Here is a 212,033-nt window from a genome sequence, read left to right as displayed (position 1 = left end):
CCGGCCGAACCCGCCGATCCGGCCGAACCCGCCGGACGCGTCGAGCACGTGGACCCCGTAGAGCACGTGGATCCCGTGGAGCCGCCCGCGCCCGTCCGCGCCGAGACCGGCGCCCCCTCCTCGGACCTGTTCCGCCAGTACCTGCGCGAGATCGGCCGCATCCCGCTGCTGACCGCCGCCGAGGAGGTCGAACTCGCCCGCCGTGTCGAGGCGGGGCTGTTCGCCGAGGAGAAGCTGCGCCGCACCCCCGATCTGGACAGCAGGCTCGCGCTGGACCTCGACCGGCTCGTCGTCATGGGCCGCGTGGCCAAACGGCGGCTGATCGAGGCGAACCTGCGGCTCGTCGTGTCCGTCGCCAAGCGGTACGTGGGCCGGGGCCTGACCATGCTCGACCTGGTCCAGGAGGGCAACCTCGGGCTGATCCGGGCGGTGGAGAAGTTCGACTACGCCCGGGGGTACAAGTTCTCCACGTACGCCACGTGGTGGATCCGCCAGGCCATGTCCCGGGCGCTGGCCGACCAGGCCCGCACGATCCGCGTGCCCGTGCACGTGGTCGAGCTCATCAACCGGGTCGTCCGCGTCCAGCGGCGCATGCTCCAGGAACGCGGCTACGAGCCGACCCCGCAGGAGGTGGCCGTCCACCTCGACCTGCCGCCCGAGCGGGTCGGCGAGGTGCTGCGGCTGGCGCAGGAACCGGTCTCGCTGCACGCGCCCGTGGGCGAGGAGGACGACGTGGCGCTCGGCGACCTCATCGAGGACGGTGACGCCGCGAGTCCGGTCGAGTCGGCGGCGTTCCTGCTGCTGCGGGAGCACCTGGAGGCGGTGCTGTCGACGCTGGGGGAGCGGGAGCGGAAGGTCGTGCAGCTCCGCTACGGGCTGGTGGACGGCCGTCCGCGCACGCTGGAGGAGATAGGCCGCCTCTTCGGCGTGACACGGGAACGCATCCGCCAGATCGAGTCCAAGACCCTCGGCAAACTCCGCGACCACGCCTTCGCCGACCAACTCCGCGGCTACCTGGACTGACGGCGCCCGCGCCCCGTCGGCCCCGAACTGGCCGCCTGCGTAGGGGTTATACGCCATTTCACCGACGCCGCACCCGTCGCGCTCTGGCACCGTCTCCCGAGAGATGACCTTGGTACGGACGTGCCGGGGACAGATGTGCGAGGAGTGAGAATGCGCGTGGACGGACGGCGGCGGGTCCCGGCGGTCGTGGCGATGCTGGCGACGGCGGCCCTGCTGGCCGGTTGCGGAGGCGGCGAAGGGGCCGAGGACGGCGGGAGCGGTGCCGGGGACGACAGCCGGGGGAAGGGAACACCGGCGGGGAAGGCGGGCGGCGGCCCGCTGGACGCGGCCGGCCTGGAGAGCGCGGCGGTCGCGGAAGCGGACCTGCCCGACTACACCTTCACCGTCTTCAAGCAGGGCACCGTCCTCGGCAGCAAGGGCGAACCGGCCGATCCGGCGGCCTGTCAGCCCATGGAGGACATCCGGCTGCGCGCCCCCGAACCGGCACCGGCCGCGGCGGCGGCCCGCTCCGTCAAGCCGAAGACGGACATCGACGCCACCGAGATCACGCTGTACGCCTACGACAGGACGGCCGGCGCCGAGGAACTCCTCACCCGTGTCCGCGACGCGGCGAAGAGCTGCACCACGTACGAGGACGACCTGGGCCTGAACCCGACCGTCACCGCTCTGTCCGACCCCGATCCCGGGGCGGGGGACGAGGCGGTCGCCTTCAAGCGGGAGCTGTCCGGCACCGCCCACTGGTACCGGGTGGTGCGCAGCGGCCCGCACGTCGCCGTCTTCGGCTGGAAGAGCCTGGTCGCGCAGAAGAACACGGGCGAGGCCCCGGACGAGGTGATCGACGCTCAGCTGAAGAAACTGACGGAGACGGCGGGCACGGGCTGAGCCGCGCGGCTCAGTCCACCTCCGCCACCGCCTGCGCGAACTGCGCCCGGTACAGCCGGGCGTAGGCCCCGCCGACCGCCAGCAGCTCCTCGTGCGCGCCCTGTTCGACGATCGAGCCGTTCTCCATCACCAGGATCGTGTCCGCGTCCCGGATCGTCGACAGCCGGTGCGCGATCACGAACGACGTGCGGCCGTGCGCCAGGCGCGCCATCGCCTTCTGGATCAGCACCTCCGTGCGCGTGTCCACGGAACTCGTCGCCTCGTCCAGCACCAGGATCACCGGATCGGACAGGAACGCCCGCGCGATCGTGATCAGCTGCTTCTCACCGGCGCTGACCCCCGACCCCTCGTCGTCGATCACCGTGTCGTACCCGTCGGGCAGCGTCCGGACGAACCGGTCCGCGTGCGCCGCCCGCGCCGCCTCCTCGATCTCCTCCCGGGTGACCTCACGCGCCGCACCGTAGGCGATGTTCTCCGCGATCGTGCCGCCGAACAGCCAGGTGTCCTGCAGCACCATGCCGATCCCGGCGCGCAGGTCGTCCCGGGACATCCTCGCTATGTCGACCCCGTCGAGGGTGATGCGCCCGCCGGACACCTCGTAGAACCGCATCAGCAGGTTCACGAGCGTCGTCTTGCCGGCGCCCGTCGGCCCCACGATCGCCACCGTGTGGCCCGGTTCGACCGTCAGCGACAGGTCCTCGATCAGCGGCGTGTCGGGGTCGTACCGGAACGACACGTGCTCCAGCGCCACCCGCCCGCGCGGCTCGGCCGGCTTCTCGGCCGGCGACATGTCGGCCCGCTGCTCGTCGGCGTCCAGCAGTTCGAAGACCCGCTCGGCCGAGGCGACACCCGACTGCACCAGGTTCGCCATCGAGGCGAGCTGCGTCAGCGGCATGGAGAACTGCCGCGAGTACTGGATGAACGCCTGCACGTCGCCGATGGACAGCGAGCCCGACGCGACCCGCAGACCGCCGACGACCGCCACCAGCACGTAGTTGATGTTCGACACGAAGAACATCAGCGGCTGCATGACGCCGCTGTTGAACTGCGCCCGGAACCCGGCCTCGTACAGCGCCTCGTTCTCCTCGGCGAACAGCTTCGCCGACTCCTCCTGCCGCCCGAACACCTTCACCAGGGTGTGCCCGGTGTACATCTCCTCGATGTGGGCGTTGAGTCTGCCCGTGGTCCGCCACTGCGCCACGAAGTGCGGCTGCGACCGCTTGCCCACGCGGGTGGCGACGACGAACGACAGCGGCACCGTCACCAGCGCGACCAGGGCCAGGATCCAGGAGACGTAGAACATCATCGCGAGCACACCGATGACGGTGAGCAGCGAGTTGATCAGCTGGCCCATCGACTGCTGGAGCGTCTGCCCGATGTTGTCGATGTCGTTGGTGGCGCGGCTCAGCACCTCACCGCGCTGCCGCTTGTCGAAGTACGACAGAGGCAGCCGCGACAGCTTCGTCTGCACGTCCTCGCGCATCCGGAACACGGTGCGGTTCACGGCCCGGTTCACCAGCCGCGTCGCCACCGCCATCAGCAGGCCGGCGGCCACGAACACCGCCAGCGCGAACAGCAGGACGTTCCCCACCGCGGTGAAGTCGATGCCCTCGCCGGGCGTGAAGTCGGTGCTGCGGAGCATGTCGGCGACATCGCCCTCGCCGCGCTCCCGCATCGCCTCCAGCGCCTGTTCCTTGGTGGCTCCCTCCGGCATCTCCCGTCCGACGATCCCGGCGAAGACCAGGTCGGTGGCGTGGCCGAGGATCTTCGGCCCGATCACGCTGAAGCCCACGCTCAGCACGACACAGGCCAGCAGCGCGAGGATCGTCAGGCGTTCCGGCCGGAAGTGGCCGATCAGCCGTTTGCCCGACCCCTTGAAGTCGATCGACCGCTGGTCGGGGCCGCCCCCGGCCATCATCCGTCCTCCGGGCCCCGCCATCAGGCAGCCTCCGCTTCCGTCAGCTGGGAGAGCACGATCTCCCGGTAGGTCTCGTTGTCCGCCATCAGCTCGTGGTGCCGGCCGGTGCCGACGACCCGGCCCTCGTCCAGGACCACGATCCGGTCGGCGTCCCGGATGGTCGCCACCCGCTGGGCGACGATCACCACGGTCGCCCCGGCCGTCTCCCGTGCGAGAGCGGCCCGCAGGGCCGCGTCGGTGGCGTAGTCGAGCGCGGAGAAGGAGTCGTCGAAGAGGTAGATCTCCGGTCGCTGCACCAGTGTCCGGGCGATGGCCAGACGCTGGCGCTGACCGCCGGAGACGTTCGTCCCGCCCTGCGCGACGGGCGCGTCGAGGCCGCCCTCCAGCCGCTCCACGAAGTCCCTGCCCTGCGCCACCTCCAGCGCGTGCCACAGCTCCTCGTCGGTGGCGTCCGGATTGCCGTAGCGCAGATTGGTCGCCACCGTGCCCGCGAACAGGTACGGCTTCTGCGGCACCAGGCCGACCGTCCTCGCGAGCAGCCGCGGCTCGATGTCCGCCACCGGCACCCCGTCGACCAGCACGTCGCCCTCGGTCGCGTCGAACAGCCGCGGGACCAGCCCGAGCAGCGTGGACTTGCCGCTGCCGGTGGAGCCGATCACGGCGGTGACCTCACCGGGCCGCGCCACCAGGTCGACCGCCTTCAGCACCGGCTCCTCGGCGCCCGGGTAGCGGAAGCCCGCGCCCCGCATCTCCAGATGCCCGTGCCGGCGCAGCCCGGTGACGGGCGCGGCGGGCGGCACCACGCTCGAGGAGGTGTCCAGCACCTCGTGGATGCGCTCGGCGCACACCTCGGCGCGCGGCACCTGCATGAACATGAAGGTGGCCATCATCACGGACATGACGATCTGCATCAGATAGGCGAGGAACGCCGTCAGATCACCGATCTGCATCCCGCCGCTGTCGATCCGGTGCGCGCCGAACCACACCACCGCGATCGACGACAGGTTCACCACCGTCATGACCACCGGGAACATCAGCGCGAGCAGGTTGCCCGCGCGCAGCGACACATCGGTCAGCTCGGTGTTCGACTTCCGGAACCGCTCCTGCTCGTACGCGTCCCGCACGAAGGCGCGGATCACCCGGTTGCCGGTGATCTGCTCGCGCAGCACCCGGTTCACCGTGTCGAGCCGTACCTGCATGGTCCGGAACAGCGGACGCAGCCGGCGCACGATCAGCGTCACGCAGATCCCCAGCACCGGCACCACCCCGACCAGCACCCCGGACAGCGGGACGTCGAGACCGAGCGCCATCACGATGCCGCCCACACACATGATCGGCGCCGACACCATCAGGGTGAACGTCATCAGGGCCAGCATCTGCACCTGCTGGACGTCGTTCGTCGTCCGGGTGATCAGCGAGGGTGCGCCGAAGTGCCCCACCTCGCGCGCGGAGAACGACTGCACGCGGTCGAACACGGCGGCGCGCACGTCGCGTCCCAGGGCCGCCGCCGTCCGGGCGCCGTAGAACACGGCACCGACGTTGCACACGACCTGGGCCAGCGAGATGCCGATCATCAGGGCGCCGTGGCCCAGGATGTAACCGGCGTCACCCTCGACGACGCCGTTGTCGATGATGTCGGCGTTGAGCGTGGGCAGGTAGAGCGTGGCGCAGGTCTGCAGGAACTGCAGCAGCACCAGGAGGGAGATGGGTCTCTTGTAGGGCCGGAGGAAGGTCCGCAGGAGTCGTATGAGCACGCTGAATCTCTCGGAGGGTCGACGCGGGCGGGTGGTTGCCCGTGGCCCCCATCGTCGAACACTCCACCCGCGTTACCTCAACCGAATTAATCCGCCCGGCCCCCTGGGGCCTGTCCGGCGGGTCATCCTCGCAGCCGGACGCAGCGGACCCCGCCCACCTCGGCGGCGACGCACCGCGCGTTTCCTCCGGTTGATCCGCCGGACAGGCCCTACGCGCGGAACGCCCCCGGATGGGTCTGCTCGCGCACCGAGACGAACTGCTGGCGCACCGCCTGCCCCACCGCGAGTTCCTCGCCGGGATCCAGCACCTGCGCCACCGCGCCCTGCCAGACGGGCGGGGTCCGCGGATCGAGGGTCCCCTGGGACACGCCGAGCGCCCACGCCGCCTGCCGGGCCGCGCCGATCGCCGCGTAGTCCGCCGGCTGCGGCACGACCACCTGCGCCCCGAACAGCGAGGGCGCCGCCGCCTGCACGGCGGGCAGTTCCGCGGCCTGGCCCAGCAGGAAGACCCGCCGCACGTCCACGCCCCGGCCGCGCAGCACGTCCAGCGCGTCCGCGAGCCCGCACAGCATCCCCTCGAACGCGGCCCGCGCCAGGTGCTCCGCCTTCATCGACTCGCGCCGCAACCCCGCCAGCGTTCCGGCGGTGTGCGGCAGGTTCGGGGTGCGCTCACCCTCCAGATAGGGGAGCAGCACAAGACCGTGCGCACCCGGCGTCGACTTCATCGCCAGCTCGGACAGGCTCTCCAGATCGGGCAGCCCGAGCAGCTCCGCGGTTCCGCGCAGCGCCCGTACGGCGTTGAGGGTGGTGACGACGGGCAGATGCATGCCGGTCGCGTCGGCCAGGGAGGTGATCATCCCGTGCCGGTCGACGAGCGCCTCGTGGTGCACGGCCATCACGGACCCGGACGCGCCCAGCGACACCACCGCGTCGCCGAGACCGATCCCGAGCCCGAACGCCGCCGCCATCGTCTCGCCCGTACCGGGGGAGATCAGCAGCCCCTCCGGGGTCGTACCGGCCGCGTCCGCCGGGCCGATCACCTCGGGCAGCATCGCCTGGTGGCCGAGCGCCAGCTCGACCAGATCGGACCGGTACGCCCCGGTGGCCGCCGCCCAGTAACCGGTGCCGGACGCGCCGCCCCGGTCGGTGGTCCGGCGCACCGGCCGGCCGAGCAGCTGCCACACCAGCCAGTCGTGCGCCTGGAGCAGTACAGCGGTGCGCGCCGCGTTCTCCGGTTCGCTGCGGGCCATCCAGCGCAGCTTCGTCACCGGCTGCGCGGCCCCCGGCACGCACCCCACGGCCTGCGCCCACGCCTCGCGTCCGCCGAGCGCGTCGACCAGATCGGCCGCCGCGACCTGCGCCCGCTTGTCACCGCCGGTCATCGCGGGCCGCACGGTGTTGCCCTGCGAGTCCAGCGGCACCAGCGCGTTCGCCTGCGCGGACACGCCGATGGCCTGCACGCCCTCCAGCAGTCCGCCGCCCGCCGCCTCGCCCAGGGACAGCAGCCAGGCCTGCGGGTCGACGTCGGAGGGACGGCCGCCGCCGTCGGCGCCCTGCACCGGATGCTGGGCGTACCCCTGCCTGAGCACGGCCCCGGTGTCCGTGTCGCAGACGACGATGCGAGTGAAATCGGGCGCACTGTCCAGCCCGGCGACTATCCCCATACGGCGATTTTGCCGCATGGGGAGGGGTGGGTGGGGCGTGGGCGCCGTTGGGGTGAAGGAACCGTCAGGTGTTGCTCGTGCCCCAGTCGTCCTCCGCCGGGCCGTGGGCGGTGCGCTCGCGGAGGGCGTTGACACGCTGGGCGACCGAGTCGGGCATGCGGTCACCGACCTTGTCGCTCACCGCGTGGTACGCCTTGTCCGCGAACTCGCGGCCCTGCTGCGCCGCGCTCTCCGCGGTGTTGCGCACGGCGGGGTTCTGTGCGAACTGCTGAGCCGACCTCTTCAGCTGCTCGTAGCGCTCCCGTCCGGCTTTCGTGCCCAGCACGTAACCCAGGACGGCTCCGGCGACAAATGTGAGCCGGTAACTCATGGCGGCCACCCTTCCCGTTGTTCCAGTCTGCGTAGGTATCCGGTGCGGCGACGACGCCGGGGAGTACCGATTGGCGGAGCACCCCCCTGCTTGCGCTAATGTATGTGTCGCAGCGAGCGCGCGCCCCCTGGCGGATACCCAGGTGGGTGCGTTCGATGCAACGAGGCATTCCTCCGTAGCTCAATTGGCAGAGCAGCCGGCTGTTAACCGGCAGGTTACTGGTTCGAGTCCAGTCGGGGGAGCTCGGTCCTCCGTAGCTCAATTGGCAGAGCAGCCGGCTGTTAACCGGCAGGTTACTGGTTCGAGTCCAGTCGGGGGAGCATGCTGAACGAGGACCCCGTAGGGGTCCTTTTTCATGTCCGGGGGAACCGTGCGGGGCTCGGGGAGGTCTCCATGGTCATCGAGGCAGCCGTACGCAGCCGACCATCCGAAGCAGGAGATCGTATGAGCGGCTATGCTGCGGCAGACGGCGCGCACACATGTACGCGACACGCCGCTATGGGGCGGTAGCTCAGCCGGTTAGAGCAGCGGACTCATAATCCGTCGGCCGTGGGTTCGAGTCCCACCCGCCCCACCACGCGCAGGTTCATGAGCCGTTCTCCAGCAGTCGCGCTCCGCTGCTCAGGCCGCGGAGAGCCGGGAGGCCGAGCGCGTGGCCGCGCCGGCCGCTCCGCGGGAAGACGCCCGCCGTGAGCGCGGCGTCCGGTACGGCGGGCCCGCGCTGATCGACGCGCTGCTCGATGACGGAGATGTTGGACGCGGCCTGGCGCGAGGTCGAGGGCATCGCCGACGACCGGCAGTGGGAACACCTCGCCGACCTGTCACGCGGGACGCACCCGGCCGAGGCGCTCGCGGTCTGCCCGCGGCTGGGCGAGCGGCTGAGGGAGCCGACCGGCGACCGTGCCTACGAGCGCCTGGCGCGGCTGCTGCTGGGCGCCCATGTCTGCCATCGTGTGCCGGGGACGCAGAAGCCGTTCACCGAACATCTCCGCCGGCCCGCGCGGAACTGAAACGCCGGCGCAAGTTGATGAGCGTCCTCGACCCGCACCGCGCTGCTCGCGCGTGACGGTCGTGTGCCTGATGAGCCGCTACAGATCGTCAGGCAGAAGACGAAAGGCCGGGTGGCCGGTCAGGGGGCGGATCATGCGGAAGTGGCGGTCGGTGGTGAACATGGCGTCGGTGCGGTATGCGGCTGCCAGGGCCACGTTCATCGCGTCTGTCAGGCAGAGACCTTTGCCGCCGTCCGCGTCCGCGTACCCCTCGGCGACAGCGATGGCGGCACTCAAGTGCCCGCTGACCATGGGGACTTCGAAGCGCCGGGTGGCCGTGTTGCGTTCGATGAACCGGGCCGCGGCCAGGGCCTTGCGGGTTCCCGCACGTGCGGTGATCAGGTAGTCCAGTTCGGCCAGGACCATGGGGGAGATCACGAGATGACTGACCGCTGCCAGAGCTTTCCTGTGCTGCTCGTGGCCCGTGAGTTTCGGGTCGAGCAGACGGTAGAGCGCGTTGGTGTCGGCGATGGCGACCAGGCTCACGAACCCATCCCCTTCAGCACATCCTCGATCTCGTCATCGCTGAGATCGGGCAGGCCGAGGTCGGGCAGCTCCATGTCTCCCATGGGGTCGGTCGGAAACGGGGGAATGTCATTCTCGGTGATCGGCACGACCCGGGCGACAGGGGTGCCGTTCTTGGTGACGGTGACGGTCTCACCGCGTGCCGCCGCGGCGAGGACCTGGGAGGACTTCTGGTTGAACTCGCGGGCGGTCGTCTCCATGTCCTACATGTTACTACACCGGGTTTCCCCGGCGGTGGTAACGACCGCAGGGGCCCCGATGGCTCTCCGTGAAGGTTGGACCGCCAGCCCCGAGGCGCCGAGTCCTCCGGACGCACCGAGCCGTCCGGCAGCCCCGCCTACGCGCCCTTCGCGCACCTCACCGCACCCCACAGCGCCCTCTGCCGCGACGTGATGAGGGCGTTCCTGACGGCCAAGGAGCGGTTCGCGGCGCATCTGCGGCCCGAGGACGTACACGCCGCGCTGCCAAGGACCCGGACATACCAGGAAGGCCGGCTCACCTGCCCCCGGCATTGTCGTCCGACGCGTCCGGGGCGTCCGCGGGGTCGCGTTCGCCCTCCGCCTGGGAGGGGGTGGTGTGCGGGACGTCCGGGGTGGTCCATTCTGCGTCGTCCCTGTCGCCCTCGGCCTGGGAGGGAGTGTGCTCGCTCATCGTGCTGCCTCCTGATCGCGGGACCGTGTCCGCCGGGTACCCCGCGCGGGGGAGGGCTCACCGTGACGAGCGGCGGGCCAGCGCCTGCGACAGCGCGGCGCGGACCGCCTCGGGCGGGGGAGCGCCCTCCGCCTCCGCGGAGGCCGTGAGCGACTCGGCGACCGTGCGGAGCTTGGTGTTGGACAGCTGGGACGCCTCCCGGAGGATGTGCCACGCCTCGTCCGAGGTGCAGCCGTACGTCGCCATCAGGACACCGCGGGCCTGGTCGATGACCGGCCGGGAGGCGATCGCCCGCCGGAGCTGCTCGACCTCCTCCTGGAGCAGGTTCAGCCGCTCCTCCCGTTCCCGCGCCACCGTCGAGGAGAGCGGCGAGGGAACACTGTCGGGGGCCGGGGAGCGCAACGGGTCCGTGGTGTCGAGGCCGGCGAGTTCCAGGATGCGGCGCGGCTGACCGTTCCAGCGGGTGGCGGTGACCGGCAGCGAGCGAAGGCGGCCGTGGTCGCGCAGCACCTCCAGGAACTCCAGTCCCGCCGTGTCCATGAAATGAACGCCGCTCATGTCCAGATCGATCCGGGCCGTGCCGGCGGGCAACTGGGCCAGCTTCTGGGCCAGCGCCTCGGCAGACCCGCGGACCAGATCACCGCGTGGGGTGAGGAGCGCCCGGTCCGCGTCCATACGACCGCCGATGACCAAGGTGTTCCGCCTTCCCGGAAGGGCAGTGGTGCCGCGGAGCTCGTGGCACCGCCTCGTCGGTGCGCGCGAACTCGGGCCGTTCGGGTGGGTTCGGCCGCCGCCGGCACCGTAGCGGTAGGCTGCGCACGGTCCCGGCTGCGCTGTGGGTGCGCCTGCCCGCCCTGCGGCGCACTACACACAGCGCCGGGGAATGGCCGGGAACCGCCCGGGTAGACGCGGTCCCGGGGACGTGGGGAGACGGGCGTTGGACGATCGGCATCGGACGAGGCGCGGGCCAGGACCCGCGGGGCCGTCCCTGACGGTGCGTCCGCTGGAGGGATGCCGGGGGGTGCGTGCCGCCGGGGAGATCGGTCTGGCCACGCACATGATCTGGGAGCGCGCACTGGAGCAGGCGGTGCGCGAAGGTGAGGCCGTGTACTACCTGGAGTTGTCCGAGGTGACGTTCGTCGACGTCGCGGGCGCCGGAGCGCTCGCGGCCGCCGCCGGCCGGCTCGGCGACGGCCGCCGGCTCGTGGTGCGCCGGCCTCCGCCCACCCTGCGCCGGGTACTGGAGACGTTCTGGCCCGACCTGCCGACGATCGAGGTGTCGACGTCATGAGTACCGCGGCCGGAACGGCGGCACCCAGCACCGACCCCTTCCTCCACCCCGCCCTCTTCTACCGGGACGAGCGGGAGTACCTGGACGGCACCGTCCCCTTCGTGCGCGAGGGACTCGCGGCCGGCGAGCCCGTGGCGGTCGCCGTGCCCGGCGACCGGCTGCGGATCGTCCGGGACGCGCTCGGCGCCGACGCGGAGACCGTCCGGCTCCTGGACATGCGGGAGGCCGGCCGCAACCCCGGCCGGATCATCCCCGGCGTGCTGCGCGCCTTCGCCGACGCCCAGCCCGCCGGGCGCCGGGTGCGCATCATCGGCGAGCCGGTCTGGGCCGGCCGCTCCGCCACCGAGTACCCGGCCTGCGTCCAGCACGAGGCGCTGATCAACGCCGCCTTCCGGGGCCGTACGGTGACCATCCTCTGCCCCTACGACGCCGTACGCCTGCCCGGGCACGTCCTCGAGGACGCCCACGCCACCCACCCCACCGTCATCCCCGCCGGCTCCCGCCCCGCGCGGGACAGCGAGGCGTACGCCCCCGACGCGGTCGTCGCCCGCTACAACGAGCCGCTGCCGCTCGTGACGGACGCCATGACCTTTCCGTTCGTGGCCGACTCGCTGCCCGATGCCCGGCACGCCGCCTCCGACGAGGGACGGCGGCTCGGCCTCACCGGCGTCACCCTGCAGGACCTGGCCCTCGCCACGGCCGAGCTCACCACCAACAGCGTGCTGCACGGCGGCGGGAGCGGAGTACTGCGGGTCTGGGCCGAGGGCGGCCATGTGCTGTGCGAGGTGCGCGACGAGGGACGCATGACCGACCCCCTCGCGGGGCGCCGCCCCGCCTCCCGCGACCAGCGGGGCGGCCGCGGCCTGCTGATGGTCAATCTGATCGCCGACCTGGTACGGGTGCACACCGGCGACGGGGGCACCGCGATCCGCTGCTGGTTCCCCCGGTGACGGCCTCCCCCGGCCGTCAGGCGCCCAGCGGATCCAGCACCATCGGCGCGATCCTGCCCTCCAGCATCGCGCCCAGCCCCTCCACGGCGCACAGCTCGGGCCGCTCCGCGATGTGCACCGGCATGCCCGTGGCCTGACGCAGCATCTGGTCGAGACCCGGCAGCAGGGCGCTGCCGCCGACCATCATGATCCCGCGGTCGGCGAGGTCGGCGACCAGATCGGGCGGGCACTCCCGCAGCACCCTGCCGATGCCGTCGAGGACGGCCGTCAGCGGCGTCTGGATGGCCTGTCGCACCGCGGCCGTGTCGACCTTCACGGAACGGGCCAGACCCGTGGCGACGTCCCGCCCGTGGATCTCCGTCGACTCCGGGCCCTCGGGGGTGAGCCCGTTGCCGGACAGGGCGAGCTGGAGGGGCCGCACCGACTGGCTCGGCAGCATCAGTTCGTGCTGGTGGCGCAGGTGCTGCACGATCGCGTTGTCCACGGCCTCACCGCCGACCGGGATGCGTTGCGCCTGCACGATCGCCCCGAGGGAGAGCACGGCCACCTGGGTGGCCGCGGCGCCGCACACCATGATCATGGTCGCCTCGGGCCGCTCCACCGGCAGACCGCAGCCGACAGCGGCGGCGATCAGCGTGTCGACCAGCTCCACCCGGCGGGCGCCGAGACCGACCAGCGTCTCGATCGCGGCGCGCTGGGCGAGCGGATCGGCGTCGTGCGGGGTGCAGGCCGCGGCCCGCAGCCGGGGCCTGCGGCGCAGCGCGCGGCGGGTCCGGTCGCCGAGCAGCTGCCGCAGCATGCGCTGCGCCATCTCGATGTCGACGACCGTGCCACCGGTCACGGGTCGCACGACGCGGATGTACGCCGGCGTACGGCCCGTCATCTTCTCCGCGAACTCACCGACCGCGATCAGCGCGCCGGTACGGGTGTTCACGGCGGCGACGGACGGCTGGTCGACGACGATTCCGGCGCCCTTGACGTACACCCGGGTGCGGGCCGCCCCCAGGTCGACGGCGAAGTGGCAGCGGCGCAGCTGCTCCAGACTTGCTGTCACGGCGGTTCCTCCCGAGTGCGCGCCCACGGGCCCGCCGGACGGCGGACCTCTCAGGCATCGTGCGCGCGGGGCGGGGGCGGGCGCCTTTCCTGGGGGGCCGGGTGGGGGGCCGCCGAACGGGGGGAGGGGCCGGGAGTCACCGTGGCGGCACGGAACGCACCACCGCGAGCAGCGGGCCCAGCCCCGGCACGGTGAGGCTCGCCGGGCCCGAACTGCGCAGTATGCCGTCCGTGTGCCGGCAGCCGATGAAGGGCACGCCCGCGGCTCCGGCGGCGGCGCTCTCGGTGGTGGTCGACCCGATCATCACGCAGCGGGCCGGTACGGTGCCGAGCCGGCGGAGGGCACGGTGAACCACGTCCGGGTGCGGCATCAGCAGGGCGAGGTCGGCGGGTCGGCCGTGCACCCCTCCCCGCAGGTACGGGGCGACGCGCACGTGATCCAGGAAGGTCTCGGCCGCGTCGGTCGAGTGGTCCGTGACCACGGCCAGCCGCAGCTGCCGGTCGGCCAACGCGTGTACCAGTTCGATGGACAGGGGCGCCGGCCGGGCGGTGTGGGCTGCGGCCGACTCGTAACGGTTGAGCTGCACACGCAACTCCTCCACCGACGGATGGTCCGCCAGCTCCCGGAGCAGCTCGACGGGTGTGATGTCGTCCTCGAGGGCATCCCGCCCGCCGACGGCGAGGCGGGCGAGGTCCTCTGCGACCTCGGCCGCCCGGAACTCGTCGAACAGCGTGGTGAGCGTGCCGTCGAAACCGAGGATGACCGCGTCCGCGCCGAGAAGCACGTCGGCCGGGCCGGTCCCCGTGACCCGTGTGCGGTGCGCCGTGTGCACTGCGGACGCCGTGGGGGCCGCGCTGACCGTGAGGTCCCAGCGGACGGTGCAGCCGGGTACGTCGTGCGGTCCCAGCCGGTCCAGGAGCGCTTGACGCAGCCGATCCCGGCCGGCGCCGTGGAGGCGGTCGGCCACGTCGCGCAGCCGTGCCACGACATGCCGGCGGAGGAAGCCGTCCACGTCGCGCGGGCCTTCCCCGACCAGGGCGGCGGGATCGGAGACCCGCCAGACGGCCTCCCCCCGGACCAGGGCCACGGACCCGTGCGTCAGAGCCGGCCCTCTCTCCTCCAGCGCCGTACGGCGCTCGGTCAGATCGACCTCGTAGTAGTGGTCCGCGCCGGGCACGCGGGCGCTGCCGAGGGGCTGGTCGCCCCGGGAGTAGACGACCGCTCGCTCCACGCCCTGAGGCTCCGGGAGGCGGGCGCCGGGCAGCATGGGGTACGGACCGCGGGACGGCAGCCGCGGCCGGCCGGGGTCACGGAAGGCGAGACGGTACCACCCCGTCACCGGTTCGGTGCCGAGGCGTTCCCACGACGCGGTCGCTTCGCCCTGCTCATCCAACTCCTCCCGCAGGGACGGGGCGAGGGCGATGATGCCGTGCGCCTCGGAGGAGTTCAGCACCTCCCGGACGGCCCAGTGGGGAGGCGCTTCGACCCGTTGCTCGTCCCGCGTCCTCCAAACGGCGACGACCACCCGTGGGCCGGCCATCTCCTCGACCAGATGCGTGAACCCAGCCATGAGGGCGCGCAGCACGGAGCCCGAGTGCGGGCCGGCCGGGACGAGGAGCGAGTAGCCCTGGGCCAGCGCGTACAACTCGCACTCCCGGGCCGGTACCCCGCTGTCCGTCAGGAGCCGAGTGACCGCGCGTCCGAGGGCCGCCACCGTGTCCGGGTGCTCGGGGCCGTCCGCCCAGTCGAAGAAGAGGCGAGTGCGGGCCCCGGCCTGGTGCGCGGGACGCGGTCCGGCGGGTGCCGCGGGGTCCTCGTCCCCGGAGGCGGGCGGGCGCACCTCGGGCGGGACTCCGGTCGGCCGGGACTCGTAGGGAGGCGGGTCGCCCAGCGGGTCCGGGGACGCGGTCGACGTCGGGTCCCAGGCCGGGTACGTGCCTTCCGGCAGCTCGTCCGGCGCGGCGAGCGGGTCGTACGCCGGGGCGTCGGACGGGTATGCCTGATCATGTGCGTCCGGCGGATCGCCGAGTGCGCCACGCAGTTCGTGCCCCAGGGCCAGCAGTTCCGGGTGCGCGCCGCCGGCCAGCTCGTAATCCTCGTACGCCGCCAGGGCTTCCTCGATCCGGCCCTGACGCCGCAGGGCGACGAGGTGGAGCCGGAGGAGGTCCTCGCGGGAGGGATGGGCGCGCACCAGGTCGTCGAGATCCGCCGACGCGCGCTCCGGTTCGCCGAGGTCCAGGTCGAGTTCAGCGCGTTGCCGACGGAGGTCCAGGCGGAGCCGCACCAGACGGGTGCGGGCGGTCCGTGCGGCGGGGCCGGGCACGTCCGCCAGGGGGTCATCGCCGTGCCAGAGCCCCAGTGCCTCGGAGACCAGCGAGCGCGCCTCGTGGAGGTCGTCCCGGCGGCGTGCCTCTTCGGCCCGGCGGACCAGATGGTCGCATTCCACCAGATCCACGTGGTCGGCGCTGGTGTGCAGGACGAAGCCGTGGGAGAGCGTCCCCAGCACGCCCGGTCCCAGGGCCTGGCGCAGCCCGGACGCCGTCGCGCCCAGGACCGCCATGACGTCGCGCGGTTCCTCCCGCGCGTTCCACAGACCCCACTTGAGCTCGTCGTGCGTCACGGTACGGCCGTGCTTGAGCACCAGCATGGCCAGCATGGCGCGCTCGTTCGGTCCCAGGTCGGGGGACGAGCCGCCGGCTACGACGCCGAACGGACCGAGGATGCGGTAGGAGCGTCGTTCGTACGCCGCTGCCGCCCGGCGCGACAGCTCCGGATCGAGGAGCAGGTCCCTCCCCCGGATCTGCGTCGCCGGGGCGGGGGACATCAGGAGGTCGAAGGCGTGCGCGTACGTCTCCCGCAGGTCCCGCGGCAGATGGTCGAGGTGACGCGGGTCGATGGGCACGGTCAGCCGCGAGGTCCCCCATGTCAGCACCAACAGCAGCTCGCACAGGGCCCGCAGGTCCTCCGATCGCGCCCGGTCCGAGGTCCGGCCGGGTTCGAAGAGGCTGAGTTTCACCGTGCCGTCGGGCAGGAGCACCACCCGGGACAGTCCCAGTTCGCCGTGGGCCAGGCCGGCTTCGTGCACCGCGGTGAGGCCGTGCGCGAGCTGGGCGCCGACCGACACCAGCAGGGGCGCCGGCAGACGGTAACCGTTCGGCGCGGCGAGGGAGTTCAGGGTCACGCCGTCCAGGTGCTCCATGACGACGTACGGGACGTCGCCGTCGATGCCGGCGTCGTGAATCCGCGTCACGTTGCGGTGGCCGAGCTCGCCGAGCAGCCGTGCGTCGCGCAGGAACGCCTCGCGCCGGTCCGGGCCGGTCGCCGTCTCGTGCAGCCTGACCACCACCGTCCGGTTCGTCTCCGTGTCCTCGGCCTGCCACACGTTCCCGGACGGTGTGAGCCGCCGCACCAGCCGGTAACGGCCGCCCACCAGGCGCGGGGCCGGGGGCCGCCCGGGGCCGGGCGTGGTCACGGCTCCGCCCGTCAGCCGCCGCGCGCTGTCCGGGCTGACCGCGGCGAAGGCCTCGCCCTCCACGGCCGTCGCCGTGCCGGACCGGTCCGGCACCGATGCCCGGAAGTCTCCCGGCGCCCGGCCGGCCCGGTCGTCGATGAGGGCGCCGAGGCGGTGCAGCAGGGCGGTGGTGTCCTGCCGGGCCGAGCGGGGCAGGCCGCGCAGCAGCAGTTGCCGTACACCTGGGCGGAAGGCGTAGGAGCCGGGGGGACCGGGTGCGGTGGTGAGCATGCCGCTGAGGATCACCTCGGCGAGATGGCGGGGCCGCGGGTCGTGCTCGATGGCGGCTTGAACGAGACGCATCACGGGCAGATCAGGGCGGCCCAGGGCCAGATGACAGGCCAGGCGGAAGGCCTCCCGTGAAGCGGTGCCACGGAAGCGGAGGACGAGGTCCTCGGGGGTGAGGCGGCCGAGGTCCGCGCGGCTGTCGGCGTCCGCGAGGAAGGGAGAACGCAGGTCGGCCACGGCCGCCGGGAACTCCGTGCCGCCCGGTGATGCGATCAGCCGTGCCCAGTTCGACAGCCAGTCGGGGGCCGGTTCCAGCACGGGCAGCGGCAGCATCCGGTCCCGTGCGTGCCGGTTCACCCGGTCGGAGGTGTCGTAGGGAGTGAAGGTGAGCGTCGCGGCGGGTGCGGCGGGGTGCGGTGCCGAGAGCCGGCCCGGGGTGGTGGGCAGCGCCGTGTCACTCCACAGGTGCTCCGGGAGCGGCTGGACGACGGCCACGGGCATACGGTGGGACCAGCGCCGCAGGGTGCCGTGCCACAGGTCGCCGGCGCCGCCGCGGCGCCACTGCGGGCCCATGCAGTCGCTGATCACCAGGGTGACGCTGCGGCCGTCGGCCGGGGCATGCGCACCGGGACCGCGCACCGTGCCGTCGGGGCCGGCGGAGAGCAGGGTCACCGTGCGGAAGACGCCGGACTGCGCGAGGGCCGTGTGCAGTTCGCGGACCAGTGGTCGCCACACGGGCATCGTGGGACCGGTGTCGTGCACCAGGGTCAGCCGCAGCCAGCGTTCCTGGGTGGGGCGCGTGACGGGCAGCCACCAGTCGGGGGTGGCGCCGAGGCGGGCGATGCGGTCGGCCGTCGCCCCCTCGTCCAGTTCTCTGCCCATGGGTGCGTCCACCCGGCGTTTGAGCGGGCGCAGAGACCGCTGCAGTGCCAGGGAACGGCGCAGCATCGGGGGCGCCGGGGCCAGGAGGGCGGCGTGGGGTTCGTCCGTCAGGCAGAGGGACGGATCCGGGGACGGCAGATGGAGGGGTGCGCGCGGAGGATCGGAGGGAGGAGCGGGCGGTGCGGGAGGGGGCGGCGCGGCCGGTGCGGTCCTCGGGGGCGGCTCGGAAGGGGCATGCTCGGGTGGTGGCGGGCGCGGAGCCGTCCCGGAGGGCTCCTGGTCCAGGGTCCTGGCCAGCCACAGCAGTTCGGCGAGTTCCAGCGGGGTGGGCCGCAGACCCCCGGCCGCCTCGGTCAGGACGTCGGCCAGGCGGGTCAGCGGGTGAGGGGGGCCGGAGCCTTCCGGAGGCGGGTCAGAAGGCATCGGCCTGCGGGGTCTGCCCCAGGTACGGCATCAACTGCTCGGCCAGGTCGTCGAGGGACTCCGCGCCGAGACCGCTGGCGCGGGCCAGGTAGATCGCGTTGAGGAGCTGGTCGGTGGCCAGGTCACCGGCGCCCGACCGGGCCAGGAAGCGCTCGATCAGGCCTTGCGCGTACGCGTCGGGTTCTCCGAGGTGCGCGCGGACGATACCGGCGAGTTGGCGGTCGTCCGGCTGCCGCAGGCGCAGCGTGACACAGCGGCGCAGGAAGGCGGGCGGGAACTCGCGTTCGCCGTTGCTGGTGAGGACGACGAAGGGGAACGACCGGCAGCGGACACGGCCGTGCTCGACCGGCACCCGTTCCCCGGTGCCGTCGATCATCACCTCCGCCCTCCCGCGGGGGCGGTACCGGGCGGTGCGCACCAGTTCGGGGATCTCGTACTGGCCCTCCTCCAGCACGTTCAGCAGGTCGTTGGGCAGGTCGAGGTCGCTCTTGTCGATCTCGTCGATGAGCAGGGCGCGGGGGCGGGTGTAGGGGAGGAGCGCGGTGCCCAGGGGGCCGAGTCGCAGGTGGTTCTCGACGCCCGACTCGTCGGATGTGTCAGCGGTCTCGTGGGCCGGCGGGACGCTCGGTGGCGTGCCGTGCCGTTCGGCGGTGTGCCCGGCCGTGCGCCGTGCCGCGTACAGGCGGGAGAGCGGGTCGTATTGGTAGAGGCCGTCGTCGAGTGTGCTGCGGCTGGTGATGTTCCAGCGCAGCACCGGACCGAGACGCAGCTCGCGGGCGACCGCGTAGACGAGTGAGGATTTGCCGGTGCCGGGCGGACCGGTGACCAGCAGCGGACGGCGCAGATAGAGGGCGGCGTTGACGAGCTGGACCGTCTGCGGCGTAGCCCGATAGGTCGCGGCGCGATGGGTGCGGTCGGGGGAGACGGCGGCCGCGTCGGCCTCCTCGTCGGGCGGGTCGAGCGCGGGACCGCCGTCGAAGGCCCGCCAGGGCGGGGGCGGCGGCAGGTGGGCGATGCCGTCGTGCGGCTCGTCGGCGCCGGTGTAGACGGGCCACAGGGGCATGGGACTCTTCTCCGTGGGTCTCGGCGGGCGGTCAGGCGACGGGGGAGTGCAGGGGTGCGGCGGTCTCGGGGAAGCAGCGCGGGTCGTCCCACAGAAGTTGCACGTCCCTCGCCCAGTGCCGGTCCGCCTCGTCGTCGGCGTCCGCGGTCAGACGTAAGGACAGGACGTGGTGCGGAAGGTCGGCGGGGGGCACACCGGCGACGGACGCGGTGAGTTCGTCGAGGAAGGCACCGCCGTCGCAGGGACCCTCGTGGCCGGCCTCCCGGCAGCCCGCGCGGGGCCACAGCAGCACGGGAACGGGGACGGTCAGGCCGACCTCGAAGTGCTCTCGCGCCGCGTCGGGCGGAGAGGCGAAGCCGACCAGGCCGGTGCCGTCGTCCCACAGCCGCTTGCGCAGAGTGGGTGGCCGCTCCGGCGTGCCGCACTCGATGCGGTGCAGGGACGCCGTCGCACCCTTCTCCAGCTTCTGCCACTTCTTGTGGAGCTGGTGGCGCAACCGCCCGCTGCGGTGGCGGGTGCGGTCCGCCACGACCAGCGGATAGGCGCAGCCGAGCGGAGTGGGGTCGTCCGCGCCGCACTCCCAGCGCGCGACCGGTTCGTTCAGCCAGCCGCGCGGCAGCACGAAGGCGAGCAACTCGTCGGCCCCCGGGGCGAGCTGGGTGACGGCCTCGTCGATGTGCTCCTGGACGTAGGCCCGTACGCCGGAACGCGGCAGGCGGCGGGTGCCCACGGGACGGCGCTGTCCGTCGTGGTACGCGGACACCTCGACGGTGACCTGGTCGGGGCCGACGCCGCTGTGATCGATCTCCACGACGATGGGTGACCAGGCGGTGACGTGTCCGGGCCGCACGTCCGGGGCCGGCTCGCTCCGGCACCCCGGGTGGTCCAGCAGCCCCCGCAGCCGGGCGGCGAACCGGGGCACCGCCTCCGACACCTCCCACTGCACGTACGCCGCCGCCGACGCCAGGGAGCCGAACCCGCCCTCGGGCAGGCTGGGGCCGAAGGCACCGACGGCGTCGACGTACAACCGGTCGTGATCGCATGTCACCCCTTCGCGCTCGGCCCTCCGCACCAGGTCGTACAGCTCTCTCAGCTGGTCCCGGGTGTGGCCCGGAGTCGGCACCAGTTCGCTCAGACCGCTCCAGTAGCGGGCCATGACCTCGGTGGGCAGCATGCGCCCCGCGCGTACGTCCCGCCCGCCCGCGACCGCCGTGACCATGCCGACCACCGAACCGTCGGCCAGCGTCATCGCGGCCCCGCTGAAGCCGTCGGCGAGCGGCTGTCCGTGTCCGGAGAAGGCCTCCACCTGCACCCACTCGTCGGCGATCAGCGGGCCGGGCACCGCGCGGTACTGCGCCAAGGCGCCCTCGTCGTAGCCACGGGGAAAGCCGTACGCGCTCAGCACGGGCAAGGGGATGTCACGCTCGGCGCCGGGCGGCGCGAAGACGGCCGGGGTGAGCGGCACTTCCCGCTCCAGCTCCAGTACGGCCAGGTCCCCGGGGTCGGTGCCGCCGCCGCGCCAGCCGCCGTGGACGGACACCGCGGCGGAGACCTGCCCCAGTGCGGCGTGGTTCGGAAAGCTCACCGACACCGCCGACGTGTCGCTCGCCGCCACGACGTGGGCGCAGGTGACGACCTGACGCGCCGAGACGAGAAAGCCTGCGCCGACGTCGTTCCCGCACTCGATCCGGGTGTGCCAGGCAGCCCTGCTCATCGGCGGTCGGCGACCTCACCGTCCGTTCCGGGCGTCGTCCCGGGCGCCCAGCTGAGCTTGACGACCAGGTGCCCCTCCGCCGCTCCCCTGGCGATGACCGCCCCGGCCTCCGCGGTGAGTTTCACGCCGAACTCCAGCTCCACCGCGTCGGGTTTGAGCGCGCCGTCCCGGAAGACGCGCAGGGCGGACTCGGCCGCAGCCCGCACCCCGTCCAGGGAACCCTCGAAGGTGCGCGCCGCCTGGGCCGGGCCGCCGCCGCGCGAGACGAGCCGGGCTCCGGACTCGTCCTCCACGCCCTCCACCACGACCGAGCTGCCGCTCTCGGTCGTGAACTGCATCAATCCGTCCATCGCGCAGCGCGCCCCCGTATTGTGTGACTGCGTGAACTCCCATGTTACGTCCGGTGTTTGCCGTGTCACCGGTCAACCGGCCGACTCCGTCCGCCCGGGCCCTCCCGGCCCCACGACCCCCCGGACCACCCCCAGCTCCACCAGGTCCTGAGGCCGGATGCGGAGTTGGTCCGCCGTCTTCTCCGCCTCCTCGGGCGGGCGTTTGAGGATGGCCGCCGCGAGTTCCGGGGCGATCACCGAGAAGTAGCTGTCCGGGGTGGCCCAGGTGTTGCCGGGAGCCGCCAGGGCCAGCGCGCCGCCGGAGCCGCCCTCGCCGACGACCAGCGTGGTGACCGGCGTACGGGCGGAGGCCACGGCGCCGAACAGATCGGCGATGGCGGCCCCCGCGCCCTGCCGTTCCGCCTCCGCGTCATTGGCCGCGCCCGGGGTGTCCACGAGCGTCAGCACCGGGATGCCGAGCCGGTCCGCGAGCCGGACGAGACGGGCGGCCGTGCGGTACCCGGCGGGACGGGTGGCCGTGCCGGTCTGCGCGGCGTAGGCGACCGTACGGCCCCGGTGTTCGCCGAAGCCGCAGAGCATGCCGTCGGGGTCCGTGCCGCCGCAGCGGTCGCCGCCGATGGTGACGCGGGAGGTGAAGTAGGCGTCCAGGTAGGCGGTGGCGCGGGGGCGCAGGGGGGAGCGGGCGCGGCGGACCGCGTCCCAGCCGGTGGCCGGGAGGCCGGCCGCGCCCGGCGCGAGGGGCGGCGGGGCCGGTGCGGTGGAGGGGCGGGTCAGCAGCCGCAGCCAGCGGCCCAGGGTGTCCCGCAGCGCCTCCGGCCGGACCAGCGCGTCCGCCGCGCCCGCCGCCACCTGCGCCTCGGCCGTGTACGCCGCCGGGTCCGCGTCCGCCGGGCGGACCCGTGAGCCGGCGAAGCCGACCTGCGCGCCGGGCAGCGCCAGCACGACGTCGGCGCCCGCGCCCAGGGTGGCCCAGCCGCCGCCGGTCGTCGGGTCCCGCAGCACGGCGATCTGCGGCAGCCCGGACTGCCGGGTGAGCGCCGACGCCCTGGCCACCCGCTGGAGCTGGGTGAGGGCGAGCATGCCCTCCTGCATCCGGCTGCCGCCGGTGGCGACCAGCGGCACCACCGGCAGGTGGTGCGCGCGGGCATGCGCGTACGCCGCCTCCAGGCGGTCGCCGGTGCGCATACCGAGGGAGCCGCCGAGGAAGCCGAACTCGAACGCGATGAGGACGGCCCGGGTGCCGTCGATGTCCCCGGTGCCGCAGATCACGGACTCCCGCTCGCCGGTGCGCTCGGCGGCGCGGGCGCGGGCGGCGTCGTAGCCGGGCCAGCCGAGCGGACCGTCCGGGTGCCCGGAGCGCTCCGGGGACGGCAGTTCGGTGAAGTCGTCGGTGACGAGGGCGACGGTCTCGCGGGCGGAGAGACGGTCAGCCATGGGACAGCGCCCGCTTCATGATCTTGCCCATGTCGTTGCGGGGGAGGGCGTCGAGGTGGTGGAGGACGCGCGGGCGCTTGTGCGGGGCGAGCCGCCCGGCGACATGGCCGGCCAGCTCCTCGAGGCCGGGCGGGGACTGCGGATCCGCCGGCACCACCCAGGCCACGATCCGCTCGCCCAGATCGGCGTCCGGTTCCCCGGTGACCGCGGCCTCCCGCACCCCGGGATGCTCCAGCAGCGCGTTCTCGATCTCACCCGCGCCGATCTTGTAACCGCCGCTCTTGATCAGGTCGGTGGCCTTGCGGCCCACGATGCGGACGTAGCCGTCGGGGTCGCGCACCGCCATGTCCCCGGTGCGGAACCAGCCGTCGGCGGTGAACGCGGCGGCCGTGGCGTCCGGCCGGCCCAGGTACCCGGTGAACAGGTTCGGCCCGCGCACCTGGATCTCACCGACCGTCTCACCGTCGTACGACGCCACCGGCGAGCCGTCCTCCTCCACCAGTCGCAGCTCCACCCCCGGCAGCGGCACGCCGACCGTGCCGGGGCGGGCCTCGCCGTCCGCGCGGACGCTGGTGTTCATCAGCGTCTCGGTCATGCCGTACCGCTCGACGACCCGGCGTCCCGTGGCCGCGCCGATCCGCTCGTGGTCGTGCACGGGCAGCGCGGCGGAACCCGACACCAGCAGCCGCGCCCCGGCCAGCGCCTCGACCAGGTCCGGCTCGGCGGGGAGCGCCTCGGCGACACGGTGGTACATCGTCGGCACGCCGAACAGCATGGTGGCACCGCCGTTCAGCTCGCGCGCCACGCCCTCGGTGGTGAACCTGCCCAGGTGGCGCACGGAGCCGCCGCGGCGCAGCGGGCCGAGCGTGCCGAGGACCAGGCCGTGCACATGGAACAGCGGGAGCCCGTGCACCAGCACGTCGTCCCCGGTCCACTGCCAGGCGTCGGCGAGCGCGTCGAGGGTCGTGGCGACGGCGCGGCGGGGGATGACGGCGCCCTTGGGCGGGCCGGTGGTGCCGGAGGTGTAGACGATCAGGGCGGGGTCCTCGGGGTCCCGGTCACGGTCGTCGGGGAGGGCGCCAGGGGCCGCCCGGGCCGCGGGGTCCACGTCGAGGCGGGGCAGGCCGGCCAGGGCGGCGGGCAGTGGTGTGCCGGGGGCGGTGAGCACCAGGTCGGGGGTGCTGTCGGAAAGGATGTGGCCGAGTTCCTTCTCGCCCGACTTCGGGTTGAGCGGCACGACGGCCGGGCCGGCGAGCAGCGCCGCGGTGACGGCGACCGCGGTCTCCAGGGTCGGCGTGGCCCATACGGCGGCGCGGCGCGTCCCCTTCAGGTTCCCGGCCACCGCGCCGGCCGCCGCGGCGAGTTGCCCGTACGTGAGTTCGCGCTCGCCGAAGCGCAGGGCGGGCCGGTCGGCCGGGTGGCCGTCGGTCAGGGCCGGGAAGAGGGAGGACACGGGGCGGATCTCCTTGGCTGGCTGGCTGGCTGTCGGTCGGGGCGGGCGGTGCCGGGGTTCAGGGTCCAGGGTGTCCTACCCGCTGTCGGGTGCGGCCATCGCCGGGTGCCGGGTGCCGGGTGCCGGGTGCACGGTGCGGGGGTGGGCCGGGGGGTGTTCGCGCAGCCCGGCGTCGGCGGGGTGCCGTCGCGCCCACCCGTGCCGCCCCAGCGGCACGACTGCCCGCGGACACGGCGGAGGCGGCGGGCACGGCGGGCGTGGCGGAGGCGGCGGGCACGGCGGAGGCGGCGGGCACGGCGGGCACGGCGGAGGCGGCGGGCACGGCGGAGGCGGCGGGCACGGCGGGCACGGCGGAGGCGGCGGGCACGGCGGGCATGGCGGAGGCGATGGAGGCCGCGCCACCGCCTCCGGCGGCTTCCGCGACCGCGGCGGCGGCCGCCACCGCGGGCCGGCGGGGGTCAGGGGGCCGCTGCTGTCACGTCCGCGACCACGCAGGTGATGTTGTCCGGGCCGCCGGAGTCGTTCGCCCTGGTGATCAGGGTGTGGACCGCCTGGTCCGGGGTCGGGGCAGTGGCCAGGAGTTCCCCGATCGTGTCGTCGGCGACGACGGCCGGGAGGCCGTCCGAACACAGGAGGTACCGGTCGCCGGGGCGGGCGTCGTGGAGGCGCAGGTCGGGGGAGGACGTGGTGGCCTCCGTGCCGGTGAGGGCCTTGAGGAGCAGCGAGCGCCGGGGGTGGGAGGCCGCCTCCTCCTCGGTCAGCCGGCCCTCGTCGAGCATCGACTGGACCACCGTGTGGTCGTGGGTGATGCGGAACAGCTCGCCGTCCCGGAGCAGGTACGCGCGGGAGTCGCCGATGTGGACCAGGGCCAGCCGGGAGCCCGTGCAGAGCAGGGCGGTCAGCGTGGTGCCCGCCTCCGCCGAGCCGTCCGCCGCGTCACGGACCGCCCGTGCCGCCCCGCGCACCGCGTCCTCCAGCAGGTTCAGGACCCCGCCCGCCGGTATCTCCCGCGTGTCCAGGAACCGCAGCGCCTCCACCGCCGCGCTGCTCGCCGGCGCCCCCGCCGGACCGAAGCCGTCGGCGACGGCCAGCAGCCGGGCCCCCGCGTACGCCGTGTCCTGGTTGGCGGGGCGGACCCGGCCCCGGTCGGAGTGGGCGGAGTAGCGCAGCTCCAGCGTGTTCATGGTGGTCATGGCGGTGTCCCTTCTCGACTCTTCCGTGAGGTGATCGACCAGGAACGCGGCGAGGTCCCGCCGTACGGCCGTCTCCGCCTCCACCCGGGCCCAGTAGGCCCGGATCTCCGCGGCGGCGGCACCGTCGTCCAGCGAGCGGACGCGACGGATCTCCGCCAGCGGCATGCCCAGACGGCGCAGCCACGCCACCAGACGGGCCTGCTCCAGCTGCTCCGCCGCGTAGTAGCGGTAACCCGTGTCCGGGTCCACCCGGGCGGGGCGCAGCAGGTCCAGCTCGTCGTACAGGCGCAGGGCCTTCGGGGAGAGCCGGCACGCCTTCGCGAACGCGCCGATCGTCAGCATCTCCATCGCCCCTCCCCGTTCCGCGTTCCGCCACCGATGCTGGGGCTTCCCCGAAGGTGAAGGTCAAGCCGCCTCCCGTGGTTCCCGGGGCGGGTTGTTAGCCTGCTCCCCGATCAGCTGTTCGTACGAGGAGTGAGTCGCCGTGTCCCGCATCGCGCTCGTGACCTGCACGCCCGGCCCGGACGTCGCCGAGGACCGCGACCTGCCGGTGCTGGTGCGGGCGCTGGAGGAGGCCGGGGCCGGGGCGTCCGCCGAGGTGTGGGACGACGGCGAGGTGGACTGGTCCGGCTTCGATCTCGCCGTGATCCGGTCCACCTGGGACTACAGCTGGCGGGCGGCGGAGTTCACCGCGTGGGCCGAGCGGTGCGGCACGGCGACCCGGCTGGCCAACCCGGCGGACGTGGTGCGGTGGAACACCGACAAGCGGTACCTCGCGGACCTCGCCGGGGCCGGCGTGCCCGTGGTGGACACCCGGTACCTGGCACCCGGGGACGCCCTCGGCCTCCCGGACGGGCACGAGTACGTCGTCAAGCCGGCCTCCGGCGCCGGCGCCCGCTTCGCCGCCCGCTACACGCCCGGCGAGCACGCCACCGCCGTACGGCACCTGCGGCGCCTGCACGCGGACGGGCTCACCGCGATGGTGCAGCCCTACGTGCGCGGCATCGACACCGCCGGGGAGCGGGCGCTGCAGTTCTTCGGCGGGAGCCTGCTCCACGCCAGCCGCAAGGGGCCCGTCCTCGCCCCCGGCACGCCCTACGACCGGCGCAAGGTCGCCCACCCGGGGCTGACGGACTGGACACCCACCCCCGCCGAACTCGCCGTCGCCGAGCGGGCCCTGGCCGCCGTGCCCGGAGCGCCGGAGCTGCTGTACGCGCGCGTGGACCTCGTGGACGGGGAGGACGGCCGGCCCCGGGTGATGGAGCTGGAGCTCGTCGAACCGAACCTGTTCCTGTGGCTGCACCCGGAGTCGGTGCCGCGGGTCGTGCGGGAGATCCTCACGGCCGCGGGCCGCTGACCGCCGTACGCTGCAGCAGCCCCCATGTGAACTCCGCGACCACCTCGCGCCGTACGCCCGACGTGTCCGGGGCCGTGAAGGCCAGCCCCCACCGGGTCGGCGCCGTGCCCTCCAGAGGGCGGGCGGGCGCGAAGGCGCGGGCGGCCTCGTCCACCGTGCAGGACCAGGGGGTGAGGTCCTCCACCGTGCGCAGGACGGGCGCGGGGGTGCCCGGCGCGCGGACCAGCCACTCGTTCCACACCGCGCCGCCGGACGCCGCCGTCAGCACCTCGAAGCGCAGGCCGGGCCAGAGCGGAAGCGGCCACCGCCACGCCTCGCAGTCCAGGTCGCCGACCCGGCGCGGGGTCCGCGACTCCGGCTCGCCGAGCACGGAGCGGTACCGCGACAGGGCCGGGCGGGAGCGCGGCGAGCGGACCATCGCCTGCCAGCGCCGGTTGGCCTCGCGCATGTCGGCCAGGGAGGCGCCCAGCGCACGCCGGGCGTCCTCCACCGGGCCGGGGTTGTGGTCGGCCATGCGGCGCAGCAGCACGAGCTGGAAGTCGAACGGGGTGAACGGGCTAGTGGGGCGTTGTCCGGTGGGCACGGGACCCATCGTCGCCCACCGCCGGCGCTCCGGGGCGGCGGCCGTCCGGGAGGAACAGCACCGAGTTGACGTAGCGCGGGCCCCGGAAGGGCAGGACCCGGCGCAGCAGGCCGTGCGTGACGACGTACGAGGTGCGCGCCTGGTGGGCCTCCAGCGGGAAGCGGGACAGCGGGACCCAGGTGCCCGCGGGCAGCACCCAGCCGTCGTAGCCCAGCATGGACAGGTACGTCACCACCGGCGCGATCGGCTGGATACGGGACTCCAGCTCCACGAACAGGGCCGGGCGGTCGCGGGCCAGGATTCCGGTCGCCCCGCGCAGCACCGCCGACTCGTTGCCGTCCACGTCGATCTTGATGAAGCCGACGTCGCGCAGGCCGAGTTCGTCCAGCGTGACGCAGGTGACGTCCAGGGCGCTGCCGTGGATGTCCCGGCGGACCAGCGACGACACGCCCCGGTCTCCGCCGTCGTCCGGGGGCAGCCACAGGCGGGCGATGCCGGGCCGGTCCGAGGCCGCGGCCCGGATCACCCGCACGTTCGGCGGGGCCGAGGCGGTGAGCAGCCGGGCCAGGTGGGGAACCGGTTCCAGGGTGACCACCCGGCGGGCGCGCCCGGCCAGCCGGCGGGTCCACGGGCCGTACCAGCCGCCGACGTCCACCGCCGTGTCGCAGTCCGGCGGGCACATGTCTGCGAGGCGGGACAGCTCGGGCTCGAAGCGGGGGTAGACCGCTCGGGCGGTCGCGGCCACCAGACGCCGGGGCAGGAACGCCGCCGCGCGGGCCGCGAGCGTACGGTCCGTCCTCGTCACGGCGTCGCCCCCGGGGCCCCGGCCATCCGCGTCAGCACCTGCTCGTGCTCCTCCTCCGACACCTGCTCGCCGGACGACGGCAGCAGTTGCGGGATGCCGTCGACGATCGGGTAACGGCGGCGCAGACGCGGGTTGTACAGCGCCTCGTCCCCCTCGCCGTCCGGCGCGAGCAGATGCAGCGGCCCCTTGTCGAGCGGACAGGCGAGGATCCTCAGCAGCGGGTCGTCGGGTTTCACGGTCGGGTCAACTCCTTGGCCGGGACGGGGGACTGTGGTGCGGTGTCGTGCTTGGGCATGGCCAGCAGTACGGCGACCGCGAGCACCGTGCCCGTGACGCGCAGGGCCAGCCGCAGCGGCTCGTCCGGCAGTTGCTCACCGAACGACAGCGTGCCGAGCACCGCCGTGAACAGGCAGGTCACGGTCGTGCACACCGGCACGATCAGCGAGGCCCGGCAGCGCTGGAGCGCGGCCTGCGACATCACCAGCCCGAACACGCCGGTGAACAGCAGCAGATACGGATACGGGGAGCGCAGCAGGCCGAGCACCGCGCCGCCCGCCCCGCTGGTCGTCAGGTGGCTCGACACCCCCTTGATGGCCAGCGAGCTGACCCCGTAGAGCAGGCCCACGGCCACGCCGTACTCGACGCCCGTCGTGGGCAGCCGGTGCCGGTGGCGGGCGTTGCGCTCGGCGGAGCTGTACAGCCACACCCCGGCCGCCAGCGCCGGCACGCACACCAGCAGGATCACCGGATACGGCGCGTCCCGCCCCACCGTGTCGGCGCCCGCGCCGCTCTCGCGCAGCGACAGCACCACCATCAGCAGGGCGAGCAGGATCGCGCCGAGGGCGTACCGTTCCCGGCCGCTGGTCTCCTCGCCCAGCAGCCGGGACGACAGCAGGACGAGCAGCACGAGACCGGAGACGAAGATGCCCTGCGCGGCGGCGATCGGCAGCGTGCGGTACACCGCGAGCTGGGCGGCGAAACCGGCCGCGAGGGCCAGCGAGCCGCCGATCCACAGCGGGCTGCCGAGCACCAGCCGCACCAGCCGGGCCGGCCGGCGGATCGACACTTCGGGCAGACCGGCGAGCGCCCGCTTCTCCAGGACGAACCCGCCGCTGTACAGGACGTTCGCCAACAGGGCCGCGGCCACTCCCCACCACATGTCCCCCCGCCCTCCTCACGTCCGCCGTGCGTGCAGCAGCAGGATCGACGCGAGCGGCGGCCGTGCGCAGGCCAGCCGGTCCAGCGGGCGCAGCACACGCGGTACGCCGTGGAAGGGGGCCCCTTCGAGGCGTACGACGGTGAAACCGGACGCGGCCACGAACTCGCGGAGCGCGCGCGCCGTGTACAGCCGCAGGTGTCCCACCACCTCCGAGCCCGGGCGCCCGTGGATGCCGCGCAGGCTGACCTCGGAGAACACCGGTTGCACCCCGGCGAGCAGCAGACCGCGGTTGTACCAGGCGGCCAGGTTCGGCGTGGACAGCATCAGATGGCCCCCGGGGCGCAGCACCCGGCGGATCTCGTCGAGCGCGGCGTCCGGGTCGACGAGGTGCTCGAGCACCTCGCTGAAGAGCACCGCGTCGGCCGACCCGGCGGCGAACGGCAGCCCTCCGCCGGTGAGTTCGCCGCGCACCGCGTACGGCAGCCGGGTGCGGGCGCGGGCGAGGGCGTCCTGGGACCAGTCGACGCCGATCAGGCGGTGGCCGCGCAGGAAGGGGGCGGCGGTGGCGGCCGCGGAGCCGTCGCCGCAGCCGATGTCGAGCACGGTCCGCGGGCCGCCGCCGGCCGGGCCGAGCGCGCGGGCCAGCATGCGGGCCTGGCGGCGGCTGCGCGAAGGGCCCGAGGCGACGGGCACGGCGGGATTCTCGTAGAAGTCCCGCAGCTCGCGGGGCGGGGGTGCGGTGGTCGTCACTCAGGTCGCCTCCGTGGTGTGCAGATGGTGCGCGAAGAGATCGCGCAGACGGGCGCCGTCACCGGGGCCGAGCAGCGTGCGCGACCAGCGCAGCGCCAGGTGCAGCCGGCCCGCGGTGGAGGCGGTGGTGACGGTGAGCCCCCGGGGCATCCGGGCCGGCGCCGAGAACCAGACGGCGTGCGCCCGGCCCGCCTCCTCCCCGAAGTCCAGCGGGTACGGGATGCGGCCGATGTTGCTGAGCAGCGTGGTCGACGTCCAGGGCGCCGCGGCCCTGCGCAGCGCCCTGGTCAGCGCGGCACGGCAGGCGACCGGGGCCCAGGGGGCGGTGAGCAGGGCGGCGCCGTGGCCGAGCTGGGGGCGGGGGAGCGACTTGAGGGCACGGGTGCGCAGGGCGGTGCGGCGCAGCAGCTCCGGCATGCCGGGGGAGTCCAGCTCCTCCGGGGCGAACGGCACCTCGACCAGCCGGGTGCCGTTGCCGATCGGCATCGTGGTGTCCCGGGGACGGTCGTCGACCGGCATGGTGATGCGCAGGGGGCGGCGCGCTGCGCCGTGCTGCCGGTTCCAGTCGACGACGGTCAGGGCGGTGGCGACCATGAGCTGGTCGTTGACGGTGTACGGGGCGCCCCTGGGCCGGTGCGGCAGCGGCAGCTCGGTGACGAGCATGCCGTTGCCGGGCGAGGAATCGGGCGTACCCCGGGCCACCCTCGCGGGCAGCGACCAGTTCGACGGGGTGCCCGGCGGGCCCTGCGGTGGCTCGGGGGGCCGCACGGGCGGGGCGGCCGGGGCGTTGTCCCGGCCGCCGTAGAGCTCGGCGGCGGTGGCCAGGACGCGGAGGCAGGCGGGACCGTCCAGGGCGGTGTGGTTGATGGTGAGGAAGAGAACGGTCCCCTCCCCGCCCACCACCTCCAGCCGGACCGGCGGTGACGCGGTGAGCGGGGGCGCCTCGGCCAGCGCGCGGGCGCGGGCGTCCCGCAGGGCGTCCTTCCCCGGCGGCGGGAAGCTCACCGCCTCCACGTCCGGATCGCCGGTCGGCTCCCACTCGTAGCGGCGCCCGTACCAGGGCCTCGGTGCCTCCCGCACGAGGATCCGCGGGTGCCGCCGCAGCGCCTCGGTGAACGCCTTGCGCAGGCGGGCGGCGTCCAGGACCCCGGGGAGGTGCACCTCGATGTGCACCGTCTCCGGCTCCTCCTCCTGGAGGCAGTGCCGGGACACCTCGTCGACGACGGGGAAGGGGATCCGCGGGGGTGCGCTCATCCGGCCCCGCCCCACCCCGAGCCGCCGCGCGGCGGTGGCACGTGCGGTACGTCCGTCCCCGCGCCCGGCGGCGGCTCCGGGCCGCGGGGCGGCTCCGGCGGGCGCGGCCCGGTGGTGGCGGCCGGGTGCGGGGCCGCCTCGTCGTCCGGGGCGGCCGGGTGGCGATCCCCGCGCGGTCCGGTCGCGGGCGGGGATGCCTGCGTGCCGGCGAGGGGCGGGGGTGCCGGTGGCCGGAGGTCGCCGGCCGGTGCCGCGACCGGGGGCAGGACCGCCGTGGTGCCCGGTTCGTCCGGACGTCCGCCGTCCGGTTCCCGGCCGCCCTCGCGCGACCCGCCGAGGCTGACCAGACCCGCGAACAGACCGACCAGCGCCAGCAGCTGGGCCACATGGCCGTACGCTCCCTCACCCGCGCCCACCGGCTCGCCCGCGCCGAACGCCGTCACGACGCCCGCCCCGGCGAGGGCGGCGAGGGCGATCGGCACCAGCAGCGTGTGCCTGCGCCACGCCAGCAGTGCCAGGCCCGGCACCAGCAGCGCCCACCAGCCCGCGATCACCACGCCGACCAGTGTCAGCGCCACCGCGCCGAGCCACGGGCCGGGCGCCGGCGGAACCGGCTGCGGCGCGTCGGGGCCGGCGGCCTTCCGGCGCCACAGCGCCAGACCGATCAGCACCGCGATGCCGGCCCCGCTGCCGATCAGGCCGGCGTCGTACGTCTTCGCCGGCTCGTAGGACAGCTTCACCGTGCCGCCCGCGCCCGCCGGGATCCGCCAGCCCTGCTGCCAGCCGTCCAGCCGCAGCGGGGTGAGCTCCTCGCCGTTCAGCGTGGCCTTCCAGCCGTCGTTGTGGTTCTCGTACATCGTGAGGTACGAGGCCGCTCCGGAGCCGACGCTCACCTCGCGCAGGTCGCCCAGCCAGTCCCGTATCCGCAGCTCGCGGTCGGAGCCCGCCGGCTCCGGCACGGTCCCGCCGGTCAGGGTCACGTCCGTCAGCGCCAGCGGGCCCGCGTCACCGCCCTCGACCCGGTGCGGTCCCGCCGCGAGCTCCAGCTCGCGGTCCTCCTCACCGCCCTGGCACAGCGTCACCTCGACCGGCCGCCGTTCCACCAGGTCCCGCACGGTCCCCCGCACGCCGGTCTCGTACAGCTCGCCGTCCACGGCCAGCACCGGGCCCTTGCCGCACTCCAGGGAGACCTCCCGGGTGCCCGACGGCTGCGGGGTGCGGTGGTCGTCGAGGTCGGGAAGGTACGCCTCGGTCAGCCCCACCGGCAGTTGCAGGTCCTCGCCGACCGCCGGGTTGTGCAGGGTGAGCGGGGCGGTCCGGGTGACCGTGATGTCGAGGCGGTCGGTGGTGATCGGCGGGAAGCGGACCCAGCCGTTGTCGTCGACACCGGCGACGACCGCGCCGTCCGGGGAGCTGATGTACACCTCGACGGGGCGCGCGGACAGCCCGCCGGCCGGGGCCAGCACCAGTTCGCGGACCGGCCGCTTCCCGGCCCAGCTCAGACGGACGACCGGCCGGTCGCCCGCGATCCACGCGGTGGTCAGGTCCCCGTCGGTCAGATTGCGGGCGGAGAGCCCCGCGCCCAGGCGGGCCGTGGAGTCGGCGGTGGCGGTGATCCGTGCCCGCTGCTCGGGCGCCACCTCGTACAGCAGCCGGTCCAGTGCCTCGCCCGGCAGGGCCACCGCGCTCGCCCGCACCTCGTACGTCCCCGCCGTCCCCGTGTCGAACCGCCGGTGCAGCCCCGCCTCGCCCGGCGCGAGCGACAGCCCGGTGGGGTCGGCGGCGCGGTGCAGGGAGACGATCCGGGCGGTGGCCGTGGCCTTGTCCGCGTCGCCGGGCAGCCGCAGCAGCCGCGTCACCTGGACGTCGGGCAGGTCGACCTCCGAGAAGCCCGCCCCGCCGAGTCCGGGGCGCTCGGCCGTCGAGTCGACGATGGTCAGCTTCATCCAGCCCGTCGGACCCGCGGGCGCCTTGACCTGCTGCTTGGTGCCGTTGGCCCGGAGGAAGCTCGTCGCGGAGCCGTTCTCCGTCTCCACCCGCACCCGGGTCACCGCCGCCCGCACGCCGTTCTGCGGGAGGGGCATGAGGCCGACGGAGTCCGGCATGTCGTAGCCGCCGTCGAAGGCGATCCGCAGCCACTGCCCGTCCGGAGAGCCCGCCGAGCCCTCCGCCCACGCGGTGTCCGGATTGCCGTCGAAGGCGTTCACCGGGTCGTACTGCGGCAGGTGGAACAGCCAGTTGCCGTAGGAGGACGCCGTCACCGAGCGGGCGCCGCGCAGCTCGGCCACCGTCTGATGCTCCAGCCCCTCGGTCGGCAGGATCTGGTGCGGTCGTTCACCCGCGTCCTGCGCGGCGTCCGGCGCGTTGCGCTCGTCGCGCGTGTACGTGTACGACGTGTTGGCGTTGACCAGCCCGAACCGGGTGTCCGCCCGTCGCATCCCGTCACCGATCACCTGCACCGGCGGGGTGCCGAGCCCGGGGTGGGCGTCGCCGGTCAGCACGGCCGGCCGGCCGCGCAGCTCGTCCGCCAGCGGCAGCAGCGCCTCGGGACCGCCGGAGACCACGGCCGTGTCGGCGACCGGCAGCAGCCGGGCCTGCCCCGGACGGGGCACCCCGGCACCGGCCGGACGGTAGATCTCCACCGCCCGCTGCCGCGGATACAGGCCCTCGACCTGGAGCGGGGTGCCGGGGGCGATCACACCGCCCGTCATCACCGGTCCGAGGCCGGTGGCCCGCTCGTACCCGGACTGCTCCAGGGTGCGCTTCACCACCGTGGTGGGCACGGCTCCGAGCTGGCCGGGGTCGAGGTCGTTGCGGACCACGACGTAGTGGACGCCCGCCCGGCTCAGGTAGTCGGCCAGCCCGGGCACGGCGCCGCCCGTCAGCAGCGCCTGCTCCACCGCGTCCATCGCGCGCCGGTTGCCGGGCGTGCCGAACGGCACGTAGTCGCGCTGTGCCCAGCGGGACGCGGCGACCACGTCCAGCGGCTGGTCGATGGTCGATCCCCAGGTGTGGATGCCGTGCGCGGTCGCGGGGACGACCAGGGCGCGCGAGTCCGGTGAGTTCTCCTCCAGCCAGTCGGCCGTCGCCCTCCAGTACGCGGGTATCTCCTGGAACGAACCCGGCGTCAGGATCGACCCGTTGAGGTACGGCCACACCAGCCCCGGCAGCACCAGGACCGCGGCGGCCAGCGGAGCGAACCGCCGGCCGCGCACCCGACGCGCCCCGCGCGCCCGGGCCGCCGCTCCCACCAGGTGCGCCAGGCCCAGCACGAACGCCAGCGCCAGTCCGGTCTGGAACTTGTAGATGTTGCGGAAGGGCGCCAGCCATCCGTCCAGCCAGTCCTGCACCACCCCGTGGAACGGGGCACCGAACGCGCCGCCGTACCCGGCGAGCAGCACCAGCGCCGCCACCAGCACCGTCAGCACCAGCCAGCGCCGCTCCGGCATGTCGCGCCGGGCCAGTCCGGCCAGGCCGAGACCCGCCGCGAGCGCCGAGCAGACGATCACCGGGGCCGAGGTTGCCACGGTCCAGCCGGCCGGCAGCCACGCCTCGCCGTAGTTCAGGTACGCCACCCAGTTCCCGGCGCCGCGCAGCGCCTCCGTCGCCGCCATCGTGTCGGTCGTCGTCCGCGCGGACTCGATGTAGGGGAGGAAGTTCTCCCCGTGGAACCCGAGCAGCAGCAGCGGGATCCACCACCAGGCCGTCGCCACGATCACCGCGGGCGCCCACCAGGCGATCAGCTTGCGCTGCCGCGGTCCCGGCGGGCGGGAGAGCAGATACAGCCCGACCGGCAGCAGGGACGCCAGCGTCGAGGCCGCGTTGACCCCGCCCATGAACGGCACGAGCAGCGCCGACCGCAGTGCCGCGACCCTGGCCGCGTACCGCTCGCTCGTCAGCGGCAGCAGCACCCACGGCAGCAGCGCGCCCGGCAGCGCGGCGGCCGACGTCGAACCGACGACCGCCGTGAACACCGGCCACAGCGCGTACGCGGTCGCGGCGAGCAGCCGGGACGCCCCGCTGCCCACGCGCAGCCGCTCCGCCAGCCGCAGCGCGCCCCAGAACGCCACCGACACGATCAGCGACATCCACAGCCGCTCCGCGAGCCACACCGGGAGCCGTACCAGGTCGGCCAGCCAGTAGAACGGCAGCATCGGCCAGAGATAGCCGATGTACTGGTCGGAGATACCGCCGAACGAGCCCCGGTCGTGCCACAACTGGCCGAGATCCGCGAGGAACTGCCCCGGGTCGACGGTGACGCCGAGCTTGGTGTCGAACGTCTGCCGGCCCGGCTGCACCGCCAGGAACAGGACGAACACCACCGCCCAGAAGCCGAGCAGCCAGCGGCGCGACCGCGGGCCCTCCGGAGGGCCCGTGGTGGTCGCACGCGAGGGGACGGCTGCCGGAGGGGGAGCCTGGAGCGTGGTCGTCATTCGGGACACCGCCGGAGGATGAGGAGGAGGTTCCAGGTGGCGAACTCGCGCAGACCGGGCACCTTCACCACGGTCTCCGTCAGGAACGGCCAGTAGCGGGAACGGGCCGAGACGATCCGCACGTCGTCACGGGCGCGCACCTGCCGCAGGGTGGTGCCGATGTGCACCGGGAAGAGGTTCTCGCCGAGCGTGTGCTTGGCCGGCCCGCCGGTACGGCGCCGGTAGCGGGCGCGGGCCCGCTCGGCGCCGAGGTAGTGCCAGGGGGCCCACTCGTGACCGCCCCACGGCGAAAGCCAGTTGGTGAACGACACGTAGATCAGCCCACCGGGCCGGGTGACCCGCGCCAGCTCACTGAGGAACGTCTGCGGGTCCGCCACGTGCTCCAGCACGTTGGAGGAGAAGGTGACGTCCGCGGCGCCGTCGGCCAGCGGCAGCAGGTACCCGTCCGCGACCACGGCCCCCTCGCCCGGCTTCTCACCCAGCTCCCGCACATCGGGCTCGAAGAGATAGGCGTGGGCGCCCCGCCGGCGGAACTCCTCGGTGAAGTGCCCGCTCCCCCCACCGACGTCCACGACGATCCGCCCGGCGACGGACCCGCCGTACGCCTCGACCTGACGCACGGCGTCCCGGGCGAGAAGCGAGTAACAGACATCGGGCTCCTCCTGCTCGCGCAGGAAGGCACGGAAGAGAGTGAGGGAACGCCGGAGAGAGGGGTCCTTCCAGCCGGCCTCACCCCCACGGCGCGTACGCGTCACCGAACCGCCTCTCGGGCGACCGCCCGGAACCGCCGTACCGTGTGCTCCCAGCGGTACTCCGCCGCGTGCTCCCGCGCGGCCTTGCCCATCAGCTCCCGCCGGTGGGACGCCAGCGTCAGCGAGATCCACGCCGCCGCGAACGAGGACTCGCCCCGCGCCAGCACGCCCGTCTCGCCGTCCCGCACGGAATCCCGCAGCCCGGGGACGTCGAAGGCGACCGCGGGTGTCTGCCGGGCCGCCGCCTCGGTGACGACGAGCCCCCAGCCCTCCACCGCGGAGGGATGCAGCAACAGCCATGCCGCGCACAGCAGCCGGTGCTTCTCCGCCTCGGAGACATGCCCGGTGAACCGGACCCCGGGACCGGCGAGGCGTTCCAGCCGTTCCCGCTCCGGCCCGTCGCCGACGATCACGAGCCGGCCGCCGGTGACCGGCCGCACCCGCTCCCAGAGCCGCAGCAGCAGATCGATCCGCTTGTACTCGACGAGCCGGCCCACCGCCACGAACAGCGGTTCGGGTGAGCGCTCGGCGCGCGGGCCGGGTTCCGCCACACCGTTGTGGACGACCCGGATCCGCTCCCGCGGTACGCCGATCCCGCGCAGCGCGTGTGCCGTGGACGGCGACACGGCGACGACCAGCCCGTGCTGCCGCGCACCGGTGAGCGCCCAGTGTTCGAGTTTCCGGCCGATCCGCGCGGCCGGGGCCAGCGGACCGCCGAACCGCATCTTCCACAGATCGGTGTGAACGTGGTTGACCAGGCACAGTGTGGGCCCGTGGTGCCACAGCGGCGCCAGATAGGGCATGCCGTTGCACACCTCGACCAGCAGGTCGCAGTCGCCGACCTGACGGCTGAAGGCGGACCGGGCGCGCAGGAAGTGGCCGTAGGTGCCGCCCGCCGACACCACCCGGTAGTCACGGAAGGCCGCGGGCCCTCCGCACAGCAGGGTGACCTGGTGGCCCAGCCGGGTCAGGCCGTCGGCGAGCCGGTCGACCAGCAGCTCGGAGCCGCCTGCCGACGGATTGCCCAGGTCGCGGTGGGCGAGGAAGACGATCCGGCGCGGATGCGGGGGGAGCGCCGGGGTGGTCTGCGGCGTGCTCGGGAGCGCGGTGCGCAGTGGGGACGGCACGTGCTGGGGCATCGGTGCTCCAACTCGTCTCGGGGAGATCAGCGTGGGGAAGAACGTGAGGGGGTGAGGAGGTGGGGTGGCCCGGAGTCCCCGTGAGGACTCCGGGAGGTCGCTGAGTGAGGGATGTGGACGGACTGTGGTTGGGTGGGGATTGGACAGTTTTCGCCCAGCCGTTCCCCAGGGCTACTCACGGACGTGACAATTTCCGGCTTTTCTTACTCGTGAGTCACTTCATTCGGTGAGTGCCGAGCGGTGCTTACCGGACATATCCGGACCTTCATCGACCTTCCGGCCGCGTGCCACCAGAACGCCACCGATCACCGCGAGCACGCATCCCGCCACAGCGGCCCCGATCGGCAAGGTCTCGCCCACCAAACGGAGTTGGCCGCTGTCGCGCTCGGCCTGCCGTACGGCCTCCTTCTGCGTCCCGGTCGTGAACGAGAGCTTCTCGGCGTCCAGCAGCACCGCCGCGTCCTTGTCCCCGCCCGGCGCCCGCAGGGTCTGCCTGGGGCCGGTCTGCGCGTAGATCACCCGGCCGGTGCGCTGGTCCACGACCAGCTCCACGCCGTGGTTGGAGTACCACTCCTCGGCCAGCACCTGCGGCCGGTCCGGCTGGTCGACGAGAGTGCCCGGGACCAGCCGGGTGCCGGTCTTCGTCGGCGGCACCGAACCCGTGAACCGGTAGCCGGTGTGGCCCTGCACCTTCTCCGTGCCCCGGTAGCGGAGCACGACGGTGTCGCGGAGGGTGTTGTCCCACCACTGGTAGGAGCGTTTCTGCACGTCGAAGGGGAACTTCAGGTACGCCTCACCCTCGATGTGCGGCCTGGCCTCGCAGCAGTGCACGGGTTCGGTGGTCCTGCGGTCCAGCACCCAGCGGTGCGGGGTGAAGCTCAGCGCGTCGTGCGGGTCCGCGGCCGGCAGCGACTTGTCCGTGTCGACCGAGGTCGTCACGTCCCACACCGCGTTGCCGCTGCGCTCGCTCTCCTCGACGTCGCCGCGCACCCGCTGGGTGACGGTGATCTTCTGATCGGGCACGGTCTCCACCCGGTCCAGGTCGAAGACGCTGCCGCGGCCGGTGTAGACGGCGGTGGTGTCGATGTCGACCGGGTTCACCGCGGCCCGCGGCTGCACGTACCACGCGAACAGGGGGGCCAGCACCAGCAGAAACGTGCCGAGACCCAGCAGGACCAGGGAAAACGGGGAAGCTGTACGGCGCATCCGGGCACTCCAGAGGCTTGGGACGGCGCGACACACACAGGTCGGCGCCGTACGGGAAGGTGCGCGTGCGGGAGTTCCCCACCCCCTATGGGCTGGGAACCGTAGGCGCCCCTTGACGGAGTGTCAATGTCGTGTCGACACTGTGGGCACGACACACGGGGGTGGTCGGTCACGGTGGGGGGTGGGGAACCCTCCCGACAGAGAGGCTGACCCTGCGATGTCCAGACTGCTCGCCGCCGCCCTGACGGTCGCGCTCGCCGCGGCCCTCGCCGTGGGCGCCGCGCTCGGTGTCGTGGCGCTGCTCGAAGCCACACCCGACCAGCCGAACACCCCATTGATCACCTACGAGCAAACGGGCCAGGGGAGTTGACCCGTGACGGCGCCCCGCACCGTCACGTCCCGGTCCGCCTGGCACGACGTACCGCGCCACCAGGTACGCCGGTTCGCCGAGATCGCCCTGGCCGACGCGCCCGCGCTGGCCGAGGAGATCATGAGCGAGATCCAGCGCGAGTACCCGCACCTGCCCGTCGTCCTCGACGACTCCGGCGAGCCCATGGCCCTCGTCGGCATCCGCCGCGCCATCGAGGCCTTCGTCCAGCACGTCGGACACGCCGGCTACCCGGTGGGCCGGCCCACCGTGCCGCCGGGTGTCTTCCAGGACTTCGGCCGGGGCGAGGGACTCAACGGCCGGTCGCTGGACGCGCTCCAGGCCACCTACCGCATGGGCGTGCGCCTCGCCTGGCGCCGCTTCGCCGAGATCGGCCAGAGCATCGACATCCCGCCCCCCGCCATGTACGAACTCGTCGACGCCGGCTACGAGTACCTGGACGGCCTGGTCGACCAGTCGGTGCGCGGATACGCCGAGGCCGCCGCGCGCCAGGCCGGGGAACGTCTGCGGCTGCAACGCCGGCTGATGGAGCTGCTGCTCGCCGAACACCACCGGGGCGACCCGGCCGACGCGCTCGCCGAACGGGCCGCCCGGATCGGCTGGCCGCTGCCCGGGAAGGTCGCGGTGGGGGTGCTGCTGCGCCCGGCGCGGGAGGCGGTGGCGCCCGCGGTGGGGCAGGGGGTGCTGCTCGACATGGAGTACGAGCGGCCCCGCATGGTCGTGCCCGAACCGGACGCGGCCGGCCGGCCCGAGCTGCTGGACCGCGCGCTCACCGGCTGGTCCGGGGCGATCGGACCGCCCGTGCGGGTCGCCGACGCGGCGAAGTCACTGCGCTGGGCGGAGGCGGCCGTACGGCTGATGGAGCGCGGGCTGCTGCCCGCCGGTGAGGTGCTGCACTGCACCGAGCACACCGAGGCGCTGGTGCTGCTCCAGCCGGAGGAGCTGATCGAGGACCTCGCGTCGCGCTGCCTGGCCCCGCTGGCGCACTGCGGCCCGGCGCACGGGCGGCGGCTCGCGGAGACGTTGCTGGCCTGGCTGGAGACCCGGGGCGGGGCACCGGAGGTCGCCGCCCGCCTGGGCGTCCACCCGCAGACCGTCCGTTACCGCCTGCGCCAGATCCGCGAACTGTGGGGCGAGGTGATCGACGACCCCGACCGCCGTTTCGAGCTGGAACTGGTCCTGCGGGCCCAGCGGCTGCGCGGGCCCCTGGGCGGACCGCGCCGCTGAGACGGCCGGGGCGCGGAACACGGAGGTGTCCCGCACCCCGGCCGGAAGGTCAGCGGCGGCCCTGGGAGCGCAGCCGCAGACGCGGGGAGAACCGTACGGCCGCGAAGCCCACGGCGCCCAGGCCGAGGGCAGCCGTCACCAGCAGGGCGATGCCGCCCGCACCGGTGTCGGCCAGGGAGCCCAGGACACCGGACGAGGAGCCGCCGTCCCCGGAACCGCCGGCCGCGCCGTCGTCGCCGCCCTTCCCGTCACTGCCGCCCTTGCCGTCGCTGCCGCCCTTGCCGCCGTCGTCGCCGTCGCCGTCGGAGGGGCTCGGGCTGGGCGTGGCGGACGGATCGGACGTCTTCTCCACGACCTCGATGGTGAAGGTCGTCCCCGCGCCGCCCGGCACCTTCGCGGTGACGGTGTACGTGCCCAGGGCGTCACCGGCGATGATCTGCCGGGGCGCGGTGGCCAGGCCCTCGGCGTCGGCCGTCGCCTGGATGCCCGAGACGCCGCCCTTGAACACGGGGCCGCCGTCGAAGCGGCTCGCCTCGATGTGGAAGTCCACCTTGGCGCCGGGGGCCGGCTTGCCGTCGTCGGTCACCCGCACCTGGAGCGCCTCGGGGAACGGCCGGCCCGGCAGGGTCCGCTGACCGTCGCCCCCGACCGCCTCGACCGCGTTGGCCAGGGTCTTCACCCGCAGCTTGAACACCTTGGTGAGACCGGCGGACGTGGCGCGCACGGTGAACTCGCCCTCCGTGCGGGCGGCCTGGATGTGCGGCGTCCCGGCGCGGCCCTGGGCGTCGGTCGCGACCACGACCTTCGTGTTCAGCCAGTCGTTCTCGAACACCACGCCCAGCTTGTCCGGGTCCACGATCTCGAACGTCACGGAGGCACGCTCGACCGGCTTGCCGTCCTTGTCCCGGGTCACCGCGGCCACCGGCGCGAGCGTGTGGCCGGGGTCGACGACCTGGTTGTCACCGGAGACGGCGCTCAGTTCGGTGGGGACGGTGCCCTTCCACTGGAGCACCACGCGGCCGGGACCGCCCGGGGCGTTGGGGCCGCCCTCGGCGACACCGGAGTCGACCGGGTTGTCGGAGGGCTCCCAGAACGGGTCGTCCTCCCCGGGGGCCGCGCTGCCCTCGCCGGTCAGCAGGCGCGCGCCGCTCACCCGGCCGGGGTCCGCGTAGCTGGTGCCGCCGCCACCGCTGCCGGTGAGCCGGTCGTCCTCGGCCGACCCGGCGCCACCGCCGCCGCCCGCGTACCCGGCACCGCCGCCGCCACCGCCGTAGCGGCCGGTCTCGCCGTCACCGCCGTCGCCCCCCTCGGAGGCGTCCTCGCCCGCGGCGCCCTTGCCGCCACCGGCACCGCCGACGCCCTTCACGGCGCCCTTGCCACCGCGTTCGCCCTCGGAGGCGTCGGTGCCGGCCTCGCCGCCGGCGTTGCCCGCCCGGCCGGAGCTCACGTTGCTGCCGCCGCCACCGCCGCCACCGGCGATGACCAGGGCCTCGCCGTCGGCGGCGCGGACGGCGCTGCTGTTGCCCCCGCGGCTGGCGAAGGTGCCGCCGCCGGAGCCGCCGAACGCGTCACCCGTGCCGCGTCCGCCGACCGCCACGGAGAGCGACTCACCGGGCGTGACCTTCAGCGTGCCGCGGACCAGACCGCCCGCGCCGCCCATCGCGCCGGGGCCGCCGGTCCCGCCCTCGCCCCAGACCCGCACGTCCAGCGCGTCCACGTTCGCCGGGACCGTGAAGGTGCCCTTGGCGCCGGCGGTGGCGGGCGGGACGAACAGCCGGCAGCCGACGAAGCCCTCGGTCGGCGTGCACACCGTGCCGGTCGGCGAGTCCGCCGCCGCGGCCGGTACGGACGCCCACCCGCCCGAGACGGCCAGCGCGACGACGGCGACGGCGGCCGCACCGCGTCGGAGACGGACACGACGCGGCGCAGAGGAATCCTGCTTCATTCACCACTCCACAGCTCGGGAAAGCTCCCCCCCAGGGAGCTCATGATGATGATCAGACAGGCACACAGTATCTCCACGGATCTCTCCATGGATCCGGCGGCACCGCGCCGCGTCCCCCGCCCACCCATTGCCCGTCCGAGCGTGCTGTGGCTAGCCTGTGTTCGTCATGCCGATCGCCTGTTGAAATCTCGAACGAGCCGCAGGCGCCTGAGACACATAGGGAGGGGGCCGGTCGTGGGACGCCTCGTACCAGCCGTGACCCGGGCTCTCGACATTCTCGAGCTCTTCCTCGACGGGGACGGGACACTCTCCGCCCCCGACATCGTGCGCAGGCTCCAGCTGCCGCGCACCACCGTCCACGAGCTGGTGACCACGCTCGCCGCCCGGAAGTACATCGTCCCGGTGTCCGGCCAGCCCGGACGCTACCGGCTCGGCGTACGCCCGTACCAGCTCGGCGCCCGCTACGCCGAGCACCTGGACCTCGCCGCCGAGGGCCAGCAGGTCGCCCGGTCCGTCGCCGAGACCTGCGACGAGACGGTGCACGTGGCGATCCTGGAGGACACCGACGTCATCTACATCGCCAAGGTCGACTCGACCCACGCGGTGCGGATGGTGTCGGCGGCCGGCCGCAGACTGCCCGCCCACTGCACCTCCGTCGGCAAGATGCTGCTGGCCTCCCTCCCCGAGCAGGAGCTCGCCGCCCGCGTCCCCGACGACGCGGAGCTGGCCGCGATGACCCCCAACAGCATCACCGACCCGGCCGCCCTGCGCGAGACCCTCGCGGAGATCCGCACCCGGGGCGTCGCCGTGGAGAGCCGCGAGTCCAACCCGGACGTCTCCTGCGTCGCCGCTCCGGTGCGCGACCGCACGGGACAGGTGGTCGCCGCGCTGTCCATCTCCGTACCGATGATCCGCTGGAGCGACGACCGCCTCGCCGAGCTGGAGCAGCTCGCCGTGAAGGGCGCCGCCGAACTCTCCGAGCGACTGGGCCACAGGAGCGTGGGATGACGAGCACCTTCGACGTGGCGGTCCGCGCGGAGGCGGCCCTGGGCGAGGGACCCGTCTGGGACCCGGCGACGGGCCGCCTGCTGTGGATCGACATCCTCGGCTCCCGCGTCCACACCTACGACCCCGCCACCGGCCGGCGCACCCTGCGCCGCACCGACCAGCACGTGGGTGCCGTCCGGCCCCGCGCGGGCGGCGGCCTCGTCCTCAACCTGCGGGACGGCATCGGCCTGATCGACCCCGACGACACGTTCCGCTGGCTGCACCGCGAACCCGTCCCCGGCCGCCGGGGCAACGACGCCGCCGTCGCCCCCGACGGGAGCCTCTTCGCGGGCACCATGCGCTACGACGAGGCACCCTGCGGGGGCACGTTGTCGCGCGTCGGTGGCGACGGCACGGTCAAGGTCCTCCTCGACGACGTGGCGGTCAGCAACGGCATCGGCTGGAGCCCCGACGGCCGGCTGATGTACTACATCGACTCACCGACCCGCCGCGTCGACGTCTTCGACGTGGGCGAGGCGGACGGCCGGATCGGCAACCGCCGCGCTGTCGTCGCGATCGAGGACGGTGCCGGTTTCCCCGACGGCCTGTGCGTGGACGCCGACGGCTGCGTGTGGGTCGCCCTGTGGGACGGTGGTGCGGTGCGCCGCTACACCCCTGCCGGGGAGCTGGACCGGGAGATCCGCCTTCCCGTCCCCCGCGTCACGGCCTGCGCCTTCGGCGGCCCCGGCCTGACCGACCTGTACATCACCACGGCCCGCGTGGGGCTGACGTCCCCCCACCCCCTGGCAGGCTCCCTCCTGGTGGTCCCGTCCGCGGGCAGGGGCGTGCCGCAACCTCCGTTCGCGGGCTGACCTTTTCGCCCCCGCCGCCCCTTCCCGTCCCCACCTGGGGCTCCGCCCCCGGAAGACGGGAAGGGGAAGGGGCGGTGGGGGCGAGGAAACGTTCTGTCACGCCCCGGTGCGGTCCAGCGCCCGCAGAACGGCCCGTTCGCCCGCCGTCAGCGGCGGCTCGACAGACGGCGGCAACGGAGACCCGGCGACAGCCGCCAGCACCGCCCCCGGCCGGAACATCCGCGTCGGCGGCGTACGCAGACTCGTGACGTCCCAGATCACCGACGCCGCCGCGTAGGAACCCGTCGCCGCCTTCATCATCCGGCGGGTGTACGCCGTCACCACCCGGTCCGCCACCGTCGGACGACCACCCCGTACGTCCGGGTACAGCACGTCCTGGCCGACGGCCATGGCCCACGCCGGGTCCGCCGCACGCGCCGCACCCCGCAGCACCCGCCGCGCGAGACCGGGCGCGCCGAGACCGCCGGACCGGGCCAGCTCGCGGTCGAGGACCCGCGCGCCGAACGCGGCCACCGACATGCCGTGCCCGTACGCCGGGTTGAACGTGGCCAGCGCGTCCCCCAGCACCACGAACCCCTCCGGCCAGCGCGGCAGCTTCTCCAGGTAGCGCCGCACATTGCTGGTCGACCGGCTCAGATGCACGTCCGTGAGCGGCTCCGCACCGGAGATCAGCCGCCCCACGATCGGGTCGGGCAGGTCGAGCGCGTACCGCAGGAACCCCTCCGGGTCGGCCGGCGGTTCACCACCGCGCGAGCCACCGCAGCTCACCAGCCAGCGGCCTCCCTCGACCGGCATGACCATCGCGCTCCGGGCCGGCCGGGACACGAAGGGATCGGGCTGCACGACCGTCAGCGGGAACCGCTCCGCCCCCTCCGGCACCCGGTAGATCCGCGACGCGTTGACCAGCCCGGAGTCCACCGCGCGCTCCCGTACCCCGGACAGCCCGAGCCCGTCCAGCCAGCTGACGACCCGCGTCCCGCGCCCGCTCGCGTCGACGACCAGGTCCGCGTCGAGGTCCGTGTCCCCGCCGGGCGCCGCGACGCGCACCCCGCGCACCCGGTCCGCGGACCCCGTCAGGCCCACCGCCGCCGCCCTGCGGACCTGCACCGTCGTCTGTTCGAGTACGGCCTCCCGCACCACCCAGTCCAGCAGCGCGCGGGTGCACGTCAGCATGGCGGGACCCTCGCGCCGCCAGCGCCGCAGCCAGCCGTCGGGCGTGAGGGCCAGCATGCCCGAGCTGAGCGGTATCTCGTGCGCCCCGGCGGCGAGCAGCCGCTTGCGCAGCCGCGCGGCCGGCAGCAGGTCCTCCATGGCGTCCAGGCCGCCCGCCATCAGCAGATGCGCGTGCCGCCCCTGCGGCAGCCCCTTGCGGTGCTCCGGCCCCTCGGGCAGCTCGTCCCGGTCCAGCACGATCACCTCGTCCGCACCCGCGGCGGACAGGGCGGCCGCGGCCAGCATGCCGGCCAGACCGGCACCGATGACGACAGCTCTACGCGACATGGGGCTCCTCGGGTTCGGTCATGGATCCGGGCAGGGAGGGCGGCACGCCGCCGTCGGGCGCGGCGCTCCCGGCGGGCGGGCGGTGCAGCGCCTGGGCCAGCTCCACCAGCCCGCCGGTGCCGGAGACCTCGGTGGCGTGCAGCCGGTAGGTGCCGCCGGTCTCGGGCGGTTCCTCGCGGGCGGCGGCCCGCCGCGCCGCGTCGGCGAGCATGGCGGCCTCCGCCGCGAGCCGCGCCGCGTGGGGGGAGCGGCCCGCGCGCAGGGCGGAGTCCCGCACCCGCTCGCGGAGCCGGTGGTCGAAGTACGGCGCCAGCGCGAGCAGCGCGTCGTGGATGGACACCTCACGCCACTGCAGCCGGGCCTGGGGGAACTGCCACCAGTCGGTCGGCGGCCTCGGCGCGGTGGACGCCGACTTCACCAGGGACCACAGCGGGGCCAGCCGCCGGTGGTCGCCCAGCGCCCGCCACTGGGCGACCGCGGACGGCAGCAGGTACCCCGCCGAACACAGCAGCGCGGCCAGCGAGGCCATCGGCGGGGCGACCGTGGTGGACAGGAAGTCGAGGTCGTGGCCTGTCCAACGGGCCACGATCGCGGTGTACTTGGCCGCCTGGAAGCCCACCACGTCCAGCAGCGCCCCCACGAGGATCAGCCGCAGCCCCGCGCGCAGCGGCCCGTCGACCTCGCGCCCCCACTTGACGCAGACGGCGCACATCACCAGCATCGCCGCGCTGTGCCCGATCAGGTACAGCAGGATCATCTCCCGCATGAACGGCGTGCCGGCGTAGTAGGTGTCGAGGTCGGTCAGCCGCTCGGTGTCCGCCTCGGCGAGCACGAACAGCACGACGATGGCGACCATGAGCAGGCCGTAGGCGGCGACGGTGCGCAGCACCCCGCGCCGTACCCGCTCACGGGAACCGCCCCGCCAGTTGATCAGCAGCACCAGCACCGCGCAGCTGTACGCGGAGAGCATGCCGTAGGTGAGCGGGGCCCCGAAGTTGGGGACGCCGGTGAGCTCGTTGACGGTGGACAGGGTGGCCGGGGCCGCGCACACGAAGACCAGCGCCCCGAGGACGATCGCCGCGCACGTGGAGACGGTCAGCGGGTTGCGCATGGCCCTGCGCGGGCGGCGGAACAGCAGCACGGAGGTCATCCCGAAGACGAAGGCCGCCAGGTAGACGACGAGACTCACGTCGGCCTGCTCCTCTCGTCCGGGCCCCGGTTCACGCGGTCCCCGCCGTCGTCGTACCGCTCGGCACGGCGGGGGCGACGGGCACCGGGGAGGTGCCGGCCAGCGCGTCGGCGATCCGGGCGAGAACGGCCGGCTCCGGCACCCGGCCGAGCAGCCGGCCGGTGCCGTCGGACGGCGGGAGCCGCCGTCCCGGGTCCGCCTCCTGCCGTACCGCCGCGGTGATCACCGCCGCCCAGGCCGCGGCCTCGGCCCGTTCCCGGTCGTCCGTCGCCGCCAGCACACCGGAGCGGGTCCGGTCGTACAGGTCCTGGTCGAAGTAGGCGTCGAGATGGCTCAGCGCGTTGTGGATGCTGGTCTGGCGCCACATCAGCCGGGTGGTGGGGGAGGCGAACCTGGGCCGGGGCAGCCGCAGCGTCCGGCGGGTCAGCAGATCCTCCAGCGTCCGCTCCAGCGGTCCCAGCCGGGCGTACGTCCGCCGGGCCCGCCGCCACTCGCCGACCCGGGGCACCGCCAGCGGGACCAGCACCCCGACGACCGTCAGCAGGGCACCGAGACCGGCGGCGGCGGGGGAGACGGTGGTGCTGAGCGCCGACCAGTCGCGCCCGGACCAGCGGGCACCCACCGCGACCAGCTTGGCGACGCTGTAGCCGGCCCCGCACAGCGAACCGGTCCCGAGCAGGACCAGCCCCGCCCGCAGCCCGCCCCGCACCCGGCGCGCCCAGCGCAGCGACGAGACCGTGGTGACGGTCACGGTGATGAGGTGCGCGAGCAGGTACAGCACGATCATCTGGGCGAGGTACGGGGTCGTCGCGTAGTACGTGTCCAGGTCGGTCCGGCGCTCCACGGGCGCGTCGCCGAGGGCGAACGTCACCGCGATGCCGAGGACGACCACGGCGTAGGCGAGCATCCAGCGGCGGGCGGTGCGGTGCACCCGGGGCCCTCCCCGCCAGTGCACGATCAGCACCTGCGAGGCGGCGCAGTACCCGGTGATCGCCACGTAGGTGACCGGTGCCGCCAGGTTGGGCACCCCGCCGAGCCGGTTGACGGCGCCCACCGTCGGCGGCGCCCCGAGGAAGAAGCACAGCCCCGCGAGGCCCAGCACCGCGCAGATCGCCCGCAGATACGGATCACGCCGGTGCCGCAGCAGATCGGGCGCCTTCACCAGCAGCCCGAGCCACAGCACCCCGCAGCTGACGTAGTTGAGGAGGCCGGTCATCTCTTCGTCCCGCGGTAGTTGAGCGCGGCCCCGATGCGTCCGGCGAGATCCTGCGGGTCCCCGGGCCCGGCGCCCCCCTCCACGGTGTACACCGACCCGGCGGACGCCTCCAGCCAGGTGCGCAGCCGACGGCCCATCAGCATGCCGAAACGGTCGGCCTCCTGCTCCTCGGCCAGACTGAAGTCGGTGCGCGCGGCGACCGGCAGCGGCCCCTCGCCGGCGCCCGCGTCCGCCTCCCGGCGGCTCATGTGCCACACCTCGTGGCAGAAGATGACGATCTGGTGCCACACGGCGGCCCGCTCGTCCACCACGACGTCGTCGTGTTCCTCGCGCTCCAGCCACAGCCCGCTCGCGGTGTGCGGCGGGAACGCAGCCCGGTGCACGACCACGTCCCGTCCCCGCCACGCGCTGACGGAGGCGACGAGTGCCTCGAACAGCACCTCGGGGTCCGCGGGCACCGGCACCCGGATGGGGTCGATGAGGGCGTCAGCGAGTCGACGCATCTCCTTCCTGGTACGCACCGCTGTCTCCCCGTTTCCCCGGTCGTCGCTCGGTCACCTGTGCAATATGCCAAGACGGGTGCCCTTCCGGCCAGTTCCCCGTGCGTGAGGGTCACTCGGTGACCGCCACGGTGTCCCCGGGTGCCGCCGCGCGGGCGCGGACCTCCCGGATCAGGTCGGGGTGGCGAAGGGCGCGCGAGACGTCCCCGATCTCGCGGAGCAGCTCCGTGGTGTCGGGGTCGTGGCCGCCGTCCCCGCCGGGGCCCGCGTCGACCGCGTCGAGGATCACCACGGCCGCGGCGAGGGCCCTCGCCCGCTCCGGCGCGCATCCCAGGCCCAGCGCGGCGGCGTACGACCGCTCGCGCAGCCGCTCGTCGGTGCGCCGGGCCAGCGGGAGCAGCACGTCGCGGATGAACGTCTCGCGCCGGGTCAGGCGCAGTTCGGGGCCGGCGCGCAGCACGAACGGCAGGCCGGAGCCGTGCACGGTCCGCATCAGCAGGTACAGGGGCCGCAGCCCGCGGTGGGCGCGGCGGATCCGCCAGCGCTCGTGCAGGTACTGGCCGGCGTGCGGAAGGATGAAGCCGACGGCGATCGACACGGCGGACAGGCAGGCCAGGGCAGGCGCCACGTCGAGGCTGAGCCAGTCCAGGTCGTTCCCGGTCCAGCGCGCCCCCACGGCCGTGAGTTTGGCGGCGTCGAAGGCGAGGTTCAGCGCGTAGCCGATGCCCAGGAACTTCAGTCCCCAGCGCAGCCAGGCGTCGAGTCCGTCGGTGCGGATCCAGTTCCAGATCAGCTTCGAGGTGATGAGGACGGCGGTGGTGTGCGCGAGGAGGTACAGCAGGATCTCCTCGCGCATGAACGGCGTCGTGGCGTAGTAGGTGTCCAGGTCCCGGGTCCGCTCCACGGGCACGTCCGCGAGGGCGAACAGCACCCACAGCGCCACGATCACGCCGCCGTAGGCGACGAGGACCCGGCGGGTGGCCCGGCGCGTGGCGGCGGAGCGCTCGGACGGGCCGTCGCGCCAGGCGATGATCAGCACAAGACAGGAGCCGCAGAACGCGGTGAGCAGTGAGTACACCCAGGGCGCCGAGATGTTGGGCACCCCGGTGACCCGGTTGACCCAGACGATCGTCGAGGGCGCGACGAACACGAACACGGCGCAGGCGAGCAGCAGCAGGCCGCCGACCGCGCGCAGCAGGGGGTCGTTCCAGAGCCGGATGATCGTCGGCAGTTTGATCGCCAGGGCGGCGGCCAGGACGACGGCCGGGATCCACCAGAAGGACGGGTAGAGCTCACTGAGGAACGAGGCCGGGCCCATGGCCGCGTCCGCGAACCCCATCGCGTCCCTCGCTCTCATCGGCCGCCGCACTGAAGGCCGTTCGAGCCTACGCGGCCGGATGTGCCCGCGTCATGCGAGTACGCCTACGGAGAAGTCGCCTCCCGGGTTCGTGCCCGACCCATTGACGCGTCCGCGCGTCACCCTTACGGTCCCGTTCGATGTTGCGAGCATGTGTCGACATACCGAACACGGGGGGCCGGGCCGGGCGGGCCGTCGGCCGCCGGCCGGCAACCCCGGCCCGATGACGCCGTCCCGGCCATGGAGAGGACCCTGTTGCGTACCGCCCGTTTCACCCTGGACCCCGCCTTCACCGTCGGGGAGGTCAACCCCCGCCTCTTCGGCTCGTTCGTGGAACACCTCGGCCGTTGCGTGTACACCGGCGTCTTCGAACCCGGCCACCCCGCCGCGGACGCGGACGGCATCCGCACGGACGTCCTCGACCTCGTGCGCGAACTGGGGGTGACGGCCATCCGCTACCCCGGGGGCAACTTCGTCTCCGGCTACAGGTGGGAGGACTCCGTCGGCCCCGTCGAGGACCGCCCCCGCCGTCTCGACCTCGCCTGGCGCTCCACGGAGACCAACCGCTTCGGCCTCTCCGAGTACATCGCGTTCCTCAGGAAGATCGGCCCCCACGCCGAACCCATGATGGCCGTCAACCTCGGCACCCGGGGCGTCGCCGAGGCCCTGGAACTCCAGGAGTACGCCAACCACCCCTCGGGGACCGCGTGGTCGGACCTGCGCGCCGGGCACGGCGACAAGGACCCCTTCGGCATCCGGCTCTGGTGCCTCGGCAACGAGATGGACGGCCCCTGGCAGACCGGCCACAAGACCGCCGAGGAGTACGGCCGTGCCGCCGCGGAGACCGCCCGTGCCATGCGCCGGGTCGACCCCGGCGTCGAACTCGTCGCCTGCGGCTCCTCCAGCCAGTCCATGGAGACCTTCGCCGCATGGGAGGCGACGGTCCTGCAGGAGACGTACGACCTCGTCGACCACATCTCCCTGCACGCCTACTACGAGCCGCACGACGGCGACGTCGACTCCTTCCTCGCCTCCGCCGTCGACATGGAGTCCTTCATCGAGAACGTGGTCGCCACCTGCGACCACGTCGGCGCCCGCCTCAAGTCCAAGAAGAAGATCAACCTCTCCTTCGACGAGTGGAACGTCTGGTACATGTCCCGCACCGAGGCCCAGGTCGGTGCCCTGGACTGGCCCGAGGCGCCCCGCATCCTGGAGGACAACTACAGCGTCACCGACGCGGTCGTCCTCGGCTCGCTGCTGATCGCGCTGCTCCGGCACGCCGACCGCGTGACCGTCGCCTGCCTCGCCCAGCTCGTCAACGTGATCGCCCCGATCATGACCGAGCCCGGCGGTCCGGCCTGGCGGCAGACGACGTTCCACCCGTTCGCCCAGGCCTCGAAGTACGGCCGCGGCGAGGTCCTCGACGTCCGCGTGGACTCACCGACGTACGAGACGCGGAGGTACGGCGAGGCCGACCTGCTGCACGCCACCGCCGTACGCGCCGGGGACGGCACGGTGACGGTGTTCGCCGTCAACCGGGGCCGCACCGAGCCGCTGCCGCTGGAGGTGGCGCTGGGCGGTCTCGGGCTCACCTCGGTCGTCGAGCACAGCGTCCTCTCCGACGCCGACCCCGACGCCCGCAACACCCTCGCCGAGCCCGAGCGGGTCACTCCGCACCCGGCCGGGGGCACCACCCTGGACGGCGGCCGCCTCTCGGCCGTGCTGGAGCCGCTGTCCTGGAACGTGATCCGGCTGGCGTGAGCCGGGCCGCACGGGCGGTGGGCTCACCTCCCCGGTGGGTCCACCGTCCCCGCCGGCTCCACCACCTCCACCGGAACACCGCCCCGCGCCGCGCCCAGCAGGGTCAGCCGTACGTCGCGCGGCCCCGAGGGTGTGGTCCCGTCGGACAGCACCGCCAGGGCCAGTGTGTTGGTCCCCCGCGTGCGCAGAATCCCGTTCGGCAGGACGACGGTGCGCCGCGGGCTCACATCGTTCAGGTACTGGCCCATGTTCCAGCCGTTGAGGAAGACCTGGACGCGGTAGGCGCGCTCGGGATCGTCCTCCAGGGTGAGCCCGACCGACGCGTCCATGTCCGGATCGACGTCCAGCCGGAAGTCGGTCCGGTACCAGGCCACGCCCTGCCGCCGTTCCTCGCGCGGGAGGTCCACGGCCCGCCAGTCCCGGTCGTCGTGCTCCGGCAGGTGCCAGCCGTGCCGCTCCCCGTGCAGCCCGCCGTTGTTGAGCGGTCCGCGCGCCCGGTCCGGCGCCACGGCACCCCGGATCCGCCACTCCACGTCCCGGGAGCCGCCCTCGAACGCGACGGACACGAGTCCGCGCGCGGCCTTGTGCGGGTCCCTCGCCCGCTCGTCCCCGTCGTGCCCCATGGGCCGTACGAGCACGGACAGCACGTGCCGCCCCCGCCCCCGCAGCCTCTCCGGCACGGCGAGGACGGCCGTGGCCGTCCGGGTGCCCTTCCCGGCCGTGTCCCCGTCCGGGACCGGCATGCGGTGGGTCCCGAGCGGATGCCCGTCCAGCCAGGCCATCAGCAGCCCGTGCGGGCCGGTGCGGCAGGACAGGGACACGGACGTGAGGCCGCGCGTGTCCGTCAGCCGCCCCCGGTACCAGACGTCGCCGTAGTGGAAGCCGTAGTCGTCCGCGAAGAGGACGGGCCCGTCCCCGGGCACGGGCGTGGTGCTGTGCGACGTCGTGCGGTCGGCCGCCGTCCACGCCGAGTCGTCGAAGTCCGGGTCGGACTCCGGGCTCCCGCCCCGCCGCCGCCAGCCGGTGAGCTCCGGCAGCGCCACCGCGGGCGCGCCCGGCATCATCCCCTCCATCACCAGACTGCCGGCCCGGCCGAGGTAGGTGCGCACCGGCTGCCCGTTCCAGGTCACGGAGGTGATGCCGCGCGGCGCCCACACCTCCACCCCGGTCTCGTCGACGACGTCGCCGGTCAGATGGACAGCGGAGCCGCGCAGGGTGGCGGAGCGCAGCATCGCCGGTCCGTAGACCAGCAGGGAGCCGGACGGGGTCTCGTACGGCCACAGGCGCAGCGCGGTCGCGTCGTCGGCGAACAGCAGCACGAGGGGGACGTCGGTGTCCCCGCCCTTGACGAGCACCCGGCTCAGCCCGCCCCTGCCGAGCGGCGCGACGACGTTCAGCCTGCCCCGGTCGTAGGACCAGGCGGGTTCGGTGTCCGCGCGCAGGACCTCCGGCTGGACGCCGCAGTCCAGCGCGACCTGTGCCTGCTCACCGCCGCGGCCGACGAAGACGGCGACGTCCAGCCGCCCGGCGGACATGCTCAGCATGGGCTGCGCGGTGGTGTACGCCAGCTTCCGCCGGCCCAGGTCCAGCCCGGAGACGAGCAGTCTGGCGTCGCCCGGCGCCACGGTGACCGGCACCTCGATGCCGGTGCCCGGCAGCATCGAACGGACCTGCTCGCCGGAGTCGTTGCGCACGACGTACACCCGGGCGCCGGTGTCCGGGTTGGCCAGGTGGTACACCGTCAGCCGTTCGTCCGCCGCCCGCACCTCACCCGCCGGATCCAGCCGGGCGAGGTCGGGCACGGTCCGCAGCAGATGCCCGAACTGCTGGAGCGGGGCCATCTCCGCCGTGGGCCGGCGGCCCTCGTCGATCGGTGCCCCGCGGTCGTGCGGGCCGGGGGCGCCCGTCCCGGACAGCCACCCCCACGGGGTGCCGCCGAACACCGTACGGACGCTGTGCGCGGTGATCCCGTGGGCGAGGTCGGTCAGATGACCGCGCCGCTCGTGCCCGGCGTCGGAGCGGAACCCGGGCGCCGGTGAACCGCCCTCGCGGTGGCCGAAGTGCCCGTCCCCGTGGAACAGCGGTACGTCGATGCGGTCGGCGCGGGTCCTGGCGTACAGGTGGGCCGCGTAGGCGCGCCGGGCCGGATCGTCGGAGGGCGTCCCGTACCCGTCCTCGACGCGGTACAGCAGCACGGTGCCGCCGCCCGCGGTGAACAGGTGCCGTACGGCGATGGAGTTGACGGCGCTCAGCCACTCGTCGACGTGCCGCAGATACTCCGGATCATCGGTCCGCGCGCTCCCGTCGACGGCCGTCAGCCACCCGGGCAGGCCCCCGGCGTCCACGTCGGCGCCGAGGTACGGACCCGGACGCAGGACGACGTACAGCCGCTCCTCGGCGGCCGTGTTCAGGAACAGGTTCAGATCCCGCACGCCGGTGAAGTCGTACGTTCCGGGCGCGGGGGAGTGGTGGTTCCACGGCACGGGGACACTGACCGCGTTGTGCCCGTGGGCGCGCAGCTTCTGCAGGACGTCCCGCCACAGGGACGGGCTGGGCAGCCGGTGGGGGTGCATCTCGGCGGACCACAGCACCAGGCGCCGGCCGTCGACCAGCAGCGAGTACCCGTCGAAGCCGACCCGGTGCCGCCTTCCGTCCGCGCTCGGCGGAGGGGGAGGCGGGCCGGTCGGCACGCTGCGCGGCCCGTGCGTGCCGGTCGCCGCCCCACCGCTGCCGGCCAGCGCGAGACCGAGCGCGGCCGTGCCGGCCAGGGCGGTGAAGGTGCGCCTGCTGAGCTCCAAGGGAGCGCCTCCTGTTGTGGTGCCACACGCGGTGCCGGTGGGCCATTGTCCACGAACGGGCACCCCGCCGTTCACACGGCGGACCCGGTACGTCCCTTGTGTCACGCCGGGTCAGGACGGAAGTGAATGGCCGGAGTTCGCTCTGTCACCCGGTCGCGGCGCTCCATACGATGCGAGCGCTCCCGGTCTTCACCGCACCTCCATGCCTCCTTCACGGGGCCGGGAGCACATGTGCCCGTCTGATTGGCGTGTACATGACGCTTCAACCGACACCCCCCACCCAAGGACGGAGAATCATGGCTGGTGGCCTGCTCATGGGCGCCGCGGTGGCGGCGCTCCTCACCGCCGCGTTACCCGCGCACAACCCGTCGACCGGTTTCGAGGACCCGCCGCCGGACAAGATCGTCATCAAGGTCGCCACCGTGAACGGCTCGGGATGCCCCCAGGGCACGGCGGCCGTCGCCGTCTCGGCCGACAACACCGCGTTCACCGTGACGTACAGCGACTACCTCGCCCAGGCCGGCGGGAGCTCCGACCCCACGGCGTTCCGCAAGAACTGCCAGCTCAGCCTGCTCGTCCACGTCCCCCAGGGCTTCACCTACGCCATCGCCGGCGCGGACTACCGGGGTTTCGCCTCGCTCCAGCCCGGCGCCAAGGGCACGCAGAGGGCGTCGTACTACTTCCAGGGCTCCCCGAACACGGAGTACCGCACCCACCCCTTCGCGGGCCCCTACGACGACAACTGGCAGGCCACGGACCAGACCGACTGGGCGCAGCTCGTGTACGCGCCCTGCGGGGTCCAGCGCAACTTCAACATCAACACGGAGCTGCGGGTGAGCGCCGGCACGTCGTCCCCCGACGAGGTCAGCTTCATGACGATGGACTCCACGGACGGAGACATCAGCACGGTGTACCACCTCGCCTGGAAGGAGTGCCCGGAGGACTGACCGGCCGCTGCGGCGCGGGCGGGCCCGCACGTCCGTGCGGACCCGCCCGCGCCCCGCCCGCTCACGGTCTCGTGGCACGGGCGGCCGCGGCGGCCACGTCCAGCGGGTCGCGGGCCGGGCGGGCCAGGAGGTCCGTGAGGCCGGGGCCGGAGCCGTCCAGGAAACCGTGCCGGACGCCGGTGGCGATCGAAGCGAGCATGGGCGGCTGGAACGGCAGCAGCCCCGGCACCTCCTCGAGCAGCCTGCGCCGGTACTCGCCCAGGCCGATGGTGCGGTGCGGCACCCCCAGCCGCCCGGCCACCTGTCCCGCCGTGACCGGCGTGCCGACCAGGTCGAGCACGCGCCCGTCGTACCGAGCCGGATCCGCCGCGACGAGTGCCGCGGCCTCGGCGAGATCGGCTCGCGCGACCGCGGCCAGGGCGCCGTCGCCGAAGGGGGACTCCAGCGCGTCGCCCGCGGGGCCCGCCCACATCAGCAGGCCCCCGAAGAGCTCGGCGTAGAGGCCGTTGCGCAGGATCGTCCAGGGCAGTCCGCTCGCCCGCACGAGGCGTTCGGTCGCCCGGTGCGCGAGGGCGAAACCGAGATGGTCGCCCGCACCGGTCAGGCTCGTGTAGACGACGTGGCCGACGCCGTGGCGGACGGCGGCCTCCAGGACCGCCGCGTGCCGCCGGACGACCTGGTCGTCCTCGGCGTACCCCGCGGAGACCAGCACCAGGGCCGACACCCCGGCGAGGTCGAGGCTCGCGGGGTCGTCGAAGTCGAGGCGCCGCATCCCCTCACCCGGAGTGCGGCTGCCGCCCGTCGCGGCGATGCCGCGGGCGCGGAGCGCCGCGAGAGTGGCCGAACCGAGGTTCCCGTTCGCTCCGGTGACCAGAATCATGGGGTCGCAGTCCTCCGTCGTGGTTCTCATCGGTAACTACGCTTGATCCTCGACCGCACGTCCACCGGCCACAAGAAGGCAGTTCGATGTCACCCACGCACACGGGGGTAACCGCCACCCCCGCCGCACTCGAACCCTGCGGGGGCGAGGACCACCCCGACTGCGGCATCCGCGACGTCCTGGACCGCATCGGGGACAAGTGGTCCGTACTCGTGATCGTCGAACTCGCGGGCGGACCACGCCGGTTCCGCGAACTGCAGCGCGCGATCGAGGGCATCTCCCAGCGCATGCTCACCCTCACGGTGCGCAGGCTGGAGCGCGACGGGCTGGTGCTGCGCACCGTGTACCCGACCGTCCCGGCCCGTGTCGACTACCGCCTGACCGGCACCGGCGCCGGCCTCACCCACCTGGTCAAGGCCCTCGCCGACTGGTCGCTGTCCCACCGCACCGCCATCGCCGAGGCCCGCGAGGCGTACGACCGGGCGCACCCGGGCCACGACATCCGCTGACGGAGGGCTGCGCGGGCCATTGACGCGCACGTGGTTCGGTTCTCCTCAGCCCGCCTGGCCCATCCCCGCCGCGTTGGGCCAGGCGGCCTGTGGGCCCGGCCAGCCCGTCGCCGGGGCCGTGGACAGACCGTTGGTGCCCCTGACCTGGGCGGCCGTCAGGCCGCCGCGGGCGGGGACACCGGGTGGGGTGGGGCCGGTGGGGGGCGGGAACCGGTCCGGTGCCGGGTACGCCGCCGGGGGCGTCGGCGCCTGCGCCGCGGGCGCGAGCGGCTGGGCGGCGGCCGGCATCGGGGCGGGCTGCGGGACCGGCTCAGGAACCGGCACCTGCTGGGGTACGGGCGGAGGTGCCGGCTGGGGGAACGGCTGGGGCACGGGCTGGGGGAACGGCTGGGGAAACGGCTGGGGCACGGGCTGGGGCACGGCCCGCACCCCCGCCGAGGCCGCGGCCGGCACCGCCATCCCGCCGGCCGGCTCCGCCGTCACGGTGGACGCGGCGGCGGGGAGCGGCATGCCGGTGCCGACGGACGGAGCGGCGGCCGGCCCCGGAGCGCCGGCGGCCCGCGCGGCGATCCCCCGCATGCCCGCCCCGTTGGTCTCGCTCACCAGACGGTCGACTGCCGCCGTGCCCGAGCTGTAGCCGGTCCCTGTGGCCTGCTCGGGCACGGCGGCTCCCCTCCTGGACGTCCCGTAGAGCACCTGTTCCAGGCCGGACACCAGGCGACGCACGTCCACCTGGGGGCGCACCACGAGACGCAGGAAGCGGCTGGACGAGCCGATCTTGTTGCCGCACTCACGCACCAGGATCCGGTGCTCGGTGAGCATGCGGTCCCGGACCACCGTTCCCTCGGCGCCGACGGGCAGGCGCACGAAGAGGAAGTTGCCCTGGGAGGGGTAGACCGTCAGGCCGGGGAGCGACGAGAGCTGGCCCGACATGTCCAGGCGGTCGCGGCGGACCTGGTGGAGGCTCTGCGCGTACTCGGCGCCGTGCTCCTTCAGCATGAACACCACGTGCTCGGCGAAGGAGTTGAGGTTCCACTTGGGAAGCCTGGAGCGGACCCGTCCCGCCAGCGCCGGGTTGGCGACGAGATAGCCGAAGCGGATGCCGTGCAGGCCGAAGTTCTTGCCGAGGCTGCGCAGCACGACGACGTTGGGCCGCAGCATCGCCTCCTGCACCACGCTCGGTTCGGCCTCGGCGTCGGCGAACTCCAGGAAGGACTCGTCGATCACCACCAGGTCCAGGTCGGCCATGGCGTCCATGAACTGCACCACGGCGTGCTTGTGGAGGAAGCCGCCGTCGGGGTTGTTCGGGTTGCAGATGACGGCGACCCGGGTGCCGCGCGCCCGGATGAACTCGGCGTACTGCGCGAGGTCGAGGGCGAAGCCGCCGGCCTCCTGGAGCGGGAACATGTCGACCCGCTTGCCGGTCTCCATGGGCTGGTCGGTCCAGCGTCCGAAGGTGGGGACGGGGACGGCGAGGGACTCGCGGACCAGGAGGTGGTCGATCCAGGTGATCAACTCCGTGGACCCGTTGCCCATCGCCACGCACTGCGGCGGGAGCTGGAGCAGGCTGCACAGTTCGGCGGTGATGGTGTCGGCGCTGCTCGGGTAGTACGTGATGATGTCGCGCAGCCGGACCGCCATCTCCTCGAACATGGCGGGGGTGGGGAAGTACGGGTTGCAGGGGATGCAGAAGTCCACCGGGCCGGCCCCGTCGCTCTCCCGTGTCAGCGCCGCCATCGACGGGCTGTGCGCCGCGGTGCTGCGGAACAACGAGGTGACGTTGTCGGCCAAGGGAACCTCCGTGTGCGGCGGGCCCGCCGGGGACGTGACGGGTCCGTCATGCCTGGGTGGCCCGCGCGGGGGAGCACGGGCCACCCAGGAGTACGGAGGGGGGCACGCCGCCGTTCAGCTCATGTGAGGAAAATGTGACGGCGGCGAACCCCCGGGACTCATGCCCCGAACGAATGGACCGTCGTCGTCCGGTACGTCCGCCCCGGCCGCAGCACGGTCGAGGGGAACGACGGCTGGTTCGGCGAGTCCGGGAAGTGCTGGGTCTCCAGGCACAGCCCGTCGCCCTGCCGGTAGACCCGGCCGCCCGTTCCCACGAGGGTGCCGTCGAGGAAGTTGCCGGAGTAGAACTGCAGTCCGGGCTCGGTGGTGGCGATCCTCAGCGTGCGGCCGGTGGACGGGTCGCGCAGGGTCGCGACGTGCTCCGGACGGGCGGTGACCCCCTTGTCGAGCACCCAGTTGTGGTCGAAGCCCTGCCCGTACAGCACCTGCTGGTGCGCGGTGCGGATGTCCCGGCCGACCGGCTTGGCCCGCCGGAAGTCGAAGGGGGTGCCCGCGACCCGGGCGAGTTCGCCCGTGGGGATCAGCCCCTGGTCGACCGGTGTGTACCGGGAGGCGGCGACGGACAGCTCGTGGTCGTGGACCGAGCCGCCGCCCTCGCCCGCCAGGTTCCAGTAGACGTGGCTGGTGAGGTTGACGACGGTGGCGTGGTCGGTGGTGGCCTCGTAGTCGACGCGCCAGTCGCCGCCGCGGGTGAGGGTGTACGTCACCTTCGTGCGCAGCGTGCCCGGGTAGCCCATCTCGCCGTCGACCGACGTGTGGTACAGCCGCAGGCCGACGTCGGAGCCGCGGGTGAAGGGCTCGACGTCCCAGACCCGCTTGTCGAAGCCCTGGGCGCCGCCGTGCAGGCTGTTCTCCCCGTCGTTGACGGAGAGCTGGTACGGCGTGCCGTCGAGGGTGAAGCGGCCCTTGCCGATGCGGTTGCCGTAGCGGCCGATCAGGGCGCCGAAGTACGGGCTGGAGGCGACGTACTCCTCGAGGGTGCCGAAGCCGAGGGAGACGTTGGCGCGGCGGCCGCGCCGGTCGGGTATCTCCAGGGACCGGACGATGCCGCCGTAGGAGAGGACCCTCATCCGGGTCCCGCCGTTCTCCAGCGACCAGCTGTGGACCTTGGTGCCGTCCGCGAGCCGGCCGAAGAGCGTCCTCACCGGCTTCCCCCCGCCCGGCGAAGCGTGTGCCGTACCGCCCAGGGCGGTGGTGGCGGCGACACCGGCCGCCGCCGCCGAGGCTCCTGCGATGACCGTGCGTCTGCTCAGTTCCATGTGCGGCTCCCGAAGAGGAAGGGGCCCCGCCGTCCGGCGGGGCCCGAGCTGACCTACGAACCGACCTTGCGCTTGTTCCACACGTCGAAGCCGACCGCCGCCAGGAGCACCAGGCCCTTGATGACCTGCTGCCAGTCGGTGCCGATGCCGACGAGGTTCATGCCGTTGTTCAGCACGCCCAGGACCAGGCCGCCGATGATGGCGCCGAGCACGGTGCCGACACCGCCGGCCATCGACGCGCCGCCGATGAACGCGGCGGCGATCGCCTCGAGCTCGAAGTTGAGGCCGGCCTTGGGCGAGGCCGCGTTGAAGCGGGCGGCGAAGACCAGACCCGCCAGGGCCGCGAGCATGCCCATGTTCAGGAAGACCAGGAAGGTCACCTTCTTGTCCCGCACGCCCGACAGCTTGGCCGCGGGCAGGTTGCCGCCGATGGCGTAGATGTGGCGGCCGATGACGGCGTTGCGCATCACGTAGCCGAAGCCGACGAGCAGCGCGCCGAGGATCAGCAGCACGATCGGGGCGCCCTTGTAGCTGGCCAGCAGCATCGTCACCACGAGGACGGCGGCGCCGAGCGCGACGAGCTTCAGCAGGAACAGCCTGGCGGGCAGGACGTCGAGGGCGAACTCCTTCTGGCGCCTGCGGTCGCGGACCTCCTGCAGGACGACCAGCGCGATCAGGGCGAAGCCCAGGAGCAGCGTGAGATTGTGGTAGTTCGTGTCCGGCCCGACCTCGGGCATGAAGCCGTTGGCGACCTTCTGCAGGCCCTTGGGGAAGGGGCCGAGGGTCTGGCCCTCCAGGAAGATCTCGGTGAGACCGCGGAAGGTCAGCATGCCCGCGAGGGTCACGATGAACGACGGTATGCCGCCGTAGGCGATGAACCACCCCTGGACGGCGCCGGCGATGGCGCCCACGGCCAGGCACAGCGCCACCGCGAGCGGCCAGGGCAGGTCGTTCCTGACCATGAACACCGCGGCCATCGAGCCGACGAACGCCGTCAGTGAGCCGACCGACAGGTCGATGTGGCCGGCGATGATGACCAGCATCATGCCGATCGCGAGGATCAGGATGTAGCTGTTCTGCAGCACCAGGTTGGAGACGTTGCGCGGCAGCAGCAGGTCGCCGTCGGTCCACACCGCGAACAGCGCCACGATCAGGCCGAGCGCGATCAGCATGCCGTACTGCCGCATGTTGCGGCGCATGCCGTCCAGCATCAGCTGGAGCAGGCCCGCGCCGCTGCCCGTCCCGTTCCCGCCCGGCGGCGCGGCAGCCGGGTTCTTGTCGGTGACTGTGCTCATCGGGATACCTCTTTGTCCTTCGTCATCTGACGCATCAGCGATTCCTGGGAGGCCTCGGCCCGCGAGAACTCACCGGTCAGCCTTCCTGCGGCCATCGTGTAGATGCGGTCGCACATGCCGAGCAGCTCGGGCAGTTCGGAGGAGATGAAGACGACCGCCTTGCCCTGGGCGGCCAGCCGGTCGATGACCGTGTAGATCTCGTACTTGGCGCCGACGTCGATGCCGCGCGTCGGCTCGTCGAGGATCAGCACATCGGGACCGGCGAAGATCCACTTGCTGAGCACGACCTTCTGCTGGTTGCCGCCGGACAGCTTGCCCACCGGCTCGAAGACCGTCGGCGCCTTGATGTTCATGGAGGTGCGGAAGCCCTCGGCGACCTGCCGTTCCTCGTGCTCGTCCACGACACCGCGCCGGGCGACCTTGCCGAGGGCGCTGAGCGAGATGTTGCGGTTGATGGTGTCGATGAGGTTCAGGCCGTAGTGCTTGCGGTCCTCGGTGACGTACGCGATGCCGTGCCCGACCGCCTCGGGGACGGTCTTCGTACGGATCTCCCTGCCGTCCTTGAGGACCGTGCCGCCCGCGTGCCGGCCGTAGGTGCGGCCGAAGACGCTCATCGCGAGCTCGGTGCGGCCGGCGCCCATCAGGCCGGCGATCCCGACGATCTCGCCGCGCCGGACCGTCAGCGAGACGTCGTCGACGACCTTGCGCTGCTGGTCGATCGGGTGGTGCACCGTCCAGTTGCGGATCTCCAGGGCGGGGGCGGCGCCCTCCTCGGGGTGGTGCGGGGTGCGCTCCGGGAAGCGGTGTTCCAGGTCGCGGCCGACCATTCCGCTGATGATCCGGTCCTCGGTGGTCCCCGGGGCCTTGACGTCGAGCGTCTCGATGGTCCGCCCGTCCCGCAGGATCGTCACCGAGTCGGCGACCCTGCGGATCTCGTTCAGCTTGTGGGAGATGATGATCGCGGTGATGCCCTGTTCCTTCAACTGCAGGATCAGGTCGAGGAGTTTGCCGCTGTCCTCGTCGTTGAGCGCCGCGGTCGGCTCGTCGAGGATGAGCAGTTTCACCTTCTTCGACAGCGCCTTGGCGATCTCCACCAGTTGCTGCTTGCCCACGCCGATGTCGGCGACCCGGGTCTCCGGGTGCTCGTCGAGCCCGACCCGGCGCAGCAGTGCGGTGGCGTGCCTGAGGGTCTCGTTCCAGTTGATGAGGCCCCGCGTGGCGTGCTCGTTGCCGAGGAAGATGTTCTCGGCGATCGAGAGGTAGGGCACCAGGGCCAGCTCCTGGTGGATGATCACGATGCCGTGCTCTTCGCTGGCCCGGATGTCCTTGAACCGGCAGACCTCCCCCTCGAAGAGGACCTCCCCTTCGTAGGTGCCGTGCGGATGGACGCCGGAGAGGACCTTCATCAGGGTCGACTTGCCGGCGCCGTTCTCGCCGCAGATGGCGTGGACCTCGCCCTGCCGGACGGTCAGGCTGACGTCCGACAGCGCCTTGACGCCGGGAAAGGTCTTGACGATCGAGCGCATCTCCAGGACGGGTCCCGCCATGGTCGTGCCTTCCAATCCGTGGTGGTCCGGCGGTCAGTTGAGGTCGCTTTCCTTGATGTATCCGGAGTCGACGACGGCCTCCTGGTAGTTCTCCTTGTCCACCGCGACCGGCTCCAGCAGGTAGGCCGGGACGACCTTCGCGCCGTTGTCGTAGGTCTTGGTGTCGTTGGTCTCCGGCTTCTTGTCGTTGAGCAGCGCGTCGACCATGCCGGTGGCCACCTTGGCGAGTTCGCGGGTGTCCTTGTAGACGGTCATCGACTGCTGGTCGGCGATGATCGACTTCACCGAGGCGACCTCGGCGTCCTGCCCGGTGACGACCGGCAGCGGCTTGTCCTTGCCGCCGTAGCCGTCCGACTTCAGGGCGGACAGGATGCCGATGGAGATGCCGTCGTACGGCGAGAGCACCGCGTCCACCCGGTCGCTGCGGTAGGCGGAGGTCAGGATGTCGTCCATGCGCTTCTGCGCGGTGCCGCCGTCCCAGCGCAGGGTGGTGACCTGGTTCAGCTCGGTCTGCTCGGACCTGACGACGAGCTGCTTCTTGTCGATGTAGGGCTGCAGGACGTTCATCGCGCCCTGGAAGAAGTAGCGCGTGTTGTTGTCGTCGTTGGAGCCGGCGAACAGCTCGATGTTGAAGGGGCCCTTCTTGCCGCCGTCCTTCAGGCCGAGCTTCTCGACGATGTAGGTGCCCTGGAGCTCGCCGACCTTCTCGTTGTCGAACGAGGCGTAGTAGTCGACGTTCTCCGTGCCGAGGATGAGGCGGTCGTAGGAGATCACCGGGATGTCGGCGTCCTTGGCCTGCTGCAGGACGTTGTTCATCGACTTGTTGTCGATCGCGGCGACGATCAGGGCCTTCACGCCCTGCGTGATCATGTTCTCGATCTGGGCGACCTGCTGGTCGGGGTCGTCCTCGCCGTAGGCCAGCTTCGTCTTGTAGCCCTTGTCCTCCAGGAGCTTCTTGACGTTGTTGCCGTCGGCGATCCAGCGCTCCGAGGACTTGGTCGGCATCGCGATGCCGACGGTGGCTCCCTCGGAGCTCCCCTTGTCCTCCTCGCTGCCGCCCTCGCTGTTCTGGCCGCAGGCGGTCAGGGTGAGGGCGAGCGAGGCGGCGGTGGCCAGGGCGGCGAGTGCGGCTCTGCGATTACGCATGATCATCATCCTTGATGTGTGGGCAGATCGGTCTGGCGAGCGGGGCGCTGTGCGGGGTGGACCAGGAGCCGGGAGCGGGTGTGTGGGATTGTGCGCGGCTGTGTCCACTTCTGTGAAGCCGCTTTTCCGGAACGTTATGAGGAGGTGTCGAACCGGCTCAGTTCGCCGGGAAGCCGGGTGCCGAGCGGTGCCATGTCGCCGTCCGCGCCGTGGCGGGCCAGCAGGTCCAGCGCCAGCCGGCCGCGCCGCACCCGTTCCTTCGCGGTGGCCAGGGTGAGTTCGCGCAGGTGGTGCCCGTACGGGTAGATCCCGGGCGCCTTCGCCAGGCCGAACTTCAGGTACAGCGGGGCGCCGCGCCGGATGAGCTCGGCGACCTCGTACATCCGCACGTAGCCGCCCAGGTCGTCCGGGGCCTCGATGTACATGTCCATCGGGGCGGCCGAGACCCGGCGGATCTCGGTGAGGTGAGCCAGGGTCAGATCGGAGGGCACGTTGACGGAGTCGGCGCCGAGCCGCTCGTAGACCGCGTACGAGGCCGGGTTGACCGGCCCGACGAGCGCCGAGACCTTCAGGGTGGTGTCGGCCGGGAGCAGTCCCGCCGTCCGCGCCCGGTGCAGCGTCCACAGCACGCCCTCGTCGGCGACCAGCAGGCACCTGACGCCCAGTTCGGTCGCCCGTACGGCGTCCTCGACGCAGCCGGCGACCGCGTCGTGGCCCCGGGCGCGCAGTCCCGCGCCGTGCGAGTCGGTGCGGATCGAGCCGCCGATGTCCCAGGTGCCGCGCGGGCCGGTGAACAGACAGAGCTCGATGTCCCGCTCCGCGGTCGCCTCGGCCATCTCGGTGATCTCGGCGTCGGTCAGCATCCACACGCCGCTGCCCTGGCTGATCCGGTGGATCGGCACATCGAGGCGCGAGGCCTCCTTCAGGACCACCGCCAGCGCCTCGGGCCCCTCGCACGAGGGGATCTCGGTGCGCCAGCGGCCGCCGCCGGGGAAGGTGTGCGGCGAGGCGTCGGCGGGATCGAGGGCGGGTGCGCCCAGGCCCAGCGCGGTGAGCGCCTGCTCACCGGGCCGGCGGGGCGCCTTGGCGGAAGCGTCGGTCACAGGGTGTCCTTTGTGTTCGATATTTCGGACGAGGTTCGCGGCCCGGGGTGCGCGTCGGGCGGGTCCGGAGCGAGGGAGTGGAAGGGAAGGCGGGTGGGACGCCGGTACGGAACCCGTCAGGCCGTACCGGCGTGGGTTCAGGGACGCAGGAGGACCTTGCCCACCTTCGGGTCGCCGGACCCGGCCAGCTCGATGGCCTCCGGGAACCCGTCGAGCGGCAGCTCGTGGGTCACCAGGGGCAGCGGATCGAGCAGCCCGGCGGCGAACACCCGCACGGTGTGCGCCCAGGCGTCCGGCGGCGCGCCGAAGACGGTGTGCACCTCCAGCTGCCGGACGACCAGGTCCGTCGGGTCGAGGCCGTCGGCGCCCGGCGCCGGGATGCCGGTGAGCACCAGCCGCCCGCCGCGCCTCAGCAGCGAGGCGGCCGTACGGGCCGCGTCCGCGGATCCGGCGGTCTCGATCACGACGTCGAAGTGGTCCGGGAGGGGCCCGTCCTTGGTGCGGAAGCCGGTCGCCCCGAACTGCCGCGACAGGGCCTCCCGGTCGCCCCGGGTGCCGACGACCAGCAGCTCGGACGGTGAGGTCGCCCTCAGGAACTGCACGGCGAACATGCCGAGCGTGCCCGTGCCGACGACGGCGACCCGCTCACCGGGCACCGCGTTCGCCTTCAGCGCGGCGGCCGCGACGCAGGCGGCCGGTTCGAGGAGCGCGGCGGCGCTCAGGTCGGCGTCGTCCGGGAGGACGTGCAGCAGCCGGGCGGGCAGGGTCAGCGTGGCGGCCATGGCACCCGGCTGGGTGAACCCGGTCTCCTCGTAGCCCGCCGAGCACAGGGTCGTCTCGCCGGCGTGACAGCGGTCGCAGACCTGGCAGTTGCGGAACCCCTCACCGACGACCTTGCGGCCGACGAGCGACCCCGGCACCCCCGCGCCCACCCGCCGCACGGTCCCGGACCACTCATGACCCGGCGTCAGCGGGTAACGCACGTACCCCTCGGGCCGGTTGCCCTGGTACACCTCGCGGTCACTGCCGCAGACACCGGCCGCGTGGACGCCGATCAGGGCTTCGCCGGGACCGGGTTCGCGCGGCTCGTGCGGGACCAGGCGGTGCTCGCCGGGTCCGTCGACGACGACGGCGGTGCTCACTTCGTGCCCTTCGGCTTGCGCTGCTCCCAGCCCTCGGCCCACAGGTCGAACCGGGCCTGCTGCTGCGGGAACTCGGCCGCCGCGTCGACGTCCAGCTCCACACCGAGGCCGGGGGCGTCGGAGAGGTGGAAGCAGCCGTCCTCCGGGTTCACCTGGGGAGCGCCCTTGACGACCTTCTTGATCTCCGCGTCCGCGAAGTCGTTGAAGTGCTCCAGGATCTTGAAGTTCGGTGAGGTGAAGCCGACCTGGAGGGAGGCGGCGGTGAGCACGGGGCCGCCGACGTTGTGCGGGGCGACCAGCATGTAGTGCGTCTCGGCGGTCGCCGCGAGCTTGCGGGTCTCCCAGATGCCGCCGATGTGGCCCACGTCCGGCTGGAGGATGTCGACCGCCTGGCTCTCGAACAGCTCGCGGAACTCGATGCGGTCGTGGATGCGTTCGCCGGTGGCGACCGGCATGTCGACCTTGGCGGCGACCTTCTCCAGCGCCTTGAGGTTCTCCGGCGGGACCGGCTCCTCCAGCCAGGCCGGCTGGAAGGGCGCGAGCTCCTTGGCGAGGCGGACGGCGGTGGCGGGGGAGAACCGGCCGTGCATCTCCAGCATCAGCTCGGCGTCGGGGCCGATGGCGTCGCGGACCGCCTCGATCAGGGAGACGGCGTACAGGGTCTGCCGGTGGTCGAGTTCGAAGTGACCGGTGCCGAACGGGTCGATCTTCAGCGCCCGGTAACCGCGCTCCATCACGGTCCGCGCGGCCTTGTGGTACGCCTCCGGGGTGCGCTCGGTGGTGTACCAGCCGTTGGCGTACGCCTTCACCTTGTCGGTGACCTTGCCGCCGAGCAGCTGCCAGACGGGCACACCGAGGGCCTTGCCCTTGATGTCCCAGCAGGCCATCTCGACGACGGCGATACCGGACATCACGATCTCGCCGGCGCGGCCGTAGTCGCCGTACTTCATCCGGCGGACGAGGTCCTCGACAGCGAACGGGTCGGCGCCGAGAATGTGGTTGACCTCGGCTTCCTTCAGGTAACCCAGGAGGGCGTCGGTGTGGCCCAGCATCCGGGTCTCGCCGACTCCGGTGATGCCCTCGTCGGTGTGCACCTGGACGTACGTCAGGTTGCGCCACGGCGTCCCGACCACGTGTGTGCTGATTCCGGTGATGCGCACGGCAGTTCGCCCCTCGCTGCGGTTGTGGACCCTGTCATCGGTGCCTGCGGTTCGACGTGTTCGATATTTCGTCACACGTTCGAAATGCTGGCGTGACAGTAAGGACGGGGTGGCGGGGGTGTCAATGGGTCACGCGCATAACGGTTTCGGCAGTTTCGAAACCTATGGGCAATGGTCCGCACCAAACCTTCACAGCAAGGCCTAGGAAGCGGAGCGGACCGGAACCTAACCTTCCCGCGTCATGGACTTTTGCCACCCGTGCCGACGGCACCTCAACGGCGCCCTGGCCTGCCCCGGCTGCGGCACGCCCGTCGAGACGCTCCGCGCCCACCCGCCGCAGGAGCCCGCCGCGCCCGAGGGGTACGGGGCCGGAGCGGAGGCACCCGCGGACGACGCGGGAGCGGCGGAGGACGGGGAACCCGTCGACGAGCCCGCCGGGCGCTACGGCGGGGAGTCACGGGAATGTGACGACGAGGAGCCGCGGGGTCGTCGTGCCGCCCGGCGCCGGGGGCGTGGGCCGGAGGACGGGGGGTCGTCGCCGGGGCAGAGCCGCCGGGACCGCAAGGCCGCGGCGCACCGCCGACGGCGGAACCGCACCCTGCTGATCGCGGCCGGATTCGTCCTCGCGGCAGGCGGACTGAGCCTCGCGGAACTCGGGCTGGACGCGCCCGGACCGAAGCCGGAACCGGCGGCGGCCGGGGAGTCGCCCGACGGCGGGTCGGCGAAGGTGGAGCCGACCGGGCAGGCCGGTGGCGCCGCGCCCACCCGGACGCCCGGCGTGTCCCCCGGCCCCGGGGCGTCCGACTCGCCGTCGCCTTCCGCGTCACCCGAGAGCGAGGAGTCGGAGGAGGCGGAGGAGGAGACCGCGGAGGACGCCTCGTCGGCGCCCGCGACCACGCCCCCGGCCGACCCGGCGACGCCTCCGTCCGCAGAGCCCCCGACCGGACCGGAGACCCCGGAGCCGGAGCCGACCACCGAGAAGCCCGAACCGGAGCCGGAACCCACGCGGACCTGCGACCGGTTCCTGTGGTGGTGCACCTGAGCCGACCGCCGGCTCCCGCGGAGCGCGCCGCTCAGTCCGCGCTCAGCATCCTGCGCAGGGCGTCCCGCAGCGCCACCCGCTCCTCCTCCGACAGCCCCGCGAGCGGCTCGCGCGCGAACCGCAGGGAGTTCTGCATGTTCCGCGCCACCTGCCGCCCCTCCGGCGTCGCGGCCGCCAGTTTCACGCGCCGGTCCGCCGGGTCCGGACGGCGCTCCACCAGGCCCCGCGACTCCAGCCGGTCGACGATGCCGGTGACGTTCGACGGCTCGCACTTCAGCCGCTGCGCCAGCCTCCGCATGGGGAGCGGCTCCAGGCACAGCAGGCTCAGCAGCCTCGCCTGGGCGCCCGTCAGCGCGTGACCGGCGGCCGCCTCCTCGTACTCCTCGTGGTAGCGGGCCACCACCGAACCGATGAGCTCGACGACCTCCAGGGTGAGGGCGTCGGGGCGGCTGGGCGTGGTGCGGGGTGTGGCCATGCTCTCCAGGGTACCCACTTGCTTGACATCCTGAAATATTCAGCCGCATGGTTGTTTCAGGTAATGAAGTATTTCGAGGAAAGGTGCCCGGTCATGTCCGACGCCCCCACGCCCCCCGCCACCGGCCGCGAGTGGCATCTGCTGAGCCGGCCCGTCGGCTGGCCGAAGCCCGAGGACTTCGCCCTCGTCGAGGCGGAGGTGCCCGCACCGGGTGAGGGCGAGGTCCTGGTACGGAACATGTACCTCTCCGTCGACCCGTACATGCGCGGCCGGATGAGTGCCGCCAAGTCCTACGTCGCCCCGTTCGAGCTGGGCAAGGTCATGCAGGGCGGGGCCGTCGGCGAGGTCGTCGCCTCGAACGCCGAGGGGATCGCCGTCGGCGACCACGTCCTGCACTTCTTCGGCTGGCGGGAGTACGCCGTCGTGGCCGCGAAGAACGCCGTCACGGTGGACCCGCAGGCCGCGCCCCTCTCGGCGTACCTGGGCGTGCTGGGCATGACCGGGCTCACCGCCTACGCCGGCCTGCTGCGCACCGCCTCCTTCAAGGAGGGCGACTCCGTCTTCGTGTCCGGTGCCGCGGGCGCCGTCGGCAGCCAGGTCGGGCAGCTCGCGAAGCTCAAGGGGGCCTCGCGGGTGATCGGCTCGGCCGGCTCCGACGAGAAGGTGAGGCTCCTCGTCGAGGAGTACGGCTTCGACGCCGCGTTCAACTACCGGAACGGCTCCGTGAGCGACCAGCTGCGCGCCGCCGCCCCCGACGGGATCGACGTCTACTTCGACAACGTGGGCGGCGACCACCTGGAGGCGGCCATCGGCTCCCTCAACCACGGCGGCCGGATCGCCGTCTGCGGCATGATCTCCGTCTACAACAACACCGAGCCCGCGCCCGGCCCGCGCAACCTCGCCCGGCTGATCCAGACCCGGGGCCGCATCGAGGGCTTCCTGGTGGGTGACCACTACGACCTCCAGCCGCAGTTCGTCCAGGAGGTCGGGCCGTGGGTGCGCTCGGGTGAGCTGAAGTACCGCGAGACGGTCGTCGAGGGCATCGAGAACAACCTCGAGGCGTTCCTCGGCGTCCTGCGCGGCGACAACACCGGGAAGATGATCGTCAAGCTCTGACGATCCCCCCGCCGGCCGTCGCGCGTCGGGGCGGGCCGCACCCTCGGACGTGGGGCGCGGCCCGCCACCCCGATAAGGTGCTCCCATGCGCGATCTCGGGGTGGGTTTCCGGTACTTGCTGAAGGGCCAGCGGTGGGTGGGCCGGCACGGCAGACAGTTCGGCTTCGGACTCCTGCCGGGCCTGATCACCCTCCTCCTCTACGCGGCCGCGCTCGTCGCGCTGGCCCTGTGGGGCACGGACTTCGTCGCCTGGGCGACCCCGTTCGCCGACGACTGGTCGAGCCCCTGGGCCGGTCTCTTCCGGGGCTTCCTCACCGCCGTCCTGTTCGCCCTCGGACTGCTGCTGTCCGTGGTCACCTTCACCGCGGTGACCCTGCTCATCGGGCAGCCGTTCTACGAGAACCTCTCCGAGAAGGTCGACCGTGACGTCTCGCCCGACGGCACCGCGCCCGAGTCCGGGCTGCCCCTGCTGCGAGAGCTGTGGATCTCCGCCCGCGACAGCCTCCGCATCGTCGTGCGGGCCCTGGTCTGGGGCGTGCTGCTGTTCGCGCTGGGGTTCGTCCCCGTGGTCGGGCAGACCGTCGTACCGGTGGTCGGCTTCCTCGTCACCGGGTTCTTCCTCACCGAGGAGCTCACCGCCGTCGCCCTCCAGCGGCGCGCGGTCGACGTGCGCGAGCGGCTGCGGCTGCTGCGGTCCCGCAGGACCCTCGTCTGGGGCTTCGGCACCCCCCTGGCGGTGGCCTTCCTCGTACCGTTCGTCGCCGTGTTCCTGATGCCGGGCGCGGTCGCCGGAGCCACCCTCATGGCGCGCGACCTGCTCGGTGAGGAGACGGCCGGGGACCGCTCCGAGGAGTCCGAGGAGTCCGCGGAGGAGGGCGTCACCCGGTGACCGAGGTCCTCGCCGTCGCCGTCATCACCGTCCTGGCCGTGATCGCCCCGGGCGCCGACTTCGCCATGGTGGTGCGCAACAGCTACCTCCACGGCCGCCGCACCGGACTCCTCGGCGCCCTCGGCGTCGCCGCCGGTGTCCTGGTGCACGTCACCTACACCATGCTCGGCGTGGGACTGCTGATCGCCTCCTCCGCCTTCCTCTTCACGGTCATCAAGCTGGCCGGCGCGGCCTACCTCGTGTACATCGGCGTCCGCACCTTCCGCACCCGCGGCGAGGTCACCGTCGACCTGGAGAACAGGACCGGCCTGACCCCGTTCGCGGCCCTGCGCACCGGCTTCCTGACCAATGTCCTCAACCCGAAGACGACCCTCTTCGTCGTCTCGACCTTCGCCCAGGTCGTCAGCCCCGGCACCCCGCTCCCGCAGCAGGCGGGCTACGGCCTGTTCATGTCGCTGGCCCACCTGCTGTGGTTCGGCGTCGTCGCGGTGTTCTTCTCCCACGACCGGATGCGCGGCCTGATGCTGCGCGGCCAGAAGGTCCTCAACAAGGTGATCGGATCCGTCCTGGCCGGCCTCGGCGTCAGCCTGGCGTTCGCTCCGTCGCACTGACCGCCGCGGTCACGATCGACCGCACCTGGCCGATGATGTCGAGCCGGTTCCGTACGAACTCGGGGTCGGTGACCTCGGTGGTGTTGCCGGCGCCGAACTGCAGGACCGGCGTGTGCACGTGTCCGCCCGGCAGCTCCCCGTGCAGTCCGAGCCGGTCCCGGAGCAGGGTCGCCCGGTAGGCGATGTCGTTGGAGAGGTAGTCCCCGCCGCCCCCGGCCCGGGCCGTCGAACCGGGCGTCGGCCCCTGGGGCCGGACCACGGGCGTGGTGCCTCCCGCCGGGATCTCCGTCACGCTCGTGTTGTCGTACACCGGGAAGCGACCGGTGTCCGCGGCGACGATCCGCGCGTACGGCAGTGTGGTCGACGTCCACTGCGGCTGCGAGGCCGGGTCGGCGACCGGGATCGTCCCGGTGCGGCCGGTGTTCTCGTTGTCGCCGAAGCCGCCCCGCCACGCCCCGTTGGTCCGCTCGATGTCGAAACGGCCCACCCGGCCCTGGCTCACCGTGGTGAACAGGTCGGCCTCCGGAAGATGCGGCCGCAGCGCCCGCTCCACCGTCCCGTCCGCGAAGTCCCGCCAGCGCACCGGGAACACGGCCGTCTCCACCCGTGCCCGGCCCCGCGGCGTCTCGATCACCGTGCCGTCCAGGGCGAGCGCGACGGCACCGGACGGGTTGGAGATGCGGATGTCCCGGTCCAGGGTGAACGGGTCGAAGCCGGTCACCAGGATCCGCTTCATCCCCCCGCCGCGCGGATGACGGAGGGTGGTCTGCCCGCGCGAGGTCCGCTCCAGCTCGTCGAGCAGCCGCGTCCGCTGCCCGTCGCCCAGCCGGAAGTCCGGCTCCCAGGTGCGCAGTTCACGGGTCATCCCGAGCCGTGCCCAGTACAGCGGCCGGTCGTCGTCCCGGCTGAGGTCCCCGCCCGCCGGTCCGCGGCCCTGCGCCCGGTCGACGGCTCTGCGCCACAGTTCCGTCCCCTCGCGGACGACGGCACGCCGGGCCTGTGCGTAGGAGCGGGCGCGGTCCAGGGCGCGGGCGAAGTCCGGTGCCACTCCGCCGAATCCGGAGCGGCGGAGTATCTCCCGCGGGGCGGCCCCGTCCAGGCGGCGTTCCTCGACGGTGGGGGCCGCGGTCGTACCGGCGGCGGTCGCGGTGGTCGTGGGGGCGGCGAGACAGGTCAGCAGCGCCAGGCCGAGCACGCCTGCGCGGACACGTGGAGGTTTCAAGGGGGTTGGGGCCTTCCGTCGTCGTGGGGGTACGGGATGCCGGAGGCCGCAGTATCGCGTGAGCGCGGTGGTCCACGCCATGGAAGAGGGAAAAGGAACAGATGTGAAGGGTTCGTACGGGATCCAAGCGGGCAGCTTGATCGAGGGCCGCGGGTTCACCGGAGGGATTAACGTCGGATCCGGGACGTGCCCACATGAGCAGCCCCGGCCCGGGACCCTGACCCCGGACCGGGGCTCATGTGCGTGGCGGCCCGCGAACTACCGCACGGCGAATCCGTACACGGTCCCGGAGCGGAACACCTCGCCCGGCCGCAGGACCGTGCTCGGGAACGCGGGCCGGTTGGGCGAGTCGGGGAAGTGCTGGGTCTCCAGCGCGATGCCGTCCCCGGGCGTGAAGGGCTCCCCGATGTGGTCCGCGGTGTAGAGCTGCATCCCGGGCTCGGTGGTCGCCACCGTCAGCACGCGGCCCGACGCCGGGTCGTACAGCTCGGCCACCTCCACGGGCGTCGCCGTGACCCCCTTGTCGAGCACGAAGTTGTCGTCGTACCCGGTCCCCGTCCTGCGCGCCTCGCGGAAGTCGAAGCGGGTGCCGGAGACGTCGGCGAGCTCGCCGGTCGGGATCAGGTCCGCGTCGGAGGGGGTGTAACGGGAGGCCGCCAGCCGCAGTTCGTGACCGGACGCGCTGCCGGAGCCGGCCAGGTTCCAGTACGAGTGGTTCGTCAGGTTCACATGCGTCGGAGCGTCCGTCACCGCCTCGTAGGCGATGCCCAGCGCGCCCCGCTCGTCCAGCGTGTACGTCACCGAGACCTCCAGGCGGCCCGGAAAGCCCTCCTCGCCGTGCGCACTGACCAGGGAGAGGCGCACCCCGTGGTCGACCGGGACGACGGTCCACACGCGCTTGTCGAACCCCCGCTCACCGCCGTGCAGCGAGTTCGGCCCGTTGTTCGGTTCGAGGGCGTACGTGTACCCGTCCAGGGGGAAGCGGGCGCCCGCTATCCGGTTGGCGTACCGGCCGATGAGGGCGCCCAGGAAGGGCTCCGGATGCCGGAGATAGCCGTCCAGGCCGGAGAACCCCAGCACCACGTTCCCGGTCCGCCCGTCCCGGTCCGGCACCTCCACGTCCTGGACGATCCCGCCGTACGACAGGATCCGTACCCGTACGCCCGCCCGCCGCAGGGTCCAACGGTGCACCGGCGTGCCGTTGGGAAGTGTGCCGAAGAGTTCGTTCATGTGCGAAACAATAGTCACCACTTCGTCGCAGTGACCGTCCGGTACGCGATCTCGGCGAGCTTGGCCTGACCGTCGACGCTGGGATGGAACCAGTCCCACTGGCTCAGCTGCTCGGTGCCGAAGCGGTACTCGTACACCGCGCCGCCGTCGAAGCGGCAGCGGCGGTCCTCGGCGCAGACCTCCTCCAGCACCTCGTTGTAGTCCTCCACCCGCTTGCGCACCGTCTCGCGGCGCTGCGTCGCCGCCGCGTCCAGCGCGTCCGCGTCGCCCAGCATCGTCGGGCAGACGCCCAGCTTCCACACCTGCTTGCCCAGCGGATTGGTCCGTCCCTGCGACCACAGCCGCTTCAGATCCGGCACGCTCGCCACATACACCTGGGCCTTGGGCAGCGCCTCGCGCAGCGTGCGCATCGCCTCCCGGAAGTCGGCACGGAAGTCGGCCACCGGCGTCATCGCCGACGTGGTGTCCCGGCAGGCGTCGTTCGCCCCCGCCATCACCGCCACCAACTCCGGGCCGCGCCGCACCGCCTGCGCCATCTGACCCGGCAGATCCGCCATCCGGGCCCCGGTCACCGCGTGGTTCCAGCTCCGCTCGGCCGCCCCCGCCCGGCCCAGCAGCCGTACCGCGAGACTGTCGACCTGCTCGCTGCCGCCCGTCGCCCACGACACCTCGGGACAGTCCGTCAGCACCGAGCAGGCGTCGAAGCCACGCGTGATGGAGTCCCCCACGGCGGCGACCGAGTCCGGGCCGGTGTCCCACACGGGCGTGGGCTTCGGGGACGGCCGCCCCTGCTTGGCCTCCGTGCCGGATGGGGCGGGGGAGTCACCGCCCACGGCGTCGCAGCCCGCCACGCCCAGCGCGGCGGCCGTCACCACGGCGAGCACGGCCCGTGAACGGCGCGTCCCCCTCCGCGTCGCCTGCTCCATCCGTGTCCTCCCCGCGCGTGTCGGTGTTTCCGTCCCCCAACCCTTAACAACGCACGGGGGTTCCCGCCCGTCCGCGGGGCCCGTACGAAGGGCGGACCAGGGGTTCGTACGAAGCAACGTCCCGTACCCGTACAGGCGTCCTGCCGGGTGAACGGCGGGGGTTTCCCGGCACCGGGACGGACGGTACGTCACACTCCTCGCTCCGTCGCACGGTAGCCTCGCCCTCAACGCGGCCCGCCCGGGCCGCGGCCGTTCCGCCCGATGCAAGACGACCCGCTCAGCCCGGAGGTTCCGGTGACGACTCGTGGAGTTCTGTACGTGCACTCCGCGCCCCGCGCGCTGTGCCCGCACGTCGAGTGGGCCGTCGCCGGGGTGCTCGGCACGCGCGTCAGCCTGGACTGGATCCGCCAGCCCGCGGCCCCCGGCACCTGGCGCTCGGAGTTCTCCTGGCAGGGCCGGCCCGGCACCGCCTCCAAACTCGCCTCCGCGCTGCGCGGCTGGCAGATGCTGCGCTTCGAGGTCACCGCCGAGCCCTGCGCCGGCGCCGAGGGCGAGCGCTACAGCTGCACCCCCCACTTGGGCATCTTCCACGCCGTCACCGGCATGCACGGCGACATCCTCATCCCCGAGGACCGCCTGCGCGCCGCCCTGGTCCGCGCCCGGACCGAGGAGACCAACCTGGAATCAGAGATCGCCAAACTCCTGGGCAAGCCCTGGGACGACGAACTCGAACCCTTCCGGTACGCGGGCGAAGGCGCCCCGGTCCGCTGGCTCCACCAGGTGGTCTAGCAGACACCGGAAGGGACGGCGCCCCGAAAGGGGCGCGGGGAACCGCGCGAGCGACCACAACCGTCCCGCACCCGACGGGCTCCCGTCACGGGGTCGCAGGGGCGAAGCCCCGGGGACGGGAAGGGAAGGGGCGGCGGGGGCGACATCCTCCCGGCCTGCCACCCCGCCCGGCCCACCGCTGCGCGCAGCGCCCCGCCGCACGGCAAAGGGCCCCCACCCCGGAAGGCGGAAGCCCTTCACACAGCGAACGGCGGTCACACGGACCGGAACGCCAGCACCACGTTGTGCCCGCCGAACCCGAACGAGTCGTTCAGCGCGGCGATCCGCCCGTCCACGGGCAGCTTCCGCGCCTCGCCCCGGACGACGTCCGCGTTCGCCTCGGCCTCGGGGTCCAGGGTCTCCACGTTGATCGTCGGCGGAGCCACCCGGTGGTACAGCGCCAGCACCGTCGCCACCGACTCCACACCGCCCGCGCCGCCGAGCAGATGACCCGTCATCGACTTGGTCGCGGAGACCGCGAAGTGGTCCGCGTCGTCGCCGAACACCTTCCGCAGCGCCTTCAGCTCGGCGATGTCACCGGCCGGCGTCGACGTCGCGTGCGCGTTCACGTGCACGATCTCCGCCGGGTCCAGGTCCGTGCGCTCCAGCAGGTTCTGCAGGGCGTGCGAGATGCCACGCCCCTCCGGCTCCGGCTGCACGATGTCGTGCGCGTCGGCCGAGATGCCCTGGCCGACCGCCTCCGCGTAGACGCGGGCGCCACGCGCGGCGGCGTGCTCGGCGGACTCCAGGACGATCACGCCGGCGCCCTCGCCCAGGACGAAGCCGTCACGCGCGACGTCGTAGGGGCGCGAGGCACCCTGCGGGTCGTCGTTGTTCTTGGACATCGCCATCATGTTGCCGAACGCGGCGATGGGCAGCGGGTGGATCGCCGCCTCCGTGCCACCCGCGACGACGACGTCGGCGCGGCCGGTGCGGATCATCTCGATGGCGTAGCCGATGGCCTCCGCGCCGGACGCGCAGGCCGAGACCGGGGTGTGCACACCCGCGCGGGCACCCACGGCCAGACCCACGTTCGCCGAGGGGCCGTTCGGCATGAGCATGGGGACGGTGTGCGGGGAGACGCGGCGTACGCCCTTCTCCTTCAGCACGTCGTACTGGTCCAGCAGGGTCGTCACGCCTCCGATGCCGGACGCGATCACGGCCCCGAGCCGGTCGGGGTCGACGTTCGGGTCCTCGCCGGCCTTCGCCTCGAAACCGGCGTCCGCCCACGCCTCCTTGGCCGCGACCAGCGCGAACTGCGCCGAGCGGTCCAGGCGGCGGGCCTGCGGGCGGGGGATGACCTCGGTGGGCTCAACGGCCACCGGTGCCGCGATGCGGACCGCCTGCTCGGCTGCCCACTCCTGCTCCAGGGGCTTGACGCCGGAACGTCCGGCGACCAGGCCCTCCCAGGTAGAGGCTGCGTCGCCACCCAGCGGTGTGGTTGCGCCGATACCGGTGACGACCACGGTGCGATTGGTCGGGCTCATCGGAATTCATTCTCCAACGGATCTACGAGGATGCGTACGGCGCCACCGCCGGGTGGCGGGGCCGGGTCCCGGCCCCCGGGCCCTCCGTACGGACGGAAGGCCCGGCAGGGCTCACGCCTGGTGCTTGAGGATGTAGTCGGTCGCGTCGCCGACCGTCTTGAGGTTCTTGACGTCGTCGTCCGGGATCTTGACGTCGAAGCGCTCTTCGGCGGCGACGACGACCTCGACCATGGACAGCGAGTCGACGTCCAGGTCGTCGGTGAAGGACTTGTCCAGCTGGACGTCCTCAACCGGGATGCCGGCGATCTCGTTCACGATCTCCGCGAGACCGGCGACGATCTCTTCCTGAGTGGCGGCCATGATGGCGCTCCTTCGTTGTGTTTCCAGCGGTTGTGGAGCCCGCCGCGTGGACGGCGGGTCTGCGGTGCCCGTGCCGGATCCGATGATCCGGCACGGAGTGCCTAGGGGAGGGTAACGACCGTGGCGGCGTAGACGAGACCCGCCCCGAAGCCGATGACGAGCGCGGTGTCGCCGCTCTTCGCCTCGCCGGTCGCCAGGAGCCGCTCCATCGCGAGCGGGATCGAGGCGGCCGAGGTGTTGCCGGTGGTGCGGATGTCACGGGCGACCGTGACGTGCTCCGGCAGTTTCAGGGTCTTCACCATCGAGTCGATGATCCGCACATTGGCCTGGTGCGGGATGAAGACGTCCAGGTCGTCCGGGCTGATCCCGGCCGCGTCCAGCGCCTGCTGGGCGACCTTCGCCATCTCGAACACGGCCCAGCGGAACACCGCCTGGCCCTCCTGCGTGATCGCGGGGAACTTGACGTTGCCCTCGCTGTCGAGGGGCAGCTCGGAGACGTCGCCGATCCTGAAACGGTCCCACGGGACCGTCTGCTTGATCGTCTCGGACTTGTCGCCCTCGGAGCCCCACACGGTCGGGCCGATCGCCGGCTCCCGGGACGGGCCGACCACGACCGCGCCCGCGCCGTCACCGAACAGGAAGGCCGTGGCCCGGTCCTCCAGATCGGTCAGGTCGCTCAGCCGCTCCACGCCGATGACCAGGACGTACTCGGCCGAACCCTCGACGATCATGCCCTTGGCGAGGGTGAGGCCGTAGCCGAAGCCGGCGCAGCCCGCGGAGATGTCGAAGGCGGCGGCCTTGTCCGTGCCCAGCTTGTCGGCGATCTCGGTCGCCACGGCCGGGGTCTGGCTGAAGTGCGAGACGGTCGACACGACCACGGCGCCGATCCGCGAGGCGTCGATCCCGGCGTTCGCGATCGCCTTGCCCGACGCCTCGATCGACATCGCCGCGACGGTCTCCTCGGGCGAGGCCCAGTGCCGGGTCTCGATGCCGGAGCGCGAGCGGATCCACTCGTCGGACGAGTCGATCGTCTCGAGGATCACCTCGTTCGGCACGATCCGGGTGGGACGGTAGCCGCCCACGCCGAGGATGCGCGCGTACGGGGCGCCCTTGCTGGGCTTGATCTTCGCCATGCGGGTCGGCTCCTTAAGGCGGTCAGGCGGCGTGCTCGGCGATGAGCTCGCGGGCCGCGTCGAGGTCGGCGGGGGTCTTCAGGGCCAGCGTCCTGACACCCGGCAGGGCGCGCTTGGCGAGGCCGGTCAGGGTGCCGCCGGGGCAGACCTCGAGGAGGGCGGTCACGCCGAGCTCCTTGAAGGTCTCCATGCACAGGTCCCAGCGGACCGGGTTGGCCACCTGGCCGACCAGTCGCTGGAGCACCTCGGCACCGCTCGCGACCGTCTTGCCGTCCTTGTTCGACACGTAGGTGACCTTGGGGTCGCCCGGCGTCAGCGCCTCGGCGGCCTTGGCCAGCGTGTCGACCGCGGGAGCCATGTGGTGGGTGTGGAAGGCGCCGGCCACCTTGAGCGCGACGACCTTGCGCACGCCCTCGGGCTTGTCCTCCTCCAGCGCGGCGAGCTGCTCCTTGGTGCCCGCCGCGACGACCTGGCCCGCGCCGTTGATGTTGGCCGGGGTCAGGCCCAGCTTCTCCAGGTGCGCCACGGTCACCTCGGGGTCGCCGCCCAGCAGCGCCGCCATGCCGGTCTCCGTGATCGCGGCGGCGTCGGCCATGGCCAGACCCCGCTCGCGGACCAGGGACAGCGCGGCGGTGTCGTCGAGGACGCCCGCGAAGGCGGCGGCGGTGATCTCGCCGACGCTGTGACCGGCGACGGCACCGAGTGCCAGGTCCGTGCCCGCCGCGCCGGCGGCGGACGGGCCGGCACCGAGTGCCGAGGCGGACAGCAGCCCGGCCGCGACCAGCAGCGGCTGCGCGACGGCCGTGTCGCGGATCGCGTCCGCGTCGGCCTTCGTGCCGTAGTGGACGAGGTCGAGTCCGATGGCGTCGGACCACGCGGCGACGCGGTCCGCGGCACCGGGGAGTTCGAGCCATTCAGTCAGGAAGCCGGGCGTCTGGGCGCCCTGGCCGGGAGCGACGAGTACGAGCACTCTCACACTCTCTCTTGGGGACGGCCACGGCCGCCCGTGGGGACAAGGACGAAGAACGGCAGGGGGTTTTGTTGAGGTACGACAAAAGACTAGGACTGGAGATCGCCATCGACCAGACGCCCCAGGATCAGCGCGATCCGCAGCGTGAAGGCAGAGCGTACATCGGAGGGTGACCATCCGGTGACGTCTGTCACACGTCGAAGCCGGTAACGAACGGTGTTGGGGTGAACGAACAGCATCCGCGCCGCGCCTTCGAGACTGCTCGCCTGCTCGAGATAGACACTGAGCGTCTCGAGAAGTGCGGCCCCGGCCTCCTCCAGCGGTCTGTAGATCTCCTCCACCAACTGCTCGCGGGCCGAGGGGTCTCCGGCGATCGCGCGCTCCGGCAGCAGATCGTCCGCCAGCACCGGACGCGGGGCGTCCTGCCAGGCGGAACACGCCTTGAGTCCCGCGGCGGCGGCCTGCGCGGACCGGGTCGCGGCCAGCAGGTCCGGCACCACCGGGCCGGCCACCACCGGCCCCGCCGCGTACGGGCCGATCAGCGACTTGGCGACGCCCAGCGGGTTGTCGCTGCCGCCCGCGATCACCACGAGCCGGTCTCCGAGCACCCCGGTCAGCACCTGCAGCTTGGCGTGCCGGGCGGCCCGCCGGATCGCCTCCACGGTCAGCTCGGAGTCGCCGTCGGGCGCGGTGCCCAGCACCACGCACACGTGGTCGGGCGAGTTCCAGCCCAGCGCGGCGGCACGCGACACGGCCCCCTCGTCGGCCTCACCGCTGAGTACGGCGTTGACGACCAGGGACTCCAGCCGCGCGTCCCAGGCACCCCGTGCCTCGGCGGCCTGCGCGTACACCTGGGCGGTGGCGAAGGCGATCTCGCGGGCGTACACGAGGAGCGCCTCGCGCAGCACGCTCTCGTCGCCGGGCGCCGCCACCTCGTCGATGGCGGACTCCATCACCTCGATGGTGGTGCGCACCATCTCCACGGTCTGCCGCAGTGTGATCGCCCGGGTCAGCTCACGGGGCGCGGTGCCGAACACGTCGGTGGAGATGGCCTGCGGGGCGTCGGGGCGCCGGAACCATTCGGTGAACGCGGCGATGCCCGCCTGGGCGACGAGTCCGATCCAGGAACGGTTCTCCGGGGGCATGGCCCGGTACCAGGGCAGCGTCTCGTCCATCCGCGCGATCGCCTGCGCGGCGAGACTGCCGGACGACCTCTCCAGCCGCTTCAGCGTCGCGGTGTGCGGATGGGTGGGGCGTGCTGCGGCGTGATGGGTACTGGTTTCTGGTTCGGGCACGGGGACAAGACTGCCTTATCCGGACGGGAGGACGTGCCCCAGGGCCTACCGTGGTCCATGTGATGGACGTACGGCGTGCGCGCGAGCGCTATCAGGGCGGGGATCCGGCGGCCGGGATCGAGACGAGGCACGCGTTCTCCTTCGGGTCCCACTACGACCCCGGCAACCTCCGCTTCGGCGCGGTGATCGCCTGCAACGAGGAGCGCCTGGCCCCCGGCGCCGGCTTCGACGAGCATCCGCACAGCCACACCGAGATCGTCACGTGGGTGGTGGAGGGCGAGCTGACCCACCGCGACTCCACGGGCCACGAGACGGTGGTCCGCCCCGGGGACGTACAGCGGCTGAGCGCCGCGTCCGGCGTCCGGCACGTGGAACGCAACGACGGGGACGTGCCGCTGACCTTCCTCCAGATGTGGCTCGCTCCCCTGGAGCCGGGAGGAGAGCCGTGCTACGAGGTCGTCCGGGGCATAGCCGACTCCACCCCCTACGCCCTCCCGGAGGCGGGCGCGATGCTCCACGTGCGCCGTCTCGCGGCGGGGGAGCGGACCGCCGTACCGGACGCGGCGTACCTCTATGCCCATGTGGTGCGCGGTGAGGTCCGCCTGGACGGGGAGCGGCTGGAGGCGGGCGACGCGGCCCGGATCACGGACGCCGGGGACCTGGAGGCGGTGGGCGTGAGCGGGACGGCCGAGCTGTTGCTGTGGGAGATGCGCGCGGCCCGGGCGGACCGGCACCGGACGCACGGAAGCCCCGTCCCCGGCACGGCGGACCGTGCCGGGGACGGGACCCGGGAGGGGGTCAGAAGGTCAGGCCCCAGCTGTTGATGTAGCCGGTGTCGGCGGAGTAGCTGTCCGTGACGCGCAGCTTCCACGTGCCGTTGGCCGTCTCCGAGGAGGCGTTCACGGTGTACGTGGTGTTGATGTTGTCCGCCGAGCCGCCGGTGCCGGACGCCTTGAGGGTGTAGACCGACCCGTCGGGCGCGACCAGCTGGACCGTCAGGTCGCCTATGTAGGTGTGGACGATGTTCACCGGCACCTGAAGGGCCGACGGGGCGTTGCCGGAGACACCGGTGACGGTGATCGGGGACTCGACGGTCGCGTTGTCGCGGATCGTGTGGTCCGCCGTGTTGCTGAAGGTCTTGCCCGGCGGCGGGGTGGTGCCGCCGCTGCCGCCGACGTACAGCAGACGGTTGGGGGAGCCGGTGCCCGGGTTGGTGACGGCACCCGTGACGGACTTGGTGATCAGCGCGGAGGCGACCTGCGAGGGGGTGGCCGACGGGTTGTCCGCGAGGTACAGCGCCGCGGCGCCCGCGACGTGCGGGGTGGCCATCGAGGTGCCGGAGATGGTGTTGGTGGCGCTGTCGCCGGTGTGCCAGGAGGAGGTGATGGACGAGCCCGGCGCGAAGATGTCCAGGTTCGAGCCGTAGTTCGAGTAGCTGGCGCGGGCGTCCGTGCTGGTGGTGGCGCCGACGGTGATCGCCTCGGTCACCCGGGCCGGCGAGCCGGTCGCGGTGGTGGACTCGTTGCCCGCGGCGACCGCGAAGGTGACGCCGGCGGCGATGGCGCCCCGCACGGCGGTGTCCAGCGTGGTGCTGGCGCCGCCGCCGAGCGACATGTTGGCGACGGCCGGGAGGACCGCGTTGTCGGCGACCCAGTCGACGCCCTCGATGACGCCGGCGGTGGTGCCGGAGCCGTTGTTGTCGAGGACGCGGACGCCGACGACGGAGGCCTTCTTGGCGACGCCGTGGGCGCTGCCCGCCACCGTGCCGGCGACGTGGGTGCCGTGGCCGTTGCCGTCCTGGGCGACGTTGTCGCCGTCGACGGCGTCGTAGCCGTTGCGGGCGCGGCCGCCGAAGTCGCTGTGGGAGACGCGCACGCCGGTGTCGATGATGTACGCCGTGACGCCCTGGCCGGCCGTGTCGTCGTACGTGTACGAGCCGCTCAGCGGCAGCGCGGTCTGGTCGATGCGGTCCAGGCCCCAGGACGGCGGGTCGGTCTGCGTCGCCTGGGTGGTGAAGGTGCGGTTCTGCTCGACCAGCGCGACCGACGGGTCGGCGGCCAGCTCGGCGGCCTCGGCCTCGGTGGCCTCGACGGTGTAGCCGTTGACGGCCTCGCGGAAGGTGTGCTCGACCGTGGCGCCGTGCTTCTTCGCGATGCCCTTGCCCTTGCTGGAGCCGGCCTCGGTGCCCGGCTTCAGGGTGACGATGTAGCTGTCCTCGACCGCGTTCGGGGCGTCCGCGTAGGCGATCGTCCCGGTCGCGGGCTCGGCGGCGTGCGCGGGGAGCGCGCTGAGCAGGCCGCCGGCGAGAGCGGCCGCGGCCACGGAGCAGACTCCGGCGAGCGATCTCCGCCTGGTGTTTCGCATCACTGCCATGTGGGGGTTCCTCCTCGACAGGTGGGTGGGGGTAGTCAGGTACATGCCAAACCTGGACGCTGTGGCCCTGTCTGCTTGTCCCTGTCGCCAGCCGAAAGATTGAACGGTCTACGCGGATTGCACAAGGGTTTCTGGCACGCCGTAACGTCCGTGCCACAAAGGCCGACTGACACAAGGTCATCAACCGTGACAGGTGCGCCGCGTAAACGAGATCACCGTCACATTGATCAGCCGGCTCCCTCCCACTGCTCCCGGTACGCGGCGCCCACCTCGGTGAGGCTGCGGGACAGGGCCGCGCAGTTCGCCTTCGCGTAGCCGATGACGAGGGCCGGCGGGCTCCCGGCGGCGGACACGGAGTAGTCGCGCCCGCCGCGCACCAGGACCGAGCGGCGGCGGGCGGCGCGGACGAGGGCCTGTTCGTCGATGCGGGACGGGAGCCGGACATACGCCTGCAGCCCGCCGGCGCCGCCCGGCAGCCAGGCGCCGGGCAGCTGGGTGTCCAGGTGGGCGCGGACGGTGCGACGGCGGCGGCGGAACTCGGTGCGGAGCCTGCGCTGGTGGCGGTCGAAGGCGCCGGTGTCGATGAAACGCGCGAACGTGAGCTGTTCGAGACCCGAGCAGCCGATGTCCCAGCCGGCGCGCACGTGCTCGACCGACGCCATGAGGCCCGGCGGACCCGCCAGCCAGCCCAGTCGCAGCGCCGGGGCGAGCGTCTTGCTGGCACTGCCCGCGTAGACGACGCGATCCGGAGCGAGGCTCTGCAGCGCGGGCAGCCGGCCGGCGGGATCCAGGAAGCCGGTGTCGAAGTCGTCCTCCAGTACATAGCCGTCGACCTCGCGGGCCCACGCGACGAGCCGCTCGCGGCGTTCCCGGCTCAGGCGCACGCCGGTCGGGAACTGGTTGGCCGGGGTGATCAGCACGGCCCGCGCACCGCTGGTCTCGAGGCGCTCCACGTCGAGCCCGTCCTCGTCGACGGGAATGCCGACGGGCCGCAGCCCCGACTGGCCGATGAACTCGCGTTCGCCGGGGTGGCCCGGGTCCTCGACCGCCAGCGCGGTGTGCCCCCGGTCGAGCAGCACCCGGCAGACCAGTGCCAGGCCCTGGGCGAAGCCGGAGGTGATCATCAGGTCCTCGGGCCGGCCGCGCACCCCGCGCACCCGGCCCAGATAGCCGGTCAGGACATGCCGGGTGTGGGGGACTCCGGCGAGCGGGGCGTACCCGAGCTCCTGGCGGCCGGCCCCGGTGATCACGGCGGTCGCACAGCGCAGCCACTCCGTACGGGGAAAGTCCGTGGTGTCGGAGGCGCCGGTGCGCAGGTCCCACCGGGCGCCCGGGGCCGGTTCCTCGGTGAGGGGGGCGAGGGCGGAGGCGGCCGTCTCGGCGCCGGTGCGCGCGGCGACGGAGGTGCCCGAACCGCGGCGGCCGGTCAGATACCCCTCGGCCGTCAGCTGGTCGTACGCCTCGACGACGACGCTCCGGGAAACCCCGATGTCGACGGCGAGCTGGCGGCTGGAGGGAATTCGGGTTCCAGGCTTTAAAGTTCCGCTCTCAACCAAACCGCGGAGCGAGTCGCGTATCTGCATGGCCAGGGGAAGCCGCGAATCCCGGTCCACCGTGAGCGCGATGTGCCGCGACAAGTGGTCTCCTCCCGAAGCGCCGAAGTGGTATGGCCGGGGCATTGAAACATTTGATGGAGTTGCTTCGCACGCGCATTCGGCACCGGTTCAGGTCCGGTGGCCGGTGTGGCAGGGGGGAACCGGACGATGCTGTCCGGAGCGTGCGATGTGCGGTGCCGCGCCCGGCGGAGGGGCGCTCCCACAGGTGTGGGGACCAATTCTTCGACGCCCCTGCGATCCTGGCGATCGAAAGGCAAGCGTTGTGTCATTGGTTTCGGTGGAATCGGCTGCGGCGATGCCGCAGGAATCGAGTGATGGGCCACCCCGATCCGGAATTTTCCATTCAGGGCGCCGAGCGCCCGCACGGACGGCAAAAGTTGCGGTGCGGGTGACGTCCGACGAAATCCCTTACGTGGACGCCCTCAATCTCTACCAGGAATTGTCCGCCATTCGGACACCGGACGACGTCTATCTCTTCGAGAGCCTCGACGGACCCGACCAGGACCGCCACTTCGCCGCCGTCGGCTGCGGACGGCTGGCCGAACTGCGGGTCCACGCCGACCGCGTGGACCTCGTGGCGCCCGGGGACCTCGGGGAGGCGCTCGCCGCCGCCGTCACGGCCGCCGCCGGCCGCCCGCCGGCGCGCGCCGACGGCACCCGCGGCTGGCCCCTGGACGGGCCGGACACGGTGTGGCGGGTGCTGCGCGCGGTACAGGGCGTGTTCGACGTCGACACCGACGTGCCCACCGGCACCTTCGCCTTCGGCTTCCTCACGACCCTCTCCTACGAGGCGGCCTGGGCCATGGAGGACCTGCCCGCCCCGCGGCCGGGGGCCGACCTGCCGCGGTGCACGCTCACCCTCTTCAAGGACACCCTCTGGTACGACCTGCGCGGCGGCGGGCTCCGCCACCTCGCCGCCCACGGGCCCCGGCTCGGCGGCCCGGCACCGGACCTGTCCGCCGCCGTGGACCGGGCCCGGTCACGGGGCGCCGCGCGGGCGGCGGTCCCGGACGCGCCCGAGCCGCACTCGGTGCGCGACACCGTGGACGAGGAGACGTTCACCGGCCGGGCCCGGCGGTGCCTGGAGCACATCGGAGTCGGCGACAGCTACCAGATCCAGATCGGTCACCGCATGGACGTGGAGACCGAGCTGACGCCCCTCCAGGTCTACCGGCGGCTCAGCCACCGCAACCCCTCGCCGTACATGTACCTCGTGCCCTGGGCGGGCCGCACGGTCATCGGGGCCAGCCCCGAGCTGTTCGTGCGCATCCAGGACGGCACCATCTCGATGCGGCCCATCGCGGGCACCGCACCCCGCGCGGCCGACCCCGCCGAGGACGCCCGCCGGGTCGCGGAGCTGCGCGCGAGCGCCAAGGAGCAGGCCGAGCACGTCATGCTCGTCGACCTGTGCCGCAACGACATCGGACGGGTGTGCGTGCCGGACACGCTGCGCGTCGACACGATGATGGAGGTGGAACCCTTCGCCTACGTCCACCACTTGGTGTCGACGGTCTCGGGCCGGGTCCGCGACGGCGTCGACGTCTGGGCGGCCGTCTGCGCGACCTTCCCCGCCGGCACCATGACCGGCGCGCCCAAGCTGCGCGCCATGGAGATCATCCACGACACCGAGGACGAGCCGCGCGGCATCTACGCCGGCGCCCTCGGCCTCGTCGACGTACGCGGCTTCGCGGTCCTCGCGCTGTGCATCCGCACCGTCGTGCACGACGGGGTCCGCTACAGCACCCAGGCCTCGGCCGGGGTGGTCGCGGACTCCGAGCCGGCCGCCGAATGGCGCGAGACGCTGGCCAAGATGAGCGCCGCCCACTGGGCGCTGACCGGTGAGGAGCTGCTCGCATGAGGGTCCTGCTGGTGGACGCGTACGACAGCTTCAGCCACATCATCGACCAGTACCTGCTCAGCCTCGGCGCACGGACCGAGGTGGTGCGCTCCCGCACCCGCTCCGTCGAGGCGCTGGTGGCCTCGGCGCCCGACGCGGTGGTCCTCGGGCCGGGGCCCGGCCACCCGCGGGACTCCGGGCACGTCGAGCTGGTGCACGCCTTCGCCGGCCGCGTCCCGCTGCTCGGGGTGTGCCTGGGTCACCAGGCCATCGGCCTCGCCCACGGGGCGCGGATCGGCGTCGCCGAGCGGCTGATGCACGGCAAGACCAGCCCGGTCGAGCACGACGGGCAGGGCGTCTTCGCCGGGGCACCGAGCCCGCTGACGGTCACCCGCTACCACTCCCTGGTGATCACACGGCCGGCCGCGCCGCTCGTGGTCACGGCGACCTCCACGGACGACGGCTGCGTGATGGGCGTACGCCACGAGGACCTGGACGTCGAAGGGGTGCAGTTCCATCCGGAGAGCGTCATGACCCAGGACGGGATGCGGCTCTTCGGCAACTTCCTCACCCGCGCCGCATCAGCCGCCGGCGCCCTCCGCTGAAGGCCGCGCGCCCCGCCACGCGCTTCCGCCGTCCGCCCGCACGCCGCCGGGACGCCCCGGCACGCCCGCGTACGGCACCACCATCGAACCAGCAAAGGACCCCACGCCCATGTGGCTTCCCACGCACGGACCCGCGGCCGAGTTCGCCGCGCGGTACCTCGCACTGCACCGCGCCTTCTACGCCCGCACCCTGAGCGGGGCGGACCTCGGCGCATGGCGCCGCCGCCAGCTGGCCACGGTGCTGGAGCAGGTCAGCACCCGGTCGCCGTTCTACGCACGGCACCTGAAACAGGCCGACCTGTCCGCCGTCACCCCGGACGACCTCACGGCCCTGCCCTTCACCACCAAGGCCCATCTGCGCGAGGAGATGCTGAACGTCCTCAGCCGGCCGCTCGCCGAGGCCCTGTTCTTCTACGAGACGACCGGCACGACGGGCCGCGCCACGCCCTGTCCCCGCGACGGGCGGGAGATCGTCGCCAGCAACGCCCACGTCACCGAGTCCTGGGCCTCGATCTTCCGGCACCACTTCGGCACGCACGCCCCGCGGATCGGCCTGATGGGGCCGACCGAGGTGCACTCCTTCGGCGACACGCTCGGCGACATCGCCCGCAACACGGGCTCCATGAACGCCAAGATCTGGCCCTATTCCCCCGTCATCGGCTTCCGGAAGGCCCTGCAGCTGATGAAGGACCTGGAACTGGAGGTCATCTGCTGCACGCCCGGCGTCGCCCTCACCCTCGCCAAGGCCGCCGAGCACTACGGCTACGACCTGCGGCGGGACTTCGCGGTCAGGCTGCTCTTCGTCACCGGCGAGATGTGCACGCCCGCCCTCGCGCGCAACCTGGAGACGGTCTGGGGCGCGGACGTCTACAACATCCTCTACGGCTCGCAGGAGGCGTTCGTCGTCGCGACCGCCTGCCGCAACAAGCGGATGCACCTCTCCCAGACCAACTACGTCGTCGAGGTCGTCGACCCCGAGACCGGCGAGTCCCACGGCCCGCGCGGCACGGGCGAGCTGACGCTCACCATGCTGATGGACGGAGTGAAGCCGCTGGTCCGCTACCGCACCGGCGACGTGGTGGCCGTGACGGAGTCCGACTGCGACTGCGAGATGCCCGGAGACCTCGTCCGGATCGTCGGGCGCACCCTGGACCGGATCGACCTCGGCGGCCGGCGGTTCACGGCCGGCCAGATCGAGACGGCCGTCATGACGGGGGTCACCGGGTCCGCCGGGTACCAGGTGGTCATCGAGCGGGACGGCACCGGGCAGGACCGGCTCACGGTACGTCTGGAGCTCCTGACGGGCCTCACCCCCGACCCCGGGGCACTCGCCGACGAGGTGCGCGCGCGGACGGCGGACACCCTCGGGGTGCCCGTCACGGTCGAACTCAGCGACGGACTCGACCCGATCGTCAGCACCGGCGCGTTCGTGAGCTGGAAGGCCGCCCGTGTGGTGGACCGGCGCACCGCGACCGACCACGAGACCTCGGTGGCCCAGCGGATGGCGGCGAACCGTGGCTATACGAACTGACCTCACGCCCGGGTCCGTCCGGGCGGTGCCGCTGTCCCGCACCCTGGCGAGCGAGTACGCCGCCCGCTGGAGCGAGCTGTCCGACAGGTGGGCGGCGCGCCCCGGGTCCGTCCTCGGGACGCTCGGCCCCGAGGGGACCTCCAGCGACCTGACCGCGCGCTTCCTCGCGGCGGGGCACGGCCTGAGCGTGCGGCTGTTCCGCACCTTCGACGAGGTACTGGACCGGCTCCTGGCGGAGGAACTCGACTTCGCCCTCGTACCGAGCGCCTACGCGGGCCTCACCCGCTTCCACTGGCACCGGGATCTGCGCCTGCGCGCGTTCTTCCCGCGCGCCACACCGGAGTACGGCATCGCCGCCGGCGACCGGGTCCCGCCGGGTGACGGACCGCTGTCCGTCGCCGCCATGTGGGAGGTCCGGCGGATCTACGCCGAGGTGGTGCCGCAGGCGCTGCGGGACCGGGACGTCCACTGGGTGGACGCGTCCTCCACCCAGCACGCGGCCGAGATCGTCGCCGGCGGCGGCGCCCGGCTCGCGGTGACCAACGCGCCCGGAGTGCGGGCGCACGGACTGCGCTGGGTGGCGACCCGGCCCGGCGCGGAGATCCTCTGGACGCTCTTCGAACGCTCCCGGGAGCACGAGGCGCCGTTCACCGCGGACCAGCAACCCTGATCACAGGAGAGATTCGACGTGTCACGCAGAACCCTGCTCCACCGCGCCACGGTCCAGGAGGGCCTGGGCCGGCCCTCCCTGCCGCGGCACAGCGTGCTGCTCGACGGCGACCGCATCGAGGCCGTAATGCCCGAAGGGCTCGCCCCGCTGAACACCCCCGGCATCGACGTGCTCGACCTCGACGGGCGCACGGTGATGCCCGGCATGACGCTCGGGCACACCCACATCGCCTATCTGAACGTCCTCGACGGGCGCGAGATGCTCTTCAAGCACTCGGTCCCCGAGGTCACCCTCGCCGCCGCGCGCAACGCGGAGAACCTGCTGGCCCTCGGCTACACCGCCTTCGTGGGCGCCGGCTCGGTCGCCGGGATCGACATGGCGCTGCGCCGCGCCGTCGACGCGGGGGAGCTGCGCGGCCCCCGGATCACCCCGTGCAGCCGGGACCTGATGGTCTCCGGACCGCCCGAGCGCCGCAACCCCGAGGTCAGGAAGCGGATCCCGAGCGATCTGATGCGCCTCGCGGACACCCCGGAGGAGATGGCGGAGTACGTCGCCGGGGAGATCGCGCAGGGCGCGGAGATCGTCAAGGTCTTCTCCTCGGGCGACGACACCTTCCCCAACGGCCGCTCCCACGAACTCCTCTTCACCGCCGAGGAACTGGTGGTCGCGGCGCGCACCGCCCACGAGCACGGGGCACGGATCCGCGCCCACTCCCGGGGACTTCAGGGCATCCGCAACGCCATCGCGGCCGGCGTCGACGTCATCGACCACGCCACCTACGCCGACGACGCGGCGCTCGACGCGATCGCCGAGCACGGGATGTTCGTCGTACCGAGCCTCTACCAGCCGCACATGCTGCTGACCACGGGGACGCGGCACGGCAAGACCACGGAGTACCTGGAGACGCTGGAGTTCGAGGCCGAGGTGGCCAACACCCTGCGCATCCTGCCGATCATGGCCGAGCGCGGCATCCCGGTGGTGGCGGGCGACGACTTCGGCTTCGCCTGGACCCCGCACGGCACCTACGCCGAGGAACTCGCGCTGTACGTCACGATGGCGGGCATCCCGGCGCCGACCGTCCTCACCTGGGCGACCGCGAACGGGGCCCGGCTCGCGGGGCGCGGCGACGACGCGGGCACGGTGCAGGCCGGACGCCTGGCCGACCTCGTCGTGACGGGCGACGACCCGGCCGAGGACATCTCCGTACTGAGCCGGCCGGGCGGCATCGAACTCGTCCTGCTCGGCGGGGAACCGGTCGCGGGCAGCACCGAGCCCTTCCGGACCGGCGCCGCACGGGGCACGGACCCCGACGGGGCCCCGGCCTCCGCGGGAGCCGCCTGATGCCCGGGACCCGCGCCGTCCTGCCCGTGACGCCGCTGCTCGCCGTCGGCGCGTTCGCCATCGGGACGGACACGTTCGTGGTGGCCGGGGTGCTGCCCGAGGTCGCCCGTGACCTCGACGCGAGCCTGGCCGACGCCGGCTGGGTGAGCACCCTCTTCGCGCTCACCTACGCCGTCCTCGCGCCCGTGCTCGGAGCGCTCACCGGACGCCTGGAGCGCCGCCGCGTCCTGGTCGTCTCGCTGACCGTGTTCGCCGTCGGCAACGCGGCCTCCGCGCTCGCCGACGGGCTGGCCGCCCTCCTCGCCGCACGGGTCCTGACCGCCGCGGGGGCCGCCCTCTACGTCCCGGCCGCCTCCGCGTCGGCCGCCGCCCTGGCCGCCCCCGAACGCCGGGGACGGGCCATGGCGGTGGTGCTCGGCGGGCTCTCGGCGGCCACCCTCGCGGGAGTGCCGTTCGGCACCTGGCTCGCCGCCGACCTGGGCTGGGCGGCCACGTTCTGGCTGCTGGCCGGCCTCGGCGCGGTGTGTGCCGTCGCCGTGGCCCTCGGACTGCCCGAGGTGCGGCTGCCCGCCGCGCCGGGGCTCGCGGCCCGCCTCGCGCCGGTGCGGGACCCGCGGGTGCTGAGCACGGTGCTCACGACACTGGCGTTCATGACGGGCGGCTATCTGGCGCTGACGTACGTCGGCGCGGTCCTCGCTCCCGCGACCGACGGCGACGGCGGCGTGCTCGCGCTGCTGCTGCTCGTCTTCGGCGTCTTCGCGGTGGGCGGCACGGTGGCCGGCGGGCGCGCCACCGACCGCTTCGGACCGGCCCCGGTGCTGTCGGCCGCCCTCGCGGGACTCGCCGCCGTCCTCGTGACACTGCCGCTGGCCCGGGACTCCCTGACCACCGCCGTCGTGGCCATGGCCGCGTGGGGGGTGACGGCGATGGCCACCCAGCCGCCGCAGCAGCACCGGCTGTTCACGATCGCACCGGCCTCCGGACCGCTGCTGCTCTCCCTGAACTCGTCGGCGACCTTCGCCGGGATCTCCCTGGGCGGCTTCCTCGGCGGCCGGGTACTGAGCCACGGCGGGACCGACGGGGTGGACCGCCTCGGGCAGTTCGGCGCGGCACTGGTGGCGGCCGGCCTCCTGACGGCACTGACCGGCCTCCGCACACGGGCCCCCTCGCACACCGACACCGGCCGGACCTCCCCCGAGCCGGCCCGAAGCCCGGCTGACCCGTGACGGCGGACACGCGCGGGTCGCCGGGGGCGCCTGCGGCGCGGCGCCCCCGGCGGCGGGTGACCGTACCGGGACGGGCTCCGCGCCCCGCGCCGGGTACGGAGCAGGCGACCCGGTGCCCGCACGCGAGCCCGGCCGCCGTGGCGGACGTGCGCCGTGCCGGCCGGGTCGTGTGCCGCGCACCGACGTGACGCGGGCGCGGCGGGCCGGGCGGTGGGCGGGTGCGGCGCCACGGCGCGGCCGGTGACGTCGCGCGGTGACGCCGGAATCCGACGGCCGGGACGGGGCGCGGGTCCGGGGTGTCGGGACGGGGCGCGGGTCCGGGGTGTCGGGACGGGGCGCGGGTCCGGGGTGTCGGGACCGGGTGCGGGTCCGGGGTGTCGGGACCGGGTGCGGGACTCCGCGTCCGCACCCGGTCCCGGCGGGGCCCGTCGCAGGTCGGGCCCCGCAAGTGGCCTCACGCTTTGCTCCGCAATTGGCCACCGCCGGCCCCCCGCCCGCTCCCTACTGTCGACCCGTCAGCAAAGGCCCGGCCTCCCGAAACCGACAGCGGCGGCCACCCCTCCCGAGAACGAAGGACCACAACCCATGGACAGCGACCGCCCCCTCCCGGGTGCCCGCCCCCTGGCCGTCGGCGTCGACGCGCGACTGCGGGAGCGCGTGCCCGGCTACGTCCTCGGCCTGATCGCCGTACCGGACGCCGACGTCGTCGCGGACGCCCCCAAGGTGGCGGACCGGCTGACCGCCGCCGAGGACGCCCTGCACGCCGCGGAGCTCTCCAAGGCGGACGTCTCCGCCCTCGTGTCCATCGCCGCCTGGCGCGACGCCTACCGCGAGGTGGGCGTGAACCCCAACCGGTTCCCCTGCGCCGCCGAGTCGGTGCTGCGCCGGGTGGCCCGGGGCGACCGGCTGCCGCGCATCAACTCCCTGGTGGACCTGTGCAACGCGGTGTCCCTGGAGAGCCGGCTCCCCGTGGCCTCGTGCGACGTGGGCGACGTCGAGGACGAGCTGACCGTGCGGCTCGCCCACGGCGGCGAGGTCCATCTGCCGCTCGGCGCACCCGACGCCCCCGAGCACCCCGAGCCCGGCGAGGTCGTCTACGCCGACGCCCGGGACCGCGCGCACTCACGGCGCTGGAACTGGCGGCAGGGCGACGTGGTCAGGACGGACCTCGGACGGCGCCGGCTCCTGCTCACCGTCGAGTCCGCGCACGAGGGCGGCCTGGGCGAGGTGGAGGACACGCTCGGGCGGCTCACGGAGGCGCTCACCGACCTGGGCGCCGCCTGGGAGCCGCCGCGGATCCTCGACGGCACCACCACCCGGGTGGAGCTGTTCGGTGCCCCTTCGACCGCGACCCGTGGATGAGGAGAAGGTCATGAACCGTTCGATCCTGGTGGTCTACCGGCCCGCCGCCGGACGCTACGCCGCCCAGTTCCGCAGTGTCGTGGAGGCCGCCGCCGGTCTCGGCGTGTCCACCGTGGTGCTGCTGCCCACCGGGTGGCAGGCACCGGAGGCCGACGGCCTCGCGCAGTACCACGCCGACCTCGACGACCCGGCGGCCGTACGCGCCGCCGTCTACGGCATCGTCGCCGAGCACCGCGTCGAGCGCGTCTTCCCGCTGTTCGAGGGCGATGTGCTGCCCGCCGCCCGCGCCCGGCGCGATCACGGCATCCCGGGCCTCACCCCCGACCAGGCGCTCAACTTCCGCGACAAGAACGTGATGCACCGCCGCGCCGAGGAACTGGGCGTGCGCGTCGCCCGCTCCTGCCGCCCGGACACCATCGGCGCGGTCACGGAGTTCGCCGCGGAGGTGGGCTACCCGATCGTCGTCAAGCCGTACGCGGGATGGGCCTGCGGCCGCACCTACCGGGTGGACGGCCCCCAGGCGCTGGAGCGCGTCTGGGACGAGATGGGCGACGACCGGCACGAGTACCGGGTCGAGGAGTTCATCCGCGGCACGGAGTACCACGTCGACTCGCTCTTCAAGGACGGCGAGCCCGTCTTCGCCCAGCTCTCCCGCTACACGTACTCGATCCTCGAGTACCGCGACGAACCGGGCGGCACCGTCTCCCGCAAGCACGGCCTGTCACCGGCCGAGCAGCGCATCCTCGACCTCAACACCGTGGTGCTGCGCGGCTTCGGCCTGGGCACCGGCGTCGTCCACGCCGAGTTCTTCCTCCTCGACGACGGCGACGTGGTCTTCGGTGAGGCGGGGGCGCGGGCCGGCGGCGGCTCCATCGTCCCCGCGATCGAGGCCGGCCGCGGCATCAACCTCGCCGGTGAGTGGTGCCGCCTGGAACTCGACCCGGCGCACCGCACCGAGGCACGGCTGGGCCCCGAGATCGGCACCGAGTACCTGGCCTCGGACCGGTACGGACGGATCACCGCCATCACAGGACCCGACGAACTGAAGGCGCTGGAGAAGGTCCTGGACGCCGACGTGTGGAAGGGGGTCGGCGACGTCCTGGCCCCGCCGACCGCCTCCAACGACGTCCTGGGCTGGTACGTGTGCGAGGGCACCGACTTCGAGGACGTGCGGGCCCGCTTCAAGACCGTACGGGACGCCTTCCGCGTGGAGACGGTGCCGGCGAGGACGGCACCCGGAGGCACCACCGGACCGGCCGCGGCCGCGGCCGCGGCGGCGGACGGGCAGGCGCGGTCATGTGGCTGACGCGGCTGAGGGAGCTCCCGGTCGCGCTCCGGGTGCTCTTTCTCGCCTCCTTCATCAACCGCGCGGGCATGTTCGTCTTCCCGCTGCTCGCCGTCTACCTGGTGCGCGGCAAGGACCTCAGCGCCGGCGAGGCCGGGCTGCTGATCTCCGTGGGCAGCACCGGCCTGCTCGTGGGCAGCCTGCTGAGCGGGCCGGTGTGCGACCTGCGCGGCCGGCGTACCGCCCTGCTCGGCGCCCTCCTGCTGAACGCGGCGGGGTACCTGGGTCTCGCCGTGCTGGACGGCCCCCCGTGGACGTACGCCGGACTGCTCTTCGTCGCCCTGGTCGGCATGGGCATGTTCGGGCCGGCGGCCAACACCCTGGTCGCCGACCTGACCGAGCCCGAACAGCGGCCGTTCGCCTACACGGTGAACTACGTCGGCAACAACCTGGGCATGGGTATCGGCCCGCTCCTCGGAGGCGTCGCGGCGGCGTACTCGTACGACATCATGTTCGCGGGGAACATCCTCGCGGGCCTGGCGTGCGCCGTGCTGATCGCCCTGTGGGTGCCCCGCGACCGTCACCACCGGGACCGGAGCCGCAAGGACAGGGCACGCACCGGGCCGCTCGGCCACCACCACGTCCTGATGGTGGTGCTCGTCTCCTTCTTCTACGTGGTGCCGCTGATCGGCCTCGAATACACCCTGCCGCTCGCCGTCACCACGGTCCTGGACCAGTCGGCGGGTCTGGTCGGCGCCGTCTACACCATCAACAGCGTCGTCGTGGTCGGCCTCGGACTGTTCCTGGAGAAGCGCATGCGGGGCCGCGGCACCAAGCTGCTGCTGCTCGTCAGCGGAGCGCTGTGGGCCCTGGGTCTCGCCGTCATCGTCGTCGCCTTCTCGCTGCCGGCGATCCTGCTGTCCACGGTGATCTGGACACTCGGCGAGATCATCGTCTCGGTGGTCGTGCCCACCTATGTCGCCGACCACGTCGACGAGCGCAGGGTCGGCACCTTCATGGCACTGAACGGCTTCGTCCTGGGCCTCGCCCGTCTCGCGGTGCCCGCGGGACTCGGCGCCCTGTGGACCGCCCACGGCCACCAGCCCGTGTTCCTCGCCATGCTCGCGGCCCCGCTCATCGGCATGGCCGCCTACGCCGCATTGCGGATCAGGCCCTCGTCCGCCGCGGCCGCCGCGGCCGCCGCACGTCCGCCGAAGCCCGCCGAGGCTCCGGCCGGCACCTAGACCACCCGTCCCGAAGCACCGACGAACACAGGGGGAAGTACCCATGTCCCAGACGAAGTTCCTGCTGTCCGAAGACCAGATGCCCACCACCTGGTACAACGTGGTGGCGGACCTGCCCAAGCCGCTGGACCCGATGCTCCACCCCGGCACCCGGCAGCCCGTCACCCCGGAGGACCTCGCGCCGCTGTTCCCCGCGGAGCTGATAGCCCAGGAGTTCTCCACCGAGCGCGAGACCGACATCCCCGGCGCCGTGCTGGACGTCTACCGGCAGTGGCGGCCCAGCCCCCTGGTGCGCGCGCGCCGCCTCGAGCGGGCCCTCGACACCCCGGCCCGGATCTACTTCAAGAACGAGGGCGTCAGCCCGGCCGGCAGCCACAAGCCCAACACGGCCGTCCCGCAGGCCTACTACAACAAGCAGGCCGGCGTGGAGCGCCTCATCACCGAGACCGGCGCCGGACAGTGGGGCAGTTCCCTGTCGCTCGCCTGCCGGTACTTCGGCCTCGTCTGCGAGGTCTACATGGTCAAGGTGAGCTACCGGCAGAAGCCCTACCGCCGCGGCCTGATGGAGACCTACGGCGCCACCGTCACCGCCAGCCCGAGCGAGCGCACCGAGGCCGGCCGCGCCGCCCTCGCCGCCGACCCCGACTCCCCGGGCAGCCTCGGCCTCGCCATCTCCGAGGCGGTGGAAGCCGCGGTGAACAGCGGCGGCACCGCGAAGTACGCGCTCGGCTCGGTCCTCAACCACGTCCTGATGCACCAGACGATCATCGGCAAGGAGGCGCAGCTCCAGATGGAGCTGGCCGAGGACTACCCGGACATCGTGATCGGCGCGGCGGGCGGCGGCTCCAACTTCGGCGGCCTGGCGCTGCCGTTCCTGGGCGAGCAGCTGCGCGGCGGGCGCCCCGTGCGGGCGATCGCCGTCGAACCGGCGTCGTGCCCGACCATGACCGAGGGCCGCTTCGACTACGACTTCGGCGACACCGCGGGCATGACGCCGCTGACCAAGATGCACACCCTCGGCCACGACTTCGTGCCGCCGAGCATCCACGCCGGCGGCCTGCGCTACCACGGCATGTCACCGATCATCAGCCAGCTCAAGGAGTTCGACTACCTCCAGGCGCGCGCGGTGCCGCAGACCGCGTGCTTCGAGGCGGGTGTCACCTTCGCCCGCAACGAGGGCATCGTGCCCGCCCCGGAGTCCACCCACGCGGTGCGCGCCGCCATCGACGAGGCGCTCGCCTGCAAGGAGTCCGGCGAGGCCAGGACCATCCTGTTCTCCCTCTCCGGGCACGGCCACTTCGACATGCAGGCCTACATCGACTACTTCGGCGGAAAGCTGACCGACTGACCGGGGCGACGAAGGCGGGGTGGGACGGGGAGCCCACCCCGCCGCGCGAACACAACAGGGGGAGACCATGCTCACAGCACAGGGAACACCACAGGTCATACGGGGGGACCGGCCCGTCATCCTCGGCATCTCGGGATCCGAGCGGGCCGGCGGCAACACCGACCTGGCGCTCCAGTACGCGGGGAAACTGGTGCGCGAACGCGGCGCCGAGTTCCAGGCCGTGTACCTGCGCGAGCACCGCATCTCGCCGTGCAGCCCGTGCGGCGACTGCAACACCCGCACCAGCCCGTGCGCGCTGCGCGACGACATGCCCGCCGTCATCGACCGGATGCGGCAGGCCGACGGCATCATCTACGCCGTGCCGGTGCACGGCTTCGGCCTCGCCCACCTCATGCAGATCTTCATCGAGCGGGCCGGTGTCGGCTACCTGCGTTTCGAGCGGCCGCTCGCCAACAAGGTCGGCGGCATCATCGTCACCGCCCGCCGCTACAGCGACGCCTCCGTGCACAACCAGCTCGTCGACAACCTGCTGCTCAACCGGATGATCCTGGTGGGCAGCGGCTTCCCGGCCCTGCTGCGCAACACGTCCAGGGAGCCGGGCCTCAACGACCCCGAGGGGGTGGACGCCCTGGAGCGCATGGCCCACCGCATGGTGGACATGGCGCTGCTGCTGCGCCGTCACCAGGCGGCGACCGGAGAGCCCGCGCTGCCGATCGACGACCAGAACGAGCGCGTCGTACGCCGGCGCCCGCTCCTCGTGGACCGCGAACGGCGTCCCGCCTGACGGCCCGCACCGCCCCCGCACACCCAACCACCGCAGATCAGGAGACCCCATGTCCACCGTCACCCCCGCCGTCGTCGGCATCGACTTCGACGCCATCCCGTGGGAGAAGTGGCACAAGCCCGGCGCCGACGGCCGGGTGAAGATCGCGTACACCCAGGGGCTGCGGGTGCGCCTGCTGGAACTCCCCGCCGGCTTCAACGAACTGCACTGGTGCGAGCGCGGCCACCAGGGGTACGTCCTGCAGGGCGAGTTCACCATCCACTTCGACGACCGCTCGGTGCCCTGCCGCCCCGGCATGGGCTTCGTCATCCCCGGCGACGAGCGGCACCGCTCCCAGGGCTCCGACACCGAGCCGACCGTCGTCTACGTCGTCGACGAGGTGCCCGCGCCGTGAGCGGCACCGACAGGATCGAGGAGCTGCGCGTCTCGATCGACGCGCTCGACCGGAGCATCGTCGCCCTGCTCGCCGAACGCACCGCCGTCGTCCGTGAGCTGACCGAGTTCAAGCACGACGAGGAGACGGTCCGCTCGCCCCGGCGGGTGGAGCAGGTGATCGCCAAGGTGCGCGCGCTCGCCGACGCGCACGGCATGCCGCCCGCCGTCGCCGAGGCCGTGTACCGCACGCTCATCGACGAACTGACGGTCCTTCAGCTGCGCCGGCTGGAGGAGCGCCGCGCGGCCAGGCCTCGTGCCGCCGCGAACGGGGCGGCATGACGCGCCGCGGGCTCGCCGATCTGCGCACCGCGCTCGCCGGTCTCGACCCGCTGCCCGGCGAGCTGGTGCGGGTCCGCGAGGAGGTCCCGGCCCGGTACGGGGTCGGCGCCCGGTACGCCAGGTGGGCCGGGACACCCGCCCCGCCGCCGACCGGCCCCGGCCCCGCCGTCCTGTTCGAGCGGGTGGTGCCCGGCGGCGGCGGGGCGGCGCGCTCGGTGCTCATCGGCCTGTACGGCAGCCGCCGGCGCGCCGCGGGCCTGCTCGGGCTCACCCCGGGCGCCATGGCGCACCGGCTGCTCGACGCCGTCGCCTCGCCGGTGGCCCCGACGCGCGTCCCGGCCGGCCGGGACCGGCCCCGCGACCTGCTCGCGCCGGACCTGACGGCGCTTCCGGTCCCCGTCCTCACCGACGAGGACGCGGGACCGTACCTGACGCTCGGCGCGGTGCTGGCCACCGACCCCGACACCGGTGTGCGCAACCTGTCCGTGCACCGGATGTGCGTCCAGGGACCCGACCGGCTCACCATCTGGATGGTGCCCGGCCGGGACCTGGAGGCGGCCCACCGGGCGGCCCGCCGCCGGGGCGGGAACCTGCCCGTCGCCATCCACCTGGGCCTGGGCCCGGCACTGATGCTCGCGTCCTGCTGCCCGGCCTCCCTGGTCCCGGCGGGCGTCGACGAGCTCGCGGTGGCGGGTGCCCTCGGCGGCGCGCCGGTCGAGCTCACCGAGTGCCGCACCGTCGACGCGGAGTGCGTCGCCCACGCCGAGTACGTCATCGAGGGCGAACTCACCGCGGACCTGGTCCCGGAGAACCCGGACGGGCCCGCCGCCACCCCCGAGTTCCTCGGCTACCAGGGGCGCGCCCACCCGGCACTGCCCACGGTGCGCGTCACCGGGATCACCGCACGGGACGGGGCGATCCTGCAGACGGTCTCCGGCCCCGGGCACGAGCAGTCGGTCCTGCTGGGCTTCGGCATGGAGGCCGCGGTGCTGGGCCGGCTGCGCCGTGCGGGGGCGCCGGTCGAGGCGGTGCACTGCCCCACGGCGGGCGGCGGCCAGCTGATGGTCGTCGTCCAGTGGCGGGCGAAGCGGTCGTCCGCCGACGACCGGCTGGTCCGGGAGGCCGCCGTCTCGGTCCTGGAGGAGTTCCGGATGGCCAAGCTGGTCGTCTCCGTGGACGAGGACGTCGACCCGGAGTCGGACGCGGACCTGTGGTGGGCGATGACCACCCGGCTCCAGGCGGACCGGGACCTGGCCGTCCTGCCCGACCGTGAGGGCTTCCCGCTCGACCCCACGCAGTCCACCGCCTACTCGGCCGCCCTCTCCGCCGACGGACGGACCGCGAAGGCGCACTTCGACTGCACGGTGCCGTACGCGCAGCGCGCCCGCTTCCGCCGGCCCCGCTTCACGGAACCCGCGGCGGAACCGGAGACGGTGGCGCCGCCGCCGGTGCGGATCAGCGCCGGCCCGTCGCCTCACGCACCGCGGCGGTGAGCAGTGTGACGCCCTCGGTGATACGGGCGGTGGTCAGCGCGGCGTAACCCACCAGGAACGTCGGCTCGGCCGGCGGGTCGAGGACGAAGTAGCCGGACGCGGGGTACACCCGTACCCCGCGTGCGGCCGCCCGCTTCACGATCTCCTCCTCCGGCACGCCGCGCGCCCCGGTGAAGGTGACCAGCACGTGCAGCCCCGCCGCCTCCCCGGAGATGCGCACCTCGGCGCCGAAGTGCTCGTACAGCGCCTCCAGCAGCCGCCTTCTGCGTTGCCGGTACAGCCGCGTCATCCGGCTTATGTGCCGGGGGTAGGCGCCGGACGCGATGAAGTCGGCCAGTGCCTCCTGGGACACGGCCGGGGTGAGCCGGTCGGTGATCCACTTGATCCCGAGGAACGGCTGGACGAGGTGCGGCGGCAGCACCGCGTAGCCGATGCGCAGCGCCGGGAAGAGCGTCTTGCTGAAGCTGCCGACATAGACGACCGTGCCGCGGTGCCGCTCGGCGGCGAGCGCGGGCAGCCGCTCGTCGGTGAAGGTGAACTCGTTGTGGTAGTCGTCCTCCAGCACCGTCGCGCCGCGTTCGTACGCCCAGGCGATCAGGGCGCGGCGGCGCGGCTGGGACATGATGAAGCCGGTCGGGAACTGGTGCGACGGCGTCACGTACACCAGCTTCACCTGCCCGGGGTCGTGCCCGTGGGCGCGCACCCGGGCGTCGATGTCCGCGACCCGCAGGCCCTCCTCGTCGACGGGGACGGGCACGACGGCGGCGTCGGAACATCCGAAGACCTGCCGCAGGACGGTGTGGCTGGGATCCTCGATGACCACGACGTCGCCCGGCCCGACCAGCATCCGCACCAGGATGTCCAGCGCCTGGGTGGCGCCGCCGGTCACCATGATGTTCTCCGGCGCGGCGTCCACGGCCCGGCTCTGCCGCACCAGCGCGGCGATCTGCGCACGGAGGGTCGGCGAGCCCTCGGCCGGTCCGTAGCCGAGCGTGGCGGCGTCGGCCCGCCCGTACGCCTCGTGCAGGGACTGGCGCCACCGGGCGACCGGGAAGGCGGCGAGCGCGGGCGTGCCGTGCCGGAAGTCGAGGACGTTGCCGGGCTGGCGGAGCACGGGCGGCGGCTCCCACGGCTGCCAGAGCGGATTGCCCTCGTCGGTGGGCCTCGGCGGGGCGGGGACCGGCTGCACGGATCCGGACCGGGCCGCACCGCTCGCGGGACGCTCCGCCGCACCGCCGGCGGGGAGCTCGGCGACACGGGTGCCCGAGCCGCGCCGCGCCGTCAGGATCCCCTGCGCCCGCAGCAGTTCATAGGCCCGGATGATCACCGTCCGGGAGACGCCCAGCTGCTGGGCGAGTTCGCGCGAGGCGGGCAGGACGTCGCCGGGACGCAGCCGCCCCGAGCGCACCAGGGCGGTGACCTGGTCGCACACCTGCTGCTGCAGGGTCGCGCCGCCCTCCCGGTCCAGGGCGATGAGTAACTCGGTCGATCCCATGCCGTTCCCCCTGAGTGCCTGTCCGGTTCGTGACGGTCAGCCCCGCAGCTCCGCCAGCACCGCGTCCGTGAACGGCGGCCACGCCTCGACCGCCCAGGGCCCGAAGGCACGGTCGGCGAGCGCCACGCACGCCGCGCCCGCGTCCGGGTCGATCCACAGGAACGTGCCCGCCTGGCCGAAGTGGCCGAAGGTGCGCGGGGAGGACGACGCGCCCGTCCAGTGCGGGGACTTGGAGTCGCGGATCTCGAAGCCGAGGCCCCAGTCGTTGGGGTTCTGGTGGCCGTAGCCCGGCAGGACCCCCTTGGTCCCCGGGTACTGCACCGTCATCGCCGCCGCGACCGTGCGCGGATCCAGCAGGCGCGGGGCCTGCACCTCGGCGGCGAACCGCAGCAGGTCCTCGACCGAGGACACGCCGTCCTTGGCCGGGGAACCCTCCAGCGAGGTCGCCGTCATCCCCAGCGGCTCCAGCACCGCCTGCCGCAGATACTCGCCGAACGGTATCTCCGTCGCCTTCGCGACATGGTCCCCCAGCTGCTCGAACCCCGCGTTGGAGTACAGCCGCCGCTCGCCGGGCGCCGAGGTCACCCGGTGCTCGTCGAAGGCGAGCCCCGAGGTGTGCGCGAGCAGGTGCCGGACCGTGGAGCCGTCCGGGCCCGCCGGTTCGTCCAGCTCGATCGCGCCCTCCTCGTACGCCACCAGCACCGCGTACGCCGCGAGCGGCTTGGTGACCGAGGCCAGCGGGAAACGGCGGCCGGACGGCCCGTGGGTGCCCGGCACGGTGCCGTCCGCCCGTACGACACCCGCCGCGGCGGTGGGAACCGGCCAGTTCTCGATCAGTGCGAGGCTCTTCAGCGACATGCCGTCGAGCCTAAGCGCTCACAGCGTCAGCTCCAGCAAGGGGTCGGGCCTGGGCGTGAAGCCCAGTGAGGCGTACAGCGGCGCGGCCTGCGAGGAGGCGGTGAGGCGGACACGCCGGGCGCCGCGCTCGCGGAACCACTCCAGCAGCGCCTCCATGCAGGCGCGCGCGTAGCCGCGGCGGCGGGTGTCCGGGTCGGTGGCGACACTGAAGACGTGGCCGTCGGTGCCGAGGGGGTCGCGCGCCCCGCCGATGCGGTACTCCAGCGAGCCGGCCACCAGCGCCGCCGGCGCGCCGGGCCGCTCCGGGTGGTCCACGACGAACGCCACGAAGGTGCCGTCCGGCTCGGACAGTCTGCCGCGCAGCACGGGCAGCGACTCGGCGTGCCAGGCCGTGGACGGGTCGGACCGGGCCATCGAGTCGATCATCACCTGGCGCAGACGCAGCACTTCCTCCGCGTCCTGAGGCGTCGCACGGCGTACGGAGGTCATGCCCGCACGGTAATCAGTCACCTGCCGCCGCGTCCGCCCATTTACCGCCCGCGCCGCTTGCTTGGAGTGCACTCCAGCGTTCTAGCGTGGGTGCCATGACGGTGACGGAGACGGAGACCACGGACACCAGCGCCGACACCTGCGCCGGGCCACCGCAGGGAGACCGGCGGCCGGACGGCGCGGACAAGTACACGATCAGCGAGGTCGCCGCCCTCACCGGGCTGACGGCGCACACCCTGCGCTGGTACGAGCGCATCGGGCTGATGCCGCACATTGACCGTTCGCACACCGGGCAGCGGCGCTACAGCAACCGCGACCTCGACTGGCTCGCCCTCGTCGGCAAGCTCCGCCTGACGGGAATGCCGGTCGCGGACATGGTGCGGTACGCGGAACTGGTCCGCTCGGGCGATCACACGTACACCGAGCGCTTCGAGCTGCTCAAGCAGACCCGCGAGGACGTGCTGTCCCGGATCGCCGAGCTCCAGGGCACGCTCGCCGTGCTCGACCGGAAGATCAGCTTCTACGCGGACGCGGGGCGGGCCCTCGCGTCGGAGAGGGCATGATGACCAACGGCAGGACCATCGGCACGGCGGCACTGGGCGACGGCGGCCCGGAGGTGGGCGTCCAGGGCCTCGGCTGCATGGGCATGAGCTTCGCCTACGGCCCCGCCGACGCGGACGCCTCCCGGGCGACCCTGGAGCGGGCCCTGGAACTGGGCGTCACGCTCTTCGACACGGCGGACGCGTACGGCGCGGGGGACAACGAGCGGTTCCTCGCCCCCTTCTTCGGGGCGCACCGGGACGAGGTGGTCGTCGCCACCAAGTTCGCCCTGGCCATCCCGCCGGACGACCCGGCCCGGCGCGTCATCCGCAACGACGCGCCGTACATCCGCCAGGCCGTCGAGGCGAGCCTGAAGCGCCTGGACGTCGACGTGATCGACCTCTACTACATGCACCGGCGCGACGTGAACGTGCCGATCGAGGAGACCGTCGGCGTCATGGCGGAGCTGGTGCGCGAGGGCAAGGTGAAGCAGCTGGGCCTGAGCGAGGTCACGGCCGGCGAACTGCGCGCCGCGCACGGCGTGCACCCGATCGCCGCCGTGCAGTCGGAGTGGTCGCTGTTCAGCCGGGACATCGAGGCGAAGGTGGTGCCGGCCGCGCGGGAGCTGGGCGTGACCCTCGTCCCGTACTCCCCGCTCGGCCGCGGCTTCCTGACCGGCTCCTTCGCCGACGCCGACCGGGACCTCACCGCCGACGACTTCCGCCGCCGGATGCCCCGCTTCACGGGCGGCAACGCGGCAGCCAACGCGGCGCTGCTGGAACCCCTCCGCACCGTCGCCGTGGCCCACGAGGCGTCCCTCGGCCAGATCGCCCTGGCCTGGGTCCATCAGCGGGCGGAGGTGCACGGCCTCCCGGTCGTCCCGATCCCGGGCACCCGCAGGCCGGCCAGGGTGGAGGAGAACACGGCGGCGACCCGCATCACCCTGACCGAAGAGGAACTCGCCCTGCTGGACCCGGTCGCGGAGAAGGTCGCGGGCCCCCGCTACGCGGACATGACGTTCACCTCCGCCGGACGGGAGTGAAACGCGCCCCGAAGGGGCGCGGGGCCGTGTCGATGTGCGGCTCCGCCGCGTGGGCGCGACCAGCCGCGGACGGCCCGCAGCCGGAGAACGACCGTCCCGGCGGACGCTAGAGCTCCGCGAGCAACTCCGCCTTCTTGGAGGAGAACTCCTCGTCCGTCACCAGCCCCGCCTGATGCAGCTCCCCGAGGTGCCGGATCCGCTCGGCGATGTCCGCGGGGTCACGGCGCGCACGCGCCGTGGACATCGCCGGCACCGGCGCGCAGTTGCGCACCGCCGCCAGCACGGCCGCCGCGAACGGCAGTGACTCGTGCACCGGCCCGTACCCGAGGCCGAACACCACCGCCGCCGGATCCTGATCGGCCTGCCCCGGCGGAGCCCCCGCGTCCCGCCGCAGCAGCCGCAGATGCCCCTCGAACACCTCGGGCGACCGCCACTCCACCCCGCTCAGCTCACCGATGGGGAACCGCTGGTCCCCGGCCTTCCACTTCGCCGACGACGCGCCCGTCCAGAACCACCGGAAGGACACCGCCGTACCGTCGAAGGCGGCTTTCGCGTCGTACGCCTTGAACTGCAGCGGCGCCTCGGGGGCGGCCACCAGGTGGCGTTCGGCCGGGCCTGACTCGGTGAGCTGTCCGCGCAGTTCGTCGGCGTAGTACTCGGCGAGCGTCTCGCGCTCGGCGGGCAGCACCAGCCGGTAGGGGTCGCTGCTGTCCTTCAACTGCCCGGCCGCCGCCTCCAGCAGCGGATCGGCTCCGGGCCGGAGCTCGGCACGCAGGACCACGGTGCCGCGCCTGCCGGGCGCGAGGGTCACGCCCTCGATCGCCTCCAGCGGCACACGCCGCTCCCCGAGCGCCTGGAACAGCTTGGGTGTTCGAATTCCCCGTTCGTAACGGATGACCACGGAGTCGGATTCGAACTCCCAGGCGGCATGAAAACCGGCCAGCACGTCACCCATGCGGCTCATCGTATGCGGCACGAGCTTCTCCGTCCCCTCCCCGCGCATACCGCAGTATCTCCGTCTCTACGCGCGTCCGGTAGTGGTCGTACCGGACAAACCCGCCCGGCACACGTCGTCCTCCCGGGCACAGGACACCGCGCGGTATGCGCCAACACCGATCTCGGCGAAGTTCCGCAGGCTGTCCGTGCCCGGCACGAAATACCCGGCGTGACCCTTCGCCTCCCGTGCCGACAGCACCCGCGCCCCGAACCCGTCGGCCACCGGGTCGGCCCCGTGTCCCAGGCCGCCGAGCTCCAGGTACGGCACGTCCTGGATCCAGTCGTCGGCGTCCCGCATCGCCCACACCCGCGCGGTGGTGTGCAGCTGGGAGGCCTTCTCGACCCGCATGCCGGGGCTGCCGGCCACCGCGATGTCGGCCACCCGCTCCGGCAGGGAGCGCGCGGCGATCCCGCACACCACGGAGCCGTAGCTGTGGCAGAACAGCGAGACCGGTGCGATCCCGGGCAGTCCGCGCACCAACGCGTCCAGCCGCTTCGCGCCGTCCTCGGCGCGCATCGCCGTGGCCGCGTCCATGCCGAGCCCGCTGGGGGCGGTGTAGTCGGCCCAGGCGATCACGGCGGTGCGGGTGCCGGGGTCGGCGTCGCGCTCGGCGGCGTACAGGGACTTCGCCATGCCGACGGGGGCGGAGTGGGTGCGGTGCGTGCGCTGGAAGGTGAGCAGGTCGGTGTCGACGCCGGGGACGACGACCGAGACCCGCTCGGCGCGCCGCAGGTCGCCGAAGACCTCGGCGACCCGGCCGGAGCCCGCCGGGTCGAAGGCGAGGATGTGCCGGCCCGGGCGCATCAGCGCGTCGAGGCGGTCCAGCCTGCGGGCGGCCTGGTGCTGGCCCGAGGGGGTGAGGCGGCTGTCGTGCACGCGCTCGATCTCGGCCTTGCGGGCCTGCCCGAGCGCGACGCGGTTGGCGCGGTAGCGCAGCTCGACCGGGGCGCCGTTCATGTTGCCGACCGCCAGCGGATAGCGGTGCGCGAGACGCGTGCGCTGCGCCTCGGTGAGGGAGGCGAAGAACCGGGCCAGCCGCGCGGGGGCCGACTGCGGGTCGGGCAGCCGGTGGCCGGCCATCCGGCCCTTCTCCCACGCGCTGAGCGATGCCTGGAGCGGGGCGGGGCGGCGCTCATGGCGCAGTGCCGTCCAGCCCGTGGTCGTCAGCATCACGAAGACGACGGCGAGCGCGAGCAGCGCGCGCCACGCGTTCAACTGCGGGGAGGTGTCGAAGGAAGTCACTGAAAGGACACACTAGGAGAACGGGAGTGTCTCGCGTGAACCAAGTGACCGGTATCACGTTTCGGCGAGCCGGTTCGGGGATCACCCCGTACGCCAGTTCTCCGCGAGCGCCGGTCCCACATGGTCCAGACAGGTCGTCATCAGATCCCGCATGGCGGCGGTGCTCAAGTCGTCCCCCGCGGACCAGCGCCGCTCCGCCACGCGGATCACCCCGCCGAACGCGGCCACCAGGATCCTCGGCCGGGGGTCGGCGTCCACGTCGAGCCCCTCACGCTCGGCGATGATGCGCGCCAGCTCCTCCTCCAGCTCCGTCGCGCGGCGCAGATGGGCGGCGAGCAGGGCGGGCGTCGACTCGATGACCCGGTAGACACGCATGTGCAGGTCCAGCGGGACCAGTTGCTCCACGGCCTCGTTGATGGTGTCCCAGCTGTCCAGTACGGCCCGGCGCAGCACCTCCAGCGGCGCCTCGCCCGGGGGGCGTCCGCGCACGGCATCCACGACGTGCGACTCCGCGAGCCGTGCGACGAAGAACGCCACGTCCTCCTTGCTGGCGAAGTAGCGGAAGAAGGTGCGCTGGGAGACCTCGACGGCCGCGGTGATGTCGTCGACGGTCGTCCCCTCGTACCCGCGCGTGGCGATCAGCTCAAGGGCGGCCCGGACCAGCGCGTCCCTGGTGCGCTGCTTCTTGCGCTCCCGCAGACCCGGCCGCGGCAGCGCGTCCACGGCGGTCCCGACCGTCTCCATCGCTCCTCCTCGAACTGTTTCCCCAGTTCAGGCTATAGGTCCATGTCGTGTCAGTGACCGACTAGTGAATTGGTTTGTCATCTGTCAGTGGCTGACATTAGCCTCGAACGCATGACTAGTCAGACCACCATCGACAAGGCGGGACCGGGGGACGGGCCGCCGGGTGCCCCGTCGGGCGCCACGCCGGGCAAGGGGCTGCGCGGCCACCCCTGGTTCACCCTCGTGACCGTCGCCGTGGGGGTCATGATGGTGGCCCTGGACGGCACCATCGTGGCCATCGCGAACCCGGCCATCGCCAGCGACCTCGGCGCCACCTTCGCCGAGGTGCAGTGGATCACCAACGCCTACTTCCTCGCCCTCGCGGTCTCCCTGATCACCGCGGGCAAACTCGGTGACCGCTTCGGGCACCGGCAGACCTTCCTCATCGGCGTCGTCGGCTTCGCCGCCGCCTCGGGAGCCATCGGTCTGTCCGACAGCATCGCGCTGGTCATCGTCTTCCGTGTGCTCCAGGGCCTGTTCGGCGCCCTGCTGATGCCGGCCGCGCTCGGTCTGCTGCGGGCGACGTTCCCGGCCGAGAAGCTCAACATGGCGATCGGCATCTGGGGCATGGTCATCGGTGCCTCCACCGCCGGCGGCCCGATCCTCGGCGGTGTCCTCGTCGAGCACGTGAACTGGCAGTCGGTGTTCTTCATCAACGTGCCGGTCGGCGTCCTCGCCGTCGCGCTCGGCGCGTGGATCCTGCTCGACCACCGCGCGCGGAACGCGCCGCGCTCGTTCGACCTGCTCGGCATAGCCCTGCTGTCCGGTGCGATGTTCTGCCTGGTCTGGGCGCTCATCAAGGCTCCGGAATGGGGCTGGGGCAGCGGCTGGACCTGGGGCTTCGTCTTCGCCTCGATCGCCGGCTTCGGGGCCTTCGCCGTCTGGGAGACGAAGGTCCGGGAACCGCTCATCCCGCTGGCGCTGTTCCGTTCCGTCCCGCTGTCCGCGGGTGTGGTGCTGATGGTCCTGATGGCCATCGCCTTCATGGGCGGCCTGTTCTTCGTCACCTTCTACCTGCAGAACGTGCACGGGATGAGCCCGGTCGACGCCGGTCTGCACCTGCTGCCGCTCACCGGCATGATGATCGTCGGCTCGCCGCTCGCGGGCGCGATGATCACCAAGGTCGGCCCGCGCGTCCCGCTGGCGGGCGGCATGGCGTTCACCGCGCTGGCCATGTACGGCATGTCGACGCTGGAGACGGACACCGGCAGCGGCGTGATGTCGCTCTGGTTCGCCCTCCTCGGCCTGGGCCTCGCCCCCGTCATGGTCGGTGCGACCGAGGTCATCGTGGGCAACGCGCCGCTGGAGCTGTCCGGCGTCGCCGGAGGGCTCCAGCAGGCCGCGATGCAGGTCGGCGGCAGCCTCGGTACGGCCGTGCTGGGCGCCGTGATGGCCTCCAAGGTGGACAGCGACCTCGAGGGCAACTGGGCGAAGGCCGGTCTCCCGCCGCTCACCCCGGAACAGGCCGGCAAGGCCTCCGAGGCGGTCCAGGTCGGTGTGGCGCCGGTGACCGAGGGCACGCCCGAGGCGATCGCCGCGAAGATCACCGACGTCGCCCACGACACCTTCATCTCCGGAATGAGCCTGGCGTCCCTGGTGGCCGCCGGAGTCGCCGCGGTGGCGGTGCTGGTCGCGTTCCTCACCAAGCGCGGGCAGAACGCGGAGGCCGGGGCGGGCGTCGGCCACATCTGACGGGCCGTCGTGCGACCCGGTGTCGCTCATCAGGGTGAACCGACGCGGTGAACTCCCCCCACGGGAAGGCACCGCAGGTCACAGTGGGTCAAATCCTCCGCAGGGCCTGGAGGGCGCCGGCTGCGGCGCGCTGCCGGAGGGGGGCGGCGCGCGGGCGGCGGCCCCACCGGCCGTCGCCGCGGCATGAATTCACCGCGGAAGCGGGGGTACCCGCCATGTCAACACACCCCCAAGGGAGTTGATGATGGCGAGCTTCGGACACGGAACGCGCAGGCACCCCCGCACACGTGGCCGGACGTGGTCACGGTCCGGGCCGGATCGCGCGACGCTCGGGATCATCGGAGCCATCTGTGCGGTCGCCGGCTTCTTCGTGCTGGGGATCGTTCTCGGCCCGGTGGCGATGGTCTGCGGGTGGCTCGCCATGGGCCGCAGCTGGGCGGGGGGCTCCCGCTCGGTGCCGGCCCTGGTCGCCCTGATCCTGGGCGCCATCGACACGCTCCTGGCCATCGTCTGGCTGGCCGGGCCGACCCCCGGGTACGGCATGTTCTGACCCGGGCACGAGCGAGGGTCTCCGGTGGGGCGCCGGGGGCCCTCGCTCACGCCGGTTCGCGTGGCGTCCCGGGTGCCTGATCCGCCGCCCGCTCCCGCAGCGCCGCGATCTCCGCACGCAGCGACCGGACCTCCTCGGCCAGCGAGTGGATGGCCGCCGTCTGCCGGCGCTCCTCCTCGTCGTCCATCTCGAACCGCGCGATGAACCACGCCGCGATGTTCGCGGTGACGACACCGAGCAGCGCGATCCCGGAGAGCATCAGCCCGATCGCGAGCATCCGGCCCCATCCGGTGGTCGGCGCCATGTCGCCGTACCCCACGGTGGTCATCGTCGTGAACGCCCACCACACCGCGTCCTCCAGCGTGTGGATGGAGGCGTCCGGCCGGCCCCGCTCCACCTCCAGCACGGCCAGCGCGCCGAAGACCAGCAGACCCAGGCAGCAGCCGGCGACATACGTCGTGACCCGGATCTGCGACGCCAGCCGCGCCCGCTGCCCGGCCAGCAGCAGCAGCGACACCAGCCGCAGCAGCCGCAGCGGCTGGACCAGCGGCAGCGCGACCGCGAGCAGCGCCAGCGGATTCCCGCGCACGAACCGCATCCGGTCCTCGCTCAGCCACAGCCGGACCGCGTAGTCGACGGCGAACGCGGACCACACACCCCAGTTCACCGCGTAGCAGGCGGTCAGCAGCGTCCGCGGAGCGTCCGGATCCACGATCGGCAGCGCGTAGGCGATCGCGAAGAGGACGGCGAGAGCCATCAGGGGGATCTGGGTACGCCGCTCCCAGAGGTCCAGTGCAGTCGGTTCGGCCATGCGGGGCATCGTAGGCACGGACGGGCCGGCGGCCCCCGGGGGGCCGCCGGCCCGTCCGCCGGTCCGTGACCGGGGGGTCCGTCAGGCGTCGCCGCCCGCCACCCCCGGGTCGGCCGCCGCGACGTCCAGGAGCTGGTAGCGGTCGATCGCCTGCTTCAGGACCGAGCGGTCGATGTGGCCCTCGCGGGCCAGTTCCGTCAGGACGGCCACCACGATCGACTGCGCGTCGATGTGGAAGAACCTCCGGGCCGCCCCGCGGGTGTCCGCGAAGCCGAAGCCGTCGGCGCCCAGCGACTGGTACGTCCCCGGCACCCAGCGCGCGATCTGGTCCGGCACCGACCGCATCCAGTCGGACACCGCCACCACCGGCCCCTGCGCCGCCGCCAGCTTCCGCGTCACGTACGGCGTCCGCTGCTCCTCCTCCGGGTGCAGCAGATTGTGCCGCTCGCAGTCCACCGCGTCGCGCCGCAGCTCGTTCCAGGACGTCGCCGACCACACGTCGGCCTTGACGTTCCACTCCTCGGCGAGGATCTTCTGCGCCTCGATCGCCCACGGCAGCGCGACCCCGGAGGCCAGGATCTGCGCCGGAAGCGAACCCGCCGTGCCCTCGCTGAAGCGGTGGAGGCCCTTGAGGATGCCCTCGACGTCCACGTTCTCGGGCTCGGCCGGGTGCTGGATCGGCTCGTTGTAGACGGTCAGGTAGTAGAAGACGTCCTCGCCGTGCGGGTGCTCCGGGTTTTCGACGGACCCGCCGTACATCCGGCGCAGCCCGTCCTTCACGATGTGCGCGATCTCGAAGCCGAAGGCCGGGTCGTACGCGACACAGGCCGGGTTGGTGGACGCCAGCAGCTGCGAGTGGCCGTCCGCGTGCTGCAGACCCTCACCGGTCAGCGTCGTGCGCCCCGCCGTCGCGCCCAGGACGAAGCCGCGCGCGAGCTGGTCGGCCATCTGCCAGAACTGGTCGCCGGTGCGCTGGAAGCCGAACATCGAGTAGAAGACGTACACCGGGATGAGCGGCTCGCCGTGCGTGGCGTACGCCGATCCCGCCGCGATCAGCGAGGCCGTGCAGCCCGCCTCGGAGATGCCGTCGTGCAGCATCTGCCCGTCGGGCGCCTCCTTGTAGGCGAGCAGCAGTTCCCGGTCCACGGACTCGTACTGCTGCCCGAGCGGGTTGTAGATCTTCGCGCTCGGGAAGAACGAGTCCATGCCGAACGTGCGGTACTCGTCCGGCGCGATCAGCACGAACCGCTTGCCGATCTCCTTGTCCCGCATGAGGTCCTTCAGGAGCCGGACGAAGGCCATGGTCGTCGCGATGGACTGCTGACCGGAGCCCTTCTTCACGGTCGCGTAGGTCTTGTCCTCGGGAAGGCGCAGCGGCTTCGACCGCACCACCCGGGTCGGCACGTAGCCGCCGAGCGACCGGCGGCGGTCGTGCATGTACTGCATTTCCTCCGTGTCCGGGCCCGGGTGGTAGTACGGCGGCAGGCCGGACTCGAGGTCCTTGTCGGAGATCGGCAGGTGCAGCCGGTCCCGGAAGTGCTTGAGGTCGTCGACCGTCAGCTTCTTCATCTGGTGCGTGGCGTTGCGGCCCTCGAAGTTCGGGCCCAGGGTCCAGCCCTTGACCGTCTTCGCGAGGATCACCGTCGGCTGGCCCTTGTGCTCGAGGGCCGCCTTGTACGCCGCGTAGATCTTGCGGTGGTCGTGACCGCCGCGGCCCAGGTGCAGGATCTGGTCGTCGGTCATGCCCTCGACCATCGCGCGCAGCCGGTGGTCGTCGCCGAAGAAGTGGTCGCGGATGTAGGCGCCCGACTCGGTGGCGTACGTCTGGAACTGGCCGTCCGGCGTGGTGTTCATCTTGTTGACCAGCACACCGTCGCGGTCCTGGGCGAGCAGCGGGTCCCAGGTGCGGTCCCAGACCAGCTTGATCACGTTCCAGCCGGCGCCCCGGAAGACCGACTCCAGCTCCTGGATGATCTTGCCGTTGCCGCGCACCGGCCCGTCGAGCCGCTGCAGGTTGCAGTTGACGACGAAGGTGAGGTTGTCCAGGCCCTCGCGCGCGGCGATGCTCAGCTGGCCCAGCGACTCCGGCTCGTCCATCTCGCCGTCGCCCAGGAACGCCCACACGTGCGACTTCGAGGTGTCCGCGATCCCGCGCGCGTGCATGTAGCGGTTCATCCGCGCCTGGTAGATCGCGCCGATCGGGCCCAGCCCCATCGACACGGTCGGGAACTCCCAGAAGTCCGGCATCGACCGCGGGTGCGGGTACGACGACAGCGCGTGCGGCGCCTTCGACTTCTCCTGCCGGAAGCCGTCCAGGTGCCGCTCGCTCAGCCGGTCCAGCAGATACGCGCGGGCGTAGATGCCGGGCGAGGCGTGGCCCTGGAAGAAGACCTGGTCGCCGCCGTCGCCCTCGTCCTTGCCGCGGAAGAAGTGGTTGAACCCCACGTCGTACAGCGACGCGGAGGACGCGAAGGTGGCGATGTGGCCGCCGACCCCGATGCCCGGCCGCTGGGCGCGCGAGACCATCACGGCGGCGTTCCAGCGGGTCGCGTTGAGGATCTTGCGCTCGATCTCCTCGTTGCCCGGGAAGAACGGCTCGGCCCGGGTCGGGATCGTGTTGACGTAGTCGGTGCTGCGCATCTCGGGGACGGCCACGCGCTTGGCGCGGGCACGTTCGATGAGTCGCAGCATCAGATAGCGGGCCCGCTCCCGGCCGCGCTCGTCGACCGCGGCGTCGAGGGAGTCGAGCCACTCCTGCGTTTCCTCGGGATCGAAGTCAGGAACCTGACTCGGAAGGCCGCCAATGATGATCGGGTTGCGATCGGATGCGGAAGCCACGCTGTTCCTTACCTGTCAGAGGGCCGTGAAAGGGCCGCCGTCTCGCCGGTACGGCCCGGATTGCGCCGCTCCCCATGGTCCACCCCGGCGCCGCGCCCGTCATCTCTACCGAGAGGTAATCCGGACGCGGGACCGGTACGGTGACGCATGGGGCGAGTACATTCGAGTCTCGTACCCACAGACGGTTCCCAAACGCCCAAACGGGGCACAAGGGTGTGGTGTGCGTCACTACGGGCCATGATGGTGTGCCTGGAGTTGCGGTGACCCGGCCAGGATCGTCACCGTTTCGGCGGTCTGCACGGCCGGGTACTTGCGCGATCCGTCCCGCCCGTGTGGACTACGGCCAATGCTTCGCGCACGCGCGTGGCTGAGACATTCCCAAGACATGATCAGGAGGCAACCCGTGAGCGCGACCGCGGACCACGCGGAGGAGCGGACGAACCCTGCCGCCAGGCTGGGGTTCCAGCCCGGGCAGGTGGTCCAGGAAATCGGCTACGACGACGACGTCGACCAGGAGCTCCGCGAGGCCATCGAGGGCGTCATCGAGAGTGACCTGGTCGACGAGGACTACGACGACGTGGCTGACGCCGTTGTGCTGTGGTTCCGCGACGACGACGGCGACCTGACGGATGCGCTGGTGGATGCCGGCACGTACATCGAAGAGGGCGGCGCGATCCTGCTCCTCACGCCGAAGACCGGCCGTTCGGGCTACGTCGAGCCGAGCGACATCTCGGAGGCCGCCACCACGGCGGGTCTGACGGCGTCCAAGAGCGTCAGCGTCGGCAAGGACTGGAGCGGCAGTCGGCTGGCGACCCCGAAGGCCGCCAAGTCGAAGCGGTGAATCACCCCGGACGGGCCGTTCGCGTCATGCGTCGGCCCGTCCGTCGGTCTGTCGTACTCCCTGCGTAGGGTGGGTCGGAGCGACCAACCCCGAAGGGATGAACACGACGATGGCGATCCAGGTCGGCGACAAGGCCCCGGACTTCGAGCTCAAGGACAACCACGGCGCCACCGTGCGGCTGTCGGACTTCCGCGGCCGCAGGAACGTGGTGGTCCTCTTCTACCCGTTCGCCTTCACCGGCGTCTGCACCGGTGAGCTGTGCGAGGTCCGCGACAACCTGCCGCAGTTCTCCGACCGCGACACCCAGGTGCTCGCCGTCTCCAACGACTCGATCCACACCCTGCGCGTCTTCGGCGAGCAGGAGGGGCTGGAGTACCCGCTGCTCAGCGACTTCTGGCCGCACGGCAACGTCTCCCGCGCCTACGGCGTCTTCGACGAGGACAAGGGATGTGCCGTGCGCGGGACCTTCATCATCGACAAGGAGGGCGTCGTGCGCTGGACCGTCGTCAACGGTCTGCCGGACGCCCGTGACCTGAACGAGTACGTGAAAGCGCTCGACACCCTGTGATTGTTCGCTTCCGGGGCCTGCGGGCCCCGGGAACCCCTCACTAGGATCGACTCGTTGATCCGACATCCGACGCACGACGGGGCACCCCGCCCCTGGACACCAATGGAGGACTCGTGGGAGTCAGCCTCAGCAAGGGCGGCAACGTATCGCTGAGCAAGGAGGCGCCGGGCCTGACCGCGGTCATCATCGGACTGGGGTGGGACGTCCGCACGACGACCGGCACCGACTTCGACCTGGACGCCAGCGCCCTGCTGCTGAACAACTCGGGCAAGGTCGGCAGCGACGCCAACTTTGTCTTCTTCAACAACCTCAAGAGCCCGGACGGCTCGGTCGAGCACACCGGCGACAACCTCACCGGTGAGGGCGAGGGCGACGACGAGCAGATCAAGGTCAACCTCGCCGGTGTCCCGGCGGACATCGAGAAGATCGTCTTCCCGGTCTCCATCTACGACGCCGAGAACCGCCAGCAGTCCTTCGGCCAGGTGCGCAACGCGTTCATCCGCGTGGTCAACCAGGCCGGCGGCGCCGAGATCGCCCGCTACGACCTGTCGGAGGACGCCTCCACCGAGACCGCGATGGTCTTCGGCGAGCTGTACCGGCACGGCGCGGAGTGGAAGTTCCGCGCCATCGGCCAGGGCTATGCCTCGGGCCTGCGCGGCATCGCGCAGGACTTCGGCGTGAACGTCTGAGACGGCCACCCGGGCGGCGACGCCCGAGCCAGGCCGCCCGCCGCGGCCACACCGCCCGGCGCCGCACGGTTTACGTGCGGCGCCGGACGCGCAGGACCACCTGAGAGACACCAACCGGAGGGGGACCAGCATCATGGGCGTCACGCTTGCCAAAGGGGGGAACGTCTCCCTGTCCAAGGCCGCACCCAACCTCACGCAGGTCATGATCGGGCTCGGCTGGGACGCGCGCTCCACCACCGGAGCCGACTTCGACCTCGACGCCAGCGCGCTGATGTGCAACGGCGGCCGGGTCATGGGCGACGAGTGGTTCATCTTCTACAACCAGCTCAAGAGCCCCGACGGCTCGGTGGAGCACACCGGTGACAACCTCACCGGCGAGGGTGACGGCGACGACGAGTCCCTGCTGGTCGACCTCTCCAAGGTGCCGGCCCAGTGCGACAAGATCGTCTTCCCGGTCTCGATCCACATGGCCGACGAGCGCGGCCAGACCTTCGGCCAGGTCAGCAATGCCTTCATCCGCGTGGTGAACCAGGCGGACGGCCAGGAGCTCGCCCGCTACGACCTGAGCGAGGACGCCTCCACCGAGACCGCGATGATCTTCGGTGAGCTCTACCGCTACCAGGGCGAGTGGAAGTTCCGTGCGGTGGGACAGGGGTACGCGTCGGGGCTGCGCGGCATCGCTCTAGACTTCGGAGTCAACGTTTCGTAAAGCCGATCACGGCAGCGGGGGAGACCCGTTAACACACCTGGGGTAGCCAGTGGTTCTGAAAACCTTCGGCTGGTCGTTCGCGGTCACCGCGCTCGGCCTGGTCGCAGCGATCCTCTTCGGGGGGTGGACCGCCTTCGGAATCGTGGCGATCCTCTCGATCCTCGAGATCTCGCTGTCCTTCGACAACGCGGTGGTCAACGCCGGCATCCTGAAGAAGATGAATGCCTTCTGGCAGAAGATCTTCCTCACCATCGGCATTCTGATCGCCGTCTTCGGCATGCGGCTGGTCTTCCCCGTCGTCATCGTCGCGGTCAGCGCCCAGCTCGGGCCGATCGAGGCGGTCGACCTCGCGCTCAGCGACAAGGACCGTTACCAGGAGCTCGTCACCGACGCCCACCCGGCGATCGCCGCGTTCGGTGGCATGTTCCTGCTCATGATCTTCCTGGACTTCATCTTCGAGGACCGGGAGATCAAGTGGCTGGCCTGGCTGGAGCGCCCGCTGGCCAAGCTCGGCAAGATCGACATGCTGTCGGTCTGCGTCGCGCTGATCATCCTGCTGATCTCCGCGATCACCTTCGCCACCAACGCCCACCAGCACGGCGGCGCGCACGTCGACAAGTCGTCCACCGTCCTTCTCTCCGGTATCGCGGGTCTGATCACCTACATGATCGTGGGCGGTCTCTCCGGCTTCTTCGAGGACAAGCTCGAAGAAGAGGAGGAACGCGAACACGAGGAGGAGGAGAAGGCCGCACGGGAGGGCAAGCCCCGCACGGGGGTCGCCCTGGCCGGCAAGGCCGCGTTCTTCATGTTCCTCTACCTCGAGGTCCTGGACGCGTCCTTCTCCTTCGACGGCGTGATCGGCGCCTTCGCCATCACCAACGACATCGTCCTGATGGCGCTCGGTCTCGGCATCGGCGCCATGTACGTCCGGTCGCTCACGGTCTACCTGGTCCGCCAGGGCACCCTGGACGACTACGTCTACCTGGAGCACGGCGCGCACTACGCGATCGGCGCCCTGGCGATGATCCTGCTCGTCACCATCCAGTACGAGATCAACGAGATCGTCACCGGCCTCATCGGCGTCGTCCTGATCGGCGCCTCCTTCTGGTCCTCCGTCCGCCGCAACAAGCGGATCGCGGAGGCCGAGGGAGAGGACGCCGTGAAGACCGAGGTCTCCTCCGGGGTGTGACGGCATCCCGGGTGAGGAACGCTCTCGACGGGGCGGCCACCGAGGACCACTCCTCGGTGGCCGCCCCGTCGGCCGTCCGGCACAGGGGTGCCCGGCGGACGACAGGCGGGGGTTCGACAAGCGGACATGGGGCGGGAATGGGTTTCCTGGACGGACTGTGGCGCGGCCGTGAGAGCGCCTTCGACTCGGGCAGCGCGGCCAGCAACGCGATCGAACTGACCAAACGGTACGGTCAGGTGTCCCTGACCAAGCAGGGCGCGGCCACCGGCCATCTGCGGATCAATCTGAGCTGGCGGATGCGCACCTCCGACTTCGGCGGCACCCAGCGGGAGAGCCTGCTGCGCCACCCCTTCAAGGCGCTCAAGCCGCCGGAGGTCGTGGGCCACAGCCAGTCCATGGTCAACGTCGACCTCGACCTCGGCTGTCTCTACGAGCTCCAGGACGGCACCAAGGGCGTGGTCCAGCCGCTCGGCGGCTTCCTCGGCGAAGTCAACGCGCCGCCGTACGTCAAGCTCAGCGGCGACGACCGGTTCGGCTCGGGATCGGGCGAGACGATGTACGTCAACCTCGACCAGCGCGAGAACCTCAAGCGGCTGCTGGTCTTCGTCTACATCTACGACCAGACGCCCGCGTTCGACCGGACGCACGCCATGGTCACGCTCTACCCCAGCAACGGCCCGCGGATCGAGATCGGCCTCGACGAGCGCCATCCACAGGCCCGGTCCTGCGCGGTGGTCATGATCGAGAACGTCAGGAACGAGATCCTCGTCCGCCGCGAGGTGAAGTTCGTGTACGGCTTCCAGGCGGAGCTGGACCGGCTCTACGGGTGGGGACTGCAGTGGGGCAGGGGCTTCAAGACGAAGGCCGAGCGGTGAGAAGGCCCTGGCTCCCCGCCCGTGCGGCGGGCGGGGACCGGTGCGCTAGCGCCCGATGAACTGCGGGCCCTGCGGGGGCAGCCGGAAGTCCGGGTCGGGGGACGCGGGCGCCGGCGGCGGGAAGCCGTACCCCGACGGCGCGCCCGCCGCGGCCGTGGCGGGCGCGGGCGGATAGCCGTAGGCGGGCCGGCTCGCCGGATGCGGGTAGCCGTAGGCGGGCCGGGTGGCCGGGGGCTGCTGCGGCGGATAGCCGTACCCGGGCTGCGCGGGCACCCCCGCCGGCTGCTCGGGCGGCAGCGGCCGGGACACCTCGGGGGCCGGCGGCACGAGCGGGGCCTGCGGCTGGGTCAGGGCCTCGGGCGAGATCCCGTCGGCCTCGGCCTGGGTCTGTGTCGTGGCGGGCGCCTGCTGGGTGGTGTCGGCCCCGTCGGGCGCCGACGCGGCCTCCGACTCGTCCACCGAGATGCCGAAGTCGGTCGCCAGGCCCTCCAGCCCGTTCGAATAGCCCTCGCCGAGCGCCCGGAACTTCCAGCCGTCCCCGCGCCGGTACAGCTCACCGCAGATCAGCGCGGTCTCCTGGCCGGTCTCCGGCTTGATGTCGAAGTACGCCAGCGCCTCCCCGTCGGCGGCCTGTGCGTCGTACAGCAGAATGCGCAGCGCCCGTACGCGGTCGAAGGTGACGCCGTCCGCCGACGCGACGAGCAGAATCCGGCCGACGCCGGACTCGACACCGGCGAGGTCTGTCTGGATCGTGTCGGTGAGGCCGTCGGCGACGCGCTTCTTGCCGAGCCGCCACACCTTCCCCGACGGATGCCGGGGCTGGTTGTAGAAGACGAAGTCCTCGTCGGAGCGCACACGGCCGTCGAGACCGAGGAGCAGCGCGGAGGCGTCGACGTCCGGCACCCCCTGCCCGGGCGACCAGCGCAGCACGGCGCGTACGGTGGTGGCCTCGAGAGGGACGTTCGACCCCTTCAGCATCGCGTGCGTCATGTGGTCATCCTGCCTTCTCCGTCCTGGTCACGACAATGCGGGGGGTTGGGGTCGCCACAGGCGGGTTACCTGATGTTCATGCCCGGCGGGAACCGCCGACATGGATCTCTACGTACTATTACCGGCCACCTTCCGACATTCCACTGATTCCACTGAGGCACGGGGGAGTTCAATGCGTCATTTCGGGCATATCGCCCCTGCTGTGCGGAAACGTCTCTTCTTCCGGGAGCCCGCGGAGTTCACGCCCGGCTCCCCGGCCCGGCTGCTCTCCGCCGCCCTCGGTGCCACGCTCTACAGCCCCGCGACCAGGCCCCGGCTCGCCGACGACGTCGTGAAGCAGGGCGGACGCGGTGTGGTCTCGATGGTGCTGTGCCTGGAGGACTCCATCAACGACGCCGACGTCTCCGCCGGCGAGGAGAACCTCGTGCGCCAGTTCGCCGACCTGGCCGGGAGGCCCGGGGCGGACCTGCCGCTGCTGTTCATCCGCGTCCGGGTCCCCGAGCAGATCCCCGACCTCGCCCACAGGCTCGGCCCCGCCGTCCGGCTGCTGTCCGGATTCGTCCTGCCGAAGTTCACCGCCGAACGCGGCCTGCCGTTCCTCGAGGCGCTCACCACCGCCGAGGCGGAAACCGGCCACCGGCTGTTCGCCATGCCGGTGCTGGAGTCGCCCGAACTGCTCTACCGCGAGTCCCGCGTGGAAACCCTGGAGGGCATCTTCCGCGCCGTCGACAAGTACCGCGACCGCGTGCTCGCCCTGCGCCTCGGCGTCACCGACTTCTGCTCCTCCTACGGGCTGCGCAGGGGCCCCGACATGACGGCGTACGACATCCAGGTCGTCGCCTCGGTCATCTCCGACGTCGTCAACATGCTGGGCCGGGCCGACGGCACCGGGTTCACCGTGACCGGACCGGTCTGGGAGTACTTCCGGGTCCAGGAGCGCATGTTCAAGCCACTGCTGCGGCAGAGCCCCTTCCACGAGGTCCAGGCGGTCGCGCTGCGCGAGAAGCTGATCGAGCACGCCATGGACGGCCTCCTGCGCGAGATCTCCCTCGACCGTGCCAACGGCCTGCTGGGCAAGACCTGCATCCACCCCTCCCACGTGCTGCCCGTGCACGCGCTGTCCGTCGTCAGTCACGAGGAGTACAGCGACGCCCAGGACATCGTCCGTCCGGAACGCGACGGCGGGGGTGTACTCAGGTCGGCCTACACGAACAAGATGAACGAGGTGAAACCGCACCGCGCCTGGGCCGAGCGGACCCTGCTGCGCGCGGAGGTCTTCGGCGTGGCGAACGAGGACGTCGGCTTCGTGGAACTGCTCGCGGCGGGGCTGGCGGACTGACCGGGATGGAGAAGGCTGTGAACACATGGTCCGGCAGCTGGGTCACGCGGCGGCTCGGGGTCGAGCTGGCCGGCGACGAGAGCCTGCCCGACCTGCTGGGACTTGCGCTGCGCCGCAACCCCAAGAGGGCCCACCTGCTCGTGTCCAACGTGCTCGGCAAACACGTACCGCAGTCCCCGTCCGTCGTGCACGGCCACGGGGTCGCACTCGGGCGCCGGGTGCGTGAGCTGCTCGGTGACGAGGCGGAGGGGGCGGTCGTCCTCGGCTATGCCGAGACTGCGACCGGGCTGGGGCATTCCGTTGCCGACGGTCTGGGTGCGGCGCCGTATCTGCACTCCACCCGCCGCCCGGTCGCCGGGACGGCCGCGGCCGGGGGCTTCGAGGAGTCCCACTCGCACGCGACGTCCCACCTGCTTCTTCCGGAGAACCCCCGGCTGCTCGCGGGCGAGGGCCCGCTGGTCCTGGTGGACGACGAGTTCTCCACGGGGAACACGGTGCTGAACACCGTCCGGGATCTGCACGCGCGGTATCCGCGGACCCGGTATGTCGTGGTGGCCCTCGTCGACATGCGCTCGCCCGCCGACGCCGGGAGGCTGGACGCCTTCGCCCGCGAGATCGGGGCGCGCATCGACCTGGTGACGACCGCGTCGGGCACGGTGCGGCTGCCTGACGGCGTCCTGGAGAAGGGGCAGTCCCTGGTGGCGCAGTACGAGGGTGCCACGCCGGGTGGTCGGGCGACTGCGGCCGCGCCGGGGCCGGTCGCGCAGTTCCCCGCGCCCCTTGGGGGTGCTGGCGGTGCCGTCGGCTTGGAAGCGGGGGGTGGGGGCGACTCCCCGGGGGCGCGGGGAACTGCGCGATCAGCCCATGACGGGGCGCGGTCGAGTGACGGGATCACGCGTGTGGAGCTGGGCTGGCCCGCCGGCCTCCCCGACGGCGGACGCCACGGCTTCACCCCCGCGCACCGAGCCCGCCTCGAACAGGCACTCCCGGACATGGCGGCCCGCCTCGCCGAGGCACTCCCCGAGGACACGCACCGCGTCCTGGTCCTCGGCTTCGAGGAGCTGATGTACGCCCCGCTGCGCCTCGCGGGCGAGCTGGAGCGGACCACCGGCGCCGACGTGCGCTTCTCCACCACCACCCGCTCACCCGTCCTCGCCGTCGACGACCCCGGCTACGCGATACGCACCCGCCTGGTCTTCCCCGCCCACGACGACCCCGCCGACGGTCCCGGCGAGCGCTACGCCTACAACGTCGCGGGCGGAGGCTTCGACGCCGTGGTCGCCGTCGTCGACTCGGCGGCCGACACCCCCGCGCTGCACGCACCCGACGGCCTGCTCGCCCGGCTCGCCGCACACACCCCGCAGGTCCTCCTCGCGGTCGTACCGTCGTACGTACCCGCGGCCCAGGACGCCCGACCGGACGCCCCCGAAAGGCCCGCCACCATGCTCCCCGAGCCCCTCAGAGGCCCCGCCTTCTCCTCGTACGCGCCCGAGGAGGTCGGCTGGCTGCTCCAGGACCTCTCGGACGTGACCCTGGAGGCGCCGACCGAGGAGCGGGAGGAGGCCATCCAGAGCGGCGGCGCGCACTACGCCGAGTCGCTGCCCGTCGAGTACCAGCCGAGCGAGCAGTACCAGGAGCTGTTCCACGCGGCGCTGGAGGAGTCGGCGGCCCGGCTGGCCCACGCGGTGGGTGTGGTCACCGAGACCGTCCTCGCCGAACGGTCTCCCCGGCCGGTGCTCGTCTCCCTGGCCCGCGCGGGCACCCCCGTCGGCATCCTGATGCGCCGCTGGGCACAGCACCGCCACCAGCTCGACCTGCCCCACTACGCCGTCTCCATCGTCCGCGGCCGGGGCATCGACGCCAACGCGCTGCGCTGGCTGGCCGCCCACCACGACCCCCGTGACGTCGTCTTCGTCGACGGCTGGACCGGCAAGGGCGCCATCACCCGCGAACTCGCCCAGGCCGTCGAGGCGTTCGAGAAGGCGGAGGGCGTCAGCGGCTTCGACCCGGAGATCGCGGTCCTCGCCGACCCCGGCTCCTGCGTCCGTACCTACGGCACCCGCGAGGACTACCTGATCCCCTCCGCCTGCCTCAACTCGACCGTCTCCGGCCTGATCTCACGCACCGTGCTCCGCGCCGACCTGGTCGGCCCCGACGACTTCCACGGTGCCAAGTTCTACCGCGAACTCGCGGGCGCGGACCTGTCGGTGGCGTTCCTGGACGCCGTCTCCGCCCGCTTCCCGGAGGTCACGGACGCGGCGTGCGCCCAGGCCAAGGAACTCCTCTCCACCGACCGCGCCCCCACCTGGGAGGGCTGGGCCGCGGTCGAGCGCATCAGCGAGGAGTACGGCATCCACGACGTGAACCTCGTCAAGCCCGGCGTCGGCGAGACCACCCGGGTGCTGCTGCGCCGGGTGCCGTGGAAGGTGCTGGCCCGGGCCGGCGCCGGCAGCGACCTCGACCACGTCCGCCTGCTCGCCGGACAGCGGGGTGTTCCCGTCGAGGAGGTCGACGGGCTCCCCTACACCTGCGTGGGGTTGATCCACCCCCGGTACACCCGGGGCGCGACCGGCGCCGACGGCAGGGCGGTGACCCGCTGATGCCCGTCGTCGTCGCCAGTGATCTGGACCGCACCCTCATCTACTCCGCCGCCGCCCTCGCCCTGACCATGCCGGACGCGCGGGCACCCCGGCTGCTGTGCGTGGAGGTCCACGAGAGCAAGCCCCTGTCGTACATGACGGAGACGGCGGCCCAGCTCCTCACCGACCTCGGTGACGAGGCCCTGTTCGTCCCCACGACGACCCGCACCCGCAAGCAGTACCAGCGCATCAACCTGCCCGGCCCGCAGCCCGCCTACGCGATCTGCGCCAACGGCGGCCACCTCCTCGTCGACGGCGAGACGGACCGGGACTGGCACGCGCGGGTGCTCGCCCGGCTGGCCGACGAGTGTGCCCCGCTTGCCGAGGTGCAGGAGCACCTGCTGCGGACCGCCGACCCGGTGTGGGTGCGCAAGCACCGCGTCGCCGAGGACCTGTTCGCCTACCTCGTCGTCGAGCGCGAGCTGCTGAGCGAGGAGTGGGTGAAGGAGCTCGCGGTGTGGGCGGAGAACCGCGGCTGGACGGTGTCCCTCCAGGGCCGCAAGATCTACGCCGTGCCGAAGCCGCTCACCAAGAGCGCGGCCGTGCGCGAGGTCGCCCGCCGCACCGGCGCCGACCTCACCCTCGCCGCCGGCGACTCCCTGCTCGACGCCGACCTGCTGCTCGCCGCCGACCAGGGCTGGCGCCCCGGCCACGGCGAACTCGCCGACGCCGAATGGACGGCGCCCGCGATCAGGGCACTGCCCGAACGGGGCGTGCTGGCCGGCGAGCGCATCCTGCGCGAACTGCTGCGGACGGTGCGCTCACCCCGGTGAGGGACCGTACGGCCGCGAGGCCGGCGCGTCAGCGCCGGCGTCGCAGGGCCATCGTGTCGGCGGAGTCGTACCCGTCGGGGGAGTCGTACCCGTCGGCGCGGCCGCTCCCGCCGTCGTGGCCGGTGACGGAGTGCGGCGGGCGCGGGCCGTCCGTGCCCGCTCGCCCGTCCCGCCCGCGACGGCCGTCGCCCGAGCGCGTCAGCCGCAGCACCACGAACGCCACCAGGGCCAGCGCGGCCCCGGCCAGGACCACCTTCGAGTACGCCGAGACGACGGCCGTCACCTGCTGCCAGTTGTCGCCCAGCGCGTAGCCCGCGAGCACGAACGCGGTGTTCCAGATCGCGCTGCCCAGCGTGGTCAGGCCGAGGAACACCGGCAGCCGCATGCGTTCCACACCGGCCGGCACGGAGATGAGACTGCGGAAGACCGGGATCATCCGGCCGAAGAACACCGCCTTGGTCCCGTGCCGCAGGAACCACGCCTCCGTCTTCTCGATGTCCGCGACCTTCACCAGCGGCAGCCGGCCCGCTGCCGCCACGGTCCGGTCACGGCCGAGCAGGGCGCCCACCCCGTACAGGGCGAGCGCGCCGGCCACCGAGCCGATGGTGGTCCACAGCAGGACCGCGAGCAGCCCCGTCCGCCCGCTGCTCGCGGCGAACCCCGCCAGGGGCAGGATCACCTCGCTGGGCAGGGGCGGGAAGAGGTTCTCCAGCGCGATCGCGAGGCCGGCCCCGGGGGCGCCCATGGCGTCCATGAGGTCGTTGACCCACCGCGGCCCGGCACTCCCGTCCGCGGCCGCCGTGATCGTGAGCGCTGCGCCGGATGTCATGCCCCCACGCTAGGAACGCGAAGCTGAAGGGACGCTGAAGGCGGTCCGTCAGCCGCAGCAGCCACCGCCGCAGCAGCCGCCCCCGCCCCCGCCCGCGGGGGGAGCGGGCGCCGAGGCGGACGCGGTACCGCCCACCGCGACCGTGGAGAGGAGCTTCACCGTGTCGTCGTGACCCGCCGGGCAGGCCGCGGGCGCGGAGGACTCCGCCATGGGGCGGCTCATTTCGAAGGTGTCGCCGCAGGTCCGGCAGCGGTACTCGTAGCGAGGCATGCCCACAGGTTAACCGGACCGCCCGGCGCCGTGCCGGTCAGTGCGCGCCACCGCCCCGCTCCTCGCGGATCTGGGCCACCACCCGGCTGACCGCCGCCCGTACCGCCTCCGTCTCCGTCAGGAAGTGCCAGTAGTCGGGATGGCGCCCCTCCAGACCGGCGACGGCCCGCTCCAGCCGGGCCACGGCGTCGTCCAGGGGACGGGCGTGGCGCGGGTCGGGGGTGTTGCGGCCGGCCATGGCCAGACGCTGCGCGTCCCGGATGGCGAAACGGGTGCGCTCGATCTCCTGCTCCGGGTCCTTCTGCACCGCGTTCAGCCGCCGCAGCCGGTCACCGGCGGCCGACACGGCCTCGTCGGTGGTGTTCAGCAGCGCCCGCGCGGTCGACAGCAGCGCGGTCGCGTCCGCCCAGCGCTGCTCCTCGCGGGCGGCCCTGGCCTCGGCGAGCCTGGCCTCGGCCAGGCCCACGTTCTCCGAGGCCAGGTCGGGGACGTTCTGCAGGTCCTGCCAGCAGGCCACGGTGAAGCGGCGGCGCAGCTCGCTCAGCACCGGTTCGACCTGCTCGGAGCGGGTGGTGAGGGCCTGGGCACGGGTGCGCAGGGAGACCAGCCGGTGGTCGGTCTCGGCGGCCCGTTCCGGCAGGCGTTCGGCCTCCACGCGTACGGCCTCGGCCTCACGCGTGACGCGTTCGGCCCGCTCCAGGGTCTGCGGCACGCCGTGCTGCCCGGCGCCCTGGTTCAGCTTGGTGAGTTCCGGGGAGAGCGAGGCGAGCCGGGCGGCGAGGTCGTCCGCCTTCAGTCCCGCGCCGCGCGCGGTGTCGAGGGCGTTGGAGGCGGCGAGCAGCGACTGCCGGGCGCGTTCCACGGAGGGCGCGAGCCGGGCCAGCTGGGTCTCGGCCTTGCCGAGGAGGGAGCCGAGCCCGTCGGCGAACCGGTCCAGCTCCTTCCTGACCCGCTCGAGCTCCTCCTTGGCGGCGGTCAGTTCGGCGCGGGCCTGCGAGGCCGCCGAGGCCTCCAGGTCGTCCCGGTCGAGGTCGTGGGCGTCGACGGCGTTGATGTACCGGTGGCTGGCCTCGTCGATGCGCCGGCCGAGCGCCTCGAAGTCGGAGACGGCGCGGCGGGCGGCGGGGGAGGAGTCGACGGCGGTGATCGTCTCGATGGAGATCCGCAGGTCGCGCTGGGCGGTGTCCAGGTCGTAGAACGCGGCCGCCGCCGCGTCCTTGGCGGCCTGGGCCTCGGCCCGCTGGTTCTCGGCCCGCCCGCCGAACCAGCGCCGGGTGCCGCCGCCGGCGAACGCGGCGGGCAGCACCAGCGCGGCGGCCAGCGGCAGTCCGAGGAGGGCGAGCGCGTCACGCAGGGGGCCGGGAGCCCGGCGGGGGAGTGGCCCGGGTGGAGGAGGGGACGCGGCACGGCGCATGCGGGGCACGCGCGGCTCCGACGGCGAGTACGGCCGCGCTGGTGTCGCCGTCACATCCCTCTCCCGTACTGTCGTTCGCCCTGCCCGGTGCCATTCTCCCACCGGTGGAGGACGAACACACGGGTCCGTCAGTTCGCCGTGCGGACCGTGAGTTTCCCGTCGCCGGTGCGGGCGGTCACCTTGTGGGGGCTGGAGTCGTCGCGGGGCACGGAGACGTCCTCGGCGCCGTCACCGGTGCCGGTCTCCACGCGGTAGGTGGCCCGCGGCAGGTCGATGGTCAGGGAACCGTCGCCGCTGCGGGACTCCACCAGGTCCGGTACGACGCCGAGTTCGAGGCGGACCGAGCCGTCGCCGCTGTGGGTGCGCACCGTGCGGGAGGTGACCTCCGCGCGCACCGACCCGTCACCGGTGCGCAGCTCCAGGGGGCCGCTGGAGTCCGTGACGCGGACCGAACCGTCCGTCGTACGGATGCTCAGCGCGTCGCGGAAGCCGCGCGCCCGCACGCTGCCGTCCTTCTCCTCGACCTTGACGGCCACACCGCGCGGCACCTCGATGCGGTGCTTGGTGGAGCAGTCGGCGACGACGCCCGAGCAGTTCTCGCGCAGCACCAGCCGGTCGCCGTCCATGGCCCAGGTGACCTCCGGGTCCGGGCCGACGGCGACGGTGCCCTGGAACCACCGGGTGACCTCGATCCTGCCCGAGGGGTTGTCGTCCGCCGCGACGATCTCGAGAGCGGAGTCGTCGGAGTCGATGGTGAGGGTGCTGCCGGGCAGGTCGAAGGAGCGGTGGTCGGGATCGTCGTCGTCGGCGGCCGAGGCCCCGCAGGCGCTCAGGCCCGCGACGAGCACCACGCAGGCCCCGGCGAGGGCGAGGGCACGCGTCCGCGGGGCGCGGGCGGTGCGGGCGCCGGGCGTGGGGCCGGCGGGGCGGGCGGTGGTGCGGGACGTGCGGGTCATGACGGTCTCCCCCTGGGCGGACGGTGGCGCTCCCAGCCGTGTTCGAGCGCTCTTCGACCGTACGGAGGCGCGGCCCGGCGGGGGATCCGGGCCACTACCGGATCCGGGGTGGGGATATCCCCCGGGGGCCCCGGAGGCCGTCGCCCCGGCCCCGGCGGGAGCGGGCGACAGGGTTTGCCGGGTCGTGCCCCGGGCCATGTAGGCTGTCGACTCGACCTGGGCACGCGGCCCGGGTCCCGGGTGCGTAGCTCAGGGGTAGAGCGCCTGCCTTACAAGCAGGATGTCGGCGGTTCGAAACCGTCCGCGCCCACCGTCGCGGAAGGGCCTCCGGGATTGTCCCGGAGGCCCTTCCGTCATCACGCGCCCGTCGCGAGGCGGCCCTACGGGGAGTCCGCCGCGCCCCGCGCGCCGTCCTCGCGGGCGTGCTTCAGCCGGGAGCGGGCGTGGATCCGGTCGGAGCCGGTGAGTTCGGCCCAGTAACGGTGGGTGCTGACGAACACGGCGAGCTCGTGCTCCCGCCGTCTGAGCTTCTCGACCTCGGCCTGCTCGTCCTCGGTCCAGCCGGGTGAGGCGGGGCGCTCGATCCTGCGCCAGCCGTTGTCGTCGCTGAAGCCGTCGAGGGGTTCGACCGACCAGGGGAGCCGCTTCAGCAGGGCCGACAACTCGGCCCGGACCTGATGCAGTTCCTCCTGACCGGCGAGGAGGTCACTCGGAAAGTCATAGGTCGCAGCCACGATCCAATGATACGCCTGTTCGATTTTGGGTGGCGAGTTGCTCCAGGGTCTCGGGACGGGATTCATCCGTTCGTGGCCGCGGGCGGGCCCCGCGCGTCAGACTGGAGGCATGTGCCGGAGTATCAAGACGCTGCGTCCGCCCGTCCTGCCCGAGGAGGCCACGGAGGAGGAGATCCGGGCCGCCGCCCTGCAGTACGTGAGGAAGGTGTCCGGGTTCCGCGCGCCGGCCGCCCACAACCGTGAGGTGTTCGACCGGGCGGTGGAGACGATCGCCGAGGCGACGGCCGAGCTGCTGGACGGGCTGGAGGTCCGCGGGGCCGCCGCGCGGGCGGGGGCTGACGTCCGCGGGGCTTGGGCCCGGGGCGCGGGCTGACGTCTGCGAGGCGTGGGCCCGGGGCGCGTGCTGCCGGCCTCTGGGCGGGCCTCGTGGGGCTGGGCCGGGGGTGGTGCGCAGCCCGGCGTTCGCGGGGGTGCCTCCCCCGGAGGGGGTACCTCCGGCGCCCACCCTCCCCCACTCTCGGCTTCGCTCGAGCGGGGGGACCCCCATCGCCCCAGCGGCACGACTGCCCGCAGCTGGGGAGGCGCGACCGGCCGCCGCCGCGGAGGGGCGGCCGGCCGCAGTTGAGGGTGTCTACGGGGCTTCCGAGGGCTGTGGTCTCCGGTGCATCAGGTAACCGGCGCCCGCCCCCGCCGCGAACAGGGCGCCGACCGACACCGCCGTCGCCAGCCAGGTCGCGCCCAGCCAGTAGGCGCCGAAGTAGCCGAGGGCCACGCTGTACGCGGCCCAGGACAGGCCCGCCAGGGCGGACCAGGGCAGGAAGTCGCGGGCGCGGTGGCGCGCGGCGCCGGCGCCGAGGGAGACGACCGAGCGGCCGGCCGGGGCGAAGCGGGCGAGGACGACCAGCGCGCCGCCGCCCCGCGCCAGCGTCGCGCCGAGACGTTCCTGCGCGGTGCTCAGCCGCCGGGAGCGGGCGATGGCCCGGTCCAGGCGGGCGCCGCCGCGCCAGGCGAGCCGGTAGGCCACCAGGTCGCCGAGGACGGACGCGGTCGCGGCGCAGAGGGTCAGCACCAGGATGTCGGGCACGTCGGTCGCCGTGCCCGCGGCCGCGGCGGTGGCCGCGGTGATCACCAGCACCCCGCTGGGCAGGACCGGGAGGAACACGTCGAGCAGCACCGACAGGGCCACCACCGCATAGATCCATGGGCTGCCGACCAGCGACCCCAGACTGTCCACCCGAACTCCCCGTAACGCCCCCGTGGGCCAAGCGTGCCGCGCTGTCGCGGAGGGGGCGGCAGGGGGTGGCAGGAGTGGCCGATGACAGCCATAGAGCGTACGCCCGGCAAGTGACGGAAAGGTCACGGGGGGTTCGTGTGTCCGGTGCCCGGAGTTCTCCTTCCCGTCGCGAGGACGGGTGTCCTCCCCGGTGTGGAGCGGGGAGGGCACCCGTGCGGCGCGTGCGCGGTGGGCCGGGGCGGTCGGGACGGTCAGGCCGTCGCCGGGGCCTGCTCCGCCGTCCGCTGCCCGTTCGCCGACGAGCGCCTGGTGAACAGGCGGTCCAGTCCGAAGGCTCCGGAGCCGGTGAACACCAGCAGGAGCATGGCCCAGCAGTACATGGCCGCGCCCTCGCCGCCGTTCTCGACCGGCCAGAGGGCCCCGGGCTGGTGGACCTTGAAATACGCGTACGCCATCGCGCCGGACGAGATGAACGCCGCCGCCCGGGTGCCGAGGCCGAGCAGGACGAGGCTGCCGCCGACGAGTTCTATGACGGCCGCGTACCAGTAGGGCCAGGTGCCGGTGTCGACGGTGCCGCCGTCGCCGTCCGCGCCGCCGAGCACGCCGAGCAGCTTCGCCGCGCCGTGGCAGGCGAAGAGCAGGCCGATGACCATGCGGAACAGGCCAAGGGCGAATGGCTGGGCGCTGTTGAGGCGTCCGGTCATGTGGGGGTCTCCTTCGGTCAGGCCGGCCCCGGGTGGGGCCGGTCCGGGGGGACGGAACCGAGTCGGAGGCCCACGTTAGGAGCGCCTCTCACTTACTTGCAAGTTCAACTTTTGGTCATGGATTCCGCTCGACCCGGGCGTCCCTGTGCCCGCCGCCCCATGTCAGTAGGGCCCCCGTGCCGCCTCCGCCCCCCTCACGGTGACCGGATCCGCACCCCCGTGCACAGGCGGCTCACAGGTTCCTGCAGCGTCAGCGGCTCAGCCGGGTCTCCGCCACCGTCCTGAGCCGTGTCCCCGTCTCCTCCTGCTGCGCGTGCTCCAGCCTCAGCACCGCCGAACGCCCCTGTGCCGTCAGCGTCATGAGCTGGTTGCCGAACCAGGGCCCGCCCGTCTTGCGCCAGCCGACCGCCGGCCGGCCCAGACGGCCGTGCCGCGCGAACACGCGCCCGAGTCCCCGGGCGGCGGCGCTCCAGCCGAAGCGGAAGCCGAGCCTCATCGACTGGGGGATGGAGTTGTGGACCGGGGAGCAGGTCAGCTGCACCACCCGGGCGTCCGGCGCCGCACGCCCCGGCCAGCTCGGCTCGGCGACGTAGGCGTGGTGGACGTCCCCGGAGAGCACGCACACCGTCGCCGGCGCGTCCGGCCCGGTGCCGGTCTCGGCGATCAGCTCCGCCAGTTCGTCGAACGACTCGGGGAAGGCCGACCAGTGCTCCAGGTCCGCCGCACGCCGCAGCTTCTCCCCGAGCCGTGCCCAGCGCGGTCCCTTGTCGCCCCGGCACAGCGCGGAACTCCACGCCTCGACGTCGTGCACGAGATGGGGGAGCAGCCAGGGCAGGGACGTGCCGATGAGCAGGTGGTCGTACGTGTCGCGGGCGTCGAGGGCCTGGTCGCGCAGCCAGCCGGCCTCGGTCCGGTCCAGCATCGAGCGCCGGCCCTCCTCCAGGACGCGGGCCGCGCGGCTGTCCACCATCAGCAGCCGCACCCGGCCGAAGTCGCGCCGGTAGCTCCAGCGCACGGCGGTCGCGTCCGCCTCCGCGTCGGAGGCGAAGGCACGCAGCGCGTCGGTGCCGTCGGGGCTGTCCCGGACGGCCGCGTACACCGGGTCGGCCTCCAGGTCGGCGGGGGAGAGGTTGCCCAGGTGCTGGTGCACCCAGTACGACATCAGGCCGCTGAGCACCCGCTCCCGCCACCACGACGTGGCGCGCATGTCCTCGACCCAGGAGGCGGAGGTGTTCCAGTCGTCGATGACGTCGTGGTCGTCGAAGATCATGCAGGTGGGCACGGTGGACAGCAGCCAGCGCACCTGGGGGTCGAGCCAGGACTCGTAGTAGAGGTGGGTGTACTCCTCGTAGTCCGCCACCTGGCTGCCCGGCGGGTCGTTCAGGTCGCGGCGGGCGGCGAGCCACTCCTTCGTGGCGTCGGAGGTCTCGTCGGCGTACACCTGGTCGCCGAGGAGTAGCAGGACGTCGGGCCGCTCACCGGCCGGGTCGGCGGCGATGCGCCTGGCCAGGGCGTCGAGGGCGTCGGGGCCGACGGGGTCGGGCTCCCCGGTGGGCGGGGAGGCCCAGCGGCAGGAGCCGAAGGCGACGCGCACCCGGTCGCCGGGGCCCGGGGTGGCGATCACGGAGGGCGGGTACGACGGGAACGGGTCCTCGGGCAGCGGCCACACCCGGGTCTCGTCGAGGAAGACCTCGTACGGGGTGGCCGTGCCCGGTGTGAGGCCGGTGACCCGGACGAGCGCGTAGTGGTGACCCGCGATCCGGAAGGTGCCGGCCCTCCCCCCGGTCCCGTCCGGACAGCGCACCTCCACGGTGCCCGGCCGGGCGGTCTCGACCCAGACGGTCGCGGACGAGCCGTCGACGTACCTCAGCAGTGGTCCGAGCCGCAGTCCGGCCATGGTCACCCCTTCCTCCGTCGCCCCGTACGGTACGCAGCGACGGAGGTTCCCGGGGAGATTTACGCACCCGCCAGTTCGCCGGCGCGTCAGCAGTTGGCGAGGTACCCCTGCAGGGCGGACTTCTCGGCCGAGTCGACCGACAGGCCGTAGTAGTACTTCACCTGCACCCACGCGCGGACGTACGTGCAGCGGTAGGTCGTGCGCGACGGCATCCAGGTGGCCGGGTCCTGGTCGCCCTTGGACTGGTTGACGTTGTCCGTGACGGCGAGGAGCTGCGGGCGGGTCAGGTCGTTGGCGAAGGCCTGGCGCCGCGAGGTGGTCCAGGAGCCGGCGCCGGAGTCCCAGGCCTCGGCGAGCGGCACGAGGTGGTCGATGTCGACGTCGGAGGCGGCGGACCAGGTGGCGCCGTCGTACGGGGAGTACCAGCTGCCGCTGGTGGCGGCGCAGGAGGAGTCGGTCCGCACGTTGGAGCCGTCGCGCTTGAGGACGGTCTCGCGGGTGTTGCAGGTGCCGCTGACGGTGATCCAGTGCGGGAACAGGTCGCGGCTGTAGCCGGTGCGGTTCTCCGTGCGCACGGGCAGCGTGGCGAGGTAGCTGCGGGCGGTGGCGGCGCTCACCGGGGTGGGGAGGGCGGCGGAGGCCGTCGGGCTGTTGAACAGGCCGACGGAGGCTATGAGTCCGGTGAGTGCCGCGGCTATGCTGAGGCGTCGACGCGCGTAGAACTTCGACATGCGAACTCCCTTGTGGGGTGGGGCCGTTGGCGTGCGGGCAGGCACATGCTCGCCACGCCGTGTTGCCGGGAGGGGTGCTTCCGGTAAGAAGCTAATGACGTGTTCATGACACGTCTATGGTTCGAGTGTGAAGTTTCCGCGTACGAGGCCCTGCCCGGGCCTCGCGTACCATGGGCGGCGCAGAAGGGGAGTAGCTCTTCGCCGGACCGTCGACATACTGCTCAGCCCGCCTGAGCCGGCGCCCGGAGGCAGGCCTCACGACGTGGGGCCGGCCGGCGAGACCTTCGGCAAGCAGTGCACGCCCGTGCCGTACGGCACGGGTGCCGCGTGTGCTGCCGTGCCGAGGTGTCCCGTGGAAACGCACAGCACTCTCGGTGGGGCAGCCCCGACCGATTGAGGAACCGTTGATCAGCCTGACCGTGACGGCCGTCGTCTTCGGCGTCGTCTTCCTCGCCGAACTGCCCGACAAGACCGCGCTCGCCGGCCTCGTGCTCGGCACCCGCTACCGCGCCTCCTACGTCTTCGCCGGAGTCGCCGCCGCCTTCGCGCTCCACGTCGCGCTCGCCGTGGCGGCGGGAAGCGTGCTCACACTGCTGCCGCAGCAGATCGTGCACGCGCTCACGGGTGTGCTCTTCCTGGGCGGCGCGGCGATGCTGCTGCTGAAGAAGGACGAGGACGAGGAGGAGGTCCGCAAGCCGGAGAACCAGTCCTTCTGGAAGGTCTCCGGAGCGGGTTTCATGCTGATCCTGGTCGCCGAGTTCGGTGATCTGACGCAGATCATGACGGCCAACCTCGCCGCCCGCTACGACGACCCGCTCTCCGTCGGCCTGGGTGCGGTGCTCGCGCTGTGGTCGGTCGCCGCCCTCGGCATCGTCGGCGGAAAGGCGCTGATGAAGCGGGTGCCGCTGAAGCTGATCACGCAGATCGCGGCGCTGCTGATGCTGGGTCTCGGCGTGTGGAGCCTGTGGGAGGCGGTCACCGCCTGACGCCCGCCGCGGGCCCGCCGCGGACGACGGCGGGCCGAAGCGTGGGTGAACGGCCGGCGAAGACGGTGGCGCGATGCCGGGTTTGTTTTGTACCGTGGATGAACAAAGTGGCTCCCGCCCGTTTTCCCTGACCGGCGGGCGGGGCCGCCTTGTCCCCCCAGTGTCAGCCCCTGCCTCCGCTCCCTGGAGTTGCCGATGACGGCCACCGTCGTACTCACCGCCCGCGCCCTCCTGCTGGACATGGACGGCACCCTCGTCAACTCCGACGCCTCCGTGGAACGCGTCTGGCGGCGCTGGGCCGACCGCAACGGGCTCGACGGGGACGAGGTCATGAAGGTCGTGCACGGGCGTCAGGGGTACGCGTCGATGGCCCTGCTGCTGCCCGGCCGGCCCATGGAGCAGAACCACGCCGACAACGCCCGCATGCTCGCCGAGGAGACCGCCGACACCGAGGGTGTCGTCGAGGTGCCGGGCGCCGGCGACTTCCTCGCCTCCCTCAAGGGCCTGCCGCACGCCCTCGTGACCTCCGCCGATGTCGCCCTGTCGACGGCGAGGATGGCCGCCGCCGGGCTGGAGCGGCCCGACGTGCGGGTGACGGCGGAGTCCGTCGGCGCGAGCAAGCCCGACCCCGAGGGCTTCCTGAAGGGCGCGGCGGAACTGGGCGTCGACCCGGCCGACTGCGTGGTCTTCGAGGACTCCGGCGCGGGCATCGCGGCGGGCCGCGCGGCCGGCATGCGCGTCGTGGGCATCGGCCCCCGGGCCGGATTCCACGCGCCGGACGTGGTCGTACGCGACCTGACCCAGGTCCGCGTGGAGCCCGCCGCCGACGGCACGATCCGCCTGCACATCACGCGGTAGCCGCCCCCACGGGCTCCTCGCCCCCGGCGCCGCGCGGGCCGGCCGCCCGGCCCCGGGGCGTCACGGCTCCCGGGTCTCCGACTCCAGCCGGGCCCGGGTCTGCGGGCCGTACACGCCCAGTTCCTCGTGGACTCCGCGGGACCACTGGTAGTTGCGCAGGGCGTCTTCCAGCCGGTGGTTGAACTGGCCGTTGATGTCGTCGTTGTACAGGTACAACTGGTGCAGGCGCTGCTGGAGTTCGACGACCTCCTGACCTCGGTCGCCGCGGCTCAGCACCGGGGCGGTGCCGTCGTCCTCGCCCTCGTCCGTGTCCGCGGGCGCGTCCGAGGGGCCGGACGTCGTCGGGGCCGGGGACGGCTCGGCCGGTTCCGGCGCGGTCGGCGAGGCGCTGGACGCCGACGGCGACGCGGAGGCCGAGGCGCTCGCGCTCGCGGACGGGGAGCTGGAGGGGGAGGCGGACGGCGTCGGCGAGGCGGAGGAGGCGCCGGCCGTCGGCTCCGCGGACGGCGCCTCGGACGACGGGTCAGGGACGCTCGCCCTGACCTCCTCCGGCGCGGCGCTGTTCCGGGACGGCGTCTCGTAGGAGAACACCCCGCTCGCCCACCCCGCCGCCGCCACCACGACGACGACGGCCCCGGCCGCCGCGAACAGCACCGTGCGGCGACGCCGGCCCGACGGCGCCGCGTCGACGGTCTCCGGTCCGGGCGCGTCCGGGACGGCCCCGAGCGGCTGCGTCGCGTCGAACAGGTCCAGGTCCGTGGCGCTCGGCCGCGTCGTCGCCGGCCCCAGGGGTGTCGGCAGCACGGACGTCGAGTCCGCCGCGCCGGGCGCCGCCTCCGGCGGGACGGCGTGCAGCGGCATCGTCCGGTCGGGTGCCTCCGGGCCGTCCGCCGGCGGACCGGGCGCGTCCGCGCCCTCGGCCGGCTGTCCGGGCGCGCCCGTCGACGCCCCGGCCGCACCCGCGGCCTCCGCGGGCCCGTCCGGCGTACTCCGCGCGGTCCCGCCGTCCAGTTCGACGTACGGCCGGATGCGCAGCGGGTCGAAGTCCTCCGCGGCGGCGGCCTCCGCCGTACGCGCGTCGCGGAGGGCGTCGGACGCACGCAGCGTGCAGGCGCAGGAGGGCGTGTTGTCCCCGTTTCTGGGCGCACCGCACTCCGGGCACGGGTGTCCGTTCGGCTGTTCCACGTGTCGTCCCTCCCCTCGCGAACTCCAGAGATTATGCAGATCTTCTTCACAGCTCGGGCCGCGTGCCCCCGGAATGCGAACTTCCGGCAGGACTCAACAGGCCATAACAGGTCACACCGATCACGATGGAGGGTGGACACGAGAACTGTGGAGGTCCGCATGGCCGGCGACGCGCACGGTACGGCGCCGAAGGGCGACGCGCAGCCCGCACCCCGCGCCGGACCGCCGGCCATGGACGCCGACGGCCGGGAACAGGTGTCCGGCAACGTCCTCTTCTCGATCGGCGCCCTGCTGCTCGGCCTGTTGCTCGCCGCGCTCGACCAGACCATCGTGTCCACCGCCCTGCCCACCATCGTCAGCGAACTGGGCGGCCTGGAGCACCTGTCCTGGGTGGTCACCGCCTATCTGCTGGCCTCCACCGCCGCGACCCCGCTGTGGGGCAAACTCGGCGACCAGTACGGACGCAAGAAGCTCTTCCAGACGGCCGTCGTGATCTTCCTGGTGGGCTCGGCGCTGTGCGGCACCGCGCAGGACATGGCCCAGCTCATCGGGTTCCGCGCACTCCAGGGACTGGGCGGCGGCGGCCTGATCGTGCTGTCGATGGCGATCGTCGGCGACCTGGTCCCGCCCCGTGAACGCGGCCGGTACCAGGGCCTGTTCGGGGCGGTGTTCGGCGCGACGAGCGTGCTCGGTCCGCTGCTGGGCGGAGTGTTCACCCAGCACCTCAGCTGGCGCTGGGTGTTCTACATCAACCTGCCCGTCGGGATCGTCGCGCTCGCCGTCATCGCGGCGGTCCTGCACATCCCGCGCAGGTCCACCAAGCACGTCATCGACTACCTCGGCACCTTCCTCATCGCCTCCGTCGCCACCTGCCTGGTGCTGGTCGCCTCCCTCGGCGGCAACACCTGGGCCTGGGGATCGCCGCGGATCATCGGGCTCGCGGTGCTCGGCGCCGTCCTCGTCGTCGCCTTCGTGGCCGTGGAGCGCCGGGCCGCCGAGCCCGTACTGCCGCTGAAGCTGTTCCGGGTGCGCACCTTCACGCTCTCCGCCGTGATCAGCTTCGTCATCGGCTTCGCCATGTTCGGCGCGCTGACCTATCTGCCGACCTTCCTGCAGGTGGTACACGGCATCACGCCGACCATGTCCGGTGTGCACATGCTGCCGATGGTGGCCGGCATGCTGCTGTCGTCCACCGGCTCCGGCCAGATCGTCAGCCGCACCGGCCGCTGGAAGGTGTTCCCGATCGCGGGCACCGGCGTCACCACCCTCGGACTGCTGCTGCTCCACCAGCTCGACGCGTACAGCTCCACCGCGGTGATGAGCACCTTCTTCTTCGTCTTCGGCCTCGGACTCGGGCTGGTGATGCAGGTCCTCGTGCTGATCGTGCAGAACGCCGTCCCCTACGAGGATCTCGGCGTCGCCACCTCCGGCGCGACGTTCTTCCGCTCCATCGGCGCCTCGTTCGGTGTCGCCGTCTTCGGCACGATCTTCGCGAGCCGCCTCGGCGACGAACTCACCGACGCCTTCCGGGGCGCGCCCCTGCCGCCCGGTGTCTCCCCCGGCACGCTGGAGGCCGACCCGCGCGGCATCGCCGCCCTGCCGCCCGCGCTGCGCCCCCCGGCGCTCGACGCCTACTCCACCGCCATCACCGACGTCTTCCTCTACGCCGCGCCCGTCGCCCTCCTCGGCTTCGCGCTGGCCTGGTTCCTCAGGGAGGACCCGCTGCGCGACGCGGTCACCGCGCCCGACGTGACCGAGACGCTCGCCAGCAACCCCGTGGAGCGGTCCTCGTACGACGAGGTGTGCCGCGCGCTGTCGGTGCTCGGCACCCGAGAGGGACGGCGGGAGATCTACCGGAAGATCACCGATCGCGCGGGCTACGACCTGCTGCCCGCGGCGAGCTGGCTGCTGCTGCGGATCAGGAGGCACGGCTCGGTCGAACCGGCCCGGCTCGCCGAGCGCAACCCGGTCCCGCTGAGCGTCGTCCTCGAGGCCACCCGGCAGGTCGAGATCCGGCACCTCGCCGTGCGCCGGGGCGTCGACCTGGTGCTGACCGAGGAGGGCCGCGAGACGGCGGAGCGGCTGGCGCGGGCCCGGGAGGAGTCCCTGGCCGAGCTGCTGGGCGACTGGTGGGGGCCGGACCGCCCGACCGACCTGACGCACCTGGTGCACGAGCTGAACGACGAGCTGTGCGGCTCCCGAGGGGAACGGCCCCACGACGCACGCGCGGTGACCCCGGCGTCCTGACCCCTCAGCCGAGTTGCCTGGCGAACCAGTGCTCGGCGTACGGGTCGCCGTTGTGCGGCTCGGTCTCCGCGTAGCCGAGGCGGGCGTACAGGGCCCGTGCCTCCACGAGGTCACCGCGTGTGTCGAGGATCATCCGGGTGGCGCCCGGCGCCCGGGCCGCGTCCTCGGCGGCCCGCACCAGCAGTGCGGCACCGCCCTTGCCCCGCATCCCCTCGTACAGGAACACCCGGGTCAGCTCGGCGGTCCCGCCGTCCAGCAGCCGGAAGCCCGCACTCCCGGCCGGCTCGCCCGCGTACCGCGCGACCAGCAGCCGCCCCCGCGGCGGCGCGAGGCCGGCCCCGGCGGCGATCCCCCGCTCCAGCTCCCGCGGGTCGGTCCTGTGCCCCTCGTGCAGCAGGTACCAGCGGTCGCTGACCTCGGTGTAGTACGCCCGCCAGAGCGCGACCGCGACGGGCGAGTCGTACGGTTCCGGGGCCACGGTCCATGTCATGTGAGCATTCTCGGCGACCCGTCCGGCGGACGCGCAAGTGATTTCGGCGTGCCGGACGGTGACGGCCGGGAACTGTTTGTGCCCGAACCTTCGGGCAACACGGAAGACGAACCGGCTCGCGAAGAGTGCCGGCCCGGCCGAGAACCCGGAAGGCATCCATGTCCACTGGCCTGATCATTGCGTTGATCGTGATTGTTGCGGTCGTTGTCGCCGTCGCGGCCGTGCTGACCCTGCGCGCCCGCGGCCCGCACGGCAAGGGACTGAAGCGGCGCTTCGGGCCCGAGTACGAACGGGCCGTCGCCCGGCACGACGGGGACACCAAGGCGGCGGAGCGGGAGCTCGCCGAGCGCGTGCAGCGCCACGGCGACCTGCGGGAGCGCCCGTTGGAGCCCGTCGAGCGGGAGAGGTTCGAGGCGCGCTGGACGGCCGTTCAGGAGCGGTTCGTCGACGCGCCGCGCGACGCGGTCGCCGAGGCGGACCGGCTGATCGCCGAGCTCGCCGCCGCCCGCGGCTTCCCCGCCGACGGGCACTACGAGGACCAGCTCGCCGCGCTGTCCGTGCACCACGCCCACCACGTCGAGGGCTACCGCCGCGTGCACCGGGTGGCGCAGGCCCACGCGAACGGCGCGCACGACGGCGGTGCGGGCACCGAGGAGATGCGCGAGGCCGTCGTCGAGGCCCGAGCGCTGTTCGAGGAACTGGTCCGGCCGTCCCGGCACGACGGCGGACACCACCGCGGTGACGGCGACCGCACGTCGTCCCCGGCGGTCCGCCGCGGGCACCAGACCTCGTCGCTGTTCCACCGGCGCCAGACGAAGGAGAGCTGAACCGATGACCGACGCGACCCGCCGCCCCGGCGGCACACCGCCCTTCGAAGGGCACCGCACCACTCCCGGCGTCCCGGGCGACGCCCAGGACACGGGCGCCGGTCTCCGCGGTGACGCCCCGACCCCGGGCGCCCGCGAAGAGGCCGCCCGTGAGACCCCCGGCACCCGGGACGGCGCCCTCGGCACCCGTACCGACGACGGGGCCCGCGAGACAGCCGCCCGCACCGTCGCGGACGCCGGGGGTCCCCCGGCCGCGGAGCGTTCGCAGCACGGTGAGGCCGTGTCCACGGGCGCCGGCCACGACGGCCACCGGACGGCAGCCCGCCTCCTCCGGCTCGACGACACCGACAGGCTCACGGCGCAGTTGCAGCACGCCGTGGCCGAGTTCGTCGACGCGCCGCGGGACGCCGTACGGGAGGCCGATCGCGCGCTGCAGGAGCTCACCGAGCGCTTCACGGAGGCCGTGACCGAGCGGCGCCGCACCCTGCGGCGGTCCTGGCAGGACGGCGGGACCGACGACGGCGGTTCCGTGGCCGCGACCGACACCGAGCAACTGCGCCTCGCCCTGCGGGACTACCGCGAGCTGGCGGAGCGGCTGCTACACGTCTGAGCCGCCCGACCCGTCCGCCGCCCGGCGCTCCCGCCACTGCCTCACGACGTCCTCGACGTCGTAGGGCTTCTTGCCCAGCGGGGGGCCGGGCGGCGGCTTGAACATCATGTCGCTGATCCTGGCGTTGATCTCCGTGACGATCTTCCGGACGATCCGCTCCGACGGGGCCGCGAGGGCGGCCTCCAGCGCGTCCTCGGCCTCCTTGCGCAGGGCGAGCGTCGGCGGCAGCACCGAGAACCCCTCGCGGGCCATCTTGCGCTTGACCCACCACAGTTCGTCGTAGGTGCTCTCGACCTCACGGGGGAGGGGCTTGCCCGCCCCCGCCAGCCGCTCGAACTCCCCGCGCGCGTCGGCGTCGCGGATCTGCTTGTCGACCCAGCTCTCGAAGTCGACACCCGGTGGCTTTCGCTCGGTCATGGGTTCATTGTGCCGGACGCCGCGAACCCGGACGTTTTATCATTCGGCGGCGGCGGGCCGATCCGGCCGCCGTGCACGGCCGTTCCGGCCACCGCCGGCCCCGGGCCTTCCCCGGCCCGCAGGACGTCCTAGGAGGAGCACAGGTGCTCGAACTCACCATGGCCGCGGTGTCCGCGGCGGAAGCGGGTGCCACGGCCGGCATGCTCATGGCCGACGCGCCCAGCGAGCCGGGTGCCGTGCTGCGGGTGGGCCGGGACAGGTCGCTGTGCCGGCTGTCGACGCCGGACGACTGGCTGTTCGTCTCGCGCGTCCACCTGGAGTTCGGCTGCGCGCAGGACGGCACCTGGCAGCTGACCTGGCTGCGCGGATCCCTGCCCGAGCCGTCCTCCGAAGTCCGGCTGACCATCGGGGAGTACGTCCATCCGGTCGCCTACGGCGGCACGGTCGCGCTGCCCCGGGGCGGCAGCGGTGAGGTCGTCATCCAGGACCGCACCGCCCCGCGCAGCGTCAACGTGGGCTTCTACCACGAGGTGTGACGCGCCCGGTTCACGCCAGCACGCGCGCCAGCGCGAAGCCGTCGTAGCCCTTGACGCCGACCGTCTGGATCGCCGTGCCCGTCAGCCTGGGGTGGCTGCCGATCATGTCGAGGGCGGCGCGGGTGCCCACCACGTCCGGGTCCGTGTTGTCCTGATCGGCCACCCGGCCGCCGCGGACGACGTTGTCCAGGACGATCAGGCTGCCCGCGCTGGTCAGCCTGAGCGCCCATTCCATGTAGTGGGCGTTGTTGACCTTGTCGGCGTCGATGAAGACCAGGTCGAACGGGGGCGGGTTCTCGTCCGCCAGCCGGGGCAGCGAGTCCAGTGCCGCGCCCACCCGCACCTCGACCTGCTTGTCGAGTCCCGCGCGGGCGATGTTGCGGACCGCGACCTCGGCGTGCCGGGGCTCGTACTCCAGGGAGATCAGCCGCCCGCCGGCGGGGAGGGCGCGGCCCAGCCAGATGGTGCTGTAGCCGCCGAGCGTGCCGATCTCCAGGATGTTCCGGGCGCCCTGCACCTGGGCGAGGATCTGCAGCAGCTTCCCCGCCGGGGCGGAGACGGCGATCGGCGGAAGACCGGCGGCGTCGCTGTCGCGCAGGGCGGCCGCCAGGGCCTCGTCGGGGGCATCGGTCAGGAGACGGTCGGCGACGTACTCGTCCACCGCGTGCCAGAGCTGCGACTCGCTCATGCGCCTGTACCTTCCGTACGGCTAGTTAGCTTCTCTAACTAGGATCGCTAACGAAGATACGCCGCGCGTCCGCTGCCCGTCAGGTGCTTTCCCGGTGTGTCCCGGCCCCGTCGACGGCGGCCCGGCCCACTCACTCGTTGTGGTCCTTCTCGCGTCGTCCCGAGGCGACGCCACCACCCGCGGACTATCGTCATTCGGACAAATGCGAGAGAGCCGTCAGGTGAAGCCGCGGTTTCCCGCGTCTCCCTCCGGGGGCGGTGCGAGCCTCATAGGCTGCGCGGAGCGAACCCCCACGTACGGGACGCGCGGGGCGAAAACGGGGCGGGAGGCCGACGAGGCGTGGCGAACGCGGAGCACAGTGGGCGACCGACGGAGGCGCCCGGGGCGACAGCCGTCGGCGGCACCCGGGCACGGCTGCGCGCGGCGCGCCTCGGACTGTGGCTGCTCGCCGCCGTCCTCGCCGTGCGCCAGGTCGCCGCCGTCCTCACCACCCCGAGCGGAGAACGGCTGACCGCCCTGGAGACGTGGGTGGGCCCCGAGGGCGTCCTGCACGTCAGCGGCTCCCTCTACGACTCCACCCGGTTCACCGGCACCCCCTTCAGCGGGCTCGTCCTCAAACCCCTCACCCGCCCGGCCGCGGAAGCCCTCGGCTGGGGCTGGACCTTCGGCATCCTGCTGCTGGTCGTCGCCCTAGGAACGATCGCCGCCCGCGCCCTGCCCCAGCCGGTCGGCCGCCGCACCGCGATCCTCGCCGCGCCCGTCGCCATCAGCCTGCTCATGCTGTCCCTGCCGGTGCGCAACACCCTCTGGCTCGGCCAGACCAGCGTCATCCCGGTCCTGCTCGTCCTGCTCGGCTGCTTCGCCGCCCACGGCCAGCGCCTCAGCGGCGGCCTCATCGGCATCGCGGCGGCGCTCCAGCCCACCCTCCTGATCTTCGCCCCGCTGCTGTGGTTCACCGGCCGCCGGCAGGCCGCCACCGCCACCGGCGTCACCTTCGCCGCCACCACCGCGCTCGCCTGGGCCGCGATGCCGCAGGACTCCTACACCTACTGGGTGCACCACCTGGCGGGCACCGGCCTCGGCGGCCCCGCCGACGACCTCGCCAACCAGTCCCTGCACGGCGCCCTGCTCCGCCTCGGCCTCGAAGGCCCCCTGGAGATCGGCCTCTTCCTCCTGCTCGGCGCGGCCGTCGTCATCCTCGCCCTCCGGCGCGCCGTCCGCTACGCCCACGACGGCCAGCTGCTCCTCGCCGTCGCCGTCACCGGCTGCGCCGCCATGGCGGTCGCCCCGACCGCGTGGCAGCACCAGCTGCTGTGGGTACTGCTCACCGCCGTCGGCCGGGTCGGCAAGCGCGCCCGCGACCGGATGGTGTGGCCCGTCGCCGTGGTCCTGGTGATGACGCTTCCGGCCAAGATGATGCTGCCGAACATGGCGTTCCTCCACCCGGTGCGCGACAACGTCGTCCTCCTCGCCGCCCTGGCCGCCGCCACCGCGGTCCCCTTCCTCTCCCGCACCTCCCCGTACTTCCGCACCCCGATCCCGACCCGGTACGCCCCACCCGTCCCGGCCCGCTTCGCCTTCGTCCCGCTGCTGCCGTTCCTGCGCCGGGTGCTGCTGCGCCCGAACCTCCTGCTCGAGCTCCTGCTGATCCGCGTCACCTACGCCGCGTACGCCAAGGTCCGCCTCGCCGCGACCGGCGGCAGCAACTCGGCGGGCCGCGCCCGCGCCGAGGAACACGGACAGCAGATCCTCGACCTCGAACGCCTGCTCCAGATGGACATCGAGCACGCCGTCAACCACGCCGTGGTGAAGATCGGCTGGCTGCGGGAGTTCTTCGACTTCTACTACACGTCGTTCCACTTCATCGTCCCGCTGACCGTGCTCGGGCTGCTGTACTGGCGCCGTCCCGTCGACTACCGCTGGGCCCGCTCGGCCCTGGGCTTCGCCACCCTCCTCGCCCTCGTCGGCTTCTGGCTCTACCCGCTCGCCCCGCCCCGCCTCATGCCGGGCCTCGGCATCATCGACACGGTGCACGGCGTGCAGGACTTCTCCCAGCCGGACTACGGCACCCTCACCCACCTCACCAACCAGTACGCGGCGATGCCGTCCCTGCACTTCGGCTGGTCCCTGTGGTGCGGACTGGTGATCGTGATCATCGCGCCGAAGCCGTGGATGAAGACCCTGGGCCTCCTCCACCCCCTCCTCACGGCCGCCGCGATCGTCGCCACCGGCAACCACTGGATCCTGGACGCGGCGGGAGGCGCGGTCGTCGTCGGCGCCGGCTTCGGCCTCACGTACCTCCTCCAGGGACCGCGCGCCCGTACGACGGTGGCCGCCGCCGAACTCAGCAGCGAGCCGTCGGCTCAGGCCAAGGACCGTACTCCGAGCTGATCCGGTACTCGCCCGGCGCCGGCACGGTGAGCCGCGTGAACCCGCCCTCGCGGCCCAGACACCCGCCGTCACTGCGCAGCCAGGGCGAGTACGCGATCCGCACGGTCACCGCGCCCGGCCGCGACACGCGCAGCACCAGATCCGCGCCGGAGGTCCGCACGACCGCCCCCGGCTCGGAGACCAGCGGCACCGCGTCCCGGACCCGGAACACCTGCCAGTGGGCGTCGTGCCAGACGGGCAGCAGCCAGTCGGGCCGCCGGTGCCGTATCAGCCGCGCCTCCTCCTCGGCGAACCCGTCGGGCTTCCCGTCCGGCAGCACCACGAACCCGACCGCCCACCGGTCCAGCCACGCCCGGTAGGAGGCGGCCGAGAAGGACCCGTCGTAGAACAGCCGTGCCCGCTCCATGTCGAGCTGCCGGTTCCAGCCGCGCGCGAGGTGGAGGTGGGGCGCGAGCGCGGAGGCCTCCCGGTGATCGCGCCCGGGGACGACCTCCACGCGGGCCGTGTCGGCACCGAGCCTTTCGAGGGCCTCGACGACGCCCTGGGTCTGGGCGGCCCAGGCGGGAACGGTCGTGGACACCTCGAGGTCGTCGACCGTCTTCTCGCCCGTCCACGCGACGGAGAACACGAGGACGGCCACCAGCAGACTGCGCCGCAGTGCACGCGTGCGCGGCTGCGCGAGCAGCGCGGTGAGGAGCACGACGGGCGCGGCGTACTCGGCGAGCCGCTCGACGTTCGTGCCGATGGGGGACGGCACGAGATACACGGCCACGGTCCCGACGGCGTAGACGACGCCGCTCCACCGGGCCACGCGCCAGGAGGGCGGGGAGAACAGGGCGACGGCGACCCCGAGGAGCACGGGCGGCCAGATGCGGGCCGCGGGCATCAGCTGCTCACCGTGAAAGGGGAAGAGGAGGCTCGTCGCCCCGACGACGGCGGCGGGCGGCAGCAGCAGGGCGAGGGCACGACGGGGCCGCCGGTCGAGCAGGTACCCGCCCCCGGCGACGGCGAGGAACAACCCGGCGACCGGGGACGCCATGGTGGCGAGGGCGGCGTAGGCACCGGCGATGACGAGACGTTTCTCCCGGCCGAGGAACAGACACGCGGCGAGCCCGAAGGCGACCCCGAGGGCGAAGGTGGTCCGCCCGGAGGCGACGTTGCACCACAATGCGAGGGCGGCGAGCAGGGCGGGCGCGAGGGGTCTTCGCCGCTCGGCCCGCTGTACGAGTACGGCCGCGATCCAGGTGGCGGCGACCCCGGAGACGACCGTGAGCCCCCGCACCCCCAGCGCCGCCATCAAGTACGGCGATATGAGGCTGTAGTTGGCCGTGTGCATCCCGCCGTACCAGAACAGGTTGTACGCCGAACTCCCGTGCCGGGTCGCGAAGTCCGCCCACGCCTCCTGCGCCGCGAGGTCCCCGCCGCCGGTGGCGAGGAAGGCCCACCAGAGGGCGTGGAGGGGGAGCGTGGAGAGAGTCGCGATGAGCGGAACGCGATGGCGCCGGCAGAAGCCCCGGAGGGGCCGCTCCCGCTCAACGGCCGTGTCCGCGTGCTGGATCAGGGTGAGGTCGGCAGGGGGCACGATCAAGTAGACGTGGAACAGGGCGGGTGCGTTGTTCCACGCGGTTGGTGCCTACGTGAGTACCAGCCAGCGCCGGCCGTCCATGAGCTCCCGCGCCGCGTCGAGATGGCCGGCGTGGCACGCGGTCTCGGTGATGACGTGCAGCACGAGATCCCGGAGGGTGTGCAGGAACTGCTCCCCGTGCGTCTCCCGGGGCCACCAGGCCGGGGCGTTGTCCGCGGGCGTCGTGCCGATGACGGTGTCCGCCACGGCCGACTCCTCGCGGTACCGCGCGAGGATCGCGTCGGCGGACGCGTCGGGACCCACCTGCCAGGCGTCGGTGTAGTCGTCGTAGCTGCGGACGACGGCCATGTCCCCGGCGGCGACGGCCCGGAACCAGAACCGCTCGACATCGATGGTGAGGTGCTGGACGAGACCGAGACAGCTCCAGCCCGACGGCAGCGCGGGGCGCCGCAGGGACCCGTCGTCGAGCCCGTCGAGCATCCCCAGGATGTGCTCCCGCTGCCCTCGCAACGTACGCAGAAGTGCCTTGTTCTCGTCGGGCGTCGTCGTCTCACTCATGGGAGGAGAGCGTCGCCGAGCCCGCACCGGATGTAAACCCGGTTATGCGTGAGTGCTGATGCCGCACTCGAACCACACCGACTTCCCGCCACAGGGCCGGGGATCAACCCCCCACTTCTCGCTCACCGCGTCCACCAGCACGAGCCCCCGCCCGCTCTCGGCATCCGGCGCCGACCCGACCGGCACACACGGAGGTTCCTCACTCCCGTCGGCCACCTCCACCCGCACCCCACCCGGCCGCCTCAGCAACTGCAGCGCGCAGCGCCGGCCGGGAACGTGGCGTACGACGTTGGCGAGCAGCTCGGTCACGCCGAGTTCGATGTCGTCGGACAGCTCGGCCATCTCCCACTCCCGCAGGAACGGCCGGACGATGCGGCGGACATGCCGCGCGGAATGCTCACCGACGGCGAGCCGCATCGCGTACCGGTCGCTGCGGGGAGCGAGGAGCACCGGGGGAGTGAGAGGGACGAGGGTTATCTAGAGGTCCAGCTGAATGGATGACACGTGTGTTTGGGCCGTAGACCTCTCGTGTGCCTCACCGATATCCGCTAGCTCGCTGTCACGTTGTGTATGTGTGATCTTCAAAGCGGAGAGGGCGATCTCGCCTGCGGACGGAAGCGTCCGCTGGGTGATCGCCGACGAGAACTACACCATCCACACCGAGGGCTGTGCCTACCTGGCCGGCCTGCGCCAGGCGGATCGGTCGCCGAACACCGAGAGGGTGTACGCGGGCAGGGTGCCGACTATCAGCACGAGCGAGCCCGGGTCCCCGAGGCGGCAGAGACCGACATGGTCTTCGTGAACCTGTTCCGGGCGCCGTTGGGGCGGCCGATGACCTACCCCAACGCCAAGGACATGTTCGACCGGCTGGCCCGCCGGGCCGGATTCGTGGCCCGGCCGCACATGCTGCGGCACTCCGCGGCTACGTCCTGGATCCGCTCCGGAGTGCAGCCGGACGTTGCCCAGCATCTCCTCGGATACGCGTCACCATCCTCGATGCAGCCGTATCTCCACGCCACGGACCGCGAGAAACGCGACGCCGTCGAGTCCACGGCCCCCCGGCGTCGGGAGACACGATGACCTCCGCGAACAGTGCCGCGACACTGTTGGCCACGCCACCGGCCCTGGATCTGGAGGCATGGACGGCCTGGCTCAGGGATCGTGTCGATCCTGCCTGGCGGCCCGGCGAGTGGGACGCCGCGACGCTCTTCTTCAACGGAGACACGGACAACGAACGCACCGTCGCCCACAAGTGCGTGACGGTGGCCTGCGCCTCGGTCAGCAACAGCCGCGGCATGTGCTCTCCCTGCATCCGAGAGTGGCGGGCCAGCGGCCTGGACGAGGCGACGTTCGTCACCCAGCACGTCCCAGACCGGGGCAAGGGCTCGGCGGGCCGGTTTCAGGTTCGCTGCATCGTCGAACGCGACGGGCAGCGATGCGCTCAGCCGAGGTACTGCCAACGGCTCTGCATCAAGCACACCGGGTTTGGAGCACGAAGGCCGTACGCGAATCCGGCATCACCACCGAGGTCTGGGCCCGCACGGGCCCGGAACCGTGTACGGAGGGCGCCCCGCTCTGCGTGGTGATGCGGTGCGAACAGGAACGGTGGGGGCTCAAGACGCTCTGCTCCTACCACCACAACAAGTACGGGTGTGAAGCCCCTAACGAGCCGGTCGAGGAGTGGGTCACCCGGCAGACGCCGTTCCTCTACGCCCACCAGTTCTCGCTGGTCCCGTTCTCACCGGTGATGCGCTGGGAGATCCTCTACGGACTCCAGCAGCGTGACGCGCGCGGCGCCAAGGCCGACCCGACCAGTGTCCGGCTCATGGCCAAGGCCCTCGCGCACCTTCCCCATCTGCTGGGCACCGACCTCGGCGACCTCCTGGTGCTCACATCGAAAGGCACCTTGTCCAACACCAACGCCCACGTGAAGGAGTTCCACCGGACGCTGCTCATCGGCCACGAGGAGATGCGCGGCATCAAGCCCACGGATAAGCACATCTGGGACCTGACCGCGATCAGCATCCCCTCCAGCCAGTCGAAGTCGGGGCGCCGCCGGGCCACCCGCGGCCTGATCGACTTCACCGCCATCAGCCAGCCCTGGCTCCGTGAACCGGCCCTGACCTGGGCCAGGGACACCGATCCCGCCACTGCTCGCTTGCGGGACACCGTCAGGGTCACGGCCATGGCGTCCGGCCGCCTCGCGGCGCGACCCGGCGGAGGAACCGAGCCCGGCCGCCTCGGAGGCGCGGACATGGACACCGTCGTGGACGGCATCCGGGCCATACGGCGTGAGGACGGGGAGATCATGGCGCGCGGCACCCAGCGCGGCATGGCCAACCGCTGGTTCAGCCTGCTGGACTTCGGCCGCCGCACCGGCCTCATGAACGGCGTCCCCACCTCGTTCAGACGGCAACGCTGGCACGACATCGGCCACGATGACGACGAGGACAACGAGGGAAAGGCCATCCCCGAACCCGTTATCGCACAGCTCGACCAGCACCTCGACTTCCTCGGCAGGGAGATCGCCTACGGGCAGCTCACCGCGGACCAGATCCGGCACATGTTCCGCACCGCCTACATCGTGCTGCGAGACACAGGCCGCCGCCCCGGCGAGATCTAGCCTCTACCAGAACTGCGTCAAGGACGGCACCGATGGGCCGGACTTGATCTGGGACAACCACAAGAGCAAGCACCATCGCCGACGACTCCCGATCGAGGAGGAGACCGCCAACACCATCCGGGCATGGCTGCCGATCCGAGCCCGGCTCGACGTTCCCGCCCAGAGTGCCCGCTACCTCTTCCCGGCCGTCACCGCCGACCACGCCCAGGCCCACATGAGCACCAGCAACCTCTCCAAGAGCCTGCGGCAGTGGGTCGATAGCATCCCCCGCCTCACCACGGACGTCCCTGGCCCTGACGGTTCGCCGCTGTCCTTCGACCGCTCGCTGATCTACCCCTATGCCTTCCGGCACTCCTACGCCCAGCGGCACGCGGACGCCGGAGTCGCCCCCGACGTCCTGCGCGATTTGATGGATCACCGGAACTTCAGCACCACCATGGGCTACTACAAGGTCTCGCTGAAGCGGAAACGCGAGGCCGTCACCACGATGCGGATGCACGTCGTCGACCGCTCGGTCAAGCCGGCGCCAATCACATCGAACACCGCCTACGAGGCACGCTCCGTCGCAGTGCCGTTCGGCAACTGCCGCGAACCATCCAATGTCAAAGCCGGCGGAAGCGCGTGTCCCATCCGCTTCCAGTGCGCGGGCTGCGGCTTCTACCGGCCCGACCCTTCTTACCTCCCTGACATCGAGGAGCACATCAACTCGCTGCGGGCCGACCGGTTCACCGCCAAGGCGATGGACGCCGACCCCTTCGCCTCGTGACCCAGTCATCGGCGACGAACTCGAGCGCGCAGAGCCGGACTCCCGCGCAGGTCCTGAAGGAAGTCCGGCGCCGGGACAGCCGGGCCAAGCGCGCCCGCGTCCTTGAAGCGATCCGGTCTCTTCAGCAGAGCGGCGAGAAGATTACACACGCTGCCGTCGCTCGCACCGCCGGCGTCTCTTCGTGGCTCACCTATGCCGACGGCGTGCGCGAGCGCGAACACGTTGAGGCCGCCATCAACGGACAGGTCCCACCTCGCCCCTCAATGCGGGACAACTCGGCCAGCTTGACCAGCCTCCGCGTCGATCTCGAACTGGCCCGCGAGGAGATCCGCAAACTCCGCGCCGAACGCGACCAGCTCCAGCGCAACGCGCGCCTCCACCTCGGCCAGCAGCTCGACCAGATCGGTGCCGTCGATCTCACCACCCGGGTCCATGAACTCAACCGGTCTAAAGCCGAGTTGGAAGCACTCCTCGGCGCCAAGACCGCCGAGACCGACGGCCTTGCCCGCCGCGTGACCGAGCTCGAAGACGAACTCACCGCCGCCCGCACCAGCCTCCGTCAGGTGATCAAAAACCAGAGCAAAGGAGTCGCACTGTCCACATGACCACCCGGCAGCCGTCACCGGCCCTCGGGGGTTCGGCCAAGGTGAGCCCAAAAGCGGCAGTGGGATGATCTTGGCCGGACCCCTATCGGGAAGTCACGGCATCGCCTGCGACCGTGGGTCACGGCCGCAGGGAGTCTCCCCGTCTTCTTGTTGCGGTCGCATGAGGTCCAGGTCCTCGCCCCACGCATCCAGTACCTCGCCGTGCCCGGCCTCTCGAGCCGCCGTCTCGACACAGGTGAACAGGTGCCGCTGCAGGGATACGTCGCCCGTTGCCGAGATGCGGTCCACGGCGCGGAGTAACACGTCGGTGTCCCAGCCCGGAAGCGGATGCTGGTCGAGCTCCCACTCCAGGTACTTGTTGTAGGGGCGGGGGCGACGGTCGAGAGCGAAGAGCAGCTCCAGCAGGAACCGGATGCTGTCGGCGGCGTCGAGGCGAGCGGCGAGAGCCTGGCCGTCCCGGTGGTTCTTGACGGAGCGGTAGAGCGAGTTGGCGTAGGCGTCGAGCCAGCCACTGGCGTCTTGGAAGGCCTCATCGACCCCCAGGCGGGCCTTGTCGGCGAGGATCCGGGCGATGCCTCCGTCGAGCCGGTCGAGCACGACGTGGGCGCGGGCGAGGGCGTAGCGTTCGAAACCGGGCATCCCGGCTGCGCGGAACTCGGTGAGGGAGACGATGACGAGGTCCAGTTCGGCGGTGCGGTGGCCCGCGAGCCGGGTGAGGTCGGTCGTGGCGTCGTCGGCGAGGACCACGTACAGATCGTGGTCAGAGTGCCGGGTGATCATGCCGTCGTGGGCTCGGGAACCTTTGAGGACGAGGCCGACGACGGCCGGATCAGCGGTGGCGAGTTCGACGAGCGCGTCGTAGGTGAGAGGCTGCTGAGCAGTCATGGTGGGGATCTCCGCGAGGTGATGACGGGTATGCCTGCTGGGGCGGCCCCCTGCTTCGAGAGGCGCCCTGCACCGTCTGCGGCTGCACAGGGCCGCCGCCCGGAAGATCAACGCACATCCGGACCCTACCTCCGGCCGGGCCGTGGGGCAGGGCATTCGGGGAGACGTCAGCACGCGGCCCCCCTTGGTCACAGCCACTCGCCGAGGGCTGTGACGGGCACGGTCACCTGACAGTGACCGTGCGAGGCCGGTTGATCAGGCGGCCGCGCGGCGCAGCCGCTCAGGTGCTTCTTCGGCCAGCCTGGTGGCGGCGGAGCCGTTCGGCTGGGCGACCGAGGCCTTCTTGGCGTTGAAGGCCAGCACCCACAGCCCCGCGGCCCAGGCCACCTCGGACTCCTCACGCGTCCAGTGCCGCCCGCGGGCCCGGGCGTATGCGGCCAGGAACCGCTCGGTCTCGGCGACGGTCGCAGGCCGGTTCTCGGGCCCGCCCGCGGGGAAGACCGCGGCCGCCAGCCCGGCAAGTGCCGCCTCGGGCCGGGCGACCGCGCTGTCCCAGTCGTGCACCACGTGCAGCCTGTCGCCGTTCCAGCGGATGTTCTGGGACTCGAAGTCGCCGTGCCCGACCACCTCGGGCAGAGCGGTGCATCGCAGTCGGGTGCGCACTCGGCGGGCCGTCTCGTCCAGCCAGTCGGGGCCGGGGCGGTCGTTGAGGTCCTCGTCCATGTCGTCCGGCCACGGCCAGGGCCGCGGATCGTCGTGGTCCCAGCCGTTCCACGGCGGCGCGGGAGCCAACGACGGTACGTCCGCAACTGACGGCGCTGCCGTCATCAGGCGGGCCAGCGCCGCCGCGAACAGTTCGGGCGCGTCCGGACGCAGATCAGCGTTGCTTACGGCTCCGATCTGGGAGCGGTGCCTATGCGGGAGAGGGCCGGCCCGAGCTGGACGTCAGAACACGGTCGAGCGCCGCCCGGCCTGCGGGTCCCCATGTCGGCTTGCCGCCAGGAAGGCCCCGCTCCCCGTTCTGGCCCATGAGGATGAGGAAGAGGCTTTTCAGAGCAGCGAGCCCTCGGGCGCGCCGGATCGTCGCCTCGTCCGCATGCGCGTACATCTCGAAGAACCGTGAGCCCGTGCCCGCGGGAAGGAGCAGCCACGCGGCCGCGAGGTCCCACGCCGGATCGCCAGCGAACATGTCACCGAAATCGATCACGCCCGAGAGCGTCCCGTCCGAGACGACGACGTTCGCAGGGTGGAGGTCACCGTGCGCCCATACCGGCGGGCCCTCCCACTCGGGGGCCGCAACGGCATCGTCCCAGACGTCCCGAACGGCCCGGACGTCGGCGGCAATGCCGCCCGGGGCAATGGCTTGCAAGAACTTTTCGAAGCCGTCCGTGCACTTCTTGGGGTGAGCGCCGCGGTCCGAACTGGTCGGTGCCTCGGCGGGCGCCTCCACATGGAGCGCCCTGAGGAAACCCGCCAGAGTGTCGGCCGCGTGGTCGCCGCGGCTGATCGAGGCGGAGTCGAGTGGCTCGCCGGGAACCCACGTCATGATGTTCCAGGGCCTCGGGAAACGCGCGGACGGTGCGCCTATCCGCACAGGGGTCGGAACCGGAAGCGGAAGGCGCGGAGCCAGGACGGGCAGCCACCGGCGCTCCTTGCGCTGGAGCTCCGGGGCACGTTCCGTGCGCGGCATGCGCACGACCAACTCATCGCCAAGGCGCCACATTTGGTTGTCCCAGCCGCCCAGTACCTCGCGGATGGCCAGCCCTGCCAGGTCCGGATGCTGGTACTTGAGAAGACCGTGTACCAGCTCTGCGGTGATCTCGATCTCGGAGTCTGTCACGCGAAGCCACGGTACGTGAGACAGGCGGAGCGGATTCCCACTCTCCGGAATGCCCACCGCCACGCCCGTTCCCGTCCAGACAGGATCACCCTGCCAGGTGTGAAAACGGGTCGCCTACCCGCGCACCGTGACCCTGATCAACCGCAACGAGAACGCACTGGTCTCCTGGAACTGGCCGTCTCTGCGCTAGCACTCCGACGCGCGCAGGGGCAGCCCTCCGTTCCCGCATCTTTCAACGGAACGTGCCCAACGTCCCTCACCCCCTGAAACGCCACGGCCTGCGCAAACGCTCGACAGTTCTAGATAAGGAGGGGAATGTGTTCGTTCACACCTCAAGGCTGACCTTCGCTGACTACGCTCGGCTATGGAACGAATACAACCGGTCCCAGCGTGGACCGAGTTGCGCGAGAGGGGCTCCCCGTGACCCACATCAACGTCCTCGACCCGGGCGCGTCACCGCTGGACTACTACGGCTTCGAACTCCTTCGCACAGAGAGGCCGCAGGCCTGACGCAGCGGCAACTGGGGACATCGTCAACTACACGGGCTCGTTGGTGGGCCAGATCGAGACGGCGCGGAAGTCGCCGACGCAGGAGTTCAGCGATCGGGTGGATGCGGCGCTGGGTACGGGTGGACTGCTTTCCCGGCTGGTCACGCTGGTGATGCGAAGCCAACTCGCATGCGAGGCCGGTCACGCCGCGGCGGCCGATCACGAGGTCTACAGCCGCCCGATCAAGGAGGAACTGCGATGAACCACGCAGAGTGGAAGACCCGCCGCCACCGCAAGCTCCTCGGCGAAGCGGTCGATGACAACGCCGAGTACGACCGCCTGTACGAGGAAGCCGAACTGGCCCATGAGCTCGGCCAGATGGTCTACGACCGGCGCATCGTCCTGGGCCTGTCCCAGACCGAACTGGCCGAGCGCTGTGGGATGAAGCAGCCTCAGATCTCCCGGATCGAAGGCGCGGCACCGTGCCCACGATTCCGCTCCTCCGGCGCCTGGCCCGTGCCCTCGATGCCGACCTGACCATCGAGCTCACTCCGCACCACCAGGCTGCCTGACTGTCCTCCCGGGAGGGTGCCCGCTACCGGCAAGCTCTGAGAATGGCGAAGGCGGCGGCCCCGGGGATCGTGGGGTCGCCGCCTTCGGTATGGGGGATGCGGGGCTGTCAGTACCAGTTGTTGGCCTGCCAGAAGGACCAGGCGCCGCAGGCGCTGCCGTAGCGGTCCTTCATGTAGTCCAGGCCCCACTTGATCTGGGTGGCCGGGTTGGTCTTCCAGTCGGAGCCGGCCGAGGCCATCTTGGAGGCGGGCAGGGCCTGGACCAGGCCGTAGGCGCCGCTGGAGGCGTTGGTGGCGGTGGGGTTCCAGCCGCTCTCGTGCTGGACGATGTTCGAGAAGCACTGGAACTCGGCCGAGTTGCCGATCATCTTCTTCGCGGTCGCCTGGGCCGAGGACGCGCCCGTCGGGGCCGCGGCCTGGGCGGGCGCGGCGGCGATCAGGGTGCCGCAGGTGGCGGCGACCAGGGCGGCGCCGGCGAGGGTATTCTTCGGGGTGGCGACGGTGCGGAGGAGGGAAGCGGCGGACACAGGCGGCCTTTCGGTCGGGGAGCAGGGCGGTCGCGCTACGCCGTGCCGGATGCCGTGGTGTGCGGCGGGGGCATGCGTCGGCGCCGCGACCCGGGTGGGTACGTCGGCGCCTGGCGACTGCTCCACAGAAACAAATCCCGGGATTGCCCGCAAAGGTCCCTTTTACTACCGAAGGTCGGAGTGGTGAGGCTCGGGGGGCGGGACGCCGTGCGCGGCCCGGTGCGTCGCTACGGTGCCGGGTCGTATGTGACGCGGGTCATGTGGGGTGGTTCACCGTCCCGGTCACGCGGTGCGCGCGGCGGTTCACCGAGGGGCGTCGTCGAATGTGACCGGGGCCTCGAAAGCCGCCCTGCGGGTGGCTCGGCGGAGGGCCTTGAGGAGCGGGGTGCCCACGGTGAGGGTCAGGGCGACCGTGACCAGGGCCCGCCCCAGGTCCCAGCCGAGGGAGGTCGCCAGGCAGTACGCCACGAAGCGGGCCAGGTTGGTGGGGAGCGACGCGTCGGGGGAGAAGGAGATGTTCGATGCCAGCGCCGACATGAAGGGCCAGCCCGCCATGTTCATCACCGTGCCGTAGGCGAACGCCGCCAGGAAGCCGTAGGCGGCGAGCATCCACACCTCCGCGCGGCCGCGCAGGCGATCGGCGCCCGGCAGGAAACCCGCGCCCATCGTGAACCAGCCCATCGCCAGCATCTGGAACGGCAGCCAGGGGCCGACACCGCCCGTGAGCAGGGCGGACGCGAACATCGTCACCGAGCCGAGGACGAAGCCGAAGCCCGGGCCGAGCACCCGGCCGCTCAGGACCATGAGGAAGAACATGGGTTCCAGGCCGGCCGTGCCGGCGCCGATGGGGCGCAGGGCCGCACCCGTGGCGGCGAGGACGCCCAGCATCGCCACCGCCTTCGGGCCGAGGCCCGACTCCGAGATCGTCGCCGCCACGACAGCCACGAGGAGTACCAGGAGGCCGGCGAAGAGCCACGGCGCGTCCTGGGCGTGCGCGTTCAGCGTGGAGGAGGGCGGGGCAAGGAAGGGCCAGCCGAAGCCGACCACGCCCACCGCGCTGACCAGGGCGAGGGCCAGCCAGGAACGGGGGCCCAGGCGGATGGCCCGGGCCTGGCGGTCCGTGCGCTGAGTGAGCGTCGTCATCGCAGCGCCTCCCGGACCTGGGAGACCGTGAGCCAGTGCTGCGGGGCCAGGATCTTCGCCACCTGCGGCGCGAAGGACGGGGACGCCACGACCACCTCCGCCGACGGACCGTCCGCGATCACCTCGCCCTCGGCGAGGAGGACCACCCGGTGCGCGAGTTCCGCCGCCAGTTCCACGTCGTGCGTGGCCATCACGATCGCGTGGCCCTCGGACGCCAGTCCGCGGAGGATCTTCACCAGGCGGGCCTTCGCCGCGTAGTCCAGGCCGCGGGTCGGTTCGTCGAGGAGCAGCAGGGGCGGGCGGGCCGTGAGGACCACGGCCAGGGCGAGGGTCAGACGCTGGCCCTCGGACAGGTCGCGGGGGTGGGTGTCGTCGGCCACCGACGGGAGGAGCTCGGTGAGGAGGGCGCGGCAGGTGCCGGGGGGTGCCTCCGCGTCGCGGTCGGCGGCCGCGCACTCGGCGGCGACCGTGTCGGCGTAGAGGAGGTCGCGCGGTTCCTGGGGGACCAGACCGACCCGGCGGACCAGGTCACGAGGGCGGGTGCGGTGGGGGATCGCGTCGCCGGTGCGGACCGAGCCCGAGGCGGGGGCGACCAGCCCCACCAGCGCGCTGAGCAGCGTCGACTTGCCCGCACCGTTGCGGCCCATGAGGGCGATCGTCTCGCCGGGGGTGACCGTGAGGTCGACATCGCGCAGTGCCTGGACGCGGTCGCGGCGTACGGCCAGGGAGCGCACCTCGGCCACGGGGGCAGTCGTCATTGCGTGGTCTGGCTTTGTGCGCTTGAACAGGCGGCGAGTGGGGGGTGGGGGCGTGGGGTCGTGCTGCTGCGGGGGCTCGTGGTGGGCCAGGCGGGTGCGCAACGGGGCCGCCTTGCGGCGGGCGTCGCGGACCGTCAGGGGGAGGGGGGACCAGTCCGCCAGGCGGCCCAGGTCGACCACCGGGGGGTAGACGGGGGAGACGGCCATCACCTCCGCCGGGGTGCCGAGCCAGGGGCGCTCGCCGGGGCCCGGCAGCAGCGCCACCTGGTCGGCGTACTGGATGACGCGTTCCAGGCGGTGCTCGGCCATGAGGACCGTGGTGCCGAGGTCGTGGACCAGGCGCTGGAGGACCGCCAGGACCTCCTCGGCCGCCACCGGGTCGAGTGCGGAGGTCGGTTCGTCGAGGACCAGGACCCGGGGGTGGGGGGTGAGGACCGAGCCGATCGCGACTCGCTGTTGCTGGCCGCCGGAGAGGGTGGAGATGGGGCGGTGGCGGAGGTCGGCGAGGCCGAGGAGGTCCAGGGTTTCCTCGACCCTGCGGCGCATCACGTCGGGGGCGAGGCCCAGCGACTCCATGCCGTACGCGAGTTCGTCCTCCACCGTGTCCGTCACGAAGTGGGAGAGCGGGTCCTGGCCCACCGTGCCCACGACGTCGGCGAGTTCGCGCGGCTTGTGGGTGCGGGTGTCGCGGCCCGCGACGGTGACCCTGCCGTGCAGGGTGCCGCCGGTGAAGTGCGGGACCAGGCCGCTCACCGCGCCCAGAATCGTTGACTTGCCCACGCCGGACGGGCCGACGAGCAGGACCAGTTCGCCCTCCGGGACCTCGAAGTCGACGTCGTGGACGGCGGGTTCCGGCACGCCGTCGTACGTCACCGACACGTTCTCGAAGCGGATCACGTCGTCGGCTCCTTGCGAGTGGAGGCGGGTGCGGGGGTGACGAAGGCCGGGAGCAGGCCGATCAGGACGGCCGCGGCCGGCCACAGGGGGAGGGTGGGGGCGACGAGCGGGACCACACCGGGATGCAGGGCCGCCGGGTCGCGGGACGCCGCGAGGGTCAGCAGCGCCGCCACGGCGACTCCGGACGCGGTGACCAGCCAGGCCCGCGCGTCCCAGGGGTCCGGGCGGTAACGGGTGCGCAGGGTGCGCCGGCCGCCGAGCCGGAGTCCCGCGAGGGCGGCGGCCAGGCCGGCGAGGAGCACGGGGACGCCGTACGTCCCGCCCTCGGCGGTGAGCAGCCCGTACGTTCCCGCGCAGACGCCGAGCAGGCCACCGAGGGTGAGGGCGGCGGTGGTACGGCGCACGGCGGGCGGCACCTCGGCGGTACGGCCGTACCCGCGCGCGTCCATCGCGGCGGCGAGGGCGACGGAGCGTTCCAGCGCGCCCTCCAGGACCGGGAGTCCCACGTGCAGGAGGCCGCGGACACCCTTGTCGGGGCGCCCGCGCAGACGGCGGGCGGCGCGCAGGCGCTGTGCGTCGGCGATGAGGTGGGGGGCGAAGGTCAGGGCCACGACCACGGCCACGCCGAGTTCGTACAGGGCGCCGGGGAGGGACTTGAGGAGGCGGGAGGGGTTGGCCAGGGCGTTCGCCGCGCCCACGCAGATGAGGAGGGTGGCCAGGCGGAGGGCGTCGTAGAGGGCGAAGGCGAGGGCTTCGGCGGTGACCCGGCCGCCGAGCCGGATGCCCTGCGCCCAGTCGGGGAGGGGGACTTCGGGGAGGGTGAGGACGGTGTGGGTGCCGGGGATGGGGGAGCCGAGGACCACGGCGAAGGCGAGGCGGATGAGGAGGACGGCGAGGGCGAGTTTGACGAAGGCGCCGTAGGAGCGGGACCAGGGGGCGTGGGGGCGGCGGGTGGCCACGACGTAGGCGGACGTGGTGACGAGGAGGGCGAGGAGGAGGGGGTTGGTGGTGCGGGTGGCGGCGGTGCCGAGGGCCAGGGCCCAGAGCCACCAGGCGCCGGGGTGCAGTTGGGTGCGGGGCCGCTGGGGCTGGGCGGGGGTGGGTGCGCTTTCCGGCGCTGTCAGGGTGCCGCTGCGCCCACCCTCCCCCACTCTCGACTTCGCTCGAGCGGGGGTACCCCCATCGCCCCTGGGGGTACCTCCCAGGCTCTTCGGGCCCTGGGGGAGGCACGACTGCCCGCAGCTGGGGCGGCATGACTGCCCGCAGCTACGTGGGTGTGACTTACGCACGGCGGCGTGCCTGCCAGGTGGCTGCCGCTGCGAGGAGGGCCACCGCCGCGATGCCGGCTATCAGGCCCACTGACGGGCCACCCGAGTCGGTCGAGCTGCTCTTCTCCTCCGCCGAAGCAGGGGCCTTCTCCGACGAGACCTGTTCCCCGCAGCCCTTCTCCGGGTAGCCCGATATCGCGCACAGCAGGGCGTTGGTGTCGTAGCGGAGGGGCTTGGCGACCGAGGCCAGGGCCTCGGCCGTCGTGGCGTCCTCCGGGACCCGGGCGCAGGCCGTGCGGCCGACCGGCGGGGTTTCGCCGGACGGGGCGTCGGCGGGGGTGCCGAAGTCGATGACCAGGGCCACACGCTTCTCGCCGTCCTTGGCGGGGGTCTTCGCGCAGACGGTGCCGAAGTCGGACGTGCCGCGGGGCTTCGCCGCGTCGGCGGAGTCCTCGCTGACGGAGAAGCGGAAGCCCTGGACGTCGCCGTCGGAGGGGCGGGCGGTGGACGGGCCCTGGGTGGCGTACGTCCATGCCGTGCCGCTGTGCTCCCAGAAGGACCAGTAGCGGTAGCCGACGGCCTGGGCCTGGCCCGCGCCTGCAAGCAGGGGCAGGAGCGCGGCCAGGAACAGTACGGTGGCCCGGCGGATCACGGCTGCCGCTTCCTGCGGCCGCTGATCAGGAAGCCGATGCCGATACCGGCGACCAGGCAGACGCCGACGAACCACCAGACACCGAGGCCGGAGTCCGACTCGTCCTTCTTCTCTTCCTTCTCTTCCTTCGTCCCGGCCGCCTTCTCGGGGGCGGACGGGCCCGTCGCCGTCAGCTGCTTCACGAGGTCCGTGCCGCCGAAGGCGCGCGGGTCCGCGCCGGTGGCGTGGGCAGCGAAGATCAGCTGGGCGTAGGCGGCGGGGCCGCCCTGGGTGGCCCAGTCGGCGGCGTTCTTCTCCAGCCAGGCCAGGGACGTGCCGGCCTGCTCGGTGGCGCCCTGCGCGGCGAGCGCGACGACCGCGTCGGCGGTGTTGCCGTAGTCGGGCTGGTCCTCGGAGCCGGGGAGGGCGGAGACGAGGTGGCCGTCCTCGGCGAGGGCGCCGGTGAGGTACGCGGCGCCGTTGGCGGCGGCCTGCTCGGGGCTGTCCGCCTTCTCACAGGCGGCGTCCGCACCCGTGCCCTTGCCGGGTTCGGCGGCCAGGCCCACGCCCAGCGAACCGAGCACGCCCGCCGCCGTCGTGTCGGCGTTGGCGACCAGCTTGCCCTTCTTGTCCGGCTGGAAGGCGAACGCGCCCGCGCCGTCGCCCTCGCAGGGGAGCTCCAGCTTCAGCAGGGCGTCGTAGGGGGACTTGCCGTCCTTCTTGACCCCGGCAGGCTTCTCTCCGACGGCGGCGAGCGCGCCGATGACGACGGAGGTGGAGTTGGTGTCGCTGGCGCCGCCCGCGGTGTAGCCCCAGCCGCCGTCCTCGTTCTGCACGGACTTCAGCCAGCCGACGGCCTTCCTCGTCACGTCGTCGTGGCCGCCGAGCGCGGCGAGGGCCTGGACGGCGGCGGCGGTCTGGTTGGTGTCGACCATGGTCTTCGTGTCGCACGCCTTCGCGGTGTCGGCGCGGTACGGGGCGAAGGAACCGTCGGCGCACTGCTGGCCGGCCAGCCAGTCGACGGCGGCCATCGGCGGCTCGACGTCCACGGTGTGCTGCGCGAGCAGGGCGAGCGACTGGCGCCAGACGCCGTCGTACTGGGGATCGCCGTCGCCGTACAGGGCGGAGGGAAGCGGCGCCCGGGACGGCGACGGGGACGAGTCGGCGGCGGCCGGTGCGGCGGCGCCGATCACGGCGACGGCGGCCAGGACCGCGGCGCTGCGGCGGACATTCATGATCGGCGGGTGCCTCTCCCTGAAGAGGGCCGGGCAGCGCGGGACACCCCGGCGGCTCGGCTCCGTATACCTCGACGGTGCCCGTGCGCCGGCGGGCTGCCGGGCACGTGAGCCGGTCACGAACCGTTCGGGGCAGTCCGGCTCACCGTCCGGCGGACGGCTCACGGTTGCGGGTCAGCGCCGGAATTGCACCGGCTTCCCCCCGTACGGGTGTGATGACGACGCCGCCACTCTACCCGCCCGTAGGAAGGGGGCCCGGGGTGGCTTCGGGAGGCGGGAGAGGGAGGGGTCCGCGGCGTGACCGGGGTCACGGCGGGGGTGAGACGCGGCCCGCACCCGGGACCCTGGGAGGGCCGCGGGTGCGGGCCGGTGGCGGCGGGACGGTTCAGGAGGCCGTGCAGGCGCTCACCTGCGGCGGAGGCGCGGTGCCGCCGTTCACGGTGAAGCCGAAGCTGGTGGAGGCTCCGGCCGCGAGGGAGCCGTTCCAGCTGGGCCGGACCGTCATGACGTTCCCGCCGCTGTCCCAGGTGGGTGAGCCGTTCCACACCGTGAGGACCTTCTGCGGCGGCGTCATGGTGACGTTCACGCTCCACCCGGTGATCGGCGCGCTCCCCGCCGTGATCGTCACCTTTCCGTTGTAACCGCCGCTCCACTGCTCCGCCGTGGAGTAGGTGGCGGTGCAGGCGGCGTCCGGGTCACCGGGGCCGCCCGGGTCGCCGCCGCCGGGGGTGCCGCCGAGTGCGCTCAGCACGGCGTCGTACGCGGGCTTCTTGTTGTAGTTGTCGTCGAACAGCAGAGGGGTGCCGCTCGACCGCCACGAGTACTTGTCCGGGATGCCCCACACCGTGATGCCGGTGCAGCGGGTCACCGCCAGGCAGGCGCGTACGACATTGCCGTAGTCGGTGGCCTGGGCCTGGCCCGAGCCCTCGATGTCCAGTTCGGTGATCTGCACGTCGACCCCGAGGTCGGCGAAGCGCTGGAGGTTGGCCCGGTAGTCGGACGGGACGGGGGAGTTGGGGTTGAAGTGGGACTGGAAGCCCACGCAGTCGATCGGCACGCCACGGGACTTGAAGTCCCTGACCATGGTGTAGACGGCATTGCTCTTCGCGTTGACGCCGTCGGTGTTGTAGTCGTTGTAGCAGAGCTTGGCGTCCGGGTCGGCGGCGCGGGCGGTGCGGAAGGCCTCCTCGATGAAGCCGTTGCCCAGCTTGTCCTGGAAGGGCGAGCTGCGCCGGGCGCCGCTGTTTCCGTCCTGGAACGCCTCGTTGACCACGTCCCAGGAGTGGATCTCGCCCTTGTAGTGGGTCATGACCTGGGTGATGTGGTTGTTCATGGCCGACCGGAGGTCGCTCGCGCCGAGTCCGGAGACCCAGCCCGGAAGCTGGGAGTGCCAGACGAGGGTGTGGCCGCGGACATCCATGCCCCGGCTCTTGGCGTGGTCGAAGATCTGGTCGGCGCGGCTGAAGCTGAAGGAGCCGCGGCTCGGCTCGAGGGCGTCCCACTTCATCTCGTTCTCGGCCGTCACCGAGGTGAACTCGCGGTCGAGCGTGGCCACGTACTGCGCCTCGCCGAGGTGGTTCGCGGCGACGGCGGCGCCGAAGTAGCGGCCCTGCCCGGCCGCCGCCGCGCCCAGGGTGTCGGCGGCGTGGGCGGTGGTCTGGGGGAGTGCCGCGAGGGCGGTGACGGTGAGCAGGGCGGTGGTGGTGGCGCCGAGGGCGGCGCGCAGCCGGCCCCGGGTGCGGGGGCCGGCGCCTCCGGCTCTCGTCCTCGTTCGCCTTCTGATCATGCGCATGTCATCCCTTCTCCGGTGGGGTCCCGTTGGTGCGGATCGGCGGGCATGCAGTGCTGTGCGGTCGAACGAAAGTTTCGGACTCGGCTCCGAATTTCTGCGGAGACGATACGGACCACCGGGGAAGGGGTCAACCATGTGCGCGGGACGGCATGGGAGTTGGCCGAAGGTGCGTCACGGTCGGAGGCCGTCACCTGCGTCAAGGGAAAGCGGTCGAAAGTTTCGGTTCAGGTTGTGGCGTCGACGGCCTCCGGCGCCGTCAGGTCCATCAGCCGGCACGCCGTCTCTATGTCGACCCTCACCTGCGCGATGGAGGCGCGGCCCGAGAGCCAGGTGATCAGGGCCGAGTGCCAGGTGTGCCCGATGACGCGGACCGCCGCGAGCTGCTCCGGCGTCGGGTCGGTGAGCTCCATGGCGTCCAGGATGATCCTCGTGGTCTGCCGGGAGACCTGGTCGACCTCCGGGCTCACGCTGCGGTCCGCGAAGGTCAGGGCGCGCACCATCGCGTCCGCCAGGTGCGGCTCGCGCTGGAGTGCGCGGAAGGCCCGCATCAGGGTCTCCGCGGCCCGCTCGGCGGGGGTCTCACCGGCCGGCGGCTTCTTCCGCAGCGTCGCGTGCAGGTCCTCCAGCTGGTCCTGCATGGTGGCGACCAGCAGATGGATCTTGGACGGGAAGTAGCGGTACAGCGTGCCGAGGGCCACCTGGGAGGACTCCGCGACCTCGCGCATCTGCACCGCGTCGAAGCCGCCCCGGACGGCCAGCTGGGTGCACGCCCGGAGGATGCGGCGCCGGCGGGCCTCCTGCCGCTCGGTGAGCGCGGAGGCGGGGCCGGCGAGCGCGGGGGCCGGGCCGGGGCGCGCGGCGCCGGCTTCCGGCTTCGCCGCCTTGGCCACCTGGGTCCTGTGGGCTTCCGCGGGCATGGGTCCCGTCCGTGACAGTCGGTGAGGGTGGATGATCGGACAGCATGGCACGCCGTCCGCCGTGGCGTGAATCACCTGATCCACTGCTCACAGCGTCCCTACCTGCCGGTAGATTCGGATCCTCCGAACGATCAACTCTGAAACTTGTTCTAGGTTAGCGTCCCGGCGTAATGTCGCGGGACAGTGCAGGGAGAAGGGGGCCCAGAGTGACCGCTGAGGCCAGTCAGGCCGGGCCCTCGGCGGGGCCCGCATCCGACGGCTTGCGACCGCTCCGCATCGCACTCCTCACCTACAAGGGAAACCCGTTCTGCGGCGGCCAGGGCGTCTACGTACGTCACCTCTCCCGCGAACTCGCCCGCCTCGGGCACCGTGTCGAGGTCATCGGCGCCCAGCCCTACGCCGTGCTCGACGAGGGATACGACGGGCTCGGCCTCACCGAGCTGCCCAGCCTCGACCTCTACCGCCAGCCGGACCCCTTCCGCACCCCGGGGCGCGACGAGTACCGCGACTGGATCGACGCGCTCGAGGTCGGCACGATGTGGACCGGCGGCTTCCCCGAGCCGCTGACGTTCTCCCTGCGCGCCCGCCGCCACCTGCGCGCCCGGCGCGGCGACTTCGACGTGGTCCACGACAACCAGACGCTCGGCTACGGCCTCCTCGGCGACCTCGGCGCCCCCCTGGTGACCACCATCCACCACCCCATCACCGTCGACCGGCGCCTGGAGCTGGACGCCGCCGAGAACTGGAAGCGGCGGTACTCGGTGCGCCGCTGGTACGCCTTCACGCGCATGCAGAAGCGGGTGGCGCGCAGGCTGCCGTCCGTGCTCACCGTCTCCGGCACCTCGCGCCAGGAGATCGTCGAGGACCTCGGCGTACGGCAGGACCGCATCCACGTCGTCCACATCGGCGCCGACACCGACCTGTTCGCGCCGGATCCGTCGGTGGCGGTCGTGCCGGGCCGGATCGTGACCACGTCCAGCGCGGACGTGCCGCTGAAGGGCCTGGTCTTCCTCGTCGAGGCGCTGGCGAAGGTGCGGGCGGACCAGCCCGGCGCCCATCTCGTCGTGGTCGGCAAGCGGCCCACGGAGGGACCGGTCGCGCAGGCCGTGGAGCGGTACGGGCTCGAGGGCGCCGTCGAGTTCGTCAAGGGCATCTCGGACGCCGAACTGGTCGACCTCGTGCGCTCGGCGCAGGTCGCGTGCGTGCCGTCGCTGTACGAGGGCTTCTCCCTCCCGGCCGCCGAGGCCATGGCCACGGGCACCCCGCTGGTCGCCACGACCGGCGGAGCGATCCCCGAGGTCGCGGGCCGCGACGGGGAGACCTGTCTCGCCGTACCGCCCGGTGACGCGGGGGCGCTGGCCGCCGCGCTGAGCCGGCTGCTCGGCGACCCCGAACTGCGCGCGCGTCTCGGGGCGGCCGGACGCGAGCGGGTCCTGCGGCACTTCACCTGGGCCCGCGCGGCCGAGGGCACGGTGGCCCGCTACCGCGAGGCGATGGCGCGCGCGGCGCGACCGGCCCCGCGCGGCCCGGCCCCGGCGGACCCGGACCTCGCCCCCCTCGCGGACCCGGACCTCCTCCCCGGCACCCTCGCGGGCAGGGGCGCCGTCCCCGTGAACGCAGCCGACACCTCCGACCGCTCCGACCGCTCCGACCGTGAAAGCAGGGCCACGTGCTGACCGTCGACTTCTCCCGGTTCCCGCTCGCCCCGGGCGACCGTGTCCTGGACCTCGGATGCGGCGCCGGCCGGCACGCCTTCGAGTGCTACCGGCGCGGTGCCCGGGTCGTGGCGCTGGACCAGAACGGCGAGGAGATCCGCGAGGTCGCCAAGTGGTTCGCGGCGATGAAGGAGGCCGGGGAGGCACCCGCCGGGGCCACCGCCACCGCCATGGAGGGCGACGCCCTCGCCCTGCCCTTCCCCGACGAGTCCTTCGACGTCGTCATCATCTCCGAGGTGATGGAGCACATCCCCGACGACAAGGGCGTGCTCGCCGAGATGGTGCGGGTGCTCAGGCCCGGCGGCCGGATCGCCGTCACGGTGCCGCGCTACGGCCCGGAGAAGGTGTGCTGGGCGCTGTCCGACGCCTACCACGAGGTCGAGGGCGGCCACATCCGCATCTACCGGGCGGACGAACTGCTGGCGAAGATGCGCGAGGCGGGCCTGAGGCCGTACGGGTCCCACCACGCGCACGCGCTGCACTCGCCGTACTGGTGGCTCAAGTGCGCGTTCGGCGTGGACAACGACAAGGCGCTGCCGGTGCGGGCGTACCACAAGCTGCTGGTCTGGGACATCATGAAGAAGCCGCTGGCCACCCGGGTCGCGGAGCAGGCGCTGAACCCGCTGATCGGCAAGAGCTTCGTGGCCTACGCGACCAAGCCGCACCTGCCGCGCGCCGAGGCCGAGGCGGACGCCACGTGACGACCGCCCGGTCCCCGCGGACCGAACACCTCGTCCTGCCCGGGGTCCTGACGGCCGACCAGGCCGCCGCGACCGTCGCCGGCATCCTCGCCGTGCAGCGGGAGGACGGTGCGATCCCCTGGTTCCGCGGGCACCACCTCGACCCGTGGGACCACGTCGAGGCGGCGATGGCGCTGGACACGGCGGGCGAGCACGAGGCCGCCGGGCGGGCGTACCTGTGGCTGTCCCGGCACCAGTTGGCGGACGGCTCCTGGTACGCGGCCTACGCCGACGGCGACCCGCTCGACGTCACCGACCGGGGCCGGGAGACGAACTTCGTCGCCTACATCGCGGTCGGGGTGTGGCACCACTACCTCTCCACGGGCGACGACACGTTCCTCGACCGCATGTGGCCCGCCGTGTGCGCGGCGGTGGAGTTCGTGCTGCGGCTGCAGCAGCCCGGCGGGCAGATCGGCTGGCGGCGCGACGACGACGGCACGCCCACGGCGGACGCGCTGCTCACCGGCTCCTCCTCCGTCCACCACGCGCTGCGCTGTGCCCTGGCCATCGCCGAGCAGCGCGAAGAACCGCAGCCCGACTGGGAGTTGGCGGCGGGTGCGCTGCGGCACGCGATCCGGCGCCACCCGGAGCGGTTCCTGGACAAGGACCGCTACTCGATGGACTGGTACTACCCGGTGCTCGGCGGCGCGCTGACCGGTGCCGAGGCCAAGGCGCGCATCGAGGAGGGCTGGGACCGGTTCGTCGTGCCCGGACTCGGGGTGCGCTGTGTGGTGCCCAACCCGTGGGTGACGGGCGGTGAGTCGGCCGAACTCGCCCTGGCGCTCTGGGCGATGGGCGAGTCCGACCGTGCGCTGGAGGTGCTCCAGTCGATCCGGCACCTGCGCGATCCGGAGAGCGGCCTGTACTGGACGGGGTACGTCTTCGACGACGACGCGGTCTGGCCGCGCGAGCTGACGACGTGGACGGCCGGCTCGCTGCTGCTGGCCGTCGCCGCGCTCGGCGGGCACGAGCCCACCTGCGCGGTCTTCGGCGGCGACCACCTGCCCAGGGGCCTTGACCCGGACTGCTGCACGCTCGCCTGAGCCGGCCCCCCGCGGGGGACCGGCCCGGTGCGGGTCAGTGCCGGCGCAGGCGGCCGGCGATGGCGTGGCCGATGAACAGGTAGACCACGGCGGCGAGTCCGTAGCCGGCGACGACCCGGGCCCATGCCTCGTCGAACGTGAACAGGTCACGCGACCAGGCGGCGAGCCAGTTGGCCGTCTCATGGACGAACTGGACCAGGTCGTTGGCCCGGTTGGCGTCCAGCAGGTACATCAGAATCCACAGTCCGAGGATGACGGCCATGATGTCCGCGATCACCGCGATGACCGTCCCCGCGGAGGTGGAACCAGAGCGATATCGAGGGGACATACCTTCCGACTGGCCCCGAACGGCCGGTTGAAACCAGGAACGCCCGGGGCCGGTGCGGAAGTTCGGCGGTGGCCCGGTTCACCGGTGGGTGAGCAGCAGCCGCCAGGCCTCCGGGCCGCGCTGCTGGTACTCCACCGAGAAGACACCGGGGTGCCGGTCCTCGATCTGCCGCAGCAGCGGCAGCGGGTCGTGCGGCGCCACGAGCAGCATGGCCCGCCCGGCCGGTACGGCACCGAGCGCGCCGAAGACCGTCGCGTGACGCAGCGCGTGCGGCACCTCCCGGACGTCGAGTTCGGGCACGTCGGCGTCGTCCGATCCACCGCATCCGCACGTCCCGCCACAACCGCCGCCCGCGGACTCCTCCGTGGCCTCCTCGTCCCCGCCGAGCAGTTCGTGCATGCCCGCCAGCAGGTCGGCGAGGGAGATGTCCGGGGCCGCGGCGAGCGGCGGCAGGACGAGGGTGTTCTCCTTCTCCAGGTGTTCCTCGAAGAGGACCTGGAGCGCCCGGCCGTCGGCCGCCGCCCGAACCGCTGAGCCGGTCTCCCGCAGCGCGCCGACCAGCGCCGTCAGCCTGCGGTGCTCGGCGAGCATGCCGTCGATCAGGAGGCGGGCCTCGGGCAGCTCGCGGGCGGCGGCGTAGAAGGTGCCCTCCTCGGCGACCGCGTGCGGGATCAGGTCCTTGTCGCAGAAGGCGACCAGTCCGGAGCGGACCTCGTCCGCCTCGGCCGGGTCGCGGTCCGCCGCGGCGATCAGCATGGCCACCCGTCCGGCCAGCTCACCGGCCAGCTGGGCGTGATGCGCCTCGACGGCTTCGACGGCCGCCGCGTCCTTGGGGTCCGATGCGAGGGTGAGAGTGCTCATGAGGGGGCCGTTCCTTCCAGCCGTCGACGACCCGTCCGATCGGTGCGGGCCGATGTCTGCAATATAGTACGGACATGACCGTGGAAAATAACGGACCGCTTCCCGGCAGCGGATCGCAGCGCGTCCCGCTGTCCCGGCAGCGGCGCGGTGTCCTGCAGTACCTGCGCGGCCAGTCCGGTCCCGTCACCGCCACCGCCCTCGCCCAGGTGTGCGCGCTGCACGTCAACACCGTCCGCGAGCACCTGGACGCCCTGGTGGAGGACGGTCTGGCGGCCCGCGAGCGGTCCGCCCCCGCCGGACGCGGCCGGCCCGCCTGGCGCTACCGGGCCCGCCCGCCGCAGGAGTCCCCCGCCCGGGAGTACGCCGGGCTCGCCGCCGTACTGGCCGCGCGGATCGCCCGTACCAGCGCCGATCCGCGCGCGGACGCGCTTGCCGCGGGCGAGGACTGGGGGCACGTCCTGACCACCGGGCAGGAGCCGTCGGCGGATCCGCGTGAGGCGCGGAGGCGGCTGCTGGACCTCCTCGGGGAGATCGGCTTCGCACCGGAGGCGGACCCGGAGGCGCGCCGCGTCCGGCTGCCGCGCTGCCCGTTCGTCGAGACGGCCCGCGAGCACCCCGGCGTCGTCTGCGGCGTCCACGAGGGGCTGGCCAGGGCGGCCCTCGCCGCCCTGGGGAAGGACCCCCAGGAGGTGGAACTCCTCCCCTTCGCCGAACCGGACGCCTGCCGCCTCCACCTGGCCACCGGCGGCCTCGCGCCGGACGCCGGCCACGCGTCGAGCACCCCGCCGGGTCCCGGCCGCGCGTCGAGGACCGGCTCCGCGCCGGGTCCCGGCCACGCGTCGAGCACCGGCCGCCGGGTCCCGGCCACGCGTCGAGCACCGGCTCCGCGCCGGGTCCCGGCCACGCGTCGAGCACCGGCTCCGCGCCGGGTCCCGGCCACGCGTCGAGCACCGGCTCCGCGCCGGGTGCCGGCCACGCGTCGAGGACCGGCTCCGCGCCGGGTGCCGGCCACGCGTCGAGGACCGGCTCCGCGCCGGGTGCCGGCCGCGCGTCGAGCACCCCGCCGGGTGCCGGCCACGCGTCGAGCACGGGCTCCGCGCCGGGTGCCGGCCGCGCGTCGAGCACCCCGCCGGGTGCCGGCCGCGCGTCGAGCACCCCGCCGGGTGCCGGCCACGCGTCGAGCACGGGCTCCGCGCCGGGTGCCGGCCGCGCGTCGAGCACCCCGCCGGGTGCCGGCCACGCGTCGAGCACCCCGCCGGGTCCCGGCCGCGCGTCGAGCACCCCGCCGGGTCCCGGCCGCGCGTCGAGGACCGGCTCCGCGCCGGATGCCGGCCACGCGTCGAGCACCCCGCCGGGTCCCGGCCACGCGTCGAGGACCGGCTCCGAGCCGGATGCCGGCCGCGTCCCGGACGCCGGGGCTCCGCCGATCACCGGGACCTCCGCGAACGCCGTCCCCGCGCGGGACACCGGCTCCGCGCCGGATATCGACCGCGCGCCGGGCACCGGGACCCCACCGGTCACCGGCTCCGCGCCCCAGCGGCGGAGCGGTACCGAGGCCGGGGGGACCTCGTGAGCCCCGTCGGTCCGGCCGCCCGGCGTGCGGGTGCCCGGCGGGCGCCCCTGCTGCTGGCCGCCGGGGTCTGTCTGCTCGCCGGTCTCGACGCCGCCCTCGTGCTGCTCGGCCTCCCCGCCCCCGTCACCAGCGACCGCCTGCCCCAGGTGCACGGGGTGCTGCTCGTGCTGGGCTTCGCCGGGACGCTGGTGGCGCTGGAACGCGCGGTCGCCCTGGGCGCCCGGTGGTCCTACCTCGCCCCCGCCGCCCTCGGTGCCGGGGGCCTGCTGTTGCTCACTCCCGTGGACCTCACCGTCCCCCGGCTGCTGCTCGTCGCCGGCACCGCCCTCCTGACCGCGCTGTACGTGCGCTTCTGGCGCCGCCAGCCGAGCGCCGCCCTGCTCGCGCAGGCCGCCGGCGCCGTGTCGGCACTCGGCGCCGCACTGCTGTGGCTGGGCGGCCTCGACGTCCCGCGCATGCTGCCCTGGCTGGTCGCCTTCCTCGTGCTGACCATCGCGGGGGAGCGGCTCGAACTCGCCCGGGTGGCCGCCCTGGCACCCCGCGCCGAGCCGGCCTTCCTGGCCTGCGCCGGCGCCGTCGTCACCGGCGTCGTCACCACCCTGATGTGGCCGGCCACGGGCACGCTGCTCCTCGGCGCCGCCCTGCTCGCCCTGGTCGCGTGGCTCGTCGTGCACGATGTCGCCCGCCGGCTGCTGCGCTCCACGGGACTGCCCCGCTTCACCGCCGCCTGCCTGCTCGCCGGATACGCGTGGCTGGGCCTCGCCGGCGCCCTGTGGCTGCTGGGCGGCCCGGCCGTCGACGGGAGCCGCTACGACGCCGTCGTACACGCCGTGTTCCTCGGCTTCGTGATGTCGATGATCATGGCGCACGCCCCGGTGATCCTGCCCGCCGTACTGCGCCGCCCGCTGCCGTACCACCCCGGGCTCGCGGTGGCGGCCTGGCTGCTGCACGGCTCCCTCGCCCTGCGCGTGGTGGTCGGTGACCTGCGGGACGTCCGAGGGGCCTGGCAGCTCGGCGGGGCCCTCAACATCGCCGCGGTCCTGCTGTTCGTCCTGACGGCGGCGGCCTCCTCCGTGGCGGCCACCCGACGCGCCCCCGCCCCCGATCCCGCCCCCGCCCCCGCCCCTGTCTCCGCCGACCCGAGGGACCCAAGGTGACCACGCAGCTGTCCTCCCCCACGGCGAGCGGACCCGCTCCGAAGCCCCCCGGACGCTCACCGCGCGCGCTGTGGCATCTCGGTGTCAACGCCGTCGTGGTGGCCTGGCTCGCGCTGTTCGCCGTGGTCGGGAGCGCCCACCACTTCCTGCCGCACGCCTCCTGGCTGCTGGTGCACACCCTGCTGCTCGGGGCGGTCACCAACGCCGTCGTCATCTGGTCGGGGCACTTCGCCGCGTCCGTGCTCCGGCTGCCGGAGGCCAACCGGGGCGCCCCCGCCGCCCTGCGGCTGGTCTGCCTGAACGCCGGGGCCGTCACCGTGATCGGCGGCATGTTCTTCGACCGGTGGCCCGTCGTGCTGGTCGGCGGGAGCCTGGTCGCGGCCGCCGTCACCGCCCACGCCGTGTGGCTGGTCCGGCTCATGCGCCGGGCGCTGCCCGGCCGGTTCACCATGACCGTGCGCTACTACACGGCCGCCGCCGCCCTGCTGCCCTTCGGCGCCGCGCTGGGCGTCGTCATGGCCCGCGGTGAGCTCGGCGGTGATCTCTCCGACCGGCTGCTGATCGCACACGAGATGATCAACCTGCTCGGCTGGGTCGGCCTCACCGTGGCCGGAACGCTGATCACCCTGTGGCCGACGATGCTGCGCACCCGGGTGGCCGACGGCGCGGAACGGGCCGGGCGCAGTGCCCTCCCCGTGCTGCTCGCCGGCCTCGGCGCGGCCGTCGCCGCCGCGCTGCTCGGGCCCCCGGCGCTGGCCGCTCCCGGCGTCGCCGGCTACGCCGCCGGGCTCGTCGTCGCCGGCATCCCGTGGGTGCGCGAGGCCCGGGCGAAGGCTCCGCGCTCCTTCGCCGCCTGGTCGGTGGCCGCGGGCAGCCTCTGGCTCGCCGGATCGCTGCTGGTCCTGGCCGGCATCCTCCTGTCCACCACGTCCTGGATCACGGTCGCCGAACGCACGTCGCTGCTGACCGCGCCGCTCGCCGCCGGTTGGATCGCCCAAGTACTGCTCGGCGCCCTCAGCTTCCTCGTCCCCGTGGTCCTGGGCGGCGGCCCCGCGGCCGTGCGCGCCGCCACCACCCGGCTCGAACGGGCCTGGCCCGCCCGGCTCACCATCACCAACGCCGCGCTGCTGCTCTGCGTCCTGCCGGTGCCGTCCGTGGTGCGGGTGGTGTGCTCCGTGCTGCTGCTGGTGATGCTGCTGTGCTTCCTCGTCCTGCTGGTGCTCACGGTCGTACGGAGCCTGCGGAACCGCCGGAACCAGGCTGCCGCATCCGCATCCGCGGACGCGCCCGCGGCCCCGCACCGGGTGCTCGGGGGCGTGGCCCTGGGGCTCGCGGTCGTGATGCTGGCCGTCGCGGGCGGTGGCGCGGCGGACGTGCGCTCGCTGCCGCTCGTGGAACGGTCCGCCGCGACGGGCGCGGACGGCGGGGAGGTGCCGCCGACCGGGCGCACCACGACGGTCGACGTGACGATCCGCGGCATGCGGTTCTCCCCGGCCTCCGTCGAGGTGCCCGCGGGCGACCGCCTGGTGATCGAGCTGCGCAACACCGGCACCGACACGCACGACCTGGTCCTGGAGAGCGGCGCCCGCACCGACCGGCTCGCCCCCGGCAAGCGGGCGACGCTGGACGCGGGCGTCGTCGGACGGGACCTGGAGGGCTGGTGCTCGGTGGTCGGGCACCGGCAGATGGGCATGGTCTTCGGGGTGCGGGTCACCGACGACGGCGGGACCGCCCGGGACCGTCCGACTGCCCGGGACGACGAAGCCGCCCAGGACGACGGCACCGCACACGACCACAGCGGGACGACGCCCGAAGGCGCGGGCGCGTCCGCCGCGGACGCCTTCGACCCGATGGCCGAACCCGCCGACGGCTTCACCGCCCGCGACGCCCAGCTGCCGCCCGCGCGGGACACGTCCGGCCCTCGCCTGCACAAGCGCACCCTCACCGTGAAGGAGGCGGAGGCGGACGTCGCCCCCGGCGTACGGCAGACGCTGTGGACCTTCGACGGAACGGCCCCCGGGCCCGTGCTGCGCGGCCGCGTCGGTGACACCTTCGAGATCACGCTCGTCAACGACGGGAGCATCGGCCACTCCGTCGACTTCCACGCCGGGGCCCTGGCACCGGACGGGCCGATGCGCACCATCCAGCCCGGCGAGGAACTGACGTACCGCTTCACGGCGACCCGCAGCGGGGTGTGGATGTACCACTGCTCGACCATGCCGATGTCCCTGCACATCGCCAACGGCATGTTCGGCGCGGTCGTCATCGACCCGCCCGGGCTGCCGCGGGTGGACCGTGAATACCTGCTCGTCCAGTCGGAGTTCTACCTCGGCGAGCAGAACGGCACGGCCGACGCCGGCAAGGTGAAGGCCCAGGAGCCCGACATGGTCGCCTTCAACGGGTACGCCAACCAGTACGACCACGACCCGCTGACGGCGAGGGCCGGCGAACGCGTACGGATCTGGGTGCTGACGGCGGGACCGAACGTGCCGAGCGCCTTCCACGTCGTTGGGGGGCAGTTCGACACGGTGTTCCGTGAGGGCGCCTACGAGCTGCGGCCGGGCGGTCCGGAACGCGAGGGCGCACAGGTCCTCGATCTCGCCCCGGCCTCGGGCGGTTTCGTCGAGCTGACCCTGCCCGAAGCGGGCACCTACCCGTTCGTCACGCACATCATGAGCGACGCGGAACGCGGCGCGCACGGCGTCCTCCGCGTGCGCTGACACGGCAACGGCCCCCCGCCCGCGGGGGCGAGGGGCCGTGACGAGGACGGGACGGGAATCAGCCGCGCTGGATGCCCGAGGTGTCCTGGAGGACGCCGCGACGGCCGTCCTGCGTCTGCGCGACGAGCACCTGACCGCGCTGCTCGACCGCCAGGTACCAGGTGCCGGGGGCGAGTTCGGCGATCGGGGTGGGCGAGCCGTCCTCCGGGAACAGCGGCCGCGGCACCGGCACGGCGAACCAGAACGGCGAGAAGTCACCGGCGGGCGCCGGGGCGGCGGGCTGGCCCTGCGGCTGGCCCGGGAAGGGCTGCTGCCCCGGCTGACCGGGCTGGCCCGGCTGCGGCTGACCACCGAAGGAGGCCTGCTGCTGCGGCGCACCCGCGCCCGGGTAGCCGTAACCGCCGGGCGGCTGGGCGCCGTAGGGCTGCGGCGCCGCGGGACGGGCGGCCGGGAGGAGGGCACCCTTGAGGGCGGGCACCAGGGGCGTGGCGACGGCGGCGGCGGCCATGACGAGCGTGGCGACGAGGGCCAGGATCAGACCCGTGCCGGCGCCGATGTCGTCGGAGAAGCCCCCTTCACCGTCGAATCCGCCGGTCGGGTCGAAGATGTTGCCGAGCGCGCACCAGGCGGCGAACACCGTGAAGGCGACGCCGAACTGGCCGAGTTCGAGGCCGGCGACCTTGCGCGGCTGCGGCAGTCCCCGGGACACGACGACGAGCGCGGCGCCGATGATGCCCGCCAGCACGACTCCGAGCACCACCGGCCCGCTGTCCCAAAGGCTGGGGATGTCCGCGCTGTCCGGGGCGCCATCGATCGAGTAGAGATCGAGGAACGACGCGATGAACAGCAATACCGCTGCTCCGATCACCACGCCGTCGCCTCGAGTGAGGGAGCGGATATTCACTTCAGGTCCTTCGTAGGTCGTCTCGTCGTCGGAAGAGGCGTCGCTGTCACCATGTCGCCCGAAGGGTCCGGTGCGAAGCGCGGGGGTGGCCCCTGATCGTACGGACGACACTATCGTCCGTACGATCGGGCTGTCCGCCCGGATCAGCGCGCCGATCCCTGCCCGCGCAGGAAACTCACGATTCCGCCGGAAATCCCTTGCGCCGCCTTCTGCCGCCAGGCACCGCTGGTCAGCAGCGCCGCGTCCTTGCTATCGCGCATGTTGCCGCACTCGATGAACACCTTGGGAACCGTTGACAGATTGAGACCGCCGAGGTCCTCACGCGTGACGAGACCGGTACCGCCGCCGACGTAGTTGGAGGGCGCGCTGCCGGTGACCCGCACGAAGGTGCCCGCGATGCGCTCACCGAGTTCGCGCGAGGACCCGACGATGGGACGGGTGTCGGCCGCACCGGCGTTCACGGCGCCCGGGAGGATCACGTGGAAGCCGCGGTTCCCGGTGCCGGAGCCGTCCGCGTGGATCGAGACGACGGCGTCGGCCTTCGCCCTGTTGCCGATCCGGGCCCGCTCGTCCACGCACGGCCCGAACGGCCGGTCGGCGTCCTGCGTCAGCCGCACGGTGGCGCCCTGCTTCTCGAGGAGCGTGCGCATCCGGTGGGCGACGTCGAGGGTGAACTCGGCCTCGGTGTACCCGTCGTTGGTGGACGTGCCGGTGGTGTCGCACTCCTTGTGGTTCGTCCCGATGTCCACCTGGCGGTTGATCTCGGTCGTGTGCCGGAAGTTGCCCGGGTTGTGCCCCGGGTCGATGACGACGACCCTGCCCTTGAGGGGGCCGGACGCGGCGGGCGCGGAGGCCGAGGGGGACGCCGCCGTGGCGGAGGCGCCGGGCTTCTCGTCCTCGGGACCGGCGGACGGCGACCCGCTCCCGGACGAGGGCGACGGCGCACGGGAGGAGGCCGACGCGGACGACGGGGAGCCCGCGGCCCCCTCGTCGCCGCCCGATCCGCCCGCGGCCGCGTACACCGCCCACCCGAGCAACGCCCCGGGCACGAGCGCGGCGAGCGCCACGGTCAGGGGGCGGCGCCGGGACCGCGGGGGCGGGGGTGGATCGAAGCCGGGACCTGTGTACGACACGCAGTCACCCTAGCGCCGGGCCTCAGATGCCCGTGCCCGTGCGGCGCAGGACGCGCAGGGAGCCGGTCGCCGAGACCTCGGTGAACGCGCCGGACGCGAGGGCGCGGAGGTGGACGCGGTAGGGGGCCTGCCCGGTGAACTCGTCCACCGGGTCGGGGAAGACGTCGTGGATGACCAGCAGGCCGCCCTCGGCGACGTGCGGGGCCCAGCCCTCGTAGTCGGCGGTGGCGTGCTCGTCGGTGTGGCCGCCGTCGACGAAGACGAGGGCGAGCGGGGAGTTCCACAGGGCGGCGACGCGGGGGGAGCGGCCGACCAGGGCGACCACGTGGTCCTCCAGACCCGCCCGGTGCAGGGCGCGGCGGAAGGTGGGCAGGGTGTCCATCAGGCCGAGTCCGGGGTCGACGGTCTCCGGGTCGTGGTAGTCCCAGCCGGGCTGCTGCTCCTCGCTGCCGCGGTGGTGGTCCACGGTGAGCGCGGTGACACCGGCCGCGCGGGCCGCGTCGGCGAGCAGGATCGTGGAGCGGCCGCAGTAGGTGCCGATCTCCAGGAGGGGCAGCCCCAGCCGGCCGGCCTCGGCCGCCGCCGCGTACAGGGCCAGGCCCTCGTCCACGGGCATGAAGCCCTTCGCCGCCTCGAACGCGGCCATGATCCCGGGCTCGGGTGCCATCGACATGGGGCCTGCCATCGGCATGGGGCTTGCCTCTTCCGGGGTCGTCCGTGTGTGCACGCGCCCATGCTGCCGTACCCCTCGCCCGGCCGCGCGACAGGGGTACCGGCGGGTAACCGGCGTGGGGCACCCGCCCGCTTGCCCGGCCGGCGGGTGGGGCGCCGGCGTCAGGCGGAGACCGTCTCGCCCGGCAGGGACAGGTCCAGGTCGACCGGGTGCGGGCCGCCCGCGTGGGTGGCGGGGGAGGCGAGCGGGGCGTGCCCGGCCGCCCGGGCGGACAGGACGTACGGGCCCCGCGCGGGGACGGGGAGGGCGTAACCGCCGTCGTCGGCGGAGACGGTGGCACCCGCGCGGCGGCCGCGCCGGTCGGTCAGGGTGACCTCGGCGCGGGCGACCGGGACCCCGGCCGCGTCCAGGACGCGGCCCCGGAAGCCGCGCAGCGCCGCCTGGGCGCGCTCCAGGTTCTCGTCCTCCTCGCCGCTCGCCCGCAGTTGCGGGTGCGCCGACGGGCGGCCGGACGGCAGGAACAGGGCGAGGGCCAGGCCCACCGCCACGGCCGCCGTCGCGATCACGAAGGAGAGGCGGAAGCCGTGCAGGGTCGGGATCTCCACCCCGCCCACGGTGTCCGCCGTGTTCGCCAGCACCATGCCGATGACGGCGCTCGACACCGACGTGCCGATGGAACGCATCAGGGTGTTGAGGCCGTTCGCCGCGCCGGTCTCCGACGCCGGGACCGCGCCGATGATCAGCGCGGGCAGGGAGGAGTAGGCGAGGCCGATGCCCGCGCCGAGGACCACGGAGGTGACGACGGTCTGCCAGGCGGCGTTCATCAGGCCGAGACCGCCGGCGTAGCCGGCCGCGATGATCAGCAGGCCCAGGATGAGGGTGGTCTTCGGGCCGTACCGGGCGGACAGGCGGGCGTAGACGGGTGCCGTGAACATCATCGTCAGGCCCAGCGGGGCCACGCACAGGCCCGCGACGACCATCGACTGGCCGAGCCCGTGACCGGTGGAGGCGGGGAGCTGCAGCAGTTGCGGGAGGACCAGCGAGACGACGAAGAAGGAGACGCCGACCATGATCGACGCGAGGTTGGTGAGCAGGACCTCGCGGCGGGCGGTGGTGCGCAGGTCCACCAGCGGGGCGGCGACGCGCAGTTCCATCACGCCCCACAGGAGGAGGACCGTGGCCGCCGCGCCGAGCAGGCCCAGCGTGGTGCCGGAGGTCCAGCCCCAGTCGCCGCCCTTGGAGACGGGGAGCAGGAGCAGCACAAGACCGGCGGACAGGCCCAGCGCGCCCGGCAGGTCGAAGGTGCCAGGGGCGCGCACCGGGGACTCCGGTACGACGGCCAGGGTGAGGGCGATGGCGAGGACGCCGAGGCCCGCGGCGCCGAAGTAGAGGACGTGCCAGTCGGAGTACTGGGCGACCAGCGCGGCGGCGGGCAGGGCGAGACCGCCGCCGACCCCTATGGAGGAGCTCATCAGCGCCATCGCGGAGCCCAGCCGCTCGCGCGGCAGCATGTCGCGCATGAGGCCGATGCCGAGGGGGATGGCGCCCATCGCGACGCCCTGGAGCGTGCGGCCGGCGATCATCAGCAGCAGGTCGCTGGTGAGCGCGCTGACCAGCGCGCCCACCACCATCACGGCGAGGCTGGCGACCAGCATGCGCCGCTTGCCGTGGAGGTCGCCGAGCCGGCCCATGATCGGGGTGGACACGGCGCCGGACAGCAGGGTCGAGGTCAAAACCCAGGTGGCGTCGGCGGGGGAGGTGTCGAGCAGGAGCGGCAGGTCCTTGATGACCGGGACCAGCAGGGTCTGCATCACCGCGACGACGATGCCCGCGAAGGCGAGCACCGGGACCACGGCCCCGCCCGCTCTGCCGGAAGGACGGTCGGACGTCGTCTGGGTCATGAAGGGTGCCTCCGGGGCCGGCCGTTCCAGTGGATACGTGCAGATCGAACCCCGTACACCGAGGCAACTATTCCGATGCTTTGGCACACTAACGAATTCTTGACCGTTCCTTGGCCTTCGGCGCCGCGGCGCGGTCCCTCGGAGCGGGCGCCCGCCTAAGCCGGGGGGCCGAGGCCGCGTCGGCCGAAATGCCGATGCGGCGCACGCGGGCCGGTTGAGAGCATGGCATCCATGCTCGAAGCCACCGGCACCGCCCGCACGCCCGTCCGTACCTCACCCCCCACGTGGCTGGTGGTGGCGCTCGCCTGCGCCGGGCAGTTCCTCGTCGTCCTCGACATCTCCGTGGTGAACGTCGCGCTGCCGTCCGTGCGGACCGGGCTGGGACTCGACGAGCAGGGACTGCAGTGGGTGGTGAACGCGTACGCCATCGCCTTCGCGGGCTTCATGCTGCTCGGCGGACGCGCCGGTGACCTCTACGGGCGCAAGCGCATGTTCCTCGTCGGCCTCGGCCTGTTCACGCTGGCCTCGCTGGCGGGCGGGCTGGCCCAGGAGGGCTGGCAGCTGCTGCTGGCGCGGGCGGTGCAGGGGCTGGGCGCGGCCGTGCTGGCGCCCTCCACGCTCACCATCGTCACCTCGGCCGTGCCGGAGGGCGCGGCACGTGCCCGGGCCATCGCGACCTGGACGGCCGTCGGGGCGGGCGGCGGCGCGGCCGGCGGGTTCGTCGGCGGGGTGCTGGTGGACGCGCTGTCGTGGCGGTGGGTGCTGCTGATCAACGTGCCGGTCGGAGCGGTGGTGCTGGCCGGGGCCGCCCGGTGGCTGGCGGAGAGCCGGGCCGGTGACCGGCGGCGGCTCGACCTTCCGGGCGCGGTGCTGGTGACGGCCGGTCTCGCCACGCTGGCGTGCGGCATCTCGCAGACCGAGGCCGAGGGCTGGACGGCGGGTGCCACCCTGGTGCCGCTGTGCGCCGGGCTCGCCCTGATCGCGCTCTTCCTCCTCGTCGAGGCGCGGGCCAAGGCCCCGCTGATGCCGCTCGGGCTGCTGCGGCTGCGGTCGGTGGCGTCGGCGAACGTGGCGATGTTCCTCAGCGGCTCCGCGATGTTCTGCATGTGGTTCTTCATGACCCTGTACGCGCAGAACGTCCTCGGCTACAGCCCGCTCGAGGCGGGCCTCGCCCTGGTGCCGAGCTCCCTCGCCGTGGTCCTCGGCTCCAAGCTCGCGCCCCGCCTGATGCGTACGGCGGGACCGCGCGCGGTGGCGGTGCTCGGCACGGTGGTCGCGCTGGCCGGCTTCGGCTGGCAGTCGACGATGACCGCGGACGGGGCGTATCTCACCGCGATCATGTTCCCCGGCATCCTGATGATGCTGGGCGCGGGCCTGGCCGGCACCCCGCTCGCCGCACTGGCCACGTCCGGCGCGGCCCCCGAGGAGGCCGGCCTGGTCTCCGGCCTGATCAACACCTCCCGCACGATGGGCGGCTCCCTCGGCCTCGCCGTCATGTCCACCATCGCGGCGGCCCACACGGCGGGAGTCCGGACACCGCAGGCCCTCACGGAGGGCTACGCGCTGGTGTTCGGCACGGGGACCGCCGTGCTGGCGTTCGGGGCGGTGCTGATGTGGGTGTGGCTGCCGCGGCGAACGGCCGAATCGCCGTAGCCCGCCGGACCGTGGGGAGCCGAGTCGGCCCGCCGGACCGTAGGCAACCGAGTCGGCCCGCCGGGTCGGGGGGAGCCGAGTTGGCCCGCCGGGTCAGGGGGAGCCGAGTTGGCCCGCCGGATCGTGGGCAACCGAGTCGGCCCGCCGGACCGTGGGCAACCGAGTCGGCCCGCCGGACCGTAGGGAGCCGAGTCGGCCCGCCGGACCGTGGGCAACCGAGTCGGCCCGTCCGGCACCTCGACGCCGCCGGACGCCGTCCGGCCGTCGTCACCGGCGACGGCGCGCGTGACCGGCCTGCCCGGGGCCGGTCACAGCCGGACCCGGGCGGGCCTCCGTGTGCGCGGGCGCCGGTCGTGCCGATGGCGGCCGCAAGGTGGCGCCGCCCCGAAGACGGGGCGGTGGCGGGCCCGCACGGCGCCGCACGGCCGCCTGTACGGTCTCCGGCGGGACCCGTGTCCCGGCCGGCCCGGCCGGCGGGCGCCGGGCCCGCGCCACACAGGGCGTCCGCGCCCTCCGGTGATCAGGAGACACATGCCCCTCGACGCAGCCGCGGCGCTCGCCGCCCCGCCCCGGACCCACGCCATCTCCTGGACCGCCGGGGACGTCCTGCTCTACCACCTCGGCATCGGCGCGGGCCGGCCCGCCACCGACCCCGGCGAACTCCGCTACACCCTGGAGTCCCGGCTGCACGTCCTGCCGAGCTTCGCCACCGTCGCGGGCGGCGGACCGCCCGGAGTGATCGCCGGGCTGTCCGTGCCCGGCGTCGACGTCGACCTCGCCCGCGTCCTGCACGGCGGGCAGTCGCTCACCGTGCACCGGCCCCTGCCCGCCGAGGGCACCGCCACCACCACCGACCGGATCACCGCCGTGTACGACAAGGGCACGGCGGCCGTCCTCGTCCTGCGCACCGAGGCCGCCGACGCCGACGGCCCGCTGTGGTCCTGCGACGCGGAGATCTACGTACGCGGTGAGGGCGGCTGGGGCGGTGACCGCGGCCCGTCCGTGCGGCGCGAGGCGCCCGCGGGCCCGCCGGAGCGGACCTGCGACCTGACCGTCCGGGAGGACCAGGCACTGCTCTACCGCCTCTCCGGAGACCTCAACCCCCTGCACGCCGACCCCGCGTTCGCGGCCCGCGCCGGATTCCCCCGTCCCGTCCTGCACGGGCTGTGCACCTACGGCATGACGCTCAAGGCGGTCGTCGACACGCTGCTCGACGGTGACGTCACCCGCGTCCGCTCCTGCACCACCCGGTTCGCCGGGGTCGCGTACCCGGGCGAGACGCTGCGGATCCGGATGTGGCGCGGGGACGGACAGGTACGGGTGACCGTGAGCGCGGTCGAGCGGGGGGAGGCGCCGGTGCTCGCGGACACCGCCGTCGGGCACCGCTGAACCGGTGGACGGCGAACGGCCCCGCCCGTCGTCGTGCGACGGGCGGGGCCGTTCGTGGTGCGGTGCGGCCCACCGCCTGACGAGACGTCAGGCGGCCGACTCCGCGTGCTCGTTCTGCTCCGCCGGCCTGCGGTGACGGCCACGCGGGGACGTTTCGGTCTCCTGCGTGGAAACCGGTCCCCGGTGTCTGCCGTGCCCGGCGGCGGCCTGCCCGTCCTCGACGGACTGCGCCTGATGCGTACTGACGTCGTTCATCGGAAGGAATTCACCCCGTAAACATGATCTTTCCTACAACCGGGCGAGTCTAACCGGCACACCACGCCCCGGATCCAGGCGGCCACGCCGACCGCCGCTACTTCGTTACAAGCCGTCCCAGAGGCGCCTGTTGCAGGGGTACGGGCCGGGGTGCCGAGGAGGGCTCGGGAGGGTGCAGCGACACCGTCGGCCCCGCCGGGTGCGGCAGTTCACCGGGCCGGACCACCGACTCCCCGCCGGCCGCGCAGGGTTCACCGTCGTCCGCGGTCACCGGGAGGCCCACCGGCGGGCGGACGTCCAGACCCTCCGCCCGCCGCTCCTGCCCCGGCACCCTCAGGACGGCCACACCGCACGGCACCGACCGGTTGGCGTACGGCAGCCGCAGCGCCCCGTCGGCCGTCCACAGCCCGGTGCCGGTCAACCACCCCGCGGGCGCCGGGACATGACGCACCCGCCGCTCCGCCGGCCGCCACACCCCGACCCAGCTGCCGAGCGCGCCGTCGACGCGCAGCGCCACCGCGCAGCCCTCCGGCGTCAGCATCTGGCCCGGCTGGACGGCGAACGGCGTCACCGTGCAGTCCGGCAGCCTCAGGCACTCCGGGAACCGCACCGGCAGCGTGCTGCCCAGCACCCCCCAGCCCAGCCGGTCCCGCCCGGGGGAGGGCGCGTCCGAGCGGATCAGCAGCAGCCCGCTGTCCGGGTCGGCGAGCAGCACCCGGTCGTCGCTCCCGTCGGCGATCTGCAGCAGCGGCGAGACCTCACCGCCGCGCCCCAGGTCCACCACGACCGCCTTGGTGCACCCGCCGGCCTCCCGGTCCAGGGCCAGCATCCGCCCCGTCCGGTCCAGCCACACCCCGCCCGAGCAGCGGCCCGGCACCTCGGCGACCCGCTCGGGCCCGAACGCGCCGCCCGCCACCAGCCACACCGCCGCCGACCGCGGGCCCACGGCGAGGGCGTACGCCCGCCTCCCGTCCGGCGCGGGCGGCAGCAGCCGCAGCCGGGTCTCCTCGTCCGGGCACTCGACCGCGCCCAGCGGCAGCTCACCGGTGCCGGGGCCGGCCGGGTAGAGAAGGGAGAAGGCGTGCCTCCCGTCCACCGGCCGGTGGATGAGGACCCGCCCGTCGCTCAGCGGCTGCACCTCCGTGCCGGGTTCCTCGGGCTGGTTGCCGGGCAGCGGTACGGCGTAGGGCTCGGGGCCGTCCAGGGTCCAGCGCTCCGGGAAGAGGGAGTCGCCGGCGAGGGCGAGGCGTGCGGCGTAGCAGCCGTCCGCGGTGATGGCGCAGCCCGCCCGCCCGGCTCCGTCCTCGCGTCCCGCCGCAGGTTCGATGGCACAGACCGTCATCGTTCGGTCACCTCCGGTGACGAACGGTAGTTTTCACCTCCGCGGGCCGGGGACGGGTGGGCCCCCGCTTCACACGTAAGGGTGCTCCAGGAACGATTCACCTGAGGAAGGGGAGGGGGCTGTGCTCCCCGGAGCCGGTACTGCCGTGCGAAACAGCCAGGTAGCCTTGCAACCGTGCCCCGTCTGTCAGAAGTCATCGCCGCGCTGGAGAACCTGTGGCCCGCCGAGCGGGCCGAGTCCTGGGACGCGGTCGGCACCGTCGTGGGCGAGCCCGACCAGGAGGTCACGCGGGTCCTGTTCGCCGTCGACCCGGTCCGGGAGACCGTCGACGAGGCGGTGAAGCTGGACGCCGACCTGCTCGTCACCCACCACCCGCTCTACCTGCGCGGCACGACCACGGTCGCGGCCTCCACCTTCAAGGGCCGCGTGGTGCACACCCTCATCAAGAACGACATCGCGCTGCACGTCGCCCACACCAACGCCGACACCGCCGACCCGGGCGTCTCCGACGCCCTCGCCGGCGCGCTGGACCTCAGGGTCGTCGGACCCCTCGTGCCGGACCCGTCCGACCCCGAGGGCCGCCGCGGACTGGGCCGCGTGTGCGAGCTCGACCATCCGCTGACCGTCCGCGAACTCGCGGCCCGCGCCGCCGAACGGCTCCCCGCGACCGCGCAGGGCATCCGCGTCGCCGGCGACCCGGACGCGCCCGTCCGCACGGTCGCCGTCAGCGGCGGCTCCGGCGACAGCCTGTTCGACCACGTCCGGGCCGCCGGCGTGGACGCCTTCCTCACCGCGGACCTGCGCCACCACCCGGCGTCCGAGGCCCGCGCCCAGAGCCCCCTCGCGCTGCTCGACGCGGCGCACTGGGCCACCGAATGGCCCTGGTGCGAGCTGGCCGCAGCCCAGCTCGACGAGATCTCCGACCGTCACGGGTGGGACCTGAGGGTCCACGTCTCCAGGACGGTCACCGACCCCTGGACCGCCCACGCGGCGTCCAGCGCCACCACCGATACATCTGGAGCCCCCAACTGAACGCCGCGTCCGCCGACCAGATCCGACTCCTCGACGTCCAGGACCTCGACGTCCGCCTCCAGCAGCTCGCCCACAAGCGCCGGTCGCTGCCCGAGCACGCCGAGATCGAGTCGCTGAACCGGGACCTCACCCAGCTGCGCGACCTGCTCGTCGCCGCGCAGACCGAGGAGAGCGACTGCGCCCGCGAGCAGACCAAGGCCGAGCAGGACGTCGACCAGGTGCGCCAGCGCGCCGCCCGCGACCAGAAGCGCCTCGACTCCGGTGCCGTCTCCTCGCCCAAGGACCTGGAGAACCTCCAGCGCGAGATCACCTCCCTCGCCAAGCGGCAGGGAGACCTCGAGGACGTCGTCCTGGAGGTCATGGAGCGCCGCGAGTCCGCGCAGGAGCGGGTCGCCGAACTGACCGAGCGGGTCGGCTCCGTGCAGGGGCGGATCGACGACGCGACCGCGCGCCGGGACGCCGCCGTCGAGGAGATCGACGGCGAGGTCGCCTCGATCACGAAGGAGCGCGAGGTCGTCGCCGGCTCCGTGCCCGCCCCGCTGCTGAGCCTGTACGACAAGCTGCGCGGGCAGCAGGGCGGCATCGGCGCGGCGAAGCTGTACGCCCGCACCTGCCAGGGCTGCCGCCAGGAGCTCGCCATCACCGAGCTGAACGAGATCCGTTCCGCCGCCCCCGACACGGTGGTGCGCTGCGAGAACTGCCGGCGCATCCTGGTGCGCACGTCGGAGTCGGGCCTGTAGGGGCGTTCGGCGTGCGGGAGTTCATCGTCGAGGCGGACGGCGGGTCGCGGGGCAACCCGGGGCCCGCGGGCTACGGGGCCGTGGTGAGCGACGCGGCGACGGGGGAGACCCTGACGGAGACGGCCGAGTACCTCGGCGTCGCCACGAACAACGTCGCCGAGTACCGGGGCCTGCTGGCCGGCCTGCGCGCCGCCCGCGCGCTGGACCCTCAGGCGCGGGTCCACGTCCGGATGGACTCCAAGCTCGTCATCGAGCAGATGACGGGCCGCTGGAAGATCAAGCACCCGGCGATGAAGCCGCTCGCGGCGGAGGCGGCGGCTGTCCTGCCGCCGGAGCGGGTGACGTACGAGTGGATCCCGCGCGAGCGGAACAAGCACGCCGACCGCCTGGCCAACGAGGCGATGGACGCGGGCAAGCGGGGCGGCACCTGGTCGCCCACCACCTCCCGCGCCGACCTGGACACGCCGGCGGCACGTCCGGTGACGCCCGAGACGTCGGGCCCGCCCGGGGACGCGAGGGCGGGCGCGGCCCGCGTCCGCGCCGCACTGACGTCACCACCCGGCGCCGCCGCCGCTGACTTCCGGCCGCCCGCAGGGGCGGACACCGAGCCCGGCGATGCCGCCACTCCGGGCGCCACGGACGCCGGCGCGCGGGCCGCGGGGGCGGGAGCGGGTTCCGAGGACGGGACGGCCCGGAGCGCCGCCGGTGCCGGTGCGCACGGTGCCGGTGCGGACGCCGGCGCGCGGGCCGCGGGGGCGGGTGCCGCATCGGAGGGCGCGGCGGCCCGGACCGCCGGTGCGGGTGCAGGCGGTGCCGGTGCGGACGCCGATGCGCGGGCGGGCGGGGCGGGTGCCGCGGCTCGGGGGACTACGGGTGCCGGTGTCGACCGGGCCGGGGCCGTGACGCCGGTCGCCGGGGCGGACGACGCCTCGGGGGCCGCCGGTGGCGGGCGCGGACCGGCGAAGGCCGAGGCCGACGTCCGGGCTGCCCGGGCGGCGGGAGCCGCCTCACGGACGGCCGGAGGCGGTGCCGACGCCGAGGGGCGGGCCGCGCGGGCCGTGGCGACGCCCGGTGCCGGGTGGGCGCCCGCCGATATGGGGCCGCCGGCCACCTTCGTGCTGCTGCGGCACGGGGAGACGCCGCTGACCCCGCAGAAGCGTTTCTCGGGAAGCGGCGGCAGTGATCCCTCCCTCTCCGGCATCGGGCGTGAGCAGGCCGAGAAGGTCGCCGCCGCGCTCGCCCGGCGCGGCACCGTCCAGGCGATCGTCGCCTCCCCCCTCGCCCGCACCCGCGAGACCGCCGGCATCGTCGCCGCCCGCCTCGGCCTCGACGTGAGCGTGGAGGACGGCCTGCGCGAGACGGACTTCGGCGCCTGGGAGGGCCTCACCTTCGGCGAGGTCCGCGAACGCCACCCCGAGGACCTGAACGCCTGGCTGGCCTCCCCGGACGCCGAACCCACCGGCGGCGGCGAGAGCTTCGCGGCCACCGCCACCAGGGTCGCCGCGACCCGGGACAAGCTGATCGCCGCCCACGCGAACCGCACGGTCCTGCTCGTCACCCACGTGACACCGATCAAGACCTTCGTACGGCTGGCCCTGGGCGCCCCGCCCGAGGCCCTGTTCCGCATGGAGCTCTCGGCCGCCTCACTCTCCGCGGTCGCGTACTACGCCGACGGCAACGCCAGCGTCCGCCTGTTCAACGACACCTCGCACCTGCGTCAGGAGGGTTAGGCCCGCAGCCCCGCCGCCCCGCGGGCCAGAGCCTCGACCCGTGCCCAGTCACGGGCGGCCACCGCGTCCGCCGGAAGCATCCAGCTCCCGCCCACACAGCCCACGTTGGGCAGCGCGAGGTACTCCGGCGCGGACTCGGGGCCGATCCCTCCCGTCGGGCAGAAGCGGGCCTGGGGGAGCGGCCCGGCGAGCGACTTCAGGTACGCCGTCCCACCCGCCGCCTGCGCCGGGAAGAACTTCATCTCCCGCACCCCCCGCTCAAGGAGTGCCACCACTTCGGAAGCGGTGGACACCCCCGGCAGGAACGGCACCCCCGGCCTCCGCATGGCCTCCAGCAGGACGTCCGTCCACCCCGGGCTGACCAGGAACCGCGCCCCGGCCGCGACCGCGTCGCCCACCTGCTCAGGCGTGATCACCGTCCCGGCCCCGACCACGGCGTCCCGCACCTCACCGGCGATCGCCCGGATCGCGTCGAGCGCGGCCGGGGTCCGCAGCGTCACCTCGATCGCGGGCAGCCCCCCGGCCACCAGCGCACGCGCCAGCGGTACGGCGTCGGCGGCGTCCTCGACGACGACCACGGGCACGACGGGGGCGAGATCCAGCACGGAGGAGGGCAGGGGAGAGCGCATGGCGTCATCCTGCCCCCACCGATGCGCAGTGCGCAAAGGCCGTTGCGCATCCTGCAATACGCGCTCAGTGCACCTCGTCCACCAGCACGTCCAGCGCCCACGCCGTCCCCGCCCTGGCCGGCGCCGTCGCCTCCACCTCGTACCCGAGGTCGCGCAGCGCCTCCACCAGTTCGGCGGGGTCCTTCGGGGCCGCGCCCGCCGTCAGCAGACTCCGTACGATCCGGCCCTTGGTCGCCTTGTTGAAGTGGCTGACGACCTTGCGGGTCGGCGCGTGCAGCACCCGTACCGTCGCCGTCCGCCCGGCCACCTCGCCCTTCGGCTTCCAGGCCGCCGCGTACGCCGCCGACCGCAGGTCGAGGACCAGTCCCCGCCCCGCCGCCTCGGGCAGCACCTCGGCCATCGGCGCACGCCAGTGCCCGCTCAGCGCCCCCAGTCCGGGCAGCCGCACGCCCATCGAGCAGCGGTAGGAGGGGATCCGGTCGGTGACCCGGACCGCGCCCCACAGCCCCGAGAAGACCAGCAGGGACCTCGCGGCCCGCCGCTTCGCCGCCGCGTCGAGGGACGCCAGGCCCAGGGCGTCGTACAGCACCCCGGTGTAGATCTCCCCGGCGGGACGCGCCCCGGCGGTCCGCAGCTCCGCGTTCTTCGCGACCTCGCCCCGCAGCCCCTCGCTCAGCCCGAGCACCTCGCGGGCCTTGTCCTCGTCGCCGGCGCACAGGTCCACCAGTTCGGTGAGGACCGCCTCCCGCGCGGCGGCCAGCCCCGGCAGCGACAGCGACTCGGGCTTCAGCGGGGCACCGCGACCGGAAGAGGCCTTGCCTTCGGACGGCGGCAGCAGGACAAGCACACGTACTCCTTCGGTAGAGCTCGCCAGTCAGGGTACGGCGTGCGTCAGGCCGTCCAGCTCGGCGCCGTAGAGCAGGGCGGGGTCGAAGCCCATGCCCGTGAAGTGGCCCGCCAGTTCCAGGGACAGCACGCCGTGCAGGCGGGTCCAGAAGGAGAGCGCGCGGTGCAGCACGGCCGGTTCCGCGGGGTGGTCGCCGGCCCACTGCCGGTGCTCGGCGAGGTGGTCGTCGAAACCCGTCCCGTCCGCCGGCCCTCCGGCGAGCCGCGCGGCGTCGAGGAGGACCGTCATGATCTCGCGCGCGACGGCGGTGACGTCGTCGGGGGCGTGGTAGCCCGGGACGGGTGTGCCGTACACGAGGAAATAGCGCTGGGGGTCGTCGAGCGCCCAGGCGCGCAGGGTGTGCCCCAGCCCTTCCAGGTCCGCGCCCGGGGCCGCGGCCGCGCGGAAGGCGTCGGCGAGGCTGCGGTAGGCGTCCCGGATCAGCTCCGTGATCAGCTCGTCGCGTCCGGAGAAGTACCGGTAGAGCGCGGGGCCGCTCAGGCCCATCTGCTTGGCGATGGCGTTCAGCGACAGACCCGGCGCTCCCGCCGATGCGATCTGCTCCCAGGCGCGCTCCTTGATCTCCGCGCGCACCTGGCTCCGGTACCGCTCGCGGGGCGTACGCCCCTCCCTGCCCTTGGCCGTCACGTGCCGTGTCCCTTCGACAGCTGTCCGGTTAGACGCTATCACCGAAGAGAGGGGGTGCAGCGAGCCGTGCGCCGAGGGCACGCACCAGCCCGTCGGAGTCGTCCGCGTGGAAACGGACCACGCGGAGCTCGTGGCGGCGGCCGAGGAGGGTGACGTGGGTGACCGGCTCGGCGAGCTCGACCGTGACGGTCGTCTGCGAGCCGACGGCGAGATCGAGTTCGCCCTCGGCCCGCTCCGGCGTCGTCCGCAGCTCACGCCGGACCGAGGCGATCCGGTCCAGCGGTATCCGCAGGTCGACGTGCACGGCCCGGCGGACCCGCAGCTCGTCCGGGCCGAGGACATGGGGACGGACGACGGACGCCGCGTGCAGCGCGACGACGAAGACGACGGTGTACACGTCCAGGACGAGCACCACCGCGTGCACCGCCGGCCAGTCGCTCAGCAGCACGGACATCGCCACCGTCTCGACCGCGCACACGAACGCGAACCCGAACATCATGGCCGCCTGACCGCCCGCGTACCCGAAGGCCCTGCCGCCGCCGGTGCCGTGCGTGCGCCGCACCAGCCACAACCCCAGGCCGGCCATCAGCCGCAGCTCGTGCCGGGCCAGCGCCCAGCCCACCCGTACGGCCCTCACGACCCGCCTCCCGCCACGATCCGCAGCGTCCGCCGGATCGCCTCCGCCTGGGCGGGAGCGAAGTCGGCGTAGAAGGCCCGCAGGAAGCCGTCGCCCTCGTCGAGGCCCACCCCCTCCGGCACCAGTTCGGCGGGCACGCACGCGGCGAGGGCCCGGGCGGCCTCCTCCACCCGCGGATCGTCCGGTTCGACCTCGGCGAGCGCATCGAGCAGGCGGTACACGGTCACGGCCCGCTCCACCCCGCCCGGAGCCCCGACCACCCCGCCGAGCAGCCCCATCAGGCGCTCCCGCTCCTCCGGCGGCGCGGACGTCTCGATGAGCGCGAGCAGCTCGCGGTCCTTGGCGGCCATGGGGGAGTCGGTGACGTTCCCCATCTCGTGGAACAGCCCGGCCAGTTCGGGGGAGACCGGCCCCTCGGCGGCCGGCCCGCCCTCCGACTCCAGCAACGCCCGCAGCCGCGCGCGCCGGTCCCGGATCGCCTCCTCCTGCCGCGCCAGATCCTCGTCCAGCTCCGTCAGCACCTCGGCGAGGTCCTTCCCGGCATCGTCCGCGAGTACGTCCCGCACCTCGGCCAGCCCCAGCCCCAGCTCGGTCAGCCGCCTGACCCGCGCCAGTACGACCGCGTGCCGCAGGGTGTAGTCCCGGTACCCGTTGCCCAGCCGCTCCGGCTCGGGCAGCAACCCCAGATGGTGGTAGTGCCTCACCGCCCGCGTGGTGACACCGACGACGGCGGCGAGTTCTCCGATCCGCATGCCCCCAGTAGAAACGTTGACGCCGCGACAAGGTCAAGCGAACGCCGCGGCGCCTGACGGCGACGGCGGAGCCCCCGCGATCACGCTGTTCAGCGACCTGGAACGGGACGAGTACCGCGAGCGGTGCACCCGCCCCTCCGGCAAGCCGATCGCCCTCCCCGAGCCCTTCGCCTTCGACCTGGACACCGGCGACTTCCTCTGATCCCCTGTGGGCCGGGGGTGCGAGGTGGCGGACGTACGGGAACAGGCCCGCTGGACCAGGGCGCGGCTCGGGCGGTGCGGTCCTCCGCTCGACCTGCTGACCGCCCGCTTCAGCCGGCACGAGTACGCCCCGCACGCGCACGACGAGTTCACGGTCGGGGTCACCGTCGGCGGCCTCGAGGTCATCGCCTACCGCGGTGGCCGTATCCACTCCGGGCCCGGCTCGATCGTCGTCCTCGAGGCCGGCGAGATGCACACCGGCGGCCCCGCCGCCCCCGACGGCTACTCCTACCGCGCCCTCTACGCGGCCCCCGCCCTCCTCACCGACGGCACCCTCGGCACCGGCCTGCCGCACTTCCGCGAGCCCGTCCTCCACGACCCGGAGCTCGCCGCCGCCCTGCGCCGCGCCCACACCGACCTCAGCGCCCACCCCGACCCCGTGGAGGCGGAGTCACGCCTGCCGTGGCTGCTCACCGCCCTCACCCGCCGCCACTCGACGCCCGCGCGAGCGACGACACCGTCCCCGGAGCCGGTCCCGTCGCCCTCGCCGTCCGCGACCGCCTCGCCGACGAACTGCTCGCCCCGCCCTCCCTCGCCGCACTCGCCGCCGACCTCGGCCTCTCCCGCTACCAGCTGCTCCGCGCGTTCCGTACGACGATGGGGGTGCCCCCCTACGCCTGGCTCGCCCAGTACCGGGTCACCCGGGCCCGCGCCCTGCTCGACACCGGACTGCGCCCCGCCGAGGTGGCCGGCCTCGTCGGCTTCGCCGACCAGGCGCACCTGACCCGCTGGTTCCGCCGCGTGCTCGGGGTGACCCCGGCGGCGTACCGCAACAGCGTTCAAGACGCCGCGCCCTGAACCGGCCGACACTCACCGCATGACTGCACGCGGCTGGTTCCTGTTCTCCCTGATGGGAGTGGTCTGGGGCATCCCCTATCTGATGATCAAGGTGGCGGTGGACGAGGTGTCCCCGTCGGCGGTGGTGTTCACCCGCTGCGCCCTCGGCGTCCTGCTCCTGCTCCCCTTCGCCCTGCGGCAGCCCGGTCTGGCCCGCACCGTGCGGACGTACTGGAAGCCGATGCTGGCGTTCGCGGTCATCGAGATCGTCGGCCCCTGGTACACCCTGACCGACGCCGAACGCCACCTGTCCAGCTCCACGGCGGGCCTGCTGATCGCGGGCGTGCCGATCGCCGGCGTCCTGCTGGCCCGCTTCTTCGGCGCCGCGGAGTCGCTGGGCGCCCGCCGGATCACGGGCCTCGCGCTCGGCCTCGGCGGCGTCGGCGTCCTCACCGTCCCCCACCTGACCGGCGGCGACGCCCTGTCCCTCGCGGAGGTCCTGGTGACGGTGGTCGGCTACGCCACGGCCCCCCTGATCGCCGACCGCCACCTCAAGGACGTCCCCACGCTGCACCTCATCACGCCCTGCCTGGCCCTGGCCGCCCTCGTCCACGCCCCCGCTGCCCTCGCGACCCGCCCGGCGGCCCTGCCCTCGGCCGGCACCCTCGCCGCCCTGGCCGCCCTCGGCGTGGTCTGCACGGCGGTGGCCTTCGTGGCCTTCCTGGAACTGATCAAGGAGGCCGGCCCGATCCGCGCCTCGGTGATCACCTACGTCAATCCGGCGGTCGCGGTCGCGGCCGGCGCGCTCTTCCTGGACGAACCCCTGACCGCGCCCGTGCTGGCCGCCTTCGCCCTGATCCTCACCGGCTCGGTCCTGGCGACGGCCGCCGCGCCGAAGCCCCGCTCACGCCCGGTACCATGGTCCACACGGCAGACGAGCCGGGCGGGCGGCCGCGTGGAGTCCCTTGCGGGGCTTCCCGAGGAACGTCCGGGCTCCACAGGGCAGGGTGGTGGCTAACGGCCACCCGGGGTGACCCGCGGGACAGTGCCACAGAAAGCAAACCGCCCGGCGCTTCGGCGCCGGGTAAGGGTGAAACGGTGGTGTAAGAGACCACCAGCGCCTGAGGTGACTCAGGCGGCTAGGTAAACCCCACCCGGAGCAAGGTCAAGAGGAGACGCCTCTTCGGAAGCGTCTCTGCGCGGACGACCGAGGGCTGCCCGCCCGAGTCCGCGGGTAGACCGCACGAGGCCGGTGGCAACACCGGCCCTAGATGGATGGCCGTCGCCGGCGGGCCCGCGAGGACCCGCCGGAACAGAACCCGGCGTACAGCCCGACTCGTCTGCCGCCCCCTGCGGCTTTGCCTTGGAAATGGCCTCTGACCTGCGTCGGAGCCCCTTTCCGGTCTTTCGAGGGCTTGCCGCGTTAGGCCGCGAAAAGTCCCTCGGAAGTCCCTCGGACAACGCTGAAAGTCCCTGAAAAGTCCCTGGGATGGAGAGGCAGGGGGATGACCCGCGGGGAACTGCCACGCATCGCCGTTCGCAGCCGGGCGAGCATCCTCGTGCTGACCCAACGGCGTGGCGAAACCCCCGTCCGCGCTTCGGGAGGTGTCTAGGAAGAGGTCAGTGCGGACGGCGCAGTCCGCAGGGGAGACCGGAGACGTCGACGGAGTCGTCGTCACCCAGGGCACCGACATCATCGAGGAGACCGCCTTCCTCCTCGACCTCTACCACGGCCACGAACAGCCGGTCGTCGTCACCGGCGCGATGCGCAACCCCACCCTGCCCGGCGCCGACGGTCCGGCCAACCTTCACACCGCCGTCCTGGCCGCTGCCGACCCCGGACTCAGCGGCGCCGGCTGCCTCGTCGTACTCGGCGATGAGGTCCACTCTGCCCGGACCGTCCGCAAGTCCCACACCACCAGTCCCGCCGCCTTCACCTCACCAGCAAGCGGTCCGATCGCGCGGATCGCGGAGAACCGGGTGCGGATGGTGGGCCGCCTGCCGTCCCGCGGACCGCTGGTCGGCGCCCCCGACCGCGAGGCGCGCGTCGGGCTCTACACCGTCACCCTCGGCGACGACGGCTCCCTGCTCGACCTGTGGATCGGCAGCCGCGACGGACTCGCGGTCGCGGCCTTCGGCGTCGGCCACGTCCCGGAGCGTCTCGTCGAAGGGCTCGCCAAGCTGGCGTCCCGCATCCCCGTGGTCCTCGCCTCCCGCATCGGCAACGGATCCGTCCTGTCCGACACGTGCGGCTTCCCCCCGGCCGCTCGGTCCCAGCTGCTGGGGTCACAGGCACGGCCGGTCCGAGCACCGACGCAGCTGACCACACGTGGTGTGCCGGTTCCCGCCTGAGGGACGTCGTGGAGCGGACTCAACCAGTGCGCAATCCGGTCTGCCTTCGCAGTGCTTGGATCAGATGACGTCGCACTTTTCCAGCGGAGACGTCCTCGCCTGTGGTACGCCCTCGGCCCCTTTCCGGAGCACGATGGAGTAGCAGTGGTAGGCCCGGGAGTGCGACACGCCGAACATGCTCGTGTCCTCATACTCTCCGAAGAAGCGGACGGTGGTGGTCAGCGAGTACTCCGACCGCGCGTAGGAGAGAAGCCTGCCGTCGTGCCGCTCCGCGATACCCCGAACGGCTTCTTGGCCGGGGAAGCCGTTCGGGGCTGCCGCCACGTCGCGCGCGTACGAGCGGGCCAGGGCTGCTGTCCGATCCAAGGCTTCTGCCTTGTTTCGCTCGTTCGCGCGTTCCTGGCGGTAGTGCATGACCATGAGAACCGAAGCCGCGATCAGGACCGCGACGATGGGCACCAAGATGGCGGCGAGACACCCTGGGGACGGCACCGTGACACGGCTCTGCCGCGCCACGGTGCCGCCATGGGACATGTCCCTGTTCACCGGCCCTGTCGAGTGGCAGCTGACGTGGGGCCGGCTGTCATGAACGCCTGTGCGTAGGCGCTCGTTCCGGCCTGATTCGGGTGGTAGCTCTCACGGCTCAGGCAGGTGTCCCCGGTGAACCACCAGCAGAGCTGCGTGTTCTTGTCGCCGTGGTGGAAGTCGCCGTCGCCGTTCGGCCCTGCCACGACCCCGTTGATACCTTCCGGTGAATCACAGATCCGCTTGCCCTCGAACGCCGCCTGCGGGGACCGGTAACGGACATTGGAGGCACTCATCGAGAGCGCGAGCTCGCGCTGCTTGCTCTCGAAGTACTCGGCCATGTCGTTCAGGATGACACGCTGGGAGGCACTGACCAAGGTCGAGCAGGCCTGTGTGCGGCTGAAGAGCAAGGGGTAGCCCATCAGCGAGATCGTCGCGTTCGGCGCGAGTGCATGGATTTGTTCCAGCACGGTGCGGGTCTCGGCCACGGCGTTGTCGATGTCTGCCTTCATCGAGGCCTCGGAGGGGCACCCCTCCATGACGCACGTCTGGATCTTGTTGTCGAAACGCGCGTCGTTACCACCGATGGTCAGCATGACCAGGGTGGTGTCCTCACTGAGTGCCCCCGAGTCGATCTGGGTCTTCTCGTGGAAGTTTCCGTCCAGGCCCCAAGCGTTGGGGTTACCTTGGGTCATTTGGAAGGTCTTGGCTCCGGAGCATGCGGTGAATTGGAAGTCCAGTGCCGGATCGAAGCTGTCGGCGAGTACGCCGATGATCTTCGTCTGGCCTGGGAGAGTCACCTTGCGGGGCCATGCGTTCGGGCTGCGCCGGCAGGCGTTCCAGTCGCTGTCTCCGTGGTCTCGGTCGGATTCGGGCGAGTAGGACCCGGCGCCTTCGCCGGAGGTGTAGGAGTCGCCCATGGCGACGACCATGTGCTTCGGCTTGGCCGACAGCGGCTGGAAGGCGACCGCGTCCCAGGCGACATCTTCGTCCGCGGTGCCGTCGTCGGTGGTGTTGGTCAGCACCACTCGTGGTGTACCGGTGAAGCGGTAGACACCGAGCTCGACCCAGGTGTTCTTACTGAAGTGGGTGTTGATGTAGCGGTGGCGGTCGCCGCCAGCGACTCCCTTGATCACGTAGTGGGCCTGCTGGGTATGTGCTCCTGTGTCCGGCATGTGCGCGAAGACGCGGGCCCATTCGACGCTACGGCCCAGCGTCCAGGTGCCGTCGATGGTCATCCGGGCGCCGGGGCCGCCGAGATGGGCAGTGTCGCGGGTGTGTGTGAACCAGAAGTGGCCGCCGTGTCCGCCGCCGATCTGGTGCAGGTCTCCTTTGGCCTCGTACGGGCCCAGGCCTGGTCCGGTCGCTGCCGGGTTGGGGTGGAAGGTGAACTGGAAGGTGCCGGCGTCGGTGCCAGAGGATCCGCAGTCGCTGTAGGTGTCGGTGCTGTCGGGGATGGACTCCACGATCAGCGCTCCGGCCGGGGCTGCGCCGCAATCCGGCGTGCCGTACTTCAGCCGGTGGCCGCGGCCGGGCTCTGTGCGCAGCGTGACGTACTTGATGCTTTCGTTGCCGCAGTCGGTGGAGCAGTTCGGCTTCCACGTCACGTTGGAGCCGCGCCACCAGTACTTCTCGTAGCACGCGGCGTCGGGGCAGTCCGGTGGGTTGGCGGCGTTGCAGTTGTTGGTGGTGTTGCAGAACGCGTCGAGTGGTGGCTTGACCCGGTCGCGCTGGCCCGGGTTGACCCACCAGGCGGGGCGGAACCCGGCGCTGGAGAAGCCGGACTCGCCGGGCCAGTCCTGTCGTCCGTCGCTGGAGTAGGAGTAGCCGGTGTCCATGGACCAGGCGGCCCAGCCCATCACCTTCTCCTGGTAAGGCCAGTTCTGGGGCTTGGCGGCGTCACGCGGGTCGGTCATGAACGGGTGACGGGAGGGCGGGTAGAAGGGGTTGGCGGGGTTGTTGTACCAGCCCAGGCCCCACGGCTTGCCGTCGCCCTTGTTCTCGTTGAAGCCGAGGTTGTAGTTCCACAGCGCGGCGAACCAGTTCTCCGGCTTCGATGGGTCGTCGTTGTTGACGGTGATGGTCTGCCCGGCGGTGTGCACCTGGTTCCACTTGTCGGCGAGAATGTACATCGACGCGGCGATGTTGACCGCGTAGTCCAGGGCCACGGCCTTCTGCTTGGTCGGAGACAGGGACGTTTCGCCGGGTTTTTCGAAGCCGGCGAGGCGCATGCCGTCGGTGATCTGTCCGACACCGTAGCCGCAGTCCGACTGGTTCCAGTTGATCCTCCAGTACGCCTCGGACGTCTCCCCCTTGTGCCCGTAGAACCCGGCGATCGCCGCTTGTGGGTTTCCCATCTGGCCCGGGATGGCGCCGCCTTCGGCCTGCCACAGGTTCGATTCCTGGGCGAGTACGCCCAGCAGCACTTGGGCGGGGATCCGCCCGCCGCCCTTTAGCTCAGGGGCCGGGAAGAGCCCTTGAGGGTCGACGGTGGCCAGACCCAACTGTGAGCGCCAGCCTCCCTGCGTGATCCACTTGGAGCGCAGCTCGCCGCGGATCGCCATGTTGACGGCCCACTCGACCTGGTTCGGGGTCGGCTGGAGGGCGAGCGCCTTGACGTCGTTGCGTGGGATGGAGCACCAGCGGTCGGTGTCGACCGGGTTGTGCGGGTCGGCCGCCGCCTGTGCCGCCCGTCCGCTCTTGGCGGGTGTCCGCTCGTTCTTCACGGCTGCGGGCAGGGCTGGAGAGAATGACTCCTTCCCCGTGGCGCTGGTGGTGTCGGCAACCGTCTGGGTGATCTTCTCACCGGTTGCCGTCGCGACACTGGTGATGGTGGGCGCCGCGGGGTCTCCGTCGGTGGGGTCCTGGGAGGTGTGCGCCCGGGGCGAGGGTTCGGCCTTGGTGAAGCCCTTGCCCGCGTTCCCGATCCGGTTCAGGCCTGCACGCACGCCGGGCATGAGCACGGGTTCGACGGCCAGTCGACCGTGGCTGGACACATCCGAATCCGCCCGAACGTCCAGGCGCTTCACCGCGGTGCCTGCGAGCTTCGCGTCCGTCGTGTTCCCGGTGAGGAACGCCCGGCCTTCACTGCCCTGTTCGAGGGCCAGGTCTCCGAGCTTGCCCGACGCGAGCGTCGACGGCGTGCCCCGGCCGTTCCACAGCTTGGCACGGGCTGTGCTGCCGTTGCGGTCGAGGAAGGCGATTCCCGTACGGGTGGGGCGGATGTCGAACGGCACACCCTTTGCGGCGGCCAGCCTCCGGATGTTTCTGCTCCTGGGGTCGACGTGTACCAGGTGACGGCCGTGTGCGGCGACGAGACCGTCCTTCGTGGGGACGGCGGAGGTGATCTGACCGGTGACCGTGGTATCGGTGGTCGTTTTGCCGCTGGTGTCGACGGTGATGAGCCGGGTCTTGCTGTCGCGGAACGCGGTGAACGCGGCCGTCCGGGTCTCGGGGTTGCACGACGGGTCGAAGTAGGCCAGCGAGCCGGTGAAGGGTAGTTTCGTCACCTGGCCCGACTTTAGGTCGATGACTGCGGTGAACGCCCCGCCCTGCATCAGATCCGGCTTGTTCGTGAACGTGCGCGGCGCGTACACGACCGCGGCATGATCGCGGTCGATGGCGCAGGAGTTGCCGATCCACGAGTCCGCCGGCATGCCGGGCTCCGCCAGGGTGGCGACGGTCCGCCACTGGTAGGCGTCCCTGCTGTCCGCTACGAGGACCTTCAGGCCTCCATTGTCCGCCGCGGTGGTCACGACCCGGTCCGCCGAGGTCTTCCAGTTCTTCCCAAGCTTCTGACCAGGATCCGGTACGCGCGTCGGCGGCTCGGACGACGGATTGGCGGATGGCTTCGGCGACGGTTTTGAGCCGGGAGGGCTGGTATCGGCGACCGCCGGCGCTACGTGTACGAGCCCGGTCAGGACCGCAGTGGCCGCCAGGCCAGCGATCCCACGAGCTAATCTATGGACTCTCAACTACCTACTCCAGTGCTGGGTTGCAGGATGCAAGAGGGTGAGCCGACTCGGTCTTCACAGATCTGAGAGGCTGCGGCGGTCGGCTCGACCGTGATGAAGCGCATCGGCGAGGACTGCCCGCGCCCGCCGGAAGGGCGGCCGGCGGTGGCACCGTCGGCCTCAGGAGATTGGAACGCTGAGGCCGACCGGGAGTGTGGGGCGGCGGCTTGAAGCAGCCCGGACACTTACCTCTCAGGCACCCTCGAGCAGGGCGTGTGAGCGCGAGGCGACTTCGCCCTCGGCGGGTCACATGGTGATGTAATCGACCTTGTCGTTGAAGGTGCCACCGGTCGGGTAGCTGGCGGTGGAGAACTTGTAGCAGTAGCGGGCCGCCAGGGTCATGTACGGGTCGGGCAGGCCTGTTCGGGCGTCGTAGGCCAGCACACCGCCCTGGTAGCGGGTCACGCAGCCCGAGCTGGCCTTGTCCCGGAAGTCCCAGTCCCCGAGCTGCTTCGTCCCACTGGCGGACCACTGGAGTCGACGGCCTGTGTAGTCCGAGTGCTCCCACAGGCAGACCCACCCCTGATAGCAGTCGGTGTAGGCCGTGGGACCGAACTCGCCGCTGGCCTTCGCTGACGCCATGTTGCCGCTGGAACCTCTCGCTGCTGCAGGGGCGATTTCAGCCAGTGCCTGATCCGCTTCCTCGGTAGTGTCGAAGCAGTAGACCTCACCGCTCGGCACTTCGGAACAGGCCTGCGCCCCTTGCCAGCCGTCGGCCAGGTTTATCTTCTTGCCGTTGTAGGTGGCGATCACCGGCTTGGTCTCGGCGAGCTGCTGCTGCAGCGCAGCTTCCTCGGCCGGCGTGGCGAGCCCGACCTCAGGTATGGCGGTGGGCTCGGGTGCTGCCGCTGCGCTTGTCGCGCTCGTGGCTAAGGCGCAGAGGGCGGCAACGACCGGGACGAGGACGCGTGCACGGCGCATGCTGTTACTCCTGTGATGGTTGTGTGTTGGTGCATCACAGGGATCCCACAGCATGCTGCGGGACTTGAGTGCGGGTGTGATCGAGGATGTCGGATTCCCGATCACACTCGTCCGGATGTTCGACCTTGCATGCTCGCTGTCATCGGTGTACTGCTCTGCGTTGCAGAGCCCTTCGGTCTTCTAGGGAGTTCGCCCTGCCCCGTCGACGATGCCGCTGTTGGTGACGGCGACGGAGGTGACGACGGTGCCCGCCTCGCCCCAGGCGTTGTCCTCCACGAGGACTGTGCGCTCCCCCAGCAGTCGGGCCGTGCTCTTGTCGAAGATCCACTCAGTGCGTTCGCCCTCGTGTGTTCGGGCGACGGCAACCCCCTTCCGGCCTGCCGCGTCGACGACGTCGGGGACGATGTCGACTCCAGGAATAAGCGCGGCAGCCCGGTAGAGGGACGCAGCGGTATCGGGTGGAGTCACCCCGCTGCGCAGCAGGTCGCCGATCGTTACGAACGCTTCCTGGTCCGGGCCCGTCGTGGAGTCGGAACCGGCTCCGTGATTCTTCTGGGCGTCGTCGCGGATCTGCTTCAGCAGGGCGTCAGGGTCGGTCGGCAAGGCAGCCAGGAAGTCGTAGGTCGGTGCGTTCAGACTGCCTCGACCGGGAGTTTCCGGCAGCAGGTTGTCCCTGCCGTCCTTGCGCTGCAGAGTCCGCTCACTGCCGTCGACCGAGGTCCACTGCTCCATGGCCTCGCTCTCGCGGAGCAGTTGCATATCGCCGGACTTGGTCTCGGAGAGCGCCGACGTGTGGCCGACCGTCTTGACGTACGAGTACTGGCCGGTGCGCACCTTCGTCTGCGGCGTCGTAGCGGCGGCCAGTGCCGCTCTCTCCAGCAGTTCGACCGACGCCGCCGAAGCCGGTGGCGTGTTCAGCGGAGCGTCAGACGAGCCGAAGTCGAGAGTGAGAACGACGACGGCCGCTCCGGCGGCCATTGCCGCGCCCACCGCCAGCCCCCAGCGCCCTCTCGACCGCGACACCCGACGGGGAGAGCGAGATCGCGCCTGCCGGTCGATCTCGGTCAGGAAGTGAGCACGACGGGCTTCCACTCGTCCGGCTGGCGGCTCCGGATAGGGAGTCGGGGGCAGCATCCGGCTCGCCTGCTCACGCTCGGACTGTTCGCGCTGTTCCAGGCTCATCGTGCACTCCTCCTGTGGGACGGGCGGGCTGAGGTCCCCTCCCTCTGCAATATGTGTCCGCTGTCAGTCCGCGGTTCCACACCATGCGGATCTGGTGCAAGCTCCTCCTCGACGAGCCGGCGCAGCTTCTCTCTCGCCCGAGAGAGCCGGGAACGTACGGTGCCTACCGGAATCCCTAACGCCTCAGCAGCCGCGGCATACCCTAGATCGGACCAGACGACCAGAGTGAAGACCTCGCGCTCAGTTCTCTTCAGACGTTTCAACGCTCGGGCTGCTGCAGCCAGCCGCTCAGCGTCGGCCATCTGACCAACGATTTCGTCCGAAAAGTCAGGTAACGCTTCCGGCGGTGGTAGACGGGACATCGCCTCCCGGTGCCGACGTGCCGCCCGGGCGGTGTTGCGCATCACGTTGGTCGCAATGCCCAAGAGCCACGCCCGGACGCTTCTGACTTCCTCGCGCAGCTTGTCGCGCAGCCGCCAGGCCTCCAAGAAGGTGAGGGACATGACGTCCTCAGCGAGGGCCCAGTCACCCGTCGTCCTGATCGCATGGGCATAGACGACACGCGCATGCTCGTCGAAAATCTCAGCGAACGCCGTCCGATCGCCAGACCGGACCCGTTCATGCAATAGGAAGTCCACAGCAACAAGTGTCCGCACAGCCGCATCGGTTCCACCTCGCGTTCGAGCAGTTGCAGAACCGGCTTGCCCGACGTGGTGCCGGGCGGCGCAGACGTCCCTCAGCGGGTTGCGCCACTAGGGTCTGCTGTGAAAGTGCTGGTCACAGCCACTCGTTGGCGGCTGCGACCAGCACGGTCTCTTCGTAGCGGGCGGCGAGTTTGTCGTACCTCGTGGCGACGGCCCGGTGGCGCTTGAGGCGGTTGATCCCGCACTCGACGGCATGCCGCTGCTTGTAGTCGTCCTTGTCGAACTTCGGCGGCCGCCCGCCGCGTGATCCGCGCTTGAGGCGGTTGCGGACTCGGTCCGCCGGCACCGGAGTGGTGGCCTTGATCCCGCGTCTGCGCAGGTAGGAACGGTTGCTGCGGGAGTCGTACGCCTTGTCGGCCCGGACCCGGTCCGGGCGCTTGCGCGGTCTGCCGAGCCCCAGCCTCGGAACCCGGATTGCGTCCAGGACGGGCTCGAACTGTGGGGAGTCGCCCCGCTGCCCGGCCGTGATCACCGCCGACAAGGGTTTCTGGCCCTGCTCGACCGCGAGGTGGATTTTGCTGGTCAGTCCGCCGCGGGAGCGTCCGAGGCCGTGGTCGGCCGGCTCGACCAAGATCCCGCCGGGCGGCTCCTTTTTGGGCCCCCTTTTCACCGCCCCGGCGGCGTGCTGGTGGGCCCGGCAGACGGTGGAGTCGACGTTGACCTCCCAGGTGATCAGGCCCTTCGCGTCCGCCTCGGCCTGTTGCTGGGTGAGGATCCTTGCCCAGGTGCCATTCTGCTGCCAGCGCCGGAACAGGTCATAGACCCGGTCCCACGGCCCATAACGTTCGGGCACGTCCCGCCACGGAGCACCGGTCCGGGTCCGCCACCGTATGCCCGTTCCTCCGGTACAGCAGCTGCCCGCGCCGACGTGACCGTGCTCGCCGCCTTCGCGGAGTCCTTGGCGCCGGCACGGCTCCCGTGGAGGAGGAACCCCTGCTGACGCCGGAAGTCGTCCGCAGGGCCGCCTGACGAGGCCGCATCCTAGAGCGGAGAGGAGTCGTGTGGGTGGATACCACCGGCGGATGTGCTCGCGGCGGGCGGGACTGATAGACACAGAGGCACGCGACTACCGACCGCACCCGGCCCACCCACTCGCCCGACCATGACGAGGACACGAGACATGCTGCTGGCCGAGCAGGCGCTCGTCGGGCTCAGACTGCGCGGACAGCAGGTGCAGGCCGCCGTCACCGTTTTCACCGACGAGGCTCGCCGCCGCTCCTCAGCCGGCCTCGGTGCCGTCGACAGCCGGGCGCTGCTCGCCGTTCTCCAGGACCTGCCTGTGGACCTGCCGGTACCGCAGTCCTCGCTCGACGCCCACGCCCTGCGGACGCTGCACACCGCACCGCCCGGCGTCGCGGACCTGGGGGAGGAAGAGCCGGGCGTCGTCGTGCGGCGTCTCGTGCCCGCCGCCCGTGTTGAGCTGGTCCTCGTGCACGGGCCGCACGGTGTCTCCTCCCGTGAGTGGGACGCCGCCGTCCGTGACGCCTCGCAGTTCGCGCCGTTCTGCGCCCGCGGGATCGTCGTATCGCACCGTGCGCCGGAACGAGGGCCTGACCCCGACCTGGACCTGCTCCTCCTCAAGGCCCGCTTCTACGGCGTCGGCGTCGCCACGCACGAGCCGACGGGATCGCTGTCATGGCTGCTCGAACCCGCCCCCTACCGGCCCGAGCGGCACTCCGCGGCTCAGTGGTTATTCCATGAGCAGGCCTGGCGTCAGCTCGGCCCGGACCGCTGCTGACCTTGCTGCTCCTCGACTCCGGGCAGCGCCATCGGACTCGGGCGCCGCCAGGACTGGAGAACCTTCGGAAACGGAATATCCGTCCCCGTTCGGGAGGCCAGTAGGCGGTGGTACTCCCAGGCGTCCGCGAGCTGCTGGCGCCACCAGCCGATGCGTTCGTCGCCGGTCAGTGTCACGTCCAACTCTTCGTGCAGTGCGTACAGTTCGCAGACGCTGTGTTGCAGGGCGGCGATCACATCGGCTTCGCGGTCCGTGAAGCGGGTGAGTGCCGCTCCCTTGCACACCGCGCAGTCGCAGGTCCACGGAGCGACGTGGGCGAACCAGTCCTGCAGCGTTGCCACCCGGTGGTAGCGCAGCAGGCGCCGTACCAGGACGACCGGATACGGCTTGTGCCCGCCACCTCCGTTTCCCGGCCGCGGCGCCACACCGTGCCGCAGCACGGCCGCAACTCCGACCGCCGCACCCAGCGCCCCATGCGCCATTGCGTCGAAGGCGGCCAGGTCGGTCCGCCACAGCATGAGCCGAGGGCAGGAACGGCACAGCTGACGCAGTCCCTCGGCGGCCTGATCACGCTCCAGCGGGTCGCTGTCCGCCTGCATGATCAGTGCCACCGGATGTCGGCAGGCCCGGATCTGCCCGGCGAGGAGCAGCAAGGCCGAACGGCGCAACCATCGCCAGCTGCATGGCAGCAACACCACCGTGTCGTCGCGACGCAGCTGGTTCGCCTGAGCGATCACAGCAGCGAGCACCGGTGCGCCTTCCGCCTCTTCGGCGGGTATGAAGCACGTCGGTGTCACGGCACAGGACGCCCTGTTGTCGCGCTGACCGTCCAGGATTTCGTCGAGCCCGGCGAGATCCAGGTCGCGCCAGCCGTGGACCGTCTTGAGCCCGAAGGGGGTGTCAGCCGTGCCGGTCCGCCGTGTGTGGCTCTCGTGGTCCATGACCACGACCGTCCCCGGGTAGGCGTTGCGGATGGCCCTGCACCGCGCGGGGGCGTCGGCGCCCGTCAGCACCAGCCCGCCCGAACGAGCGGGAACATAAGGGAGAACCTCGTTCGCCGATCGGTCGTTGACCATGATCAGCAAACGGTCCCGCAGTAGTTCATCGATGGCCCCGGTCCCGGCTCCCGTCCCTGCCCCCACGAGATCCCCCCTCACGGCATCAGGACGCCCCGCTCGGTCTCACTGTCAGAGCCGTGAAAAGACGGCCACAAGACCGCGTCCCCGCCGCAGAACCGGTCCCGGCCACCATCTCGGCGTCACGGGATGTGACCCGCTTCCGCCGCGGTTATCCCTTTGTTCACAGCGAGGGACGGCTTTCTTTCCGTTCGCGACGCGAAGTAACCATGCTGTCACGGAATGTGAACCCGGCCCGGGCGCAAGGCGCGCCGAGACTGGCAAGATAGGAGGCCGCGCGCGATGCCGCGTGATCCGGCTGCCACCGGGTGAGGGAACGGGAGTGGCGACTCGTCTGCCGCTCTCCGCGGGCCGCTATCACGGAACCTTCACGATCGGCTGTATTTCCGCACCTCGGCGTGCCGGTCGCTGCCGCGGTCCGAGCGTGAACTGGACGCCCTGTGCACAAAGTTGGCCGAAATTCGGTCACTCGTAAGAGGGATTGAATCAGTAAATCACCCGATGAGATCAGGATGTGATGGACCGTCAGGTTGAACCCATCCGTGCGCTTCCGCCCCTCGGGCGGTCCCGTCCGGCATCCCCCCGGATACCACAGGGAGACGTGCGAGCGATCGGTTCGCGACGAAAGCCGGAATGCCGACGGACTATGCCCTCGGCGGCGTCTTCGCGCTCAGCGGCGTGACTAGCATGAGCCGTACATGGTCGGAAGATCGCCCTCCCGTTGGCTGACCTCCCTTCCGGCCCGCGGCCGGCCTGTGCCGCCGCCCCGATTCCCCTGCTCTCACGGACCGAGGGACCGCTCCATGCCAGTGCCTGCTTCGCCCAGCCAGTATCAACCGGTGGGGGCGCCGCGCACCTCGTTCGCCGTGCCGTCGGCCGTGCTGGTGACGAGCGCCGCCGCCTCGGGCGCGGCGCTCGCCCTGGCACCGTCCGACGCCTTCACCTGGACCCTGGCCGTCGTGGCCGCCGCCTGGGTGTGCGTGGCCGTCACCGTCCTCGCCGGCCACCGGCTCGTCCACCGGGCTCGGATAGCGGCCGCCGAGCAGGAGGCGGAGAAGAGCCGTCTCGCGGCGGAGGCCGCCCGGCGCTCGGCCGAGATCTCGCACCTGGCCGGTGTGACGCTGCCCGCCGTCGCCGCACGGCTGCGGGAGGGCTCGGGCGCCGCCGAGGTGCTGGGCAGCGTGCCGCCGCCGTCGGACCCGCAGTTGCAGCGGCTCGCGCACGCCTTCGCCGCCGCCGTCGAGGAGGACGTGCGCAGGGCGGCCGCCCTGGACGGCGAGTACCGCGAGACCCGGCACGAACTGGACCGGACCCTGGCGGAGCTGGAGCGGCTCACGCGGGAGACGCTGCCCGCCGCGATCGCCCGGCTGCGCGACGGCCGGTCCGCCGCCACCGTCCTCGCCGAGGTCGAACTGCCCGGACTGCCCGCGGTGCGTACCCCGGCCGAGTCGTTCGTCCGCGAGCTCGCCCACAGCGAGCGGCGCGCCGCCGCCGCTCAGGCCGCCTCCGCCAAGGCGCTCAGCCGCGTCCAGGCCAAGGCCGTGAGAATGCTCGCCGACCTGCGGGACATGCAGGAGCGGCACGGCGAGGAGGTCTTCGGCGACCTGCTGAGGCTGGACCACAGCACCTCCCAGCTGGGCCTGATGACCGACCGGCTGGCCCTGCTCATGGGAGGCAGGTCCAGCCGCGCCTGGAACAAGCCGATCGTGATGGAGAGCATCCTGCGCGGTGCCGTCGGCCGCATCGCCGCCTACCAGCGGGTGCGCCTGCACTGCTCCACCCGCGCCGCGGTCTCCGGCTTCGCCGCGGAAGGCGTGATGCACCTGCTCGCCGAGCTGATGGACAACGCCGCGAACTTCTCCCCGCCCATCGACCAGGTGCACGTCTACGTCGAGGACCGCAGCGCGGGCATCGTTGTCACCATCGAGGACAGCGGCCTGAAGATGGCGGACGCGGCGATGCGCCGCGCCGAGGAGGCCGTGGCCGGCCGCGTCACCGACCTCGCCTCGCTCCAGGGCACCCGGCTCGGCCTGGCCGTGGTGGGGCGGCTCGCGGTGAAGTACGGCATCAGCGTCAACTACCGCCCCTCCTCCCGCGGCGGCACCGGCGTCGTCGTCCTGCTGCCCCTGGATCTGCTCGCCCAGCAGCGCGACCTGGCCCCGCACGAGACGGCCCTCCGGCCCACCGCGGTGGCCACGCCCGCCGCCCCCGCCACGCCCGCCGCCCTCGCCGCGCCGGCCCCGTCGCACGAGGCCACCGCCCGTCCCGCGGTCCCTGAGCTGCCCGCCGTCACGCGTCCGGCCGCCGTCGCGGAACCGCCTGGGGTCACGGACCGGGCCGCGGCGACCGAGCGCCCCGCCGCACGTCCCGAGCTGCCCGAACAGGGACGGCACCGGCGGCCCGGCGGCACCACGCCGAACGGCCTGCCGGTCCGTGCCCCCGGCCGCACCATGGCCGAGGCGGAGCGCGAACGCGAGCAGCGGATGCAGGCGTCCGGGCAGACCGGTGACGTACCGGCGACGCGGCGCCCCGCACGCGACGCGGGCTCCCGGTTCGGGGCCTTCCACCGCGCCCGGCAGTCCGGAAACGGCACCGCCGGACCGGGGGCGCGCCCCGCGGCCGAGCCGCCGACGGCTCCGTAGTCCCAGTCCTTCCCGTACGGAGTCCGGGGCGACGGCGCCCCGTCCCGCCCGAGTTCGTGAGATAGGAGGAACGGGCCGGTGACCGGTCAGCCGGACACCACCGTCCCATCACCCACCATGCAGACCACCGACAACAGCCTCAGCTGGCTCCTGCACAGCCTCCTGGAGCAGACCCCCGGCGCGCGGCACGCCCTGGTCCTGTCCCGTGACGGCCTCAAGCTCTGCTGGAGCGAGCACCTGACGCTCGACCGGGCCGACCAGCTGGCGGCGATCTGCTCCGGCATCCAGGCCCTCGCCCAAGGGGCCTCCATGGAGTTCGGCGACGGATCCGGCGGCGTCCGGCAGTCGATGACCGAGTTCCACGGCGGCCTGCTGTTCATCGTGGAGGCCGGCCAGGGGGCGCACCTCGCCGTCGTCGCCGGGGAGGACGCCGACCCCGGAGTGGTCGGCCACCAGATGACGGAGCTGGTCGAGCAGATCGGCGAGCACCTGCGGGCCGAGCCCCGGGACCAGGCCGCCGTGAGCGGCACGTCGTGATGCGCAAACCCGTCGACACGGGCGACCCCGACCGGCTCTACACCGTCACCGGGGGACGCAGCCGCGCCGACGACTCCTTCGACCTGGTCACCCTCGTCGTCAGCGAGAGCGCGCCGGTGCCGGGGATGCAGTCGGAGCACGCCCGGATCCTGGAGCTGTGCCGGCACCCCACCGCCGTCGTCGAGATCGCCGCGGAGCTCGGGCTGCCGGTCACGGTGGTGCGGATCCTGCTCGGCGACCTGCAGGACACGGGCCGCATCACCGCCCGCCATCCGCGCGCGGCACCGTCCGTCGCCTCCATGCCCGATTCCGCTCTACTCCAAGAGGTGCTCCATGGGCTCCGCAACCTCTGAGCTGCCCTCCCGCCGCACACCGCTGAACGACACCGCGGAGACCGGTCTGAAGATCGTCGTCGTCGGGGGGTTCGGCGTCGGCAAGACGACCCTGGTCCGCTCCGTGAGCGAGATACGGCCGCTCAACACCGAGGAGGTGATGACCCAGGCGGGCGTGGGCGTCGACGAGACCGGCGCGGTGGCGACGAAGACCACCACGACGGTCGCGTTCGACTTCGGGCGGATCAGCCTCAACGACCGCATGGTCCTCTACCTGTTCGGGGCCCCCGGGCAGGAGCGTTTCTGGTTCCTGTGGGACAGGCTGTTCTCCGGCACCCTGGGCGCCGTCGTCCTCGTGGACACGCGCCGGATGGACGACTCCTGGTACGCGATAGACAGGCTGGAACACCACCGCACGCCCTTCGTGGTGGCCGTGAACCGGTTCGACGACGACACCGCCCGGTACTCCCTGGACGAGATCCGCCAGGCGCTCGCCCTGCCCGCGCACGTGCCGATGGTCGACTGCGACGCGCGGGTCAGGCAGTCCGGCAAGGACGTACTGATCACCCTCGCCAACCACCTCCACGACATGGCCATCGCCCAGGAGGCGACACTGTGACCGACTCCGGCTACCCCTCCGCGCACCCGGCGCCCCCGGGCTGCCCCGCCCACACCGGCGCGGTACGCCTGGGAGGGCTCGAGTACCAGCAGACGCCGTCGCAGCTCTACCGCACGCTGCGCCGGGAGCACGGCCCGGTCGCGCCGGTGCTGCTCGACGGCGACGTCCCCGCCTGGCTGGTCCTCGGCTACTCCGAGGTCACCTACGTCACCAGCCACGACGAGCTGTTCGCGCGCGACTCGCGGCGCTGGAACCAGTGGGAGAACATCCCGCCCGACTGGCCGCTGCTGCCCTTCGTGGGGTACCAGCCGTCGGTGCTGTTCACCGAGGGCGAGGACCACCGGCGGCGGGCGGGAGTGATCACCGAGGCGCTCGAGGGCGTCGACCAGTTCGAGCTGTCCCACGACTGCCGGCTGATCGCCGACGACCTCATCGCCCGGTTCGCCGGCAGCGGCCAGGCGGAGCTGATGGCGGACTTCGCGCACGCCCTGCCCATGCGGGCCGTGGTGCAGGTGTGCGGCATGCCGACCTCGGGCGAGGACACCCGCCGGCTCGTCGACGACCTGCGGATCTCGCTGGACGCGGGGGAGGGCGACGATCCGGTGGCGGCGTACGGGCGGGTGGGCGAGCGGCTGCGGCAGCTGGTGAAGGACAAGCGGGCCGCCCCGGGCCCGGACGTCACCTCGCGCATGCTGACCCACCCGGCAGGACTGACGGACGAGGAGATCGTCCAGGACCTGATCTCGGTGATCGCGGCGGCGCAGCAGCCGACCGCGAACTGGATCTGCAACACGCTGCGCCTGCTGCTGACGGACGAGCGGTTCGCCGTGAACGTGTCGGGCGGCCGGCTCAGCGTCGGCGAGGCGCTCAACGAGGTGCTGTGGCTGGACACGCCGACGCAGAACTTCATCGGACGGTGGGCCGTGCGGGACGTCCAGCTGGGCGGCCGGCAGATCAGGGCCGGCGACTGCCTGGTGCTGGGGCTGGCCGCGGCCAACACCGACCCGCAGATCTGGCCCGAGGGGCACGTGGGCGCGGAGAACGCCGCGCACCTGTCGTTCAGCAACGGCGAGCACCGGTGCCCCTACCCGGCGCCCCTGCTGGCGGACGTGATGGCGCGGACGGCGGTCGAGACGCTGCTGGAGCGGCTGCCCGACCTGGTCCTCGCGGCGGACCCCGCGGAGCTGAGCTGGCGTCCGTCGATCTGGATGCGGGGCCTCACCGCGCTCCCGGTGCGGTTCACACCGGTCATGCAGTAGCGGCGGGCCTCGGCCTTTCGGCCTTTCGGCCGGGGACGGGGCAGCCGGTACGGAGTGACCCGTACGGAGGGGGCCCGTACGGATCGCCGTACGGGCCGGACGCGCCGGTGTGGACCGTCTGACCGGGTCAGCCGGTCACGGGGGTGAAGCGCACCGGGAGGCGCTGCGGTCCGCGGGTGAACACGCCCTGCTCGGCCGGTTCGAAGCCGTCGGCGAGGCGCACGTCGGGCATGGCGTCGAGGAGCTGGCCGACGCCGGTCTCCACCTCCGCCTTGGCCAGCAGCGCGCCGACGCAGAAGTGCCGGCCGAGCGCGAAGGCGAGGTGGTCGGCGGCGGCGGAGAAGGCGGTCGTGGTGGTGAGGTCGTCGCGGAAGATGTCGAAGCGGTCGGGATCGGCGTAGCGGCTCTCGTCGCGGTTGGCGGCACCTATCAGACAGGTGACGGTGGCGCCCGCGGGTATCGTGCCGCCGCTGAGCTCCACCTCCGTCGCGGACTGCCGCATGATCATGTGCACGGGCGGCGTGAACCGCAGGGTCTCGGCGAAGGCACGGGGGATCAGCGAGCGGTCCGCGCGGACGGCGGCGAGCTGGTCGGGGTGGAGCAGCAGGTTCGCGAAGATGCCGGCGATGGCCTTGTCCGTGGTCTCCCCGCCGGCGGCGAGCAGCAGGCTGCAGAACGCCTTGACGTCCTCGTCGCTCATCCGCACCCCGTCCACCTCGGCGGCGCACAGCGCGGACAGCAGGTCGTCGCCCAGGTTCTCGCGGCGCTCCCGGATGATCGGCAGCATGTACTCGGCGAACTCCACCCGGGTGCGCTCGCCCGCCGCCGTCACCTCGGGGTCGCCCGACAGGTTCCCGAGGAAGGCGATGACGGCCGTGTACCAGCGGTGGAAGCGGGCGTGGTCGGCCTTGTCGAGCCCCAGCATGTCGGCGATGACGTTCACCGGGAAGCGCGTGGCGTAGTCGGCGACCAGGTCGGCGGAGCCGGTGTGCCGGAAGGCGTCGATCAGTTCGCGGGAGTTGCGCTCGATGACGGGCAGGAACTTGTGCTCCAGGTCGCTGCCACGGAAGGCGGGCGCGACGAGGGCCCGGCGCACGGCGTGCTCCCGCCCGCTGAGCTGGAGGATCGTCTTGCCGTGCACGGGCTCGATCTGCCAGGCGTAGTTGTCGGTGGTGAACTCGCCGGCCTTGTCCTTGAAGACGCGCTCGACGTCCTCGTACCGCGACACGATGTAGCTGCGCGTGGCCTCGTGCCAGATGAGGGGCGCGGTCTCCCGCATCACCCGGTAGGCGGGGTAGGGGTTCGCCGCGAACTCGGGCGAGAGGATGTCGGGCACCTGCTGGGCGGTGGACATGGGGCTCCCAGGAGAGACGTCATTTCATGTACCGCACAAGGTTATTGATCAACTATCAGGTGCAACAGAGCTGCCCGGGGGCCGAGCGGCCGGGGAGCGCGCATCGGCCGAAAACCGCCCCTTGGCGGGGCGTCGCTGAGCAGAGACGTTGGCCGGCGCACGCGGGAGCCCTGCCGTCCGATGGGACCGGCAGGGCTCTTGTGACCGTACGCGTGTCAGACGCTCCGCTCCGAGGAAGCCAGCCCGACGAACCCCGCCCACGCGTCACGTGACACCGTGAGGACGGGCCCGGCGGCGGCCTTGGAGTCCCGGACGTGCACATCTGCCGTTCCGCTCGCGACCTCTACGCATTCACCGCCCTCGGTTCCGCTGTAGCTGCTCTTGAACCAGGCGAGGCCGGAGGCGACGGTCGAGGACTCAGCGCTCTTCATGGCGATCCCAGCAACCTTTCAATGAACTCCGTTGACTCTCGCGGACTGAGAGCCTGTGATCGGATAATCCCATAGAGCGCGGCGGCCAGAACTCCTTGTTCCGGGTCGGTCTCCAGAGAGCCGATGCCCCGTGCCTCGGCGTACACGAACTTCTTGCCGTCCCTGCGCGTGACAACGGTGAAGGGCCCGTTCACGCCCGCATTGTCCTCACGGTCGAGCGGCATGATCTGGATCTCGACATTGCGCTTCTGTCCGATCAGCAGCAGGTGCTCCAGCTGTCCCCGCAGCACGGTCTTGCCGCCGTAGGGGCGTCGCAGGAGCGACTCGTCCAGGACGAAGCTCAGGAAGGGCGCCGGTTGGCGGTCGAAGATGTCCTGTCGGGCCAATCGTGCTGCCACACGTTGCTCTGTGGTCTCTTCGTCCAGAGGGGGACGCCTCATGCCGAGTAGCCCTCTCATGTACTCCTCGGTCTGGAGCAGCCCGTTGAGGACGGGCATGCTGTACGAGACGAGCTCAACCGCCTCCTTCTCCAGCGTCGCCATCCCCTGGAAGAACACCGGATACTGAGCCCGCTCCACCTCCTCCTTCCACACGCACAGCAGCCCGCCCGCCCCCAGCACCTCGTCCGCCCGCTCGATCGTCCTCGGTGACGGAATCCTCCGCCCCTGCTCGAACGACGCGACCGTGGCCGCCGAGTACCCGATGCGGCTCCCGAACTCCGCCCGGTCCAGCCCCTCCCGCAGCCGCAGCGTCTTCAGGGTCTGCCCGAACGCGGCGACCACGCCCTTGCCGCCGCCGTCCTCGGGACGGCAGGCGCCGCCCCCGCCGTCGTCGCTCTCCCACCCGTCCCCGACACTCACGACCGTTCCGCCGTCGCCGCCGCCCGCGAGGGCTTCCGCGCCCGTACGCTTCGTCATGGACCACCGCCTTCTCCGGCTCAACGCGCCCGCCGGGGACGCCGTCACGCCGCACGCCTCGTACGCGCGCCGACCCCTCGCGTACAGCGGGCCGCGTCGGTGCGTCACCACTGGTCGCGCTACGTGACCAACGGGATCGTGGTCGGCATGACGCACAACACCGCCGGCCTCACCGGCCCCGGCCGACTCGCCACCCCCATCGCTCACTTGGACAAGACCCCACCCGAACTCGCGTCGGCCGGCCGCACCTTTCAGATGCGGTTCACCTCCACCCGGCGCGGAGCCTGTCTCGCCAGGCGTCTCACCGCCGTCCGCCTGGACGCCTGGGGCGTCCCGTACGGCACCGACGACCACGACGCGGTCGTGCTGATCGTCGCCGAGCTGACGGCGAACGCCGTGCTGCACGGCAACGTCCCCGGCCGGGACTTCCACCTCC

General features: G+C 72.7%; 188 protein-coding genes, 4 tRNA genes, 1 other RNA gene and 7 pseudogenes (1 of these 200 only partly in view). 88 read left to right on the top strand and 112 right to left on the bottom strand.

The features are described from left to right. Both F1615_RS17025 and F1615_RS17020 read left to right on the top strand, forming a co-directional pair. Positions 1–1,023, top strand: a 1,023-nt coding sequence (locus F1615_RS17025) for an RNA polymerase sigma factor (RefSeq protein ID WP_149549817.1), incomplete at its 5' end; no start/stop codon positions are given. A 150-nt stretch (positions 1,024–1,173) separates the two neighbouring features. After that, complete coding sequence (locus F1615_RS17020; RefSeq protein ID WP_149549816.1) at positions 1,174–1,905, top strand: hypothetical protein; 732 nt, start codon at positions 1,174–1,176, stop codon at positions 1,903–1,905. Between the two features lie 10 nt (positions 1,906–1,915). Here the strand turns inward: F1615_RS17020 and F1615_RS17015 are convergent, their stop codons facing one another. The 4 genes from F1615_RS17015 to F1615_RS17000 all read right to left on the bottom strand — a co-directional run bounded on the left by F1615_RS17015 (position 1,916) and on the right by F1615_RS17000 (position 7,611). After that, positions 1,916–3,844: an ABC transporter ATP-binding protein gene (locus F1615_RS17015; RefSeq protein WP_149549815.1), complete on the bottom strand. Its 1,929-nt coding sequence runs from the start codon at positions 3,842–3,844 to the stop codon at positions 1,916–1,918. Further along, positions 3,844–5,577 (bottom strand): ABC transporter ATP-binding protein, encoded by a 1,734-nt coding sequence (locus tag F1615_RS17010; protein ID WP_149549814.1) that lies wholly within the window; start codon positions 5,575–5,577, stop codon positions 3,844–3,846. The genes F1615_RS17015 and F1615_RS17010 overlap by 1 nt, the downstream gene beginning before the upstream one ends. Before the next feature lie 209 nt (positions 5,578–5,786). Continuing rightward, positions 5,787–7,241, bottom strand: coding sequence for an FGGY family carbohydrate kinase (locus F1615_RS17005; RefSeq protein WP_149549813.1), 1,455 nt, complete (start codon positions 7,239–7,241; stop codon positions 5,787–5,789). Positions 7,242–7,305: 64 nt separating this feature from the next. Continuing rightward, the gene (locus F1615_RS17000) at positions 7,306–7,611 is read right to left on the bottom strand and encodes a YtxH domain-containing protein (protein ID WP_149549812.1); all 306 of its coding nucleotides are present in this window, start codon (positions 7,609–7,611) and stop codon (positions 7,306–7,308) included. A gap of 169 nt (positions 7,612–7,780) precedes the next feature. On the opposite strand from F1615_RS17000, the gene F1615_RS16995 reads away from it, so the two are divergent. The 4 genes from F1615_RS16995 to F1615_RS16980 all read left to right on the top strand — a co-directional run bounded on the left by F1615_RS16995 (position 7,781) and on the right by F1615_RS16980 (position 8,621). Then, positions 7,781–7,853: transfer RNA gene (locus F1615_RS16995), tRNA-Asn, on the top strand. 5 nt (positions 7,854–7,858) lie between these two features. Further along, positions 7,859–7,931: transfer RNA gene (locus tag F1615_RS16990), tRNA-Asn, on the top strand. 180 nt (positions 7,932–8,111) lie between these two features. Further along, a tRNA-Ile gene (locus F1615_RS16985) sits at positions 8,112–8,188 on the top strand. Positions 8,189–8,351: 163 nt separating this feature from the next. Then, positions 8,352–8,621 (top strand): hypothetical protein, encoded by a 270-nt coding sequence (locus tag F1615_RS16980; protein WP_149549811.1) that lies wholly within the window; start codon positions 8,352–8,354, stop codon positions 8,619–8,621. Positions 8,622–8,699: 78 nt separating this feature from the next. On the opposite strand, the gene F1615_RS16975 is transcribed toward F1615_RS16980, so the two are convergent. Together F1615_RS16975 and F1615_RS16970 are read right to left on the bottom strand one after the other, a co-directional pair. Further along, positions 8,700–9,146 (bottom strand): PIN domain-containing protein, encoded by a 447-nt coding sequence (locus F1615_RS16975; protein WP_149549810.1) that lies wholly within the window; start codon positions 9,144–9,146, stop codon positions 8,700–8,702. Then, positions 9,143–9,385, bottom strand: coding sequence for a type II toxin-antitoxin system Phd/YefM family antitoxin (locus F1615_RS16970; RefSeq protein WP_149549809.1), 243 nt, complete (start codon positions 9,383–9,385; stop codon positions 9,143–9,145). Before F1615_RS16970 ends, F1615_RS16975 begins: the two co-directional genes overlap by 4 nt. A gap of 75 nt (positions 9,386–9,460) precedes the next feature. Here F1615_RS16970 and F1615_RS36850 point away from each other — a divergent pair. After that, a pseudogene (locus F1615_RS36850) lies at positions 9,461–9,655 on the top strand (DUF2397 family protein); the annotation flags it as partial. Between the two features lie 25 nt (positions 9,656–9,680). On the opposite strand, the gene F1615_RS35655 reads toward F1615_RS36850, so the two are convergent. Both F1615_RS35655 and F1615_RS16960 read right to left on the bottom strand, forming a co-directional pair. Continuing rightward, positions 9,681–9,836 (bottom strand): hypothetical protein, encoded by a 156-nt coding sequence (locus F1615_RS35655; RefSeq protein WP_167533776.1) that lies wholly within the window; start codon positions 9,834–9,836, stop codon positions 9,681–9,683. A gap of 57 nt (positions 9,837–9,893) precedes the next feature. Then, entirely contained in the window at positions 9,894–10,511 is a 618-nt protein-coding gene (locus F1615_RS16960) for an ANTAR domain-containing response regulator (RefSeq protein ID WP_149549846.1), read from the bottom strand. Between the two features lie 247 nt (positions 10,512–10,758). Here F1615_RS16960 and F1615_RS16955 point away from each other — a divergent pair, with 247 nt between their 5' ends. Both F1615_RS16955 and F1615_RS16950 read left to right on the top strand, forming a co-directional pair. Then, positions 10,759–11,127, top strand: coding sequence for an STAS domain-containing protein (locus tag F1615_RS16955; RefSeq protein ID WP_388233386.1), 369 nt, complete (start codon positions 10,759–10,761; stop codon positions 11,125–11,127). Continuing rightward, complete coding sequence (locus F1615_RS16950; protein WP_149549807.1) at positions 11,124–12,077, top strand: anti-sigma factor RsbA family regulatory protein; 954 nt, start codon at positions 11,124–11,126, stop codon at positions 12,075–12,077. Before F1615_RS16955 ends, F1615_RS16950 begins: the two co-directional genes overlap by 4 nt. 16 nt (positions 12,078–12,093) lie before the next feature. Here F1615_RS16950 and F1615_RS16945 read toward each other — a convergent pair whose 3' ends face one another. The 8 genes from F1615_RS16945 to F1615_RS16905 form a co-directional block, all read right to left on the bottom strand. Continuing rightward, entirely contained in the window at positions 12,094–13,131 is a 1,038-nt protein-coding gene (locus F1615_RS16945) for a rod shape-determining protein (RefSeq protein WP_149549806.1), read from the bottom strand. 136 nt (positions 13,132–13,267) lie between these two features. Further along, positions 13,268–18,175: an SAV_2336 N-terminal domain-related protein gene (locus tag F1615_RS16940; RefSeq protein WP_149549805.1), complete on the bottom strand. Its 4,908-nt coding sequence runs from the start codon at positions 18,173–18,175 to the stop codon at positions 13,268–13,270. Next, entirely contained in the window at positions 18,165–19,238 is a 1,074-nt protein-coding gene (locus F1615_RS16935; protein WP_149549804.1) for an AAA family ATPase, read from the bottom strand. The genes F1615_RS16940 and F1615_RS16935 overlap by 11 nt, the downstream gene beginning before the upstream one ends. A gap of 31 nt (positions 19,239–19,269) precedes the next feature. After that, entirely contained in the window at positions 19,270–20,952 is a 1,683-nt protein-coding gene (locus tag F1615_RS16930) for a trypsin-like peptidase domain-containing protein (RefSeq protein WP_149549803.1), read from the bottom strand. Further along, a complete protein-coding gene (locus F1615_RS16925; protein WP_149549802.1) occupies positions 20,949–21,302 on the bottom strand; it encodes a CU044_2847 family protein in 354 nt (117 codons plus the stop codon). The genes F1615_RS16930 and F1615_RS16925 overlap by 4 nt, the downstream gene beginning before the upstream one ends. A gap of 72 nt (positions 21,303–21,374) precedes the next feature. Further along, positions 21,375–22,736, bottom strand: a complete 1,362-nt coding sequence (locus F1615_RS16920) for a carboxyl transferase domain-containing protein (protein WP_149549801.1) — start codon at positions 22,734–22,736, stop codon at positions 21,375–21,377. After that, the gene (locus F1615_RS16915; protein WP_149549800.1) at positions 22,729–24,189 is read right to left on the bottom strand and encodes an acyl-CoA synthetase; all 1,461 of its coding nucleotides are present in this window, start codon (positions 24,187–24,189) and stop codon (positions 22,729–22,731) included. The genes F1615_RS16920 and F1615_RS16915 overlap by 8 nt, the downstream gene beginning before the upstream one ends. 458 nt (positions 24,190–24,647) lie before the next feature. Then, the gene (locus F1615_RS16905; RefSeq protein WP_149549799.1) at positions 24,648–25,730 is read right to left on the bottom strand and encodes a MerR family transcriptional regulator; all 1,083 of its coding nucleotides are present in this window, start codon (positions 25,728–25,730) and stop codon (positions 24,648–24,650) included. A 136-nt stretch (positions 25,731–25,866) separates the two neighbouring features. Here F1615_RS16905 and F1615_RS16900 point away from each other — a divergent pair, with 136 nt between their 5' ends. Next, positions 25,867–26,739, top strand: coding sequence for an ATP-grasp domain-containing protein (locus tag F1615_RS16900; RefSeq protein ID WP_149549798.1), 873 nt, complete (start codon positions 25,867–25,869; stop codon positions 26,737–26,739). Here the strand turns inward: F1615_RS16900 and F1615_RS16895 are convergent. The 10 genes from F1615_RS16895 to F1615_RS16850 form a co-directional block, all read right to left on the bottom strand. Beyond that, entirely contained in the window at positions 26,720–27,331 is a 612-nt protein-coding gene (locus F1615_RS16895; protein WP_149549797.1) for a hypothetical protein, read from the bottom strand. The genes F1615_RS16900 and F1615_RS16895 overlap by 20 nt on opposite strands. Further along, positions 27,297–28,127: an FkbM family methyltransferase gene (locus F1615_RS16890; RefSeq protein ID WP_167533775.1), complete on the bottom strand. Its 831-nt coding sequence runs from the start codon at positions 28,125–28,127 to the stop codon at positions 27,297–27,299. Before F1615_RS16890 ends, F1615_RS16895 begins: the two co-directional genes overlap by 35 nt. Then, the gene (locus tag F1615_RS16885) at positions 28,124–28,363 is read right to left on the bottom strand and encodes a Trm112 family protein (RefSeq protein ID WP_149549796.1); all 240 of its coding nucleotides are present in this window, start codon (positions 28,361–28,363) and stop codon (positions 28,124–28,126) included. The genes F1615_RS16890 and F1615_RS16885 overlap by 4 nt, the downstream gene beginning before the upstream one ends. Further along, positions 28,360–29,274, bottom strand: coding sequence for a DMT family transporter (locus tag F1615_RS16880; RefSeq protein WP_149549844.1), 915 nt, complete (start codon positions 29,272–29,274; stop codon positions 28,360–28,362). The genes F1615_RS16885 and F1615_RS16880 overlap by 4 nt, the downstream gene beginning before the upstream one ends. Positions 29,275–29,301: 27 nt before the next feature. Beyond that, positions 29,302–30,036, bottom strand: a complete 735-nt coding sequence (locus F1615_RS16875; RefSeq protein WP_149549795.1) for a class I SAM-dependent methyltransferase — start codon at positions 30,034–30,036, stop codon at positions 29,302–29,304. Continuing rightward, the gene (locus F1615_RS16870; RefSeq protein WP_149549794.1) at positions 30,037–31,290 is read right to left on the bottom strand and encodes a condensation protein; all 1,254 of its coding nucleotides are present in this window, start codon (positions 31,288–31,290) and stop codon (positions 30,037–30,039) included. Then, positions 31,287–35,723 carry an alpha-(1->3)-arabinofuranosyltransferase domain-containing protein gene (locus F1615_RS16865; protein WP_149549843.1) on the bottom strand — a complete coding sequence of 1,479 codons (4,437 nt, stop codon included), beginning with the start codon at positions 35,721–35,723 and terminating at the stop codon, positions 31,287–31,289. Before F1615_RS16865 ends, F1615_RS16870 begins: the two co-directional genes overlap by 4 nt. Then, on the bottom strand, positions 35,720–36,478 hold the full coding sequence (locus tag F1615_RS16860; RefSeq protein WP_149549793.1) for a class I SAM-dependent methyltransferase: 759 nt from the start codon (positions 36,476–36,478) through the stop codon (positions 35,720–35,722). The genes F1615_RS16865 and F1615_RS16860 overlap by 4 nt, the downstream gene beginning before the upstream one ends. Then, positions 36,475–37,614 carry a glycosyltransferase family 4 protein gene (locus F1615_RS16855; RefSeq protein ID WP_149549792.1) on the bottom strand — a complete coding sequence of 380 codons (1,140 nt, stop codon included), beginning with the start codon at positions 37,612–37,614 and terminating at the stop codon, positions 36,475–36,477. Before F1615_RS16855 ends, F1615_RS16860 begins: the two co-directional genes overlap by 4 nt. A gap of 219 nt (positions 37,615–37,833) precedes the next feature. After that, the gene (locus F1615_RS16850) at positions 37,834–38,820 is read right to left on the bottom strand and encodes a DUF3068 domain-containing protein (RefSeq protein WP_149549791.1); all 987 of its coding nucleotides are present in this window, start codon (positions 38,818–38,820) and stop codon (positions 37,834–37,836) included. A 217-nt stretch (positions 38,821–39,037) separates the two neighbouring features. Here F1615_RS16850 and F1615_RS35650 point away from each other — a divergent pair, with 217 nt between their 5' ends. Together F1615_RS35650 and F1615_RS16845 are read left to right on the top strand one after the other, a co-directional pair. After that, positions 39,038–39,190: a hypothetical protein gene (locus tag F1615_RS35650; RefSeq protein WP_167533774.1), complete on the top strand. Its 153-nt coding sequence runs from the start codon at positions 39,038–39,040 to the stop codon at positions 39,188–39,190. Between the two features lie 3 nt (positions 39,191–39,193). Next, entirely contained in the window at positions 39,194–40,435 is a 1,242-nt protein-coding gene (locus F1615_RS16845; protein ID WP_149549790.1) for a PucR family transcriptional regulator, read from the top strand. A 49-nt stretch (positions 40,436–40,484) separates the two neighbouring features. Here F1615_RS16845 and F1615_RS16840 read toward each other — a convergent pair whose 3' ends face one another. Further along, positions 40,485–42,380, bottom strand: a complete 1,896-nt coding sequence (locus F1615_RS16840; protein WP_149549789.1) for a hypothetical protein — start codon at positions 42,378–42,380, stop codon at positions 40,485–40,487. 234 nt (positions 42,381–42,614) lie between these two features. Here F1615_RS16840 and F1615_RS16835 point away from each other — a divergent pair, with 234 nt between their 5' ends. Together F1615_RS16835 and F1615_RS16830 are read left to right on the top strand one after the other, a co-directional pair. Beyond that, complete coding sequence (locus F1615_RS16835; protein WP_149549788.1) at positions 42,615–43,388, top strand: IclR family transcriptional regulator; 774 nt, start codon at positions 42,615–42,617, stop codon at positions 43,386–43,388. After that, entirely contained in the window at positions 43,385–44,239 is an 855-nt protein-coding gene (locus F1615_RS16830) for an SMP-30/gluconolactonase/LRE family protein (protein WP_149549787.1), read from the top strand. The genes F1615_RS16835 and F1615_RS16830 overlap by 4 nt, the downstream gene beginning before the upstream one ends. A gap of 96 nt (positions 44,240–44,335) precedes the next feature. Here the strand turns inward: F1615_RS16830 and F1615_RS16825 are convergent, their stop codons facing one another. From F1615_RS16825 to F1615_RS16805, 5 genes are all read right to left on the bottom strand, one after another. Beyond that, complete coding sequence (locus F1615_RS16825) at positions 44,336–45,739, bottom strand: FAD-dependent monooxygenase (protein ID WP_149549786.1); 1,404 nt, start codon at positions 45,737–45,739, stop codon at positions 44,336–44,338. Beyond that, positions 45,729–46,928, bottom strand: coding sequence for an MAB_1171c family putative transporter (locus tag F1615_RS16820; RefSeq protein WP_149549785.1), 1,200 nt, complete (start codon positions 46,926–46,928; stop codon positions 45,729–45,731). The genes F1615_RS16825 and F1615_RS16820 overlap by 11 nt, the downstream gene beginning before the upstream one ends. Positions 46,929–46,959: 31 nt before the next feature. After that, on the bottom strand, positions 46,960–48,144 hold the full coding sequence (locus F1615_RS16815) for an MAB_1171c family putative transporter (protein ID WP_149549784.1): 1,185 nt from the start codon (positions 48,142–48,144) through the stop codon (positions 46,960–46,962). Continuing rightward, positions 48,141–48,647 carry a toxin gene (locus F1615_RS16810; protein ID WP_244328768.1) on the bottom strand — a complete coding sequence of 169 codons (507 nt, stop codon included), beginning with the start codon at positions 48,645–48,647 and terminating at the stop codon, positions 48,141–48,143. The genes F1615_RS16815 and F1615_RS16810 overlap by 4 nt, the downstream gene beginning before the upstream one ends. Before the next feature lie 109 nt (positions 48,648–48,756). Next, the gene (locus tag F1615_RS16805; protein WP_149549842.1) at positions 48,757–49,983 is read right to left on the bottom strand and encodes an MAB_1171c family putative transporter; all 1,227 of its coding nucleotides are present in this window, start codon (positions 49,981–49,983) and stop codon (positions 48,757–48,759) included. Between the two features lie 273 nt (positions 49,984–50,256). Here F1615_RS16805 and F1615_RS16800 point away from each other — a divergent pair, with 273 nt between their 5' ends. Further along, on the top strand, positions 50,257–51,762 hold the full coding sequence (locus tag F1615_RS16800) for an alpha-N-arabinofuranosidase (RefSeq protein WP_149549841.1): 1,506 nt from the start codon (positions 50,257–50,259) through the stop codon (positions 51,760–51,762). Between the two features lie 23 nt (positions 51,763–51,785). Here F1615_RS16800 and F1615_RS16795 read toward each other — a convergent pair whose 3' ends face one another. Further along, positions 51,786–54,560: a glycoside hydrolase family 35 protein gene (locus tag F1615_RS16795; RefSeq protein ID WP_149549782.1), complete on the bottom strand. Its 2,775-nt coding sequence runs from the start codon at positions 54,558–54,560 to the stop codon at positions 51,786–51,788. Positions 54,561–54,856: 296 nt separating this feature from the next. On the opposite strand from F1615_RS16795, the gene F1615_RS16790 reads away from it, so the two are divergent. Further along, complete coding sequence (locus F1615_RS16790) at positions 54,857–55,507, top strand: DUF4360 domain-containing protein (RefSeq protein WP_149549781.1); 651 nt, start codon at positions 54,857–54,859, stop codon at positions 55,505–55,507. 61 nt (positions 55,508–55,568) lie between these two features. Here F1615_RS16790 and F1615_RS16785 read toward each other — a convergent pair whose 3' ends face one another. Beyond that, positions 55,569–56,387, bottom strand: coding sequence for an NAD(P)H-binding protein (locus tag F1615_RS16785; protein ID WP_149549840.1), 819 nt, complete (start codon positions 56,385–56,387; stop codon positions 55,569–55,571). 86 nt (positions 56,388–56,473) lie between these two features. Between F1615_RS16785 and F1615_RS16780 the strand changes: the two genes are divergently transcribed. After that, the gene (locus F1615_RS16780; protein WP_149549780.1) at positions 56,474–56,896 is read left to right on the top strand and encodes a winged helix-turn-helix transcriptional regulator; all 423 of its coding nucleotides are present in this window, start codon (positions 56,474–56,476) and stop codon (positions 56,894–56,896) included. A gap of 45 nt (positions 56,897–56,941) precedes the next feature. Here the strand turns inward: F1615_RS16780 and F1615_RS16775 are convergent, their stop codons facing one another. The 8 genes from F1615_RS16775 to F1615_RS16740 all read right to left on the bottom strand — a co-directional run bounded on the left by F1615_RS16775 (position 56,942) and on the right by F1615_RS16740 (position 67,399). Next, a complete protein-coding gene (locus F1615_RS16775) occupies positions 56,942–58,687 on the bottom strand; it encodes a pyridoxal phosphate-dependent aminotransferase (RefSeq protein WP_149549779.1) in 1,746 nt (581 codons plus the stop codon). 158 nt (positions 58,688–58,845) lie between these two features. Next, positions 58,846–60,006, bottom strand: coding sequence for an aldose epimerase family protein (locus tag F1615_RS16770; protein WP_149549778.1), 1,161 nt, complete (start codon positions 60,004–60,006; stop codon positions 58,846–58,848). A gap of 53 nt (positions 60,007–60,059) precedes the next feature. Continuing rightward, entirely contained in the window at positions 60,060–61,301 is a 1,242-nt protein-coding gene (gene mmsB, locus F1615_RS16765; RefSeq protein ID WP_149549777.1) for a multiple monosaccharide ABC transporter permease, read from the bottom strand. Continuing rightward, on the bottom strand, positions 61,298–62,848 hold the full coding sequence (mmsA, locus tag F1615_RS16760; protein WP_149549776.1) for a multiple monosaccharide ABC transporter ATP-binding protein: 1,551 nt from the start codon (positions 62,846–62,848) through the stop codon (positions 61,298–61,300). Before mmsA ends, mmsB begins: the two co-directional genes overlap by 4 nt. A 33-nt stretch (positions 62,849–62,881) precedes the next feature. Further along, a complete protein-coding gene (chvE, locus tag F1615_RS16755) occupies positions 62,882–63,994 on the bottom strand; it encodes a multiple monosaccharide ABC transporter substrate-binding protein (protein ID WP_208818336.1) in 1,113 nt (370 codons plus the stop codon). Positions 63,995–64,128: 134 nt separating this feature from the next. Beyond that, the gene (locus tag F1615_RS16750) at positions 64,129–65,097 is read right to left on the bottom strand and encodes a hypothetical protein (protein ID WP_149549774.1); all 969 of its coding nucleotides are present in this window, start codon (positions 65,095–65,097) and stop codon (positions 64,129–64,131) included. A 137-nt stretch (positions 65,098–65,234) separates the two neighbouring features. Next, a complete protein-coding gene (locus tag F1615_RS16745; RefSeq protein WP_149549773.1) occupies positions 65,235–66,239 on the bottom strand; it encodes a zinc-dependent alcohol dehydrogenase in 1,005 nt (334 codons plus the stop codon). After that, entirely contained in the window at positions 66,236–67,399 is a 1,164-nt protein-coding gene (locus tag F1615_RS16740) for a mandelate racemase/muconate lactonizing enzyme family protein (RefSeq protein ID WP_149549772.1), read from the bottom strand. The genes F1615_RS16745 and F1615_RS16740 overlap by 4 nt, the downstream gene beginning before the upstream one ends. Before the next feature lie 241 nt (positions 67,400–67,640). Between F1615_RS16740 and F1615_RS16735 the strand changes: the two genes are divergently transcribed. Beyond that, on the top strand, positions 67,641–68,441 hold the full coding sequence (locus F1615_RS16735) for an SCO2400 family protein (protein WP_208818335.1): 801 nt from the start codon (positions 67,641–67,643) through the stop codon (positions 68,439–68,441). A 31-nt stretch (positions 68,442–68,472) separates the two neighbouring features. On the opposite strand, the gene F1615_RS16730 is transcribed toward F1615_RS16735, so the two are convergent. Continuing rightward, positions 68,473–68,916 (bottom strand): MarR family winged helix-turn-helix transcriptional regulator, encoded by a 444-nt coding sequence (locus tag F1615_RS16730; protein ID WP_149549771.1) that lies wholly within the window; start codon positions 68,914–68,916, stop codon positions 68,473–68,475. A gap of 93 nt (positions 68,917–69,009) precedes the next feature. Here F1615_RS16730 and F1615_RS16725 point away from each other — a divergent pair, with 93 nt between their 5' ends. The 3 genes from F1615_RS16725 (at position 69,010) to F1615_RS16715 (ending at position 71,532) form a co-directional block, all read left to right on the top strand. Then, entirely contained in the window at positions 69,010–70,032 is a 1,023-nt protein-coding gene (locus F1615_RS16725; protein WP_149549770.1) for an NADP-dependent oxidoreductase, read from the top strand. An 85-nt stretch (positions 70,033–70,117) separates the two neighbouring features. Then, a complete protein-coding gene (locus tag F1615_RS16720) occupies positions 70,118–70,921 on the top strand; it encodes an EI24 domain-containing protein (protein ID WP_149549769.1) in 804 nt (267 codons plus the stop codon). Further along, the gene (locus F1615_RS16715) at positions 70,918–71,532 is read left to right on the top strand and encodes a LysE family transporter (RefSeq protein ID WP_149549768.1); all 615 of its coding nucleotides are present in this window, start codon (positions 70,918–70,920) and stop codon (positions 71,530–71,532) included. Before F1615_RS16720 ends, F1615_RS16715 begins: the two co-directional genes overlap by 4 nt. On the opposite strand, the gene F1615_RS16710 is transcribed toward F1615_RS16715, so the two are convergent. The 3 genes from F1615_RS16710 to F1615_RS16700 all read right to left on the bottom strand — a co-directional run bounded on the left by F1615_RS16710 (position 71,504) and on the right by F1615_RS16700 (position 74,910). Further along, entirely contained in the window at positions 71,504–72,754 is a 1,251-nt protein-coding gene (locus tag F1615_RS16710) for a pyroglutamyl peptidase (protein ID WP_149549767.1), read from the bottom strand. The two genes, F1615_RS16715 and F1615_RS16710, sit on opposite strands and share 29 nt — an antisense overlap. Before the next feature lie 258 nt (positions 72,755–73,012). Further along, positions 73,013–73,984, bottom strand: coding sequence for an aldose epimerase family protein (locus F1615_RS16705; RefSeq protein ID WP_149549766.1), 972 nt, complete (start codon positions 73,982–73,984; stop codon positions 73,013–73,015). A gap of 14 nt (positions 73,985–73,998) precedes the next feature. Further along, positions 73,999–74,910: an SGNH/GDSL hydrolase family protein gene (locus F1615_RS16700; protein ID WP_149549765.1), complete on the bottom strand. Its 912-nt coding sequence runs from the start codon at positions 74,908–74,910 to the stop codon at positions 73,999–74,001. Between the two features lie 294 nt (positions 74,911–75,204). On the opposite strand from F1615_RS16700, the gene F1615_RS16695 reads away from it, so the two are divergent. Beyond that, entirely contained in the window at positions 75,205–75,699 is a 495-nt protein-coding gene (locus F1615_RS16695; protein WP_149549764.1) for a DUF3145 domain-containing protein, read from the top strand. Between the two features lie 254 nt (positions 75,700–75,953). Here the strand turns inward: F1615_RS16695 and fabF are convergent, their stop codons facing one another. The 5 genes from fabF to fasR form a co-directional block, all read right to left on the bottom strand. Beyond that, positions 75,954–77,225 carry a beta-ketoacyl-ACP synthase II gene (fabF, locus tag F1615_RS16690; protein ID WP_149549763.1) on the bottom strand — a complete coding sequence of 424 codons (1,272 nt, stop codon included), beginning with the start codon at positions 77,223–77,225 and terminating at the stop codon, positions 75,954–75,956. A gap of 111 nt (positions 77,226–77,336) precedes the next feature. After that, positions 77,337–77,585: an acyl carrier protein gene (locus F1615_RS16685; RefSeq protein ID WP_004931691.1), complete on the bottom strand. Its 249-nt coding sequence runs from the start codon at positions 77,583–77,585 to the stop codon at positions 77,337–77,339. A gap of 101 nt (positions 77,586–77,686) precedes the next feature. After that, complete coding sequence (locus F1615_RS16680; RefSeq protein WP_149549762.1) at positions 77,687–78,718, bottom strand: ketoacyl-ACP synthase III; 1,032 nt, start codon at positions 78,716–78,718, stop codon at positions 77,687–77,689. A gap of 22 nt (positions 78,719–78,740) precedes the next feature. Beyond that, positions 78,741–79,688, bottom strand: a complete 948-nt coding sequence (locus F1615_RS16675) for an ACP S-malonyltransferase (protein WP_149549761.1) — start codon at positions 79,686–79,688, stop codon at positions 78,741–78,743. An 89-nt stretch (positions 79,689–79,777) separates the two neighbouring features. Continuing rightward, complete coding sequence (gene fasR, locus F1615_RS16670; RefSeq protein WP_149549760.1) at positions 79,778–80,983, bottom strand: fatty acid biosynthesis transcriptional regulator FasR; 1,206 nt, start codon at positions 80,981–80,983, stop codon at positions 79,778–79,780. A gap of 62 nt (positions 80,984–81,045) precedes the next feature. Here fasR and F1615_RS16665 point away from each other — a divergent pair. Continuing rightward, positions 81,046–81,696 (top strand): annotated as a pseudogene (locus tag F1615_RS16665) (pirin family protein); the annotation flags it as partial. 85 nt (positions 81,697–81,781) lie between these two features. On the opposite strand, the gene F1615_RS16660 reads toward F1615_RS16665, so the two are convergent. Together F1615_RS16660 and F1615_RS16655 are read right to left on the bottom strand one after the other, a co-directional pair. Beyond that, positions 81,782–83,356: a S8 family peptidase gene (locus tag F1615_RS16660; RefSeq protein WP_149549758.1), complete on the bottom strand. Its 1,575-nt coding sequence runs from the start codon at positions 83,354–83,356 to the stop codon at positions 81,782–81,784. Between the two features lie 227 nt (positions 83,357–83,583). After that, a complete protein-coding gene (locus F1615_RS16655) occupies positions 83,584–84,993 on the bottom strand; it encodes a PLP-dependent aminotransferase family protein (RefSeq protein ID WP_149549757.1) in 1,410 nt (469 codons plus the stop codon). 367 nt (positions 84,994–85,360) lie between these two features. On the opposite strand from F1615_RS16655, the gene F1615_RS16650 reads away from it, so the two are divergent. The 14 genes from F1615_RS16650 (at position 85,361) to F1615_RS16585 (ending at position 100,412) form a co-directional block, all read left to right on the top strand. Further along, positions 85,361–86,830, top strand: coding sequence for an anthranilate synthase component I family protein (locus F1615_RS16650; protein WP_244328767.1), 1,470 nt, complete (start codon positions 85,361–85,363; stop codon positions 86,828–86,830). Then, positions 86,827–87,414: an anthranilate synthase component II gene (locus F1615_RS16645; protein WP_149549755.1), complete on the top strand. Its 588-nt coding sequence runs from the start codon at positions 86,827–86,829 to the stop codon at positions 87,412–87,414. Before F1615_RS16650 ends, F1615_RS16645 begins: the two co-directional genes overlap by 4 nt. A 109-nt stretch (positions 87,415–87,523) precedes the next feature. Then, on the top strand, positions 87,524–88,945 hold the full coding sequence (locus F1615_RS16640; RefSeq protein WP_149549754.1) for a phenylacetate--CoA ligase family protein: 1,422 nt from the start codon (positions 87,524–87,526) through the stop codon (positions 88,943–88,945). Continuing rightward, the gene (locus tag F1615_RS16635; protein WP_208818334.1) at positions 88,929–89,615 is read left to right on the top strand and encodes a hypothetical protein; all 687 of its coding nucleotides are present in this window, start codon (positions 88,929–88,931) and stop codon (positions 89,613–89,615) included. Before F1615_RS16640 ends, F1615_RS16635 begins: the two co-directional genes overlap by 17 nt. Before the next feature lie 18 nt (positions 89,616–89,633). After that, complete coding sequence (locus F1615_RS16630; protein ID WP_149549753.1) at positions 89,634–90,956, top strand: amidohydrolase family protein; 1,323 nt, start codon at positions 89,634–89,636, stop codon at positions 90,954–90,956. After that, positions 90,956–92,182, top strand: a complete 1,227-nt coding sequence (locus tag F1615_RS16625; protein ID WP_149549752.1) for an MFS transporter — start codon at positions 90,956–90,958, stop codon at positions 92,180–92,182. Before F1615_RS16630 ends, F1615_RS16625 begins: the two co-directional genes overlap by 1 nt. Before the next feature lie 585 nt (positions 92,183–92,767). After that, a complete protein-coding gene (locus tag F1615_RS16620; protein ID WP_149549751.1) occupies positions 92,768–93,544 on the top strand; it encodes a B3/B4 domain-containing protein in 777 nt (258 codons plus the stop codon). A gap of 10 nt (positions 93,545–93,554) precedes the next feature. After that, entirely contained in the window at positions 93,555–94,850 is a 1,296-nt protein-coding gene (locus F1615_RS16615; RefSeq protein WP_149549750.1) for an ATP-grasp domain-containing protein, read from the top strand. Continuing rightward, positions 94,841–96,073, top strand: coding sequence for an MFS transporter (locus F1615_RS16610; RefSeq protein WP_149549749.1), 1,233 nt, complete (start codon positions 94,841–94,843; stop codon positions 96,071–96,073). Before F1615_RS16615 ends, F1615_RS16610 begins: the two co-directional genes overlap by 10 nt. A gap of 43 nt (positions 96,074–96,116) precedes the next feature. Beyond that, complete coding sequence (locus F1615_RS16605) at positions 96,117–97,421, top strand: TrpB-like pyridoxal phosphate-dependent enzyme (RefSeq protein ID WP_149549748.1); 1,305 nt, start codon at positions 96,117–96,119, stop codon at positions 97,419–97,421. Between the two features lie 67 nt (positions 97,422–97,488). Continuing rightward, complete coding sequence (locus F1615_RS16600; protein WP_149549747.1) at positions 97,489–98,205, top strand: flavodoxin family protein; 717 nt, start codon at positions 97,489–97,491, stop codon at positions 98,203–98,205. 49 nt (positions 98,206–98,254) lie between these two features. After that, positions 98,255–98,599 (top strand): cupin domain-containing protein, encoded by a 345-nt coding sequence (locus F1615_RS16595; protein WP_149549746.1) that lies wholly within the window; start codon positions 98,255–98,257, stop codon positions 98,597–98,599. Continuing rightward, the gene (locus tag F1615_RS16590) at positions 98,596–98,919 is read left to right on the top strand and encodes a chorismate mutase (protein ID WP_149549745.1); all 324 of its coding nucleotides are present in this window, start codon (positions 98,596–98,598) and stop codon (positions 98,917–98,919) included. The genes F1615_RS16595 and F1615_RS16590 overlap by 4 nt, the downstream gene beginning before the upstream one ends. Further along, complete coding sequence (locus F1615_RS16585; RefSeq protein ID WP_149549744.1) at positions 98,916–100,412, top strand: UbiD family decarboxylase; 1,497 nt, start codon at positions 98,916–98,918, stop codon at positions 100,410–100,412. The genes F1615_RS16590 and F1615_RS16585 overlap by 4 nt, the downstream gene beginning before the upstream one ends. Here the strand turns inward: F1615_RS16585 and F1615_RS16580 are convergent. Genes F1615_RS16580 through F1615_RS16570 form a run of 3 tightly spaced genes read right to left on the bottom strand, consistent with a single transcriptional unit; the run spans position 100,375 to position 103,254 of the window. Beyond that, positions 100,375–101,907 carry a PLP-dependent aminotransferase family protein gene (locus F1615_RS16580; protein WP_149549743.1) on the bottom strand — a complete coding sequence of 511 codons (1,533 nt, stop codon included), beginning with the start codon at positions 101,905–101,907 and terminating at the stop codon, positions 100,375–100,377. The two genes, F1615_RS16585 and F1615_RS16580, sit on opposite strands and share 38 nt — an antisense overlap. Before the next feature lie 36 nt (positions 101,908–101,943). Further along, entirely contained in the window at positions 101,944–102,765 is an 822-nt protein-coding gene (locus tag F1615_RS16575) for a serine hydrolase domain-containing protein (protein WP_149549742.1), read from the bottom strand. 18 nt (positions 102,766–102,783) lie between these two features. Beyond that, positions 102,784–103,254, bottom strand: a complete 471-nt coding sequence (locus F1615_RS16570) for a GNAT family N-acetyltransferase (protein ID WP_149549741.1) — start codon at positions 103,252–103,254, stop codon at positions 102,784–102,786. A gap of 101 nt (positions 103,255–103,355) precedes the next feature. Between F1615_RS16570 and F1615_RS16565 the strand changes: the two genes are divergently transcribed. Together F1615_RS16565 and F1615_RS16560 are read left to right on the top strand one after the other, a co-directional pair. After that, a complete protein-coding gene (locus F1615_RS16565) occupies positions 103,356–103,817 on the top strand; it encodes a MerR family transcriptional regulator (RefSeq protein WP_425385648.1) in 462 nt (153 codons plus the stop codon). Beyond that, entirely contained in the window at positions 103,817–104,836 is a 1,020-nt protein-coding gene (locus F1615_RS16560; RefSeq protein WP_149549838.1) for an aldo/keto reductase, read from the top strand. The genes F1615_RS16565 and F1615_RS16560 overlap by 1 nt, the downstream gene beginning before the upstream one ends. Positions 104,837–104,942: 106 nt before the next feature. On the opposite strand, the gene F1615_RS16555 is transcribed toward F1615_RS16560, so the two are convergent. The 3 genes from F1615_RS16555 to F1615_RS16545 all read right to left on the bottom strand — a co-directional run bounded on the left by F1615_RS16555 (position 104,943) and on the right by F1615_RS16545 (position 107,819). Further along, entirely contained in the window at positions 104,943–105,791 is an 849-nt protein-coding gene (locus tag F1615_RS16555; protein WP_149549739.1) for a DUF4429 domain-containing protein, read from the bottom strand. Positions 105,792–105,857: 66 nt separating this feature from the next. Further along, complete coding sequence (locus tag F1615_RS16550; protein WP_149549738.1) at positions 105,858–107,075, bottom strand: alpha/beta hydrolase; 1,218 nt, start codon at positions 107,073–107,075, stop codon at positions 105,858–105,860. 81 nt (positions 107,076–107,156) lie between these two features. Beyond that, positions 107,157–107,819 (bottom strand): TetR family transcriptional regulator, encoded by a 663-nt coding sequence (locus tag F1615_RS16545; RefSeq protein WP_149549737.1) that lies wholly within the window; start codon positions 107,817–107,819, stop codon positions 107,157–107,159. Between the two features lie 111 nt (positions 107,820–107,930). Here F1615_RS16545 and F1615_RS16540 point away from each other — a divergent pair, with 111 nt between their 5' ends. Both F1615_RS16540 and F1615_RS16535 read left to right on the top strand, forming a co-directional pair. Then, entirely contained in the window at positions 107,931–109,550 is a 1,620-nt protein-coding gene (locus tag F1615_RS16540) for an MFS transporter (protein ID WP_149549736.1), read from the top strand. A gap of 241 nt (positions 109,551–109,791) precedes the next feature. Beyond that, positions 109,792–110,100: a small hydrophobic protein gene (locus F1615_RS16535; protein WP_149549735.1), complete on the top strand. Its 309-nt coding sequence runs from the start codon at positions 109,792–109,794 to the stop codon at positions 110,098–110,100. A 46-nt stretch (positions 110,101–110,146) separates the two neighbouring features. Here F1615_RS16535 and F1615_RS16530 read toward each other — a convergent pair whose 3' ends face one another. Together F1615_RS16530 and aceE are read right to left on the bottom strand one after the other, a co-directional pair. Next, entirely contained in the window at positions 110,147–110,911 is a 765-nt protein-coding gene (locus F1615_RS16530) for a potassium channel family protein (RefSeq protein WP_167533772.1), read from the bottom strand. Between the two features lie 81 nt (positions 110,912–110,992). Beyond that, complete coding sequence (gene aceE, locus F1615_RS16525) at positions 110,993–113,749, bottom strand: pyruvate dehydrogenase (acetyl-transferring), homodimeric type (protein ID WP_149549733.1); 2,757 nt, start codon at positions 113,747–113,749, stop codon at positions 110,993–110,995. Between the two features lie 403 nt (positions 113,750–114,152). On the opposite strand from aceE, the gene F1615_RS16515 reads away from it, so the two are divergent. The 6 genes from F1615_RS16515 (at position 114,153) to F1615_RS16490 (ending at position 118,620) form a co-directional block, all read left to right on the top strand. After that, complete coding sequence (locus tag F1615_RS16515) at positions 114,153–114,590, top strand: DUF3052 domain-containing protein (RefSeq protein ID WP_037937378.1); 438 nt, start codon at positions 114,153–114,155, stop codon at positions 114,588–114,590. 109 nt (positions 114,591–114,699) lie between these two features. Beyond that, positions 114,700–115,158: a peroxiredoxin gene (locus F1615_RS16510; protein WP_149549837.1), complete on the top strand. Its 459-nt coding sequence runs from the start codon at positions 114,700–114,702 to the stop codon at positions 115,156–115,158. Between the two features lie 113 nt (positions 115,159–115,271). Then, the gene (locus tag F1615_RS16505) at positions 115,272–115,847 is read left to right on the top strand and encodes a TerD family protein (RefSeq protein WP_037937384.1); all 576 of its coding nucleotides are present in this window, start codon (positions 115,272–115,274) and stop codon (positions 115,845–115,847) included. A gap of 133 nt (positions 115,848–115,980) precedes the next feature. Further along, the gene (locus tag F1615_RS16500; RefSeq protein ID WP_149549732.1) at positions 115,981–116,556 is read left to right on the top strand and encodes a TerD family protein; all 576 of its coding nucleotides are present in this window, start codon (positions 115,981–115,983) and stop codon (positions 116,554–116,556) included. 49 nt (positions 116,557–116,605) lie between these two features. Continuing rightward, positions 116,606–117,745 carry a DUF475 domain-containing protein gene (locus tag F1615_RS16495; protein ID WP_149549731.1) on the top strand — a complete coding sequence of 380 codons (1,140 nt, stop codon included), beginning with the start codon at positions 116,606–116,608 and terminating at the stop codon, positions 117,743–117,745. A gap of 137 nt (positions 117,746–117,882) precedes the next feature. Next, positions 117,883–118,620: a TerD family protein gene (locus F1615_RS16490; protein WP_149549730.1), complete on the top strand. Its 738-nt coding sequence runs from the start codon at positions 117,883–117,885 to the stop codon at positions 118,618–118,620. A gap of 45 nt (positions 118,621–118,665) precedes the next feature. Here the strand turns inward: F1615_RS16490 and F1615_RS16485 are convergent, their stop codons facing one another. Then, positions 118,666–119,610, bottom strand: a complete 945-nt coding sequence (locus tag F1615_RS16485; protein ID WP_149549729.1) for a TerD family protein — start codon at positions 119,608–119,610, stop codon at positions 118,666–118,668. 172 nt (positions 119,611–119,782) lie between these two features. Between F1615_RS16485 and F1615_RS16480 the strand changes: the two genes are divergently transcribed. The 3 genes from F1615_RS16480 to F1615_RS16470 are packed head-to-tail and all read left to right on the top strand — an operon-like array spanning position 119,783 to position 124,361. Continuing rightward, positions 119,783–120,949, top strand: a complete 1,167-nt coding sequence (locus F1615_RS16480) for an HpcH/HpaI aldolase/citrate lyase family protein (protein ID WP_149549728.1) — start codon at positions 119,783–119,785, stop codon at positions 120,947–120,949. A gap of 5 nt (positions 120,950–120,954) precedes the next feature. Further along, positions 120,955–123,549, top strand: a complete 2,595-nt coding sequence (locus F1615_RS16475; RefSeq protein ID WP_149549727.1) for a phosphoribosyltransferase — start codon at positions 120,955–120,957, stop codon at positions 123,547–123,549. Further along, the gene (locus F1615_RS16470; RefSeq protein ID WP_149549726.1) at positions 123,549–124,361 is read left to right on the top strand and encodes an HAD family hydrolase; all 813 of its coding nucleotides are present in this window, start codon (positions 123,549–123,551) and stop codon (positions 124,359–124,361) included. The genes F1615_RS16475 and F1615_RS16470 overlap by 1 nt, the downstream gene beginning before the upstream one ends. 28 nt (positions 124,362–124,389) lie before the next feature. Here F1615_RS16470 and F1615_RS16465 read toward each other — a convergent pair whose 3' ends face one another. The 4 genes from F1615_RS16465 to F1615_RS16450 all read right to left on the bottom strand — a co-directional run bounded on the left by F1615_RS16465 (position 124,390) and on the right by F1615_RS16450 (position 127,830). Then, on the bottom strand, positions 124,390–125,190 hold the full coding sequence (locus tag F1615_RS16465) for a DedA family protein (RefSeq protein ID WP_149549725.1): 801 nt from the start codon (positions 125,188–125,190) through the stop codon (positions 124,390–124,392). Between the two features lie 48 nt (positions 125,191–125,238). Beyond that, positions 125,239–125,460, bottom strand: a complete 222-nt coding sequence (locus F1615_RS16460) for an FmdB family zinc ribbon protein (RefSeq protein WP_149549724.1) — start codon at positions 125,458–125,460, stop codon at positions 125,239–125,241. Positions 125,461–125,497: 37 nt separating this feature from the next. Next, positions 125,498–126,928, bottom strand: a complete 1,431-nt coding sequence (locus F1615_RS16455; RefSeq protein ID WP_425385647.1) for a hypothetical protein — start codon at positions 126,926–126,928, stop codon at positions 125,498–125,500. Between the two features lie 74 nt (positions 126,929–127,002). Continuing rightward, positions 127,003–127,830 (bottom strand): DUF4097 family beta strand repeat-containing protein, encoded by an 828-nt coding sequence (locus tag F1615_RS16450; RefSeq protein ID WP_244328766.1) that lies wholly within the window; start codon positions 127,828–127,830, stop codon positions 127,003–127,005. A gap of 238 nt (positions 127,831–128,068) precedes the next feature. On the opposite strand from F1615_RS16450, the gene F1615_RS16440 reads away from it, so the two are divergent. Then, positions 128,069–128,140: transfer RNA gene (locus F1615_RS16440), tRNA-Val, on the top strand. Positions 128,141–128,210: 70 nt separating this feature from the next. Here the strand turns inward: F1615_RS16440 and F1615_RS16435 are convergent. After that, the gene (locus F1615_RS16435; RefSeq protein ID WP_149549723.1) at positions 128,211–128,564 is read right to left on the bottom strand and encodes a hypothetical protein; all 354 of its coding nucleotides are present in this window, start codon (positions 128,562–128,564) and stop codon (positions 128,211–128,213) included. Between the two features lie 109 nt (positions 128,565–128,673). Here F1615_RS16435 and F1615_RS16430 point away from each other — a divergent pair, with 109 nt between their 5' ends. Continuing rightward, positions 128,674–128,937: a DUF2277 domain-containing protein gene (locus tag F1615_RS16430; RefSeq protein WP_149549722.1), complete on the top strand. Its 264-nt coding sequence runs from the start codon at positions 128,674–128,676 to the stop codon at positions 128,935–128,937. Between the two features lie 258 nt (positions 128,938–129,195). Here F1615_RS16430 and F1615_RS16425 read toward each other — a convergent pair whose 3' ends face one another. From F1615_RS16425 to F1615_RS16410, 4 genes are all read right to left on the bottom strand, one after another. After that, complete coding sequence (locus tag F1615_RS16425) at positions 129,196–129,798, bottom strand: DedA family protein (protein ID WP_149549721.1); 603 nt, start codon at positions 129,796–129,798, stop codon at positions 129,196–129,198. A 251-nt stretch (positions 129,799–130,049) separates the two neighbouring features. Further along, positions 130,050–130,502: a DoxX family protein gene (locus F1615_RS16420; RefSeq protein ID WP_149549720.1), complete on the bottom strand. Its 453-nt coding sequence runs from the start codon at positions 130,500–130,502 to the stop codon at positions 130,050–130,052. Positions 130,503–130,752: 250 nt separating this feature from the next. Further along, entirely contained in the window at positions 130,753–132,399 is a 1,647-nt protein-coding gene (locus F1615_RS16415; protein WP_149549719.1) for an alkaline phosphatase D family protein, read from the bottom strand. An 86-nt stretch (positions 132,400–132,485) separates the two neighbouring features. Next, complete coding sequence (locus F1615_RS16410) at positions 132,486–133,130, bottom strand: HNH endonuclease family protein (RefSeq protein WP_149549718.1); 645 nt, start codon at positions 133,128–133,130, stop codon at positions 132,486–132,488. A 404-nt stretch (positions 133,131–133,534) separates the two neighbouring features. Here F1615_RS16410 and F1615_RS16405 point away from each other — a divergent pair, with 404 nt between their 5' ends. Beyond that, complete coding sequence (locus F1615_RS16405; protein WP_149549717.1) at positions 133,535–134,116, top strand: TMEM165/GDT1 family protein; 582 nt, start codon at positions 133,535–133,537, stop codon at positions 134,114–134,116. A gap of 195 nt (positions 134,117–134,311) precedes the next feature. Further along, positions 134,312–134,974 (top strand): HAD-IA family hydrolase, encoded by a 663-nt coding sequence (locus F1615_RS16400; RefSeq protein ID WP_208818333.1) that lies wholly within the window; start codon positions 134,312–134,314, stop codon positions 134,972–134,974. A 60-nt stretch (positions 134,975–135,034) separates the two neighbouring features. On the opposite strand, the gene F1615_RS16395 is transcribed toward F1615_RS16400, so the two are convergent. Further along, positions 135,035–136,159 (bottom strand): peptidoglycan-binding domain-containing protein, encoded by a 1,125-nt coding sequence (locus F1615_RS16395; RefSeq protein WP_149549715.1) that lies wholly within the window; start codon positions 136,157–136,159, stop codon positions 135,035–135,037. Positions 136,160–136,318: 159 nt separating this feature from the next. Between F1615_RS16395 and F1615_RS16390 the strand changes: the two genes are divergently transcribed. After that, positions 136,319–138,406 carry an MDR family MFS transporter gene (locus F1615_RS16390; protein ID WP_149549714.1) on the top strand — a complete coding sequence of 696 codons (2,088 nt, stop codon included), beginning with the start codon at positions 136,319–136,321 and terminating at the stop codon, positions 138,404–138,406. A 4-nt stretch (positions 138,407–138,410) separates the two neighbouring features. Here the strand turns inward: F1615_RS16390 and F1615_RS16385 are convergent, their stop codons facing one another. Then, a complete protein-coding gene (locus F1615_RS16385) occupies positions 138,411–138,896 on the bottom strand; it encodes a GNAT family N-acetyltransferase (protein WP_149549713.1) in 486 nt (161 codons plus the stop codon). A gap of 158 nt (positions 138,897–139,054) precedes the next feature. Between F1615_RS16385 and F1615_RS16380 the strand changes: the two genes are divergently transcribed. Together F1615_RS16380 and F1615_RS16375 are read left to right on the top strand one after the other, a co-directional pair. After that, on the top strand, positions 139,055–139,723 hold the full coding sequence (locus tag F1615_RS16380) for a hypothetical protein (RefSeq protein ID WP_149549712.1): 669 nt from the start codon (positions 139,055–139,057) through the stop codon (positions 139,721–139,723). 4 nt (positions 139,724–139,727) lie between these two features. Beyond that, a complete protein-coding gene (locus F1615_RS16375) occupies positions 139,728–140,333 on the top strand; it encodes a hypothetical protein (RefSeq protein WP_149549711.1) in 606 nt (201 codons plus the stop codon). Here the strand turns inward: F1615_RS16375 and F1615_RS16370 are convergent. Next, positions 140,322–140,750, bottom strand: coding sequence for a DUF1992 domain-containing protein (locus F1615_RS16370; RefSeq protein WP_149549710.1), 429 nt, complete (start codon positions 140,748–140,750; stop codon positions 140,322–140,324). The genes F1615_RS16375 and F1615_RS16370 overlap by 12 nt on opposite strands. Before the next feature lie 143 nt (positions 140,751–140,893). Here F1615_RS16370 and F1615_RS16365 point away from each other — a divergent pair, with 143 nt between their 5' ends. Then, positions 140,894–141,286, top strand: coding sequence for a hypothetical protein (locus F1615_RS16365; RefSeq protein ID WP_149549709.1), 393 nt, complete (start codon positions 140,894–140,896; stop codon positions 141,284–141,286). Between the two features lie 10 nt (positions 141,287–141,296). Here the strand turns inward: F1615_RS16365 and F1615_RS16360 are convergent, their stop codons facing one another. After that, positions 141,297–141,974: an O-methyltransferase gene (locus F1615_RS16360; protein WP_149549708.1), complete on the bottom strand. Its 678-nt coding sequence runs from the start codon at positions 141,972–141,974 to the stop codon at positions 141,297–141,299. 339 nt (positions 141,975–142,313) lie between these two features. Between F1615_RS16360 and F1615_RS16355 the strand changes: the two genes are divergently transcribed. Continuing rightward, positions 142,314–144,365, top strand: a complete 2,052-nt coding sequence (locus F1615_RS16355; protein ID WP_149549707.1) for a bifunctional glycosyltransferase 87/phosphatase PAP2 family protein — start codon at positions 142,314–142,316, stop codon at positions 144,363–144,365. Here F1615_RS16355 and F1615_RS16350 read toward each other — a convergent pair. Genes F1615_RS16350 through F1615_RS16340 form a run of 3 tightly spaced genes read right to left on the bottom strand, consistent with a single transcriptional unit; the run spans position 144,319 to position 146,925 of the window. Then, positions 144,319–145,947 (bottom strand): hypothetical protein, encoded by a 1,629-nt coding sequence (locus F1615_RS16350; protein ID WP_149549834.1) that lies wholly within the window; start codon positions 145,945–145,947, stop codon positions 144,319–144,321. The genes F1615_RS16355 and F1615_RS16350 overlap by 47 nt on opposite strands. A 51-nt stretch (positions 145,948–145,998) precedes the next feature. Then, positions 145,999–146,508: a DinB family protein gene (locus F1615_RS16345; RefSeq protein WP_149549706.1), complete on the bottom strand. Its 510-nt coding sequence runs from the start codon at positions 146,506–146,508 to the stop codon at positions 145,999–146,001. 42 nt (positions 146,509–146,550) lie between these two features. Next, on the bottom strand, positions 146,551–146,925 hold the full coding sequence (locus tag F1615_RS16340) for an ATP-binding protein (RefSeq protein WP_149549833.1): 375 nt from the start codon (positions 146,923–146,925) through the stop codon (positions 146,551–146,553). Between the two features lie 153 nt (positions 146,926–147,078). On the opposite strand from F1615_RS16340, the gene F1615_RS35645 reads away from it, so the two are divergent. The 4 genes from F1615_RS35645 (at position 147,079) to F1615_RS16325 (ending at position 150,502) form a co-directional block, all read left to right on the top strand. Then, positions 147,079–147,588 (top strand): tyrosine-type recombinase/integrase, encoded by a 510-nt coding sequence (locus F1615_RS35645; protein WP_149549705.1) that lies wholly within the window; start codon positions 147,079–147,081, stop codon positions 147,586–147,588. Between the two features lie 502 nt (positions 147,589–148,090). Further along, positions 148,091–149,131: a hypothetical protein gene (locus F1615_RS35640; protein WP_167533770.1), complete on the top strand. Its 1,041-nt coding sequence runs from the start codon at positions 148,091–148,093 to the stop codon at positions 149,129–149,131. A 43-nt stretch (positions 149,132–149,174) separates the two neighbouring features. Further along, positions 149,175–149,897 (top strand): site-specific integrase, encoded by a 723-nt coding sequence (locus tag F1615_RS16330; protein ID WP_167533769.1) that lies wholly within the window; start codon positions 149,175–149,177, stop codon positions 149,895–149,897. Continuing rightward, the gene (locus F1615_RS16325; RefSeq protein WP_244328765.1) at positions 149,894–150,502 is read left to right on the top strand and encodes a DUF6262 family protein; all 609 of its coding nucleotides are present in this window, start codon (positions 149,894–149,896) and stop codon (positions 150,500–150,502) included. The genes F1615_RS16330 and F1615_RS16325 overlap by 4 nt, the downstream gene beginning before the upstream one ends. Positions 150,503–150,595: 93 nt before the next feature. Here F1615_RS16325 and F1615_RS16320 read toward each other — a convergent pair whose 3' ends face one another. From F1615_RS16320 to F1615_RS16310, 3 genes are all read right to left on the bottom strand, one after another. Further along, positions 150,596–151,387, bottom strand: coding sequence for a hypothetical protein (locus tag F1615_RS16320; RefSeq protein ID WP_149549703.1), 792 nt, complete (start codon positions 151,385–151,387; stop codon positions 150,596–150,598). 255 nt (positions 151,388–151,642) lie between these two features. Further along, the gene (locus F1615_RS16315) at positions 151,643–152,179 is read right to left on the bottom strand and encodes a hypothetical protein (protein WP_341873442.1); all 537 of its coding nucleotides are present in this window, start codon (positions 152,177–152,179) and stop codon (positions 151,643–151,645) included. Between the two features lie 121 nt (positions 152,180–152,300). Then, positions 152,301–153,227, bottom strand: coding sequence for an aminoglycoside phosphotransferase family protein (locus tag F1615_RS16310; RefSeq protein ID WP_149549701.1), 927 nt, complete (start codon positions 153,225–153,227; stop codon positions 152,301–152,303). A 420-nt stretch (positions 153,228–153,647) separates the two neighbouring features. Between F1615_RS16310 and F1615_RS16305 the strand changes: the two are divergent. Further along, positions 153,648–153,903: pseudogene (locus F1615_RS16305) on the top strand (helix-turn-helix domain-containing protein); the annotation flags it as partial. 71 nt (positions 153,904–153,974) lie between these two features. Further along, positions 153,975–154,288: pseudogene (locus F1615_RS16300) on the top strand (helix-turn-helix domain-containing protein). 107 nt (positions 154,289–154,395) lie between these two features. On the opposite strand, the gene F1615_RS16295 reads toward F1615_RS16300, so the two are convergent. The 8 genes from F1615_RS16295 to F1615_RS16260 form a co-directional block, all read right to left on the bottom strand. Beyond that, a complete protein-coding gene (locus tag F1615_RS16295) occupies positions 154,396–154,815 on the bottom strand; it encodes a transglycosylase SLT domain-containing protein (protein WP_149549700.1) in 420 nt (139 codons plus the stop codon). 303 nt (positions 154,816–155,118) lie between these two features. Continuing rightward, a complete protein-coding gene (locus tag F1615_RS16290) occupies positions 155,119–155,958 on the bottom strand; it encodes an ECF transporter S component (protein WP_149549699.1) in 840 nt (279 codons plus the stop codon). Further along, complete coding sequence (locus F1615_RS16285; RefSeq protein ID WP_149549698.1) at positions 155,955–157,613, bottom strand: ABC transporter ATP-binding protein; 1,659 nt, start codon at positions 157,611–157,613, stop codon at positions 155,955–155,957. The genes F1615_RS16290 and F1615_RS16285 overlap by 4 nt, the downstream gene beginning before the upstream one ends. Then, positions 157,610–158,737 carry an energy-coupling factor transporter transmembrane component T gene (locus F1615_RS16280; RefSeq protein ID WP_208818339.1) on the bottom strand — a complete coding sequence of 376 codons (1,128 nt, stop codon included), beginning with the start codon at positions 158,735–158,737 and terminating at the stop codon, positions 157,610–157,612. Before F1615_RS16280 ends, F1615_RS16285 begins: the two co-directional genes overlap by 4 nt. A gap of 157 nt (positions 158,738–158,894) precedes the next feature. Next, the gene (locus tag F1615_RS16275) at positions 158,895–159,533 is read right to left on the bottom strand and encodes an SCO2322 family protein (RefSeq protein WP_149549696.1); all 639 of its coding nucleotides are present in this window, start codon (positions 159,531–159,533) and stop codon (positions 158,895–158,897) included. Next, positions 159,530–160,747: a prenyltransferase/squalene oxidase repeat-containing protein gene (locus tag F1615_RS16270; RefSeq protein ID WP_149549695.1), complete on the bottom strand. Its 1,218-nt coding sequence runs from the start codon at positions 160,745–160,747 to the stop codon at positions 159,530–159,532. Before F1615_RS16270 ends, F1615_RS16275 begins: the two co-directional genes overlap by 4 nt. Before the next feature lie 385 nt (positions 160,748–161,132). After that, positions 161,133–162,539, bottom strand: coding sequence for an endo-1,4-beta-xylanase (locus tag F1615_RS16265; protein ID WP_425385646.1), 1,407 nt, complete (start codon positions 162,537–162,539; stop codon positions 161,133–161,135). Between the two features lie 224 nt (positions 162,540–162,763). Then, a complete protein-coding gene (locus F1615_RS16260; RefSeq protein WP_149549693.1) occupies positions 162,764–163,456 on the bottom strand; it encodes a TetR family transcriptional regulator in 693 nt (230 codons plus the stop codon). A gap of 206 nt (positions 163,457–163,662) precedes the next feature. Between F1615_RS16260 and F1615_RS16255 the strand changes: the two genes are divergently transcribed. From F1615_RS16255 to F1615_RS16245, 3 genes are read left to right on the top strand one after another with little or no spacing between them, the layout of a single operon-like run. Then, entirely contained in the window at positions 163,663–165,132 is a 1,470-nt protein-coding gene (locus tag F1615_RS16255) for a glycosyltransferase family 4 protein (RefSeq protein WP_149549692.1), read from the top strand. Further along, positions 165,126–165,872 (top strand): class I SAM-dependent methyltransferase, encoded by a 747-nt coding sequence (locus F1615_RS16250; protein WP_149549691.1) that lies wholly within the window; start codon positions 165,126–165,128, stop codon positions 165,870–165,872. The genes F1615_RS16255 and F1615_RS16250 overlap by 7 nt, the downstream gene beginning before the upstream one ends. After that, positions 165,869–166,954, top strand: a complete 1,086-nt coding sequence (locus tag F1615_RS16245) for a prenyltransferase (protein WP_149549690.1) — start codon at positions 165,869–165,871, stop codon at positions 166,952–166,954. Before F1615_RS16250 ends, F1615_RS16245 begins: the two co-directional genes overlap by 4 nt. 34 nt (positions 166,955–166,988) lie before the next feature. Here F1615_RS16245 and F1615_RS16240 read toward each other — a convergent pair whose 3' ends face one another. Next, complete coding sequence (locus F1615_RS16240; protein ID WP_149549689.1) at positions 166,989–167,282, bottom strand: hypothetical protein; 294 nt, start codon at positions 167,280–167,282, stop codon at positions 166,989–166,991. A gap of 78 nt (positions 167,283–167,360) precedes the next feature. Beyond that, the gene (locus F1615_RS16235) at positions 167,361–168,143 is read right to left on the bottom strand and encodes a DUF2249 domain-containing protein (protein ID WP_149549688.1); all 783 of its coding nucleotides are present in this window, start codon (positions 168,141–168,143) and stop codon (positions 167,361–167,363) included. 74 nt (positions 168,144–168,217) lie between these two features. Between F1615_RS16235 and F1615_RS37120 the strand changes: the two are divergent. From F1615_RS37120 to F1615_RS16220, 3 genes and pseudogenes are all read left to right on the top strand, one after another. Further along, positions 168,218–168,355, top strand: a pseudogene (locus tag F1615_RS37120) (hypothetical protein); the annotation flags it as partial. A gap of 1,357 nt (positions 168,356–169,712) precedes the next feature. Beyond that, positions 169,713–170,873, top strand: a complete 1,161-nt coding sequence (locus tag F1615_RS16225; RefSeq protein ID WP_149549687.1) for a hypothetical protein — start codon at positions 169,713–169,715, stop codon at positions 170,871–170,873. After that, positions 170,870–173,593, top strand: a complete 2,724-nt coding sequence (locus F1615_RS16220) for a multicopper oxidase domain-containing protein (protein ID WP_208818332.1) — start codon at positions 170,870–170,872, stop codon at positions 173,591–173,593. The genes F1615_RS16225 and F1615_RS16220 overlap by 4 nt, the downstream gene beginning before the upstream one ends. Before the next feature lie 58 nt (positions 173,594–173,651). On the opposite strand, the gene F1615_RS16215 is transcribed toward F1615_RS16220, so the two are convergent. The 4 genes from F1615_RS16215 to F1615_RS16200 form a co-directional block, all read right to left on the bottom strand. Further along, entirely contained in the window at positions 173,652–174,497 is an 846-nt protein-coding gene (locus tag F1615_RS16215) for a DUF5336 domain-containing protein (protein WP_149549686.1), read from the bottom strand. 143 nt (positions 174,498–174,640) lie between these two features. Further along, entirely contained in the window at positions 174,641–175,630 is a 990-nt protein-coding gene (locus F1615_RS16210; RefSeq protein ID WP_149549685.1) for an N-acetylmuramoyl-L-alanine amidase, read from the bottom strand. Between the two features lie 22 nt (positions 175,631–175,652). Continuing rightward, positions 175,653–176,303: a class I SAM-dependent methyltransferase gene (locus F1615_RS16205; protein WP_149549684.1), complete on the bottom strand. Its 651-nt coding sequence runs from the start codon at positions 176,301–176,303 to the stop codon at positions 175,653–175,655. A gap of 161 nt (positions 176,304–176,464) precedes the next feature. Continuing rightward, positions 176,465–178,204 carry an MFS transporter gene (locus F1615_RS16200; protein WP_149549683.1) on the bottom strand — a complete coding sequence of 580 codons (1,740 nt, stop codon included), beginning with the start codon at positions 178,202–178,204 and terminating at the stop codon, positions 176,465–176,467. A gap of 222 nt (positions 178,205–178,426) precedes the next feature. Between F1615_RS16200 and F1615_RS16195 the strand changes: the two genes are divergently transcribed. Together F1615_RS16195 and F1615_RS16190 are read left to right on the top strand one after the other, a co-directional pair. Further along, entirely contained in the window at positions 178,427–179,857 is a 1,431-nt protein-coding gene (locus tag F1615_RS16195; protein WP_149549682.1) for a DHA2 family efflux MFS transporter permease subunit, read from the top strand. 531 nt (positions 179,858–180,388) lie between these two features. Continuing rightward, on the top strand, positions 180,389–181,246 hold the full coding sequence (locus F1615_RS16190) for a MaoC/PaaZ C-terminal domain-containing protein (RefSeq protein WP_149549681.1): 858 nt from the start codon (positions 180,389–180,391) through the stop codon (positions 181,244–181,246). A gap of 87 nt (positions 181,247–181,333) precedes the next feature. On the opposite strand, the gene F1615_RS35635 is transcribed toward F1615_RS16190, so the two are convergent. Further along, entirely contained in the window at positions 181,334–181,501 is a 168-nt protein-coding gene (locus F1615_RS35635; RefSeq protein ID WP_167533768.1) for a hypothetical protein, read from the bottom strand. Between the two features lie 97 nt (positions 181,502–181,598). After that, positions 181,599–182,843: a hypothetical protein gene (locus F1615_RS16185; RefSeq protein ID WP_149549680.1), complete on the bottom strand. Its 1,245-nt coding sequence runs from the start codon at positions 182,841–182,843 to the stop codon at positions 181,599–181,601. 174 nt (positions 182,844–183,017) lie between these two features. On the opposite strand from F1615_RS16185, the gene F1615_RS16180 reads away from it, so the two are divergent. Genes F1615_RS16180 through F1615_RS16175 form a run of 3 tightly spaced genes read left to right on the top strand, consistent with a single transcriptional unit; the run spans position 183,018 to position 186,345 of the window. Further along, positions 183,018–183,875 carry a Nif3-like dinuclear metal center hexameric protein gene (locus F1615_RS16180; protein ID WP_149549679.1) on the top strand — a complete coding sequence of 286 codons (858 nt, stop codon included), beginning with the start codon at positions 183,018–183,020 and terminating at the stop codon, positions 183,873–183,875. After that, the gene (locus F1615_RS35940; RefSeq protein WP_208818338.1) at positions 183,872–184,615 is read left to right on the top strand and encodes a zinc ribbon domain-containing protein; all 744 of its coding nucleotides are present in this window, start codon (positions 183,872–183,874) and stop codon (positions 184,613–184,615) included. Before F1615_RS16180 ends, F1615_RS35940 begins: the two co-directional genes overlap by 4 nt. Positions 184,616–184,626: 11 nt before the next feature. Continuing rightward, positions 184,627–186,345 carry a bifunctional RNase H/acid phosphatase gene (locus F1615_RS16175; RefSeq protein WP_208818331.1) on the top strand — a complete coding sequence of 573 codons (1,719 nt, stop codon included), beginning with the start codon at positions 184,627–184,629 and terminating at the stop codon, positions 186,343–186,345. On the opposite strand, the gene eda is transcribed toward F1615_RS16175, so the two are convergent. From eda to F1615_RS16150, 5 genes are all read right to left on the bottom strand, one after another. Continuing rightward, positions 186,342–186,974, bottom strand: coding sequence for a bifunctional 4-hydroxy-2-oxoglutarate aldolase/2-dehydro-3-deoxy-phosphogluconate aldolase (eda, locus tag F1615_RS16170; RefSeq protein WP_149549677.1), 633 nt, complete (start codon positions 186,972–186,974; stop codon positions 186,342–186,344). The genes F1615_RS16175 and eda overlap by 4 nt on opposite strands. 64 nt (positions 186,975–187,038) lie before the next feature. Beyond that, complete coding sequence (yaaA, locus tag F1615_RS16165) at positions 187,039–187,821, bottom strand: peroxide stress protein YaaA (protein ID WP_149549676.1); 783 nt, start codon at positions 187,819–187,821, stop codon at positions 187,039–187,041. 27 nt (positions 187,822–187,848) lie between these two features. After that, positions 187,849–188,508 (bottom strand): TetR/AcrR family transcriptional regulator, encoded by a 660-nt coding sequence (locus F1615_RS16160; RefSeq protein ID WP_149549675.1) that lies wholly within the window; start codon positions 188,506–188,508, stop codon positions 187,849–187,851. A 28-nt stretch (positions 188,509–188,536) separates the two neighbouring features. Continuing rightward, positions 188,537–189,094 (bottom strand): hypothetical protein, encoded by a 558-nt coding sequence (locus F1615_RS16155; protein WP_149549830.1) that lies wholly within the window; start codon positions 189,092–189,094, stop codon positions 188,537–188,539. Between the two features lie 47 nt (positions 189,095–189,141). Further along, positions 189,142–189,897 carry a MerR family transcriptional regulator gene (locus F1615_RS16150; RefSeq protein WP_149549674.1) on the bottom strand — a complete coding sequence of 252 codons (756 nt, stop codon included), beginning with the start codon at positions 189,895–189,897 and terminating at the stop codon, positions 189,142–189,144. A 16-nt stretch (positions 189,898–189,913) separates the two neighbouring features. On the opposite strand from F1615_RS16150, the gene F1615_RS16145 reads away from it, so the two are divergent. The 5 genes and pseudogenes from F1615_RS16145 to F1615_RS16125 all read left to right on the top strand — a co-directional run bounded on the left by F1615_RS16145 (position 189,914) and on the right by F1615_RS16125 (position 193,287). Continuing rightward, positions 189,914–190,099, top strand: coding sequence for a hypothetical protein (locus tag F1615_RS16145; protein ID WP_425385645.1), 186 nt, complete (start codon positions 189,914–189,916; stop codon positions 190,097–190,099). 24 nt (positions 190,100–190,123) lie between these two features. Then, positions 190,124–190,956, top strand: a pseudogene (locus tag F1615_RS16140) (AraC family transcriptional regulator). A 19-nt stretch (positions 190,957–190,975) separates the two neighbouring features. Next, a pseudogene (locus F1615_RS37115) lies at positions 190,976–191,803 on the top strand (DMT family transporter); the annotation flags it as partial. Between the two features lie 67 nt (positions 191,804–191,870). Next, an RNA gene (gene rnpB / locus F1615_RS16130) (RNase P RNA component class A) lies at positions 191,871–192,278 on the top strand. Between the two features lie 280 nt (positions 192,279–192,558). After that, positions 192,559–193,287, top strand: a complete 729-nt coding sequence (locus tag F1615_RS16125; RefSeq protein ID WP_244328762.1) for an asparaginase domain-containing protein — start codon at positions 192,559–192,561, stop codon at positions 193,285–193,287. A 60-nt stretch (positions 193,288–193,347) separates the two neighbouring features. Here F1615_RS16125 and F1615_RS16120 read toward each other — a convergent pair whose 3' ends face one another. The 6 genes from F1615_RS16120 to F1615_RS16095 form a co-directional block, all read right to left on the bottom strand. Then, positions 193,348–193,749: a hypothetical protein gene (locus tag F1615_RS16120; RefSeq protein ID WP_149549673.1), complete on the bottom strand. Its 402-nt coding sequence runs from the start codon at positions 193,747–193,749 to the stop codon at positions 193,348–193,350. An 80-nt stretch (positions 193,750–193,829) separates the two neighbouring features. Then, entirely contained in the window at positions 193,830–197,567 is a 3,738-nt protein-coding gene (locus F1615_RS16115) for an SGNH/GDSL hydrolase family protein (protein WP_244328761.1), read from the bottom strand. 504 nt (positions 197,568–198,071) lie between these two features. Further along, positions 198,072–198,746, bottom strand: a complete 675-nt coding sequence (locus tag F1615_RS16110) for a peptidase inhibitor family I36 protein (protein WP_167533767.1) — start codon at positions 198,744–198,746, stop codon at positions 198,072–198,074. A 180-nt stretch (positions 198,747–198,926) separates the two neighbouring features. Further along, positions 198,927–199,928 carry a CU044_5270 family protein gene (locus tag F1615_RS16105; protein WP_149549671.1) on the bottom strand — a complete coding sequence of 334 codons (1,002 nt, stop codon included), beginning with the start codon at positions 199,926–199,928 and terminating at the stop codon, positions 198,927–198,929. Continuing rightward, complete coding sequence (locus tag F1615_RS16100) at positions 199,925–200,566, bottom strand: RNA polymerase sigma factor (RefSeq protein WP_149549670.1); 642 nt, start codon at positions 200,564–200,566, stop codon at positions 199,925–199,927. Before F1615_RS16100 ends, F1615_RS16105 begins: the two co-directional genes overlap by 4 nt. A 139-nt stretch (positions 200,567–200,705) precedes the next feature. Continuing rightward, a complete protein-coding gene (locus F1615_RS16095; RefSeq protein WP_425385644.1) occupies positions 200,706–201,686 on the bottom strand; it encodes an IS5 family transposase in 981 nt (326 codons plus the stop codon). A gap of 48 nt (positions 201,687–201,734) precedes the next feature. Between F1615_RS16095 and F1615_RS16090 the strand changes: the two genes are divergently transcribed. Further along, on the top strand, positions 201,735–202,370 hold the full coding sequence (locus F1615_RS16090) for a hypothetical protein (protein WP_149549669.1): 636 nt from the start codon (positions 201,735–201,737) through the stop codon (positions 202,368–202,370). On the opposite strand, the gene F1615_RS16085 is transcribed toward F1615_RS16090, so the two are convergent. Next, the gene (locus F1615_RS16085) at positions 202,346–203,446 is read right to left on the bottom strand and encodes a hypothetical protein (protein WP_149549827.1); all 1,101 of its coding nucleotides are present in this window, start codon (positions 203,444–203,446) and stop codon (positions 202,346–202,348) included. The two genes, F1615_RS16090 and F1615_RS16085, sit on opposite strands and share 25 nt — an antisense overlap. An 863-nt stretch (positions 203,447–204,309) precedes the next feature. Here F1615_RS16085 and F1615_RS16080 point away from each other — a divergent pair. From F1615_RS16080 to F1615_RS16060, 5 genes are all read left to right on the top strand, one after another. After that, a complete protein-coding gene (locus F1615_RS16080) occupies positions 204,310–206,148 on the top strand; it encodes an ATP-binding protein (RefSeq protein ID WP_149549668.1) in 1,839 nt (612 codons plus the stop codon). A gap of 117 nt (positions 206,149–206,265) precedes the next feature. After that, the gene (locus F1615_RS16075; RefSeq protein ID WP_208818330.1) at positions 206,266–206,685 is read left to right on the top strand and encodes a roadblock/LC7 domain-containing protein; all 420 of its coding nucleotides are present in this window, start codon (positions 206,266–206,268) and stop codon (positions 206,683–206,685) included. Next, complete coding sequence (locus tag F1615_RS16070) at positions 206,682–207,038, top strand: DUF742 domain-containing protein (protein WP_149549666.1); 357 nt, start codon at positions 206,682–206,684, stop codon at positions 207,036–207,038. Before F1615_RS16075 ends, F1615_RS16070 begins: the two co-directional genes overlap by 4 nt. Further along, positions 207,019–207,636, top strand: coding sequence for a GTP-binding protein (locus tag F1615_RS16065; protein WP_149549665.1), 618 nt, complete (start codon positions 207,019–207,021; stop codon positions 207,634–207,636). The genes F1615_RS16070 and F1615_RS16065 overlap by 20 nt, the downstream gene beginning before the upstream one ends. Next, positions 207,633–208,895 carry a cytochrome P450 gene (locus F1615_RS16060; protein WP_149549664.1) on the top strand — a complete coding sequence of 421 codons (1,263 nt, stop codon included), beginning with the start codon at positions 207,633–207,635 and terminating at the stop codon, positions 208,893–208,895. Before F1615_RS16065 ends, F1615_RS16060 begins: the two co-directional genes overlap by 4 nt. Positions 208,896–209,022: 127 nt before the next feature. On the opposite strand, the gene F1615_RS16055 is transcribed toward F1615_RS16060, so the two are convergent. From F1615_RS16055 to F1615_RS16045, 3 genes are all read right to left on the bottom strand, one after another. After that, positions 209,023–210,249, bottom strand: a complete 1,227-nt coding sequence (locus tag F1615_RS16055; protein ID WP_149549663.1) for a cytochrome P450 — start codon at positions 210,247–210,249, stop codon at positions 209,023–209,025. Between the two features lie 215 nt (positions 210,250–210,464). Then, positions 210,465–210,680: a DUF397 domain-containing protein gene (locus tag F1615_RS16050; protein WP_149549662.1), complete on the bottom strand. Its 216-nt coding sequence runs from the start codon at positions 210,678–210,680 to the stop codon at positions 210,465–210,467. Next, positions 210,677–211,597, bottom strand: coding sequence for a helix-turn-helix domain-containing protein (locus F1615_RS16045; protein ID WP_149549661.1), 921 nt, complete (start codon positions 211,595–211,597; stop codon positions 210,677–210,679). Before F1615_RS16045 ends, F1615_RS16050 begins: the two co-directional genes overlap by 4 nt. Positions 211,598–211,744: 147 nt before the next feature. Here F1615_RS16045 and F1615_RS16040 point away from each other — a divergent pair, with 147 nt between their 5' ends. After that, positions 211,745–212,033, top strand: the 5' portion of a protein-coding gene (locus F1615_RS16040) for an ATP-binding protein (protein WP_208818329.1). It continues 248 nt past the right edge of the window; 289 of the gene's 537 nt are visible here — the first part of the coding sequence; its start codon is at positions 211,745–211,747; its stop codon lies off the right edge, out of view.

Origin of the sequence: Streptomyces marokkonensis (assembly GCF_008312835.1) — a bacterium.
GTDB lineage: Bacteria > Actinomycetota > Actinomycetes > Streptomycetales > Streptomycetaceae > Streptomyces > Streptomyces marokkonensis_A.
The sequence above is the reverse complement of the archived record's forward strand: the minus strand, read 5'-3'. Positions and strand labels throughout refer to the sequence as shown.

Bases quoted from the DNA above. Each gene is read 5' to 3' on its own strand.
- F1615_RS16155 (WP_149549830.1), bottom strand. From the start codon at position 189,094: ATGGCCGGCCTGGGGTTGTGGCTGGTGCGGCGCACGCACGGCACCGGC.
- F1615_RS16580 (WP_149549743.1), bottom strand. From the start codon at position 101,907: ATGGGATCGACCGAGTTACTCATCGCCCTGGACCGGGAGGGCGGCGCG.
- F1615_RS16850 (WP_149549791.1), bottom strand. From the start codon at position 38,820: ATGCGCCGTACAGCTTCCCCGTTTTCCCTGGTCCTGCTGGGTCTCGGC.
- F1615_RS16930 (WP_149549803.1), bottom strand. From the start codon at position 20,952: ATGAGCAGGGCTGCCTGGCACACCCGGATCGAGTGCGGGAACGACGTC.
- F1615_RS16475 (WP_149549727.1), top strand. From the start codon at position 120,955: ATGGAGAAGGCTGTGAACACATGGTCCGGCAGCTGGGTCACGCGGCGG.
- F1615_RS35655 (WP_167533776.1), bottom strand. From the start codon at position 9,836: ATGAGCGAGCACACTCCCTCCCAGGCCGAGGGCGACAGGGACGACGCA.
- F1615_RS16620 (WP_149549751.1), top strand. From the start codon at position 92,768: ATGGACAGCGACCGCCCCCTCCCGGGTGCCCGCCCCCTGGCCGTCGGC.
- F1615_RS16150 (WP_149549674.1), bottom strand. From the start codon at position 189,897: ATGCGGATCGGAGAACTCGCCGCCGTCGTCGGTGTCACCACGCGGGCG.
- F1615_RS16080 (WP_149549668.1), top strand. From the start codon at position 204,310: ATGCCAGTGCCTGCTTCGCCCAGCCAGTATCAACCGGTGGGGGCGCCG.
- F1615_RS16270 (WP_149549695.1), bottom strand. From the start codon at position 160,747: ATGAATGTCCGCCGCAGCGCCGCGGTCCTGGCCGCCGTCGCCGTGATC.
- F1615_RS16260 (WP_149549693.1), bottom strand. From the start codon at position 163,456: ATGCCCGCGGAAGCCCACAGGACCCAGGTGGCCAAGGCGGCGAAGCCG.
- F1615_RS16465 (WP_149549725.1), bottom strand. From the start codon at position 125,190: ATGACATCCGGCGCAGCGCTCACGATCACGGCGGCCGCGGACGGGAGT.
- F1615_RS17005 (WP_149549813.1), bottom strand. From the start codon at position 7,241: ATGGGGATAGTCGCCGGGCTGGACAGTGCGCCCGATTTCACTCGCATC.
- F1615_RS16085 (WP_149549827.1), bottom strand. From the start codon at position 203,446: ATGGTCAACGACCGATCGGCGAACGAGGTTCTCCCTTATGTTCCCGCT.
- F1615_RS16110 (WP_167533767.1), bottom strand. From the start codon at position 198,746: ATGCGCCGTGCACGCGTCCTCGTCCCGGTCGTTGCCGCCCTCTGCGCC.
- F1615_RS16855 (WP_149549792.1), bottom strand. From the start codon at position 37,614: ATGCCCCAGCACGTGCCGTCCCCACTGCGCACCGCGCTCCCGAGCACG.
- F1615_RS35635 (WP_167533768.1), bottom strand. From the start codon at position 181,501: ATGAACGACGTCAGTACGCATCAGGCGCAGTCCGTCGAGGACGGGCAG.
- F1615_RS16780 (WP_149549780.1), top strand. From the start codon at position 56,474: ATGTCACCCACGCACACGGGGGTAACCGCCACCCCCGCCGCACTCGAA.
- F1615_RS16770 (WP_149549778.1), bottom strand. From the start codon at position 60,006: ATGGAACTGAGCAGACGCACGGTCATCGCAGGAGCCTCGGCGGCGGCG.
- F1615_RS16480 (WP_149549728.1), top strand. From the start codon at position 119,783: ATGCGTCATTTCGGGCATATCGCCCCTGCTGTGCGGAAACGTCTCTTC.
- F1615_RS16570 (WP_149549741.1), bottom strand. From the start codon at position 103,254: ATGACCTCCGTACGCCGTGCGACGCCTCAGGACGCGGAGGAAGTGCTG.
- F1615_RS16075 (WP_208818330.1), top strand. From the start codon at position 206,266: ATGCAGACCACCGACAACAGCCTCAGCTGGCTCCTGCACAGCCTCCTG.
- F1615_RS16345 (WP_149549706.1), bottom strand. From the start codon at position 146,508: ATGAGTGAGACGACGACGCCCGACGAGAACAAGGCACTTCTGCGTACG.
- F1615_RS16645 (WP_149549755.1), top strand. From the start codon at position 86,827: ATGAGGGTCCTGCTGGTGGACGCGTACGACAGCTTCAGCCACATCATC.
- F1615_RS16265 (WP_425385646.1), bottom strand. From the start codon at position 162,539: ATGCGCATGATCAGAAGGCGAACGAGGACGAGAGCCGGAGGCGCCGGC.
- F1615_RS16705 (WP_149549766.1), bottom strand. From the start codon at position 73,984: ATGAACGAACTCTTCGGCACACTTCCCAACGGCACGCCGGTGCACCGT.
- F1615_RS16235 (WP_149549688.1), bottom strand. From the start codon at position 168,143: ATGAGCACTCTCACCCTCGCATCGGACCCCAAGGACGCGGCGGCCGTC.
- F1615_RS16925 (WP_149549802.1), bottom strand. From the start codon at position 21,302: ATGGACGGATTGATGCAGTTCACGACCGAGAGCGGCAGCTCGGTCGTG.
- F1615_RS16905 (WP_149549799.1), bottom strand. From the start codon at position 25,730: ATGGAGATGCTGACGATCGGCGCGTTCGCGAAGGCGTGCCGGCTCTCC.
- F1615_RS16785 (WP_149549840.1), bottom strand. From the start codon at position 56,387: ATGATTCTGGTCACCGGAGCGAACGGGAACCTCGGTTCGGCCACTCTC.
- F1615_RS16730 (WP_149549771.1), bottom strand. From the start codon at position 68,916: ATGGCCACACCCCGCACCACGCCCAGCCGCCCCGACGCCCTCACCCTG.
- F1615_RS16680 (WP_149549762.1), bottom strand. From the start codon at position 78,718: ATGGCGAAGATCAAGCCCAGCAAGGGCGCCCCGTACGCGCGCATCCTC.
- eda (WP_149549677.1), bottom strand. From the start codon at position 186,974: ATGCGCTCTCCCCTGCCCTCCTCCGTGCTGGATCTCGCCCCCGTCGTG.
- F1615_RS16090 (WP_149549669.1), top strand. From the start codon at position 201,735: ATGACGAGGACACGAGACATGCTGCTGGCCGAGCAGGCGCTCGTCGGG.
- F1615_RS17000 (WP_149549812.1), bottom strand. From the start codon at position 7,611: ATGAGTTACCGGCTCACATTTGTCGCCGGAGCCGTCCTGGGTTACGTG.
- F1615_RS16920 (WP_149549801.1), bottom strand. From the start codon at position 22,736: ATGGCTGACCGTCTCTCCGCCCGCGAGACCGTCGCCCTCGTCACCGAC.
- F1615_RS16195 (WP_149549682.1), top strand. From the start codon at position 178,427: ATGGCATCCATGCTCGAAGCCACCGGCACCGCCCGCACGCCCGTCCGT.
- F1615_RS16895 (WP_149549797.1), bottom strand. From the start codon at position 27,331: ATGGGTCCCGTGCCCACCGGACAACGCCCCACTAGCCCGTTCACCCCG.
- F1615_RS16530 (WP_167533772.1), bottom strand. From the start codon at position 110,911: ATGGCCGAACCGACTGCACTGGACCTCTGGGAGCGGCGTACCCAGATC.
- F1615_RS16840 (WP_149549789.1), bottom strand. From the start codon at position 42,380: ATGAAGCAGGATTCCTCTGCGCCGCGTCGTGTCCGTCTCCGACGCGGT.
- F1615_RS16420 (WP_149549720.1), bottom strand. From the start codon at position 130,502: ATGACCGGACGCCTCAACAGCGCCCAGCCATTCGCCCTTGGCCTGTTC.
- F1615_RS16700 (WP_149549765.1), bottom strand. From the start codon at position 74,910: ATGGAGCAGGCGACGCGGAGGGGGACGCGCCGTTCACGGGCCGTGCTC.
- F1615_RS16805 (WP_149549842.1), bottom strand. From the start codon at position 49,983: ATGGGGTTCGCGGACGCGGCCATGGGCCCGGCCTCGTTCCTCAGTGAG.
- F1615_RS16540 (WP_149549736.1), top strand. From the start codon at position 107,931: ATGACTAGTCAGACCACCATCGACAAGGCGGGACCGGGGGACGGGCCG.
- F1615_RS16415 (WP_149549719.1), bottom strand. From the start codon at position 132,399: ATGGCCGGACTGCGGCTCGGACCACTGCTGAGGTACGTCGACGGCTCG.
- F1615_RS16185 (WP_149549680.1), bottom strand. From the start codon at position 182,843: ATGACGGTCTGTGCCATCGAACCTGCGGCGGGACGCGAGGACGGAGCC.
- F1615_RS16830 (WP_149549787.1), top strand. From the start codon at position 43,385: ATGACGAGCACCTTCGACGTGGCGGTCCGCGCGGAGGCGGCCCTGGGC.
- F1615_RS16045 (WP_149549661.1), bottom strand. From the start codon at position 211,597: ATGACGAAGCGTACGGGCGCGGAAGCCCTCGCGGGCGGCGGCGACGGC.
- F1615_RS16950 (WP_149549807.1), top strand. From the start codon at position 11,124: ATGAGTACCGCGGCCGGAACGGCGGCACCCAGCACCGACCCCTTCCTC.
- F1615_RS16500 (WP_149549732.1), top strand. From the start codon at position 115,981: ATGGGCGTCACGCTTGCCAAAGGGGGGAACGTCTCCCTGTCCAAGGCC.
- F1615_RS16385 (WP_149549713.1), bottom strand. From the start codon at position 138,896: ATGACATGGACCGTGGCCCCGGAACCGTACGACTCGCCCGTCGCGGTC.
- F1615_RS16460 (WP_149549724.1), bottom strand. From the start codon at position 125,460: ATGCCTCGCTACGAGTACCGCTGCCGGACCTGCGGCGACACCTTCGAA.
- F1615_RS16375 (WP_149549711.1), top strand. From the start codon at position 139,728: ATGACCGACGCGACCCGCCGCCCCGGCGGCACACCGCCCTTCGAAGGG.
- F1615_RS16320 (WP_149549703.1), bottom strand. From the start codon at position 151,387: ATGACTGCTCAGCAGCCTCTCACCTACGACGCGCTCGTCGAACTCGCC.
- F1615_RS16065 (WP_149549665.1), top strand. From the start codon at position 207,019: ATGGGCTCCGCAACCTCTGAGCTGCCCTCCCGCCGCACACCGCTGAAC.
- F1615_RS16430 (WP_149549722.1), top strand. From the start codon at position 128,674: ATGTGCCGGAGTATCAAGACGCTGCGTCCGCCCGTCCTGCCCGAGGAG.
- F1615_RS35645 (WP_149549705.1), top strand. From the start codon at position 147,079: ATGTGTGATCTTCAAAGCGGAGAGGGCGATCTCGCCTGCGGACGGAAG.
- F1615_RS16485 (WP_149549729.1), bottom strand. From the start codon at position 119,610: ATGACGCACGCGATGCTGAAGGGGTCGAACGTCCCTCTCGAGGCCACC.
- F1615_RS16735 (WP_208818335.1), top strand. From the start codon at position 67,641: ATGGACTTTTGCCACCCGTGCCGACGGCACCTCAACGGCGCCCTGGCC.
- F1615_RS16490 (WP_149549730.1), top strand. From the start codon at position 117,883: ATGGGTTTCCTGGACGGACTGTGGCGCGGCCGTGAGAGCGCCTTCGAC.
- F1615_RS16055 (WP_149549663.1), bottom strand. From the start codon at position 210,249: ATGTCCACCGCCCAGCAGGTGCCCGACATCCTCTCGCCCGAGTTCGCG.
- F1615_RS16940 (WP_149549805.1), bottom strand. From the start codon at position 18,175: ATGCCTTCTGACCCGCCTCCGGAAGGCTCCGGCCCCCCTCACCCGCTG.
- F1615_RS16865 (WP_149549843.1), bottom strand. From the start codon at position 35,723: ATGACGACCACGCTCCAGGCTCCCCCTCCGGCAGCCGTCCCCTCGCGT.
- F1615_RS16960 (WP_149549846.1), bottom strand. From the start codon at position 10,511: ATGGACGCGGACCGGGCGCTCCTCACCCCACGCGGTGATCTGGTCCGC.
- F1615_RS16200 (WP_149549683.1), bottom strand. From the start codon at position 178,204: ATGACCCAGACGACGTCCGACCGTCCTTCCGGCAGAGCGGGCGGGGCC.
- F1615_RS16555 (WP_149549739.1), bottom strand. From the start codon at position 105,791: ATGGGTGACGTGCTGGCCGGTTTTCATGCCGCCTGGGAGTTCGAATCC.
- F1615_RS17015 (WP_149549815.1), bottom strand. From the start codon at position 3,844: ATGGCGGGGCCCGGAGGACGGATGATGGCCGGGGGCGGCCCCGACCAG.
- mmsA (WP_149549776.1), bottom strand. From the start codon at position 62,848: ATGGCGGGACCCGTCCTGGAGATGCGCTCGATCGTCAAGACCTTTCCC.
- F1615_RS16725 (WP_149549770.1), top strand. From the start codon at position 69,010: ATGTCCGACGCCCCCACGCCCCCCGCCACCGGCCGCGAGTGGCATCTG.
- F1615_RS16560 (WP_149549838.1), top strand. From the start codon at position 103,817: ATGACCAACGGCAGGACCATCGGCACGGCGGCACTGGGCGACGGCGGC.
- F1615_RS16970 (WP_149549809.1), bottom strand. From the start codon at position 9,385: ATGGAGACGACCGCCCGCGAGTTCAACCAGAAGTCCTCCCAGGTCCTC.
- F1615_RS16810 (WP_244328768.1), bottom strand. From the start codon at position 48,647: ATGCGTCGACTCGCTGACGCCCTCATCGACCCCATCCGGGTGCCGGTG.
- F1615_RS16545 (WP_149549737.1), bottom strand. From the start codon at position 107,819: ATGGAGACGGTCGGGACCGCCGTGGACGCGCTGCCGCGGCCGGGTCTG.
- F1615_RS16340 (WP_149549833.1), bottom strand. From the start codon at position 146,925: ATGCGGCTCGCCGTCGGTGAGCATTCCGCGCGGCATGTCCGCCGCATC.
- F1615_RS16815 (WP_149549784.1), bottom strand. From the start codon at position 48,144: ATGACCGGCCTCCTCAACTACGTCAGCTGCGGGGTGCTGTGGCTCGGG.
- F1615_RS16640 (WP_149549754.1), top strand. From the start codon at position 87,524: ATGTGGCTTCCCACGCACGGACCCGCGGCCGAGTTCGCCGCGCGGTAC.
- F1615_RS16360 (WP_149549708.1), bottom strand. From the start codon at position 141,974: ATGAGCGAGTCGCAGCTCTGGCACGCGGTGGACGAGTACGTCGCCGAC.
- F1615_RS16190 (WP_149549681.1), top strand. From the start codon at position 180,389: ATGCCCCTCGACGCAGCCGCGGCGCTCGCCGCCCCGCCCCGGACCCAC.
- chvE (WP_208818336.1), bottom strand. From the start codon at position 63,994: ATGCGTAATCGCAGAGCCGCACTCGCCGCCCTGGCCACCGCCGCCTCG.
- F1615_RS16685 (WP_004931691.1), bottom strand. From the start codon at position 77,585: ATGGCCGCCACTCAGGAAGAGATCGTCGCCGGTCTCGCGGAGATCGTG.
- F1615_RS16935 (WP_149549804.1), bottom strand. From the start codon at position 19,238: ATGCCCCTGTGGCCCGTCTACACCGGCGCCGACGAGCCGCACGACGGC.
- F1615_RS16370 (WP_149549710.1), bottom strand. From the start codon at position 140,750: ATGACCGAGCGAAAGCCACCGGGTGTCGACTTCGAGAGCTGGGTCGAC.
- F1615_RS16400 (WP_208818333.1), top strand. From the start codon at position 134,312: ATGACGGCCACCGTCGTACTCACCGCCCGCGCCCTCCTGCTGGACATG.
- F1615_RS16205 (WP_149549684.1), bottom strand. From the start codon at position 176,303: ATGTCGATGGCACCCGAGCCCGGGATCATGGCCGCGTTCGAGGCGGCG.
- F1615_RS16585 (WP_149549744.1), top strand. From the start codon at position 98,916: ATGACGCGCCGCGGGCTCGCCGATCTGCGCACCGCGCTCGCCGGTCTC.
- F1615_RS16470 (WP_149549726.1), top strand. From the start codon at position 123,549: ATGCCCGTCGTCGTCGCCAGTGATCTGGACCGCACCCTCATCTACTCC.
- F1615_RS17020 (WP_149549816.1), top strand. From the start codon at position 1,174: ATGCGCGTGGACGGACGGCGGCGGGTCCCGGCGGTCGTGGCGATGCTG.
- F1615_RS16575 (WP_149549742.1), bottom strand. From the start codon at position 102,765: ATGTCGCTGAAGAGCCTCGCACTGATCGAGAACTGGCCGGTTCCCACC.
- F1615_RS16605 (WP_149549748.1), top strand. From the start codon at position 96,117: ATGTCCCAGACGAAGTTCCTGCTGTCCGAAGACCAGATGCCCACCACC.
- F1615_RS16720 (WP_149549769.1), top strand. From the start codon at position 70,118: ATGCGCGATCTCGGGGTGGGTTTCCGGTACTTGCTGAAGGGCCAGCGG.
- F1615_RS16625 (WP_149549752.1), top strand. From the start codon at position 90,956: ATGCCCGGGACCCGCGCCGTCCTGCCCGTGACGCCGCTGCTCGCCGTC.
- F1615_RS16660 (WP_149549758.1), bottom strand. From the start codon at position 83,356: ATGGCAGTGATGCGAAACACCAGGCGGAGATCGCTCGCCGGAGTCTGC.
- mmsB (WP_149549777.1), bottom strand. From the start codon at position 61,301: ATGAGCACAGTCACCGACAAGAACCCGGCTGCCGCGCCGCCGGGCGGG.
- F1615_RS16615 (WP_149549750.1), top strand. From the start codon at position 93,555: ATGAACCGTTCGATCCTGGTGGTCTACCGGCCCGCCGCCGGACGCTAC.
- F1615_RS16510 (WP_149549837.1), top strand. From the start codon at position 114,700: ATGGCGATCCAGGTCGGCGACAAGGCCCCGGACTTCGAGCTCAAGGAC.
- F1615_RS16980 (WP_149549811.1), top strand. From the start codon at position 8,352: ATGACGGAGATGTTGGACGCGGCCTGGCGCGAGGTCGAGGGCATCGCC.
- F1615_RS16410 (WP_149549718.1), bottom strand. From the start codon at position 133,130: ATGTCGAAGTTCTACGCGCGTCGACGCCTCAGCATAGCCGCGGCACTC.
- F1615_RS16535 (WP_149549735.1), top strand. From the start codon at position 109,792: ATGATGGCGAGCTTCGGACACGGAACGCGCAGGCACCCCCGCACACGT.
- F1615_RS16825 (WP_149549786.1), bottom strand. From the start codon at position 45,739: ATGTCGCGTAGAGCTGTCGTCATCGGTGCCGGTCTGGCCGGCATGCTG.
- F1615_RS16595 (WP_149549746.1), top strand. From the start codon at position 98,255: ATGTCCACCGTCACCCCCGCCGTCGTCGGCATCGACTTCGACGCCATC.
- F1615_RS16380 (WP_149549712.1), top strand. From the start codon at position 139,055: ATGTCCACTGGCCTGATCATTGCGTTGATCGTGATTGTTGCGGTCGTT.
- F1615_RS16050 (WP_149549662.1), bottom strand. From the start codon at position 210,680: ATGAAGAGCGCTGAGTCCTCGACCGTCGCCTCCGGCCTCGCCTGGTTC.
- fabF (WP_149549763.1), bottom strand. From the start codon at position 77,225: ATGAGCCCGACCAATCGCACCGTGGTCGTCACCGGTATCGGCGCAACC.
- F1615_RS16240 (WP_149549689.1), bottom strand. From the start codon at position 167,282: ATGTCCCCTCGATATCGCTCTGGTTCCACCTCCGCGGGGACGGTCATC.
- F1615_RS35650 (WP_167533774.1), top strand. From the start codon at position 39,038: ATGTCCAGACTGCTCGCCGCCGCCCTGACGGTCGCGCTCGCCGCGGCC.
- F1615_RS16450 (WP_244328766.1), bottom strand. From the start codon at position 127,830: ATGACCCGCACGTCCCGCACCACCGCCCGCCCCGCCGGCCCCACGCCC.
- F1615_RS16790 (WP_149549781.1), top strand. From the start codon at position 54,857: ATGGCTGGTGGCCTGCTCATGGGCGCCGCGGTGGCGGCGCTCCTCACC.
- F1615_RS16610 (WP_149549749.1), top strand. From the start codon at position 94,841: ATGTGGCTGACGCGGCTGAGGGAGCTCCCGGTCGCGCTCCGGGTGCTC.
- F1615_RS16600 (WP_149549747.1), top strand. From the start codon at position 97,489: ATGCTCACAGCACAGGGAACACCACAGGTCATACGGGGGGACCGGCCC.
- F1615_RS16870 (WP_149549794.1), bottom strand. From the start codon at position 31,290: ATGAGCGCACCCCCGCGGATCCCCTTCCCCGTCGTCGACGAGGTGTCC.
- F1615_RS16105 (WP_149549671.1), bottom strand. From the start codon at position 199,928: ATGAGCCTGGAACAGCGCGAACAGTCCGAGCGTGAGCAGGCGAGCCGG.
- F1615_RS16390 (WP_149549714.1), top strand. From the start codon at position 136,319: ATGGCCGGCGACGCGCACGGTACGGCGCCGAAGGGCGACGCGCAGCCC.
- F1615_RS16290 (WP_149549699.1), bottom strand. From the start codon at position 155,958: ATGACGACGCTCACTCAGCGCACGGACCGCCAGGCCCGGGCCATCCGC.